Genomic DNA, 230,686 nt, shown 5'->3' with positions numbered 1-230,686 from the left:
GACCACGACATCAAGGCCAGCGTCCGCACCATCCCGGACTATCCGAAGCCCGGGATCATGTTCCGCGACATCACGACCCTGCTCGCGGATGCGCGCGCCTTCCGCCGCGCGGTCGATGAGCTCGTCAATCCCTGGGCCGGCAACAAGATCGACAAGGTCGCCGGCATGGAGGCGAGGGGCTTCATCATCGGCGGCGCGGTGGCGCACCAGCTCTCGGCCGGCTTCGTGCCGATCCGCAAGAAGGGCAAGCTGCCGCACACCACCGTGCGCATCGCCTATTCGCTCGAATACGGCATCGACGAGATGGAGATGCATGTCGACGCGATCCAGCCCGGCGAGCGCGTCATCCTGGTCGACGACCTCATCGCCACCGGCGGCACCGCGGAGGGCGCGGTGAAGCTGCTACGCCAGATCGGCGCCAACGTCGTTGCCGCCTGCTTCATCATCGACCTGCCCGAGCTCGGCGGCGCCGCCAAGCTGCGCGCCATGGACGTGCCGGTGCGCACGCTGATGACGTTCGAGGGACATTGACCCTCGTCGTCCCGGCCGCCGCCGGGGCGACGGTCAAGACCTCTGCAGCATCACGCTGATCTCGAACATCGCAGCACGTCGTGTGATTCCGTCGGCTCCCGCCGACGGAGCTTGGTTGGAGCGAGATATCATGATGAAAGATCATCCCCTCCTGATCGCACTTGCAAACTGGCCGGGTCGTGTTTCGACACAGCTTGCCTTCGAGACGCGCGGCTTTGTGGTCCACAAGGCATGGCAGAATCGAATGATTGAATTCTGCGGCGAGAACCAGGCGGACTTGCTCAATCGATACTGGGATGAGGTCGCGTTGGAGACAATGCGGTGCGCGGGAAAGGTACTTTCCGAGATACGTTACTTCGGCATTGAACAAGGATACAGTTCTGCATTCCTGGATGAGCTCTTCGCTGCCATGGATTTCAAAGAGCCTCCATTTAAAGCGGCTCCCCTCATAAAATGCTTATACGAGCACATGAAGAAAACCTGGTTCGATCGGGAGTTCGCAAACGGCGAAGCAGCCTTCATCAGGACACAGAAGAGGCAGGAGGGCGAGCGTTTAGGCATCCGGACGGAGGGTTGGACGGGAAAGAAGCGGGACGTCCTTTCCTTCATTGAAGCGTTTAGCCCGGCGCACGGATTCAAGCGCCGCCGCAATCGCTGGTACAAGAATTTAGATTGCGGCCTCGTCTTCGAGATCGGCACTGACCTCGGAGGGAGTGCTTATTGCACCCAGATGCCATTGATGTTTCGAATCTTCCACGCGGACGATCCCACATTTGCGTTCGAGCTGGGAGGGAATGAGCCGTTCGATCAGCTTGTCTACGGAAGTCGATTATACGGAGGGGGAGGGGATGCCATCGCGTTTGTGTTGGGAATCCGGGCCAATATTGAGCTGTTTGATGTCATCGCCGAGTCCTTGGACGCTTCTTACCAAGCTTAGAATCTGAACGCGTCATTGCTTCGCTACCATCGTCGAATCATCCCAAGCCGGGATCAGGTTCCGCGACATCACGACCCCGCTCGTTGCGCCAGATCGGCGCCAACTTGGTCGCCGCCTGCTTCATCATCGACCTGCCCGAGCTCGGCGGCGCCGCCAAGCTGCGCGCCATGGACGTGCCGGTCCGCACGCTGATGACGTTCGAGGGCCACTGAGCCGCTTGCCGCGGTCAGATCAGCTCGGCCTTCAGCTCGGCCCGCCAATGCAGCAGGCGCTCCTTCAGGAGCGCGTTCCTGACATAGGCGCTCTCCTCGTCCTCCAAACGCTCGCATTCGGCAAACGCCAGGCCGGCCTCGCCATGCGTGGTCCAGGCGGCCTGGAGGCTGCGGCAGGTGTGGCTGCCCTGGCGCAGCGAGAACCAGATGCGGTTCTGAATCGTCTCCAGGTTCGGCGCCTGGCCGACCCAGGCCTGCCCCGACGCTGCGCAGCGCACGACGTAGACGCCCGCAATGGTCTTGCGCTCCTTGTAGGCGGTGATCGCTGCTTTCCGGTCGATGCTCACGGACGGGCCTTTTAACTGAGGACGTTGCTGCGCAATCCAGTAGCGGCACGTCTGGCTTCTGTCAATATTACCCGGGTAAAATATTCAGGACCGTTGCAGGATCAGATTGAGCTCGAGCTCGCGGAAGGCGAGGTAATTCCGCCGGGTCCACTGATGCAGCTCGGTGGAGGAGTCCTTCTCCTGGCGCAGATAGCGGGTGAAGGAGAAGTTCAGCCGGTCGATATAGGTCTTCAGGAAGCCGGGCAGTGCGGGCAGGCGGAGCAGCCGGCCGCCTTCCATCGCGGCCGGCAGCTCGCCGCGCACCACATATTCGTTGTCGACCGTGATCAGGTTCATGCGCGGGATCTGCGCGCGCAGCATCTCGTGGGCGCGCGCCGAGACGCGGTCGGTGTCGGCGACGAACAGGATCTGGGGCGCGACGTGGCGGCGTGCCGCTTCCTTCAACAGGCCGATCTCGTCGGTCATCTTGAAGAACTCATCGAAGGCGTGGAAGCCGAGGTCGATCACCTTGGCAAGCCCGTCGTCGACGATGACACGGTCCATCAGCTGCATCTTGCCGTAGGTGTCGATCACGTCGGCGGTCTCGGTGACGCCGGGCAGGTAGTCGAGCAGCGACGGCTCCTTCAGATTGACGTCGAAGGCCGCGACGTTGCCGTTCTTGAGCAGCAGGAATTCGCTCAAAAGCCGCGCCAGCAGGGTCTTGCCGACCTGCGGGCGGGGCGAGCAGATGATGTAGACGGGCGTTGCGGACATCGACAGCTATATCAGTCGAACTTGACGACCAATCCAGCCGTATCAGCCCGGCTTGCGCAACTATTTTTCGCTGTTGCGGGTCACCGGCTTCGAACCGACGATGTCGGTCAGGCGGATGCGGTCGAACTCGCTCCAGACGTTGGCCAGCCAGTGCCGGACATAGCCGCGCAACACGAAGGAATAGTTCGCGGCCTCGTCGTTGATGCCCTTGTTGGCGACGAACTTCAGGAACGGAACGGAGGACACCTCGACCTGCTCATAGGCCATTTCGTCGAGCTTGGGGATGGTCAGCTCGGTGGCGTCCTTGATGCGGTGGAAGTAGGAATTATAGGTCGCCTGGTCCCACTGGAAGAACTGGGTGTCGTTGATGAAGTTCTTCACCAGGAAATATTTTGCACCGGTCATGAAGCCGGCGGTCTCGGCGATCTCGTCCAGCGAGGCGATCGAGGGTCCAAGGATGTGGAATACCGCGAAGGTGATCTGCCCGGCCTTGGCGGCGTCGAGGAAACCGATGTCGCGCAGCGAGGCAAGCGCCGGCGAGAGCAGGCCGGCGCGGACGTCGATCACGGTCACCGACGGGCTGGTCGCATTGAGCGTATCGAAGATCTTCATCTGATCCGACGTCGTCGTCATGTCGACGATCTCGGTGATGTCGGGGTGGAAGCGCTTCAGGGTTCCGCGGGGCGATTCCGTGTCGAAGGCGCGCGTCGGCACGTTGTTGGCTGAGAAATAATCGAGCAAGGTGCGCGACACCGTGGTCTTGCCGACCCCGCCCTTGTCCGCGCCTACCACAACCACTGCCGGCTTCGCCATTGCTGTCCCCTAACGCGCCCCCCGATCGCGAGGTCGCAATCGGCCGGGCCCCAAATCGATGTCCCGAGGAATGTCCCAAGGATGTCCCAAGTCTGCTGTTGGGCGCGAACATGGCAGAAACAAGGGAGAATTCAATTCCTCGGCATGTCGATACGGCAATTCCTGAAGTTTTTCCCAATCGCGGCGAAACTGCCGCGCATGGCGGCACACCGCATGCTCAATGACGGCCCCAAGGACCCATAGGATTGCCCATGGGATTACCGACCGGCGTGCCCATGGGGTTGCTGTTCGCGGTTCCGGAGGGGCCGGGTGCGGGCACGGGCGGCGGAGCGACAGGGCCGCCGGCATCGTTCCAGGGGCCGTGACTTGGCGGCGGCGGGGTGTCCTGCTGGTCGGCCGGCGCCTCGGGCTCGTCCGTTGCCTCGGCCGGCGGTAGCGGGCCCGGATCATGGCCGCCGGCAAACTTGACCAGTGCGTCGACCCTGGACTGCACCGAGGGGTGGGTTGCGAACAGATCGGCGAAGCCCTCGCGGGGATTGTCGACGCAGAGCTCCATGACGGCCGAGGTCGCGCCGGGCAGCTCGCCGCGATTCTCGATCTTGCGCAGCGCCGAGATCATCGCATCGGGATCTTTCGTCAGCTCGACGGAGCCTGCGTCGGCGAGATATTCGCGCGACCGCGACAGCGCGAGCTTGACCACCTGAGACAGCAGCCAGGCCACCACGATCAGCACGATCGCGATGATGATCACGATCACCGCGCCGCCGCCGGAGCTCTTGCTGTCGCTCGATGACGAGGACGAGCGCGAGGACGATGAGGAGCCCGACGAGCCGCCGGAGCTCCAGTTGAAATTCGTGAACAGGCGGAAGAACATCTCGCCGAAGAAGCCGACCACGCCGGCGATGATGACGGCGACCACCATCAGCTGGACGTCGCCGTTCCTGATATGTGTCAGCTCGTGGCCCAGCACCGCCTCGATCTCCTTGTCGTCAAGCGCATCGAGGAGACCCGTGGTGACGGTGATGGAATATTGCCTGGGATTGAGGCCGGTCGCGAACGCGTTCAGCGCCGGGCTCTCCATGATCTTCAGCTTCGGCATGGTGATGCCGCGCGAGATGCAGAGGTTTTCGAGCAGGTTGTAGAGCCGCGGCTCCTCCCGCCGGGTGACGTCGTGGCCGCCGGTCACCGCGTCGATCATCGACTGATGGAAGAAATAGGCGATCACGATCCAGACCGCCGCCACGACCGTCGCGAAGGGCGCGGCCTTGAGCAGATCGGAGAAGGCGTGCCTCAGATAGTACGCGACGGTCTCATTGCCGTTGATGAAGACTTCGGCGACCAGAGCGCCGGCATAGACCAGCACGTAAACCAGCGCGAACAGGCCGCCGAGCAGCAGCATCGAACGAAACTTGTTCGAGGCGATATGCGTGTAGAGACCATACGCGGCCATGGCTGCTTCCGTTAGCTTCTGTCATTCCGGGGCACGCCAACGGCGTGAACCCGGAATCCAGAGCTTAGTATCGCGGTCGAGGTTGCGGGTTCGCGTCTTCGACGCGCCCCGGAACGACGAAGGTGGGGGCACGCAGCAATCAGAACTTTACCTGCGGCGTCGCCTCAACCTCGGTGCGGCTCGCGCCGAGATCGAAGAAGTCCTTCTTGGTGAAGCCGAACATGCCGGCGAACAGCGCAGCCGGCAGCTGCTGGATGCCGGTGTTGTATTCCTGGACCGCGCTGTTGAAGAAGCGGCGGCTCGCCGCGATCTTGTTCTCGAGGTCGGAGAGCTCGGATGCGAGCTGCTGGAAATTGGCATTGGCCTTGAGGTCCGGGTAGGCTTCGGACAGCGCGATCAGCCGGCCGAGCGCGCCGGACAGCTGGTTCTCGGCTGCGGACACCTGCGCGGGACCTTGCGCCGACATTGCCGAATTGCGCGCCTTGATGACGTCGTCGAGCGTGCCGCGCTCATGCGAGGCATAGCCCTTCACCGTTTCGACGAGGTTCGGGATCAGATCGTGGCGCTGCTTGAGCTGCACGTCGATATCGGCAAAGGCCTGGCCGACGCGCTGGCTCAGCGCCACGAGGCGGTTATACGCGCTGAAGGCGAACAGCGCGAGGACGACGATGACGCCGAGAACGATCCAGCCGGTCGACATGGAGAACTCCTGAAGGGGAAAGAAGGCGGGCGCTAGAATAGACCAGATTGGTGCAGGATGAGAGCCCGACGCGGAGGGGGGTTAGACTTGGTCGAACGGGGAGCCGGCCAAGTTCAAGGCAAGGCGAGGAACGAGGTTAACTTTCGTCCATGACGGTGTCGCCCCAGCGCCAGCGCCGGGCAGCTGCATAGGCCGCCTTGTCGCGCCGAGGTACCGTCGCGAGCTCAACGCCGTCGTCTGTGCAGAGCTTTGCCGTGATCTCGGCCTTGCCGACGTCCGGCGGCGCCAGCACGCGCGCGGCGCGGCTTGCGGGCGCTGTGCGGGTCAGGGCGACGTAGATGAAGCGTTCGTCCTCGAACGGGACCTCGGCGCCCTTGATCTGGCGGTGCGCCTGCGAGCGCGGCAGGCGCTGGCTGAAATGGCACCAATCGGGCGGGGTGAGCGGGCAGGGCTTTTCGTGTGGGCAGGGTGCGGCGACGTAGGCGCCGGCCGCGATCAATTGCTGGCGCAGCGCGAGGATGCGCGCGTAGCCGGCCGGCGTGCCGGGCTCGATCACGACCAGCGCGTGGCGCGCCTTGGCCCACATGGCCTCGGTGAGTGCGCGCTGCTCGCTCTCACCGAGTTCGCCGATGACGTAGCTGGCGATGGCGAGATCGGCTTGCGAGACCTCTGCAAGGTTTCCGCCTGCATCGCCGGGCAAATAGCGGCACTCCGCCAATCGCGAGCTGCCGCGCGCCAGCTCGAGCGCGAGCCGGCTCAGCGTGGCATTGGCGTCGAGCAGCGTGAAATCCTGCAGCGACGGAAACGCCTCCGCGGCCGCCCAGCTCGCGGTGCCCGGGCCCGCGCCGACGTCGAGCAGCGTCTTCGGGGCGAAGTCGGGCGCGATCTCGGTGAGCGCATTCAGGCTCGCAGCCACCGCCGCATAGGTCGCCGGCATGCGCGCCAGCGCGTAGGCGAGGGCATCGGCTTCCGACTTGATCGTGCTGGAGGTACCGCCGGCACGATAGGCGGTCGAGATTTTTTGCGAGCGCTGGGCCGCGTCGGTGCGGGAGAAGCCCTGCAGCTTGCCGTCGAGGGCAGCTTTGAGTTCGGCGGGAAGAGTGGGGGTTATCATCATCCGCAGTCATGCCCCGCGCAGGCGGGGCATCCAGTATTCCGAGACAGCGCCGTTAGGCCGAGACGGCGCGGCGTACTGGATCATCCGCTCCAGTGCGCAATTTGCGCACAAGGCGGATGATGACGTCAATGGGTGTGGAACGACCGCAGCTTCACGCCACGTTCTGGTCGAGAATGTCCACGGCCTCGGCGAGGCTCACCGACACCAGCTGCGAGACGCCGCGCTCGGCCATGGTGACGCCGAACAGACGGTTCATCCGCGCCATCGTGATCGGATTGTGGGTGATGATGATGAAGCGCGTGTCGGTCGAGCCGGTCATCTCGTGCAGGAGGTTGCAGTAGCGCTCGACGTTGTGGTCGTCGAGCGGCGCGTCGACTTCGTCCAGCACGCAGATCGGCGAGGGGTTGGTCAGGAACACCGCGAAGATCAGCGCCATCGCCGTCAGCGCCTGCTCGCCGCCCGACAGCAGCGACAGCGTCTGCGGCTTCTTGCCCGGCGGCTTGGCGATGATTTCGAGGCCGGCTTCCAGCGGGTCGTCGCTCTCGATCAGGTGCAGCGCGGCCTCGCCGCCGCCGAACAGCTCGACGAACAGACGCTTGAAGTGGTTGTTGACGACCTCGAACGAGGTCAACAGCCGCTCGCGCGCCTCCTTGTTGAGGCTCTGGATGCCCTGGCGCAGCCGCTTGATGGCCTCGACGAGGTCATCGCGTTCGGTGACGAGGCCGGTGTGCTGGGTCTCGACCTCGCGCAGCTCTTCCTCGGCGCGCAGGTTGACCGCACCGAGACGCTCGCGGTCGCGGCGCATCTTTTCGAGCTCTTCCTCGATGTCGTGCAGCGGCGGCAGCTCGGCGCCGGGCTCGATCTCGGCGAGGCCTGCGACGGCCTGCGGCTCGACCTCGAGCATGTCGCGGATCTCACGTTCGACGTCTTCCAACCGGCGGCGGGCGCCTTCCATGCGTTCTTCGGCGCGGGCGGTGGCCTCGCGGGCGCTGGAGAGCGCCTCCAGCGTCAGCTTGGCGACGCGGTCGGTCTCCGCCATCGCGCTTTCTGCGGTGGCGAGCGCGTCGGCGGCCATGCGGCGGTCGTTCTCGGCGTACTCGATCTCGGTGATCAGCGCGCTGCGCTTCTCGGCGAACACGGCCGGCGCGTTCTCGAGCTCGCTGCGCTCGATCGTAAGCTCGGCGATGCGGGCCTGGATGGTGTCGATATGGGAGGCCGCGCTCTCCTTGCGGTTCTGCCACTCGGTGCGCTCGGCGAGGATCGCCTGCACGCGGCGATCGGCCAGCTCGGCTTCGCGCGCCAGCGCCTGCGCCTCGGCGCGGACCTGGGCGGCCATGCGGCGATGGCCTTCGATGTCGCTGCGGACGGCGGCAAGACGCGTCTCGGTGTCCTCGCTCGACGGCAGCTCGCCGATGCCGGCCTGGGCGTATTCGTAGGCAGCTTCGGCCTCGGCGCGGTCTGCGGCGAGGCGGCTGTGCGCTTCCGACAGCGTCGCCTTACGCGCCGCATGGCGGCTGATCTCGCGCTCGGCGTTGGCGTGGCGCTCGCGCGCCACGTTGAGCTCGCGCTGCGCGGCGCGCCAGGCTTCCCGGCTGGCGCCTTCGGTGCTCGCCGCCATCTGCAGCTCGGACTCGGCATTCTCCAGCGCCTGACGCTTGATCTGGGCGTCGATGCGGGCTTGCTCGAGCTCGTTCTCGATGTCGACGAGGCGGGCGCGCTCGGCAAGGCGGCGGGCGGCGCCGGTCGGGGCATGCGCCGCGGCGACAAAACCGTCCCAGCGCCAGACATCGCCTTCGGGCGAGACCAGCCGCTGGCCGGTCTTGAGCTGCGAGACCAGCTCGGCGCCGCGCTCGCGCGGCACCACGCCGATCTGGGCCAGGCGGCGGGCCAGCTCGGCCGGCGCCTGAACGTGGTTGGCGAGCGGCACCGCGCCTTCGGGCAGCTCCGGATCGCCTTCGGTGTGGCCGACATTGGTCCAGCGCATCGGAGCCGACGGATCGATCGGGGCGTCGAGATCGTCGCCGAGGGCGGCGCCGATCGCCTTCTCGAAGCCCTTGTCGACCGTGATGCCGTCGATGATCGGCGGCCACAGATTCTTGGTCTCGCCGTTGACGATCTTGGAGATCGTGCGCGCCTCGGTCTCGAGCCGCTGCACGCGCTTGTCCGCTTCGACCAGCGGCGAGCGCGAGGATTCCAGGGTCTGGCGGGCCGCGACGTGGGCAGCTTCGCTGGCCTGTGCCGCAGCTTCGGACGCCGCCAGCGTCTCTTCCGCAGTCTCGACCAGCGCGGTCAGCTCGTCGAGATCGCCGAAGCCGCCGGTTGCCTCGGTGAGCTTCTGCTCTTCCGCCGCGACGTTCGCGATCTCTTGGTCGAGCCGGGCGAGCTTGTCGCGATGGGTGCGGACGTTGGCCTCGAGCTGGTTGCGCCTGGCGGTGAGGTCGGCGAGCGCAGTGGTGAGCTCGGCGAAGCGCTGCTCGGTCTCGGTCAGCACCGCCTCGGCCTCGGCGACACGCTCGTCGACGCCGGAGCGCTTCTCGACCCGCGACTTGATCTCTTCCTTCAGCTCGGCGTCTTCGGTGTCGAGCCGCTGCAGCGCGACGTCGGCATCCATGGTCTGCTGCTGGGCACGCGAGATGTCGCCCTCGAACTGGGCGAGGCGGCGCTCGAGCTCGGCGACGCGCTCCTTGGCCCGCTCTTCCTCGCGGTCGAGCAGCTCGCGGGCATTGGTGAGGCGCTGCAGCCCGGCCGCAGCGCGCGCTTCCGCATCGCGCAGGGCAGGCATCTCCGCGGCGCGGATGGCCTGGATGCGGGCGGCCTCGGCCTGGTGCTGGGTGCGCTCGGCCATCTCTCGGACGGCGAGGTCGTGGGTCTGGCCGGATTCGTTGACGTCGGCATGAGCGCCGATCCAGCGCAGATGATACAGCGTGGCTTCGGCCTTGCGGACCTTGGCCGCGACCTCGCGATAGCGCACCGCCTGGCGGGCCTGCTTCTTCAGGCCTTCCATCTGCCCTGCGAGCTGGCCGATCACGTCCTCGACGCGGGTGAGGTTGGTTTCGGCCGCCTTCAGCCGCAGCTCGGCTTCGTGACGGCGGGCATGCAGGCCGGCGACGCCGGCGGCGTCTTCCAGCACGCGGCGGCGCTGCTCGGGCTTGGCCTGGATGATCTCGCCGATCTTGCCCTGGTGGACGAGCGCGGGCGAGCGCGCGCCGGTGGCGGCGTCGGCGAACAGGATCTGGACGTCACGGGCGCGCACGTCGCGGCCGTTGATGCGATAGACCGAGCCGGCCTCGCGCTCGATGCGGCGGGAGATTTCGAGCAGCTGGCTGTCGTTCATCGCCGCGGGCGCGGTGCGATCGGCATTGTCGATCGTCATCGTCACTTCGGCGTGGTTGCGCGCGGGACGGTTGCCGGAGCCGGCGAAGATCACCGCGTCCATGTCGGCGGCGCGCAAGCTCTTGTAGGAGGTCTCGCCCATCGCCCAGCGCAGCGCCTCGACGAGATTCGACTTGCCGCAGCCGTTGGGGCCGACCACGCCGGTCAGGCCGGGCTCGATGACGAAGTCCGTGGGCTCAACGAAGGACTTGAAGCCGTGAAGGCGCAGGCGGGTGATTTTCATAAGCACGCATCTCTGTTGGCAGGCGCGAATCCCCCTGCCGGGACAATACCATGAAAGGCAATGTCGCTATCCGGGCGAGTCGCGCGAGGCGCCTCATGCGGCTGGACAATGGCCGCGGTGGGCAGCGAGGGCAACCGGCGAAAGCCGCTTTTCCCAAGGGATTTATGCCGGGAAAGATACGGCTTTGGATGCGCGAATCAGAGCTGTCGCGTGCGAATCAGCTCTTCAGCAGCGGATTGATCTTCTTGGCGAACTCCTCGAACGAGGTCTCGCCCTTGATCTTCTCGCCGTTGATGAAGAAGGTCGGCGTCGAATCCACCTTGAGCACGTCGCTGGCGTATTTCTGGTCGGCGGCGATCTTGTCCAGCAACGCCTGATCCTTCAGGCAGGCTTCGACCTGCTGCTGGGTAAGGCCGGCCTGCTTGCCGATCCGCGTCAGGGTCTCGGTGGTGTTCTTCATGACCCAGTCGTTCTGCTGGCGGAACAGCATGTCGGTGACCGCGAAATATTTCGGCGCGTCGTCCTTGGCGATGCAGCGCGACAGCATCGAGCCGGCAGCGGCTTTGATGTCGAGCGGGAACTCGCGGAAGATGTAACGCACCTTGTTGGTGTCGATGTATTCCTTCTTGATCTTGGGGAACACCTGCTCGTTGAAGACGGCGCAGTGCGGGCACGTCATCGAGGCATATTCGGTGATGGTGACGGCGGCATCCTTCGGGCCGAGCGCCATGTCGGGCAGCGACACCGGCTTGGCGACGTCGGCGGCCGACTGCGCCATGGCGTCGGAGATGAGGCGGAGCGGCGAGAGCCCGGCGAGCGCGGCAAGCCCGGTCAGCGACAGCATCGTGGTGAAGGCGCGGCGGGTGATGATCACGGTCGGCTCCCGAATTGGCGTGGTCTCGCCCCGGGGCTTTTCGAGGTTCCCGGGCGGCCTGTCGCTAGCTTGAAACGTGGTTTGAGGCAATGGCGAGCGACGAGGACGGGTCCAGAATGGCCGCGAAATGAGGCTCAATTTCGCTTGATGGCGGCCCCGAGCCGGGCCAGCGCCGTCTTCAGCTCTTCATCTTCGATCTCCCCCAGGCTCTCGGCCTCCTTGGCGACACGCTTGGGGTCCGGCGGGGCCGGCCGCTTCCTGGCCTGGGGCCGCGACAGAGGGGCCTGGCGGAAGGCCAGCTTGCCGACCGCGCTCCAGCCGAAGAAGCGATTGACCCGCTCCAGGATCACGTCGGCGGAGTGTTGGATCTCCAGGGCCATCGGTCCCTCGACCCGCAGCACCAGGGTCGCCGGCTCCTGCGGCTGGCCCTCCACCGGCCGCGGCCATTGCATCTTCAACGGCTCGGCATGGGCGGCGATCTCGGCTCCCGCAATCTGCGCCCACCGCGTCACCAGCTCGCGCGCCGCGAATCCCTGCTTGGCATAGGCCTCGGCAAAGACGTCGTCGAGCAGGATCCCGAGCGGCTTGGCGCTGATGGGGCCGGGTTTGAAAATGGGGCCGGATTTGGACATGGCGCCTTATAGCATCTCGGCGGGCGGGTCACATGTACATCGCCGTCATGGCCGGGCTTTGTCCCGCCTGTGCGGCCGAAGCCGATTCGGCGCGGCGAAGGCCCGGTCATCCACGTTCTCTCCGAAGAAAGACGTGGATGCCCGCGACAAGCGCGGGCATGACGTGGAGAGATCGGATCAACGTCGGCTAGTATAAGAGCATGAGCCCCAGATCTGCCCTTAAGGCCAGGCCGGAACCCGCGCCATCGAAAACAACATCGCGCCCGAACCTCCTGCTCGCCTGGTACGACCGCCACCGCCGCCGGCTGCCCTGGCGCGCCGCGCCGGGGCAGGCGTCGGACCCCTATCGCGTCTGGCTCTCGGAGATCATGCTGCAGCAGACCACGGTGAAGGCGGTCGGGCCCTATTTCGAGAAATTCGTCGCACGCTGGCCGGATGTCACCGCGCTCGGACGCGCCTCGCAGGATGACGTGCTGCGGATGTGGGCCGGGCTCGGCTATTACTCGCGCGCACGCAACCTCTATGCCTGCGCCGTCGCGGTGACGCGCGAGCATGGCGGCGTCTTTCCCGACACCGAGGAGGGCTTGCGCGCGCTGCCGGGGATCGGGCCGTATACGGCGGCGGCGATTGCGGCGATCGCCTTCGACCGCCGCACCATGCCGGTCGACGGCAATATCGAGCGCGTGGTGTCGCGGCTCTTTGCGGTCGAGGAAGCGCTGCCGCAGGCCAAGCCGTTGATCCAGCGACTGGCGGCGACGCTGCTGGCCGACAGCCGGGCCGGAGACAGCGCACAGGCGCTGATGGATCTCGGCGCCTCGATCTGCACGCCGAAGAAGCCGGCGTGCTCGCTGTGCCCGCTGAACGAGGATTGCATCGCGTATGCGCAAGGCACGCAGGAGACCTTTCCCCGCAAGGCGCCGAAGAAGAGCGGCACGTTGCGCCGCGGCGCCGCTTTCGTCGTGACGCGCGGCGACGAGCTGCTGGTCCGCAGCCGGCCGGAAAAGGGGCTGCTCGGTGGCATGACCGAGGTGCCGGGTTCGGATTGGCTTGCCGGCCAGGACGATACGACCGCGAAGCGGCAGGCGCCCGAGTTGAAGGGATTGTCGCGCTGGCAACGCAAGGCGGGCGTGGTCACCCACGTCTTCACGCATTTTCCGCTGGAGCTCGTGGTCTATACCGCGAAGGCGTCGGCGCGCACGCGTGCACCGGAGGGCATGCGCTGGGTGCCGACTGCGACCCTTGCCGATGAAGCGCTGCCCAACGTCATGCGCAAAGTGATCGCGCATGCGCTGGATCTTGCACCGCCCCGTCCCTCCTGACAGCACGCTGGCAGCAGCGTTGCGCTAGGGATTGCGAACGGAGGCTGCCAATGGTCAAGACCGCACTCGACGACTTTCCGAGACCGCCCTGTGCCGAGCTGCTGGGATGGCGACTGCTCGATGCCCGTCCGGAGGAAGGCTGGATCAAGCTCGGCTTCGAGGGCAAGCCGGAATTCTGCAACCCCGCGGGCTTCATCCAGGGCGGCATGCTCTCGGCCATGCTCGACGACACCATGGGCCCGGCGGTGCTCGTGATGAGCGAAGGCCGGCTCTACACCACCACCATCAGCATGACCGTGAACTTTTTGGCGCCGGCCAAGCCTGGGCCAATTATCGGCGAGGCCAAAGTGACGCAGCTCGGCAAGACCATCGCCTTCGTCGAGGCCAAGCTGATGGCCGAGGACGGCACGGTGCTGGCGACAGCGAGCGCGAGCGAGCGGTTGTTGGAGGTGGCGCGGGTGGTGAAGTGAGGTCGGCACTGGTCTAGCACCGCACTCCCTCTTCCTTTCCCCTTGCGGGAGAAGGTGGCGCGAAGCGCCGGATGAGGGGTATCTCTCCGCGAGTTCAAATCGCGAGAGACGAACTCGCCGAGACAACCCCTCACCCAAGCGAATGTGCGTCTACCGACGTTGCCGCCCTTTCCCGCAAGGGGCGAGGGCACATTCATGCGCATCTCGCTGGAGACCTCACGCCCCCGCGCGGGCGTCCTTGCTCACGATCGGCGGCTTGGCGTTCAGCGCCTCGACCTGAAATCCGGCGACGCGCTTGTAATTGGCGGCGATGTCTTCCAGTTCTTTTTGCGACAGTACGTCGGTGACGATCTTATAGCCGTCGGGCGCGCGCTCCTCGACCAGCTGCATCACCTGCTCGGGGCCGTTCTTGCGGTTGAGCAGGACGAGATCGGTGGTCGCGGGCCGGCGCTCGGCCTCATAGGCGCGCAGCGCCGCGCTCGTTGGACCATGCGCGAGAATCTCGCGGGTGATGACGCGGGCATCGAGGATCGCCTGCGAGGCACCGTTCGATCCGATCGGGTACATCGGATGCGCGGCGTCGCCCATCAGCGTGACCTTGCCGAACGTCCATTGCGAGACCGGATCGCGGTCGACCAATGGATATTCATAGGCGTGCGGGCAGTTCTTGATCAGGCCGGGCACGTCGAGCCAGTCGAACGTCCAGCTCTCGAACCAGGGCAGGAACTCCTCCAGGCGGGCGGTGCGGTTATAGTCCTCGCGCCGCCACTGATAGGTCGGCGGCATGTGCCGCTCGGCGACCCAGTTGATCAGGTGGTTGCCGTTCGCGTCCGGCTCCTTGCTGATCGGGTAGCAGACGAATTTCAGGATCTCGTGCCCGGCCATGATCATGGTGCGGCCGGTGAGGAAGGCTTTCGCCGGGGTGACGCCGCGCCAGAGGATACGGCCGTTCCAGATCGGCGGGCCTTCGTTCGGATAGAGCTTTTCTCGCGCAGCGGAATGAATGCCGTCGGCGGCGATCAGGATCGCGCCTTCATGGCTCCCGGCGGTCTTGCCGGTCGCGCGGTCGATGAAGTCGGCGCGCACGCCGCTTGCGGTCTCGGTCCATCCGGTCAGATGATGACTGGTGAGAATGTTGTCGCGGCCGAGCCGCTCGACCGCGGTGTCGAGCAGGATCTGTTGGAGGGTGCCGCGATGGATCGAGAATTGCGGCCATTTGTAGCCGGCCTCCAGCCCGCGCGGCTCGCTCCAGATCGGCTTGCCATGCTTGGAGAAATAGGCGAGCTCGCGCGTCCGCACGCCGCTGGCATCCAGCTTGTCCAAAAGCCCGAGCTCGATCAGCTCGCGCACCGCATGCGGCAGCACGTTGATGCCGACGCCGAGCGGCTTCAGCTCAGCGACGCTCTCGAACACTTTCACGGGAACGCCGATCTGGTGCATGCTGAGCGCGAGCGTCAGCCCGCCGATGCCGCCACCGGCGATGAGTACGGTCATGACAAAATCCCCCTCCGATCGACGCGTCTTCGCATAGCAGGGCGGCGGTGGGCAACTGCGAAGAGCTCGCCTATGGACGGCGCGGCGGAGGGCCGCTAACCTCGGATTTTCCCCACGAGGTCCGACATGCTCAAGCTCTACTACGCCACCGGCACCTGCGCGCTCGCCACCTACATCACCCTGGAGGAGGCCGGCGCCGACTACACGGCCGAACGGTTGAGCTTCAAGGACAACCAGCAGAACAGCCCCGATTATCTCAAGATCAACCCGAAGGGCCGCGTGCCGGCGCTGGTGACCGATCGCGGCGTCCTGACCGAGACGCCGGCGATGCTGGCCTACCTCGCCCAGACCTTCCCCAAGGCGAAGCTCGCGCCGCTCGACGATCCCTTCGACTTCGCCCAGGTACAGTCGTTCAATTCCTATCTGTGCTCGACCGTGCACATCAACCACGCCCACAAGATGCGCGGCGCGCGTTGGGCGACCCAGGAGAGCTCGTTCGCCGACATGAAGGCGATGGTTCCGAAGACCATGGCCGCCTGCTTCAAGCTGATCGAGCAGAAGATGTTCGGGGGACCTTGGGTGATGGGCGAGCAGTACACGATCTGCGATCCCTATCTCTACACCCTCTCGACCTGGCTCGAAGGCGACAGCGTCGACATCAATGCGACGCCGAAGATCGCCGATCACTTCAAGCGCATGTCGGAGCGCCCCGCGGTGCGCAAGGTGATGGAAGCGCAGAAGGCGTAGGAGCCCGGCTGGCGTAGCCTTGTAGGATGGGCAAAGGCGCATAGCGCCGTGCCCACGATCTTTCTCAATGGTGACAGATGGTGGGCACGCTTCCGCCTTCGCTCTTCGAGCTACGGCGGACAAGTCGCTTTGCCCACCCTACGAGAGCTTGCGCTTGGCTTGCTCCAGCTCCCGTCCCGTCTCCAGCATCAGCCGGCGCAGCCAGATCGAGCCGGGGTCCATCTGAGCCCGGGTCGGATAGAACATGAACTGCTCGTCGATGCCGGGGTCGAGCGGCGGCGTCACCGTGACGAGGCCGAGCTGCTTCGACAATGCGGCAATCAGCCGGCGCGGCACGAAGGCGACGAGGTCGGTGCGGGCGGCGACGTGCAGCGCTTCGAGATAGCCTGACACCACCAGCGAAATGTGCCGCTCGATGCCCTTGGCTCGCAGCCAGGTGTCGATCAAATCCTCATTGCTGCCGCGAATGATCACGCCGACATGGCGTGCGGCCAGGAAGGTTTCGCGCCGTTTCAGCTTCGCGCCTGTGGGATGACCGCGCCGCACCGCCAATGCGTCGCTGTCGGTATAGAGCAGCTGGCGGTGAAATCCCTTGAAGGCGTTTCCGATCGAGATCACGAGGTCGATGGTGCGGGCGAATTCGGCGTGGAAGATCGCAGATCCCCGCCATGGGACAACGTCGATGCGGACGTTGGGCGCGACCTGCGTCACCTTCTCCATGAACCGCGGCACCAACAGCTCGACCGCGAGGTCCGGCATCATCAGGCGGAATTGCCGCTCGCTGCGCGCTGCATCGAAATCGTCAGGCACGAACAGCCCGCGCACCTGGTCGAGCGCCTGAGCGAGCGGCGCGCGCAAGGCCTGCGCCCGCGGCGTCAGCTCCATCCGCGCGCCGGTGCGCACCAGCAGGGGATCGCCGAGAATGTCGCGCAGGCGCTGCAATGCATGGCTCGCCGCCGGCTGGGACAGGCCCATCCGAAGCGCGGCGCGACTGACACTGGTCTCGCGCAGCAATGCGTCGAGTGCGGTCAGCAGGTTCAGGTCGAGCGAATTCAAATTCATCCGGTGAATACATATCATATCCACTATCGATTTGAAGAATGTAGATCGGCCGGCGATGATCTCGATGTTCTCACCAAACGGAGATGCCGCCATGAGCGCTGCCGCCAACAAGAAACTGATGCAGGATATATTTGCCGCCGCCGCCAATCCGGATCCGGCCGCGCGCGATCGCGCCCTGTTCACCGCGAGCCTTGCCGACGACGCCAAATGGGTGGTCACCGGCCAGTATTCCTGGTCGCGCACCTTTTCGGGCAAGGAGGCGATCCTCAACGATCTGCACGGCTATGTGCGCAAGCGCCTGCGCGACCGCACGCGCACGGTCGCGCACCGCTTCATCGCCGACGGTGATGTGGTCGTCGTGGAGGCCAAGGGCGACAACGTCACGCCCGAGGGCGTGCGCTACGACAATGATTATTGCCTGGTGTTCCGTCTGGAGGACGGCAAGATCAAGGAAATCCGCGAGTATTGCGATTCGATCCTGACGGAGAGGGCGCTGGGCCCGTTTCCGCAGACAGTCGTGAGGGCTGCGAGCTGACCGGATTGGACGACGTCGGTTTCACCGGCCGGCCCTGTCCGTCGCGCCTCGCGTTGTCTGTGCGAATGTGGCGGACGCTGGTGGAGTTCGCGCGGGCTCGGCGACAGCGATCCCGCGTCCGGCGCCAGCTCGCTGCGATGACGGAGCGCGAGCTTCAGGATTGCGGCATGACCCGGGCCGAGATCGCCTACGAACTGAAGAAGCCTGCGGGGCGTAGATAGATCGATGACGAGGAAGCGGCGCCGGTCGCGCCGCTTCCGGCTCGAATTTTCCCCCGGAACCTTTGCAGCTCCCCGACGTTTCTCTCGGTTTCCGGGGCAATCGCGCCCCGAGACCGCGGGCTTTCTGGGACTTGTATGCTGGTTGGGGCTTGGGACGTTACGAGACATGTGGGCCGCAGCTCGTCCGGTCTGCGTGAACGCCTAAGAGATGCGACGTCGGATGCCCATCGCGAGCTCGATGCGCAATTGTCCGCGTTCGACCTGACCGGCGTTTCCGGCTATCGCCGCTTCCTGCATGCCAGTGCCGGTGCCCTTCTTCCGCTCGAGGCCGCCCTGGCGGACGCCGGCGTGGACCGCATCTTTCCAGACTGGCCGGAGCGGTCGCGGAGCGCTGCCATTGCGACCGATCTGGATCGCCTGGGCGCAACCGCGGCGGGGATTGTGTCGGTGCCGCCGCTCACGCGCAGCGGCGTGTTCGGCGCCATGTACGTGCTGGAGGGTTCCCGTCTGGGCGCGAAATTTCTGCTGAAGACGGTTGCCGATGCGGCCGATCCGCACATCGGTGCGGCCACCCTCTATCTCCGCCACGGGACAGGCAAGCGGCTCTGGCAAAACTTCCTGTCAAAGCTCGAAAGCGAGGTCTGCGACGAGGTCGAGGTGATCGCGGCGGCGCGCATTGCCTTCGCCGCGTTCGAGCAGGCGGCGGATCGCGCATGAACGAGGCGGTCAATCTCACCAATTGCGATCGCGAGCCGATCCACATTCCGGGCAGCGTGCAGCCGTTCGGCTTCTTGCTCGTTGTGCTCTCGGATTTCACCATTTGCATGGCCTCCGACAATGTCGGCAGCTTTCTCGGAAGCGACGTTGCCGATCTGCTCCAGCGGCCGTTGTCGACCGTCATCTCCGAAGCCGCCGTTGCGACCATCCGCAGCCATGTCGACCATCTGAGCGGCCCGGATGCCACCGAGCGCCTGTTCGGTCTCGAGCTCCAGGCCGGCAAGCCGCTTTACGATCTCTCGATCCACATCTCCGGCGTCTACCTGATCGTCGAAGCGGAGCCGAGCGTCCACGAGCCGGGCGTCAATTCCGGCGAGCTGGTCCGCCTGATGCTCGACCGGATCCGTAAGACGCGCGGCATGACCGATCTCGCGCGTGAGGCGGCGCGCCAGCTCAAGGTGCTGACCGGTTTCGACCGGGTCATGGTCTACCAGTTTCATCCCGACGGATCGGGCGAAGTGATCGCCGAGACTGCGGAAGCCGGGCTCGAATCCTTCCTCGGCTTGCATTACCCGGCCTCCGACATTCCCCGGCAGGCCCGCATCCTCTATCAGCGCAACTGGCTACGCATCATTGCCGATATCAACTCCAGGCCGGCTGCGCTGGTGTCTACCCCCACGCACAATGCCGGGCTGCTCGACCTTTCGATGAGCGTGCTGCGCTCGGTCTCGCCGATTCACATCGAATATCTGCGCAACATGGGCGTTGCCGCCTCGATGTCGGTCTCGATCCTGCGTGACGGCAAGCTGTGGGGCCTGTTCGCCTGCCATCATTATTCGCCGCGCTACATCTCGTTCGACAAGCGGACGGCGTCCGAGCTGTTCGGGCAGATGTTCTCCTGGATCGTCGAGGGGCGTGAACGCGAGGGCGACGTCGCCTATGAAGCCCGCGCCCATCAGGTCCAGGAGCGGCTGATCGAGATCGCGGCCTCGCACGAGCACAATCGGCGCGCGATCGTCGATTTCCTCGGCGACTATCGCAAGATGATCGACTGCGACGGCGTCGCGGTGTGGTCCGACAACAAGATCGCGCTCCAGGGCGAGACGCCGACCGAGGACGAGGTGAAGGACCTCGTCGCCTTCATCAACCGGACCTCGCCGGGGCGGATCTTCGCCAGCGCGGAGATCGCCAAGGTCTATGCCGCCGGCCAGGCGTTCCGCGACCGTGCGGCGGGGTTTCTCGCCATTCCGATCTCGCGAACGCCGCGCGACTGCCTGATCTTCTTCCGGCGCGAGGTCACGCGGTCCGTGAATTGGGCCGGCGCTCCCGACAAGGTCTACGACGAGGGTCCGAACGGACCGCGGCTGACGCCGCGCAAGAGTTTCGAGCTCTGGCAGGAGACGGTGGCAGGCCAGTCGAAACCGTGGTCGGCGGCCGACATCCGCATCGCCGAGAGCCTGCGCGTCACTCTGCTGGAAGTGATCCTGCAACTGTCCGATCTCGCCGCGCGTGAGCGCCGCGGTGCGCAGGAGCGGCAGGAGCTGATGATCGCCGAGCTCAATCACCGCGTCCGCAACATCCTGAGCCTGGTCCGCGCGCTGGTGGCGCAGAGCAAGGACACCGCGACGAACGTGGAGGAGTTTGCCAGCGTCCTCGGCGGCCGTATCCAGGCTCTGGCCCGCGCCCACGACCAGATCACCAATCTGAACTGGGCGCCGGTGGCGCTGCGGACCCTCGTCGAATCCGAGGCCGGCGCCTATCTCGGAGCGCGCGCAGGCCGGGTCAAGATGGGCGGGCCCGATGTCGCGCTCGATCCCAAGGCGTTTGCCACGCTGGCGCTCGTCGTCCACGAGATGATGACCAATTCCGCCAAATATGGCGCGCTCGCCGATTCCACGGGCAGCGTCGAGGTGGTCTGGCGGCTCGATCCGTCGTCGAGCCTCGTGATCGAATGGAAGGAAAGCGGCGGCCCGCCGGTGCAGCCGCCGTCGCGGCGGGGCTTCGGCACCACGATCATCGAACGCTCGGTGCCGTTCGATCTCAAGGGCGATGCCGAGATCCGCTTCGATCTTCTGGGAGTGCAGGCGAAGTTCGTCATCCCCGCAAATTTCGTAGAATTCGTGCCATCAATAGCAGGAGCCGCCATGCGCATCGAGGAGCAACAGTCCAGCCGTCCCCGGCTGTCCGAGACCGCGCTGATTGTCGAGGACAATCTGATCATCGCAATGGCGGCGGAGGTCATCCTGCTCGATCTCGGCGCCCGCCACGTCGACACCGCCGCCAGCGTCGATCAGGCGCTGCGTTCGATCGAGCGTTCGCGGCCGAGCTTTGCTCTGCTCGATCTCAACCTCGGCAACGAGAGCAGCATCAAGGTGGCGCAGAAACTGAAAGAGATCGGCGTGCCCTTCATCTTCGCAACCGGCTATGGCGAGCGCGCGCCGCTTCCGGCCGAGCTTGCCTCGGTGCCGGTCGTCCAGAAGCCGTACACGCTCGAAGTGGTCGAGCACGCACTCGGCAAATTGCAGCAGGCCAGCGTCCTCTAGGGATTTGCGTGCCACGCTATGCACGCCGCTGCAGATTCTTGCATGACTTCGCATAGCTGCCGATAATATCAGCAGGTCCATGTGCGCCGCTGCGCGTGCGCGCGAAGAATTTGAAGGTTCAATTAACGAGTGTCCCCCATTGTGTCGCGGTGCAGCGTGGGTCGCGAGGACGCGACGCGCGGCTGCCGGGCGGCCGCTGACGATCGCCGGATTCGTTCGGCCGCTCGAAGTGAAATGCATCTTGGTGGACAGTGGGAATGCCGAAGTTTCGTTTGCGGATCAGGGGACGCCTGTACGCAGGCTTCATGGCCCTGGTGGCGGTTGGTCTCGTGATGGCCGTGGTGGCGGTCTGGAATTTGCGGGCGGTGCAGGATCAGGTCGCAAGACAATCCGCGCTCTCGGACAGCACGGCGCGGGTGCTGGAGATCTCGACCCACCTACAGGCCATCCAGCGCGCCAATCTGCGCTACATCTACGATGCCAACGAACCCGCGATGAAAGAAGCGCAAGAGCGCGAAACCGCGGCGATCGAGCTGTTGCGGGTCGGCGCGAAGGGGACGCTCTCGGAGGAGCGGCGGGCGCTCTACAACGGCCTCATCGACGACGTCGCCAAGATGCGACGCCTGCGTGACAACCTCGGAGACGCCGTCAACGAGGCGAGAACGGGCAAGGCGACGTTGCTGCCGAGTGGCGAAGAGCTGGCCGTGAAAATGGCCAAGCTGGTCGATACGGCGCGCGCAGCCGTCGACGAAGACACCGCGGCCCTCGTTGCCGACCTCGAATCCAGGGTCCTCCTGGTTCGGGTCGCAAACTGGCGTTTCCTGGCCCTGCGCGACACCCAGGGGCCGGCCAACTTCCGGGCCAGTGTGGACAGGGCGGCGCAACGGCTCGCGGCGATCGAAAAGAGCCCGCAGGCAGGGGAATTGCGATCCACGCTCGCGCCGGTGAAGACCGCGCTCGGCATCTACAAATCCGCGTTCGAGACGACCTCCGCCGCGATGCTCCAGGCCGACGAGATCTACCACAAGAACCTCGCGCCCCTCATCGTCGACAGCATCGGCAGGCTCAAGGCCGCTGAAACGACCCTGAAGAAGGACTATCAGGATTCGCGCACCCATGCCGAAGACGTCATCGCCGGCACGACGACCATTCAGGAGGTTGCCGGCGGTCTTGCCATCCTGTTCGGCGGCATCGTCGCCTTCCTGATCGCCCGCAGCATCGTCGGTCCCCTGACCTCGATGACGCGTGCGATGGGGCTGATTGCCGGCGGCAATCTCGCGGTCGAGATTCCCGGTCGCGGCAAGGCCGACGAGATCGGCGACATGGCCAAGGCGATCCAGGTGTTCAAGGACAACATGATCGACACCGAGCGCATGCGCGCCGAGCAGGCCGAGCTCGAGGCGCGGCAGGCCGAAAGCCGCAAGAAGGACATGGCCAGGCTGGCGGACCAGTTCGAGCAGGCCGTCGGCGAGATCGTCAACACGGTGTCGTCGGCGTCGAACGAGCTCGAAGCCTCCGCCGGCACTTTGACCACGACCGCCTCGCGGGCGCAGGATTTGTCGACGGAGGTGGCCAGCGCCTCGCAGGAGGCGTCGGCCAATGTGCAGGCGGTCGCCTCGGCGACCGAGGAGCTTTCCTCCTCGGTGTCCGAGATCGCCCGCCAGGTGCAGGAATCCGCCCGGATCGCCGGCGAGGCCGTCGGTCAGGCGAGCAAGACCAACGCGCATGTCGGTGAACTCTCCAAGGCCGCCGCGCGAATCGGCGACGTGGTCGAGCTGATCAGCACCATCGCCGGCCAGACCAACCTGTTGGCGCTGAATGCCACCATCGAGGCGGCGCGCGCCGGCGATGCCGGCCGCGGCTTTGCCGTGGTCGCTTCCGAGGTCAAGGCGCTGGCCGAGCAGACCGCGAAAGCCACCGGCGAGATCGGCCAGCAGATCTCCAACATCCAGGTTGCGACCGAGCAGTCGGTCGGCGCCATCAGGGAGATCAGCGGCACCATCGAGCGGCTGTCGGAGATCTCGTCGGCGGTCGCCGCCGCCGTGGAGCAGCAGGGCGCGGCGACGCAGGAGATTTCCCGCAACGTCCAGCAAGCGGCGCACGGCACGCAGCGCGTCTCGACCAATATCGGCGACGTGCAGCGCGGCGCTTCCGAAACCGGATCGGCCTCATCCCAGGTGCTTTCCGCGGCGCGTTCGCTGTCGGCCGACAGCAGCCGGCTGAAGCAGGAAGTCGCCAGGTTCCTGAGCTCGGTTCACGCCGCCTGAGTCTCGAAAGCAAAGGGGCCACGCGCGTGCGCGTGGCCCCAGCTGACGTCGCGCGATCAGGCGACCTTGGTCGTCATGTGCTTGAACATGTTGGCGCGCGCCTCGTCGTCCATCTCGGCCTTGAAGGTGAACTTGTCCTTCAGGGCGATCGCGCGCTCCGCTGCGGGGCGCGCCGAGATCTCGTCCAGCAGCCGCTTCACGTTCGGGTATCGCGCAAAGGCGTCGTCGCCGAGCTTGAACGGCAGCATCCGCGCCCAGCCCCACAGCGCCATGTCGACGATCGAATAGCTGTCGCCGACCATGTAGCGGCGGCCTTCGAGCCGGGCGTCGAGAATCTTGTAGTGGCGATCGGTCTCGTACTGGTAGCGGTTGTGGGCGTAGTCGTGGTTCTGGTCCTTCGGCGCAAAATGCTTGAAGTGCACTGCCTGGCCCGAATAGGGGCCGACGCCGGTGGCGACGAACATCAGCCATGACAGCGTCTCGCCGCGCAGGCTGGCGGCGGGCAGGAACTTGCCGGTCTTCTCGGCGAGATAGAGCAGGATGGCGTTCGAGTCGAACACGATCGTCCCGTTGTCGTCGATGGCCGGCACCTTGCCGTTCGGATTGATCTTCAGATAGTCCGGCGTGAATTGCTCACCCTTGCGGGTGTCGATCTTCACCGGTTCGTACGGCAGGCCTGCTTCTTCCAGGTAAAGCGCGACCTTGGTCGGGTTCGGCGATCCGTTGAAATAGAATTTGAGCATCGATCTCCCCAGGGTTTGTTGCCAGGCGCGAATGCAGCGTCAGTGCCGCTCCGCTTCTCTTGCCTGAACCCGCTGCGCGAGAGCAACCGGCGAGTTTGCCGGGCGGTATCTGCGCGCCGCGCAGATCAGCCGGCGTAACAAAGGCCGATCGCCGCCGTAAGGACCATCGCGGCGCCGACCGCCTCCAGGCGCAGCCCGAGCCGCGCGGCGAGATACATGTCGGACGCCCGCGCCGCCCGCTCCGATCCGCGCGAATAGCCGTGCACGATGACGTCGTGATTGAAATTGTCATGCGCCTCGTTGCTGCTGGCGAGCCCGACGCAGATCACGAGCACGCCGAACAATGCGAGGCCGAAGAATCCGAGCAGGGCGATCAGGAACATCGGAAACATGCCGACCAGGAAGATCGGCAGCAGCGGCACCAACAGCAATGTCTCGGACTGTCGTCGCATGGGAGCAGTCCCGCCAGGACGGAGGCTGATCGGCGAAGTCTAGTCCTGCAGATCGCAGCTTTCAACCGCCGTCATTCCGGGGCGCGCGAAGCGCGAGCCCGGAATCCATTGGGCGACATGGGACGTGGTTGGATGGATTTCCGGTTCACGCGGAGCCTGTCATCGGGCCGCGCTGCGCGCGGAGCCGGTGGCGAGCCCCGGAATGACGGCGAAGAGAGCCTATTCCGCCGTCATACCCGCGCGGATTTCGGCGCGCAGCTCGTCAATCAGCTTGAGACCCTTCTTGGTCTCGACGTGCCAGAAGGTCCAGCCGTTGCAGGCCTGCGCGCCTTGCGCCACCGCGCCGATGCGGTGGATCGAGCCGACCTTGTCGCCGTACATGATGGCGCCGTCGGCGCGCACCAGGGCGCCGAGCTTCTTCTTGGCGTCGAACAGCTTCGTGCCGGGCATGATCATGCCGCGCTCGATCAACTCGGAGAAGGCGACCCGCGGCGCCTCGCGCGCCGTCATGAACGGGGCGAGGCTCGCTTCCGGCAGCGGCTCGACCTTGGCGATGCGCGCTTCGGCGGCCTTGGCGTAGGTCTTGTCGCGCTCGAAGCCGATATAGGAGCGGCCGAGGCGCTTGGCGACCGCGCCGGTGGTGCCGGTGCCGTTGAAGGGGTCGATCACGAGATCGCCGGGCTTCGACGAGGACAGCAGCACGCGCGCGAGCAGGCCTTCCGGCTTCTGCGTCGGATGCACTTTCTTGCCGTCGGCGCCCTTGAGGCGCTCCTCGCCGGTGCAGAGCGGAATCAGCCAGTCGGACCGTGCCTGCACGTCCTCGTTGGCAGCCTTCAGCGCCTCGTAGTTGAACGTGTAGCCCTTGGCCTTCTCGTCGCGCGCGGCCCAGATCATGGTCTCGTGCGCGTTGGTGAAGCGGCGGCCGCGGAAATTCGGCATCGGGTTCGACTTGCGCCAGACGATGTCGTTCAGGAGCCAGAAGCCGAGGTCCTGCATGATCGCGCCGACGCGGAAGATGTTGTGATAGGAGCCGATCACCCAGATCGTCGCCGACGGCTTCATCGCGCGGCGCGCGGCAAGCAGCCAGGCGCGGGTGAAATCGTCATAGGCGGAGAACGAATCGAACTTGTCCCAGTCGTCGTCGACGGCGTCGACGTGGGATTCGTCGGGGCGCTTGAGATCGCCCTTGAGCTGGAGATTGTAGGGCGGGTCGGCGAACACGAGATCGACCGAACCGGCCTGAAGCTTCGACATCTCGGCGACGCAATCGCCGAGGATGACGCGATGCGACGGAGACTCAAAATTTGTGCGGGGCGCCCTTGCAGACGCCCCGCGACGCGACTCTACCATGACTCAAGAACTCTGACTCAGGCGACGCTGTCGGCGACGCGGGACCAAACAACCGACTGACCGTTACATTGAAGCGGCAAAGTAAAAATCGACTTAACCCGCCGCTTTGCTGAGCAGGCCTCAAGTCGCGCTCTGCGTGCATGTCGTCGCGCGCATTCGCCGTATTTTACAGTGCATTTCGCGCGTCGCTGGCTGGCGAAAGCAATCGTGGCTTGAAAAAGGCCGCAAATTTCTCTCGGAAAAAATTGCTCGACCCTCGGAAAAAATTGCTGGCATCGGCATGTTGCCGCACTAGGCAATTTTTGCCGGCCACGATATTGATAAAAGCAACGGAAATTTTACGTGTGTGGCGCGTTGAGCTTTCGCGTTTATGCGCCGGACGACACCGACAACCCTGATCAGGGACCCCAAAGGAAGGCCGCCATGCGTTACGATGACTTCCGCCGCAGCGACGACATCGAGGATCGTCGCGACGAAGGTGGCGGCTTTGGCGGCGGCGGAGGCGGCGGATTCGGCCTGCCGATGGGCGGCGGCGGGCTCGGCATCGGCACCATCATCATCCTCGGTCTCGTCGGTTACGCCTTCGGCATCGATCCGCGCATCCTGATCGGCGGCGCCGAGATCCTCACCGGCGGCGGCCATGCCCCGAGCTACCAGACCGACCGCCAGGCCTCCTCCGGCAAGCGCGGCGCGCCGACCGACGAGATGGGCAGCATGATCTCCGGAATCCTCGGCGAGCTCGACGATCGCTGGAGCGAGATCTTCCAGGCCTCGGGCCAGTCCTATACCGGGCCGAAGATCGTGCTGTTCCGCAACGCCACCAATGGCGGGCGCTGCGGCATGGCGCAGTCGGCGATGGGCCCGTTCTATTGTCCGCCGGACCGCACCATCTTCCTCGACACCGGTTTCTTCCGCGAGGTCGAGACGCGCTTCCGCGGCTGCTCCGGCAAGTCGGCGTGCAATTTCACCACCGCCTACATCATCGCGCACGAGGTCGGCCACCACATCCAGAACCAGCTCGGCATCATTCCGCGGGTGACGCGGCTGCAGCAGCAGGCGGGCTCGAAGGCGGAGGCGAATGCGCTCCAGGTCAAGGTCGAGTTGCAGGCCGATTGCCTGTCCGGCGTCTGGGTCAATCGCGAGGCCAAGAAGCGTCCGAACTTCCTCGAGCCCGGCGACATCGAGGCAGCGCTGAGCACGGCGAGCGCGATCGGCGACGATACGCTGCAGCGCCAGTCGACGGGCCGCGTCGTCCCGGATTCCTTCACCCACGGCTCGGCGGCGCAGCGCAAGCAATGGTTCATGACCGGCTATCAGCAGGGCACGGTCCAGGCCTGCAACACGTTCGGAGCGGGGGCGCTGTAGTCACGAGTTCGTGCCCCGGACGCAGCATGAATTATGATGCGCGATTGTGCATCTTAGGATTCAGAAGTAGTGGCGTCATCCTGAGGTGCTCGCCTCTTCGGCGAGCCTCGAAGGGGGAAGAGCCCCTGGCCCATCCTTCGAGGCGCACCTCAGGATGAAGGTGGAGGCTGGGAAAACAGGAGTGAAGTCGTGGCTTCCATCGACGAAACCAAGCAGTTCATCCCGCTCAATATCGCGGTGCTCACGGTGTCGGACACGCGCGCGCTGGCGGATGACAAGTCCGGCCAGACGCTGGTCGATCGTCTCACCGCTGCCGGTCACCATCTCGCCGCGCGCGAAATCGTCACCGACGACATCGAGGCGATCCGTGACGTCGTTCGCCGCTGGATCGCGGATGCCGGCGTCGACGTCGTCATCAGCACCGGCGGCACCGGCTTTACCGGGCGCGACGTCACGCCGGAGGCAGTCGAGCCGCTGTTCGAAAAGCGCATGGACGGTTTCTCGATCGCGTTCCACATACTGAGCCACGCCAAGATCGGCACGTCGACGATCCAGAGCCGCGCCACGGCGGGCGTTGCGGGTGCGACCTACATCTTCTGCCTGCCGGGCTCTCCCGGCGCCTGCCGCGACGGCTGGGACGGCATCCTCGCGGCCCAGCTCGACTATCGCACGCGGCCCTGCAATTTCGTCGAGATCATGCCGCGGCTGGACGAGCATCTGCGAAGGCCGAAGGCCCAGGGCGCGACGACGTAGGCCCGCGCCGTTTCTTCCCTTCTCCCGTTGTGACGTAGGGTGGGCAAAGCCACCGCCGTAGCTCGAAGAGCGAAGGCGGAAGCGTGCCCACGATTTTGCCCATTGCTGAAAGGTGGTGGGCACTGCGCGCGAAGAGCGCGCCTTTGCCCACCCTACGATCCCTCTGCCGCCGTCTCCCACAAGGGGCAAGGGCACCGTCATGCGTATTGTGCTCGTTGCGAGATGATCAGAGATCCCGCTCCCAGGTCTCGCCGATCAGATCCTGCCCAAAACTGTGATGCGGCTCGGTGGCGACCAGCTTGAAGCCTGCACTCTTGTAGATGCCGCGCGCGGCGACCAGGATGCTCTGCGTCCACAGCGTCATCTTGCTGTAACCTCTTTCTCGCGCGCCCTGGATGCACTGCTCGACCAGCGCGCGGCCGACGCCGAGGCCGCGCGCCTTCTTCTCCACCTGTAACAGGCGCAGCTTGGCGGTCTCGTCCGTCGCCTTGACCAGGAAGACCGAGCCGACCGGCTCGCCGCCCAATTCCGCGATCCAGCAATGCTCGCGCGTGGCGTCGTAGTTCCTGATGAATTGTGCGCAGATCTCGGCGACCAGCGCCTCGTAGCTGATGTCCCAGTTGTAGTCCGCGGCATAGGCGGCGCCCTGTCGGGAGATGACCCAGCCCATGTCGCCGACGCGATGGCTGCGCAGCATGACAGCCGCGGGCTGGCTTCGGCGTTGCTCCAGCACGGATTCGATGGTCGCCATGGCTTGCGTGAGCCGCGATACATCGCTGGCCGAAAGCTGAGCCAGCATTGCGGCAACCTCATTTTGCGAGCTCAGGTTCAGCTTGGCGAACGCCTGGCGGCCCTTGGCGGTGAGGCTGAGCTGATATTGCCTGCGATCCGCGGGCAGGGGCCTTCGCGCGATCAGCCCCTTTTCATCGAAGCTCTGGACGATGCGGCTGAGATAGCCGGGGTCGAGACCGAGCTCGCCTCCGATCTCTTTGGCCGCCAGCTCGTCGCGTTGCGCGAGCTCATACAGCACCCGGGCCTCGCTGAGAGAAAACGGGCTCTCTCCCAGATGCTGGTCGAGCACGCCAAGCTTGCGGGTATAGAAGCGGTTGAAGGCGCGGACCGCTGCAATGGGTTCGTCGGTAGCGTCGATCGGCATGGATCACCTCGATACTTGCCATTGTCAAATAATTATTTGACTTTGGCAAGTATCGGCTGACCTCAGTTGATCATGACGATGCGGCTGCGCAGCATGGTGCGGGACGAACGGCCGAGCCGCCGGAGCAGCTGTGCCTCGGAATGCCGAGCCTGCGGCGGGTAGCCGCCGATCCGGTCGTAGTGATCACGGGCAATCAGAAGTCCCTGGCCTCCGAGCGGGCCGATCAGGCCGCGCGCGATGGCCCGGAGGATGTCGCGCAATCCGGTATCGGCATAAGGCGAGCGCGCATAGCGGAACACCGCGGCCCGGTCTCGTCCGCTGGTCGCGACCGCCTGGATGAACTGGGTGGTCTCCTCGATCCAGCCGGTTTCCAGCACGGCGCCGGCGGGCAGGAACATCAACCAGGGCGAACGCGCCTCGAGCGCGCCGGCGGCGAGCGCGGCGCCCTGCGAAGTCCCCTCGAAGCCGACGAAACGGCAGCCTGCGACGTCGGCGACGCGCTCGATCACCCCGTTGCGGGTGCCGTCGACCAGGAGCACTTCCCGGACGACACCGGCGGCGGCGCCGGGCACCAGCGCGGCCAGAGTCGCCACTGCCGTCTGTTCGACGCCTTCGGTCGGAATGATGACGCTCAGCATGATCGAGGCTTCAATGTCCGCATTTCGGGAGAAGCGTAGCGCTGCATGAGGTTGTCATAAACCCGAAGCGTGGCTGAGTGCAACTTTCCGGCGGTGCCGCGGCATGCGATGGTAAACCCTCGGCGGTCATAGCAGCCAAAAGTGTCCTGCGCGGGTTGGTAATATTGCCGATTGTTTCGGCACAAGCCCCGCCCGACAGTATTAGCCCGGGGCTTCATGGCGGCATTCCAGCCGCGCCGGCACCCGGTCCCTCGCAGCTGAGGATGCAGCTTGCAGGAAAGGTCGAATGAAGATGTGTGATCTCGCGCGCAGGAGAGGCCTGATATGAACGCCGATCAGATCGCCGTCGGCGCGGCGCCGCTCTCGCCGAAGCAGGCCGCGCCCACCTTGCGGATCCGGGCGCTGATGCTGGGCGACCGCATCAATGCTTCGGGCCTGGAGATCGGGACGCTGGTCTCTTCCACCCCGGCGGCCTACCGGGTCCATGCCGGTCTCGCCGTGATCTTCCGCTACGGCGTCGTGGTGCTGATCGGCCTGCTCCCGTCGGAGGAGAAGGTTCTCATCGACAACCTGACGTCACGCGTGACCGGAGAGCTCAGCCCCTACGAAGAAGAGATCGCGCAGGCCCAGCTCTGCAGCGATGAGGCCGCCGAGGCGATCCAGCCGGGCGGGCCGATCTGCCTTGCCAAATTCTCCGACGACCGGCTGCTGCTGGTTGCGGATGCGCTCGCCAAGAGCACGTCGCTGGCGCGCGACGAGCGGCGCGTCGCCGCGGTCTTCGACGTGATCGAGCCGTTTGCACGGGAGCTCGCCGAACACGGCCGCACGCCGCAACGGCGCAAGGGCATCCTGCAATTGATCGGCAACGCACTGCTAGTGCAGCAGCGGGTCGCCGGCCGCGTCGCCATCGCCGAGAAGCCCGACGTGCTCTGGGAGAAGCCCGAGCTCGATCGGCTCTATTCGCGCCTGGAGGACGAGTACGAGCTGAAGGAGCGCCTCGACACGCTCGAGCGCAAGCTTGCCGCGGTGTCGGAGACCGCCAACGCGCTGAGCGACATCATCGACACCCAGCGCTCGCTCCGCCTGGAGATTGCCGTCGTGGTGCTGATCCTGATCGAGGTCGCGATGGGGAGTTTTCAGCTCCTGACCGGCACTCACTGAGGCGCGGCGGCCCGGCGTCCACGGATCAGGGCCGCGCAATGGCGGGCGATCGTCATCTCTTCGTCGGTCGGAATGACGAAGACATCGACGGCACTGTCGCTGTCGTTGATGCGCTCGCGCGCGGCGTCGTTCGCCGCAGCATCGATGCGCACGCCGAGCCAGCCGAGCCGCTCGCAGATCGCGCTGCGAACCTCCTTGGCGTGCTCGCCGATGCCGCCGGTGAAGACCAGGCAGTCGAGCCCGCCGAGTGTTGTGGCCATCATCGCGATCTGCTGCGCCGCGCGGTAAGTGAAGAGCTCGACCGCCTCCCGCGCGCCGGCCTCGCCGCTCGCCAGCAACGTTCGCATGTCCGCGGAGATGCCGGAGACGCCGAGCAGGCCGGACTCGCGATAGAGCAGGTGCTGGATCTGCTCGGCCGACATCTTCTCATGCTGCTGCAGATAAAGCAGCACGCCCGGATCGATGGTGCCGCAGCGGGTGCCCATGACGAGGCCGTCGAGCGGCGTCAGTCCCATCGTGGTGTCGATGCTGCGGCCGTGGTGCAACGCGCACAGGCTGGCGCCGTTGCCGAGATGCGCGATGACGCTGCGTTTGGCGATGAGCTCCGGCGCGATCGCGGCGAGGCGGCCCGCGACATATTCGAAGGAGAGGCCGTGAAAGCCGTAGCGTCGGACGCCGCGCTCTTCATAGTGTCGCGGAATCGCGAAGCGGCGCGCGGACGGCGCAAGGCTGTGGTGGAAGGCGGTGTCGAAGCAGGCGATCTGCGTCAGCGCAGGCCGGATCGCCGCAAGCGCGCGAACGGGCGCGAGGCAGCGCGGCTGGTGCAGCGGCGCCAGCGGCGTCAATGCCGCCAGCTTCGTGGTGACGTCGTCCTTCAGCACGACCGGGCCTGAATAATCCGGCCCGCCGTGGACGATACGGTGGCCGACCGCACGCAGGCTGTGTGCGCCGAACCTCTCCTCGATGAAGGCGAGCACGTCGGCGAACAAATGGCCGCCGTCGGCGTCCGGCGCCTCCTTCCGTGCCGCGAACAGGTCGTCGCCCGCCGGGCTCTTCACCACAAGGCGCGGTCTTGCCTCATGCTCGTCGAGCAGGCCCTTGCAGAGCAGGACGGGCTCGGCCGCCGAAATGTCGAACAGGCCGAACTTGATGCTCGACGATCCCGAGTTGAGGACGAGGACCATGTCCGACATGATTAGTCGCCGGCTTCGGCAGGCGTGGTGCCGCCGGAGCTGTTGGGCCAGACCCAGCCCTGGATCTCCGGCATGTCCTCGCCGTGCTCGCGCACATAGCGCGAATGCTCGATCAGCTTGTCGCGGAATTGCTGCTTGGCCTGAGTGGCCTTGGCCGCGAGTCCGGGTACGCGTTCGATCGCCTCGATCGCGAGGTGGTAGCGGTCGAGCTCGTTGAGCACGACCATGTCGAACGGCGTCGTCGTGGTGCCTTCCTCGGCGAAGCCGCGCACATGCATGCCGGCATGGTTGGTGCGGCTATAGGTCAGCCGGTGGATCAGATAGGGATAGCCGTGATAGGCGAAGATGACAGGCTTGTCGCGCGTGAACAGGCTGTCGAAGTCGCGGTCGGACAGGCCGTGCGGATGCTGATCCTTCGGCTGCAGCGTCATGAGGTCGACGACGTTGACGACGCGGATCTTCAGATCCGGCAGGGCCTTGCGCAAGAGGTCGACGGCGGCGAGCGTCTCCAGCGTCGGGACATCGCCGGCGCAGGCCATCACCACGTCCGGTTCGCCGCCAGCCTTCTCCGTCCCCGCCCAGCTCCAGATGCCGATGCCGGCGTCGCAATGCGCCGCGGCGTCCCGCATCGACAGCCATTGCGGCGCCGGCTGCTTGCCGGCGACGATGACGTTGATGCGGTTGTAGGTGCGCAGGCAGTGGTCGGCGATCCACAGCAGCGTGTTGGCATCAGGCGGGAAGTAGATGCGGACGATATCGGCCTTCTTGTTGGCGACGAGATCGACGAAGCCAGGGTCCTGATGGCTGAAGCCGTTGTGGTCCTGACGCCAAACATGCGAGGTCAGGAGGTAATTCAGCGAGGCGATCGGACGGCGCCACGGCAGCTCGCGCGTCACCTTCAGCCATTTGGCGTGCTGATTGAACATGGAATCGACGATGTGGATGAAGGCCTCGTAGCACGAGAAGAAGCCGTGCCGGCCGGTGAGTAGATAGCCTTCGAGCCAGCCCTGGCAGAGATGCTCGCTCAGCACCTCCATGACGCGGCCATCCTGCGCCAGATGCACGTCGTAGGATTCGATCGGCTCCATCCAGACGCGCTCGGTCGCCTCGAACACGGCGTCCAGCCGGTTTGACGCGGTCTCGTCCGGGCCCATGATGCGGAAGTTGCGCTCCTTCGCATTGAGGCGGATGACGTCGCGCAGAAACTTGCCGAGCTCGCGCGTCGCTTCGGCTACGACGCCGCCGGGCTGCGGCACCTCGATCGCGAAGCGGTGGAAGTCCGGCAGCTTCAGCTCCTTCTTGAGCAGGCCGCCATTGGCATGCGGGTTGGCGCCCATGCGGCGATTGCCGCGAGGCGCGAGCGCCTGAAGCTCGGGAACGAGGGCACCGCTCGCGTCGAACAGCTTTTCAGGCTCGTAGCTGCGCATCCAGTCTTCGAGCACTTTCAGGTGCGCCGGGTTGTCGCGGCAGCCGGCGACGGGGACCTGATGCGCGCGCCAGAAGCCCTCGACCTTCTTGCCGTCGACCTCCTTAGGGCCGGTCCAGCCCTTCGGGCTGCGCAGCACGATCATCGGCCAGCGTGGCCGCTCGACGCTGCTGCGCCCGTCGCGGGCGTGCTGCTGAATCGAACGGATGCTGGCGAGCGCGACGTCGAGCGCGTCCGCCATGGCCTGGTGCATCAATTTGGGATCGTCACCCTCGACGAACAGCGGCTCGTGGCCGAAACCGCGAAAGAGATCGCGGATTTCCGCATCTCGCATCCGCCCCAGCACGGTCGGATTGGCGATTTTGTAGCCGTTGAGATGCAGGATCGGCAGCACCGCGCCGTCATGGGCGGGGTTCAGGAATTTGTTCGAGTGCCAGGACGCAGCCAGCGGGCCGGTCTCGGCCTCGCCGTCGCCGACGACGCAGGCGACGATCAAATCAGGATTGTCGAAGGCGGCGCCGTAGGCGTGCACCAGCGCGTAGCCGAGCTCGCCGCCCTCGTGAATCGAGCCCGGCGTTTCCGGCGCCGCATGGCTCGGGATGCCGCCGGGAAAGGAGAACTGCCTGAACAGCTTGCGCATGCCGTCCGCATCGCGGGCGATCTCGGGATAGATCTCGCAGTAGCTGCCTTCCAGATAGGTGTTGGCGACCATGCCGGGACCGCCATGCCCGGGGCCGCAGACATAGATCACGTCGAGATCGAGCGCGCGGATCGCGCGATTGAGATGGGCAAAGATGAAGTTCAAACCCGGCGTCGTGCCCCAATGGCCGAGCAGGCGCGGCTTGATGTGCTCGGCCCGCAACGGCTCGCGCAGCAGCGGATTGTCGAGCAGATAGATTTGTCCGACAGAGAGGTAGTTGGCGGCGCGCCAATAGCGATCAAGGAGATCGAGATCGCTGCTCGCGGCAGCTGATTGTTGTCGATTTGTCATGTTCTTGCCGATTGTTGCCGAGCTACGCCCCGCGATCGTCACCAACTTTGTTCCGGCGCGATCGATCCCGTTGCGACATCAAACGAGATCGTTACGACAGCCCTGTTGCGTGAGGTCAAAGGACCACGCTCGAAATTTGGGCGGCCGCTTTGCATGGGTTGTTTTTCCGTTTCTCATTTGTGTTCTTGATTTGTTCCTTCGACGTGCTATCTTCGCTCCATGAGTCCAGCAGCATCCTCTCATGCTCTCAAGCACCCGCCGGTCAAGGCGCCCTCCGAGCCGGCGGGTGCGGACTCTGATTTTCCGGAACTCGGCGTCGCCATCGACCGCGCCCGCAGGCGAGGGCGGGGGGCGCAGTCCAATGCCAGCGGCCGCTACGAGGCCGAGGCGCGCGTCGCTTTCGACGACGGCTGGCAGAGCCTGGAAGAGCTGCCGCCATTCAAGACCACGGTCGCAGTCGACACGTCGCGCAAGGTGATCACACGTAACGACTCACCCGACATCGGCTTCGACCGCTCGATCAATCCCTATCGCGGCTGCGAGCACGGCTGTGTCTACTGCTTCGCCCGGCCGACCCACGCTTATCTCGGCCTGTCGCCGGGCCTCGATTTCGAATCGAAGCTGTTTGCGAAACCCGAGGCGCCTTTGCTGCTGGAGAAGGAGCTCGCCGCCTCCGGCTACGAGCCGCGGATGATCGCGATCGGCACCAACACCGATCCGTATCAGCCGATCGAGCGCGAGCACCAGATCATGCGCGGCATCCTCGAGGTGCTGGAACGTGCCGGCCATCCCGTCGGCATCGTCACCAAATCGGCGCTGGTGCTGCGCGACATCGACATTCTCGCGCGGATGGCCAAGCGTAACCTCGCCAAGGTCGCGATATCAGTAACCTCGCTCGATCCGAAACTGGCCCGCACCATGGAGCCGCGCGCCGCGACGCCGCCGAAGCGGCTGGAAGCGCTGAAGCAGCTCTCGGACGTCGGCATTCCGACCACCGTGATGGTGGCGCCGGTGATCCCCGCGCTGAACGATTGCGAGATCGAGCGCATTCTCGATGCCGCCGCCCATGCCGGTGTCAAGGAAGCCTCCTATGTGCTGCTGCGGCTGCCGCTCGAGGTGCGCGATCTCTTCCGCGAATGGCTCATGGCGAATTATCCGGACCGCTACCGCCACGTCTTCACCCTGATCCGCGACATGCGCGGCGGGCGCGACTACGATGCGAAATGGGGCGAGCGGATGAAGGGCACCGGACCGATGGCGTGGACCATCGGCCGCCGCTTCGAGATCGCCTGCGAGCGGCTCGGGCTGAACAAGCGGCGCTCCAAGCTGACGACGGATCACTTTGCGCGGCCGAAGCGGAACGGCGACCAGCTCAGCCTGTTCTGATCGGAAACGGAAGAGGCGTCGCATGCCAGGGGAACTCAATGTGCCGGTGCCGCGGCTCACGGTCATCACGCTCGGCGTCAGCGACATCCGCGCCAGCATCGCTTTCTACGACGCGCTCGGTTTCTCGCGCCGGCTGAAGGCGACCGGCGAGGCCGTCGCGTTCTACGATACCGGTGGTCCCGTGCTCGCCTTGTATGGCTGGGATCAACTCGCGGCCGACGCGGGGCTGCCGGACCAGCCGAGACCGCAGGCCTTCCGCGGCATGACGATCGCCTGGAACTGTCGGACCCGCGAGGAGGTCGATGCGGTGATGGCCTTCGCGCTCGGCAAGGGGGCGAAGCTGGTGAAGACCGCGCACGAGACCCACTACGGCGGCTATTCCGGTTATTTTGCCGACCCCGACGGTCATCCCTGGGAGGTCGTGGTTGCGCCCGGCATCGATGTCGGCGACGACCGGCGGGTGCATCTGGCGGAGTAGGACCTGAATAGCGGGAATTGCGACAGGTTCCCGGTTGCGCAGGCCGGGCGCCTTGCGCACGATCCCGGCCATGATTCGGGACAAGTCCGCCACCAAGCCGGCTAAAGGCGCGCCTAATAAGCCGGGTAAGAAGGCTGCTGCGACCAAGGCCGCACCGGCCAAGGCAGCCAAGACGGCTGCGGCCCAAGCCATGGCCGCTCCCGCCGGCAAGAGAGGTATCATTGCCGTCGCTCCCCCGAGCTTTCGCCGCGAGCGCGCGCTGATCAAGCGCGGCGTCTGGCCGGTCGCCGGCTGCGACGAGGCCGGTCGCGGACCACTGGCTGGGCCGGTGGTGGCGGCCGCCGTGATTCTCGACCCCGACCGCATCCCGCGCGGCATCGACGATTCCAAGCGCCTGACGGCCGAGGAGCGCGAAAAGCTGTTCGACAAGATCTGCGCCACCGCGCAGGTCTCGGTTGCCGTTGCCTCGCCCTCGCGAATCGATCGCGACAACATCCTGCGCGCCTCGCTATGGGCGCTGAAGCGCGCCGTGGTGGCGCTGCCGGAGGCGCCCAGGCATGTCTTCGTCGACGGTCGCGACCGGCTCGACACGGAATGCGACTGCGAGGCCGTGATCGGCGGCGACGGCATCGTGCTGTCGATCGCCGCGGCCTCCATCATCGCCAAGGTGACGCGCGACCGCCTGATGTGCGCGCTGGCGCAGGACTGCCCCGGCTACGGCTTCGAGCAGCACAAGGGCTATGCCGTCCCCGAGCACCTCGACGCGCTCGACCGCCTCGGCCCCACCATCCACCACCGCAGCTTCTTCGCCCCGGTCGCCGCCGCGCGCGCCAAGCACATGCCCTGGACCGTCGAGCCGGTGCAGGACCTGTTTGCAGTGGCCGAGGTCGAGGTGCACTTGGAAGCGAACGTCGAGATCGACGCATCGGCAGGCCTCTAGGGACCTAACCCAGCTTTCTCGTCACGGCCGGGCCTGACCTGGCTGTCCACGTCTTTGATGCCGCACGAAGAACGTGGATGCCCGGGACAAGCCCGGGCATGACGAGCAGACCGAAGTTGCCACGACGGGCGACGCCCCTTATCAAAGTAATCGTGAGCGAACAGGGCCGGCTGGACGGCTGCATCTTTCGGGCGTTGCATGCGGTTTACCTCCCTGGTCATCGAGCTCATTCGCGCCCGGCCGCGGCTGATCGTATGGATCGCCGTGCTGCTGCAGGCTTTGATGTGGCTCGTCGTGGCGCTGGTGTTCTACCGCAGCCCCCCGGGCACCTTGGCGACGCTGCTGGCTTTCGGACGCGAATACCAGGTCGGCACCGACCTCGGTCCGCCCTTGGCGGTCTGGCTCGCCGACATCGCCTATCGCGCCGCCGGCGGCCACATGTTCGGCGTCTATGTGCTGGCCCAGCTCTGCGAGATCGCGACCTTCATCGCGCTGTATCACCTGTCCCGCGCCGTGGTCGGCTCGCAGCACGCGGTGCTCGCCGTGCTCTTGACCATGACGGTGCTCGCGTTCTCCTCCTCGGCGCTCGATTTCGGCCCCCTTGTGCTGGCCCGGCCGCTGTGGGCGCTGCTGCTGCTGCACTCCTGGCAGATCATCGGCCAGCGCCGCGGCAATGCCTGGTTCGCCTGGTCGATCGAGGCCGGCCTGTTGCTGCTGACGACGCCCGCGGCGATCTTTCTGCTGCTGCTGCTCGCCGTGTTCGCGGTCTCGACCGCCGGCGGCCGCCGCACGCTGCGTGCGCTCGATCCGCTGTTCGCGCTGATCGTCGTCGCGGTGCTGGCGCTGCCCTATGCGGTCTGGCTGATGCGGGCGGAGACGCTTGCGATGCCGGCCCTGCCGCAAGTTGCGGAGCTGAGTGCCCGCGCCCTGCATGCGGCCTGGCTGCTGGCCGGCCTCGTGCTCGGAGCCGCCGCGATCCCGGCGCTGACCTTCCTCAACACCGGGCTGTTTGCCGGCAAGGGCGAGGAGCCGCCGATCATCTTTCGGCCGCCGGTCGCGCCGCTGGCGCGCAACTTCGTCTATTTCTTCGCACTCGCCCCGGTGCTGGGCGGGGTGCTGGTCTCCGGCCTGCTGGGGCTCGAATCCGTCGTCGGCGGCGCCGGCGTCGTGCTGGTGATGTCCGGGCTTGCCGTGGTGGTCGCGGCGGGCGATCTCATTGCGATGCGCCGCGCGCGGATGCTGCGCATGGTGTGGGCGGCCGCCGTCGTGGCCCCGGCCATCGGCGTCGTCCTGGGCGTCCTGCTGCTGCCCTGGACCGGCACGGGCGAGATCGCGACCTCGATGCCGGCGCGTGCGATCTCGGACTTCTTCGACGACAGCTTTGCCCGCCGCACCAACCACCGCCTGCGCGCCGTTGCGGGCGAGACGCAACTTGCGAGCCTGATCACGCTGCATTCAGGTCGTCCGCATCTCTTCATCGATGCCGACCCTGCGCGCACGCCTTGGATGAATCACGCCAAATTCAGCGAGACCGGCGGCGTCGTGGTCTGGCGCGCCTCCGACACCGCCGGCACGCCGCCGCCGGACATCCTCAAGCGCTTTCCCGGCATTGTGCCGGAAGTGCCGCGTGCCTTCGAATGGCTGGTGACCGGCCGCCAGCAGCTCTTGCGCATCGGCTGGGCCATCGTGCGGCCGAAGGGGACGTAGGGTCTGGCTCTCTCCGTTGTCATTGCGAGGAGCCCTTGCGACGAAGCAATCCAGGACCTCTCCGCGGAAAGACTCTGGATTGCTTCGCTGCGCTCGCAATGACGTGGACAGAGCGGTCGGCTCCTCACGTTCCCGCCAGCACCTTGGCGATCGCACGCAGATCCTGCCACGCCAGCCGCTTGTAGGACGGCGAGCGGAGCAGATAGGCGGGATGGAACGTCGGCAGCGCCCGGATGGTGCGCGCGCCCGTCTCGTAGTCGAACCAGCGCCCGCGGGTGCGCATGATGCCCTCGCGCGTTCCCAACAGTGTCTGGGTCGAGGGGTTGCCGAGCGTCACCAGCACATCCGGATTCACCAGCTCGATCTGGCGCTGGATGAAGGGCAGGCAGATCTGCGTCTCCTGCGGCGTCGGCGTGCGGTTGCCGGGCGGCCGCCACGGAATCACATTGGCGATGTAGGCGGTGCTGCGGTTGAGGCCGATGGCGCCGATCATCAGATCGAGCAGCTTGCCGCTGCGCCCGACGAAGGGCAGGCCCTCGATGTCCTCGTCGCGGCCCGGCGCCTCACCGACGAACATGATGCGTGCCTGCGGATTGCCGTCGGCGAACACCAGTCGCGTCGCGGTGTGCTTCAGCGCGCAGCCCTCGAAGTTCTGCATCAGCTCGCGCAGCGCTTCCAGCGTCGGCGCGGTGCGCGCGGCCTCGCGCGCGGAGGCGATGGCGATGTCGGGAGCCGGCGCGGCTTCGCCGCGCATCACCGCCGGCGCGGCGAGCGGCCGCGGCACCTCAATCGCAGGTGCGATGCGCGGGGCCGCCGGGGGAGCATCCAATTCCGCCAGGCGGTCGATCGGTTCCTCGGCGAGCGCGCAGTCGACACCGGCCTCCAGATAGAAGGCAAGAAGCTCTCGGGCGGTGGGTGCGGGTTCGGGGATCATGGAAAGTCAGACTTTTATATCAGTTTGGGGCGCCTTGCATCCCAGCGAAATGCATTTCCGCTGTTGTCCTGCCCGGAAAAATCGGAAACAAGAGGGCGCAAACGACCGAGGACCGTCTCGAGGGCTGAGATCAGATGAGCACCGAAGAACTTCCCCCGCGCGAATCCATGGAATTCGACGTCGTCATCGTCGGCGCCGGCCCCTCGGGCCTGGCGGCCGCGATCCGGTTGAAGCAGCTCGACGCCGACCTCAACGTCGTCGTGGTGGAGAAGGGCTCCGAGGTCGGCGCGCATATTCTCTCCGGTGCGGTGATCGATCCGGCCGGGCTCGACAAGCTGCTCCCGGACTGGCGCGAGGATTCCGACTGCCCGCTCAAGACTCAGGTGAAGGACGACCGCTTCTACTGGATGACGGGCGCCGGCGCGATCAAGCTGCCGAACTTCCTGATGCCGCCGCTGATGAACAACCATCACTGCTATATCGGCTCGCTCGGCAATGTCTGCCGCTGGCTGGCGCGCAGGGCCGAGGCGCTCGGCGTCGAGATTTATCCGGGCTTTGCCGCGGCCGAGGTGCTCTACGACGAGGCGGGCAACGTCAAGGGTATCGCCACCGGCGACATGGGCATCGGCCGCGACGGCAAGCCGAAGGACTCCTTCACCCGCGGCATGGAATTGCTCGGCAAGTACACGCTGTTCGCGGAAGGCGCCCGCGGCAGCCTGACCAAGCAGCTCATCAACAAGTTTGCGCTGGACGCCAACAGCGAGCCACCGAAATTCGGCATCGGCCTCAAGGAAGTCTGGCAGATCGACCCCGCCAAGCATCAGAAGGGCCTGATCCAGCATTCCTTCGGCTGGCCGCTCGACATGAAGACCGGCGGCGGCTCGTTCCTCTATCATTACGACGACAATCTCGTCGCCGTCGGCTTCGTCGTCCACCTCAACTACGACGATCCCTATCTCTCGCCGTTCGACGAGTTTCAGCGCTTCAAGACCCATCCCTCGATCCGCGGCACTTTCGAAGGCGCCAAGCGGCTCGCTTACGGCGCGCGCGCCATCACCGAGGGCGGTTATCAGTCGGTGCCGAAGCTCAGCTTCCCTGGCGGCGCGCTGATCGGCTGCGCGGCCGGTTTCGTCAACGTGCCGCGCATCAAGGGCGTGCACAATGCCATGGGCACCGGCATGCTCGCGGCCGAGCATGTCGCAGCCGCGCTTGCCGCCGATCGGGCCAATGACGAGCTCGTGGAATACGAGAACGCCTGGCGGTCCTCCTCGGTCGGCAAGGACCTCTTCCTGGTCCGCAACGTCAAGCCGCTGTGGTCGAAGTTCGGCACGGTGATCGGCGTCGCGCTCGGCGGTTTCGACATGTGGTGCAACACGCTGTTCGGCGCTTCGCTGTTCGGCACCCAGTCACACGTCAAGCATGACCGCGCCACGCTCGATCCGGCCAAGCAGCACGCGCCCAGGAACTACCCGAAGCCGGACGGCAAGATCTCCTTCGACAAGCTGTCCTCGGTGTTCCTGTCCAACACCAACCATGAGGAGGACCAGCCGGTCCATCTCAAGGTGACCGACATGAACCTGCAGAAGACCTCCGAGCACGACGTCTTCGCCGGTCCCTCGAATCGCTATTGCCCCGCCGGCGTCTATGAGTGGATCGAGGAGGGATCGGGTCCGCGTTTCCAGATCAACGCCCAGAACTGCGTCCACTGCAAAACCTGCGACGTGAAGGATCCCAACGGCAACATCACCTGGGTTCCCCCGGAGGGCGGCGGCGGCCCGAATTACGAGGCGATGTAAGGTAGGTCATGCCGGGGTTCTGCCGCACGTTCGCGTGAGGAGCCGGCTGCGGCCACCCGCCGCGGCCACGATAAGGCCATAGTGGCGGCGTCTTGGGGCGCTGTTGGCGGATTTACTTGCCGATTTGGCCTGCGCGGCGGGGATCGCCGGGTCCGAATCCTTGCGGCGAAGCGCCAAAAGCGGCATTGTCGGCCCAACAATTCCGGGTCCGGATGCCTCCGGCAGCGTCCGCATGCGATACGGCCATTGCTGCAAACCCAGGCACTACCAACTCAAGGCGAGCCCTGATGTTTTCAAATCGTTTCAACCGCTGGACTGTTGCCGCCATCGCCCTCGTGGGCACAGCGATCGCGGCCGTCCCCGGCAGGGTGCAGGCGCAGACGCCGGATCATCCCTCCGACACGGCGGCGCAGTTTCCGACCCGAAACGACCTGAAGTCGCTGACCGGTGCCGGCAGCTATCTTGCCGCCCGTCACGCCAGCGTCGAGCGCGACGCGGCCTCCGCCGCCGCATTCTACCGCTCGGCTCTGCGCACCGATCCGAAGAACAACGAGCTGCTCGACCGCGCCTTCATCTCGTCGGTCGCCGACGGTGACATCGACGAAGCGGTCAAGCTCGCCGAGCGCATCCTCACCATCGACAAGACCAACCGCGTCGCGCGTCTCGTCGTCGGCGTCCACGATCTCAAGGTGAAGAAGTACGCGGCCGCGCAGACCAACATCAGCCAGTCGATCCGCGGTCCGATCACCGACCTCGTCGCCACGCTGCTGTCGGGGTGGGCCGCCTATGGCGCCGGCGATGCCAAGGGCGGCGTCGCCACCATCGACAAGCTGGCAGGTCCCGAATGGTATCCGCTGTTCAAGGACCTTCACGCCGGCATGATCCTCGAACTCTCCGGCAAGGAGAAGGACGCCGGCACCCGCTTCGAGCGCGCCTACAAGCTCGACGATTCCATGCTGCGCGTGACCGAGGCCTATGCGCGCTGGCTGTCGCGCAACAACAAGGACTCGGCTGCCGCGACCAATGTCTATCAGGCCTTCGACAAGAAGCTCGCGCGCCATCCGCTGATCCAGGAAGGCCTGCGCGAGACCAGGGCCGGCAAGAAGATGCCGCCGCTGGTCGATTCCGCGCAAGCCGGCGCCGCCGAAGCCCTCTACGGCATCGGCGCCACGCTGACCCGCCGCGGCGGCGAGGATCTGGCGCTGGTCTATCTCCAGCTTTCGCTCTACCTGCAGCCGACGCACCCGCTGGCGCTGCTCTCGCTCGCCGATCTCTATGAATCGGTGAAGCGGCCGAAGATGGCGATCAAGGTCTATGAGCGCGTGCCCGCGACCTCGCCGCTCAAGCGCAACGCGCAGATCCAGCTCGCCATTGATCTGGATTCCGCCGACCGCACCGAGGAGGCGATCAAGATCCTCAAGGGCGTCACCGCGGAGGATGCCAAGGATCTCGAAGCCATCATGGCGCTCGGCAACATCGAGCGCGGCCGCAAGCGGTTCAGCGACTGTGGCGCGACCTATTCGCGAGGCATCGACGCCCTGACGCCCGGCAACGACAAGGCCAACAGCGTCTGGTACTATTATCGCGGCATCTGCGAGGAGCGCTCCAAGCAGTGGGCCAAGGCCGAAGCCGACATGAAGAAGGCGCTCGAACTGCAGCCCGACCAGCCGCACGTCCTCAACTATCTCGGCTATTCCTGGATCGACCAGGGCATCAACCTCGACGAAGGCATGAAGATGATCAAGCGTGCCGTCGAGCAGCGCCCCGACGACGGCTATATCGTCGATTCCCTCGGCTGGGCCTATTACCGCATCGGCAATTACGAGGAGGCGGTGAAGAACCTCGAGCGCGCGATCGACCTCAAGCCCGAGGATCCCACCATCAACGATCACCTTGGCGATGCCTATTGGCGGGTCGGGCGCACGCTCGAAGCCAAATTCCAGTGGTCGCACGCGCGCGACCTCAAGCCCGAGCCGGAAGAGCTTCCGAAGATCGAGGCCAAGATCGCCAATGGTCTCGCCGACGACAATTCGAACTCTTCGGCCGCGCAGGCGGACAAGAAGAAGGACGACGGCAGGGGCGGCTGAGGTTTTGTTGGGGGCGTGTCGCCGATGCCGGCGTTGATCGAACAAGGACGGGCGAAGGTCAACTTGAGCCTTCGCGTGGTGGGCCGTCGTGCCGATGGCTATCATGATCTCGAAAGCGTGGTCGCGTTCGCCGACTGCGCCGACCGGCTCACGCTGGAGCCGGGGGGCGAGCTGAAGCTCACCACCACCGGGCCGCTGGCCGCGGCCTGCGGCGATACCGCCGACAATCTCGTGCTCAAGGCCGCCAGGCTGCTCGCCGAAGCGGTGCCGGACCTGAAGCTCGGCGCGTTCGCGCTCGACAAGGTGCTGCCGGTGGCCGCCGGCATCGGCGGCGGCTCGGCCGACGCCGCGGCCGCGCTACGGCTGCTCGCGCGTCTCAACGATCTCTCCCTCGACGATCCCAGGCTGCAGAAGGTCGCGCTCGCGACCGGCGCCGACGTGCCGGTGTGCCTCGTCTCGCGCGCCTGCGACATGACCGGCGTCGGCGAGCAGCTGCTGCCGCTGAGCCTGCCGAGCATGCCCTGCGTCATGGTCAATCCGCGCGTGCCCGTCGCCACCAAGGACGTGTTTCAGGAACTCGGCCTGCGCAACGGTGAACTGCGGGTCGGCGTCACCGACGTCATCCGCGCTCCGGCCTGGCCGGAAGAGGGCGGATCGAATGCCGATTGGGTCGCAGTGCTCGAACGCGTTCCCAACGATCTCGAAGCGCCTGCGCTGCGCATCCAGCCGGTGATCGGCGAGGTGCTGGAGGCCTTGCGCGGCACCGCCGGCGTCCAGCTCGCCCGCATGTCCGGCTCGGGCGCGACGTGCTTTGCGATCTATGGCGCGGCAAACGAAGCGCATGCCGCTGCCGAAAGGATTCGTCGCGATCACCCCGGTTGGTGGGTGCATGCGGGGACGTTGAGCTAGCCGTTGTCCTCAGCCAATCCCAGAAACCGCCTGATCTCGCCCAGCACCTCCTGCGGCTTGTCGTGCTGCAGCCAATGGCCCGCGCCGGCGATGGTCTCGACGCGCGCCTCCCGGAAATAGCGCTCCAGGCCTGCGGCCCTGGCGCCGGCGAGAAAGCTTTCGCCGGCATTGAGCAGCAAGGTCGGGCAGGCGATGCGCGACCACAGCGCGAGGTGATCGTCCGGCCAGAGCCGGTGCGGCGCCGATGCGCGCTGATACGGATCGAACTTCCAGCTGTAGCTGCCGTCCTCATTCTGCCGCGCGCCGTGGGTGGCGAGATGCAGCGCGAGGTCGCGGGCGAGGCGCTTGTTGTGAAGCATCATCTGCGCCGCCGCGTCTTCGAGGGTCGCATAGCGGCGCGGCGTGCGGTCGTGCAGGCTGTCGAGCTGGCCGACCCATTTGCCGATGCGCTCATGCGCCGGCGGCTTCGGCGCGTCCGGCAGCATGGTCACGCCGTCGAGCACGACCAGCTTTGCGACCTGTTCAGGGAACGATCCTGAAAAGATCAGGCTCACCATGCCGCCCATCGAATGGCCGATCAGGGTGATCCGAGGGGCTGCGATGACGCGGACGAGCTGGGTGAGATCGTAGACATATTCGGTCAGGGCGTAGCTGCCGCCTCGGGTCCAGTCGGAATCGCCGTGGCCGCGCAGGTCCGGTGCGATCACGTGGAAATGGCGTTGCAACGATCGGGCGATGACGTCCCAGCTCCGGCAATGATCGCGGCCGCCATGGACCAGGATGAGGGGCGGCGCGCTCTCATTGCCCCAATCGGCGTAATGCAGCCGCAGACCGTGCGATTCATAGAAGCGGCTCTGCGGGATGCTAACCATTTGCCGGCCGCCGCGCCAATGCAAGCGACAGGCCGAGACCCGCGATGAAGATGCCGGAGCCCTGGGCGAGACGCCGCATCAGATGCGGCCGTCCGATCAGCTGCGTCCGGGTCGCGGAGGCCATCAGCACCACGACGATGTCGGCCAACGTGTTCAACGCCACCGAGATCGCACCCAACATGATGAATTGCAGCGTGGGGCTCGATCCCGCGGGATCGAGGAATTGCGGAATGAAGGCGAGGAAGAACGCGGCGGTCTTCGGATTCAGCGCCTCGACCAGCACGCCGTCGCGGAACGCGCGATCGTCGCCGGCAGCTTCACTCTCGAGCGACAATACGTAGCTGGCGCTCCGAAACGTCTTGATGCCGAGCCAGACCAGATAGAGCGCGCCGACGAATTTGACGGCGGCGAACAACTCGGCGCTGGCGAGGATGATTGCGGAGATGCCGAGGCTGCCCGCCACCACATGAACTAGCCCGCCCAGCGCGGTGCCCGCGGTCGATGCAAAGCCGCTGGCGCGCCCATCGGACAAGGTCCGTGCCGCGACGTAGAAGATGCCGGGACCGGGAACGGCGGCAATGAGGCAGGCTGCGGCCAGGAACAGCCAGATGTTGGTTTCAATCATCCTGTTTTCGTAGCGCAGCGGACCGCGATTGCAAGTCTTCAGGTTCGAAGACCCCTCGTTTAATCCATGCGGCGGAAGATCACGCTGGCATTCACTCCGCCGAAGCCAAAGCCGTTGGAGATGGCATGCTGCATCGGCATCGGCCGCGCGGTGCCGGCGACGATGTCGATGCCATCGGCGCCCGCATCGGGGTCTTCGAGATTGAGCGTCGGCGGCGCGATCTGGTCGCGCAAGGCGAGCACGGTGAAGATCGCTTCCAGACCGCCGGCGGCGCCGAGCAGATGGCCGGTGGCCGATTTGGTTGCGCTGACGGCAATGCCGCGGTTGCGGCCGAACAGCGCGGCGATCGCGCCGAGCTCGCTCTCGTCGCCGGCGGGCGTCGAGGTCGCGTGCGCATTCAGGTGCTGCAGATCCGCGGGCGCAAGCTTTGCCTGACGGAGCGCGATCTCCATGGCGCGGCGGGCACCCTCACCATCGGGCGGACCTGATGTCATGTGGTAGGCGTCCGCCGTCGTGCCGTAGCCGACGATCTCCGCGATCGGCCTCGCGCCGCGCGCAAGCGCATGCTCGAGCGCCTCGATCACCAGGATGCCGGCGCCTTCGCCCATCACGAAACCGTCGCGCCTTCGGTCGAATGGGCGCGAGGCGCGTGCGGGCTCCTCGTTGAAGCCGCTCGACAGCGCGCGGGCCGCTGCAAAGCCGCCGAGGCTGACGATGTCGATGCAGGCCTCCGCGCCGCCGCAGATCGCGACATCGGCCTCGCCTGCGCGGATCATGCGCGCGGCATCGCCGATCGCCTGCACGCCGGCGGCGCAGGCGGTGACCGGCGTGCCCAGCGGACCCTTGTAGCCGTATCTGATCGAGACGTGGCCGGCGGCGAGGTTGGCCAGGAACGAGGGGATCGTGAACGGCGACAGCCGGCGCACGCCGCGCTGCTCGGTGATGCGCACCGCCTCCGCCATCGCCGGGAAGCCACCGACGCCGGAGCCGATGATCGTCGCGGTCCGCTCCAGCGCGCCTGCATCCTGCGGCGTCCATTTCGCCTGCGCCACTGCTTCTGCCGTGGCGAGCAGCGCGAACAGGATGAAGCGGTCCATCTTGCGCTGGTCTTTTGGCGCGGCAGCTTGCGCGGGATCGAAGCCACCTTCTGCATCCCCGGCGATGTCAGGCACGAGCCCGGCAATGCGTGCGGGCAGCACCTGCGCCCATTCGGGCAGCGGGCGCAAACCGCTTTGGCCGGCGAGCAGCCGGCGCCAGGACAGCTCGACACTGCAAGCCAGCGGCGACACCGCGCCCATTCCCGTCACGACGATACGACGCATGTCAGTCTCCAGCCGGCGCGACAGCCGGGTTCATGGCCTTGAGCGAAGCGAGCCGTGCGCGCATCCCGCGGCTGGCGCGGGGCCCTGCGATCACGACCGCATTGGCGAGCGTGATCGGCTGCATGTCGGCGGCGTCGACCACGACCGGATCAAGCGGGCGGCGGTCGTTACGGTTCGCCAGCACGATGGATTCGCCTTTGGGCGCGAGGTGCCTGTTGCCCCAGGCCAGCAGCGCCACGATCACGGGAAAGAAGTCCCGCGCCTTGTCCGTCAGCACATATTCGTAACGCGGCGGCCGCTCATGATAGCGGCGGCGGACGAACATGCCCGATGCGGTGAGATGGGCGAGGCGCCGCGACAGAATGTTCGGCGCGATGCCGAGGCTCTGCGCGAATTCGTCGAATTTCGTCACGCCCTGAAACGCATCGCGCAGGATCAGGATGCTCCACCACTCGCCGACCGTCTCGACGGCACGGCCGACCGGGCATTCCTGGATGGAGGGGGATTTTGGCTGCATGGGCGGAAGGTAGGCAAGTAGCTTGCAAAATGCAAGTCACTAGACAGGTGGGCTGAGGCTGCGCCGCTCTCGTGCCCCGGACGCAGCGCAGCGCTACTTCCGCGCTGCGGCGCGTCCGGGACACGAGAGGGAGTGCTGTTGCCTAACGCTCCGTCATTGCGGCGGGGAGGTGTTCTTGCCCTACCTCACCGGTGTCGTCCCGGCGAACGCCGGGACCCATAGCCACAGGGAGTGGTTTGGGGCCAGCTGGTCGTTATCGGTAGTCGCATCGCGACCTATCGATAGATCACGCGGTATGGATCCCGGCGTTCGCCGGGACGACACCGAGTGTTTCGCTGGCAATGCGCCGAACGTTAAGAGCCTAGTGCGACCGTGCCAGGCAGAACGCCACCACCTGCTCCAGCGCGCTCTTCATCGGCGAGGACGGGAACAGCGCCAGCGCGTCGACGGCCATGGCGCCGTAGTGCTGGGCGCGGCTCAGGGTGTCTTCCAGCGCGCGGTGCTTGTTCATCAATCCGATGGCGTGATCGAGATCGCTGTCGCCGATCTCGCCGCGCTCCAGCGCCCGGATCCAGAAGGCGCGTTCGGTGTCGTTGCCACGGCGGAAGGCGAGCACGACGGGCAGGGTGATCTTGCCCTCGCGGAAATCGTCGCCGGTGTTCTTGCCGAGCTTGGCGCTCTTGCCGCCATAGTCGAGCACGTCGTCGACGAGCTGGAAGGCGATGCCGAGATTCATGCCGACCGAGCGGCAGGCGGTCTGCTCGGCCTTCGGGCGGTTGGCGATGACGGGGCCGACCTCGCAGGCGGCGGCGAACAGCTCGGCAGTCTTGCCGCGGATCACGGCGAGATATTCGTCCTCGGTGGTCGCGGTGTTCTTGGCGGCGGCGAGCTGCATCACCTCGCCCTCGGCGATGGTGGCGGCCGCCGCGGAGAGGATGTCGAGCGCGCGGAGCGAGCCGACCTCGACCATCATGCGGAAGGCCTGGCCGAGCAGGAAGTCGCCGACCAGGACGCTGGCCTCATTGCCCCAGAGCATGCGCGCCGACAGCTTGCCGCGGCGCATCTCGCTCTCGTCCACGACGTCGTCGTGCAGCAGCGTGGCGGTATGCATGAACTCGACGGAGGCAGCGAGCTTGATGTGGCCGTCGCCGGTGTAGCCGGCGAGGTTGGCCATGGCGAGCGTCAGCATCGGCCGCAGCCGTTTGCCCCCGGAGGAGATCAGATGGTTGGCCACCTCCGGGATCATGGTCACGTCGGAGCCGGTCCGCGACAGGATCGTGGCGTTGACGCGCTCCATGTCAGGGGCGACAAGGGCAACGAGCTGTTCGATCGACGCGCCGGGAGTTTCGAAAGGTACGATGACGGCCACGCCGGTCTCCAATATTTGCCCCGGAAGGGCTATTCTGACGGAAAGACAATAGAAACTGGCGGCGGGTGCGGCAAGTGCCGTGGAACCATTGACATTTGCCGCTGCCCCGTTTTCAGGCAGGAGACCTGAGATTTGCGTGAACTGGTTCGGACCAACGACATGGTGCTGGTGTCGGCGATCGGCGCGCTGCTCGACGGCGCCAATATCCATCATCTGGTGCTCGACCAGAACATGAGCATCATCGAGGGCTCGCTCGGAATCTTGCCACGGCGCATCCTCGTCCATGAGGACGATGTCCAGGAGGCGAGGGAACTCCTCACCCAAGCCGGCCTCAGCCACGAACTGCGCGGCGATGAGTGAGGCTGCAGATATTACCGAAGACGCCTTTCTCGGCGGCCGGTTACGCCTGAGGCAGAAGCGGTCCGGCCATCGCGCCGGGCATGACGCCATCCTGCTCGCGGCGGCGACCGAGGCCCGCAGCGGAGACCGCGTGGTCGATTTCGGAGCCGGCGTCGGTACGGCCGGGCTGGCGCTCGCCAGCCGCGTCCCCGGGGTCGCCCTCAGCCTGGTCGAGATCGATCCGGAGCTGGCCGGGCTCGCGCGCGGCAACGCGGCGGCGAATGCGATCGCCGCCGAGACGATCGTGCTTGACGTCACTTCCGGCGCCGAGGCCTTTGCCGCGAATGGGCTGCCGCCCGACAGCGTCGACGTGGTGCTGATGAATCCGCCGTTCAACGATCCGGCCCGGCATCGCGGCTCGCCGGATCAGGCGCGTCACATCGCGCATGTGGCGACGGAGGAGACTCTGCATGCGTGGGTGCATGCAGCGCGGCGCATCCTCCGATCGAACGGTGTGCTGACATTGATCTGGCGTGCGGACGGCATCGCCGACGTCCTGGCGGCATTGTCGCGCGGCTTCGGCAGCCTCGCGATCCTGCCGGTTCACGGCGAAGCGGGGCGGCCTGCGATCCGCGTGCTGGTGCGTGCGGTCAAAGGCGGGCGGGCCCCGACGCGATTGCTGCCGGGCCTCATGCTCAACGACGAGACGCGCGTATCAAACAGCGAGATGACGGAGATTTTGGAGGGGAGAGCGGCCTTGCCGCTGGTGGAACCTTGAGGGCTTATCGCGGAAGCGATTCCGATCGCTGCTCGTGCGGCGAGGTCAGGCGGATCGCCATGAACAGCGCGCCGATCAGCAGCATCAGAAGATAGATTTTCATGGTGTTCTCCGCCGCCTCATTGCAGCCTCCCAAGGGAAGATCTGCAAAACACGTTCCAGGCACTTCCAATGACAGTCGCGTGATAAAAAATGGTTAATCAGAGGTAACGGCATGGCCGAACAATTGAACGATTGTGAGAGTTCCGGCCTGGCCGACAAGCTCATGCAATATCTGCCGGCGCGCTTCCGCCCCGGCACCGCGGTGGTGCCGGTGGTGCGGCTCTCCGGTGTAATCGGCGCGGTGACGCCGCTGCGTCCCGGTCTGACGCTTGCGGGAGTCGCGAGAGTGCTGGAGCGGGCGTTCGCGTATCGTCACGCCAAGGCGGTGGCGCTGGTGATCAATTCGCCCGGCGGCTCGCCGGTGCAGTCGCGCCAGATCTATCTGCGCATCAAGCAGCTCGCGGCGGAGAAGAAGCTGCCGGTGCTGGTGTTCGTCGAGGACGTTGCGGCCTCCGGCGGCTACATGATCGCCTGCGCCGGCGACGAGATCATCTGCGATCCCTCATCGATCCTCGGCTCGATCGGCGTGGTCGGCGGCAGCTTCGGCTTCCAGGAGGCGATCAAGCGACTCGGCATCGAACGGCGGCTCTACACGTCGGGCGAGCACAAGGCGATGCTCGACCCGTTCCTGCCCGAAAATCCTGATGACGTCGCCAAGCTGAAGGCGATCCAGCGCGAAATCCACCAGATCTTCATTTCGCTGGTGAAGGAAAGCCGGGGTGCGCGCCTCAAGGGCTCCGACGATACGCTGTTCACGGGCGAATACTGGGCCGGCGATAGTTCGGTCGCGCTGGGGCTCGCCGACAGCATCGGCGATCTGCGCTCAACTCTTCGTGCCCGCTATGGCGACAAGGTTCTCACTCCCGTGATCGCGCAGCCGACCGGGCTGCTGTCCGGCCTTCTGGGGCGGAAGTCGCCCGGCGCAGGGCAGCTTTCGGCGCTGGAATCGATCGCCGGGTTGCCCGACGATCTGATCTCGGCGGTCGAGACGCGGGCGATCTGGGCCAAATTCGGGTTCTAGCCGGTGCCGTCCCGCGCCATTTCGCCCCTCGCCATGCCAATTGCGGCGCGGCCCGGACTGCGCGAGAATGCACTTGGGGGCTGAGCACTAGACAAGGATCGACCGATGCCGCCGTTCGTCGCTTTCGCGGGCGTGCTGGGTGGGCTTGCCGTGGTCCGCTGGGCCTACAAGACCGCCGTCAAGATCAACCAGGAGCTGGAGGAGATGCGCCTGTCGCGCGTCGCCGAGACCGCCCGCACGGGGGATATCCAGAAGCTGAAGCGTGACCCCGTCACCGGAGCGTATCGGCCGGGCTAGTACACGTTGCTCGTCATGCCCGGGCTTGTCCCGGGCATCCACGTTCTTCGTGCCGCGAGAAAGGTCGTGGATGGCCGGGACAAGCCCGGCCATGACGGAGAACTGGGCTCATTTCCGCCCCCTTTGCCTTGATTCCCACCCCCGCCGTCGATACGGTCCCGCGCGATTCAAAACCCCCGCGAGAGCCTGATCTGACGATGGACGCCTCCTTGCCCGCCCATATGCGCCCGGAACGCTCGTTCCAGGGCTTTATCCTCGCGCTCCAGCGGTTCTGGGCCGAGCAGGGCTGCGTGATCCTGCAGCCCTACGACATGGAGATGGGCGCGGGCACCTTCCATCCGGCGACCACGCTGCGCGCGCTCGGGCCGAAGCCCTGGAACGCGGCCTATGTGCAGCCCTCGCGCCGGCCCAAGGACGGCCGCTACGGCGAGAATCCGAACCGGATGCAGCATTACTACCAGTTCCAAGTAATCATGAAGCCGTCGCCGCCGAACCTTCAGGAGCTGTACCTGAAGTCGCTGGCCGCGATCGGCATCGATTCCGCCGTGCACGATATCCGCTTTGTCGAGGACGATTGGGAGAGCCCGACGCTGGGCGCTTGGGGCCTTGGCTGGGAGTGCTGGTGCGACGGTATGGAGGTGAGCCAGTTCACCTATTTCCAGCAAGTCGCCGGCTTCGAATGCGCGCCGGTCGCGGGCGAGCTCACCTACGGGCTCGAGCGCCTTGCGATGTATGTGCAGGGCGTCGACCGCGTCTACGACCTCAACTTCAATGGCCGCGATGGCGATCAGAAGGTCACTTATGGCGACGTCTTCCTGCAGGCCGAGCAGGAATATTCGCGCCATAATTTCGAACATGCCGACACCGCGATGCTGTTCGAGCAGTTCAAGATGGCGGAAGCGGCCTGCAGGAAATATCTCGACGCCGGCTGGCGCGAGGGCGGCAACAAGAAGCAGCATCTGATGGCGCTGCCGGCCTACGACCAGTGCATCAAGGCGAGCCACGTCTTCAACCTGCTCGACGCGCGCGGCGTGATCTCGGTGACCGAGCGGCAGAGCTACATTCTTCGCGTGCGCGAGCTGGCGAAAGCCTGCGGCGAGGCCTGGATCCATACTGAAGCGGGCGGAGCGGCCTGATGCCCGATCTTTTGCTTGAACTGTTCTCCGAAGAGATTCCCGCGCGCATGCAAGCCAAGGCGGCCGACGATCTGCGCCGTCTCGTCACCGACAAGCTCGTCGCCGAAGGCCTGGTCTACGAGGGTGCGAAGGCGTTCGCGACGCCGCGCCGCCTCGCGCTCACCGTGCACGGCATCCCGGCGCGTCAGCCGGATCTGAAGACCGAGCGACGCGGCCCGAAAGTCGGCGCGCCCGATGCGGCCGTGCAGGGCTTCCTGAAAGCGACGGGATTGAAGTCGCTGGATGAGGCAAAAATCCAGCGCGATCCCAAGGGCGACTTCTACATCGGCTTGATCGAGAAGCCCGGCCGCGATGCGATCGACGTGCTCGCCGAAATCCTGCCTGTCATCATCCGCACCTTCCCCTGGCCGAAATCGATGCGCTGGGGCGCGCGCTCGGGCAAGCCGGGTTCGCTGAACTGGGTGCGTCCGCTGCACGCGATCACCGCGACGTTCGGGCTCGAGACCGAGGAGCCGGATGTTGTGAAGTTTTCGGTCGACGGCGTCGAAGCCGGCCAGACCACCTACGGTCACCGCTTCCTCGCACCGGCGCCGATTCAGGTGCGCCGCTTCGAGGACTACGAAGTAAAGCTGCTGGATGCCAAGGTCGTGCTCGATCCCGAGCGCCGCAAGGACGCGATCCTCACCGACGCCAAGCAGCTCGCCTTTGCGCAAGGCTTCGAGCTGGTCGAGGACCAGAACCTGCTCGATGAGGTCGCAGGTCTCGTCGAATGGCCGGTGGTGCTGATGGGCTCGTTCGAGCCGGAATTCCTGGCGACGCCGGCCGAAGTGATCCGCGCCACCATCCGCAACAACCAGAAGTGCTTCGTGGTGCGCGACCCCAAGACGGGCAAGCTCGCCAACAAGTTCATCCTGGTCGCCAACATCGAGGCCACCGACGGCGGCAAGACCATCATCGCCGGCAACGAGCGCGTGATCCGCGCGCGGTTGAGCGATGCGAAGTTCTTCTACGAAACGGATCTGAAGACCAAGCTCGAAGAGCGGCTGCCGAAGTTCGAGCAGATCGTGTTCCACGAGAAGCTCGGAACCCAGGCCGCGCGCATCAAGCGCATCGAGCGTCTCGCCGCCGAGATCGCGCCGCTGGTCGGCGCCGATGTCGCCAAGACCGCGCGTGCCGCGCATCTGGCGAAGACCGATTTGCTGACCGAGGTCGTCGGCGAATTTCCCGAGGTGCAGGGCCTGATGGGCAAGTACTACGCGCTGGCGCAGGGCGAGGATGCATCCGTCGCCGCAGCCTGCGAGGAGCACTACAAGCCGCAAGGTCCTGCCGATCGCGTCCCGACCGACCCGGTCAGCGTTGCCGTGGCGCTCGCCGACAAGCTTGACACGCTCGTCGGGTTCTGGGCCATCGACGAGAAGCCGACGGGAAGCAAGGACCCGTACGCGCTACGCCGCGCGGCGCTGGGCGTGATCAGGCTGATCGCCGAGAACGCGTTGCGTCTCTCGCTCATGAAGGTGGCGGCGTCCGCGCTCGCCGGTTTGTCGGTGAAGCCAACCGATGCCTCCAAGCTCCCGATCGATCTCCTCGCCTTCTTCGCCGATCGCCTCAAGGTCCAGCTTCGCGAACAGGGCGCGCGGCACGATCTCGTCGATGCCGTGTTCGCGCTCGGCGGCCAGGACGATCTCCTGATGATCGTCCGCCGCGTCGAGGCGCTCGGCAAATTCCTCGACACTGACGACGGCAAGAACCTGCTCGCCGGCACCAAGCGCGCCAGCAACATCCTTGGCATCGAGGAGAAGAAGGACAAGCGCAGCTTCGACGGCGCGCCCGACGCCGCGCTCTACAGCCTCGATGAAGAGAAGGCGCTGGCGAAGGCGATCGGCGAGGTGCAGGCGGAAGCCGGCGCCGCGGTCGCCAAGGAAGACTTTGCCGCCGCGATGAGCGCGATGGCAAAATTGCGTCCGCCGGTCGATGCGTTCTTCGACAAGGTTCGCGTCAACGACGACGATGCCAAGGTGCGCGAGAACCGCCTGAAGCTCTTGAACGAGATCCGCAGCGCCACGCGCGCGGTGGCGGATTTCTCCAAGATCCAGGATTGAGGCGCAGCGGCTCGGCCAACACCGCTGTCATTCCGGGGCGCGCGCAGCGCGAACCCGGAATCCATCGTGCCGCGCGTTACGTTGAGAATTGGATTCCGGGTTCGCGCCAAGTGGCGCGCCCCGGAATGACAGCTCAAGAAAGTGCCCCGCCCGGCGGGGGGAAGACCGGGCGGGGCCTGATGTCCGATTGAACTGCTCGCGCCAGCCTGATGTGACGCGCCGGACATCTAGTCGGTCTCACTTGGTCGGTCTCAGTCCAGCACCTCGACGATGCGGCGCGAGCGCGGCTCGACCAGCACGGTCTCGCCGTTCACGACGGTGTAGCGATAGGTGGTGGCGCCGAAACGTTGCGGCACGTCGTAATAGGTGACGCCCGCCTCAGGTAAGGTGGTGCCGACCACGACGCGATCGGGGATGCTGAAGGCCGGCACACGCTGTTCGACGACGTAGTCGCGGAAAGCCGGCCGCTGCTCGACGGCGATGGTTGGGCCGCTGTCGACCACGGCGGGCGCGCGTCCGACGGTGACACTGGTTTGCGCCTGCGCCGCCAGAGGCGAGCCGATCGCGGCCGCGAGCGCTGCAAGAGCAAGAATCCTGTTCCGCATGGACAACTCCTTCGACGTGATGGTTCGGACGCGCAACAGGCGCGACCGGTTGCCAATGCATGCGTGTCGGCAATGTTCCGGGAAAAGCCCTGCCGTATCAGCGGCAATTTCAGGCAGTTTTCGTGGGCGGCGGAACCTGCTCGCCCGTTGCGCGTCTCTACTCGCGGAACCGGGAGGGCTATGATCCGCCCGCGATTCGCCCCCTCCACAGAAAGATAGTTCATGCACATCACCGTCGCCCACATTTCGCCGATCCTGTCGTTGATTGCGGGTGTGCTCATCCTGATCATGCCGCGGCTGCTGAACCTGATCGTCGCGATCTTCCTGATCGTGAACGGCGCGATCGGGCTCGGGCTCCTGAAGTGGCTCCGCTTCTAGGCGTTCACTTTTCGGAACTGTTCGACTTGCGCGGGCCCGCCCAAAATGGTGTAAGGCCCGCGATTTCCCATTCCTCTCGCAGGTTGTGTGCAAGCTATGGCCAAAGCCGCCTCGAAGCCCAAGAAAATCCCAGCGAAAATGCCAGCGAAATCAAAGTCCTCGGCCGCCGCCAAGGCCGCGCCGCCAGCCCGCAAGGCGCTGGCCAAGAGCGCGCCGAAGCCGGTCGCCAAAGCCGTTGCCAAGTCCGCTGCAAAGCCCGCTGCAAAGCCGGCGGCAAAGGCCGTGACCAAGGCCGTTCTGCCGAAGGCTGCTGCCAAGCCCGTACCGAAGAAGGCTGTGCCGGCGAAGGCGGCCCCAAGCGCCATCAAGGCCGGCAAATGGGTTTACACATTCGGTGACGGCAAGGCCGAAGGCCGGACGGAGATGCGCGACCTGCTCGGCGGCAAGGGCGCCAACCTCGCCGAGATGGCCAATCTCGGCCTGCCGGTGCCTCCCGGCTTCACCATCCCGACCTCGGTCTGCACCTACTTTTACGCGCACGGCAAAACCTACCCGAAGGAACTGCAGGCACAGGTCGAGAAGGCGCTCGACCATGTCGGCAAGCTGACCGGCAAGATCTTTGGCGACACCAAGAACCCGCTGCTTGTCTCGGTGCGCTCCGGTGCGCGCGCCTCGATGCCGGGCATGATGGACACCGTGCTCAACCTCGGTCTCAACGACCAGACCGTGGAAGCGCTGGCCGAATTGTCGGGCGACCGCCGCTTCGCCTATGACAGTTATCGCCGCTTCATCACCATGTACTCGGACGTGGTGCTCGGCTTCGAGCACCATCACTTCGAGGAGATCCTCGACACCTTCAAGGACAGCCAGGGCTACACGCTCGACACCGATCTGTCCGCCGACGACTGGGTCGAACTGGTCGGCAGGTACAAGGACGCGGTCGCGCGCGAGACCGGCAAGGACTTCCCGCAGGATCCGCACGACCAGCTCTGGGGCGCGATCGGCGCGGTGTTCTCATCCTGGATGAACGCGCGTGCCGTGACCTATCGCAAGCTGCACGACATTCCGGAATCCTGGGGCACCGCGGTCAACGTGCAGGCCATGGTGTTCGGCAACATGGGCGAGACCTCGGCCACCGGCGTCGCCTTCACCCGCAATCCCTCGACCGGCGAGAGCAAGCTCTACGGCGAGTTCCTGATCAACGCGCAGGGCGAGGACGTGGTGGCGGGCATCCGCACGCCGCAGGACATCACCGAGGAAGCGCGCAAGGAATCGGGCTCCGACAAGGCGTCGATGGAATCGGCGATGCCGGAGGCCTTCAAGGAGCTGACGCGGATCTACACGCTGCTCGAAAAGCACTACCGCGACATGCAGGACATGGAGTTCACGGTCGAACAGGGCAAGCTCTGGATGCTGCAGACCCGCGGCGGCAAGCGCACCGCGAAAGCCGCGCTGCGCATCGCGGTCGAGCTCGCCAATGAAGGGCTGATCTCGAAGAAGGAAGCGGTGACGCGGATCGATCCGGCTTCGCTCGATCAGCTCTTGCATCCGACCATCGATCCCCACGCCAAGCGCGACGTGATCGCGACCGGCCTGCCGGCTTCGCCGGGAGCAGCCTCCGGCGAGATCGTGTTCTCCTCGGATGAAGCGGCCAAGCTTCAGGCCGACGGACGCAAGGTGATCCTGGTCCGCATCGAGACCAGCCCGGAAGACATCCACGGCATGCACGCCGCCGAAGGCATCCTGACCACGCGCGGCGGCATGACCTCGCACGCGGCGGTGGTCGCCCGCGGCATGGGCAAGCCCTGCGTTTCCGGCTGCGGCACCATCCGCGTCGATTACGGTCGCGGCACCATGAGCATCGGCTCGCGCACCTTCAAGACGGGCGACGTCATCACCATCGACGGCTCGCTCGGCCAGGTGCTCGCCGGCCGCATGCCGATGATCGAGCCGGAGCTGTCCGGCGAGTTCGGCACGCTGATGAACTGGGCCGATCAGGTCCGCAAGATCGGCGTCCGCGTCAACGGCGACACGCCGGACGACGCCCGCACCGCGATCAAGTTCGGCGCCGAAGGCATCGGTCTCTGCCGCACCGAGCACATGTTCTTCGAGGAGACCCGCATCCGCACGGTGCGCGAGATGATCCTCTCCGAGGACGAGCAGTCCCGCCGTGCCGCGCTCGCCAAGCTGCTGCCGATGCAGCGCGCCGACTTCGTCGAGCTGTTCGAGATCATGAAGGGCCTGCCCGTCACGATCCGGCTTCTTGACCCGCCGCTACACGAGTTCCTGCCGCACACCCACGCCGAGGTCGAGGAAGTGGCGCGGGCCATGAACACCGATCCGCGGCGCCTCGCCGACCGCGCGCGCGAACTCTCGGAGTTCAACCCGATGCTCGGCTTCCGCGGCTGCCGCATCGCGATCGCCTATCCGGAGATCGCCGAGATGCAGGCGCGTGCGATCTTCGAGGCGGCGGTCGAGGCCGAGAAGCGCACCGGCAAGGCCGTCGGCCTCGAGGTGATGGTGCCGCTGATCGCGACCAAGACCGAGCTCGATCTCGTCAAGGCGCGGATCGATGCCACGGCGCAGGCGGTGATGCGCGAGACCAGCACCAAGCTGGCCTATCAGGTCGGCACCATGATCGAGCTGCCGCGCGCCTGTCTGCTCGCGGGCGAGATCGCGCAGTCGGCCGAATTCTTCTCGTTCGGCACCAACGACCTCACGCAGACCACCTACGGCATCAGCCGCGATGATGCCGCAAGCTTCCTCGGGACCTACGTGTCCAAAGGCATTCTCGCGGTCGATCCCTTCATCTCGCTCGACCAGGAAGGCGTCGGCGAGCTGGTCAAGATCGGCGTCGCGCGCGGCCGCAAGACGCGGGCGAAGCTCAAGGTCGGCATCTGCGGCGAGCACGGCGGCGATCCGGCCTCGGTTGCCTTCTGCCACCATATCGGCCTCGACTACGTCTCCTGCTCGCCCTACCGCGTGCCGATCGCGCGCCTTGCCGCCGCACAAGCCGCGCTCGGCAAGGAGATCGCAAGCCAGGCGTAAGCAGAGTTAAGATGCTGGAATGCGAGAGGCGGGGACAACCCCGCCTCTTCTCGTTTGAGGCGGCACTCTGACTTGTCGATCCGCGAAGCCGTTAGCCCCGTCATCCTGAGGTACGAGCGGCGCGGTGATGCGAACGCGCTTTGCGCAACAACGGGAACCGCGCGCGCCCGGTATTGCTACGCGCCGTCAAGAGTTCCTTCACCATTCGCGTTGACCGGTTGTTTACCGCTTGGCGTGACGACGCATTTACCAAAGCGCTGCATCGCTCCGTGAAAACACCTGTGTTCGCTTGAGTGTGCCGAACGCGCAACGCCGATTAACGCCCCGGCAACCTAAATTGGATACTTACGATAAAGATCGAATTGCACGGATGTACTGCGGTTCGGTTTTTCTGGCGTAAGCGTAGCGTGAGCGTGTTGATGTCAGTGTTGCGTAACCATCCGAAGGGCGCGCGGTTCGCGTCCTTCGGCATCGGTCTCTGCATCTTCGCATTGATGCCGAGAGAGACCGGCTATCAGGACATTGCCTCCTTGCTGGCGCGCCAACCCGGCGTCGCCGAGCGTTGGCAGAAGCAGGTGTTCTCCGCGGCGTCCTCGATCCAGCTCGCGACCTACAGCTTTTCCCGCCCCATCGGCACCTCGGTTCCGCAGAGCGCGATGGTGCGCCTCGCGAGCCTCGACGGCCGCGACGTCACCGGCGCGATCCGCCGCAATCCGGCGCTGCAGACCGTGCCGCGCTATCAGGCATCCGACTTTCCCAAGGTCGATCGCTCCATGAAGGGTGATCGCCTCGCAATTGTTTCACCGGGCCAGGCTCCAGAGACGGCCGCGCCCGCTGCGGCACCGCCGCAGGAAGATCCCGCGACCTCGAACAGCTCGGTGTTCGGCGCCAAGACCGCCGCCCTGCCGCTGCCGATGTCGCCGGAATCCGCGGCCGCGCTCGACCCCGAGCTCCAGGAAGCGCTGCGCGCGCCGCCGCTGCCGCAATACACCAACGCGCCGCAGGCCAGCGACGCCGCGCGCGCGCTCGCGACCGCGCCGCTCGAGGCGCTCAAGCGGACAACCGCGCCGACGACGCCGGTGCGCGATCCCTTCAGCGTCAAGACCTCCAGCCTGTTCTTCGGCAGCTCCTCGCTCGGCGGCAATCTGGAGAGCATCGAGAGCTGGCAGCCCGGCGCCGAGCCGCTGATCGTGATGCCCGATCCCGACATGAAGGCAACGGCCTCGCTGACGCCGCCGACGGTGGAGATCGCCAAGGACATCGAGAGCGGCGAGAGCGTTGCGCCGAAGGGCGAGGTCAATGCCGACAACCAGCGCACGAGGTCGCCGGCGGAACGGCTCGCGCTCGACGACAAGTCGCGCGCCAAGTCCGAAAAGTGCCTCGCCGAAGCGGTCTATTTCGAAGCCCGCGGCGAGGCGGTCCGCGGCCAGATGGCGGTCGCGCAGGTCGTGATGAACCGCGTGTTCTCCGGCAAGTATCCGGACACGGTGTGCGGCGCGGTCTATCAGAACAAGCATCGTCATCTCGCCTGCCAGTTCACCTTTGCCTGCGACAACAATACCGACGTGATCCGCGAGCCCGAGATGTGGGAGCGCGCCAAGAAGATCGCCAAGGCCATGCTCGACGGCCAGATCTGGCTGCCCGAGGTCGGCAAGTCCACGCACTATCATGCCTATTGGGTGCGTCCGTCCTGGGTCGCCGAGATGAAGAAGATGTACAAGACCGGCGTGCACACCTTCTACCGCCCGCGCGCCTGGGGCGACGGCAGTGAAGAGCCGAGCTGGGGCACGCCGGCCCAGACCGCCGCGCTCTCCGCCGAGCTCGCCCAGGAAGCCAAGAGCTCCGCCGAGATGGGTGCGAGCGAGCGGAGGTAATTGTCCTTTACCTCTCCCCGCTTGCGGGGAGAGGTCGGATTGCCTCGGCGATGCGAAGCATCGTCCGGAGCAATCCGGGTGAGGGGGATACAGGTCTCTCGACAGCCGCATACGTGGAGAGAGGCCCCTCACCCCAACCCTCTCCCCGTAAGAACGGGGAGAGGGAGAAGACCACCTCACATCTCGATATCCAGCGCGCAGTCGAAATTCGGCGCGGAATGCGTCAGCGCGCCGGCCGAGGCGTAGTCGACGCCGGTGGCGGCGATGGCGGCGATCGACTCGAGCGTGACCCCGCCGGACGCCTCGAGCTCGAGGCGGCCCTCGTTGAGCCTGACGGCCTCCCGCAGCGTCGCAAGATCCATGTTGTCGAGCAGCACGGCGTCGGCCAGTCCGCTGTCGAGCACCTCGCGCAATTGCGACAACGTATCGACCTCGATCTCGATCTTGACGAGAAGGCCGGCATGGGCGCGGGCGCGCTCTAGCACCGGACGGATGCCGCCGGCGACCGCGATATGGTTGTCCTTGATCAGGATCGCATCGTCGAGACCGAAGCGGTGGTTGAAGCCGCCGCCGCAGCGCACCGCGTATTTCTCCAGCGCCCTCAGCCCCGGCGTGGTCTTGCGCGTGCAGCAGATGCGCATCTTCGTGCCTTCGGTGCGCGCGACATAATCCGCCGTTAATGTCGCAACGCCCGACAGGCGGCCGACGAAGTTCAGCGCGGTTCGCTCCGCGGTGAGGATGGCACGCGCGGGGCCCGAGATTGTCAGCACCTGCTGTCCGCGGGCGACGCGTGCGGCGTCGCGGACATGGGCGCGCACCTCGATGTCGGCCGAGAGCTTTTGCAGCGTCGCCAGCGCGAGCGGCAGGCCGGCGATCACGCCGGACTGGCGCGCCACCAGGACTGCCTGCGCCTTGGTCGCTTCCGGGATCGTCGCAAGCGAGGTGATGTCGCCGGCGCGGCCGAGGTCCTCGTCGAGCGCGCGCTGCACGGCCGCGTCGATTGCGAGCGGCGAGAGGAAGGCATCGGGATAGAGCAGTGAGGTCGGGGTCATCGGGGTTTCCTTCAGGCAATCATGGGTTGGGCGCTGCGCGATATTGGCCGCTCGCTCAGGCTCTCGGCGGCCTCGCGCGCCGCGGCGAGGGTGGTCATCGTTCGCTGCGCCAGCGCGGGCACCTCCGTCGGGTGGTCGATGCGGAAATGCGCGCCGCGGCTTTCGCGCCGGCTCCACGCCGAGGCGGCGACAAGCAGGGCTGCGGTGGCCATGTTGTGCAGCGTGGTGCTCGTCGCCTCGCGTTCGAGCGCGGCGAAGTGGTGCACGGCTTCCGCAAGGCCGTCATCGTCGCGGATCACGCCGACGCAGGAGCTCATCGTCGCCCGCAACCGCCGCACAGCCGCGGCATCCGGCGCGCCGCCGCGCGGTGTCACCAATGCATCGGGAAGACGGGCAGGGGAGGGAAGAATACGGCCGGCGATGTCGTCGGCGATGCGCGCGGCATAGACCACCGCCTCCAGCAGCGAATTCGAGGCCAGCCGGTTGGCGCCGTGCGCGCCGGTCGACGACACCTCGCCGCCGGCCCAGAGCCCCTCGATCGAGCTGCGGCCGCGGCCGTCCACCGCGATGCCGCCCATATGGTAGTGCGCGGCGGGCGCGACCGGGATGGCCTGCCTCGCCGGATCGATGCCGGCGGCGATGCAGCTCGCATGCACGGTCGGGAATCTGTCGGCGAAGCGCGCGCCAAGCGCCGCCCGTGCGTCGAGGAAGGCGCCGCGCCCGGCCGCGATCTCGGCGAACACGCCGCGGGCCACGATGTCGCGTGGCGCGAGCTCGGCGAGCGGATGGCGCGCCGCCATGAAGCGCTCGCCGTTGCCGTTGATCAGCGTCGCGCCTTCGCCGCGCAGGGCTTCGGTTGCGAGCGGTGCCGGATCGCCTCCGGTCATGATGGCAGTCGGGTGGAACTGGACGAATTCGGGGTCGGCGATCACGGCACCGGCGCGGGCCGCGATGGCAAGGCCCGAGCCGCTGGCCTCGAGCGGATTGGTGGTGACGGCATAGAGATGTCCCATCCCGCCCGTGGCAAGCACCACCGCGCGCGCGGCGAGCAGGAGCGGCCGTGCCGCGGGATTGCCGGCTTCGCGCAACTGAAGCCCGGAGACGACGCCATCCTCGGTCAAGAGGGTTTCGGCGACGAGGCCTTCGATGACGCGGATCGACGGCGTCCGGCGCACCGCATCGCTCAAGGCCGCGATGATCGCGGCGCCCGCCCCGTCGCCGCGCACATGCACGATGCGCCGGGCCGAGTGCGCAGCTTCCCGCCCGACCGCAAGCTTTCCTTCGAGATCGCGATCGAACGGCACGCCATAGGCGAGCAGGTCGTGGATGCGCGGCGCCGCCTCGCGTGCGATCCCGAGTGCGACCGCCTCGTCGACGAGGCCGCCACCGACCGCGATCGTGTCGGCAGCATGCGCCTCCGGCGTGTCGCCCTCGGCCACCGCGGCGGCGATGCCGCCCTGCGCCCATGCGGATGATGCGCCCTGTCCGAGCGGTGCCGCCGAGATCAGCGTCACCGGACGCGGCGCGAGCTTGAGCGCGCAGAACAGTCCGGCAAGACCGCCGCCAACGATGACGATGTCGTCGGTGCGGGTGAGGTCGTGGATGTTGTTGGTCATTGTTCTCTCCATTCACTCCGCCGTCGTCCCTGCGAACGCAGGGACCCATAACCCCAGGGAGGAGTCGTGACGCGAGCTCGTCACTCCGAGTCGTCGCCAAACATCTGCCTGTGGTCAGCGCGACGAGCGCGAGCGCTCGCGCGGGGATCCCGAATCTGCGCGCGCTTGAGGCGCGCTTGTCCGGGACGACAGCTGTGGTTGTTGCCGATCCTCGTACTCAGTTCTTCAGATTGATCATCCGCTCGACCGATCGCCTTGCCCTCTCCGCGAGCGCGGGATCGATCGTCACCTCCTCACGGAGCGTCAGCAGGCTGTCCAGGATGTTGGCGAGCGTGATGCGCTTCATATGCGGGCAGAGATTGCAGGGGCGCAGCATCTCCACGTCGGGCAGCTCGGCGCGCACATTGTCGGCCATCGAGCATTCCGTGATCATCACCAGCCGCCGCGGCCGCCGCTCACGCACCCAGTTGATCATGTGCGCGGTCGAGCCGGTGAAGTCGGCTTCCGCCAGCACGTCCGGCGGACATTCGGGATGCGCGATGATCTGCACCGAGGGATCGGCCTCGCGGAAAGCGCGCAGCTCTTCGCCCTTGAAACGCTCGTGCACTTCGCAGGCGCCTTTCCAGGCGATGATTTTCACGTCGGTCTTCGAGGCCACGTAAGTTGCGAGATAGCGATCCGGCAGGAAGATCACGCTTGGAACGCCAAGGCTCTCGACCACCTGCACCGCGTTCGAGGAGGTGCAGCAGATGTCGACCTCGGCCTTCACCTCGGCCGAGGTGTTGACGTAAGCGACGACCGGCACACCGGGAAATCTCTCGCGCAGCAGGCGGACGTCGGCGCCGGTGATGCTGGCGGCGAGCGAGCAGCCGGCGCTTGCGTCGGGAATCAGCACCGTCTTGTCGGGGTTGAGCAGTTTCGAGGTCTCCGCCATGAAATGCACGCCGCATTGGACGATGATGTCGGCCTTCACCTTGGTGGCTTCGACAGCGAGCTGCAGCGAATCGCCGCCGATATCGGCGACGCAGTGGAAGATCTCGGGGGACTGGTAATTGTGCGCGAGGATCACCGCGCCGCGGGCGCGCTTCAGCTCGTTGATCGCCAGGATCGTCGGCGCCATCAGCGGCCACTCGATCGGCGGGATTACATGCTTCACGCGCTCATAAAGCGGCGCGGTGGCGCGGGCGACCTCCGACGTCCACGTCAGCGAGGGCGTCGGCAGCCTGGCTTCCGTTCGTGCGGGTGCAGCCCGGGGGAAGGCGCTGACTTGGCCCTGGGGCCGGTTGGCAAAATCGTCGGGGCCGTAAATTCCAGCGATCGGCATCGAAGCCTCCCTTCTAGATCAATTATGCTCAATTTGAGTATATATGAGGTTCGAAAATGCCGGCCGAGAGGCCAGCGCGGATGTCTTCGGGCTGTATATACTCATTATGAGCAAATCAAACATAACATGCTCTACCGGGGATTGCCAGATCCGGCCGCACACATTTCCGTCAGGGTCCGACGGGTGAGGTGAGGCCACATTGAAATGCAATGCTCCCGCGGCAGCTCCTCGTGGAATGCAACCGTTTTTGACTTGGGATTTTCATGCAAGTGCATTAAATGGCACGTTCGCGGCGGCTGCTTCGCCACTCCGCCAATGACAAACGAGGAGCACCATGTCGACATCAGTGAGCGAACTTGCTCCGGCCCCACGTTCCTCCAACTGGCGCACCCCGGCCATCATCATTCTGTGCGGCTGTGCGATCGGCATGCTCGGCTTCGGTCCGCGCTCGGCGCTCGGCTTCTTCGTGCAGCCGATGAGCCACGAATTCTCCTGGGGCCGCGACGTGTTTGGCCTCGCGATCGCCGTGCAGAACCTGCTGTGGGGTCTGGGCCAGCCCTTCGCTGGAGCCGTGGCCGATCGCTTCGGCCTGTTCCGGGTGATGTGCGTCGGCGCGCTGCTCTATGCCGGCGGGCTGCTCCTGATGCGCTATTCCTCGACGCCGCTGTCACTCAACATGGGGGCCGGCGTGATGATCGGCTTAGGTCTGGCCGGCTGCTCGTTCAACCTGGTGCTGTCGGCCTTCACCAAGCTCCTGCCCGCCGAGAAGCGCGGCATCGCGCTCGGCGCCGGCACCGCTGCGGGCTCGTTCGGGCAGTTCCTGTTCGCGCCGATCGGCGTCGCGCTGATCGACAATTTCGGCTGGCAGCAGGCGCTCTCAGTGTTCGGCTTCCTGATGCTGCTGATCATCCCGCTGTCGCTGGCGCTCTCGACGCCGCCTGTCGCAAACACGGCCAATACGGCGCCTGCCGATGAGCAGACCATTACAAAGGCGCTCGCGGAGGCCTTCGGCCACCGCTCCTATGTGCTCTTGGTGCTCGGCTTTTTCACCTGCGGCTTCCAGCTCGCCTTCATCACCGTGCATCTGCCGGCCTTCCTGGTCGATCGCGGCATCACCGCACAAACTGGCGGCTGGGTGATCGCGGCGATCGGCCTGTTCAACATCGTGGGTTCGCTCAGCGTCGGCTATCTCCAGAACTCACTGCCCAAGCGCTACATCCTCTCGACCATCTACTTCACGCGCGCGCTGGCGACACTCGCCTTCATCTCGTTCCCGATCACGCCGTTCTCGGCGATTGCGTTCGGTGCGATCTCCGGCCTGACCTGGCTCTCCACGGTGCCGCCGACCTCGGCGCTGGTGGCGCTGATGTTCGGCACGCGCTGGCTTGCTACGCTCTACGGCTTCGCCTTCGTCAGCCATCAAGTCGGCGGCTTCCTCGGCGTCTGGCTCGGGGGCATCGTGTTCGAGAAATTTGGTTCCTACACGCCGATCTGGTGGCTTTCGATCCTGTTCGGCGTGCTCTCCGCGCTGATCAATCTTCCGATCGTGGAGAAACCCGTGGCACGGGCGGTTGCGCAGCCCGCCTGATCGGCTAAACATCCCGGACAGACAAGTCAGGGAGTTCAGTCGTGGCCACATTCAAGGCGATCCGGATCGACAAGGCGGACAAGGGCACCGTTGCCGCGCTCACGCAGTTCGATGAAGCCGAGCTGATGGACGGCGATGTCACCGTCCGGGTCGAATGGTCGACGCTGAACTACAAGGACGGCCTTGCGCTCACCGGCAAGGCGCCCGTGGTCCGCCGCTTCCCGATGATCGCCGGCATCGACTTCGCCGGTACGGTCGAGGCCTCCTCGCATCCGCAGTGGAAGGCCGGCGACAAGGTGGTCTGCACCGGATGGGGCATGGGCGAGACTCATCTCGGCGCCTATGCCGAGAAGGCACGGGTGAAGGGCGACTGGCTGGTCGCCTTGCCGCAAGGGCTCTCGGCGCGCGATGCCATGGCGATCGGCACAGCCGGCTTCACCGCGATGCTCGCGGTGCTGGCACTGGAGAAGCACGGTCTGTCGCCGAAGAGCGGCCCGGTGGTGGTGACCGGTGCCGCCGGCGGCGTCGGCTCGGTCGCGATCGCCGTGCTCTCCAAGCTCGGCTACCACGTCATCGCCTCGACCGGCCGGGCCTCGGAGGCCGACTATCTGAAGCACTTGGGCGCTGCCGAAATCATCGACCGCAACGAACTGTCCGGTTCGGCCAAACCTCTCGCCAAGGAGCGCTGGGCCGGTGGCGTCGACAGCGTCGGCTCGACCACCCTCGCCAATCTGCTCTCGATGACGCGATATGGCGGAGCGATCGCGGCGTGCGGCCTGGCGGCGGGCATGGACCTGCCGTCCTCGGTGGCACCGTTTATTTTGCGCGGAGTGTGCCTTCTCGGCATCGATTCGGTGATGTGTCCGATCGAGCCCAGAAAGGCCGCCTGGCAGCGCCTCGCATCCGATCTCGATCGGACAAAACTAGCTGAAATCACTAAGGAAATTTCGCTTGCCGAGGTTTCGGATTGGGGCGCCAAGATTCTGGCCGGTGCGGTGCGCGGCCGTATCGTGGTAAAAATTGTCTAACGGCGTTCAGACTTTACCAACCAAGCTGCTTCAATGTCGCCATGGTTCGTATGGTAAGCAGCGGGTAAAGAGATAAGGCATCGCCCGCTGCGGGGTTGGGTTCGGAGTTGAGCATGCTTGCGCGTTTTGTGTTGGGGGCTGTCACGGCGGCAGCAACGTTTGCGCCGGCGGTTGCCGGAAGCATGAACGCCGACGAGGCACGTCGCTTCGTCGCCGGCAAAGTGTTTGCCTTCACCTGTTTCGACGGCACCCGCGGTGCAGGCCGCATCCTCGACGATCTCGGCGCCGCTGGTGCGGTGCAGTTCTCGGGCGCGGGCCCGGTCAAGCATCTCCGCCTGCCCGGCAATACGCTCCAGATCCGCGGCCAGAATGTCTGCGCCTCGATCAAGGGGATTCCGTTCGAGCCCTGTTTCAACCTGGAAAAGACCGACGATCGCAGCTTCCGCGGCTCCGTGTCGGGCATGGGCTTCGCTTATTGCGACTTCCGTCATCAGGGCGGCAACCAGATGCTGATGGCCCGCGCTGCAGCGCGCCCGCGCTCGCTGCACAGGCCGGAGCACACCGGTTCGGTCAGCCCGGCCAACACCGAGGTCGCCGCGCGCGTGGAGACGCCGCGGGTCGAGAGCAGCCGGCTCGAGCCGGTGAAGGCGGAGGCCAAGGCCGACGTGAGGTCCGAGCCCGCCAAGAACGAGGCCCCACTGGAGCTGCGCCGCTCGACCCAGTGAGACGGCCCGGCGGGACGCCCGCACATTCTCTCATTGAAGACCTCCTTCGAACATGAAGCTGCCGTGCCGTAGTCATACGGACGGCGGCTTTCATGCGTTGGTAGCGGTTCGCGCTTCAGTTTGCGTACGGCCGGGGGGCGCGGCCCGATAAAAGGGTTCAACGATGTCGCTGTACTTCTTCCGCATCAGTACCGGTCGCTATTCCGGCGCCGCCGACCAGCCATATGAGTTCGAGGATCGCGCGGCCGCCTGGACCGAGATGACGGAGGTCTGCGCCAATTTGCTCGGCGGCATCGCGCGCAGCCTGAAGCCGAACGCCGAGTGGTGCATGGAGCTGCTCGACGAGAACAAGAAGCCGGTCTTCCGCATCAGCCTTGTCGGCGAGAGCGCCGGATGCAAGGCTCCCTAGATCCGACCTGAGGCTGCATTTTACAACTAGGGCGAGATCATTTCCCTTCGGCTTCAATCATTTGGCGAATAAACTGAGTATTTCTGCGAGGGATTCCGTTAACCAAATCGGAACGTGAGGCGCTCAATTTTTGTGCAACGGCGCAGTCGACGCCGGGCGGCCGACAATGACTCGGTTGCGGATTTCCTTCGGGGGAAACATGCCATGTTGAGCCTTGTTCAGAATCTGAAGATCGGGACCAAGCTGGCGATTGCGTCTGCACTAGGGGTACTCCTGGTCGGCGCCATGATCGCAAGTCAGATGCTCGGCAATGCGAGCATCCGGGAGAGCAGCCAGAGCGCGCTTGCGCAGCAGCAGATCGCGCGCGACGCAGTTGAGGCCGAGGTGACAGTTCGCGGCATGCAGCTCGCCGTACGCGACCTTCGTCTCGCCAATAGCTCGGCCGACATTCAAAAGGCCACCACGAGCCTGGGCGACCAGCAGAAATCGACGAACCTGCTGGTCGATCAGATGCTGAAGCTTTCTCAAGAGCCCGAGAATCGCGCTCGCATGGAGAAACTGAGATCGCTGGCCGCCAACTACGCAAAGGCGGCGCAGCAGATCGCGGGCGTGCGCGGCGAAGCCTTGGCCGCCAGCGGTACAGACGGCCCGGCGCGTGCTGCCAAGCTCAATGAAGACGTCATTCGCATCGCACGCGAGGTGACCCTGCCGATCGCCGGCGAGCTCGATGTGCTGATCGGTCAGATTGCCGATTACGCGAGACGCAAATCCGACGAGAAAAATGCTGCGTCCGCTGCCCAGATGAAATCGAGCGAGCAGCTTGCGATCCTGGTCGGCGCACTCGCCATGCTCGTCCTCGTCGGCTCCTGGCTGATGTCGTTCGTGACCATCGCCCGACCCATTCGGGCGCTCACGGTGGCCATGGACAGGCTCGCCGGCGGCGATTTCTCGGTGGTGCTGCCCGGGCTCGGCCGCAAGGACGAGGTTGGCGGCGTCGCTGCGGCCGTCGAGAAATTCAAGATCGTCTCGGAACAGAAGGCGCGCGAAGAGGCCGAGGCCAAGATCAGGCAGGATCAGATCGCGGCCGCGCAGCGCAAGGCCGAGATGCACAAGCTTGCTGACGGCTTCGAAGCCGCGATCGGCGAGATCGTCGATACCGTGTCCTCGGCGGCGACCGAACTGGAAGCCTCGGCCTCGACGCTCACATCGACCGCGGCGCGTGGCCAGCAGCTCACCACGATGGTTGCTTCCGCCTCCGAGGAAGCGTCCACCAACGTGCAGTCGGTGGCCTCGGCGACCGAAGAGCTGTCGTCGTCGATCACCGAGATCAGCCGCCAGGTGCAGGAATCCGCTCGCGTCGCGGGCGAAGCGGTGAGCCAGGCCCGCACCACGACCGACCGCGTCGGGGAGCTCTCCGCGGCTGCGGCGCGGATCGGCGACGTGGTCGAGCTGATCAACACCATCGCCGGTCAGACCAATCTCCTGGCGCTCAATGCAACCATCGAGGCCGCGCGCGCCGGCGAGGCCGGCCGCGGCTTTGCCGTCGTCGCCTCCGAAGTCAAGGCGCTCGCCGAGCAGACCGCGAAGGCGACCGGCGAGATCGGCCAGCAGATCGCCAGCATCCAGACCGCCACCGAGCATTCCGTCGGCGCGATCAAGGACATCAGTCACACCATCGAAAAACTGTCGGAGATCTCCTCGACGATCGCGGCTGCCGTCGAAGAGCAGGGCGCGGCGACGCAGGAGATTTCCCGCAACGTGCAGCAGGCGGCGGCAGGCACCCATCAGGTGTCGTCCAACATCACCGACGTGCAGCACGGCGCGAGCGAGACCGGCTCGGCCTCCTCGCAGGTGCTGTCCGCCGCCCAGATGCTGTCCGGCGACAGCAACCGCCTCAAGTTCGAGGTCGAGAAGTTTCTCCGCACCGTACGCGCCGCCTGACGGCGCGCGCGTCCTGGGACGGTGCGGGCGGCCTGAGCCGCCGACCATCTCTGTTCGAAATAGCCGGCGCGGTGCCGTGGTATGGGCGCTGCGCGATTGCTGCCGTCCCGCAGTAGATGGTTGCGGAACATATAAAGGGCGGCGCTGCCGAATTCCGTAATTCAACGTAGCTTCCTGTTAACGCCTGTTTGCAATTATCGGCGCAATCTTTCGGGATAAGAACCAGCCAGCATTGTTGAACTGACCTCCGCTCGGTCGTCCATCGGGACGCCTGTGGCGCAAGTGACGTGCGCGTTGCCGGGCATCGTTAGGATTTGTGTGATGTCGAAACTGTCGATCGTGTTCAAGCTCTTGACCGTGCTGTCGGTCCTCGTTCTCTCTCTCGCCGGCGTCGGCGTGACGGCGATCGGCACCATGCAGAACATCAACGCCCACACGGTCGAGATCGCGGAGAGCTGGCTGCCGAGCGTGCGCGCGCTCGGCTCCATGCGCGCCGACATCAACGAGCTGCGCGTCGTCCTGCGCCTGCACCTGATGCAGGAGAGCATTGAAGGCAAGGACGCCGCCGAGAAGCGCATGGCCCCGCTGCGCGAGCGCATCGAGAAGACGCGCAAGGTCTACGAAGGCCTGATTACGTTGCCGGAGGAACGCCAGATCTATGAACAATGGACCAAGGCCTGGGCCGACTACCTGAGCGGGGTTCAGGAGACGATGGCGCTGTCGCGCAAGAGCCCCGGCCGCTTTCCGACGGAGGCCAACGAACTGTTGCAGACCAAGGTCGCGAAGATGGCTCAGGCGGCGGATCCTCTGCTCCTGAAGAGCATCGAGCTCAACAACAGCGGCGCCGAAGCTGAAACGAAGGAGGCGGCCGACAGCTACGCCACCATCTTCCGCGTGCTCGTCGGCATCATTGTTGCAGCCGTCGTGATCGCGATCGGCGCCGCCTATTATCTCGTGCGTGACGTCTCTCGCGGCATCGCCTCGATCATCCGTCCGATGCAGTCGCTCGGCGAGGGCGACCTCTCGGCCGAAGTGCCGCATCGCGGCGAGAAGACCGAGATCGGTTCGATGGCGGACGCGCTGCAGATCTTCAAGGAGGCGCTGATCGCCAAGAAGGCCGCCGACGAGGCTGCCGCGCGCGATGCCGAGGCGAAGATCGAACGCGGCCGCCGCGTCGATGCCATCACGCGCAATTTCGAGGTCATGATCGGCGAGGTCGTCGAGACGGTGTCGTCGGCCTCGACCGAGCTCGAGGCTTCCGCGGCCACGCTGAGCGGTACGGCGCAGCGCGGCCAGCAGCTCGCAACCGTCGTTGCGGCTGCGTCCGAGGAAGCCTCCACCAACGTCCAGGCCGTGGCGTCCGCCTCGGAAGAGCTGTCGTCCTCCATCACAGAGATCAGCCGCCGCGTGCAGGATTCGGCGCGGATGGCTGCGGAAGCAGTCGAGCAGGCGGCGCGGACCAACGACCGCGTCAATGCGCTGTCGCAGGCGGCCTCCCGCATCGGCGACGTCGTCGAGCTCATCAACACCATCGCGGGCCAGACCAATCTGCTGGCGCTGAATGCGACCATCGAGGCGGCGCGCGCCGGCGAAGCCGGCCGCGGATTTGCCGTCGTCGCATCCGAGGTCAAGGCGCTGGCCGAGCAGACCGCGAAGGCGACCGGCGAGATCGGGGCGCAGGTCGCGGGGATTCAGACCGCGACGCAGGAATCCGTCAGCGCCATCCAGGAGATCGGCGGTACCATCGAGCGGTTGTCCGAGGTGGCCTCGGCCATCGCCGCCGCCGTCGAGGAGCAGGGCGCCGCGACGCAGGAGATTTCGCGCAACGTCCAGCAGGCCGCCCTCGGCACCCAGGAGGTCTCCTCCAACATCACCAACGTGCAGCGCGGCGCGATCGACACGGGATCGGCCTCGGGCGAGGTGCTTTCGGCTGCGAAGTCACTGGCGACCGACAGCACCCGCCTGAAGGTCGAGGTCGCGCAGTTCCTGGAATCGGTCCGCGCGGCCTGATCTTCAGGAGCATGATCCGGAAACGTGTGAAGCGGCTTTCCGCACAGATCACGCTCCAACGGTTCAGCTGCTGGTCGGCGTGGCCGGCGGCACGACCTGCCGCCGGAACAGGATGCGCTGGTACAGCCAGCCGATCGCCACCAGCACGACGCCGAGGCACATGAACGACAGTGCGCGGTAGACACCTGTCAGCGTCCATACGTCGATTGCGAAGGCCTTGAGGATGGTCAGCGCGATGACGGCGGCAGAGGCGAGCCGCGCACGCTCCGAATTGAACAGGATACCCGCGCCGAGCAGCACCACCCCGAACGCCAGCCAGCCGATCGAATAGGTGTATTGCTCGGCGCTCGTGGTGCCGCCGTAGAGCAGCACCGGGCCGTGATAGAAGCGGCGGATCTCCAGCGTCACATAGCTGAGCGCGAACACCAGCGCGCCGCCCGCGATCGTGTTGGCGTAGGCGACGGAGCGGTGGCCCGCCACCGCATAGGACAGCAGCAGCATCAGCACCGCCGGCAGCGCGTAGCCGAGCAGCAGCAGGTTGAAGACGAGGCCGCCGACATTGACGCTGGAGAGCACCATCGGATTCTCCAGGATCAAGAGACCGAACACGGCGATGAATCCGGCAATCGCCGTGAGCACGACGGCGCCGACATTGTGCACGATGCTCTGGCTCCTCAGCCGCAAACGCTCCAGCCCGATCGCCATCGCGAGCGTGACGCAGACCTGCAGCGCGAATTCGAGCAGCGAGGGGCCCGCCGTCATGCGGCCACCGGTCGCAAAGTGCCGGATCTCCATGAAGGCGAGCAGCGCGGTGAACAGGATCGCGGCCGTCTCGACCATGCGCAGCGGCGGATCGTCGGCGCGGCGGCGCAGGAAGATGCTCGCGCCCCAGAACGAGGCCGCCGGCAGGCCGTAGCCCCAGAGCAGCCAATTGAAGATCGGCGTGGTGCCGACGGCATCGCCGACGATGCGTGGGTCATAGGCGATGCGCGCGGTGACGAGCGCGGCGAAAATGGCGGCGAGCCAGCGCAGGAACGGGATCGGCCGCTGCAGCGAGATCCAGGCGGTGCCGAGCGACATCAGCGCCAGCGCGATGGTCAGCCAGCCCTTTTCCAGCGCGAAGGTCAGCGCCAGCGCCAGCGCACCGAGCGTGCCGGTCGCGAACAAGGCGGTGGAGATCATGCTGCCCGGCCGGGTCTCGCGGCGCGTGAGCGCCTCGGTCGCCGCGCCAAAGCTTGCTGCGAGCAGCACCGCGAGGATCGCAAACGGGATCGAGCGGTCGAGATGGGCGATACGCGCGTAGAGCGCGACCAGGATCGCGATCGGCGTTGTGACCGCAGCAGCCGACCACACCACGGGGATGATCGCCGAGTTCGAGCGGCCCTGCGCCAGGAAGCCGGCAATTCCGAAGCCGGCGGCGAAAAGCGCGGCCGTCACCAGATGCAGCGTCACCGAGCTGTCGATCGCGCTGGGCCCGACGCCGGACATCGCACCGCCCGGCAGCACCAGCATGTCAGGATTGGCGCGCACCGCCCATTCGGCGAACACGATGAAGACGGTCGCCGCGGCCGCGCCGAGCGCGCCGGTCGCCGCCGGCGCGCGCCAGGCGACGAGCAGCGTGCCGCCGACCAGCAGCGCAAACGCGATCAGCGCCAGGTCGGCATGCGCGCTCGACAGTACGATCAGCATCGCGCCGAACAGATAGGCACCGAGCGAACCCGACGAGATCGGCTCGATCTCGCCGTCCTCGATTGCAGGCCCGAACATGAAGCCGCAGACGACGAGCAGCGCGGCCAGCACGAAGCCCGCGATGACATGGAAGGCGTGCGGTGCGACCTGGAGCTGCTCGGCGTCGAGACCGGGCAAGAGCCAGAGCACGGCGAAGGCGATCGTGGTGACCGCAAGCCAGCGCCACAGCCGGATGCGGGCGAGGCCGAAGCTCGCAGCGGTGACGACGGCGAGATAGATGTAGAGCGCCCAGTAATCGGGCTTGCCGCTGGAGACGAGCACCGGTGTCACGAAGGCGCCGACCACACCGAGGCCGGCGAGCGCCGGCCCGTGCAGCAGCGCGGCAGCGAGCGTGCACATCGCCACGATGCCGAGCAGCACGAAGGCGGTGGCGGGCACCAGGAAGCCGTAGAGCGCGTAAGCGGCGTAGATGGTGGCGAACGCCACCGCCGTTCCGGCCGCGGTGAGGATCGCCGGGATGTTGGCGATCGGCAGCGCTGCGATATTGGAGATGCTCTCCTTGCGCCGGGTCCATTCGCCGGCGCCCAACAGCGCGGCGGCGAACAGGCCGCCCAGGAACACGCGCACGCCGGGGCCGAGAAGACCGGCCTCGATCGAATAGCGCACCATGAAGAAGCCGCCGAGCGCGAGCGCAAGGCCGCCGATCCACACCACCCAGCGCGTGCCGAGCTGCTCCTCGAAGCCGGGTTCTCGAATATCGGGCGCGGGCGCAGGCAGGGGAGGCGGTGCCTCGGCGGAGACGCTCGCCGCGAGCGGCGGCGGTGCCTGTTCGGTGCCGAGCGGAGGCGGTGCCGGCTCGGCTTCGGGCGCAAGCGGCGGCCGCTCGGCGGCTACCGGAGCAGGCGCCTGCTCCTGCACCGGCATGAGCGGCGGCGGCTGCACCGGCCGCTGCGCATAAGACATCGCTTCGAGTGCGTTCAGTCGCCGGCGCAGCTCGGCCGCCTGGCTGGAGGCCTTGATTGCGATCAGGAAGGCGACGATCGCGATGATCAGCGCAAAGACGTCAAACGGGCCGTCGAACATGAAGCCTCCAGGCGACCGGCGGGCAGGGGCCGATCGCGCAAATCTCAGGATCTAGCGCCGGGAGCGTACGCGCAAGCCCGGTGCGGGCCGCTCCTGAAGCACGTCGCGGCGGAAACGGTAGAGCGCCGCCGGCCGTCCGCCCGTCTGTGTCGACATCACCCCGGTCGGTTCGACCAGGGCCTCCATTTCGACCAGGCGGCGGAAATTCTGCTTGTGCAGGTGCCGGCCGGAGATCGCCTCCACCGTATGCTGCAGTTCGGTAAGTGTGAACTCGGGCGGCAAAAGTTCAAACACGACAGGACGATACTTCAGTTTTGCACGCAGCCGCGCAATCGCCGTGGCGAGAATCCGGCGATGGTCGAACCGCATCGAGGTCCCGAGCGGAGGCAGCGTCTTGCGCGCTAATGCCGCAGGCCGGCCGTCGCGCCGCGCCTCCTCGACCAGCCCGGCCTCGTACAGCAGCTCGTAGCGGTCGAGCACGCGCTCTTCGTCCCAGGCCGCTCCCTCGAGGCCGAAACAGAACCGCACGCGATCCTTGCGCGGCAGCGCGCGAATCGTCTCCGGCGTCTCCTCCGCGGCCCACTCGGTCAGCGCGGGGATGATGTCGCGGGCGATGATCGCCGGCGGCTCCTCGCGCCAGTCTTCCCAGGGGAAGAAGCGATACCATGGCGCGAAGCTCGCCGCGTTGGCTGCGAGCTCGCCATCCACCGCACGCGTCAGCGCGAGATAGCCGATCGACACCATATGCGCCCCGGTGTCGCCGGCCTCGGCATGACGGCCGCGATCGCCGAAGGTGTAGAGCTGCTCGACATAGCCAAGCCGCAGGCCGGCCTGCTCCTCGACCCAGGCGCGCAGGCCGATCTCGAAGGTGCGGTGCGCGAGCGCGTCGAACGGGCCGAACGGCAGGCCGGCCAGCCCGTCACTGCCGCGCGCGGTCAGGATCAGCGGCTCATGGCCCTCGATCGCGACGATCGCCGCGGTCAGGCCGATCTCGATCGGCGTCAGGAGCGCCTCGCTCATGCGGGGATGATCGCAGATGTTGCCACAAGCTCGTCATGCCCGGGCTCGTCCCGGGCATCCACGTTCTTGGTGCAGCGACAAAGGTCGTGGATGGCCGGGACAAGCCCGGCCATGACGATGCGGAGACATCCGGGCACGAGCGCACCGACATTGTCGCGCCCAGCTGTCATTCGAGCTCGATCACGAAGGGGCGGCCCTCGACCATCATCGCGCCCGGGCCGATTTCGTCGAGCGCGCGCAGCATGCGGCCGTTGCGGCCGAGGGCCCGGTCGGCAAGGCCGACGATGCGCCGGTTGGGCGAGGCGATCGGCGAGGCCGCGCGGATCTTCCTGGCGATCTCGAGTTCGTCGCGGTTTGGATTGAGCGCGCAGACCGCCGCAAACGCGCTCGCGGTGGAGCGGCTGATGCCGGCATAGCAATGGACCACGAGCGGCGCGCTGCGGTCCCAGCCGCGCACGAAGTTCAGCACCAGATCGATATGCGCCTCGGACGGTGCGACGAACCCGTCCAGCTCCTCGGTGATGTCGTCCATCGACACCTTGAGATGATTGGCCGGCAGCACGGAGACCGGCCGCGCCACCTGCTCGACATTGGCCATCACGGTCAGCACATGGCTGGCCCCGGTGAGACGGACGGTTTCGGGAAGCGCGGCGAGGGAACAGACGTGGATCATGGCAGCCCTTTTTCTTGATTATAGCCGCGGCCCGTAGGGTGGGCAAAGGCGCGTAGCGCCGTGCCCACGACCTTTCTCAATTGCAAGAGGTGGTGGGCACGCTTCGCTTTGCCCACCCTAAGAAGGGATGACGCCTACGCAAACACCGCGCCAAACCGCTCCAGAAACTGCTTCTCGGCCCGTGCCGCGGTCCAGGGCGTCAGGTAGTCGCGCCGGACGCTGTCGGTGAGGCCGGGATCCCTGCCGAACAGGCGCCTTGCCTCGCTTTCGCTGAAGCCGGCAAGCTCGGTCGCTTCCAGATAGGCCGCGCCGCGATCGGCGGCCTTGAGGGCCTGCGTGATCTCCTCCGGCAGCACCGGCGGCAGCCCGAAGCGGATATGGATGGCGCCGAGCAGGCGTTTCTCCACGGCCTTGTAATGTCCGTCGAGCACCGCCTTGAACGGCGAGATCATGTCGCCGATCACATATTCCGGCGCATCGTGCAGCAATGCGGCGAGCCGCATGCGCTGATCGGCGCGCGGCATCTCGTGCCGCAGCACGGTCTCCACCAGCAGCGTGTGCTGCGCCACCGAGAAGATATGCGCCCCGATGGTCTGCCCGTTCCAGCGCGCGACGCGCGCCAGCCCGTGCGCGATGTCGGCGATCTCGATATCGAGCGGGGAGGGATCGAGCAGATCGAGCCGCCGGCCCGACAGCATGCGCTGCCAGGCGCGGGACTGCGCTTCGCGCGAGGTCTTCTTCGCGGTCATCTGGCCTTGAGGCGCGGCTTGCGCTGCGTCTTGCCGCAGGTCGCGTGGCAATGGCAGTCGACGAGATGGTCGTTGACCATGCCGGTCGCCTGCATGAAGGCATAGACGATGGTCGGGCCGACGAACTTGAAGCCGCGCGAGGACAGCTCCTTGGAGATCTGCACCGACAGCGGCGTCGAGGTGGGCACGCTCGCGGTGGTCTTGAACTTGTTGACCAGCGGCCTTCCGTCCATGAAGTCCCACAGCAGCTTCGAGAAGCCCGGACCTTTCTCCATGATGTCGAGATACGACTTGGCGCTGAGGATCGCGCCGTCGATCTTGGCCTTGTTGCGCACGATGCCGGCATCGTTCATCAGCGCATGGACCTTCTTGGCGTTGTACCGCGCGATCTTCTCCGGCTGGAAATCGTCGAAAGCTCTGCGGAAATTGTCGCGCTTGCGCAGGATCGTGATCCAGGACAGGCCGGCCTGGAAACCGTCGAGCATCAGCTTCTCGAACAGCGCGCGGTCGTCATATTCCGGCACGCCCCATTCGGTGTCGTGATAGGCGACATAGAGCGGATCATCGCCCGGCCAGGGGCAGCGTGTCAGGCCGTCGGGATGCAGGCGGGGAGCGCGGCTCATGCGGTGGGGTGCTTGGCTGGAATGCGCACGACGTCGGGATCCGCGAGTTTCAAGGCGAGCCCGCCGGCGGTGAGGGGCTGGCCGGCATCGAGCGCGTCCGCGACACGGTCGATGCGCACCAGGGCGATGCCCTTGCCGCCGGACGTCGAGCCGATGGTGCCGACCGGCTTGTCGCCGGCGAGGATGGTCGCGCCGGCTTCGGGCGAGGCGCCGTCGAGCAGCACCTGCACGCTGCGGGTGCGCGCGGTGCCGCGGTGCTGCATGCGCGAGACGACCTCCTGGCCGACATAGCAGCCCTTGTCGAAATCGACGCCGGCAAGGCGGTCCATGTTGGTCTCGTGCGGAAAGGCGTCGCCGTACATGAAATCGAGCCCGCCGCGCGGAACGCCGAGCGCGATGCGGTGCGCCTCGTATTCGGCGGCGTCGACCAGGTCGGCGCCGATGAGGTCGGACAGCTTCTGCTTGAGATCCTCGGGGATCAGGATGCGAAGGCCGAGCGCATCGTTGCGCGGGTCGGCGAAGGCAAGGTCCGGCTGCGCCGCAGGCTGGCCGTCCCAGGCCGCGAGCACGCCGAGATCGAGATTTTCCACCGTGACCTTGGCGCGCAGCTTGTAGAATTTCAGCTTGGTGGCGAGGCTATCTGCCAGCGCCTTCGGGCAGTCGATCAGGAACCCGCCGCCATGGCCCGCGGGCACCTCGGTGATCAGAAAATCGACGATGATCTTGCCCTGCGGCGTCAGCAGCGCGCCGAATCGCCCCAGGCCCGGCTTCAGCCTGTCGAGATCGGTCGTGACCAGGCCGTTGAGGAAGTTGCGCGCATCCTCGCCCGCGACCTTGACCACGCCCCGGTCGGGAAGAAACGCTGATTTCATGCGAAAATCTCTTGCGACATGTTGCTCCGGAACGTAAGCCCGCGAGGCATAAACGACAAGACCTCGAGCCCTGCGCTTGGGGACGAGAGAGGCCTTCAGCCATGACCCAGCGCTTCGATGTGATCCTCAAGAATGGCACCGTCGTCAACCAGGACGGCGAGGGAGTTCGCGATATCGGCATCGCCGGTGGCCGCATTGCCGAGCTGGGTCCTTTGTCGCACGCCTCCGCCGCCGAAACGATCGACTGCAAGGGCCTGCACATCCTGCCCGGCGTGATGGACACGCAAGTGCATTTCCGCGAGCCCGGCCTGACGCACAAGGAAGACCTCGAGACCGGTTCGCGCAGCGCCGTGATGGGCGGCGTGACCGCGGTGTTCGAGATGCCGAACACGGCGCCGCTGACGGTGACGGAGGCCGAGTTCACCGACAAGGTGAAGCGCGCCCATCACCGCATGCATTGCGATTTCGCCTTTTTCATCGGCGGCACCCGCGAGAACGTGCAGGATCTGCCGGTGCTGGAGCGCGCGCCCGGCTGTGCCGGCGTCAAGGTGTTCATCGGCTCCTCGACCGGCGCGCTGCTGGTGGAGGACGACGAAAGCCTGCGCCGCATCTTCCAGGTGATCCGTCGCCGCGCCGCCTTCCATGCCGAGGACGAGTACCGCCTCAACGACCGCAAATCGCTGCGCATCGAGGGCGACGCCCGCTCGCATCCGGTGTGGCGCGACGAAACCGCGGCCCTGATGGCGACGCAGCGCCTGGTCAAGCTCGCGCACGAGACCGGAAGGCGCATTCATGTGCTGCACATCTCCACCAAGGAAGAGATCGAGTTCCTGCGCGACCACAAGGACGTCGCCTCCTGCGAGGCGACGCCGCACCATCTCACGCTGGCTGCTCCCGAATGCTACGAGCGGCTTGGCACGCTGGCGCAGATGAATCCGCCGGTGCGCGGCGCCGATCACCGCGCCGGGATCTGGCGCGGCATCGAGCAGGGCATCATCGACGTGCTCGGCTCCGACCACGCCCCCCATACGCTGGAGGAGAAGCAGAAGACCTATCCCGCTTCGCCCTCCGGCATGACCGGCGTGCAGACGCTGGTGCCGCTGATGCTCGACCACGTCAACGCGGGCCGGCTCTCGCTGGCGCGCTTCGTCGACCTCACCAGCGCCGGTCCCGCGCGCCTCTACAACATGGCCTGCAAGGGCCGCATCGCCGCCGGCTACGACGCCGACTTCACCATCGTCGACCTCAAGCGCAGCGAGACCATCACCAATCAATGGGTGGCGTCGAAGGCCGGCTGGACGCCTTATGACGGGTTGCGCGTCACCGGCTGGCCCGTCGGCACCTTCATCCGCGGCCGCCGCGTGATGTGGCAGGGCGAGCTGGTGACGCCCGCGCAGGGCGAGGCGGTGCGGTTTCTGGAAACGCTGAAGCCGTAACTTGCCGCGCTCGTTGTGATCCGTCATCCTGAGGTGCGCGCCATGCGATGCTCTTGCATTGCATGGCAAGCCTCGAAGGATGAGCGGCCCCGCTAGTGGCCGTGCCCTTCGAAGCCTCCGCCCAGCGGCGCAATTGCGCCGCAAGGCTCCGGCACCTCAGGGTGACGGGGATAGTGTGCGTATGACGGGAGACTATCCAATGAGCCAGAGTGCCCTCATCACCACCGAGCAGCTCGCCGCCATCCTCGGCGATCCCAATCTGCGCCTGTACGACTGCACGACCTACAACGAACCCGTGCCGCCCGGCAGCGACGTGCCGTACCGCGCGGTGCCAGGCGACAAGACGTTTGCGGCCGGCCACATTCCGGGCGCCGATTTCCTCGACCTCCAGGGCGAGTTCTCCGACACCTCGTCGCAACAATTCTTCATGATGCCTGATGTCGCCCAGCTGGAGGCCGCCTTTGGCGGGCACGGCCTCGATGCGGGCAAGACCGTCGTGCTCTACAGCATCGGCACCATGATGTGGGCGACACGGTTCTGGTGGATGCTGCGCTCGCTCGGCGTCGATGCGCTGGTGCTCGATGGCGGCTTCGACAAATGGAAGGAAGAGGGACGGCCGGTCGAGACGGGCGCACCGAAAGCTTATCCCGCGACGACCTTCAAGGCCGCGCCGCGCGCCGGCTTCTTCGTCGACAAGGATGTGGTGAAGGCGCGGATCGGCGATCCCTCGACAATGATCGTCAACGCGCTCGGGCCGCAGTTTCATCGCGGCCTGGAGCCGAGCCGCTACGGCCGGCCCGGCCGTATTCCCGGCAGCGTCAACGTGTCAGCTGCGACGCTCGTCAATGCCGACAAGACGTTGACGACGCTTGCCGATGCCGAAGCCAAGTTTAAAGCTGCGGGCGTCACGCGCGACAAGAACGTGATTCTGTATTGCGGCGGCGGCATCTCGGCGACGATCGACCTGTTTCTGTTGACCCAGCTCGGCTACGACAAGCTGACGCTCTACGACGCCTCGATGGGCGAATGGGCGAGGGATGCGGCGCTGCCGATCGAGACGGATTAGGGGTGCGCTGCTCTTACCCTCCCCTGGAGGGGGAGGGTCGATCGCGCGTAGCGCGAGCGGGGTGGGGTGACGGTCTCTCGTTATCGGCGGTGCCCGTGTGGAGAGATCACCCCACCCCGCTTCACTCTCGCTTCGCTCGATGCGAAGCGACCCTCCCCCTCCAGGGGAGGGTAAGACCCCAGACAAGAAATCCGGGAACCTTTTCCCTTCGCCTGCATCCAACGTCCGGAACCAATGGAGATAGGGTTACCCGCCATGCCAGGGACCGCAGCCGGCCTGACCACCGGCATCAGGACGTCGGAAGCCGAGTTGATCGAGCGCGCGCGGCGCCGCGAGGAGGCTGCGCTCCGCGAGATCATGCAGGCCAACAACCGCAGGCTCTACCGCCTCGCCCGCGGCATCCTGCGCAGTGACAGCGAGACCGAGGACGTGGTGCAGGAAACCTATGTCCGCGCCTTCACGCATCTCGACGGTTTTATCGGTGACGCCGCGCTGTCGACCTGGTTGTCGCGCATCGCGATCAACGAAGCGCTCGGGCGCCTGCGCAGTCGGAGGCCGCAGGTCGAGCTGGGATCGGTGCCGGAGGCAACGCTCGAAGCCCAGATCATCAAGTTTCCCGTTTCGACCGCCGCCACCGATCCGGAAAAATCCATGGCCCAACGCGAGATCCAGCGCGTCGTCGAACATGCGATCGATGAATTGCCCGATGCCTTCCGCATGGTCTTCATTGCGCGCGTGATGGAGGGGATGAGCATGGAGGAGACCGCCGAGCTGCTCGGCATCAAGCCGGAAACCGTCAAGACGCGGTTGCACCGTGCGCGCACCCTGCTCCGCGAGAACGTCGAGAAGAAGATCGGTCCCGTCGTCTTGGACGCATTTCCGTTCGCCGGGCAGCGTTGCGAGCGCCTGACCGAGGCCGTGCTCAGGCGCCTTGGCGTCGGCGCATGATTTTTCGGGAACGTTCGCGAAAAATGCCCATCCAATCCCTGTGAAAGCAACGCCGGCCCACGCCGGCACCACAGGAGCATCAAGCCATGTTCACCCGACCGAGCGCGGCGATCGCCGCGGCCTTTCTGTTGTCCAGTCCCGCGCTGCTGCAAAGCGCCGGCGCCGCCGACAAGCCCACCGATCCGCAGATCGCCCATATCGCCTACACTGCGGGCGTGATCGACATCAACGCCGCCAGGCAGGCGCAGAAGAAGGCCAAGAACAAGGACGTCAAGGCGTTTGCCGAGGACATGCTGCGCGACCACGAGGCCGTCAACCAGCAGGCGCTCGCGCTGGTCAAGAAGCTGAACGTCACCCCTGAAGACAACGACACCAGCAAAGCGCTGTCCAAGCAGGCGAGCGACAAGCTCGCCGAGCTCGACAAGCTGAGCGGTGCTGCCTTCGACAAGGCCTATGTCGCCAACGAGGTCGCCTTCCACAAGCAGGTCAACGGCGTGCTGGAGACCCAGCTCATTCCGGCGGCCGGCAATGCCGAGCTGAAGAGCCTGCTGCAGACCGGCCTGAAGATTTTTCAGGGCCATCAGCAGCACGCCGAGCACGTCGCGACCGAGCTGAAATAGGGAGTGTGCGATGATGTCGGCGCAGCCGTTTTCGCTTCCTGTCGTGTTTCTCGTGGCGGCGATGGTCGTCCCTGCACACGCCGCGACGATCGAGATCACGATGGAGAACCTCGTGATCTCGCCGGCTGAGGTATCAGCAAAGGTCGGCGACACCGTCACGTGGATCAACAAGGACGTCTTCGCCCACACCGCCACCGCGAAGAACGGTGATTTCGACGTGACGCTGCCGCCGAAGACATCGGCGACATCAGTTCTGAAGAAGGCGGGAACGGTCGAGTATGACTGCCGCTATCATCCCAACATGAAGGCGACGCTCAAGGTCGAGCCGTGAGGAGGGAGCGCGTTCCCGAGCCCGCCAGGAACATCTCCCGGCCGTTGCGAGACTAATGCTTGTCGGGGGGGGAGCGGCTTCCATGCGACAATGCCTGCAGACTTCGCGAAGCTATTCGCCAAATCCGCTTTGCAAAGTCATTCATCCGTTGACTGGCCCCGCCCGCGTGGCGGGGTCATTTTCGGCCGGACCTACTGCCTGCAGATGTCGACCGAGAACTCGCCATTTCGGATGCGGCCGGGAAAGCCTTCGACGAACTTGGCGACCGCGTCCTCGCCATAGGTGCCGACCAGCTCGGCAAAGGCTGCAAACAGGCTCGCCTGTGCCAGGCAGTCGCCGTCGACGCCGTCATGGCGCGCCTCGGCCCAGGCCTCGTTGAGATAGCTCAGTGCGGCCTGCTTCTGCTCGTGGTCGGGCAGCGGCGCGCGGGCGGGGGCGTAGGAAATCGGCTGGCTCATGAAACTCGATCAGGGCTGGGGCGCGATCCACGGCGATGCGCTGTGCAAAAAGGTTTAGCACGGTCGTTAACGACCGCTAGGCCACATCTTTAAGAACGGTTAACGGCTGTGAACAAAGTCGATGAGAGGGTCCCGTGCCCGACAGCCAAACCCTCATGGTGAGGAGGCGCGTAAGCGCCGTCTCGAACCATGGAGGCCCCGCTGCCGCAGCCGGGCCTTTCATCCTTCGAGACGCCGCTTCGCGGCTCCTCAGGATGAGGAATTCACAGCGCAGACGTGATTGAATGAACCTAGTTCGCGTAGCGCGCCGTCAGATCCCGCGAGATCTTCGAGCCTTCTTCGATATAGCGGCGGATCGCCACCGTCGCGGCCGGCGTGCAGCTCCGGTAGGTCTGCTGAAAGCCGTTATAGCCGCGGTTGAAGCCGGCGATCATGCGGGTGCGGCGCTCGCCGGAGGGGGTTTCGGCATCGATCAGCGCCTGCATCTCGTTGCGCCATCTGTTGCCCTCATTGGCCCCGCAGATGCCGCGCAGATAGTGCAGCCCGCCGAGGATCTCGGCCAGCCGCTGCAAATCGGCGTCGAACGGCGCCGCCACGTCCTGAGCCCTGGCGGGTCCGCAGGCGCAGGCGAGAATCAGGACAAAAACGGCCAGAATTCGCGTGGACATCGGCCGGGTGTATGCCGCGTCGAGGCCGGAGACGCAAGGCGAGCCGTCAGGCCGCGATCAGCCGCGCGGCGGACTGGATCACCTCGTCCAATCCCCCGGTCAGCCTGAGGCCATCCAGGCTCGCCAGGGCGTCCGGGGCGATCCAGCGGTAGTAGTCGAGCTCGTCGTTCAGGACCGGCTCCTTGGCCACCCAGCGGGCCGCAAACGACATGATGAGGTAATGGCCGGCGCCGGGCGCGGCGGGTAGCACCTCGCGCCAGCCGGCAAGGCCGACGATCGCGATGTCGAGCCCGGTTTCCTCCGCGACCTCGCGGCTCAGGGCCTGGTGCAGCGATTCGCCGAACTCGACCCGGCCGCCGGGCAGCGAATAGAACCCCTTCGCCGGCGAGCGGGCGCGGCGGGTCAGCAGCACCTTGCCGTCGCGGAAGATCGCGGCACTGACGGCGAGCTGGGGGTGGGCGGGCTGAACGGGCGAAGCCATTTTCTTAAAGCACCCGGCTCAGTTCGCCATGATGGTGTCGACGTCGGCCTCGGCCCCGCCATGGATGATGCCGCCGCAGGCCGCGATCAGCGGCTTGACCCAGAGCGCGGCCTGCTCGGCGAGGCGGATTCGGGTCGTATCCTTCTCGACCTCGCGCATGGCCGAGCCGACCGCGGTCAGGATCGAGGTCATGGTATCGGTGATGTGGTCGAACTGGGCGCGCACGTTGGGATCGGCCTTCTCATAGGCCTCGATGGCGAGGTCGCGCGCCTTGAAGTTGGAGGCCGTGAAATGCTCGGCGTAGGATAGCGGCGTCCAGGTCAAGAAATCGTCGGCGCATTCCGGCATGTCTGGAACCATTTCCAGCAGCATCACGGCTTCATTGAAATGGTTGAGATAGTCGGTGGCAAGCCCGGTCCGCGGGTTGATGTTGGCCACGCGCAGCCGCTCGGCCCAGGCGGCGGCCTCGGGGCCCGTCTGTACATGCGTCCGCGCGGATTGGGAGGCCGTTGAGCTCATCCGCCGCAGTGTTAACGTTCGGGGTTAAAAGGACCTGAACGGACCCTATATAGACACCTCGGATGTGTGGACGCTTCGTCATAACTTCGGCCCCCGCGGCCTTGCGGCAATTGTTCGGCTATGTCGAGCAGCCGAATTTCCCGCCTCGGTACAACGTGGCGCCGACACAACCTGTTCCGGTCGTTCTGATCGAGAACGGCGCGCGGCATTTCCGCTTGATGCGCTGGGGCCTGTTGCCGACCTGGGTCAAGGATCCCCGCGGGTTCACGCTGCTGATCAACGCCCGCTCCGAAACCGTGCTGGAGAAGCACGCCTTCAAGAACGCGATTCGCCGCCGGCGCGGCCTGATCCCGGCCGATGGCTATTATGAGTGGAAGGCGGAAGGCGGCCGCAAGCAGCCCTTCTTCATTCACCGTGCCGACGGCGCGCCGCTTGGTTTCGCCGCCTTGTTCGAGACCTGGGCCGGGCCGAACGGCGAGGAGCTCGACACCGTCGCCATCGTCACGGCCGCGGCAGGCGAGGATCTCGCGGCGCTGCATGACCGCGTTCCCGTCACCATCAGCGAGCGCGATTTCGAGCGCTGGCTCGACGTCAGCCGTGACGAGATCGATGCGATCCTGCCGCTGATGACTGCGCCGCGCCCGGGCGAGTTCGCCTGGCACCCGGTCTCCACCCGCGTCAACCGCGTCGCCAATGACGACGAGCAGCTCGTGTTGCCGATCAGCGCAGAGCAGATGGAGGCGGAGGCGCCGAAGCCGAAGAAGGCGGCGCGGAAGGTGGCTGCTGCATCGTCGGATGACGGGCAGGGCTCGTTGTTCTAAGCCGCAGTGCCGTAGGGTGGGCAAAGGCGCTCTTGCGCCGTGCCCACGATCTCTCGCTTCAACGCGCGATGGTGGGCACGCTTCGCTTTGCCCACCCTACGAGAGCGGAGTCTAAACGACCTCCTTCGCCCTCAACGCCGCGATCTCCGCCGCAGCGAATCCGAGCTCGCCCAGCACCGCATCCGTATCCGCGCCCAGCTCCGGCGCCATCCGGTCCAGCCGGCCGCCGCCATGGGCGAGCTTGAAGCCGCTGCCGGCAAAGCGCAGCCGGCCGTAGGGCGTGTCCAGCTCCTGGATCGCGCCGCGCGCCTTGATTTGCGGATGGTCGATCACTTCCTCGACCTTCCAGATGCTGGCGCAGGGCGCGCCGGCGTCCTCCAGAATGCTCTCCCATTCGCGCGCCGGCTTTGCCGCCAGCGCCGTCTCGATGATGGCGCGCAGCGCCGGTTCGTTCTCGTTGCGCGAAAACCAATCGGCAAAGCGCGGATCAGACAGCGTGTCCTCGCGGCCGAGCGCAGCCATCAGCGCGCGATACTGCTTCTCGTTGTTGACGGCGAGCAGGATGTGGCCGTCGCCGCACTTGAACAGGTTGGCCGTGGTCCTGCGGCTCACCGCCTGGTTGCCGGAGAGCGTCTGGCGATGGCCGGCGACCGACCAGTCCGCGATCTGGCCCGACAGGAACGCCAGCGTCGCCTCCAGCATGGAGACGTCGATCAGCTGCCCCTTGCCGGTGCGGTCGCGCTGGTACAGCGCGCTCGATACGCCAAACGCAGCCGTGGCGCCCGACAGCACGTCGCAGACCGCGAAGCCAGCGCGCGTCGGCCCGGTCTCGGGATGGCCTGATATCGCCATGATGCCCGAGAGCGCCTGCATCTTGCCGTCATAGCCGGGCCGCAGGCGATCCGGGCCGGTCTGGCCGAAGCCCGACACCGCGCAATAGATCAGCTTGGGATTGATGGCGGAGAGCGCCTCATAGCCGATGCCGAGCTTGTCCATCACGCCGGGACGGAAATTCTCCATGACGACGTCGACGCTCGCGGCGAGCTTCTTCACGATCGCGATCGCCTCCGGCTTCTGCAGATCGAGCGTCAGGCTGCGCTTGTTGCCGTTGACGGCCTGGAACGCCGGCGCCAGCCCGCGCTCGGCCCATTCCCGGGAGAGCGGCGTGCGGCGCATGTCCTCGCCCTCGCGCCGCTCGACCTTGATGACGTCGGCGCCGAGCAGCGCGAGCTGGTAGCTGGCATAGGGGCCGGCCAGCACTTGCGTGAAATCCAGGATCTTCACGCCCTCGAACGGTCGCGTCACGTCGCTCTCCCTCTGTGTCTTGGTTGTCGGAGGACGTCAAGCATGATCCGGAAAAGTGCGAAGCGGTTTTCCGGAAAGATCATGCGCAACGACAATCTAAAGCGCGATGACGATCCACCCGAATCTCACCGCGCTTTAGGCGGCGCGGTTGCCGCGCGCGATCTCCTTCTGCTTGTCGAATTCGGCGCGGCGGCGCGCCAGCTCCTCCGGCGAAAGCTGGGCGACGTTGTTGTAGTCGAGCTTCCAGGAGGCGTCCTCGCTCCAGCGCAGCGGCGACTGCATCGTCGTCTGCGGGCCGCTCGCGGTCTCCAGCAGCTTGAGCGCCAGCTCCAGCGTCTGCGCCTGCGAGGCGACGTCGTGCGGCTTGCCGGCGGAATTGCCGAGCGGGAAATCCGAGAACAAAAAGCGCGGCACCGCCGCGTGCTCGATGATGTCCTTGGCGCAGCCCATGATCACGGTCGGAATGCCGTTCGCTTCGAGATGCCGCGCCACCAGCGCGGTGGTCTGGTGGCAGACCGGGCAGTTCGGCACCAGCACCGCGACGTCGACCTTGTCGGCAAGGCAGCGCGCCAAAATCTCCGGCGCGTCGGTGTCGAGCGTGACGCGATGGCTGCGATTGGTCGGCGCGCCGAAGAAGCGCGGGGCGACCTCGCCGAAGCGCCCGGCGGCGGACGCCTTCAACAGCTGCGGCAGCGGAAACCAGGTGCCGTTATCGGTCGCCGAGGTGTGCTTGCGGTCGTAGCCGATGTGCGAGATGCGCAAATCGTGCTGTTTCGAGGTGTCGCCGTCATAGACCTGGTAGAATTTCGCAGCTCCGTTATACGCCGCGCCCGGTCCCTGGTCGCCCTTGGCGGGATCGTAGGGCGCGGCGGTCGTGACGATGGTCACGCGCGACTTCGCCAGCGGCTTCTTCAGCGGCTGGAACGGCGCTGCGGTGTAATGCGCCCAGCGATACGGCGTGGTGTAGCCGATCGCCGCGTAATAGTCCCGCGTGCGCTGCATGTAGGGGACGGGAGAATCATAATCGGGCGCAAAGCCGAATTCGTCGTCGCGCGGAGCGGACATGGGCGCGTCTCCTGGTTCTTGGTTGGCGACAGACTAGAGGGAGTTTTGGAGGGGCTCAATGGGGCGAGGAAGAACGCAGGCCTGAATTGCAGATGAAGATGGTGCGGCGTCGGTGCTGCCACTTACCCTCCCCTGGAGGGGGAGGGTCGGCTCACATTGAGCGACCCGAAATGTGAGACGGGGTGGGGTGACGGTCTCTCCGCATCCAACACTGTCCGCGCGGAGAGATCACCCCACCCCGCTCGCGCTGCGCGTGATCGACCCTCCCCCTCCAGGGGAGGGTAAGAAGCTCACCTGAAAACATGCAGCGCCGCATATTGCAGCAGCATGATCGCCTTGGCGTCGATGATGCGGCCATCGGTGATCATCGCCAGCGCCTCGTCGATCGAAAGCTCCAGCACCTCGATGTCCTCGCCCTCGTGCTCGAGGCCGCCGCCGTCGCTCACCCGCATCTCGGGCTCGTACTCGGCGACGAAGAAATGCAGCTTCTCGGTGATGGCGCCCGGGCTCATGAAGGCCTCGAACACCTTGTGGACGTGGTGCAGGCGATAGCCGGTTTCCTCCTCGGCTTCGGCGCGGATGCGCTCCTCGGGCTCGGCATTGTCGAGCACGCCGGCGGCCGCCTCGATCAGCAGGTCGTCGTAGCCGCGGATGAAGGCGGGCAGGCGAAATTGCTTCACCAGGATCACTGTGCGCCGCGCGCGATTGTACGGCAGCACGGCGGCGGCGTTGTCGCGCTCATAGGTCTCGCGATGCTGCGTCTGCCATTCGCCGCTGGCGCGCCGGTACTCGAACGTCGTGGTCTTCAGCGTGGTCCAGCCGTCCGAGAGCACGCGGACGTCCTTGATGCGGACGCGGTCGGAAATGGTCATGGCGGGATCTCAGGTGATTGGGGTCGTGGCACGGCCGTCGAGCCACTTCTGGAACATCACGGAGGTCGACAGCTCGAAGCCCAGCGAGCCGTAGAACGCATTGGCCGGCGCGTTCTCGCGGCGGACCAGCAGCTGGAGTTTTGCGATGCCGGCCGCGCGCAGCCAGTCCTCGGCCGCCGCCATGATGGCGCGGCCGAAGCCGCGCTTCCGGCTATCAGGGTCGACCGCGACGTAATAGACCCAGCCGCGATGGCCGTCATGGCCGACCATGATTGTTGCTGCGATCGCGCCGTTGTCGCGGCCGACCAGCACGGTGGAATTGTCGCGCCGCCGCGCCAGGGCGATGTCGGCATGGGGATCGTTCCACGGCCGCGTCAGGTCGCAGCGCTGCCACAGCGCGACGACCTCCTCGACATCGGCATCGGTGATGGCGTCGATCGCAAGCGCGCTCACAGCACCTTCCCCGGATTCATGATGCCGTGCGGATCGAGCATCGCCTTGATCGCGCGCATCAGCTCGATCGCGGTCTTGTCCTTGACGTCGGGCAATTCGTCGCGCTTGAGCACGCCGATGCCGTGCTCGGCGGAGATCGAGCCGCCCATGCGCAGCACGATCTCGAACACCACCGCGTTCACCTCGTGCCAGCGCGCGAGGTAATCGGCCGTGTCGGCCCCGATCGGCTGGCTGACATTGTAGTGCAGATTGCCGTCGCCGAGATGGCCGAACGGCACCGGCCGCGCACCGGGGATCAGCTTCACCACCGCGGCGTCGGCCTCGGCGATGAAGGCGGGCACCGCGGCGACGGGAACGGAGATGTCGTGCTTGATCGAGCCGCCCTCCGGCTTCTGCGCCGCCGACATCTCCTCGCGCAGCTTCCAGAAATTGTTGCGCTGGGCAAGGCTCGACGCGATCACGGCGTCGTCGACGATCTCCTCCTCCATGGCGCGGCCAAGGATCGTCTCCAGCGGCGTGCGGGCGTCATCGCCGGGAGAGGACAATTCCATCAGCACGTACCAGGGATGCTTTTCTGCGAGCGGATCGCGCACGTCGATGCCGTGGCGGACCGAGAAGTCCACCGCCATCTCCGAGAGCAATTCGAAACTCGTCAGCGCATTGGCGGCTTCGCCTTGCGCGATCGTCAGCAGCTTCAAGGCGGCGTCCGGCGATTTCAGGCCGACATAGGCGGTCTCGACCGCCCGCGGCTTCGGAAACAGTTTCAAGGTCGCCGCCGTGATGATGCCGAGCGTGCCTTCGGCGCCGATGAAGAGGTTGTGCAGATTGTAGCCGGTGTTGTCCTTCTTCAGCTTCGACAGCGTGTTGAGCAAGCGCCCGTCGGCGAGCACGACCTCGAGCCCCAGCGCCATCTCGCGCGCGACGCCATAGGCGAGCGCGGCGGTGCCACCGGCATTGGTGGAGAGGTTGCCGCCGATGGTGCAGCTGCCTTCGGCGCCCAGCGAGAGCGGAAACAGCCGGTCGACGTCGGAGGCCTTCTGCTGCGCCACTTGCAGCACCACGCCGGCCTCGACCGTCATGGTATTGGAGGCGGTGTCGACCTCGCGGATCTTGTCCAGCCGCCTTAGCGACACCACGACCTCGCCGTTGTGCGGGGTCTGGCCGCCGACGAGCCCGGTGTTGCCGCCCTGGGGCACCAGCGCGATTTTGTGCGCGGAGGCAAGCTTGCAGATCGCCGAGACCTCCGCCGTCGAGCCCGGGCGCAGCACCAGCGGCGAGCGACCGTGGAACAGATTGCGCTCCTCGGTGACGTAAGGCTGGATGTCGTTGGCATCGGTGATGGCGTGGCGCTCGCCGACGATTTTGCGGAATTGCTCGATCAGCTCGGGCGCAAGCGGAGGCATAGCGGGTGTATTGACGTTCATTCTCGTGTCTCTTCTTCCACTCTTATCCCTTGCGCATGATCTTATCGGAAAACCGCTGCACACTTTGCGCTAACGCGGCCCTTCGGGTCCGGATCATGCGCTATCGCGCCACCGCCGCCCGGCGCAGCCGGTCGTTGATCGCCTCGCCAAGGTCCTCTTCGGGAATTGCCATTACCGCGATCGCCCGCGGACCCTTCGCATCGAGCTCGCGAAGATAGCCGAACAAATTGGCGGCGGCTTCATCGAGATCACCGCTGGGCGACAAATTCATGACGGCCGACGCGGCATCAGTGCCAGGCAGGCGCGCGGAGCCGAACGCCAGCAGCGCCTCGCCCGGTGCCACCTCGCGCGCGTCGAGCCGCACGGAAGCGCGCGGCGCGTAATGCGAGGCCAGCATGCCCGGCGCCAGCGGCTGGCTGTCGTCGCTGCCCGTTTCCGCAGGCGGCCGCGCCAGGGTCTCTCCGAGCACCGCCTCGATCCGCTCGCGCGACAGGCCGCCGGGCCGCAGCAGCATGGGCGTCTCGAAGCAGCCGACGATGGTCGATTCCACGCCGACCGTCACCGGCCCGCCGTCGATGATCAGGTCGATCCGCCCCGAAAGATCGCTCTCGACATGGGCGGCCAGCGTCGGCGAGACGTGGCCGGAGATGTTGGCTGACGGAGCCACCACGGCCCCGCCGAAGGCGCGCAGGATCGCCTGCGCGACGGGATGGGCGGGAATGCGGATCGCGACGGTGTCGAGCCCGGCGGTGGCGAGATCCGCCACCGGGCAGCCCTCGGCCTTCGGCACCACCAGCGTCAGCGGCCCCGGCCAGAACGCCTCCGCCAGCTTCAACGCGCGCGCGTCGAACCGCCCGATCCGCCGCGCCGCCGGGATATCGGCGACATGCGCGATCAGCGGATTGAACGCCGGCCGCCCCTTGGCGGCGTAGAGATGGGCGATCGCGGTGGCGTTGGCGGCGTCCGCCCCGAGCCCGTAGACCGTCTCGGTCGGAAACGCGACCAGCCCGCCGGCGGCCAAGGCCCTGGCGGCCGCCTCCGCGCCGGCCGCGCCAGCCGGTAAAATCAGCGTTTCAAGGCCCGTTTTCACAGGGACAAAATTCCTCATCTCGGCCGCTTGCGGTGCGTCAAACCCGACGCTATAAGCCGCCTTCTTGTCGGAGTGTGGCTCAGCCCGGTAGAGCACTGCGTTCGGGACGCAGGGGTCGCAGGTTCGAATCCTGCCACTCCGACCATTCTTCCAAAAGTCGACGTTTTCCAGAGGCTTGGCCGACCGGCTGCCGGCGCCTCGGAACGCCTTTCTGCAACGATTTCGGGATCGGGTCCACGGCGGATTTGCCGGGGCAGGGCGGCTTGCCGCGGCGGCATGGCTTTTTCAGGATGATTTGTCTGGCCCGGGCTCGAACGAAATCGCGATCCGCTTGGCCTTGATCCGGCCATGCACGCCATAGCTCGACCAGAAGCTCAGCGTCGTGCCCACGGGATCGATCTCAATGTCGAGCCCGAACATGATGCCGGCTTCCATGAAGTCGAACAGCTGGACTTCGATCAGCTCGAAGATCGTAAACGTGACGTCCACATGCTTGGTCTCGATCGTCAGCCCCCGCGGATTTCTCGTGATGTGGTGATCCAGCCGTCGCGACGCTTCGTTTCCTACGGGTCGATCGCAACTGATCGGACGATGGATGTGCGGCATCGCGCGCATCCATTGCTTCGTCATGGCTTGACTCACATCTGGAGAATTTGATGACGCCCGCAATTCGTTCGTTCGTGGCCGGAGCGGCCATGGTCGCTGGCCTGTTTGGTCCATCCGTGGCGCGCGCTGCCGACATCGTGGACACGGCGGTGTCTGCCGGTTCGTTCACCACATTGGTGACGGCCGTCAAAGCGGCCGGCCTCGTGAAGACGCTCAAGAGCAAGGGCCCCTTCACCGTGTTCGCGCCCAGTGACGCGGCGTTCGCCAAGCTGCCGCCCGGCACGGTCGAATCGCTGTTGAAGAACAAGGCCAAGCTGGCGGCCATTCTGAAGTATCATGTCGTTCCGGGCCGCGTGAAGGCCGCCGACATCGCCGGCAAATCGCTGCAAGTCGCCACCGTTCAGGGCCAGCCCGTCAGCGTCGATGGACGTTTCGGTGTCCGCGTCAATGACGCGCACGTCATCCAGCCCGATATCGAAGCGTCGAACGGCGTCATTCACGTCATCGACACGGTGCTGATGCCGCCCGCGCGCGCAAAGAAGATGCATCACTGAGACGCTTGACCGTCACCGGCCTGGCCGCTGCGGCGGCCAGGAATGGTGGTCTTGATGGTGGTCTTGGGGAGCGGATCGCGGTCGGCGCGAGCAGCTTATCGCCGCGCCACCAGCACCCCCAGCAGAAACGCCACCATCAGCGCCGGCAGCGGGGCCTCGCGCACCATGCCGCGGACAACGTCGGGCCAGTGCTGCTCGGGGACCAGCCGCGGCGATCGCACCTTCGGCGCCGGTTCGATGCCCCAGTGCGATGCGAGCTCGGCGACTTCGCTCTCCGCCAGTCGCACGCCGTCGCGGACGCGGAAGATCGCGGCCTCAGAGCGCTCGCGCGGTGCGAGCTGCATCAGCGTCGCGACCGCCGTGCGCAACGTCATCTCGCCAAAGCCTTGCAGTCGCACCTGCTCCTCGGGTTCGGACGTCATGCGAAATCCCTCACGGCGCTAAACCCTCACAGTGGCGCGCGCGGCGAACGCCGCCGTCGCGCACAGGACCAGCATGGACACCGCGCCGGCCACCTCGCGCGAGATGGGCTCGCGTCGGGTGCCTCGCCTTGACCGTGCTCCATGCTCTCATGGAAATGGCGGCGGTGGAGCTTGGTTCCCTTGCGAAGGGCGCGGATCGCGAAAGGCCTGATTACTTCCGCAGCAGCTCGCTCAAGGCCGCCGTCGCCTCGGCGCAGCGGATGTCGTCGATCTCGCGCGACAGGCTGAGCGCGCTCGCCTTCAGCTCCTCGATCTTCCAGCTGTCCGGATGCTGGCTTTCAAGCTGACCCAGCCGCTTGTTCAGATCATCCAGTCTGGATTGGAGGTGCCCGATGCTGGCATCCCCATTCACTTTCCAAACGCGTTGTGCACGCATCGTCGTTCCCCTGATCGTCTCACGGCCTTGTGAGAGCGGTTCGTGGCCGGAATGGGAGTTTGTTTTGTCCGGCTTCAGATCGCGGGGAACCGTTGCATATCCGCAACGAAGTTCCCGAATTCTTCCGAAAGGTCGGCTGGCTCCGCACGATGATACCCGCAAGGCACGGAATTTGATTGTGTCCCGTCGCGAAGATGGGACGAGCCGGCCTGTGCGCGCGGTCCGCCGCTCGATAGGCTCGGGGCTCGAGGCACTCCGGACAACGAAGGAATGACGCGTGGCGAGATTTGTGACTGTTGCAGCCGGCCAGCTTGGCCCGATCGCCAGGACCGAGAGCAGGACTGAAGTCGTGGCCCGTCTGATGGCCTTGATGCGCGAGGCGAAGGCGTGCGGATGCGACCTGATCGTCTATCCCGAGCTCGCGCTGACGACCTTCTTCCCGCGCTGGTATTTCGAGGATCAGGCCGAGATCGACCAATTCTTCGAGCGCGAGATGCCGGGCCCGGAGACGCGAGGCCTGTTCGATCTCGGCCGCGAGCTCGGCATCGGCTTCACCCTCGGCTATGCCGAGCTGACGGTCGAGGCCGGCGTCGTCAGGCGCTACAACACGTCCATTCTCGTCGACAAGAGCGGCGCGATCGTCGCGAAATACCGCAAGGTTCATCTGCCCGGCCATGCCGAGCACGAGCCGTGGCGGAAATTTCAGCATCTGGAGAAGCGCTATTTCGAGCCGGGCCGCGGCTTCGGCGTCGCCAGCGCCTTCGGCGGCGTGATGGGCATGGCGATCTGCAACGACCGCCGCTGGAGCGAGACCTATCGGGTGATGGGCCTGCAGGGCGTCGAGATGGTGATGATCGGCTACAACACGCCGGTGCACAATCCGCCCGCGCCCGAGCATGACGATCTCTCGCTGTTCCACAATCATCTGGTGATGCAGGCCGGCGCCTATCAGAACGGCACCTTCGTGGTCGGCGTCGCCAAGGCCGGCGTCGAGGAGGGCGTCGACCATATCGGCGGCAGCTGCATCATCGCGCCCTCGGGCGAGATCATCGCGCGATGCACGACCAAGGGCGACGAGCTGGCGCTGGCGCGCTGCGATCTCGACCTCTGCAATTCCTACAAGCGCACCACCTTCAATTTCGACGTCCACCGCCAGCCGCATGCCTATGGGATGATCGTCGAGCGCAAGGGCGTCACGACCATGGCGGATGGCGCGCCGGTGTCGCGGAAAGGGTGAGGCTCCCGCCTTCGTCATTCCGGGGCGATGCGCAGCATCGAGCTATGATGCGCTATTGCGCATCTGAGAATCCATCGGGCCGCAGGATAAGTGGCTGAATGGATTCCGGGCTCGCCGCTTTGCGGCGCCCCGGAATGACGCCGGGAAGTTGGCTGTTTTGCTCCCGTGTCAATCCGTTTCGCTGAAAATATTCCACTTTACCGAAATTCGGAAATGGCGTATGTGTCGCCCATCCCGGCTTATCCAGGAGGGGCGATCTCGAGGTCGTCTTGATCGCGAGCCGGGCTTGCGGTGGACGCGGCAGCGTCGGCATGAGAGGTGCGGGCAGGGCGGGTAGTCCCTGTGAGCCCGTAACCGCGTGCGGACGAACGGCGCTGCTAGGTTTCGTCTCGCTCGTAAGTTTCCGGCTTCGTCGACAGGGCTGGAAATACTGCGGCGAAAGGGCGGGCCGTGCGTACGGCAAAACCGTGTGGTCCTGGCCGTCGTTGCTACGGTCAAGCCGGATCGAAGATGCGCGCGAGCCCAACCGGGCGGACGGCATCGTCAATTCGAACGGCGAGGGAGGCCAGAAGGAAAGTTCGGCTCCCGGGAGAGCACGGCATAAGCCGTCCGACCATCGCGCAGGGAAGGCCGAGTGATCGGCACCACCTGTATGCTGCTGTGCGGTTCTTCTGCGTGTGCATCTTGCGCAGCAGACCGCGGGTGCGTTGTCAGCACCCGGCCTTCCCTGCGCCCTCTTGGATTTAGAGGGTGGAGACGAAGCAAAGCTCGGGCGAATCCAGCCGCGAGAAAGCCCAGTCATGCCAGCTTAAGCTATGGAGGGCTGTCGCCAGTCTGAGTTAGCCAACGACCAACAATTCACCAAAGCCAATTATGAGTACATCGACGGCCCAGAACTGGATGCTGCTATCTCAGGCGTCGCAACAGGTCAGCTCCCTTGACCATCTTTTGGCGTTGCAGTTGCGGCCATTTCTCGTCTAGAAACAGGCCACTGAGCCTCCCGGCAACCAACCGTCAACGGTTTTGACCGAGGATTTGAGGCTCAAAAGGGTCCGGCAATGCTGATTCGCGGCCAAATCGAGGGGATTTCGGGGGAGGTGGCTCTGGCCGCCGCCACGATCCCGGCCGCGCTGCTGCCCACCCTGCTGATTGGCGGGCTTCTTCTTAGCTGCCCCTGAGGGCCGGCTGGGCGCCATGCGCCTGGGCGCTCAGGGGCTGGTCGAGATCACCGGACACCTCAAGCGCCAGGGACCAAGACGGCCTGAACGGCGCAAAAGCTCAAAAGGAAATCTGAAATGGCCACCGTGAACAAGTCCGAGAAGGACCGCGTCATCATTTTCGACACCACCCTGCGCGACGGCGAGCAGTGCCCCGGCGCCACCATGACCTTCGAGGAAAAGCTCGAGGTCGCCGAGTTGCTGGACGATATGGGCGTCGACGTCATCGAAGCCGGCTTCCCGATCACCTCGCAGGGTGACTTCGAAGCGGTGAGCGAAATCGCCCGCCGCTCCAAGAATGCCGTGATCGCCGGCCTGTCGCGCGCCCATCCGGCCGACATCGATCGCTGCGCCGAGGCGGTGAAGTTCGCCAAGCGCGGCCGCGTCCACACCGTGATCGCCACCTCGCCGTTGCACATGCGGGTGAAATTGAACAAGACGCCGGAAGAAGTGCTCGAGACCTCGGTCGCCATGGTCGCGCGTGCCCGCAACCAGATCGACGACGTCGAATGGTCGGCCGAGGACGGCACCCGCAGCGAGATGGATTTCCTGTGCCGCATCGTCGAAGCCGTGATCAAGGCCGGCGCCACCACGGTGAACATCCCCGACACCGTCGGCTACACGGTGCCGGAGGAATACACGCACTTCATGAAGACGCTGATCGAGCGCGTGCCGAACTCGGACAAGGCGGTGTTCTCCGTGCACTGCCATAACGATCTCGGCATGGCGGTCGCGAATTCGCTGGCCGGCATCGTCGGCGGCGCGCGCCAGGTCGAGTGCACCATCAACGGCATCGGCGAGCGCGCCGGCAACGCCGCGCTCGAAGAGATCGTGATGGCGATCAACGTGCGCAACGACAAATTCCCCTACTGGAACAAGATCGACACCACGCAGCTCACCCGCGCCTCCAAGGTGGTGTCGGCAGCGACCTCGTTTCCGGTGCAGTACAACAAGGCGATCGTCGGCCGCAACGCCTTCGCGCATGAGAGCGGCATCCACCAGGACGGCGTGCTGAAGGACGCCTCGACCTACGAGATCATGCGGCCGGAGATGGTCGGCCTGAAGCAGTCCTCGCTGGTGCTGGGCAAGCATTCCGGCCGCCACGCCTTCGTGCACAAGCTGGAAGAGATGGGCTACAAGCTCGGCCCCAACCAGCTGGAGGATGCGTTCACGCGGATGAAGGCGCTAGCCGACCGCAAGAAGGACATCTACGACGAGGACATCGAGGCGCTGGTCGACGAGGAGATGGCGGCCTCGCACGATCGCATCAAGCTGGCCTCGCTGACCGTGATCGCCGGCACCCACGGCCCGCAGCGCGCGACCATGAAGCTCGACGTCGACGGCCAGATCAGAATCGAGGAGGCCGAGGGCAACGGTCCCGTGGACGCAGTGTTCAACTGCATCAAGCGCCTGGTGCCGCACGAAGCCAAGCTGGAGCTGTACCAGGTCCACGCCGTCACCGAGGGCACCGACGCGCAGGCGGAAGTATCGGTGCGGCTGGCGCAGGACGGCCGCTCGATGACGGCGCGCGCGGCGGATCCGGATACGCTGGTGGCCTCGGCCAAGGCCTATCTCGGTGCGCTCAACAAGATCGTCATGAAGCGCCAGCGCGACACCGTGACCACGGCCGCGGCGAGCTGACAAGCGAAGCTTGTCGTTCCGGGGCGCCTCGGCGAGGCGAACTATGGTGCACAATTGCGCACCTGAGAATCTCGAGATTCCGGGTTCGATGCTTTGTATCGCCCCGGAATGACCGTCTGAGAGATGGCTGCCCTGCTAACGGCCAATAGCCTCTGGCGAGGCCGGCCTGTATGAATGCAGCCGGGCAAGAGGATTGGCCGCCCGCATGCCGGGCGGCCCAAATAGCACCAGGGAGAGATTATGCGCACCTTCGCGATCGCCGCGTCCATCGCGGCATTGGCACTCGGGCTGGCCGGGCCGGCATCGGCCCAATCGCCGATCATCATCAAGTTCAGCCACGTCGTCGCCACCGACACGCCGAAGGGCAAGGCGGCGGAGAAGTTCAAGGAGCTGGCCGAGAAATATACCGCCGGCAAGGTCAAGGTCGAGGTCTACCCGAACTCGACGCTGTACAAGGACAAGGAAGAGCTCGAGGCGCTCCAGCTCGGCAGCGTGCAGATGCTGGCGCCCTCCAACTCCAAGTTCGGGCCGCTCGGCATCCGCGAGTTCGAGGTGTTCGATCTGCCCTACATCCTGCCCGACATCAAGACGCTGCGGAAGGTGACGGAAGGGCCGCTCGGCACGCGGCTGCTGAAGCTGCTGGATGCCAAGGGCATCTCTGGGCTTGCCTATTGGGACAACGGCTTCAAGCAGATGAGCGCGAACAAGAAGCTGATCACGCCCGCCGACTATCAGGGCGTCAAGTTCCGCATCCAGTCCTCGCGCGTGCTACAGGCCCAGTTCAAGGCGCTCGGCTCGCTGCCGCAAGTGATGGCGTTCTCGGAAGTCTATCAGGCGCTGCAGACCGGCGTGGTCGACGGCCAGGAGAACACTTGGTCGAACATCTATACCCAGAAGATGCACGAGGTGCAGAAGTACATCACCGAGACCAATCACGGCTATATCGGCTACGTCGTGATCGTGAACAAGAAGTTCTGGGACGATCTGCCGGCCGACATCCGCGACCAGCTCAACAAGGCGATGAAGGAAGCGACCGACTTCGGCAACACGCAGTCGCAGAAGGAGAACGACGACGCGCTCGCCGAAATCAAGAAGAGCGGCAAGAGCGAGATCATCAAGCTCACGGCGGAGCAGAGCGAGGCGATGCGCAAGGCCATGGAGCCGGTCTACAAGGATGCCGCAAGCCGCATCGGTCAGCCGCTGATCGACGAATTCCTCAAAGAGGCCAAGAGCACGACCAACTGATCCGTATAACGATGAACGAAGGCTTCCGTGCGATCTGCACGGAAGCCTTTTTGTTGCGAACGATTCCGATTGCGGCGGTAAAATCGCTCGTTACATCTTGGTAAGGACGCGCTCCCTGTCCAACTTGTAAGTTGCGCGTCAGCCGCACCGCGCCCATCTTCATGAACATCCTTCCAGAGGAGGTTCGGATGAAGAAGTTCACCATCGCCGCCATCGCCGTGTTCAGCATCGCCGGCTCAGGCGCGGTCTACGCCCAATACCATCGCCCGTGGATGGAGCACGTCCGCCACATGCGCATGAACCCCGAGGATCGCGCCGCCCTGGTCGATGCGCGGATCGCCGCCGTCCATGCCGGGCTGAAGCTCAACGCCGATCAGGAGAAGCTGTGGCCGCCGGTCGAGGCTGCCGTGCGCGAGTTCGCCAAGCTGCGCATCGACCGCGCCAATGCGCGGATGAATGCCGGCCCCGGCGATGCCGGCAAGGACGCCGACAAGGTGGACGATCCGGTCGCCCGTCTGCGCCAGCGCGCCGAGGACATGGGCGCGACGTCCGCGGCCCTGAAGAAGATCGCCGACGCCGCCGATCCGCTCTACAAGACCCTGGACGAGGGCCAGAAGCGGCGCCTCGCCGTGCTGACCCGCCACCGCGGCCCGTTCGGCGGCGGCGAGGACGGCCCGCGGCACCGCCACTTCATGGAGCGCGGCATGGACCGCATGATGGGGCACGGCATGGAGCATTTCCACCATGGCCGCGACGGCGGCGAGGACCGCGACCGCGAGGGCCGGCTCTGAACGAGGCGGGTTTTTGCGGGGAATCAGCCCTTGGGATCAACCCTGGCGAAGCCGCTGGAATCCAGCGGTTTTTCGCTTTTCCGGCGCTGTGGAAGAACCTTGGAAAACTTGCGACCGGTCGCTTGCCAGACCCGGATCGCTTTGCTAAACGACCGGCCTCGCAAGGCTTTGACCGGCCTTCGGGCGCATAGCTCAGTTGGTAGAGCAGCTGACTCTTAATCAGCGGGTCCCAGGTTCGAGCCCTGGTGCGCCCACCATATAAATCAAGACCTTAGCGGTTAGAGGACACGGCAAAACTAGTGCCGTTTACACCACCGTTTACAGTTTTGTTCTCGCTTCGAGCTTCAGCACCGCAGCCTCTGCAAGCTGAATGTCGCGACCGAGATAGTGCGCATCGAGAATAGCCTCGACGTCCTTCAACGAGTGACCCGTGACGGCGGCGATCTGCGGCACGCTGGCGCCTGCGATCGCAAGCCGAACTAGCGCTGTGCCGCGCAGATCATGGAACGTCAGGCCGTCGACGCCCGCACGCTCGCATGCCTTCCCCCATGACGTCCGAAAGCCATCAGAGGTCCAGGGGGGCCGGCCCAACGTGTTCGTCAAGATCAGCGGTCCTCGGCGGTTCGTCGCGTCGAGCAGGGCCCGCAGGGGTGCGCCAGCGGGCATGGCCACCCGGCGACCACCTTTCGATTGTCGAAGGCGAATGTAGGGAGTTTCGTAGGCCGACCAGGGTAGACGCAGGAGGTCTCCCTGCCGTTGTCCGCTCCATAGAGCCAAAATCAGTGCGAGCTGGATCTCGCTGGACGCGACGGCGAGAACCGCAGCAATGTCTTGCTCGGTCCAGATCTTATCTTTGCGGTCGGCTACATTGAGGCGACCGCCGCGCTCCCACGATTGAACTCAATGAGGACGCGCCTTACGTCAGCGGTGCACAGTTTCTAAGCTACTTAGCTTACCCAGACCCACGAGACGTTCAGCGCCGACATCAGTTTGGTCGTACTATCCAAGCGTGGGCTATCCAACTTAAGGCAGCTGCAGATCCTACTTGGGCCCTTCAGCCTCAGCGGATCATGCCCCATCTGATTGCGTTAGATCAGCAGAAGTCAGAGAAGGCGCGGAAACGAGGATAGGCGGGTCTACTCATCGCTTCGATGCCGTTAAGGCAATCGATATACTCGAGGCCACGCCAAGATTGATCCGGCACTGGTCCTGGCTCTTTCCGGGAGATCGGTTGAATGAGTATGATCCGGAGCACAAGGTGTTTCTGCTCTCAGGGCGCCGATCGCGGTATATCAAGGCAGACTGGGCTAAGCCGGACCCGTTTGACCCAGTGCCCAAACTGCCGGACTGAAACGAAAGCATTCTGGCGGCGCGACTGATAAGCTTTTGAGAGAATGCTTATCAGTAGCCGATCGGGTGGGTAGCCAAGAACAATCGTCGCCTTGCTTAATGTATCAAGCGTTGGATTGCCGCCCACGCGAAATGTCTTGTAGATCGCTTCGCGGCTCAATCCAGTCTCCCGGGAGAAGTTCGAAACTCCCCGAGCTTTGGCTAGATCTCCGATAGCGGCAGCAATGAAGGAAGGATCATCGCTCTCGAGCGCTGCTTCCAGATTGGCTGTCTGCTGATCCGGCGTCTGAAGGTAGTCCTGAACGTCGAACTTGGTTGTCTTAAGGGGAGGCGCTCGGCTACGAGGGTGAGCGCGTTCATCACCATGTTCAAGCAGGCGCTTGGCAAGTCGCCGGCGCGCTACTTCTCCGAGTGCGAGGCCGGCCAGACTGGGCCGGGGGAGATCTGTCGCGAGACGAACTGCAAGCTCGCCGGATGCCTGAGGTGCGGGACGCGCTCAATGGACTTTCGGAACGCAGATGGCTGGAGTTAGAGCGCTTCGTTTCGGACGATCTCGATGCCGAAGCCTGACAGTCCCTTGAAGTGATGCGTCGACGACGTGAGGTGACGGATGGAGCTGATTTTGAGATCCCGCAGGATCTGGGCGCCGACGCCGACCTCGCGCCATTGCCGATTCCGGTCGTCCTCGCGCGATCCGATCTGGCCTAGCGGCTCAGGCGGAACGCCCGCCGCGCCGTCGCGCAGATAGACGAGCACGCCGCTGCCATTGTCCTTGAAGCGTTGCAGAATGATGTTCATCTTGGCCATTTCATGACCAGAGAACAAATCGCGCAGGATGTTCGGTTTGTAGAAGCGCGTGAGGACGTTGGTGCCGTCGCCCAGTTCTCCGTAGATATAGGCGACGTGATGGATGGGGTCGAACGGCGAGCGATAGGAATAGCCCTGGAGCGGGCCGATCGGGCTCTCCGCCGTGACGCTTGAGACGCGCTCGATCAGCGTCTCGCGGGCCTGTCGGAAGCTGATGAGGTCAGCGATGGTGATCTGTTTCAGCTTGTGCTTGTTGGAGAACGCCGCGACCTGCGGACCCTTCATCACCGAGCCATCGTCGTTCATCAGTTCGCTGATGACGCCGACCGGTTCGAGACCTGCCAGTCTGCACAGGTCGACGGCGGCCTCGGTGTGACCCGAGCGCATGAGTACGCCCCCCTCCTTTGCGACCAGCGGGAAGACGTGTCCCGGCCGGCAAAAATCGCCAGCGCCAGCGTTGGGGTTGGCGAGTGCACGGCAGCACGAGGCCCGCTCTTCGGCCGAGATGCCCGTCCCGTTATCGGACCGGTAGTCCACCGACACGGTGAACGCCGTGGTGTGAGTCGAGTCGTTGTTGAGAACCATCGGGTCAAGCCGCAGGCGTCTCGCGTCCTCGAACGTGATGGGCGCGCAGACGATGCCCGAAGTGTTGCGGATGATGAAAGCCATCTTCTCAACCGTACAACGCGAGGCGGCGACGACGAGGTCGCCTTCGCCCTCGCGATCGTCGTCGTCGGTGACCACGACGATTTCGCCTTCGGCGAACGCCTGCAGGGCCGCTTCGATCGATGCCTTCATCTCGGTCGCTCTGCTCGCTGGAACCGACGCGTGCTCGCGTTGAGCCGTGTGCGGAGTGTCAGGCTCGGAGCGCCGCTCGAGCACTCCGCCGATCTTGACTTTACCATTATTGCTAACTGGCCGGAGCCATGCCGGGGCGCCTCATAGTCTTTCCGCGCTGTAGCTGGGACAATGGGTGTCGAGCCCGATCGACCCCTCGGACAGCAAAGGGCCTGCGGCGTCGTATCGGGGGCGTGGCGAGCGCTCCAGCGGGCGCGAGGGGTTGGCGCAAGCCTTCACGGTGACCGGCCGATTGGTGTCGATCGGCAGCACCGTCTTGTGAGAAATGCGCTTGAGGGCCAGATTTGATCGAATGCTGCTGACGCCGGGGATGCGGGATAGTTTGTTGACGATGAGGTCTTCGAGATCTTCGATGTCCGCCGCCATGACGCGGAGCATGTAGTCGCTCTCACCTGTCATCAGATAGCATTCCATCACCTGGGCCAGCCGGTCGACGGATCGGGTGAAACTCTCGAGTGACGTCTGGACCTGCTTTTCCAGCTTGATCTGGATGAAAGCCGTTACACCAATGCCGAGCACGGCGGGATCGAGAAGGGCGATCCGTCGATCGATCACGCCGAGTTTTTCGAGTGTTCTGACGCGAGCCAGACACGGCGACGGCGAGAGATTGACGCGTGATGCGAGCTCGACATTGGTCAAGCTCGCATTCTGCTGGAGCTCGTTGAGGATCTTGATATCTATTCTGTCGAGAGAGGTTGTCGACATCGCGTGTCTCCCAAATCTGGCAGTCTTCTTGCGGCGCCGGTCACCATTGTTGCGGGGTGATGACAATCGCGTGGTAAACGCTAACCGCAATTGCGCTTGTGGGATTTCGACAAATCGCCGACTTGTATCGAAAAACCGTCAACCTTCGCATTGTGCATTGCGATCAGAATGCTAGTTGCCTACTTTTGATACATTTTTTGCACGTGCGATATGCAGGCCGACGTTGATCCAACGGATCGATCACGATGTAATGGCCGGCGCTTCATCGAGTGGCTCCCCATGTCACTTGACGGGATGTGCAGCAGAGCTTCGGTGTCGAGCGTCGCAGGCGGCCCTGTTTCGTACAACCGCCTGTTGCCGCGTGTGGCCGTGGTCGCACGTCGCTGATCGCACCGCCGGCGTTTCGCAAACAAATGATTCGGCAGGAACGACAGCCCACCCTCGACAACCAGAAAATGGCCGGATGCAGAGCTGGATCAAGCGACCCGACAAGTCGCTACAGCATAAAATGCTGATGAAGCTTCTGAGACATGCGTTGTTCAAGCAGTAATGCTGAGAGGCTCGGGCGAATATCCACCCACGATCGCACTTGGGTAGCGACGGTTTGGATTGTCGAGCGTGAAACTGAAGCAAGTCTATCTAACAGCGAACGATCCTGGACGCCTAGCCGAGTTTTATGAAGGCCTGGGTTTGAAGGTGCGCTTCGCTGATCCCGGCAAGTGGATCCAGTTCGTGAGCGATCCGGCTGCGTTCTGCGTCGCCGCCCGACTGAGTCCGCGTCGGAACAACTCAAGGGTGCCGTTCTCGTCTTCGATGTCGACGACCTCGATGCCGCCATGGAGCGTGCCGCAGCCATGGGTGCGCAAGTCGGCGCGATTCGGGACATGGCCAGTCACGGCCGTACGGTGAAGGTGCGGGATCCGGGCGGCAACGTCATCCAGTTCTACCAAGCTGCCGGATAGCTCAGACGTTCACCGCGGCAGCGTTGCATGCGCGGACTCACAACCAGACAAATAGGGCGCATCCATCCCATGAATCCAAGAGTCGTACCCATGTCGTCCGCAGCACCGCCGCCGTCCGAACCGAGCCCACTCGATGCCGCAGCATTCCGCGCTGCGATGCGCCACGTGCCGGGCACCGTGTCGATCGTCACGACAGGCCGGGCGCCGAACCGCCATGGTCTGACACTGACGGCGGGCTGCTCGCTGTCGGCGGCTCCGCCCAGCGTGCTGGTTTGCGTCAATCGATCTGCCGGTGCGCACGACACCATTCTCAGCAGCGGGTCGTTCTGCTGGAATATTCTGGGGGTCGAGCATCGCGATCTGGCGCTCAAGTTTTCCGGGCAGGACGGCAGCAAGGGCGATATCCGCTTCGGCGACGGTTTGTGGTGCGATCTCAAAACCGGTGCACCAGGTCTGATCGGCGCGGTCTGCAGCTTCGATTGCCGCGTGGTGAATGCTTATAGCGACAGTAGTCACACCATCTTCACCGGAGAGGTGGTGGCTCAGACGACGAGAGCCGGATGTGAGTCGCTCGTCTACATCGACGGATGCTTCGCCGCGCCAAAGGCGGTCTGAAACACAGGACGACGTCCGACGCCGCTACGTTTCCGCTACAGCCAAGATGGAACCGATCAGCATGCAAGGAAGACGAAGACTTTCCATCGCGCATCCATCAGCGGTTGGTCGCTGATGCTGTCGCTCTGGCTCAATGTAATCGCCGGCGGGGTGCTCATCGGGCTGGTTTACGGGCTCGTCGCGCTCGGTCTCACGATCATCTTCGGCGTCATGCGCGTGGTCAATTTCGCTCATGGCGAGATGGTCGTGTTCGGGATCTACATCGGATACTGGACCGTTCGAATCTGGGACGTCCCGATCGTTTTAGCCGCCGCGATCGCCGCGGTCGTCATGTTCATGTTCGGCTATCTGCTGGAGACGATCGTCGTGAAGCGGTTCGTCAATCGGCCGCATCACTATCAGTTCATCGTCTTCATCGGCCTCTCACTGCTTTTCAGCGGCGTATTGCTGATGTCGTTCGGTCCGGATCCGCGGCCGACGGCGTCTCAGCTGTCCTTCCAGACCGTGAGCGTGGGACCGCTCACCTTGGATTGGGCCCGCATCCAGGCGGCCGCTACGGCCGGACTGCTGATCGCCGCACTGGGAGCCTATCTGAAGTACTCCGCATTCGGCCGGTCGCTGCGGGGCGCCGCCAACAATCGACTGGGCGGACTGGTGGTCGGGCTGAACATCCCTCGGGTCTATGCGGTGACCTTCGGCATCGGAACCGCCTGCGCCGGCGTCGCCGGCGCATTGATCTCGCCGTTGTTCGATGCGCAGCCCTATCTCGCCGTCGACTTCACGCTGCTGGCCTTCGTGACGGTGATCGTCGGCGGTCTCGGCAGCTTCGGCGGCGCTCTTCTGGGCGGCCTGACGATCGGGGTCGCCGAAGCGATCGCGGCCTTGATGTTCACGCCGTCGATGAAAACAGCACTCCCTTACGCGCTCCTGATCATCATCCTGATTTTCCGTCCGAGGGGGTTTTTCGGTGCAAAGGACATTTGATCAAGCCAGCGACACCAAGCGTTGGGGCGCCGGCGCTCTGGTCTTTGCCGCCCTGGCCGTGGTGGGTGGCATGTCCAACGCCTACGTCATCTCGCTTCTGACGATCGTCCTGTTGTTCACCTTCATGGGACAATCGTGGAACCTGATGCTCGGGATCGGCGGGCAGCTATCCATCGGTCACGCGCTGTTCGTTGGAATCGGTGCGTATGCGGTGGCGATCCTGAACATCAAATACGGCGTCACCCCCTGGATCGGTCTGCTGCTGGGCGCGGTGATTGCGGGCTTCGTCGGCGCGGTGCTGGCGTGGCTGAGCTTCCGCTTCGAGGTCCGTGGCATCTATTTCGCGCTGCTCACGATCGCAGCCGCCGAATTCGCCCGGATCATGTTCGGCGGGTGGGACTATGTCGGCGGCATGCAGGGCCTGTTCTATCAGGCGCCGAGCGGCGCGATGGACCTCGGGATGCTGCGCGGTGACGCGCGGTTCTACTACTTCGTCGCGCTCGCGCTTGCGGCCATCGGCGTCGCGGGAACGGAGCTGATCTCCCGGTCCTATTGGGGCTATGTCTGGCGGGCGATGCGGGATGACGACGAGGCCGCCCGCGCGCTGGGCGTGCGGACGTTTCGCCACAAGGTGCTGGTGGTCTCGATATCGGCCGCGACGGCCGCGATCGGCGGCGGCGTGCTGGGCCTAGTGCAGGGCGCGATCTTTCCGGATTCGATCATGGGCATGGCGATCTCGGTCGACGTATTGATCGGCCCCGTGGTCGGCGGATTGGGCACTGCGTTCGGCCCGCTGGTCGGCTCGATGGCCGCGATCCCGCTGCATCACGCCATGGGGGCTCTCGGCGACAGCTTGGGGCTCCCCGGACTGAACAGCGTCGCCTACGGGGCGGTGCTGATCCTGGTCGTGTGGTTTCTGCCCGACGGCATCTGGCCGGCGATCGTCCGGCTCTACGGGGCGATCCAGCTGCCGGCTCGCGGCCAGATCTCACAACTGCGGAAGGTCGAGGAATGACCGCGCTGCTCGAAGTGAAGAACCTGACCAAAGCGTTCGTTGGATTGGTCGCGGTCAATGACGTCAGCTTCTCACTGCAGGCAGGCCGCATCACCGCCCTGATCGGGCCGAACGGCGCCGGCAAGACAACCTGCTTCAATCTCGTCGCCGGGGCGATGAGACCGACCGCCGGGCAGGTGCTGTTCGAGGGGCATTCGCTCGAGCGCGAGCCGCCCGAAGCGGTGTGCCGCATGGGCATTGCGCGCACCTTCCAGATCGTCCGGCCGATGAAAGATATGTCGGTGCTCGAGAATGCCATGGTGGGCGCCTTCAGCTGGACGACGAACGTCAAGGAGGCGCGCGACAAGGCGTATGAGTCGCTCGAAAATGTCAGGCTCGCCGGCAAGGCGAATGCCCGGACAGATCAGTTGACGTTGCCCGATCGCAAGATGCTGGAGATGGCGAAGGCGCTCTCGACCCGCCCCAAGCTGCTACTGCTCGACGAAGTGATGGCGGGGCTGCGTCCGACCGAAGCGGCCGGCGTCGTTGGCGTGCTGCACAGGCTCGCCGAGGGCGGACTGACGATCCTGCTGGTCGAGCACGTGATGCGGATCGTGATGGAAGTGGCGTCGACCGTGGTGGTGCTTCACCACGGCGCCAAGATCGCCGAGGGCAAGCCGTCAGAGGTGGTAACGGATCCTGCGGTGCTGGAAAGTTATCTGGGAGCCGGCTTCCATGCCTGACGACGCGCTTCTCGCAATCGACGACCTGTGCGTGGCCTATGACGGCTCCAATGCGCTGAACGGCGTGTCGCTCCGCATCGGCAAGGGCGAACTGATCTGCGTGGTCGGCGCCAACGGCGCCGGCAAGACCTCTCTGATCCGATCAATCGCGGGGATCGTGCCGTCGTCGGGCGGTTCCGTCAGGTTCAACGGAGTCGATATCTCGCGGCGACCGCCGTGGGACATCTGCGAAATGGGCATCGCTCAGGTCGCCGAGGGCCGCCAGATCTTCGGTGCGCTCTCAGTCGAGGACAATCTGCTGATCGGAGGCTCGTTGAAGCGGGCCAGGCACGACCGGGTAAACACGCTTGATTCCGTCTATCACCTGTTCGGGCGACTTCGCGAGCGCCGCGACCAACTCGCCGGCACGCTCTCCGGCGGCGAGCAGCAGATGCTGGCGATCGGTCGCGCGATCATGTCGAAGCCTGAAATCGTGATGTTCGACGAGCCGTCGATCGGGCTGTCGCCGGCGCTGACCGACGTAATGTTCGGCGTCGTCAAATCCCTCAACGAGCAGGGCATCACGGTCCTTCTCGTCGAGCAGAATGTCGCCAAGTCGCTGACGCTGAGCAGCCGCGGCTACGTGCTTGAGAACGGCTCCGTGGTGTTGCACGGATCGAGCCGCGATCTGCTCGAGAACCCCGATGTCCAGCGTGCCTATTTGGGATTGTGAGGCGCGCCGTCTCGGCGAGGCGTCAGGCGTTGCGGCTCTCGTCGCGCCGCCGCTTGGTCCACCGCTCCCCGGCTGTTGCAGCCGCCTCTCGCTTGGGTCTCACTTATGAACACTGCCGCTGCTCTCCTGATCGAGCGTGATCAAGACCTGGTCACGATCACGATGAACCGGCCGCCGGCCAATGCGCTGAATGCGCAACTCATCGTCGAGTTGCTGGAGGCGATCCGGCGCTTTGCCGATGACGAGAATCCGCCCGGCATCGTGCTCACCGGGGGCGGCGACCGCTTCTTCAGCGCAGGCGGCGACATCAAGGAAGTCGTCGGGATCGATGTCGCGAGGCCGCGCATCCGGTTCTTCCATGAACTCCTCGTGGCGATGGAGAACTATCCGGGTCCGATCGTCTGCGCCGTCCGCGGCTATGCGGTCGGAGGCGCCCTGGAGTTTCTGCTGCATGCGGACTACGTCGTGGCCGATGCGGCGTGCAAGATCGGGTTCCCGGAAATCAATCACGGCCTGCTGCCGGTGACCAAAGGCATGCGCCGGGCCGTCGAGAAGCTCGGCGTGCGGGCGGCACAAGAGCTGCTGTATTGGGGCGAGCTCGTCGGCGCGGAGCGCGCCGTGGCGATCGGCGCCGTGAACGAGATCGTCGCGACCGAGGAGGTCGCGTCCCGAGCGCGAGACGTGTGCGGCGCGTTGCGGCAGAAAGACCGCAAGCTGTTCCACGCCATCAAACGATCGCTCAACCTCACCAGGCAAATGAGCGATCAGGCGCTCGAAGAAGTGACCGTGGCCGACCTCGACGCCTATGTCACAGACGAGAGCTCGATTAATGTGCGTGCGAGGTTTTTGGCAAGGAATGGTAAGGGCTGAATGATGGCGCGCGGATATCCCGATCAGATCTATCTGGAGCAGATGAGCCACGAGGAAGTCGCCTCGGCGCTGGCCGATGGGTGCACGACGGTGGTGATTCCGCTCGGGGCGGTCGAGCAGCATGGACCGCATTTGTCTTTGGGCATGGATGCGGATCATGCCGACGCTCTGGCCGAGCGGATCGCGCGCAGCCGCGGCAACACGCTGGTGGCGCCGACTATCAGGGTCGGCTGCTCGTCTCACCATCTGCCATTCCCGGGTACGATCTCGCTACGGCCGGAGACGCTGGAAGCGATCTGTGTCGATTATTGCACGAGCCTGGCGCGTCACGGCTTCAAGCGCATCCTGATTCACTCGGGCCACATCGGCAATTTTCCGGTCCTGAAGGACATGCTCGGTCGCTTGCGCGATGCCGTCCCCTCGGATGTTGCGATCCTGGCGTTCTTCGACTCGACGAAATGGATCGACACGTGGCGCGATGCGGTGCGCGAAGCCGGAGGAGACGTGTCGGCTGTCGGCGGCCATGCCGATATCGCCGAGACGTCGCTGATGATGGTCATTCGGCCCGACAGCGTCAGACCGGACCGCTTCGAGGTGGGCCATCTTGGCGGCTTGTCAGAGGCTGATCTCGAGCTGATGTGGAAGAACGGCATCCGATCGGTTTCGCAGAACGGCGTGATCGGAAGTCCTTTTGGCTCGAGCCACAGCATCGGCGAAGCGTGCCTCGCGGCGGTCGCCGAGTTGCTGATCAAGACCTTCGAGAGCGAGGCCGGAGCCGCCGGCGCCCGCCGTTGAGGGTCAGCCGGTTCGCTGCGCGGCGAAGGTTCCCCCGGCGTCTGCCATGTTGCGAATACTGACAGCATAAAATTTGGAAAGCTTTGCTACGCAACGCGGCTTTCGGGCGAAAATATCGCTCCGCCTATGAAACCCTGTGCCATCTCGAAAGCTAAAAGGATTGAGACATGGCACTTACGTTTGGGTTCTGGTCCGAGCAGGAAACCCAGGTCGGCCACAGTTACTCGCGCAGGCTTCACGAACTGGTCGACGAAGTCCGTCTGGCCGAGAAGGTCGGCTTCGACTGCGTCGCGCTCTCCGAGCAGCACGTGGCACTGGGCGGAATCTCGAGCTCGGCGCCCGAAGTGGTGTTCGGCTATCTGGCCGCGGTGACGTCGCGCGTCAAGCTGCGCGCGGCGGTGACGCTGATGCCGCAGCGCATCAACCACGCCTTGCGCTCGGCCGAGCGGCTTGCGGTGACCGACATCCTGTCCAACGGCCGCATGGAATTTTACGGCGGCCGCGCCAACACCACCATCGCGATGCGGGCGTTCAACGTCGATCCGAACGAAACGCTGGCGCAGATGGAAGAAGGACTGGCGCTGCTGAAAACGGCGATGCGTCAGGACATTTTCACGTTTGACGGCAAGTACTACCAGATCCCTCCGCGCCAGCTGGTTCCGAAGCCGCTACAGAAGCCGCATCCGGTGATCGGGATCGCGGCGACTAGCGAGCGCAGTCACGTCTGGGCCGCTTCGCAGGGCTTCGCCGTGATGAGCAGCAACATCTATCAGGGCTGGGACGCTCAGCAGAAGCTGATCGGCGCCTATCACAAAAACTGGAAGCGCGACGAGCAGGGACCGCTGCAGCGTCCGCGTATCGGCATTCCGCTGTTCATCGGCATCGGGAAAACGGACGAGCAGGCCAAGGCGGATTATGCCGGCCCGCTGATGCACTATGCCAAGATCTCGACCGATGCCTATCCGCGTCTCGCGGCGATTGCCGACGACTACAAGTACATGGGAGAGAGCGTGCCGTCGATGGAGCGTGCCGCCAACGACTGGGACTATCTGGTCAACGAGTCGGCCACGACGGTGTGCGGCAGCCCCGATACGGTCATTCGTCAGATCGAGAAGTTCGAGGCCATGGGGATCGACGAGGTGCTGCTGCACATGGATTCCGTCCCGCACGAGAAGATCATGGAGGCGATCGACATGGTCGGTCGCTACGTCATCCCGCATTTCAACGACAGAAACAACGTCGTGCGGCCGACCGAGGAGATCCTCGGGCAGATCCGGCTGATGCGGACCCAGAACAAGTAATCCAACGGTGAAATCAATGTCGCAATACGGCTACAAGTACCTGATCGTCGAACAGCGCGCCACCGGCGTCGCGATCGTCACGATGAACCGACCGGAGATCCTCAACGCGATCAACTGGGAGATGCACGAGGAGCTCGAAGACGTCTTCGTCAAGCTGGATCACGACAGTTCTGTCAACGCGATCGTTCTCACCGGTGCAGGCCGCGGATTTTGCTCCGGTGGCGATCAGAAGTCGCTGGATAAGGGAACGCTGCCGTCTCCGACGCGCAGCGGTCGCCACCTCATCCGCAACATGCTGGAAGTCGAAGTGCCGATCGTCGGGGCCGTCAACGGGGTCGCGGTCGGCCTGGGTGCCACGCTCGCGCTGTTCTGCGACGTGATCTATGCGAACTCGACAGCTCGTTTCGCCGACACGCACGTCAATGCCGGCGTCGTCGCGGGCGATGGCGGCGCGGTGATCTGGCCGCTGCTGATGGGGCCGGTACGCGCGAAGCACTATCTGATGACCGGCGAATTCATCTCCGCCGAGAAGGCGGCTGCTATCGGCATGATCAACGAGGTGGTCGCGGACGGTAACGTTCTCGATGCCGCGATCGAATACGCCGAACTGCTGGCAAGCGGGCCGAAGGAATCGATCGTGTGGACCAAGTACAGCGTCAACAAGATCATCAAGCAGTACGCCCACCTGCTGCTCGATACCTCTGCGGCGCTGGAGATGTTGACCTTCAAGTCGCCCGAGCGGGCCGAGGCGGTTGCTGCCTTCGCGGCCAAGCGCAAGCGGTTCGCGGAGCGCTGAGATGAACGTCGATGCGATTACATCCGGCGCCCAGTTGGCCGATACGACCGTCGCGCAACTTTTAGCTGCGCGGCTCGCGGAGCGGCCCGACAAGATCGCCTTGCAACAAAAGCGTCATGGCGCCTGGACCTCCATGACGTGGGGCGCCTATGCGCAGCGTGTCGTGAACCTCGCCAGCGCGCTGCAGCGTGCTGGTCTCGAGCGCGGCGATCGGGTCGCGATCATGGGCGATTCGTCCGAGGAATGGCTGATCGCCGACATGGCCACGATGTGCGCCGGCGGCGTCATGGTGGGCGTGTACTTCACCTCGTCACCCGAAGAAGTGGCTTACTGCCTCACGGATTCAGGCGCGAAGTTCGCGTTCGTCGGCGAGGAGCAGCAGCTTCGCATCGTGATCGCCTCCAATCGGGCCGAGCAGCTCCGCGGCATCATCGTGCTCGACCCGGATTGGACCGGCGAGACCAAGGCGTCGATCAGGTCGCTGGCCGACTTTGTCGGAGCACACGATGTCGATGCGCATGATTATCTGCAGAAGGAGAGCGCGACAGCAAAGGCGTCCGATGTCGTCAGCATCGGCTATACGTCCGGGACGACTGGAAACCCCAAAGGCGCTATGCTGACGCACCTTTCCATTCTCGCCGGCGTTCATTGCATCACCCTGTTCGGCCCCAGCATGCGCGAGGAGGAACATCGGGTGGTGGTGCATTTGCCGATGTCGCATACCGTCGCGCGCGGGCAGGCGACGACGTTGCCGCTGATCGCCGCCGCAGTTCCTTATTTCGGCGAGACGACCGCGGACTTCGCCCAGACGATCAAAGAGGTGAAGCCGACCTACTACATGGCGCCGCCGCGATTCTACCAGCGTTTTGCGACGCAAATTCTCAGCAAGGTGCGTCCCGCCGGCAGTGCGGGAGATCAGAACTACACGCTCGCCATGACGATCGCGCGCAGGGCGCTCGAAGACCGCCAGGGCGGCCACGAAGACGCCTTCGTCTCGAAACTATTCGCGACCTGCCGCGAGCAAGTGTTCCTGCCGCTGCTCGCGGAGGTCGGTTTCGACGAGCTGAAGGTCGCGTTCACCTCGTCGGCGGCGATGCCGTCCGAGCTGATGTCGCTGTGGCAGCTGTGGGGCTTGCAGCTCAAGGAGTGCTACGGCCAGACCGAATTGGTCGGTGCCAATCTGGTGCAGATGGCGGAGTGGCCGAAGGCCGGCAATGTCGGGGTCCCGTTGCCGGATCCGGCTTGGGAAACCGCCGTGCTCCAGGACGGTGAGATGATCGTCCGTGGACCGGGATTGTTCGCGGGCTATTGGAACAAGCCGGACGAAACGAAAGCGGCGCTTCGCGACGGCTGGCTCTACACCGGCGACATCGTCGAAGTCTCGCCGGAAGGAATCTTCAAGCTGGTCGACCGGAAGAAGGAGATCATCAACACGTCGAACGGCAAATCGATCAGCCCAACTCAGATCGAAAACGAGCTGAGGCACAGCCCCTTCATCTCCGAGGCGGCGGTCATCGGCGAGGGGCGAAAATATCTCACCGCCCTGATCGAAGTGGATGCCACCGCCACAATGGACTGGGCGAAGTCGCGCGACGACAAGATCACGAGTTACGCCGACCTGGCAGCCTCCGAGATCGTCAACCGGCTGATCGAGGCGGAGATCGGCAAGGCCAACGGAAGGCTGGCGCGAGCCGAGCAGATCAAGGCGTTTCGCATTCTGCCGGAGGAGCTGTCGCTCGAGAACGGCGTGATGACGCCGACGCGGAAGAAGCGTCGCAAGCAGATCAACGAGCGCTATCAGTCGCTGATCGCGTCGCTCTACGACGAAACCGAGGAAAAGCTGATCAAGGTCGAGATGGGCCTTTGACGTCGGCGGTCTCTCCCCAAGCCTACGAAGCGACTAGTCAAGAAACATTTCACTCCTTCAGCAACAGGACATCGAGATGACCAAGCGAGGCGGAATCACGCGGCGGACGATTGTTGGAAGCGGATTGGGAATTGCGGCAGGCCTGGTATCAAGGCCATCGTTTGCGGCGACCACGAAGGTGAAGGTCGGAGCGATCATGCCCAGCAGCGGCGTCCTGGCGTTTCCCGGTCAGGCCTGCGTGCGCGGCATCGATCTCGGCGCCAAATTCGCGCGTGAGAAGTTCGGTCTCGACATCGAGATCGTTCACGCCGATACGCAAAGCCGTCCGGAGAACGGCCGGATTGCCGCCGAGAGCCTGATCCGGCAGGGCTGCACCGTGCTGATCGGCGCGTGGGATTCAGGTGCCACCATTTCGGCGCTGCAGGCCTGCGAGGCCGCCAAGGTGCCGATGGTAGTCCACATCGCGAGCGCCACCCAGGTGACTTCGCAGGGCTTCACCCAAGTGTTCCGCTATTACCCCACGTCGCTGACCATCGTGCGGCAATCGCTGGCCGAGCTGAAGTCCGTGCTCGGCACGCTGAAGGATCCGCCGAGCAGCGCCGTCGTTCTCCATCTCAACAACACGATGGGGCAGTCGACGGCGGCCAGCATCGATCAGGCGTGGAAAGAAGTGGGTGTTCCGCTCAAGATCGCGCAGTACGTTGCCTATGACGAGAAGGCCAAGGATCTGTCGGTAGAGGTCGCCAAGGCGAAAGCGTCGGGTGCCGATGCTTTGATCTCGGTCACGCGCGTCAACGACGCGATCATGATCGCGCGCGAATGCATCAAGCAGGGCTGGGATCCCAAGATGGTGTTTTCGCCCAACTCCAATGGCGTGTCGGACAAGGCGTATCACGACGCGCTCGGAAAGTACGGTGACGGTCCAGTTCTGTCGGCGTTGTGGCTCAATCCCAAGGGCGCCGAGACCGACAAGATCATGAAGATGTTCGCGGCCGACTACCCGAACGACTGGTTCGATGCCAATGCGGGCTGCGCGTTCGAGGCGGTGCAGATCGTCGCAGACGCCGTGACGCGGGCGGCGTCCCCGGATTCGCCGGCGATTCACGGCGCGCTCAAGACAACCGACATGAAACCCTTCCTGATGTACGGCGACAACACCAAGTTCGACGAGACCGGCCAGAACATCCACTGTTCGATGGTGATGCTGCAGGGTTTGAAAGGCAGGCCGCGGGTGGTGGCTCCAAAGGCCATCGCGGAAGCGTCGCTCGAATATCCGCTTGCGCCTTACAGCAAACGCTGAGCTCGTTCCGTGCGGCCCCGCGAAAGCGTCGTGGGGTCGCGGTCGTCAAATGCCGAGGCAGGGACGTGCGAGCTAAGGCAAACTGTCCGAATTTATCAGGCGCGACCGCTCGGCAAGGAAGCGGCGAGGGCTCTGTCCCATCGTCTTCTTGAACATCGTGATGAACGCGCTGGGCGTTTCGTAGCCCAGTTCCAGCGACACGGCCTGGACCGAACTGCCCGCCGTGAGGCGTTGCATGGCGATCAGAATGTGGAGACGCTGGCGCCAGCGCCCGAAGGTCATCCCTGTTTCCTTGGCGATGAAGCGTGCGAACGTGCTCTCGCTCATTGCGTAGCGCGAGGCGACTTCGTCCATCGGGCTGCGGTCGCCCGGATTATTCAACAAGGAAGTCGCGAGGTGTTGAAGACGGGCGTCGGGGGAGATCGGCAGATACATTTCATCCGTCGTCGGCATCTGCACGAGTTCGTCGAGCAAGACCCGGCCGAGACGGCTGGTCGGTCCTTCCAGCGGATAGAGCGGTGGGAACACTGAGAGGCGGTGGATCAATTCGCGCACCAGCGACGTGATCATCAGCGTGCAGCAGGTCCGCGGCAGCATGCTGACCTGTGGATCGATGAACACGGTGTAGAGTTTGCCGAAATCGGCCACGCAGTTGCTGTGCTGCACGCCGGCCGGAATCCATACCGCGCCTTGCGGAGGTACGATCCACAAGCCGCCAGGCGCCCGGCACATCACCGAGCCATGAGATGCGACGACCAATTGGCCTTTGCGGTGTGAGTGCAGCGGCAGGTCGTCGTTGTCTTTGCTGGTTTCGAGACAGAATGAAGTGACGGGACGATCGAACTGATCCGGATCGACCGGATCATAGTTGATCCGAAGATCGGGCAGATCCATTCGCGCAAAATCCGGATCGAACTCGGTCTCGGGCGGCATTTCAATCCTGCCAATTCGTCAAGTCAGTCAAGCTTTGATGCAGATCCTGCTGTTAACCGAGGTTAGCTGTTTTGAAAGGTCAGGTCACTAGTCGCTGCGAGCCCTCGAGTTCACCGATCTGCGACAAGATGCCCGCTACCGCGGCGTGAGCGCTCAGTGATGCGTCATGTTGCGCCGTGATCAAACGGAAGCACCTGGCAGGCGGCCCACGGTTCGATCACTTGCTGATTAAACCAACAGCAGAGAATGCTGCGATGCGAGCCTCGGCGTCCCTCCGGAGTCGGGCAATCCGTCGGAACGCGGCCGTATTCAGCAGCACGTGCCACAGCACCCGATGCTACCAAGTGCGGGCTTTCTGGAGCCCGACGCATGACTGCACACATCGATCCGCCACGCAAGGCGGTCAACGCCGATCAGGACGCGGTCGAAACCGCCGATTGGCTCACATCGCTTGGATCGCTCCACCGCAGCGCCGATGACGAGCGCGTGCGATACATCCTGGCTGCGCTCGATCGGCGTGCGAAGGAACTCGGCGTTCTGCCGGACTCTCCGCCGTTTTCGCCCTATCGCAATTCGATTCCACTCGAGCAGCAGAAGCCATACCCCGGCGATATCGCGATCGAGACGCGCCTGACGGCGATCATTCGCTGGAACGCGCTCGCGATGGTGGTCCGTGCCAACAAGGCCTATGGGGAACTCGGCGGGCACGTCGCTAGCTACGCCTCGGCCGCGGAGATTTTCGAAGTCGGTTTCAATCATTTCTTTCGCGCGTCAAGCTCCGAGTCGGAGGGCGACTTGGTGTATTTCCAGCCGCATTCATCCCCCGGAGTCTATGCACGAGCGTATCTCGAAGGCCGACTGTCGGACGAGAATCTGAAGCTGTATCGCCAGGAGCTGAGCGGCCCCGGTCTGTCGTCCTATCCGCATCCCTGGCTGATGCCGGAGTTCTGGCAGGTGCCGTCGGCGTCGATGGGCCTCGGCCCGATCAGCGCGATATACCAGGCGCGGTTCATGAAGTATCTGCAGCATCGCGGCCTGGTGCGGACGGCTGGTCGCCACGTCTGGGGTGTGTTCGGCGACGGCGAGATGGACGAGCCGGAATCGATCGCCGGGCTCGCCTTGGCGGCGCGGGAAAATCTCGACAACCTCACCTTCGTCGTCAATTGCAACCTGCAGCGCCTGGATGGGCCGGTCCGCGGCAACGGGCAGGTGATTCAGGAACTCGAATCTCTCTTCCAGGGCGCCGGCTGGAACGTCATCAAGGTGCTGTGGGGATCGGACTGGGATGATATCTTCGCGCGCGACAGCAAGCATGCGCTGCTGCGCAAATTCGCCGACACCGTCGATGGCAAATATCAGACGCTCGGCGCCAAGGATGGGGCCTACAACCTCGCCAACTTCTTCAGCGAGGACCCCGAGGTCCGAGCGCTGGTTGCGCACATGTCGGACGCGGATATCGATGGCCTGAAGCGCGGTGGCCACGACTTCAAGAAGCTGTTCGCGGCCTTTGCTGCTGCTAAGGACATGAAGGGTCGGCCGACCGTCATTCTGGCGAAGACCAAGAAGGGCTACGGCATGGGCGGCGCCGGCGAGTCGCGCATGACGTCGCACCAGGCCAAGAAGCTCGACGTCGACGCGCTGTATGCGTTCCGCGACCGGTTCGCCCTGCCGCTCAGCAACGAGCAAGTCGAGAATCTGGAATTCTTCAGGCCTGCGGAAGACAGCGCGGAAATTCAGTATCTGCGCGCCCGTCGCGCGGCACTCGGCGGCTACATGCCGGCGCGGCGACGCGCTTCGGCGGCGCTGCCGGTGCCGCCGCTGCAATCCTACGCGGAGTTCGCGCTGCGCGGCGACGGTAAGGAGACGTCGACCACGATGGCGATCGTGCGGCTGTTCACCAATTTGCTCAAGGACAAGACGCTCGGCCCGCGCATCGTTCCGATCGTTGCCGACGAAGCCCGCACCTTCGGAATGGCGAACCTGTTCAGGCAGGTCGGCATCTACTCGCCAACGGGGCAGCTCTACGAGCCGGAAGATGCCGGCTCGATGCTGTACTACAAGGAAGCGATCGACGGTCAATTGCTGGAGGAAGGGATCACCGAGGCGGGGGCGATTTCGTCCTGGACCGCGGCGGCGACCTCCTACAGCATCCATGACTTCCCGTTGCTGCCATTCTATATCTACTATTCGATGTTCGGCTTTCAGCGGGTCGGCGATCTGATCTGGGCGGCGGCGGACCAGCGCGCGCGTGGCTTTCTGATCGGGGCGACGGCTGGCCGGACGACGCTCGGCGGCGAAGGCTTGCAGCATCAGGACGGGTCCAGCCATCTGATGGCGGCGACCGTTCCGAACTGCCGGGCCTACGATCCGGCATTCTCCTACGAGGTGGCCGTCATCGTCGATCACGGCATGCGGTCGATGCTCGAGCAGGGCAACGACGAGTTCTATTACCTCACGGCGATGAACGAAAACTATGCGCAGCCCTCGATGCCCGACGATGCGCGCGACGGCATCATCAAGGGTCTCTATCGGGTTCTGCCGAGCGCTGACGGGCCGGCGAAGATCAGGCTGGTCGGCTCGGGCGCCATTCTTCCGGAGGCGCTCGCCGCCGCGGCGATGCTGCAAAGCGAATGGAAAGTGCCCAGTGAAGTCTGGTCGGCAACGAGCTTCTCCGAGCTCGCGCGGGAGGCGCGTGAGGTGGAGCGAACCAATCGGCTCTCGCCGCTGTCGACCCCGGTCGAGAGCCACGTCGCACAATGCCTCGGCGGCAAGGTGCCGATCGTCGCGGCATCGGATTATGTCCGGGCGTATCCGCAACTGATCGGTTCTTACATCGAGGCGCCCTATACGGTGCTGGGCACCGACGGCTTCGGGCGCAGCGATACACGCGCCGCGCTGAGGTGCTTCTTTGAGGTCGATCGCAAGCAGATCGTCGTTGCGGCGCTATCGGCGCTGGCAAAATCGGGTGACGTGGCGCGTGAGCAGGTCGCCGAAGCCATCGCCAGCTACGAATTGCCGACCGGCGTTGCATCGCCTTGGTCTCGCTGACAGAGGGCGGAGCGCGCATGTCTCATTCAATTGAAGTCGTTCTGCCGGATATTGGGGACTACAAGGATGTTCCGGTAGTCGAAATCAATGTGTCGGTCGGCGACGAGGTCACGATCGACATGCCGTTGCTATCGATCGAGTCCGACAAGGCGACGATGGAGGTGCCATCCCCGGCCGCAGGCACGGTGGCCAAACTGATGATCGACGTCGGGGCGCGGGTTTCTCAAGGTTCGGTTCTGATGATCCTCGACGGTCGCGGTGAATCCACCGCGCCTCCGCCAGCCGCTGCGTCGGCGCCACAAGTGGAGCAACGGTTCTCGCAGCAGGAGGCGCTGTCACAGCCGGCGCCCGCCGCTCCAGTCGATGACTCGCGAGCACGTGCACAGCAGCCGCAGCCCAGCGGGGTTGCGCATGCGTCGCCGTCGGTCCGCGCTTTGGCGCGTGAGCTCGGCGTGGCGCTGGACTCTGTCGTGCCCACCGGTCCCAAGGGCCGGATTCTGCGCGAGGATGTGGCGGCCTTCGTCAACGAACTGGTGCGATCGGGACCGACGGTGGCGCGCGCGCCCGACGCGCCGGTCGATTGGCCCATGGTGGATTTCGAGAGGTACGGCGCGGTCGAGCGTCTGCCGCTGACGCGGATCCAGAAGCTGACCGGCGCGAACCTCTCGCGCAACTGGAACGTCATTCCCCATGTGACGAATTTCGACAAAGCGGATGTGACCGACGCCGAAGCCTTTCGTCAGCTGGTCAATGCCGAGGCCGCGACGGACACGGCGAAGCTCACCATGGTGTCGCTGCTGATCAAGGCCGCGGCCTTGGCGCTGCAGAAGTACCCGCGCTTCAATTCGTCGCTCGATGGCGATGAGCTGATCCTCAAGCACTACGTCCACATCGGCTTCGCCGTCGACACGCCGAAAGGTCTGGTCGTGCCGGTGATCCGGGACTGCGATAAGAAGGGCCTTCGGCAGATTGCCGCGGAGATGCGCTCGCTCGCCGACAAGGCGCTCGCGGGGCAGCTCGCGTCGGGCGACATGCAGGGCGGCTGTTTCTCGGTGTCGTCCCTGGGAGGCGTCGGCGGTCAGGGATTTACGCCCATCATCAACGCGCCCGAGGTGGCAATCCTCGGAGCTGGTCGTGCCGCCACCGAGGCAGTCTGGAACGGCCGCGAGTTTGAACCGCGACTCATCCTTCCGATGAGTCTGTCGTGGGATCACCGGGTCGTCGACGGCGTGGCCGGGGCCCGGTTCCTGGGCCTCGTCACGTCGGTGCTCTCCGATCTGCGGCGCTTCGCATTGTGAGGACGCAGATGCGGACAGAGGAGATCCGGGTACCCGACATCGGGGATTTTCGAGACGTCGAAGTCGTCGAGGTCCACGTCGGGGCGGGCGACGTCGTCGCGCGAGAGCAGGCTTTGATCACCGTGGAATCCGACAAGGCGACGCTGGAGATTCCGTCGCCGATTGCAGGGGTGATCACGAGCATTTCGCTGCGCGTTGGGGACAAGGTGTCTCAAGGCTCCATGATTGGCACGGCGTTGGCGTCGGACGAAGCGGGCGCGCAAGTCGAGACGATCTCGGCGGATCAGGCCGATGCTGGCCGGCGCGCAACAGATCATACGCCCTACGATCTTGTCGTGATCGGAGGCGGGCCGGGCGGCTATTCAGCAGCGTTTCGGGCCGCAGATCTTGGACTGAGGACCGCGATCGTCGAACGCTACGGCACCTTGGGCGGAGTTTGCCTGAATGTCGGATGTATCCCGTCGAAGGCGCTGCTTCATGTTGCGGCCGTCAAAGAGGAAGCCGAGCGGATCGCCGACCTGGGCATTCGCTTCGGCGCGCCGCAGATCGATCTGCAGGCGCTGCGCGCCTTCAAGGACGGCACCGTCACGAAGCTGACGGATGGGCTGCGCCAGATGGCGGCGGCGCGCCGCGTCACGGTGATCCGCGGCACCGCGAAATTCGTCTCCGCCACGCGGCTCGAGATTGCCGGCGAGGGGGCAAGCTCGCAGCAGGTCGATTTCGGACAATGTATCATCGCGACGGGCTCGCGCGCGGTGCAGTTGACGGTGCTTCCCAAGGACGAGCGGGTCGTGACCTCGACCGGCGCGCTCGCGCTGCGAAGCATCCCGGGCCGCATGCTCGTGATCGGAGCGGGGATCATCGGGCTGGAGATGGCGACCGTCTACAGCGCGCTCGGCGCCAAGATCGATCTTGTCGAAAGGCTTCCCGATATCCTGGCGGGCGTGGATGCCGATGCGGCGAAGATCTGGCGTTCGCGCAACGCGCATCGCTTCGAGCATATCGACCTTGAAAGCAGCGTATCGACTGCCGCGGTGACGCCCGACGGCGTGACGGTTACTATCACGGGCGCGTCAGTTCAGACACGATCCTACGATCTCGTGCTGCAATCTGCGGGCCGCATTCCTAACAGCGGCGAACTCGGCCTCGATCGGATCGGCGTTGCAATCGATCCGAACGGCTTCATTCAGGTCGACGAGCAGATGAGAACGACAGTGCGCAACGTCTTCGCCATCGGCGACGTCGTCGGGGGTTCGATGCTGGCCCACAAGGCCGTTCACGAGGGGCACGTCGCCGCGGAACTAGCCGCCGGGAAGCCGGCGGCCTTTACGGCGGAAATCGTCCCCAATGTCGCCTATACCGATCCTGAGATCGCTTGGGTCGGCAAGTCCGAGCGTGATGTCGCCGAATCCGGACGGAAGATCCGTTCGGCAAAATTCCCATGGGCCGCGTCCGGCCGGGCCATCGCGTCGGGCGCGTCCTATGGCATGACGAAGCTGTCGTTCGACGTCGAAACCGGTCGCATCGTCGGGGGCGTGATCGTCGGACCGCATGCCGGCGATATGATCGGGGAAATCTGTCTCGCGATCGAAATGGGGGCTGACGCTATCGATATCGGCAAGACCATTCACCCCCATCCGACCCTCGCCGAGACGATCGGCATGGCTGCCGAAGTCTATGAGGGCGTTTGCACCGACCTGCCTCCAATCGCCAGAAACCGGTAGATCAGTTGGCCCAATCGATGTCCGTTATCGAAGCCCTTGAACAACGTCGCGCCGGTGCCAAACTCGGCGGCGGCGAGAAGCGCATCGAAGCGCAGCACGCCCGCGGCAAGCTGACGGCGCGCGAGCGCATCGAGCTGCTGCTCGACAAGGGATCGTTCGAGGAGTTCGACATGTTCGTCGAGCACCGCTCCACCGAGTTCGGCATGGAGAAGAACAAGATCCCCGGCGACGGCGTCGTCACCGGCTGGGGCACCGTCAACGGCCGCAAGACCTTCGTCTTCGCCAAGGATTTCACCGTGTTCGGCGGCTCGCTGTCGGAAACGCACGCGCTGAAAATTACAAAACTCCAGGACATGGCGATGAAGGCGAGGGCGCCCATCATCGGCCTCTATGACGCCGGCGGTGCCCGCATCCAGGAAGGCGTCGCCGCGCTCGCCGGCTATTCCTACGTGTTCCGCCGCAACGTGCTGGCCTCGGGCGTGATCCCGCAGATCTCCGTCATCATGGGGCCCTGCGCCGGCGGCGACGTCTATTCGCCGGCGATGACCGACTTCATCTTCATGGTGAAGAACACCAGCTATATGTTCGTCACCGGCCCCGACGTGGTGAAGACCGTGACCAACGAGGTCGTTACGGCGGAAGAGCTTGGCGGCGCCTCGGTGCACGCCACGCGCTCCTCGATCGCGGACGGCGCCTTCGAGAACGACGTCGAGACGCTCTTGCAGATGCGCCGCCTGATCGACTTCCTGCCGTCCAACAACACCGACGGCGTGCCGGAATGGCCGAGCTTCGACGACATCGGCCGGGTCGACATGTCGCTGGACACGCTGATCCCCGACAATCCGAACAAGCCCTACGACATGAAGGAGCTGATCCTGAAGGTCGTGGACGAGGGCGACTTCTTCGAGATCGCGGAAGCCTTCGCCAAGAACATCGTCACCGGTTTCGGCCGCATTGCGGGGCGCACCGTCGGCTTCGTCGCCAACCAGCCGATGGTGCTGGCCGGCGTGCTCGATTCTGACGCCTCGCGCAAGGCCGCGCGCTTCGTCCGCTTCTGCGACGCCTTCAACATCCCGATCGTCACCTTCGTCGACGTGCCGGGCTTCCTGCCGGGCACCGCGCAGGAATATGGCGGCTTGATCAAGCATGGCGCCAAGCTCTTGTTCGCCTATTCGCAGTGCACCGTGCCGCTCGTCACCGTCATCACCCGCAAGGCCTATGGCGGCGCCTTCGACGTCATGGCCTCCAAGGAGATCGGCGCCGACATGAACTACGCCTGGCCGACCGCCCAGATCGCGGTGATGGGCGCCAAGGGCGCGGTCGAGATCATCTTCCGCAGTGACATCGGCGACCCCGACAAGATCGCCGCGCGCACCAAGGAATATGAAGACCGCTTCCTGTCCCCGTTCATCGCCGCCGAGCGCGGCTATATCGACGACGTCATCATGCCGCATTCGACGCGGAAGCGGATCGCCCGGGCGCTGGCGATGCTGAAGGACAAGAAGACGGAAATGCCGGCGAAGAAGCACGACAATCTGCCATTGTGAGAAGAGCAGTGTTCAAACGCATTCTGATCGCCAATCGCGGCGAAATCGCTTGCCGGGTCATCAAGACCGCTCGCAAGATGGGAATTGAGACGGTTGCGGTCTATTCCGAGGCCGACCGCGATGCCCTCCATGTCGAGACGGCCGACGAAGCCGTGCTGATCGGCCCGCCGGCCGCCGCCGAAAGCTATCTGGTGATCGAGAAGATCGTCGAGGCCTGTCGCAAGACCGGCGCCGAGGCCGTGCATCCCGGCTACGGCTTCCTGTCCGAGCGCGAGGCGTTTCCCCGCGCGCTGGAGGCGGCCGGCATCGTCTTCATCGGCCCGAACCCCGGCGCGATCGCGGCGATGGGCGACAAGATCGAATCGAAGAAGGCAGCTGCCAAGGCCAAGGTCTCGACCGTGCCGGGCTATCTCGGCGTCATCGAGGACGGCAACCATGCGGTCAAGATCGCCGACGAGATCGGCTATCCCGTCATGATCAAGGCCTCCGCCGGCGGCGGCGGCAAGGGCATGCGCATCGCGCACTCGAAGGCCGAGGTCGCCGAAGGCTTCAATCTCGCCAAGGCCGAGGCGAAGGCCTCCTTCGGCGACGACCGCGTCTTCGTCGAAAAGTTCATCGTCGATCCCCGCCATATCGAGATCCAGGTGCTGGGCGACAAGCACGGCAACGTGATCTATCTCGGCGAGCGCGAGTGCTCGATCCAGCGCCGCAACCAGAAGGTCATCGAGGAGGCGCCGTCGCCGCTGCTCGACGAGGCCACGCGCCGCAAGATGGGCGAGCAGGCCGTCGCGCTGGCCAAGGCCGTGAACTATGATTCCGCCGGCACCGTCGAGTTCGTCGCCGGCCAGGACAAGAGCTTCTATTTCCTGGAGATGAACACGCGTCTTCAGGTCGAGCATCCCGTCACCGAGCTCGTCACCGGCATCGATCTCGTCGAGCAGATGATCCGGGTTGCGAGCGGCGAGAAGCTCGCCATCGCGCAGAAGGACGTCACGCTGACGGGCTGGGCGGTGGAATCCCGCCTCTACGCCGAAGATCCGTTCCGCAACTTCCTGCCCTCGATCGGGCGGCTCGTGAAGTATCGTCCGCCGGCAGAAGCAAGCCAGGACGGCATCACCATCCGCAACGACACCGGCGTGCAGGAGGGCGGCGAGATCTCGATCCATTACGATCCGATGATCGCCAAGCTCGTCACCCATGCGCCGTCGCGCGCGGCCGCGATCGAGGCGCAGGCGACCGCGCTGGATTCGTTTTATGTCGACGGCATCCGTCACAACATACCGTTCCTGTCTGCCTTGATGCATCATCCGCGCTGGCGCGAGGGGCGGCTGTCGACCGGCTTCATCGCCGAGGAATTCCCCAAGGGCTTTGCCGTGCGCGTGCCCGAAGGGGAGGTCGCACGGCGCATCGCCGCGGTCGGCGCCGCTATCGATCACGTGCTGGGGGAGCGCAAGCGGCAGATATCCGGACAGATGGGTGGCCGCGACGTGCAGCGCGAGCGCCGCCGCGCGGTCTGGCTCGACCGCCAGGAGATCCTGCTCGAGGTGGCGCGCGAGGGCGAGGCCATCGCGATCCGCTTCATCGATGCCGACGGCAAGGCCGGCAATGCGCATCTGTTGCAGTCGCCGTGGAAGCCAGGCGATCCGGTCTGGCAGGGCATCATCGACGGCCATCTCGTCGCGGTGCAGACGCGCCCGATCGCGAACGGCGTTCGTCTCGCCCATCAGGGCGTCGAGGTGCCGGTCTACGTCTGGACCGAGGCGGAAGCAGCGTCCGCGCGGCTGATGCCGGTCACGACCGCGTCCGACACCGGCAAGAAGCTGCTCTGCCCGATGCCCGGCCTCGTGGTCTCGATTGCGGTGAGCGAGGGGCAGGAGGTCAAGGCCGGCGAGACGCTCGCGGTGGTCGAAGCCATGAAGATGCAGAACGTGCTCCGCGCCGAGCAAGACGGCACGGTGAAGAAGATCCACGCCAGCGCCGGCGCGACGCTCGCGGTGGACGCGCTGATTTTGGAGTTTGCGTAAGCACGCGATGCGTGGTTGACAATTAGGCCGGTAACCGGTGCGAGATCAAGAATGTCGATGTCATTTCCAGATAAATGGAAGAGGATTGCTGAGAAGGAACTAAAAGGCGATCCCATCGCGCTCGTGCGGAAGGTTCCGGAGGGCATTGAAGTCAAGCCGATCTATACGGCGTCTGATTTAGATGGGATCGAGCATCTGGACACGTTACCTGGCATGTCGCCGTTCATTCGTGGTCCTAAGGCGACGATGTATGCTGGCAGACCGTGGACAATCCGCCAGTATGCGGGATTCTCGACTGCAGAGGCGTCAAACGCATTTTATCGTTCCGCCCTTTCCTTAGGACAGATGGGCTTGTCGGTTGCATTCGATTTGGCGACCCACCGCGGCTATGATTCAAGGATGGCGGAGCGGGCCGGCTTCGTGCGGGTCCCTGAAAGCTTCGAAATCGTCCGAGATTGGCCGAAATGGCCGTCGCGGTGGTACACAGCGGTGGTCACAAAATCCGGCCGGGCTTTTCGGGCCTTCTTGTTTCTCGGCGGTTTTTCGCGCAATTGGGGCATCGGGATGAGAGTCCCACTCTCTCCTCCACGGTCACGGCGATATGCTGCTTCTTAGCAAGCAGAAGCGACATTGTTGCGCGATTTTTGCTCGCACTTGCGGTAACAAACCGAAGTTACTTCAATGCATCCGGCCCAGACTACGAATCTGCTTCTCGCTTCGCTCGCTACTAAAATGGATCTAATCGTGGGTCGGATGTTCGAGCCATCTCGGGATCTCCAGCCTGTCTGATGCAAAGCCGATGAAGCGGGGGCACTTTCTCGCGTGCGTGAAGCTGCCAATTCACGATCAGACGGGGCTTCTTGCCCGCATGCGCGTGCCGAGGGACAGGGCTTTTGCCAAGGTTGCTGCAGTGGCATTCAGCGCCGCAATTCGCGCGGGCAACTGCTTGTTCATGATGCGCTCCAGCGGGCCGGTCATGCCGACCGAATGCAGCACGGCGCCATCCGGCAATCTCACCGGCACTGCGATGGCGGCGAGACCCTCGTCGATCTCGCCGATGCAAGTTGCATAGCCGAACTTGCGAACCTTGGCATATTCCTGCTCGATCCATTTTCGGCTGGTGTGCGAATTCACGGTCGGCTTGGGCAGGTCTTCGGAAAGCGCCGCGTCTATTAATGCCTTGCTTTGAAAGGCCATGATGGCCTTTCCCGTCGCCGCGGCATTGACCGGCATTTCGATGCCGGGCTGCACGTAGCCGCGCCAGCGCACGTCGGGCGAATGCGAAACGGCGACCACCACGCGCTTTCCGACCAGTCGCGCGAGATAGCACGTCTCTGTACTGGCTTCGGTCAGGGCTAGCAGATGAGGCCCGGCGAGTGATGCATACCAGCCGTCGTCCGCGCCGGCGTGAAGCAGGCGGGTGAGGCGTTCTCCAACATGGTAAGTCCGTCCCCCCTCTCCTTCGGCCGCCATGCCGGCACGGACCAATCCCTTCAGCAATCGGTGGGCGGTGGTTTTCGGTAGATCGAGCATGGACGAAACGTCAGCCAGCGTGATCGTGCCTGAAAATGCAGCGACGACCTCCAGCACGTCGATGTAGCGCGCGAGCGGGCCGGGGGAAGCGTCGTCTGTTGACATGGAGTTAATCAGTTCCTGGGCGGCCCGCGCCAATTTGTACGTCTTGACTCGTCGGCTGTTTGCCGTTTACCGTTTCAGTATTCGGAATATCATTCCGGAAAACGGAACAGTTGTCAAGCGCTCGATTCAATGAGTTCGCTGACCTGGCATTGGTGTTGTAGAGGAGAGGCGACGTGGGATTCACGCGGAAGGACTTTCTAGGTTCGGTGATTGCGGCGACGATGCTCTCGCTCACCGGGACTGCACATGGGCAACAAGCGGAGCCGATCCTGATCGGCGCGACCGTTCCTATGACGGGCCCTCTGTCGCTGACGGGGAAGCAGTACCAGAACTCCCTGACGATGGCGGAAGAGGACATCAACAAGGCCGGTGGCATCAAAGGGCGGCAGATCAAGATTGTGTTCGAGGATACCCAGGCGTCGAACGGCACAGCTGTAAACGCCTTCGTCAAGCTGGCTCAGGAAACCAAGCCGTCCTTCTTCTTCCTGTCGAGCTATTCGACACAGAATCTCGCCGTCGCGCCGGAGCTTAAGAAGGTCCAGGTGCCCGCCATGTATGCCGGCGGTGCCGATGCCGTGGCCGATGGGGGCAATGAATGGATGTTCCGCATCCGGCCCGCCGACAGCGTGTCCGCCGAGGGCATGGTCAAGGCGGCGGTCGACGTCATCAAGGCGAAGAAGCCGGGCATTCTCTATATCCAGAACGATTTCGGCCAGGGCGGCGCCCAGACGGCAGCCAAGCGCCTCGAGGCCGCAGGCATTCCGGTCGTCGGCATGGAAGCCTATGGCCAGAACGACAAGGACTTCTCTGCGCAGTTGCTCAGCTTGCGCAGCAAAGGCGCCGATACGATCCTGATCTTCAACTATCCGCAGGACGGCGCGCTGGTGCTGCGCCAGGCCAAGGTGCTAGGCTTCAATATGCCGCTGGTTACGTCATCGGCGGCGCTGGTACCGGCCGCCCTCCAGTTGCTTTCGCCCGCCGATCTCGAAGGCGTTTGGGGCGTCACGGATGCGTTCATGGACGCTAGCGCTGGCGGCCGGATGAAGGACTACGTCGAGCGTTTCAAGGCGAAGTTCGGCATCGATCCCGATCCCTATGGCCTTGCCTATTATGACGGTGCGTTCCTGATGGCGGAAGGCATGCGCAAGGTCGGCACGGACGCGAAGGCGTTGCGGGAGTGGCTGGCGGCGGTCAAGGGCTGGCAGGGTGTCGGTCACGTCTATTCCTACGATGCCAAGGGCAATGGCGTGCGCGATCTCGCCGTCGTGAAGGCGAAGTCCGGCACCAAGACGCTCGAACTGGTGCAGCCCGTCACCCTCGACTGATCATATCGGATGGATTTGCCTCGCGGCCGGTACGGCCGCGAGGCGCGAGCGAGCAGGGGCGTCATGGCCGATTTCATTCAGCTTCTCGTCAACGGACTGGCGATCGGCAGCGTCTATGCGCTGGCGGCAATCGGCTTCGTCATCGTCTACTCGGCGACCGGAGTCGTGAATTTCGCGGCCGGCCAGTTCGTGATGTTCGGAACCTTTGCCGGTGTCGTGACGCTGATCAATGCCCAGCTGCCGTGGTCCGTCGCCTACGGCGCCGCCCTCGCAATCATGGCGCTGTTCGGAGCCTTGTTCTTCATCACCGTCTATTTGCCGTTGCGGCGCGGGTCGATCGTTACGATCATCATCGGTACCGTCGCGGTCGGCATCATCATGCAGAACGCGGCGCTGCTGTCGTTCGGATCGTGGCCGTTCCGCCTGCCGTCTCCCCTGGAGGACCGGGTGGTCAATCTGGGCGGCGCCATCATCTCGACCCATGCGTTGGGCGTGGTCGGCGTCACCGCCATCTTGGTCGCGGGACTTTGGCTGCTGTTCAACCGGACCTCCGTCGGCGTCGGCATGCGGGCCGTCGCGCAGGATCTCCAGGCCGCTAAGCTGATGGGTCTCAAGGTCAACCGGCTGCTGGCCCTGTCGTGGGTGCTCGCCGCCATTCTCGCCGGCGTCGCCGGCCTCATGCTCGGGCCGATGTGGTTCGCCGACGTCAATATGGGCGATCCGATCGCACTGAAGGCATTTGCGGCGACCATTATCGGAGGCTTCGGCAGCCTGCCGGGTGCCATCGTCGGCGGGTTGTTCGTCGGCCTCAGCGAGGTGCTCGGTGCGTCCTATGTGTCATCCGCCTACAAGGATCTGATCTCGTTTGGCATCATGATCGTCTTCCTGCTCGTGCGTCCGCAGGGCGTGTTCGGCGAGAAGATCCAGGACCGGGGTTGATCCGATGGCGATGCGCGTTCCATTGGCGATCGCTGCAGCGATCCTTCTCGGCGGCCTCGTCGCGAGCGTTCTGCCGGAATATTACCTCCGGCTGTTCAATCTCTCGGTGATCTCGGCGGTCGCCGTCATCGGCCTGAATTTCGCGTTCGGCTATGCCGGCCTGATCTCGCTGGGCCACGCAGCGTTTGTCGGCATGGGCGCATATGGGCTAGCAATCCTGACCACGGCCTGCAACTGGTCGCCGTGGCTGGCGATGCCGGCCGCGATCATGGCAACCTCAGCGCTCGCGGCCCTGATCGGTTATCCCCTGCTGCGCCTGCGCGGACATTACCTCGCGCTGGCCACGTTGGGTCTCAACGTCTCGTTCTACATCGTGACGTCGAACTGGATCGGCCTGACGGGCGGCACCAACGGCATCGCGCGAATTCCGGAGCTGGCCATCGGTTCCCTGGCGCTTTCCGGCGAATACCGGTTCTTGTGCGTCGCGCTCGTGGTCCTCGCGGTGGTCGCGGCGCTTGCGGCGATGCTGCACGCGTCACGACATGGCCGCGAGATGATGGCGGTGCGCGATGACGAGATCGCGTCTGAAATGATCGGGATCGATGTCACGCGCGTGAAGATTACGGCCTTCGTGCTGTCTGCAGTCTATGCCGCCATCGCGGGCTGCCTGTTCGCGCTGCATGTACGTTTCGTGGCGCCCGAGGACTTCACCTACGCGCATTCCATCACATACCTTGCAATGCTGATCGTCGGCGGCGAGGGCACCATCGTGGGAGCGATCCTCGGCGCGATCCTGCTCACCTTCCTGCCCGAGTGGCTGCGCTTCCTCGGCACCGCCTACCTTCTCTTCTTCGGCCTGCTCATGCTCTGCATCCTGGTGTTCCTGCCGACCGGACTCGCCGGTCTCGGCCGGCGCCTGCGTCGTCTCCGCTCGCGCAGGACGGCATCCGTTGGCGTACCGGAGATGACGTCATGAACGTGTTGGAGGCGCGCGGCATTCGCAAGCGCTATGGCGGTCTAGCGGCGCTGGCGGATGTCGATCTGACGGTTGCGAAAGGGCAGTTCGTCGCGGTGATCGGACCCAACGGCGCCGGCAAATCGACGCTGCTGAATGTGCTGACCGGGCTGGTCATGCCCGACGAGGGCCAGGTCCTTCTCGACGGTCAAATCATCACGCGGATGGCCACCAACAGGCGGATCCGCGCCGGGCTCGGCCGCACTTTCCAGCACGGGCGCGTGTTTGCGCGCCTGAACGTCCTGGAAAATGTCATGACCGGCGCGGCGATTCGCAGCGACCTCAACGAGGCCGGTCTGCGCGACGCCGCGATGGAGATCATCGAGCAGATGGGACTTGCCGACGTGGCCTGCGAAGCGATCGATTCGCTCTCCTATGGCCGTCGCCGCATGGTGGAACTTGCGCGTGCGGTGGCCTGCCGGCCGCATGTCCTGCTGCTCGACGAGCCGGCCGCTGGCCTGAATTCCGGAGAGGTTGACCAGCTGGTCGATCGGTTGACGGCGCTGCGTGCCACCCACGGGCTCGCGATCGTGCTGATCGAGCACAATATGGGCATGGTCATGCGGCTTGCCGAGCGCATCTTCGTGCTCAATTTCGGTTGCAGGATTGCCGAGGGAACGCCGGCGGAGGTCCAGGCGGATCCCACAGTGCTCGCGGCCTATCTGGGCGAAGGATATGTCCATGCTGGCGTGTAACGAGCTGGCGGTCGCGCATGGCGACATCGTCGCGCTGCAGGGCGTGACGCTCAGGGTTGATGCCGGCGAAACGGTCGCGCTGATCGGCGCCAACGGTGCCGGCAAGACCACGCTGCTGCATACGATCTCCGGCCTCAACCGGGTGTCGTCGGGAGACATCAGGTTCGAAGGCGAATCCATCTGCGGCTGGTCCACGGATCGCAGGGTAGCGAACGGGATTGCGCAGGCTCCCGAGGGGCGACGGATCTTTCCGGGCCTGTCGGTCGAGGAGAACCTGACGCTTGCGACCGTGAGCTGGCGCCGCTGGGGCCAATCTACCGCGGCCGATCTCGATCGCGTGTTCGAACTGTTCCCTCGGCTGAAGGAGCGGCGCAAGCAGCTCGGCTGGTCGTTGTCCGGCGGTGAGCAGCAGATGCTGGCGATCGGGCGTGCATTGATGGCGCGGCCGAAGCTGCTGCTGCTTGACGAGCCCTCGCTGGGCCTGGCGCCGCGGCTCGCCGAGGAAGTCTACGAGCGTGTCAGGGTGATCAGCAAGACCGGTCTGACGATCCTCGTCGTCGAGCAGAACACCGTGCTGGCGCTGTCGGTGGCCGACCGCGCCTACGTGCTGGAGACCGGCCGCATCGTGCTCGACGGGTCGGCAAACGAACTCAAACACAATGCGCGCGTGCGCGAAGCTTATCTGGGCCGCTAGGCCCGGAGCGAGGAGGCAATATGTATCCCGAATCTCATCCGCAATCGCGCGAACTTTACGCGCGCGCATTGAACAGCCTGCCGGGCGGCAATACCCGCACGACGGTGTTCATGAAGCCGTTCCCGATTTATGCAGCGCGCGGCTCGGGCTGTCGCGTCTGGGACGTCGACGGCAACGAATATATCGACTGCATCAACAACTTCACCTCGCTGATCCATGGTCACGCGCATCCGGCTCTGATCGAAGCGGCCACGAAGCAGCTGGCGCTCGGATCCGCCTTCGGCATGCCGACGGAATCCGAGGTGGATCTCGCCGAACTCCTCGTGGGACGGCTGCCGTCGATCGAGCAGGTTCGATTCGCAAATTCCGGGACCGAAGCCGTGATGATGGCGCTGAAGGCGGCGCGCGCCCATACGGGCCGTCCGAAGATCGCGAAATGCGAAGGTGCCTATCACGGCTCTTACGACTATGCCGAGGTCAGTCTCGATCCGCCGCCTTCGGCGTGGTGCGGCAACGCACCGGTCTCGGTCGCCTATGCCAAGGGGACGCCGCAGAACGTGCTTGCCGATGTCGTGACCATTCCGTTCAACGATGTCGAAGCGGCCGTCAGCCTGATCCGCGAACATGGTCCGGAGCTCGCATGCGTCCTCGTCGATCCGATGCCGAATCGGGCAGGCCTGGTGCCGGCCGACAGGGCGTACCTGGAGGCGCTGCGTCAAGTGACGCGCGAGGTCGGTGCATTACTCATCTTTGATGAAGTCATTACCTTTCGGCTCGGCTATCATGGTGCGCAAGGCTTGTGGGGCATCGATCCAGACCTCACCACGCTCGGCAAGATCATCGGCGGCGGCTTCCCGGTCGGCGCCATCGCCGGTGGCAAGCAATTCATGTCGGTGTTCGATCCATCATCGGGCAAGCCGGCATTGCCGCATGGCGGCACGTTCTCGGCCAACCCGGTTACCATGCGCGCGGGACTGGCGGCCATGGAACTGCTCGACGAGGCGGCCTTCGCCCGTCTCGACACGATCGGTCAGGCGGTGCGCGACGGAATCGATGCGGCGTTTCGCAAGACCGGCGTTCCCGGCGGCACGGTAGGCCTCGGTTCGCTGTTGAAGATCCATTTCACCGATCGCCGGATCCGCGACTATCGCTCGGCCTATCTGACCGAGGCCGAAGCGAAGCGGCAGGCCGTGTTCAATGCGGGCCTGCTCAATCGCGGAATCTCTGCGGCCAATTACGGCCTGATGGCGCTGTCGCTACCGATGACCGACGCGGATGTCGACGCGATCGTCGCCGCGGCAAGCGCTTCGCTGCAAGAGGTCGCGGCGCTCGGCTGACCAGATCGTTTCATGTCGATGACTGTTCAGGCCGGCGTCCCGATGATGCCGGCCCGGATTTCCTCATCCCGAAAAGCAGGCTCGCGATGACTTCGAAGATTGACCCTATAACCCGTTCTGTTGTGCAGCATCGCCTGAGTTCGATCGTGAACGAGATGGGCGAAGCGATGCTGCGTACGTCCTATTCGCAGATCCTGAATTCCAGCCGCGACTTCTCGCTCGGCATCTGCGACGTCGAGGGGCGGTTGATCGCACAGGCCGATCACATACCGGTTCATGTGGGCGCGCTCTCATGGGCGACGCTCGCCGTCGAGGAACGCTTCAAGGACATAAAGCCCGGCGACGTCCTGCTTCTCAACGATCCCTATCACGGCGGCAGTCATCTGCCCGATTTGACCGCCTTTGTGCCGGTCTTTGACGGCGATCGGCGGCTTTTCTGGACCATTGTGCGCGCGCATCAGAGCGATATCGGTGGCGCCACGCACGGCGCCTATAACCCTGGCGCGACGGATATCTGGCAGGAAGGCCTGCGCGTGCCGCCGATCCGGCTCTACGAGGCGGGCAAGCTGCGCGACGATCTGCTCGACATGCTGGCGCTCAACGTGCGCAATCCGCGTGATTTTCGCGGTGATCTGGCTGCCATGGTCGGCGCTGCGCACCTTGGCGAACGCCGCATGAAACGTCTGTTCGCCGAATTCGGCGGAGCGACGGTGGAGGCGGCGGTGGAGACGATTCTCGACACCGCGGAGCGGCAGACGCGCGCGGTGTTGTCGACCTGGAAGGACGGCGTGTTCTATGGCGAGGCGTTTCTCGACGATGACGGCCATGGCCGTAGCGATATCAAGATCGCCGCGAAGGTCACCAAACAGGGCAGCGACATCGAGGTCGATCTATCCGGATCGGATCCGCAGACGACGAGCTTCGTGAATTCTTCGCACGCCAACATGCAAGCCGCGGTCGTGATGGCGTTTGCCTATCTGATCGATGCAGACATTCCGAAGAACGCCGGCGCGCTGCGGCCGCTCAAGGTGGTGGCGAAGCAGGGCACGATCGTGTGGGCCGATCCGGGCCTGCCGGTGACGATGTGCACCAGCCATCCCTCCAACGAGATCGTCGAGGCGATCGTCAAGGCCCTGTCCGCGTCCTGTCCGGACCGCGCGATGGCGGGATGGAGCCGGCGTTTCCGCATCGCGATCCAGGGTGAGGATCCGCGCACCGGCCGGGGCTTCATCTGGCACATGTTCCAGGCGCGGCCCGGCGGTGGGGCATCCTCCGCCGGCGACGGCTGGTCGTCGATCGGCGAATGGCACAGCGTGGGCGGCATCAAGTTCGGCAGCATCGAGGTGGCCGAGGCGCGCTTCCCCCTGCATTTCCGCCATCACGAATTCCGCGCCGATTCCGGCGGCATGGGGCGCTATCGCGGCGGCCTCGGCGTCGCGCTCGATCTCGTGGTGCAGACGGCGAAGCCGGCGAAAGCCAACACCGCCGGCGACGGCACGCGACATGGCGCGTGCGGCATGCTCGGCGGCGGCGATGGCGCGCCGCATCACTATGCACTGGTCTCGAAGGGGCGCGAGCCGCGCGTGCTGCGCACCAAGGAGGTCGGCATCGAGGTGCTGCCGGGCGACTGTTTCGAAATCCGCTCCGCCGGCGGCGGCGGCTGGGGCCCGCCTGACCAGCGTTCGCAAGAGGCGCGCGCGCGCGACCTGGCGCAAGGCTTGACGACGATCGACACAACCACCGAGCGGGTATCCTGACCATGTTTACGATTGGAATCGATGTCGGGGGGACCTACACCGACCTGGTCGCGATCGATCGCGAGGGGCGAACCATATTCGCGAAATCGCCGTCCACGCCGGCGGATCAGTCGATCGGCGTGATGACCGGCCTCGAGGAACTGGCGCGTCGGCTCGGTTTGTCGCGAGCGGACATGCTCGGCCAAACCGAGCGCCTCGTCCACGGCACGACGGTCGCCACCAATGCGCTGCTCGAACGCAAGGGCGCCAAGGTCGCGCTGTTGACGACGGAGGGTCATCGCGACGTCATCGAAATGCGCGAGGGCCTGAAGGGGGACCGTTACAATCTGCGGACGGCGCCCCCCGAGCCGTTGGTGCCGCGCGAGCTTCGCTTCGGCGTTCGCGAGCGCGTCAGGCCCGATGGCGAGGTGCTGATCCCGCTCGATCAGGACTCGCTCGGTGATGCGATTGCCGCGATCCGGGCGGCCGGCGCGACGTCGGTCGCCGTGTGCTTCCTGCACTCCTATCGCAATCCCGCCCATGAAATCGCGACCGTCGAGCGGCTGGAGCGCGAACTGCCCGATGTCAGCGTGTCGCGGTCGAGCGACGTGCTGCCGCAGATCAAGGAATACGAGCGCGTCTCGACGACCATCGTCAATGCCTACGTCGGACCGGCGGTGCGGCGCTATCTCACCAGTCTCGAGGCACGGCTCAGGGAGGCCGGGCTGGCCAGCAGCCTTTTCATCATCCTCTCCCATGGCGGCATGGCGCCGGTCGAGGCGGCCGCGCGGCTTGCCGCTGGCACCGTGCTGTCCGGCCCTGCGGGCGGCATTTCCGGCTGCCGGCGCTGCTCTGAGCTGCTCGGAATTCCGGATCTGGTGCCGTTCGACATGGGTGGAACGAGCACCGATATTTCGCTGATCACCGATGGCTGTGCTTCGCTATCGGCTGACGGCAGCCTCGCTGATCAACGGATCGCGCTACGCAGTCTCGACATCGCCAGCATTGCGGCAGGTGGCGGTTCAATTGCGAGTCTCGATGTGGGGGGCGCGTTCCGCGTCGGGCCGGAAAGCGCCGGTTCGGTGCCGGGGCCCGCGTGCTATGGCAATGGCGGGACCGAAGCGACGGTGACGGACGCCAACGTCGTTCTCGGCTATCTTGACGCGGCTGCGTTCATGGGCGGCAAACGGCCGCTTGATCGCGCCGCATCCGAGGCGGCGGTCGACCGTCTTGCGAAATCGTTCGACCTGTCGCGCGTCGATGCCGCCGCCGGTATCTATCGTATGGTTAATCTGCGCATGGCCGATGGCATCCGCCTGATGACCCTGCGTCGCGGCGTCGATCCGCGGCGCTACGCCCTGCTCAGCTTCGGCGGAGCCGCCGGGCTCCATGCGGCCGAAGTGGCGCGCGAGCTGGAGATCAGGCGCATTATCGTTCCGACGGCGGCATCCGTGCTTTCGGCGTGGGGCATGCTGACCAGCAATCTGCGCTACGAGGTCAGCCGGACGCATTACAGCGCCGGACGGCGCATTACGGCTGCGGAAGTCAGGGCGGTCTTCGCCGATCTCGAGCAGGCGGCGGCCACCCGTTTGAAGTCATGGTTCGGCGGCGAGGTGATCGTCGAGCGCTCGGCGGAAATGCGCTATGGCGAGCAGATTTTCGAGATCGACGTTCAACTGAATGACCTCGACTGGGCGGCCGACGACATCGTTGATCGAATCGAACAGCGCTTCCACGATCGTCACGAGGAGCTGTACACCTATTCCTCGCCGGATCAGGAGGTCGTATTCGTCAATGCGCGCGTCGCCTGCGTGGGTATTGTTCCTCAAGGAGCGCAAGTCGCCCAGACGTCAGTCGTCGCATCGCCCTGCAGCCCCTCGGGACAGCGGAAGGCATTCTTTGGCGAATGGCGCGAGGTGCCGGTCTATGCTGCGAGCGCCCTGCAGCCCGGTCATTCCATCTATGGTCCTGCGATCGTCGAGGCTGAAACTACCACCGTGGTCGTCAATGCCGGCGACCACATCACCGTCAACGCGCTGGGCTGGCTGGATATCCAGCTGAAATGAGGGACGATCGATAGCCCTGCGCTGTCGCATGACGGGCTGCAGGGGGTGCGCGTCGCCGCGTCACATCTCGATTCCACAAAGCGGCCGTTCGTGGCCCGGGACGAACTGGTGTCAGGGTCGTGGACCATTCGTGCAACACATTGCAGTACGACGAGCTTAAGCTAGAACCAGAAGCGACAGTCCTGAGGCTGATAGGTCGAAGTCGGGGTCGCATAAGGAGGCATCTCGTGTCGGCACAATGGAAGCCGTAGTGTCGTTTGTCGCGTTCGTCGCGCCCGACGATCTGGGCGCGCTTGTGGAGAGCTGGTCGCTGCCGGAGCAGACAGCCGATGAGCTGGAAGCCATTCAGGTCATCCGGCGCCGTGATTCCGACCTGCCGATCCGTCTGCTCGCGACCAAACTGAGAACGCGAAAGTCCTTTCTGCGCGGCGGACCAAAACTCCACATCTTCGTCGTGACGTTGCGCTGCGATCATTCGTGCCGATACTGGCAGGTATCGCGCGCGTCGGATCAATCAGATCGATTCGACATGTCCGAGGCGACTGCGAATGCTGCCATCGATCGATTATTCGATGCGCCAGGTGCGGAGCTCACGGTCGAATTCCAAGACGGCGAGCCGCTGCTTGCATTCGACCGCATCAAGCATATCGTCGAGACGATTACGCGACGCAACGAAGCCGAGCGGCGGCAGATCCGATACACCAGTACCTCAACCCTGCATCATCTGTCGGACGACATTCTCGCCTTCCTTCAGCAGCATCAGTTCCACGTCTCGATGTCGCTGGACGAACCGGCTGAGCTGCACGATTCCAATCGTCCTCTGCCGGGGCGTAATTCGCATGCCCGGACGCTGACGGAATCACGCGTGTCCGCGCCGCCCTTGGCGAGGACCTCTGCGCCCTGACGACGTTGACCGCAAAGAGCCTGCAGAGGCCCGATAGCGCACTTCGTAGATACGATGTGGAATCCGGTATGCGCCGCCACCTGCATTGTGAGTCCCAGGCCGCGATTCCGCTTGAGCGTGCACTCTTAAGTGGCGGCCTTCCTGCATGGATCGTCAGCCGCTCTGCGATTGCTAGTCGCGCCACTGGTCCAGCGGACAAGCGACCCAATTGAGCAATTCAAGTGTCTTGTTATAGCTGTTCAACCAAGGGCAACTTGCGCAGTCACGCAATGGCTTGGGGATACTCTGCGATAGGTCAACGTGTCTGCATTTTCCGATTCGACTTTTAGTGGTCGCTCACTGATGCGTCGCATTCAGGGGTGTAGGCGTGAGCCAGTTTCTATCGATGCTGCTGCTGCCGACGGCCGTGGTTCTAACCGTTTGCTTCGGAGTTGCGGCCTGGCGCCTCTCTGACGACAAAGAGGTCGACATCACCGGCGAGATCCCGCACCAGTCCTATGGATGGAAGGGGCCACCCACCCGATAACCTCGCGCCGCCTACAGCCCCTCGCTGCGTGGATCCCGGTCGGATTGCGTTGGCACGGTCCTTGCGGATCAATCCACATCTCCGTCGGTCTGGCAGGGAGCCGTTTCGCGATGAAGCAGAAATCTCGAGTCCCAAAGCCGCGCAAGCCTACTTTGGCACATATGGTCTCCGATCTGGTGAGATTGCTTAAGGCAATGGAGAACCTAGAGAGGCTGAGAGAGAAAGCCCGCCTAGCTGAGAGCAACCAGAGGCCCCGTTTACCCGATGCAGTCTCGGCATCGCGCCAGGGAACCGGCTCAATTGCAAAGATCCTTCCGCCGTAGTGTTCCCGTCATCGACTGGGCCAAGTCTTCGTAGTGCCAAGTCTCCGCAGTCTTTGCGCACTTGCGAGATAAGGTGCTGGGGCATCCTAGGCATGGAGGAAGGGATAATGAAGGTGCAGGCAACGGACCGTTTACATTCTATTTAAAATCATTTATCTCTGAGCTTGTTTTAATATTTATCTCGCTTTTAAATGGAGCGGTTGATGCGTCGAATTTCAGTGGCCATCGTTGATTATCATCCGATTACGTTGGAAGCGCTTGTCAGCGTCGTTGGCCGCAACGCAAATTTGGAACTGCTGGGAACTGGATCGGCCGTCCCGGATATTCTCCAGCTCGCGACTGACTGCCGACCGGACATTTTGATTGTTGAAGTCGGTATGCCAGGCAATGCCTTTGAGGCCATCACCAAGGTAGTCAGCAGCGTGCCTACCGTGAAGGTCGTTGCCTTCACAGGAGTGGTCGGGGTTGCAACTGCGATTCGAGCGCTCGACGCAGGCGCTGTTGGATTCGTCTTGAAGGCGGCTCAGTCGTGCGAGCTGATCGAAGCCATCGAAGCCGTTGCACGGGGTGAAAACTACATCACCCGGAGCTTTGCCAGCCAAGTTATCGCGGGGTTACGGGATGAAACGCTTCGGCGCAAGGCTGCAGCCATCATCAACCTTACCATCCGTGAAGAGCAAATCGTCAAGCTCTTGGTCCGTGGCAATACGAATAAGGAAATCGCAGCGCGCCTCAAGCTGAGTGATAAAACGGTGAAACATTATATGACGATCCTCATGCAAAAGATGAATGCTCGCAATCGGCTGGAGGTTGTTGTCGCCGCTCAGAAAATGCAGGAGTCCAATTTGGGCGCGCATACTCTCAATTGAGGCAACCACGTCTATACTGGCGATCAACTTAGGAATGACCCCGATGATCAAACAAGAACACGAATCAACCAACCGAAATGGCTCATCGAGAGAGCATTTGTTCTGGGCGCGTGAGTTCATCCAACTCGCCAAAACTCAAGCGCGAAGCAAGGGCGTCTCCGACCAGGTCCTTGCACAAGCCATGTTGGTTCATGCATGGATGCTGTTCACGGGACAGAACGAAGAAGCGTCGAGAAGATCCGTCAGTGCGCTCTTTGCGTCGAGCATGGCCAAGAATTTGGCAGCAGGCTCATTGAGCCACACCAATTCAAGGCCAATGGACTCCTAGGCAGGAGCCCGCGTCTCCGCTTGATAGCAGCAGAAAGCTTGCCGCGTGGTTAGGATAGCCGACGCGGTGACCACGAATACCCGACTTCGGGACCTTGTATCGCAAGTTGGCGTTCGCGTCGAAAGCAGTCCATCCCACCCTCTACCCACAGGATGATCCCGAGTTGGCGGAGTGCTCGTCCTGACATTTGCCCGGGACGGTCTTGCCACACACTTCAGCTATATGAGATCGGTCCTCCGCCACGGCTTGGCGCAGAAGGCACTTATAGCGCTGAAGGTTTTCAAGCGCTCCTTCAAACGAGCTGTGGCCAGCCTCTTCCTTCGGACCAAGGTCTGAAGATCATTCCGACCTTTGTCTCAAATTCGGTCGGACCTTCCTCCGTTCCATACGCGGCTTCCAAGTCTCAAAGTTGCTCCAGAGTTCACGGTTGCGCCTTTAGGACACCTCACTCCTTTGGGCGGCCTCTGTGCCCAACAACGGGAGCGCGTCATGGTTTCCTACATCAAGAGCGATCTGGAATTCATCCTGGAGCAGATCAAGATTTCTGAGGCGCACGCGAGCGGTCAGCCGCTGTTTGGCGTTGGTGGGCTTGTGCCGGCTTACAACCTCTCACTGGGTCTTCGTACGGTTGACGGCACCTACAACAATCTGCTGCCGGGGCAGGAGCGGTGGGGCGCTGCTGACATCCAATTCCCCGAGGGGCTCGGGACCGACTTCCGGCCGGCGAGCGGCACGCCGTTGGACTTCGACGGCCCGGGAGGAATGCCTCCGATCCCGACTCAGTCGACTTACGCGCCCTCCAACGATCCGAACTCCTTTGTCGTCGACGGCAGCATCCGTACGATCTCCAACCTCATCGTCGACCAGACGCTGAACAATCCAGCGGCCATCGTGACGGCGCTTGAGCGCGCCGGTTCGGCAGACCCGTTTGCGGACCTGGTGATTGTCCAGAACGCAGCCGAGCTTATCATCACGACAACCGCTGCCGCTACCGCTGCACAGGCTGCCGAGCTTGCCGCCGAGGCAGCTGTCGCGGCGGCAACGGCAACCCAGGTTGCGGCGCAGGCTGCCTATGACGCTGCCCTTGCGAATAACGGCGCGGCTGTCGCAGCGCTGGCCGCCACGTCCGACGATGCAGCCGCGGCCGCCGATGCTGCGACAGAAGCGGCCGCGATTGCACTGTTCGTCGGTGGCAACATCAGCGCTGCGGACATCGCCGCAGTCGAGGCCGCAGTCGCAGCGGCGCTCGCCGCCTCCAACGCTGCCGCCGCCGTGGTGACCGGGCTATCTGTGGGCCATGCCGAATTCGCCGACGCGCAGGCCGTCCAGACGAACGCGCTGACGTTGCACACGCAGTTGGTGGCGATCCGGGGAGCGTTGGTCGAAGGTCAGTCTGCAGGACCGCATTTTGCAACGATCGCTGCTGCGGCGACGTTGGCGGATGAAAATGTTGCGCCTGCCGAGAGTCTCACGGCCGATCTGACTGCGCTGGTTGATCCCGACGCCGTCGCGGAAGCTCTTGCCGCTCTGACAGCCGCCAACGACGCGCTGGCGACGGCAGTGGCAAACGAGGCGACAGCCGAAGACGCCAGCGATGCGGCAGATGCGGCGGCAGAGGCGGCTATCGCAGGACTGGCAACAACCCTGGCTGAATTCGGCATCGAATTCGATGGCGAGAACATCAGCCTGCCCAACATCGCGCCGGACGGCGGCCTGTCAGCATCGTTCAACTCGTGGTTCACTCTGTTCGGCCAGTTCTTCGACCACGGCCTCGACCTGGTGGGGAAGGGCGGCAGCGGTACTGTCTACATTCCTCTGCAGCCCGACGATCCGCTGTATGTCCCGGGCAGCCACACCAACTTCATGGTGCTGACGCGGGCGACCGTTACGCCCGGAGCCGATGGCATCATGGGTACGGCCGACGATGTCAGACCCATCAACACGACGACGTCGTTTGTCGACCAGAATCAGACCTACACCTCCCATTCTTCGCATCAGGTATTCCTGCGGCAATACGTGCTGAACGGAGATGGCGAGCCGGTCGCAACCGGCAGGCTGATCGAAGGCGCCAACGGCGGCATGGCGACCTGGGGCGAGCTTAAGGCTCAGGCCCGGGACATGCTGGGGATCATCCTGACCGACTCCGACGTCGGCAACGTGCCCCTACTGAGAACCGACCAGTACGGCAACTTCATCCCCGGAGCGAATGGCACACCGCAGGTCATTATCGGCATCGGCCCCGATGGCATCCCGAACACCGCCGACGATGTGACGATTTCCGGGACACCGGATGCTCCTGTCGGCATTGCCGGTGCCATCCGCATTGGTCACGCTTTCCTCGCTGACATCGCTCACGATGCCGTTCCGACCGGCCTGGCGGATGGCGACATCGAGATCGGGCTGGGCAATCCAGGCAACCAACCGGCAGATCCCGGTGCATATGACAACGAGTTGCTCGACGCGCATTTCATCGCGGGCGACGGCCGCGTCAACGAGAACATCGGCCTGACCGCGGTCCATCATGTCTTCCACGCCGAGCACAACCGCTTGGTGGAGCACACCAAGGCGGTCATTCTGGCCACCGGCGATAACGCGTTCATCCAGGAATGGCTGGTGCCAGGTGCCGTGATCGGTGACGGCGTCAGCGACTTGGAATGGAACGGGGAACGCCTGTTCCAAGCCGCCAAGTTCGGCACCGAGATGCAGTACCAACATCTCGTGTTCGAGGAATTCGCGCGCAAGGTTCAGCCCCAGATCAACCCGTTTGTTGTTCCCGACGGCTACGACGTCACGATCAATCCGTCGATTGTCGCCGAGTTCGCTCACGTCGTCTATCGCTTCGGTCACTCGATGCTGACTGAGACGATTGACCGGTTCGATCCGTCGTTCAACGCCGGCCATATCGGCCTTATCGAGGGATTCCTTAATCCATTCGAGTTCGACGAAGTCGGCGGTACCGCGCACGGCGTCACCGACGAGGTCGCGGCCGGCGCGATCATCCGGGGTATGACCCGCCAGGTCGGCAACGAGATCGACGAGTTCGTGACCAGTGCGTTGCGCAACAACCTGCTCGGCCTGCCGCTCGATCTCGCCACCATCAATCTGGCGCGTGGCCGCGATACCGGCGTGCCGTCGCTCAACGCCGCGCGGCGTGAGTTTTTCGAGATAACCAACAGCGCGGCCGAGCTCAAGCCCTACGAGAGCTGGGTTGAGTTCGCTGCCAACCTCAAGCACGAGGCGTCGATCATCAACTTCATCGCGGCGTATGGAAACCACGCGCTGATCACCGGCCAGACGACCATCGAGGGCAAGCGTGACGCGGCGCTGACCATCATCACCGGGCAATCGGTCGGCGGCCTGTTGGTTCCCGCGGATGCCGAGGACTTCCTCAACGGCATCGGTGCCTACGGGGCCGGCAACGCCCTGGGGGGCCTGGAGAATGTCGATCTTTGGATCGGCGGCCTCGCCGAAAAGATCCTGCCGTTCGGCGGCATGCTGGGTTCAACCTTCAACTTCGTTTTCGAGGTGTCGCTGGAGCAGCTTCAGAACGGCGACCGCTTCTACTATCTGCAGCGGCTCGACGGCCTGCATCTATTCGGGGAGATGGAGGCGAACTCCTTCGCCGCCATGATCATGCGCAACACGGATGCCACCCATCTGCCCTCGGACGTGTTCTCGGTCCCCGGCCTGATCCTCGAGATCGACCGAACCAAGCAATACAATCCTGGACTAGGTGAGACGGCCGGTGCGGATGGCATCCTGGCGGATGATCCGCTGACCGTTGGAGTCGATGAGAGCGCCGACAATCTCGGCAACGATCCGGTTGGCGGCGGAATCCTCACTCCGTTGGTCATCCGCAACAATCCGGCCACCCCGGGTGCGGACACCAACTACCTGCGATACACGGGCGATCAGCACGTCGTGCTCGGCGGCACTGCCGGAAACGATATCCTTATCGCCAGCGAAGGGGACGACACGCTGCATGGCGATGCCGGCAACGACTTCCTTGAGGGGGGCGCCGGCAACGACGTCCACAATGGCGGCGACGGCGACGACATCATCAAGGATCTCGGCGGCGACGACAACATCAAGGGCGGCGCCGGCAACGACGTCATCAACTCGGGACCGGGGCTGGATCTCGTCCTCGGCGGTGCCGGCAAGGACTTTGTCTTCTTAGGCAACGATGCCGGCGGCGAGGTGTTCGGCGGTGAAGGCGATGACTTCATCTACGGAAACAAGAACGCCGAACGCCTTCTGGGCAATGAGGGCAACGACTGGATCGAGACCGGCACTTTCGACGGCGCGCCGGGCGACAACTTCGACGAGCTCTTTGCGCGCGATGGCGTCGTCGGACACGATGTGTTCCTGGGCGATGGCGGTTTCGACGAGTTCATCGCCGAGGGCGGCGACGACGTCATGGTTGGCAGTCCCGGCCGTGGAAAGCTGGCCGGTATGTCGGGCTGGGACTGGGTGACGTACAAGGACAACACCTTCGGCGTCGACGCGGACCTGACGCGCGGTATCGTGTTCGATGAGTTCCCGAACCCGCCCGTGAACGGCACGCTCGACGCCTACGAGTCCGTCGAAGGCGTGTCGGGCTCGAGGTTCAACGATATCCTCACCGGCTCCGATACCCTGGCCGCCGATCGTCTGCCGTCATCTGTCGGCGGTTCGGAAGGCTACACCGGCAGCACCGTCACGGCCGAGAGCCTTGCACTGATCAACGGCCTCGACGCCGTCCTGGGCACCGGCGTTACGTCCTACTCCGCGGGTGACATCATCCTCGGTGGCGACGGCAGCGACAGGATCACGGGCCGCGCTGGCGATGACATCATCGATGGCGACAAGTGGCTGAACGTCCGGATCAGCGTCCGTCAAAACTCGGACGGAACCGGCCCTGAAATCGACTCGCACAACAGCATGACGACGCTCGCTGCCGCCATGTTTGCCGGCACGTACAATCCGGGTCAGCTCGTGATCGTGCGCGAGATCCTGGCTACCGGCGACGCGGTCGTCGACACCGATACCGCGGTGTTCTCGGGCGCTGCTAGCGAATACATCTTCGCCGGCAATGCCGACGGCACCATACAGGTGACACACACCGTCGCGGATGGCGACGGATCCGACAAGCTGCGCGGCATCGAGCGTGTCGAGTTCGCGGGCGGCGAGTCATTTAACATCATCATGGGAACGCCGGGCAACGATCCGGCTCTCAATGGAACCAATCCGGGCGCCCCCGTGGGCAACGACGGCAACGACCTGATCGTCGGGCTCGGCGGAAACGACGTGCTCAATGGTCTGGGTGGCAACGACATCCTGATTGGCGGCGACGGAACCGACACGCTCAACGGCGGGGACGGCAATGATGCGCTCGACGGCGGCCTCGGTAACGATGCGCTCAACGGCGGCCTCGGCAATGACACCTACAACGTCCGCCTGGGCGACGGGAACGACACGATCACCGAACTCGACAACGGCGGTTCGACCGATCGGCTCGTGATCCAGACGGGCAGCACAGAGGACCTGCCGGTTGCGCTCACGACGCTGAATGCCGCAGACAATGATACCGGCACCGCCAATGGCGACCTTGTCGTCGCCGTGAACGGACAGACGGTGTCCGCCATCAATCACTTCGACGGCGGCAATCCGCAGCGGGGCATCGAGAGCATCAACTTCACCGGCGCCACCTACAATGGCTATCTGCTCGGCTTCGAGGATTACGTCGTCAACCGTGCCGATCCGACCGGTTTCAGCCGCACGATCAACCTCGCGGCGTCGACGGCTAACAACTTCGTCGCCGGCGAGAACCTTACCAATGACGAGATAATCGGCGGCAGCGGAAACGACCTGATCTTCGGCGGCACCGGAGACAACGAGCTGCAAGGCGGAGCCGGCGAAGACCTTCTGGTCGGCGGTTCGGGAGCCGGTGATGGCGACCTTCTCGACGGCGGCCTCGATGCCGACGTGATGATCGGCCTGAACGGCAACGACACCTACGTCGTCGACGATATCGCAGACGTCGCGGTCGAAGCCTTGAACCAGGGCACCGACACGATCGAGACCGAAATGGCCGTGTTGTCGATCGTAGCGTTCGCCAACGTGGAGAACCTGGCATACACGGGCATCGATGCCGATCCGTTCGTCGGTACCGGCAACGATCTCAACAACGTCATCACGGGCGGCGACCTCGCCGACACCCTGAGCGGACTCCTGGGCAACGACACGTTGAACGGCGGGCTCGGCGCCGACAGCCTGCTCGGCGGCGACGGCAACGATACGCTGAACGGCGGCGACGATGGCGATACGCTGAACGGCGGCATCGGTACCGACACGCTCAATGGCGGTGCCGGGGCCGACACCATGGCGGGCGGCGCCGACAACGATATCTACGTCGTTGACGATGCTGGCGACGTGGTCAATGAGATCGCCGCGGGTTCGGGCGGAATCGATCGGGTCGACTCGTCCATCAGCTACACTCTCGGCACCAACGTCGAGAACCTGAACTTGGTCGGAGGCAATACGATCAATGGAACCGGCAACGCTCTCGACAACACGATCGTCGGAAACAACGCCACCAATCAATTGTTCGGTGGCGGCGGTGTCGACGTCCTGACGGGCAACGGCGGCAACGATCTGCTCGACGGCGGTACCGGCAACGATACCCTGTCCGGCGGCGACAACAACGACGTGATCATAGGTGGCGAAGGCAACGACCTCATCGATGTCGGCACCGGCTTCAACACGATCGCCTACAACGCGAGCGGCTTCGGCAACGATACCATCAGCAGCTTCGATGCAGATGGGGGCACCGCGGCGACCCAGGACAAGATCGATCTCTCAGGTCTTGGCGTCACGGCGGCCAACTTTGCCACCCGTGTCTTTGAGAGCGCGTCTGGTGGCAACACCGTGCTCACGATCAGGGAGGGAGGTGCGGCCTCGCCGATCCAAGGCACGATCACGATCAATGGCATCGGCAATGCCTCCATCGACATCAACGATTTCACCCTGGCGACGACGCCGGCCTCCACGATCAACGGAACGGCGGGCAACAACGTCCCGCTGAACGGGACCGCCAATGCCGATACGATCAATGCCCTTGCCGGCAATGATTCGGTCAATGCCGGGGGTGGAAACGACATCGTGAATGGCGGCACCGGCAACGATACGCTGAATGGCGATGATGGCGACGACACGTTCAACTGGAACGCCAACACCGCGACCGCGACGTCGCTGACCAACTCCGACGGTCGCGATATCGTCAACGGCGGAGCCGAGGGAGCTTTGGGCGATACCTTCGTGATCGCCGGCAACGCAGCCGTCGCGGAGACCTACCGCATCTACACCCGTGCCGCCTGGGATGCGCTGCCCGGCAACATCGGGGCCAGCCTCAATGCGGCCACGGAGATTGTCGTCACGCGTGGCGCGAATACCGACTTTGCCAACTCGGTCATAGCCGAGTTGCGCGAGATCGAGGAGATTCGTATCAACAACTCGGAACCCGTCGGCAGCGGCAGCGCAGGCGGCGACACGATCCAGGTGATCGGCGACTTCTCGGGCACCAGCCTGCGCCTCAATACCATCACCATCGATGGTGAGGAAGGTGACGACACGATCGACATTTCGGCCCTGACTTCGGCTCATCGCATCGTGTTCAGGTCCAACGGCGGCAACGACACCATCATCGGCGCCCTGCAGGCCGAGGACGTGATCGAGCTTCCCGAAGGATCGGATATTTCGGCGTACGAGCTCGTCGAGAACGACAACGGCACCAAGACGATCTCGAACGGGATCCATTCGGTCACCTTCACAGGGATCGTCCCGCCGCAATTCCTGGCGGATGAGCCTGGCGGCGACGACACCGAGCCGCCGCCGGACGACAGCGAGGATGATGACACCGCAGTGGACGGCGTGGTTCGCACCGGAACGGCGCAGTCGGACATGCTGGTCGGCACGGCGGGCGACGACAACATCGTTGCATTCGCCGGAAGTGACATCGCCATCGGCGATGCCGGGGCCGACGCGATCGCTCTCGGCGAGGATGCAGACTTCGCCAACGGCGGGGCGGGGAGGGACGTGATCTTTGCCGGAGCGGGTGACGACCACGTATTCGCCGGTGCTGACGCCGACATCGTTTACGGCGATGCCGGGGCAGATCGCCTCTTCGGAGACGAAGGCGATGACATGATCACGGCCGGCGCGGGCGACGATACCGTCTTCGGCGGCGCCGGCAATGATCTGATTATAGCCGAGATCGGTGACGGCAACGACACGTACTTCGGCGACGAAGGTACCGGGGGCGGCGGCGTCGACACGCTCGACATGTCGGCGTCGACCGCGGCGGTCAACGTCAACCTAGGCTCCGGCCCGCTGATGAACGGCAGCGTGTCGAGCATCCAGACGGGCAACGACACAATCTGGGGCATCGAGAACGTCAACACCGGGTCCGGCGACGACACCATCACGGCGAGCAACGCGGCCAACGTGGTGAATGGCGGCGCAGGTAACGACACATTCAAGTTCCAAACCACCTTCGCCGCGGATGGCGACACGATCCATGGGTTCGAGCCCGGCGATCGCATCGATCTGAGCGGCATCGATGCGAACACTGGTGCGGCAGCTGATCAGGCCTTCACTCTCGTGAGCGGGGCCGCTCAGACGGCGGCGGGCCAATTGGCCGTCCGCTTCGAGAGCCGGGCCGATGGCGAATTCACCGTCCTGCAAGGTAACGTCGACAGCGACGACGCCGCCGAGTTCACTATTGAAATAGAAGGTCATCACACCCTGACGAATTCCAACTTCAATCTCTAGGGCCAGGACGATGGAGGCGGATCGAACAATCCGCCTCCATCCTCTCCCTTTCTTTCTGAAGCGAGCGTTGGAGTCCAATGGCCAAGTCCAAAGAGTTGACGCCGGCAAAGCGCCGCAATCTTGAGGAGTTGACGCGTGGTTTCCGCGGCATCGCCCTGTTTCTGTTCTTGATTTCGGGAATGATCAACGTGCTGGCCCTGACCGGCTCGTTGTACATGATGCAGATCTACGATCGGGCCCTGACCAGCGGCAGCATCCCGACTCTCGTGGTTCTGTCGAGCCTGGCCATCGGACTTTATCTCTTTCAAGGCGGCTTCGACGTCGTTCGCTCGCAGGTGCTGGTGCGTGTCGGCGCGAGGCTGGACAAGAAGGTCGCTCCGCTGGCTCACCGGGTGGCGATCGACATGCCGCGTTACGGCTTCTCCACGTCCGAGGCGCTCGAACGTGGCCGGGACGTCGATACCGTCCGCGGCTTTCTCGGCAGCCAGGGACCCGCGGCGCTGTTCGACCTGCCGTGGATGCCGATCTATCTGGTGTTCATCTATCTCCTGCATCCACTCCTGGGCGCGTTGACCTTCGCGGGAGCCTTCATACTGACGGTCCTCACCGTGGTCAGCGAGATCATGACCAAGCATCTGAGCGTGTCCGCTCGGAAGGCCGCAATGGTCCGTAACACCATCGCAGATTCCAACGCACGCAATGCGGACGTTATCAAGGCAATGGGGTTTGCGAGCCGTGCGGTAGATCGATTCCATACGGCCAATGGCGAGCACCTCGAGCTTCAGACCAGGACGAATGATATCACGGGCACTTTCGCCGCCGTATCGCGGGTGCTGCGCATGCTGCTGCAGTCCGCCGTTCTTGGATTGGGTGCCTACCTCACCATCAAGGGTGAGCTCTCGGCCGGCGCGATCATCGCATGCTCTGTCGCCTCCGCACGCGCCCTGGCGCCGGTGGATCTCGCGATCGGCAACTGGAAAGCGTTCATCTCGGCGCGGATGGCCTTTCAACGGCTTCGCGACACGGTCGTGGCGCTTGCCGATGTCGACCAGCCGATGAAGCTGCCGGCGCCGAGCAAGCGGCTCAGCGTGGAAAAGGCAACGGTCGCCGTGCCCGGATCCGGACAGGTCATCCTGAGCGACGTCAGCTTCGAACTCGAGGCTGGCCAGGCGCTCGGCATTATCGGACCCAGCGCCGGTGGCAAGACCACCATGGTGCGCGCCCTTACCGGCATCTGGCCGTTGCTGCGCGGCAGCGTTCGCCTGGACGGCGCCGATCTCGGCCAATGGCAAGAGGACGATATCGGTCGTCACGTCGGCTACCTTCCGCAGGAGATCAGCCTGATGGATGCGACGATTGAAGAGAATATCTGCCGCTTCGAGCCGCAGCCGGACTATCAAAAAGTGGTCGAGGCAGCCAGGGCGGCCGGCGTTCACGAGATGATCGTAAAGATGCCGGAAGGGTATCGGACGCAGCTTGGCCCCCAAGGCGCGGCATTGTCCGCAGGTCAACGACAGCGCGTGGCGCTGGCGCGGGCGCTTTATGGCAACCCCTTCATTGTCATCATGGACGAGCCCAATTCCAATCTTGACGGCGAAGGCGAGGCGGCCCTGACCAGGGCGATCGAAGGCATCAGGGCGCGTGGCGGCATCACGATCGTGATTGCCCACCGGCCCAGTGCGCTCGTGGCCGTGGATATGGTCGCCATCGTCCAGAATGGCCGCATGACGGCGTTCGGAACGAAGAACGACATCATGACACCGGGCCTGCCGGCAAGACCTGCAACCGAAGAACTCCAAACGCAAGTGAGGAGGCCAGCATGATCACAGTTCAGGGGCTGAAACCGCAGTCACGGCCATCGCGACCAAAGCACGAAGATTACGTCGAGAAGGAGCCGGAGAAGAAAGGGATCTTGCCGATCGCTTTCCTGCTGTTCCTGACCGCAGCTGCGACGTACCTGAAGAGCTTTCTGCCGACGTCGGTGGAAGCGCACGAAGACCGGAAGACCAACAGGGATGACGGTTCCGAAGAGGAGAACGATGCGCCGGCAGCGGAAGCGAGCCTCGCAGATGAGGAAGATGCGGCCACAAACACGGACGCGCGCACTGCCAAGTCTTCCGACAACGTCGTGCCGATCAGGATCGTGCTGCCGCAGGAGATCAGCGAGTTCCTGGCCAATGACTCTCCGGCACTTGACTTCAACGGACGAGAGCGTCCCGGCCAGGTTCGCGTCGACAATGGCCCATTGGGAGATCCAGTCCGGGCGAACAATGATAATCGCCCGCAATCCGCGTCTTCCGATGGGGCGGGTGCCTCGGGCGGAGGGGGCGGAGGGGGCGGGGGAGGCGGAGGAGGCGGTGACGCCAAGCCTCGCGGACCGAGCCCCTTCCCTCCCCGTCCGGACCTGGACCTCGATATCGACCCTCAGCGCAATCGCGCGCCCCGGATCAGCGGACCGGTACAGCTGCGCAATGTGGTCGGCTGTGAGGCTCTGACGATCTCGCTCCTGGCCCTGTTGAGCGGTGCCACCGATCCGGACGGCGACATGATGAGGGTCGTCAATCTCACGGCAAGTTCCGGCGCCATCACACAGGCGCAGGACGGGAGCTGGTTGTTCGCCCGTGACGATGGCATGCTCGGCGAGGTGACGCTGACCTATACCATCACCGACGGCTTCGCGTTCGTCGTGCAGACGGCGCACTTCAGCGTCATCGAAGCGCCGCTGGTCATCGGGACGGCTGCCGACGACAACCTTCTCGGCACGCAGTGCGCCGATCGGATCGACGGCCGGGACGGCGACGACAACATCGACGCCCGCCAGGGCAATGACATCATTATTGGCGGCCTGGGCGACGACCACATCGTCGCCGGGGGCGGCAACGACATCGTCTATGCCGGGGAAGGCAACGATCTGGTGTTCGCGGGCGCGGGAAACGACGTGGTGTTCGGAGGTGCCGGTCACGACCGTCTTTATGGCGAGGACGGCGATGACACCATCATGGGAGAAGATGGAGACGACGTCATTTCAGGCGGCGGTGGCGCCGACATCCTAATCGGTGGCGCCGGCCATGATTCCGTTCAGGGCGATGCGGACAATGACAGGATCGATGGCGGTGGCGGCAATGACACCCTCGCCGGTGGTGCCGGCGACGACGTGATTGTCGGGGCCGCCGGCGATGATCTTCTGTTCGGTGGCAACGGCAATGACCTGTTGGCGGATGGCACGGGTAGCGACAGGGCACACGGCGATGCCGGAGACGACTATTTCATAGCCGCGCTCGACGAGGCCAACGATACCTACGACGGTAGTGACGGGTTGGACACCATCGATTTTTCCGCCGCGAGGGAGAGCGTTGCCATCGACCTCGGAAATGGAACGGCGGAGGGACGCGAGATAGGTCATGATAGGGTCGCTGGAGTGGAGACGATCATCGGCGGAAGCGGCAACGATCATGTCGATGCGGAATCAATGACGGCTGACGTGACCATGAGCGGCGGCGAGGGGAACGACCTTCTCCAAGGAGGCGCCGGGAATGACAGCGTTTCGGATGGTTCAGGAGGTGACACAGTTTCTGTCGGCGGCGGCAACGATCATGTCGTTGCGGCGGCCGACGTGGCCGATGACACCTATGATGGAGGAACCGGAGAGGACACGCTCGATTATTCGACCGCAACCCTCAGTATCACGGTCGACCTCGAAGAAGGGACTGCCGACGGTCTCGATGTCGGGCACGACTTGATTGCAGCCTTCGAGAAGATCATTACCGGCTCGGGCGATGACCACATTGTCGCCGCTGGATCGAACTCCATCTCGATGACGGGAGGCGACGGCGACGACACCTTCGAGTTCAGGAGGACGGGCGATGATGACCAGGCGCTGACGGTCCGCAAGATCACTGACTTTACGGTGGGGGATCGAATAGTAGCTGCGACATACGAGATCAGTGTCCTCGGGGAGGGCGGTGTCGACGAGACAATCTCGGATATGTTCGAGGATGTCTATCTTTCGACAACCGGAGACAAGCGGCCGGTACGGTTTCGGTTCGAAGAGACGGACAGCAACAAGATGACGTTGGTGGACGTGCACGATCGACCTAACACGGACGAGTTCTTCACGATCCAGGTCGAGGGGCATCATCACCTTCACTTCACGGTAGCGGTCAGCTGAGGCAATAACGTCCATGAAACACACCGACCCGAGAGAACTTGCAACCGCGTTGCCGACCAATCCCGGCAGCATCGAGAGATCGCTCCGGCTATGGCCAAGGATAGTCGGCGGACTGTCGCTTGTGGTTGTATTGGTGATCGGCTGTGGCGGGTGGGCGGCGATAGCCAAGCTGGAAGGGGCCATCGTCGCCAGCGGTACCGTCAAGGTCGACGAAAACCTGAAGGAGGTGCAGCATCGGGATGGTGGCATCGTGAAAACGCTGTCGATTCGCCAGGGCGATTTCGTCCGCGAAGGACAGATCCTGGCGACTCTGGACGACGTGCAAATCAAGGCAGAACTCCTTATCGTCAGGTCACAGCTGGGGGAAGCGCTGGGCCGTCAAGCGCGACTGATTGCGGAGCGCGACAACCTCCCTTCGATCGAATTCCCGGCCGACCTCGGGCGCATTTCGACCGCCTCGGAGGTGGTGATCCAGGGTGAACGCCGACTGTTCGCGGGCAACAAGTTGGGGAGGGATAGCCAAAAGGAGCAACTCGAGCTCAGCGTCAGCCAGACCCTGGAGGAGATCAAGGGAATGGAAGCGCGGCTCGCTGCCAAAGAACACGAGATCCAATTGGTTGGTGCCGAGCGCGACAAGCTGGACGCTCTCTTCGAGAAGAAGATCGTTGAGTATACCCGGGTCTATTCAGCTCACCGCGACTGGGCGCGAATACTGGGAGAACGCGGCGAGATCTCTGCGGGTATTGCCCGGGCTAAGGTCCGTGCCAGTGAAATCAGGGTTCAGATCATCGCCGTAGATCAAAACGCCAGCACGGAGGCGCAACGCGACTTGCGGACCGTAGACGCCCGCATCGCCGAGCTAAGCGAACGAAAGTTGGCGATCGAGGATCGTCTGTCTCGCACCGAAATCAGGTCTCCGGTTGCGGGTTACGTCAATGAGCTTTTTATTCATACCGTCGGCGGCGTTATTACGCCGGCTGCGAAGATCGCGACGATCGTACCCCAGCATGCAGAGCTCAAGTTCGAGATCAAGATCTCGCCGGCCGATATAGACCAGGTGAGAGAAGGGCAGTCCGCCCGCGTTCGTCTAACTGCGTTCAACCGCAACACAACGCCGGAGATGAGGGGATCTGTCGTCATGCTTTCTCCCGCTTCGGCGCGCGATCCCTCAAATGGGCAGGAGTACTATGTTGCATTCGTTAATCTGCTCCCCACCGAGGATGCGATCGCCAAACTTCATGGTTTCAAGCTTGTTCCCGGCATGCCGGCAGAGGTGTTCATTTCAACACAGGAAAGGACAGCGGCGTCATATTTGGTGAAACCTTTCACCGATCAGATGAACCGCGCCTTCCGGGAGCGTTAATTTTTTGGGCGGGGACACGGAACAGGGACGCGTCAAGCAGCGAAGTGCCCGGAATGCCATCGAATTGAAAGCGTTGATGAAGATAGTCAACGGCATTCGGCGCGACGGCTACATGTTCTCAAAGCACATCATCGTCCAGGATGCCGGGGTGATTGCAGTCCTGCTGCCAAAGCGCGACTTTGGGCGCAATCTGGTCCTCGGCGTGGGCGGCCCGGTCTCCCGTCTTGAGGAGCGGCAGGACGAGATACTGGCTTGTATCGGCGAAGGGATCGCCATTCTTGCCGCGACCTGACACCTCAGAGAGAAAAGAGCTGGGTCCAAGCCCGCAGATGAAAACCTCCCGACCTTGATGGCCGATTTGCGCCCGAAGTAGACGCGTTTAACTTTCAGCGGGTCTATGTCCAGTTTGCCCCTAGACATCTCAGTCTGTTAGGAATTATTTCCGTATTGCGATTGCTATCGCAGGAGGATATTTCGGCAGCCTCCTTTTGCGCTGCGGCCCACTAGCCGATAAACCGCTGCTCGGCATAATCTCCGAAGAAGAGTCCCTGACCACCGATTGACCACCTAAACCGCGCGTACAAACGGCAATAAAGGTCATCAATTTCGAATTGTCTTTTCGAATCTCTTCTACTGCTGCTTACGTTCGGGACGCTGGGGTCGCAGGTGCTGGAGACGCGCCGAGCAATTTGCATTTCGACTATAACTTATTGATTTGGATAGTGCGGTTCTGGTGCCTGTTTACAGCTAAGTACTTGTGAGTGCGTCTAAAAGGCGAGACTCTTAATCAGCGGGTCCCAGGTTCGAGCCTTGGTGCGCCCACCATATAAATCATGACCTTAGCGAGAGAGACCGTTTGAGAAGGCCGAACTAAACAGTTTTTCAAACGGTGTTTTTGACGGCCAGGTGGCGAGTCCACTCTCGGCATCGTGATGATGTGCCATGCTCGTCACGGCGGAGGCCAAAGGCGTCTCGAAGGCCGCCCGACAGAACCGCTTCCTCACTGTTGTTGTATCTGGGTCAGTGGGCTTCTTCTCACTCTGTTCAATGTCATCGGCGACGCATTGGGGCAACTGCGCCGCGCTGTCATCGAAATAGTGCTTGAAGTCGACGTGGACCCTCATGTTGTCCGGGCGGTAGGTCGCCATGCGATCGTAGAGAAGAACGGACGCCGCCTCGAAACGCCGATAGACCGATTTGTGCATCGGTGATCTCGATTCTTCCGTCTCGGGATCGTTCCCAGCAGGAAGCAATCTAACCCGTTGCGCGCGGAAGCATGCCCCTTGCCGTTATCTCCGCCGAGAGTTCTTCGATCGTCTTGCGCTGCTCCATCGCAGTTCTTCGGATCAGTGCAAAGGAAGCAGGTTCGGCGAGCGCATGCGAATGCATTACCTGAAGAACGGCGGCGAGCACGATGCGACGTGACCGCAGACGCTGTTCGAGCTTGAAGATCTGTTGTTTCAACTCGCTCGTGCGTTCGTTCCGCTCGAATGCCATGACGAGAGCTGCATAGATGCCGGCCGATCGCAACGGCTTGATGAGAAACGAAGCTGGATCGAGTTCGAACACTAGCTTGAGTCGGCTTGGCGTCTCTGTGCCGAGCAGGGCGATGACAGGTGATCGCGTCAGGAATGCGCGTTGCGCCGGTTGCAGCAGGGGAAGGAATTCGTCGTCGATCAACGACAAATCCGGTGCGAAGTCGACGGGCTCCGCCGGCGTCCATGCGACACCCTCGAGTCCCAGACGCTCGAACTGGCGTCGCACGATGGTTGCGTCGCGTTCGTCTTTGATGGCGACGAGAGCCTTGCGTCCGCGTAGCGAAAATGAAGACGGTCTGCTCATTTCACAACCCGCAAATGCGGCGCGTTCGGCAATGCGCCGCCCGCCGAGGTTTCTTTCGACGGGCTGACGGCGACGTCGAGCTGCGTCAGGTAGGGATCAGGCTTAACAGGCGCGTCGGCTTCCCAGAAGATATCAAACTGTCCTTGCGGGTTGGAGACGGCAAGCCGCGGTGTAAGGACGCAATGATTGTTGCCGCCGTCGATCCACACCGGCCCTTGCGGCGAATTGTAGCGATATCCCGCCGCGGCGCGCCGCACTTCGGCAATGTCGGACGTGCCCGCGCGCTGCAGAGCGCGCGCCAGCAGATACACCGCGACATAGGCGGATTGACCGTCGACGGAGGGACTGCTGTCCTCGCCATAGCGAGCCCTCCAGCGCGCGACGAAGGCGCGGTTCTCCGGCAAGCGAATGCTCTCGAAATAGGCTGACGACGTGATACAGCCGGCCGATGCAGGCCCGACGATCGCTAGTTCCGGCTCGCACAGGCTGCAACTCAGCATGGGAATCTCCAGGCCGGCAGCCTTGGTGCCGGCGTTGAAGGCGCGGATGAAGTCGTAGCTCGAGCTTCCGACCAGAGTGTTGAACACGATTGGCGGCTTTCGGCGAACGATCTCGTCGACGATGTGCCCGACGGCGCTTTCGCCGAGCTCGAGCAGTCGTTCCGCGAGGATGTGGCCGTTTGCCGCGCTGACCAATTCGCGGGTGACGCGATTGGTCTCCCATGTCCAGACGTAGTTGGAGCCGACGCAGAAAAATTCCCGAGACAGATTGTCGAGAACGTAGCGGACCAGAGGCAACACGTTGTGATTGGGCGAGGCGCCGACATAAATCACGTTGTCCGAGCACTCGAAGCCCTCATAGCGGGCGGGATACCAGAGCAGGCGATCGGTGCGCTCCACGATTGGGAGCACCTGCTTGCGCGAGGCCGAGGTGTAGCAGCCGATGATGTGCTCGACCCCGACGTTGCGGATGAGGTCGTCGCAGACCGTGTGATATTCGGAGACGATGCCGCGGGGGTCGCGGATATGGGGCGCGATCGAGAAGTCGAACTCCGCCTGGCCGTTGATCTCGTCGACCGCCATGATCGCGCTCTTGAGGATCTCGCGGCCCATCGCCTGATATGGCCCGGACTGCGAGCAGACGATGCCAACGGGAACAGACGGCTTTGTCATTGACGGCTTTCGGTCGCGGAACGCGAACATGAAATCATCATCGCCGACGACAGCGCAAGTGGCTTGCCCTTTTGCTGCGCAGCACTCTCGAAATTTAGGCAGGCAGCATCGTTGACAACACGATGGGCAGTTACTTAGACTTTTCTCCTACAGGGCGACCTGTCGAACCTCGCGTGCGCTGATCTGGCCGATGACGTCCAGCTCTTTGCTACCTAATTGCTTCGTTCGATCACGGACCCTAAGCGACAGATCATAGCCGCGGCATTTGAGCCATTCGTCACCTCATTCGGGAGGGGCGGGTGGCTTTTTTCGTTTTGCCGCCAGGACAGCTGGCGATGCGTCCGCATCGCCAGAACGGTGACGCATGCGCCTGACGACGGTGTGTCATGTCGAGCAAGAGGATGAGGAGCAATGGCGGCAACAGATCTCCATTATCTTGGACTCGTCGAGATCGGACAAAAGCTCCAGGCAAAGGAACTGTCATCGGTCGAAGTCACCAAGGCGTTGCTCGGCCGGATCGACGAGCTCGACGGCAAGCTCAGGAGTTTTGCGTATGTCATGGCCGACTCGGCGCTTGCGGAAGCAGCCGCGGCCGAGAAGGAGATCGCCTCTGGCAAAATCAAGGGGCCGCTGCACGGTGTGCCGGTGGCGGTGAAGGATCTCTGCTGGGCGAAGGGCGCACCTGCCGCGCATGGCATGACGATCCATCGCGACTTCCGCCCCACTGAGGATGCAACGGTCGTCGCGCGGCTGAAGGATGCCGGCGCGATCATCCTCGGCAAGCTGCAGCAGACCGAAGGCGCTTACGCCGACCATCATCCGAAGATCGACCCGCCGAGAAATCCGTGGAATGCGGATCTCTGGCCCGGTGCCTCTTCGAGCGGCTCCGGCGTTGCGACCGCGGCGGGCCTCTGCTTCGGCTCGCTCGGTACCGATACCGGCGGGTCGATCCGCTTTCCGTCCGCGGCGAACGGAGTCACCGGACTTAAGCCGACCTGGGGACGGGTCAGCCGTTATGGCGCATTCGAGCTTGCGGCGACGCTGGACCACATCGGTCCGATGGCGCGGAGTGCGGTCGATTGCGGTGCCATCCTCGGCGTGATCGCCGGGCAGGATCCCAAGGATACAACAGCGGTGCCGCTGGCCGTGCCCAATTATCTCGCCGGCCTGACCGGCGATCTGCGCGACGTGACGATCGGCGTCGACCGGCGCTGGACCAGCGAAGGCACCGACGGCGATGCGGCCAGGGTGCTGGCCGAGGGTTTGCGGGTGGCGGCCGATCTCGGGGCGAAGATCAAGGAAATTGCGTTTCCCGATCCCAAGGCGATCATCGACGACTGGTTCCCGCTCTGCGGCATCGAAGTCGCGGTCGCGCACGAGGATACCTATCCGGCGCGCAAGGCCGAATACGGCCCGGCGCTGGCCGGCCTGCTCGATCTCGGACGGCAACAGTCCGGTATGGACTACCAGAAGATCGTGCTCCGCCGCGAAGCGTTTCGCGGCGCTGTGCGCGCGCTGTTCGAGACGGTCGATCTCCTCGCGATCCCGGCCCAGGCGTTTGCGGCGCCGACGCTTGCCAAGATGGCAGCGCTCGGAGAGGACGCCTCGCTGATCGGAGGCCTGCTCCGCTTTACATGTCCGTTCGACATGACGGGAAGTCCGACCGTGACGTTGCCCGGCGGCTTCGCGGCGAATGGCGGCCCGGTCGGCTTCCAGTTCGTCGGGCGTCATTTCGACGAGGCACTCCTCGTTCGCGCGGGCGATGCGTTCCAGCGCGTGACCGACTGGCACAAGCGTCATCCCGCGATCTGAATCGAGGAGCCGATCACATGTCCGAAGACTGGTTGAAGACATCCATCATGGCCAGGCGCGCCGTCGCCAAGGGCGCGAGCGGCACGACCCATAGTCTCTCGATCGAGCAGCAGGGCGGCTTCCACTACGTCTACGGTCCTTATGCCAAGCCGACCCTGTCGATAGATCCCGGCGGAGTGGTCGTCGTAGAGACCGAAGATGCCTTTGGTGGCGCGCTTACCAAGGAGACCGACAGCCCTACCGCGAAGTTGAACTTTCCCTATCTCAATCCGCAATGTGGGCCGATCGCGGTGAATGGCGCCAGGAAGGGCGATTGCCTTGCGATCTACATTCGCGACGTCGAGACTCGCGGCGAGCAGCCGGCCGGCACGACCTGCATCATCCCTGAATTCGGCGGACTGGTCGGGACAGGCTCGACGGCGCTGCTCAATCCGCCGCTGCCGGAACGCGTGAAGAAAGTGCGTGTCGACAGGAACGGCGTGCGCTGGAACGACAGGCTCACGCTGCCCTACGAGCCCTTCATCGGCACGATCGGCGTCTCGCCGGAGATCGAGGCGATCTCTTCGCTGCAGCCGGACTATCACGGCGGCAACATGGATCTTCCCGACGTCGCGCCCGGCGCCATCATCTATTTCCCGGTGCACACCGACGGCGGGATGCTCTACGTCGGCGACTGCCACGCCACGCAGGGCGACGGTGAGCTCTCCGGCGTGGCGCTGGAGCAGCGCGCGACCGTCACGCTGCAGGTCGACCTGATCAAGGACTGGACCTTTGCCTGGCCGAGGCTCGAGACCAAGGACTTCATCATGACGATCGGCAGCGCGCGTCCGCTCGAGGACGCGGCCCGCATCGCCTATCGCGAGCTCGTGCGGTGGATGGCGGCCGATTACGGCTTCGATGAGATCGACGCCTACATGCTGCTCAGCCAGGCCGGCCGCATGCGCCTCGGCAACATGGTCGACCCCAAATACACGATGGGGGCATCGATCCTGAAGAATTACCTCAAGCCATGACGTCAGCACTTTCAACAACAGGGGACATCACGATGAATTCGGGACGTAAGTTGCGTGCTATTCTGCTCGGCGCGATGCTCGGTACGGCAGCATCGATCGTTGGCGCTCATGCAGCGGAACCGCCGCTGAAGATAGGTCTGCTCGAGGACGTGTCGGGCGACCTCGCTTTCATGGGTATGCCGAAGCTGCACGGCTCGCAGCTCGCCGTGGAGGAAATCAACAAGAGCGGCGGCATTCTGGGCCGGCAGATCGAGCTCATCCATCTCGATCCGCAGGGCGACAATGCGCGCTATCAGGAGTTTGGCCGGCGTCTGCTCAACCGCGACAAGGTCGACCTGCTGATCGGCGGCATCACCTCTGCCTCGCGCGAGGCGCTGCGTCCGATCGTCGATCGGACCACGACGCCGTACTTCTACACCAACCAGTACGAAGGCGGCGTCTGCGACGCCAGCATGATCAGCATGGGCGCGGTGCCGGAGCAGCAGTTCTCGACGCTGATTCCCTGGATGGTCGAGAAATTCGGCAAGAAGGTCTATGTCATCGCCGCCGACTACAATTTCGGTCAGATCTCGGCGGAGTGGAACCGCAAGATCATGAAGGATCTCGGCGGCGAGGTCGTCGGTGAGGAGTTCATCCCGCTCGGCGTGTCGCAGTTCGCGCAGACCATCCAGAACATCCAGAAGGCAAAGCCCGACTGGCTGCTGACGATCAACGTCGGTGCCGCGCAGGATTCGTTCTTCGAGCAGGCGGCCGCGGCCAACCTCAACCTGCCGATGGGCTCGTCGATCAAGGTCATGCTCGGCTTCGAGCACAAGCGCTTCAAGCCGCCGGCACTCAACAACATGCACGCGACCGCGAACTGGTTCGAGGAGATCGACACGCCGGAGGCGACTGAGTTCAAGAAGCGCTGGCGCGCCAAATTCCCCGACGAGCTCTACATCAACGACATGGGCTACAACGCCTATAACGCGCTCTACATGTACAAGACACTGGTCGAGAAGGCGAAGTCGACCAAGCTCGAGGACATGCGCAAGGTGATCGCGACCGGCGATGCCTGCATCGACGCTCCCGAGGGCAAGGTCTGCATCGATCCGAAGAGCCAGCACACCTCGCACCGCATGCGCCTGATCTCGGTCGGGCCGAAGCACGAGGTGAAGGTCGAGAAAGACTACGGCACGATCCAGCCGTACTGGCTGGGCGAGATCGGCTGCGATCTGACCAAGAAGAACGACAAGGATCAGTACACGCCGAGCCATCTCCCCAAGAAGTCGTGACACGCGGGCACGGAACTTGCTCGTGATGAATGTCACGATCTCGAACAAGGCCGGCACCGCAACGATGCGGTGCCGGGAACGGCAAGGGGACCAAGATGTCGGCTGAGTTGTTTTCGCTGTTCTACCAGTTCGCCGACGTGTTCGCGTTCCTCATTCTCTCGGCCGCAGGCCTCGCCATCGTGTTCGGCATGATGGGCGTCATCAACATGGCGCATGGCGAGTTCATCATGTGCGGCGCCTATGTCACCGTTGGCCTGGTGAACCTCGGCGTGCCGCTCGCGATCGCCCAGATCCTGGCCGCAGTGACCGCGGGTCTCATCGGTGTCCTCGTCGAGTTCCTGGTGGTGCGGCGCTTCTACAAGCGGCCGCTGGATTCGCTGCTTGCGACCTGGGGGCTCAGCCTGATCGTGACGCAGTCGATGCTCCTGATCGTCGGCTCCGCCGTGCGCGGCATCGGAACGCCCGAGGGAAGTTTTGCCATCGGCGGCTACACGTTCTCGACCTATCGCCTCGTGCTGTTCGGCTGCGCCGTGGCGGTGCTGGCCGGTCTCTACATCATCTTCATGAAGACGCGGTTCGGCGTGATCGCCCGCGCGACCATGCAGAATGCGGCGATGGCGAAGGCGCTCGGCGCCCGCACCGGTCGCATCTATGCCATCAGCTTCGGAATCGGCACCGGCCTCGCTGGACTGTGCGGAGCGCTCTACGCGCCGACCATGACGCTGATCCCGACCATGGGGGCGACCTTCGTGGTCGAGAGTTTTGTGACCGTCGTGATCGGAGGAGCCAACGTGCTGCTCGGAACGGCGCCGGCCGCCGTCTTCCTGGCGATGATCCGGATGGCGCTAAACGCTAGCTACGGCCAGATAATAGGGCAGATCGGTATGCTGGTGGCCGTCATCCTGATCATTCGCGTGTTGCCCGAAGGGCTCTCCAGCGTGCTGGTTCGTCGTGGGCGCTAGGGGGAAACGTTGATGTTGAAGCTGCTCGAAGGCCCACAGACGCTCGGACGCGGCAGGATGTTCTGGACCTGTTTCCTCGTTGTGTTGGGGGGAGCGCTGGCCTACCCGCTGTTCGCCGACTCCTACGATGTCGGCAATTTCGCCTACTTCCTGATCTGGATTTTCATGGCGCTCGGCCTCTGCCTGATGTGGGGCTATGGCGGCATGCTGTCGTTCGGCCAGACCCTGTTCTTTGGCATCGCCGGTTACGGTTACGGCGTGCTTGCGATCAACATGGGCGGCGGCACCGCGACGATCGCCGCGCTCGTGCTCTCCGTTGCCATCGCGATGATCGCGGCGGGCATCCTCGGCTATTTCATGATCTGGGGCGGCATCAACGGCATCTTCTTCGGCATCGTAACGCTGTCCGCAACGCTGGTGCTCGCCTTCTTCCTCGGACAAACGGCCGGACCGGAATGGCACATCGGCTCGGCGCGGCTGAACGGCTTCAACGGCATGAAGGGTATGGACCCTCTAACGGTGGGGGACGTCTACGTCGAGGGATCGGCGCTCTACTACGTCATGGTCGCACTGATTGTGATCGTCTATCTCGCGCTGCGCATGCTGGTGAACTCGGGCATTGGCAACGTCATCGTGGCGACGCGGGAGAATCCCCAGCGTGCGGAGATGCTGGGCTACGACGTCCGCAAATATCAGCTGCTGACCTTCGTGATCGGCAGCGGCCTCGCCGGCCTCAGCGGCGCGCTCTACACATCCTGGGGGCAGTTCATCACGCCATCCAGCATCGGCTTGCCGGCGGCCGCGATGCCGATCGTATGGGTGGCCTTCTCCGGGCGCAGCGATCTGACTGCAACGCTGGTTGGGTCGTTCCTGCTTCTCTTCGGCTTTCAGACCATCACCGTCTACAGCCAGCAGGCGGCGCTGGTGCTGATGGGGGCGCTGCTGCTCGCCACCGTGATGCTGGCGCCGCAAGGCTTCGTGCTCGGCATCGGCAAGCTCGCCGCCGACTGGTGGCAGGCACGCCGGCGGCGCAGCGACGTAGCCGAAGCCGGCCGCCTGCAACCGGAAGAGTCCTGATCATGGCTTTGGTCGAAGTTAAGGGCGTTTCGAAGCGCTTCGGCGGGCTGACGGCGGTCTCGGGCGTCGACCTCACGGTCAATGCTGGCGAGATCCACTGCCTGATCGGACCCAACGGCGCTGGCAAGAGCACGCTGTTCAAGCTGATCGTCGGCCTCTATCCGCCGACCGAGGGCAACATCCTGTTCGACACCGTCGATATCACGGCCGAGCGGCCCTACGCGCGGGTGCAGCGGGGCATGAGCATCAAGATGCAGGCCCCGAGCGTCTTCAAGGAATTGCCTGTCCGCCAGAACATCCAGACCGCGCTGCAGGAGCGTCTGTCGGGCCCGGAACGCATCGCCGAGGAAGACCGCCTGCTGACGCTGCTCAATCTCGCGGCGGATTGCGACAAGCTCGCAGGCGCGCTGTCGCACGGCCAGCAGCAATGGCTCGAAATAGGAATGGCGCTGGCGCTGAAGCCGCAACTGCTGTTGCTGGACGAGCCGACCGCCGGCATGTCTCCGGAGGAGACCTTCAAGACCGGCGAACTGATCAAGTCGTTCAACGCAGAAGGCATGACGGTGCTCGTGGTCGAGCACGACATGGCCTTCGTGCGCCAGGTCGCCCAGCGCGTCACAGTGCTGCATCTCGGTAAGATTTTCGCTCGGGGCAATCTCGAGAGCATCCTGCAGGACGAGAAGGTCGCTGAAATCTATCTCGGGAAAACCCATGCTCACTAAGCCCGATGCCGCCGACCGGATTCTGGACGTTTCGGAACTATGGGCCGGATACGGTGCGACACCGATCCTGCAGGGGGTGACCATGTCGGTCTCGCGGGGCGAGATCGTCGGCGTGATCGGCCGCAACGGCGTCGGTAAGTCGACCCTGATGCGATGCATCATCGGGCTGCTCCAGACCTGGCGCGGCACCATCAGTTTCGTCGGACAAGACGTGACCTCGCTGGAGGCCGACGCACGGGCGAGGGCGGGCTTCGGTTACATCCCGCAGGGGCGCGACGTGTTTCCGCAGATGACGGTCGAAGAAAACCTCGAGGTCGGTCGCTTGATCGGCGGTCCCGGAGGCAAGAAGTTGCCGGAGCTCGTCTACGAGTATTTTCCGCGGCTCAAGGAGCGCCGTCGGCAGGCAGCCGGCACCATGTCGGGCGGCGAGCAACAGCAGCTCGCCATCGGTCGCGCGCTGATCGGCAATCCGTCTCTGATGATCCTGGACGAGCCCTCCGAGGGTATCCAGCCGTCGATCGTTCAGCACATCTGTGAGGCGCTTCGGTCGTTCCGCAACGAGCTCGGAACCACCATCGTCTTCGTCGAGCAGAACCTCGACACGATCCTGGCGATCGCCCAACGCTGCTACATCATGGAGAAGGGCAAGATTACGCGGTCGCTCGCGGGCGCCGAGGTCAACGAGGACAACGTGCGCGAACAGCTTCTGCTCTGAACGGCCTCAGGCGTACTTTCAAGTCGTCAATAGGGAGGGAACGAACATGGATCTCGGACTCAAGGGCGCAAAGGTTCTCGTCACAGGTAGCACCAAGGGGATCGGCAGGGCGATCGCCGACACCTTCGCGGCAGAAGGGGCCAATGTCGGCATTTGCGCGCGCAACCAGGCTGACGTCGATAGCGCAGTCACTGCGATCAAGGCGAAGGGCGTCGCCGCGTTCGGCGGCTCGGTCGACGTTTCCAATGGTCCGGCGCTCAAGGCCTGGGTAGAGGATATGGCCACCAAGCTCGGCGGCATCGACATTGTCGTCGCCAATGTCAGCGCGTTATCGATCGGGCAGGACGAGGAGAGCTGGGAGAAGGAGTTCTCCACCGACATGATGGGCACGGTGCGGCTGATCAATGCGGCGATGCCATACCTGGAGAAGAGCATGGCCGCCGCGATCGTCACCATCTCCAGCGTGTCGGGCCGCGAGGTCGATTTCGCCAGCGGTCCCTACGGCACATTCAAGGCCGCGATCATCCACTACACGCAGGGGCTCGCCTTCCAGCTTGCCGGCAAGGGCATCCGCGCCAACTCGGTGTCGCCGGGCAACACCTATTTCGAGGGCGGCGTTTGGAATCAGATCAAGGACGGCAATCCCGAGCTGTACAAGACTGCGCTGGCGCTCAATCCGACCGGCCGCATGGGCACGCCGCAGGAAATGGCAAACGGCGCGGTCTTTCTTGCCAGCAAGGCTGCGAGCTTTATCACCGGGACCAACCTCGTGGTCGACGGTGCGCTCACGCGCGGGGTGCAGTTTTAGGCGTATTCCGAGCCGCGCAGCGGCGAAACCGGGCCGCCAGCGGCGGCGGCGGGCAGGGCCGTTTTCCGACAATAACAGGGCTGTCAGATGTCAGCAGATCCAATCCACTACAAGTCGATCACCGAGCTCTCCGAGCTGTTTCGTCGCGGCGAGCTTCTGCCCTCGAAAGTGACCGAGGCCATGCTGAGCCGGATCGCCAGGCTCGACGGCAAATTCCACGGCTATGCGCTCGTCCTTGCCGAGCGCGCCATCGCACAGGCGAAGCGCTGTGACGCCGAGTTCGCCAAGGGCATCTGGCGCGGGCCGCTGCACGGCGTGCCGATCGGACTGAAGGACCTCTGCTACACGACCTTTGCGCCGACGGCCGGTGGCACCATGATCCACGCCAAATTCGTCCCGTCCTTCAACGCGACGATCGTGGACCGGCTCGAACAGGCCGGCGCCGTCACGCTTGGCAAGCTAAAAATGACCGAGGGCGCCTACACCAGCCACCATCCGAACGACCAGGCGCCGCTCAATCCCTGGGGTGTCGATTACTGGGTCGGCTCGTCCTCGAGCGGATCGGGCGTGGCGACGTCGGCGGGGCTCTGCTTCGGCTCGATCGGTAGCGACACCGGCGGCTCAATCCGGTTTCCGTCGGCAACATGCGGCCTGACCGGGATCAAGCCGACCTGGGGACGCGTCAGCCGCTATGGAGTCTTCCCCCTGGCGGATTCGCTCGATCATGCCGGGCCGATGTGCCGGAGCGCAGCCGATGCAGCCGCCATGCTCGGCGTCATCGCCGGCGCCGATGTCAACGATCCGACGGCCCTGCAGGCGCCGGTGCCGGACTATCTCGCAGGTATCGGTGGCGGGGTCCGAGGCCTGCGGATCGGCGTAGACCGCAGCTACACCCAGAACGGAATCGATCCGCAAGTGGCCGCCGCGTTGCTGGAAGCCGAGCGGACGCTCGCTGCGCTTGGCGCCGATATCCGCGAAGTCAAGTTCCCGGCCTACGAGAAGCTCGTAAGCATGTGGATTCCGATGTGTTCGATCGAGACCGCAGAGGCGCATCTCGAAACCTATCCGTCCCGGAAGTCGGAATACGGCCCCGATCTAGCGCAGTTGATCGAGCAGGGCAGATCGATGAGCGGCGTCGAGATCGCGCAGATCCATCACGAGAGGCTGAAGTTCTGCGGCAGCTTGGCGGCCCTGTTTGCCGATATCGACCTGCTCCTGATCCCCACCATGCCCGTGCCGATTCCGACGCTGACCAAGATGGGCGAGTACGGCGCGGATCCGAACGTGCTGCTCAGCATCTTGCGCTTCACCGCGGTGTTCGACTTCTCGGGCAGTCCGACTATCACGCTGCCGAATGGCATGGCGTCGGATAACCTGCCGCTGAGCATGCAGCTCGTCGGCCCGCACCTGTCGGAGGATGTGCTCGCCCGCGCCGGGCATGCGTTCCAGTCGGTGACGGACTGGCACACTCGTCGTGCCCCGATCGATTGACTTTTTGGCCCGGTCGGGGGCCGAACCACTGCTTTTCGCATCACTCACGGTATGTGAATTATACCGTGGAGTACATGCAATGGAGATTTGAGATTCTTGCCACTTCTGCAAACTATTCAGTCAATCGACTCTGATAGCTAGCGAAATCGCCAAGACTTCGTACGGCGCAAACTATCCTGTAAATCCAAGATCGAAAAATTGCGGCGGATATACCGTCGGGATCTGGACGTGAACAGCGCGCTCTCACCTTTATTGGTCGAGCGATGTCGGAGGTCAGGTTCGATCGTGAAAGCGAGCGACTCACTTCCTCGGCCAGCCAGTCGCCGAGAACGGCATCTGAGATGATGCCGGTTACGGTCGGTAACGTGAAGAGCTGGTTCAAGAGGCGCGGTTCCGGACACTAACATTGCAGCTGTCCCTCCGGTCGCCTTCCGACTACATGGGCGTATGCTGACTGCGTTACCTTCTCGGGGGCATGGCGCAAACATGGCGATGGCGCCGCTGATGAGCAGCTGAGCATTCTCGGATTGGCGATAGTCCAGGAGGAGAGTGTTGGTACCGTGTTTTCCCCGCTGACTGCCGGAGAATATCGGATCAGCTATTTCTTTCGCGTGCTTCCGAAACTCCAAACGCCACGACGTTTCCCCCGAGTTCTATTACTTGAGATCTATCGCAACAGCTCGCGGGCGATTACCACGCGCTGGATCTGATTGGTTCCCTCGAAGATCTGAGTCAGCTTCGCGTCGCGCATCATTCGCTCGACGGGGTAGTCCATGGTGTAGCCATAGCCGCCGAATATCTGGACGGCGTCAGTCGTCACCTTCATAGCCACATCGCTGCCGAAGCATTTCGCCATGCTGGCAAGCAGATTCAGGCGCTTCCAGTCGCCTTCATCGCCGGCCCGTGCGCATTCATAGACGAGCGCGCGCGCGGCCTCGATCTGGATCGCCATGTCTGCGAGCATGAACTGCACGCCCTGGAATTCGGAGATCGACTTTCTGAACTGCTTCCGCTCCTTGGCGTAGGCAAGGCAGGCGTCGAGCGCACCTTGGGCCAGACCGACCGACTGAGCGCCGATCGTCGGGCGATTGAGATCGAGCGCCCGCATCGAGGCACGAAAGCCCTTGCCCTCTTCCCCAACGAGATTTTCGGCGGGCACCCGCACATTGTCGAGGAAGATCGGCGTATTGGGCGCGCCGCGAAAACCCATCTTGCGCTCATGTCGGCCGAACGACACGCCCGGCATCTTCTTTGGCTCGATGATGAAGGCGCTGATGCCGTCGGCGCCCGGCCCGTCGCCGGTCCGGGCCATCAACACGATGAACTCTGCCTCCACGCCATAGCTGCACCACTGCTTCCGGCCGTTCAGGATGTAGCTGTCGCCATCCTTCTGCGCGCGCGTGTTGAGGGCGGTGACGTCGGAGCCGGCCTGCGGCTCGGAGATCGCGATTGCCGTAACCACGCCGCCCTTGGCGATGATCGGCAGGAACTTGCGGCGCTGCTCCTCCGAGCCGAAATGGAGCAGCGGCATGATGAACATGGTGTTGAGTCCGGCAATGGACGCGCAGGCGGGAGAGACCTTCGATATCTCCTCCCGCGCGATGCACATCATGGTGAGGTTGCCATTGGGGCCACCGTACTGCTCGGGTACCCAGAGCTGCATCAATCCCATCTCGCCGAACAGTTTCACCAGTTCGGTCGGGAAACGATCGGTCTCGTCGATCTCCGCCGCGATCGGGGCCACATGTCTGGCCACCATCCGGCGGATGCTCTCGCGGAACGCGGTTTGCTCTTCGGTGAAACTCATCGCGGCGTTTCCTTGGGAGAAAGCTCCAAAGAAAGAGCTTCCATTTAATGGGTGATCCATTTAATAATCATTGCCATGATGATGAAGTCAAGACCGCAGACATCCACTCCCCCAAAGTCCGGAACATCGGGCCGACGCGACCGCCCCGCGGATAGCCGCGTGGCAGGGGCGCCAACGGCGCCGAAATTCCGGCCGATCCATACGCGTCGGGCATTCGAGGAAATCTGCGAGAGGATCAGGGAGCAGCTCGCGTTGGGCGTTCTCAAACCCGGTGACAAATTGCCGCCGGAGCGCGACCTGGCCCAGCAGTTAGGGGTGAGCCGTAACGTCCTGCGTGAAGCTCTGCGGAGCCTGGAGATGGCCGGAGTGCTTCGGCTGCGAAAAGGCGTGAAAGGCGGCGCTTTTGTGCGCGAGGGCGATACCGGCCGCATGAATCTCGTCATGCGCGACATGCTGAGTCTGGGCACGATCTCCGTGCGCGAGCTGTCCGAGGCGCGGATTGACGTGCTGGATCTCGTGGTTCGGCTGGCCTGTGCCAATGGCAAGCCGGTCGATTTCGACGCGCTCGAGGCCAACATCGAGCGCACGGAGCTGGCGACGCAGGAGGGGCGTCTGCTCGACCGCGTCGAATGCTCGCGCGAGTTCTACAAGCTGCTTGCGGTTGCGACCGGGAACAAGGTGATCGCGATGATTCTCGATGCGGTCACCGAGATCCACATGCGGTTCGTCTATGCCAAGGTGGTGTCGAGCGGTGTCGCGATGGCGCGGTTGGTGGAAACGCGTCGAAAGTTTCTGACGGCGCTCCGGGCACGAAATGCAGCGACTGCGTCACGCCTGATGCGTACCCATCTCGAGTCAGTGCAGCGCATGCTGGAACAGGATCCCGGTGCGATGTCGCTGCAGGTGGCGCTTGCCGAGATGCAGCCGGGCATGCGCCCCTGAACGAGAAGCGATGAGCCAAAACGGAGGAAACCGTGTCGATCTACGCCAAATACGAATGCCTGAAAGTCGAGGTCGCGGACAAAGTCGCGACGGTCACGCTGAACCGGCCGGAGGCGCGTAACGCCATCAATCAGAAACTGATCCGCGAACTCAGGACGATCTGGGACGATTTGGCCGACGATCACGCCGTCAACGTCGTAGTGCTCACCGGCGCCGGCGATTTCTTCAGCGTCGGCGGCGACGTCAAGGCGATGTCGGAGCGGCCCGGCGGGGACGTTCTGGAGGAGGGGGAGATCCATGATCCCATGATCAGCCGCCGCGGCGTCACCCGGCAGCTCGAGCTCGACAAGCCCATCATCGCGGCGATCAACGGCGATGCCATCGGGCTGGCTGCGACCCATGCGCTGCTGTGCGATATCACGGTCATGTCCGAGGACGCCCGCATCGGCGACACGCATGTCTCCCGCGTCGGGCTGGTCGCCGGAGACGGCGGCACCGTGATCTGGCCGTTGCTGGTCGGCATCAACAAGGCCAAGGAGTTCCTGATCCGCGGCACGCTGCTCAAGGGCAGGGAAGCCGAACGGATTGGCCTGGTCAATCACGTGGTTCCTCGTGCCGACGTGCTGGGCAAGGCGCGGGAAATCGCCATTGAACTGGCGAACGGCCCGACCTGGGCGATCCGCTGGACCAAGCTGTCGATCAACCAGATCGTGAAGGATCGCGTGAACATGTTGCTGGAGGCGTCAATGGCGCTCGAGCAGGTCACGTTCGAGACAGCGGATCACAAGGAGGCCACCATGTCCTTCAAGGAGAAGCGCAAGCCGAGGTTCGGTCAGGCTTAGGCTCTCGCGATGGCGGCCTACGGCATCGAAAGCGACGACGTTGCGGGCATGCTTCGCGCATCCTTGCGCGGGCTTCTCGCAACGCATTGGCGCGCCGATCGCCTGAAGGATGGCGCGTCGCCGGACGCGATCACCGAGATCTGGGACAAGCTGGCCCAGCAGGGTATCGCGGTTCTGGGCGCCGATCCGGAGGAGGGCGGTCTTCGCGAGATCCTGGCGGTGATGGAAGAGCTCGGCCGCGCGGCGTGTCTAGCTCCGATGTGGTCTGCCGTGCTGGCCAACCTCGTGCTGCCGGATGCATCTTCCGATGGAGCCGAACTGCGAAAGGCGCTTCACGCTGGCGCGGCGCGCATTGTCTTCTCCTTCGGTGCGTTCGATCCCGATCCCGGTATCGGTTCGATCACGCTTGATGGCGAGACGGCAACGGGATCCCTCCGGTTCGTCGAGGCCGCGGGAAGCGCGACCCACCTGCTCACGCCGGTGGATGAGGCGCAGCTCGTGCTCGTCGACCTTCGGGCTCCCGGCGTCGATCGTATACCGACGCGCGCCATGGGAGCGTGGGGCAATTGGGAGCTGACGCTCGATTCCGTGCCGGCAAGACTTGTTCCTGCTGCCGAGATCAGCCTGAGCGACCTACGATCGATCGCGCGTCTGATGCTACTGGCGCGCGCCCATGGTGCCGCGCGTCGGGCGTTCGAGCTGGCAGTAGCCTATGCCGGGGAACGGCAGCAGTTCGGCCAACCAATCGGGCGATTTCAGGCGATTCAGCACAAGCTGGCCAACTGTCTCATCGATCTCGAAGGTGTGCGTCTCGTTCTGCACCACGCGGCAAAGCTGCGGGACGAGGGCGATCTCGACTGGCCGTACTTCTCCGATTGCGCCATGGCGTTCGCAGGCCCTGCTTTGCGCCGCGTTTCGCTGGAGACGCAGCACACATTCGGCGCCATCGGCTACGCCGAAGAACACGAAGCACCACTGCATTTCAAACGCGTCCATCTGGACACCGTAGCGTTTGGTGGCGCCGCCCATGCCAAACGAAGCCTCGCCGCCCATCTCTTCGACAATGGCGGCGCGGGGATGCCGCAATATGACCTCGGCTGCGCGGGCAACGAACTGCGCGATCAGGTCAAGCGGTGGTTTGCGCAAACCTGGGCGGACGGCAGAAAAGCCGCCTTCGACGCCAAGCCGTTCGCAAAGCGCGAGTTCGACGCTGAATTTGCCGCCGATATGGGCAGCACCGGCTGGATCGGCCTCGGCTGGCCGCAGGAGTTCGGCGGCCAGGCGCGTTCGCCGCTCGAGCAAATCGCCTTCATGGAGACCATGGAGCAGAACGAGGCTCCGCGCATTGGCGCCTCGATCCAGGCCAACGCCTTGATGATGTTCGGAACGTCCGAGCAACAGAAGAAATATCTGCCGGAAATTCTGCGCGGCGAGGCCATGCATGGGATGGGTTACAGCGAGCCGCAGGCAGGATCCGACCTTGCGGCGCTGCGGACCAGCGCGGTCCGCGACGGCGACCATTGGGTCATCAACGGTCAGAAGATCTGGACCACCACCTGGTGGGGAAAATACATGTTCCTGGCGGCGCGAACCGACAAGAGCGCCAAGCCCCATGCCGGCATCAGCATGTTCATCGTGCCGATGACCACACCCGGGATCACGATCCGGCCGGCCACCACCATGTACGATGGAACGTTCGCCAACATCTTCTACGACGATGTTCGCGTGCCCCTGGAGAACCTCGTCGGCGCTGAAAACGAGGGCTGGAAAGTCTTGACCGGGGCGCTCGCTTTCGAGCGGGGGCTGGTCGGCGGCGGCATCGTGCTGAAAGTCGCGCATGCCTTTGAACGACTGCGCCAGCACGTCATGGCCCGGCATGAATTGAGCGAGGATCCGGTCATCCGGGACCGCATGGCGACGTTCGCGTCCGAAATCGAGATCGGGCGCCAATTGATGATGCATTGCGCTGACCTTGCCGCCGGCGGCGTCACTCCGCCGGAGTATGGTGCGATCAGCAAGGTCTTTTCCAGCGAGCTGATGGAACGCTTCGGCGAAGCCGCGCTCGACATGCTCGGCATGCGCGCCACGCTGTCCGAACAGATGCCGGGTGCCATCGACAACGGCCGGTTCGAGCAAAACCTGCGTCATTCCCTGATGTGGGTGATCAGCATCGGAACGAACGAAATTCAGCGCAGCCTGATCGCACAGCGTGCGCTTGGCTTACCTCGATAGGAACCGATGATGCAGGGCCAATCATTGAAATCACCACTCGAGGGCGTCCGCGTGCTGGACTTCTCGATCATGCTCGCCGGACCCTATTGCGCCCGGCTGCTGGCAGATGTCGGCGCCGAAGTGATCAAGATCGAGCCGCCGGAAGGCGAGGAGATGCGTCTGCGCGCGCCCCTTCGCGACGGCCAAAGCGCCTATTTCGGTCAGCTCAACGCTGGCAAGAAGAGCATCGCACTGGACCTCAAATCGCCCGAGGCGATCAAGCTCGTGCATCGCATGGTCGAAAGCACGGATATTCTGGTCGAGAATTTCCGGCCCGGTGTGATGGAGCGCCTGGGTCTCGGCTATGAGGCGCTTCGCAAGATCAATCCCCGTTTGATCTATTGCTCGATATCCGGCTACGGCCAGACCGGTCCGCAGTCGGAGCGACCGGCCTATGCGATGATCGTTCATGCCGAGAGCGGCTTCGACCGCGCGCTGATGCGATACGCCGGTGATCGCGACCGGCCGGCGGCCGGAGCAGTGTTCGTTGCCGACATTCTCGGCGGCGTTTTCGGCTTCTCGGCGATTCAAACGGCGATGGTGCAACGGGAGCGTACGGGAGCAGGGCAGCACGTCGATGTCGTTCTGATGGACTGCATGCTGAACCTCATGGTGTATGAGCTGCAGGAGGCGCAATTCTCGGCGCCGGTGGCACGCCCGACCTATGGTCCTGTTCGCGCCAAGGACGGCGACGTCCTGATCGCCCCGGTATCGGCGCGCAATTTTGCGGCGCTTCGCGACCTGACGCGCCTGCCGGAGCTTTCGTCAGACCCTCGTTTCACCTCGGTGGCGGCGCGCGGTGCGAACTGGGCCGCGATGATGCAGGTCGTCCAGCGGTGGACGATGCAGCACACGGTGGATGAGTGCCTGGCAGCGCTCGATCGCGCCGGCATTCCGAGCGCCCGCTTTCGCGATCCCGCGGAAACGCTGGATGATGCGGATTTGTCTGCCCGCGGCGTCTTTGCGCCGATCGCCGACCTCGCAGGCGAGTTCAAGGGCGTCAACGCGCCGTGGCGGATGTCGGGCGCGCGGACTGGAATCGGCCGCGACATCCCCGCCATCGGCGAGCACCGGGACGAGATTCTGACGCGCGTGCTGGGCCTGTCCGAAAATGACGTCGAGCAGGCCGCTGCCGCCGGCGCATTTGGAAGGGGTGCAGCGTCACCGTAATTTGATGCTGCCCGCCGCGAATATTTCTACCGCAAGGGAATCAAAAACATAGGGAGGATCGACATGAAGGGGCTACGTGTTCTGGCTTTCATATTCGGAGCGGCGATGCTCGTCGCGCCCGCCGTAGCGGACAATTATCCATCGCGTTCGATCCGGCTCATCGTGCCATATCCCGCCGGCGGTTCGACCGACATCATGGCGCGTGCACTGCAGGAGCCGATGACGAAGATTCTCGGCCAGCCGATCGTTATCGACAATCGCGGCGGGGCGGCCGGCACGACCGGTTCCAACGAAGCGGCTCGATCGGATGCCGACGGTTACACGCTTCTGTTTGCCAACAACGGCCCGATCTCGATCGCGCCGTTGCTGCAGAAGGGCATCGATTTCGATCCGCTGAAGAGCTTTGCGCCGGTGTCGCTGGTCTCCACGGCGCCGCTGGTGCTGGTGGCAAGCGAAAAGGTACCCGTGAACGACGTCGCCGGGCTGCTTGCCTATGCCAAGGCGCAGAGTAAGCCGATGCTGTATGCATCCGCCGGGCCAGGTTCGCTCGGGCATCTGAGCACCGAGCGTTTCCTCAATCAGGCAGGTCTGCAAATGGTCCACGTCCCATATCGGGGCCAGGCGCCGACGACGCTTGCGATCTTCGCCGGCGAGGTCGACATTCTGCTCACCACCACTTCCGATACGCTGAACGAGCACATCCGCTCCGGCAAGGTGAAGCTGCTCGGAGTTTCCTCGCCCGGTCCTTCGCCAGTCGCTCCCAGTGCGGCATCCATCGGCGCCGCCTTGAAGGGCTATTCGGTCGAAACGTGGTTCGGCATTCTCGCCCCTGCGGGCACTCCGCCTGATGTTGTGGCCAAGCTCAACGCCGCGCTTGGCACGGTGCTGGCGATGCCGCAAATACGGGAGCGCTTCCTCTCCTATGGCGTCGAGGCCAAGGCCAGCACCCCTGCCGAGTTGCGCGCCCTAATCGCCGCAGAGATCCCATCCTGGCGCAAGGTGATCGAGGAACGCAACGTCAAGACCGAATAGCGGAGTACGGTGCTAGTCGAGCGTGATGTTGGCCTCCTTCACCACCTTCGCCCACTTGTCGACATCGGCGCGGATGGTGGCCGCGAAAGCTTCCGGCGTTGAGCTCTTCGGTTCGACGCCGAGCTTTTTGAGAGACTCCTGCACGGACGGCGTTGCGACCGCGCGCGCGATTGCGTCGTTCAGCCTGGCCACGATCTCGGACGGGGTGCCGGCAGGCGCGAGGATGCCAAACCACACCACGACCTGAAATCCAGGAAGCGCCTCGTTGATGGTCGGCGTGTCCGGAAACAGCGGCGAGCGCTCCGCCGTGCTGATGCCGAGCGATTTGAGCATGCCGGCCTGGACCTGACCCATGCCTTCGAGCGGCGTGATGAAGTAGACCGAAACCTGGCCCGCGAGCGTATCGTTCGTTGCCGGTGCGCCCCCACGATACGGAATGTGTTGCATTTCAATGCCGGCCTGACGGCGAAACAGCTCCGCCGTGACATGGGAGGCCGATCCTTGCCCGACCGATGCATAGGAGAGCGCGTTGGGATCCTTCTTGCCGCGCGCGATGAGATCGGTGACGCTGCTGATCCCGGTCGACGGCGCCGTTACCAGCAGGAACGGCACGTCGACGACCTTCGAGATCGGCACGAAATCGCGGACGGGATCGTAGGCGAGCTTCTTGTAGAGGCTCGCGTTCAGCGCGTTCGGCCCGAGATTGCCGAATACGATGGTGTATCCGTCCGGCGTTGCCCGAGCCGCTTCTGTCGTGCCGATGATGCCTCCGGCACCCGACTTGTTGTCGATGATGACCGGCTTGCCAAGGATTTCCGTAAGGGGTTGCAGGATTGCCCGCGCGAGGATGTCGGTGGATCCGCCCGCCGGATAGGGCACGATCATCCGGATCGCACGCTCCGGATACCCCTCGGCCAGAGCCGGGGCTACAAATAGCAACGACAGCAGCATTACCAGCGCGCGCATCAGCGTTCTCCCCTCGACGGACGCTCTATGGCGTCTCGGAAATATATTTAGTACGTATACGTATCGTATCGGCCGAAGGATTACAACAGCCGTGGCGAGCCAAGCGGTGGTCTGGCCGCGGCTGCGGGACTCAGGCGCCGGGCTCGGGAGGGGGAGACTTTGCGATCGCCAGCATGCAACGCAGGAAATGCGCGCGGTCGTCCTGGCTCAGGGGAGCAAGCATGAGATCCTGCAGCCGGGCGGCGGCTGGAACCACGGCCATCAAGGCGCTGGTGCCCTTGGCCGTGATCTGGACCTGGATGGAACGGCGATCGGCGGGATGGCTCTTCTTGGAGATCAGCCTGCGTGCGGTCATCCGCTTCAGCATTTCGCTCAGCGTATTCCGGTCGCAACTGATGCGCTCTGCAAGGGCCGATGCCGTCATTGGCCCCTCCTGCAGCAGCGCCATCAGCACGCCGAACTGGCGGGGAGTGATGTCGCTCTGCCGCGTTACGCTCTGGTAGAGTCCGTCATATTTGGCCTCGAGCAGGCGCAGCAGAAATCCGATGCCGCTTTCCAGCCTCCACTGATGGGCCAGCACGGCCGCCGGATCTCCAGCTTCGTCCTTCTTGACCGACATCGTGCTCGTCCCCCGGCTGCTCCAGTGCAACAAGCCGTTAGCAGCTTGGGCGTGGTCTCTCAACCGCCGGTCAAACGGGGATTGTCCCGTCCGCATCCGAACGGTTGCCAGGGCCATGACGATATGATACGTATACGTATTAAATGGCGGCTCGGACAAGAGGGCCCCAAGGGAGGCCCTGCGTTGGATCTGCGCGCTCTGTTGTCGATTCCTTATCTGCTCGAGGCGGAAGCCGTCGAGACCGAGCCCGAAGAATGGCTCGTCCGTCTCGCTTATCCCGAGCTTCCCGGCTGCGCCGCAGAAGGCGTCGTCGTTGAAGACGTGCTGAAGGATCTGGAGCGTCAGCGGATCGAAATGATCGTCAGACTGGTCGAGGCCGGAAAGCTGCCGCCGATTCCGCGACGGCCACTGGCTTCATCCGACCCGTTATGGACGGCGCACGATCTCGGATTGTCCGATCGGGTCACAGCCTTGCTGGACCGCAGCGACCCAAAATCGAACCTGACATAAGCTATCGAGGAGAAAATCATGCTCTCGCACGAGGACAACGAGCGGCTGGTAAGAGTTGGCAAGGGCACTCCGCTGGGGGAGTTGTTCCGGCTCTACTGGATTCCGTTTCTGCCGTCCGCAGATCTGGCGCGCGATGGACAGCCAAAGCGCGTTCGACTGCTCGGCGAGGATCTGGTGGCTTTTCGCGACACCGAGGGCCGCGTTGGTCTGGTCGACCAGGCCTGTCCGCACCGGGGCGCGCCGATGGTCTTCGCTCGCAATGAGGATTGCGGCCTGCGCTGCGTCTATCACGGCTGGAAGTTCGACGTCACGGGCGCGGTGATGGACATGCCGGCCGAACCGGTCCGCAGCCGGCTCAAGGAGCGGGTGCGCATCAAGGCCTATGCCTGCCGTGAGCGCAACGGAATGATCTGGGCCTATCTCGGGCCGGATCAGGCCTCGCCTCCGCCGCTGCCGAATGTCGAGTGGAATCTTGTCCCCGAGGAGCAGGTCCACATCTCGGTGCGGGTTCAGGAGTGCAACTGGCTGCAGGCCGTCGAGGGTGAGATCGATTCCGCGCACGCACCCTTGCTTCACGGCCGTCTCGACGCGCAGGGCACCACCAGCGCCTGGATCCAGAAGCGCGACCTCCGCCCGACCTTCGAATGCGTCAAGCAGGATTTCGGCATGAGCATTGCGGCACGCCGGAACTACGACGCGAATACGCTCTACTGGCGCGTCAATCAGTTCATGCTGCCGTTCTACACGCTGGTTCCGCCGCTATCGCCGTTTCCCGATCTGAGCGGTCACGCCTGGGTGCCGATCGACGACGAGAACACGCTCTGCATCATGTTCTCCTATCATCCCTCGCAGCCGCTGCTGCCCAAGACGCGCGAAGTCTTCGCGGAAGGGCACAAGGGCCGGGAGAGCGGCCACGCCAGCCACCACGCGCTGGTCAAGCAGCCGGTGACGGTGCCGTACGCCGACTATTGGACGAAGTACAATCCGCAGAACGGATATCAGTTCGACTACGAAGCACAGCGGACGACGTGGTTCTCCGGTCTCCCCGGTCTTTGGGTCCAGGACGGGGCGTGCCAGAGCGGGGTATCGCCGATCGCCGACCGCACCAGGGAGAATTTGTGTTCCAGCGATACCGGCATCGCGATGACCAGGCGGTTCATTCTGGAAGCACTCGGCGCCTATCGCGACCACGGCACCCGGCCGAAGGGTGTCGCCGATCCGGACGTGTTCATGGTCCGTGCGGTGTCCTTGCGGCTGCCGCCCGAGGACTCCTGGATCGATTCCGGCGCGCCTTTCATGCGGGCGAAGCTCGGCGCGGACTTCGGCTACGAGCTTTGAGCGCTACGACATGGCCGGCGACCTGCAGGAACTGCGAGTGAAGCGCATCACCTATGAGGCCGAGAGCATCAATTCGTATGAGCTGGTGCTTCCGGCGGGAGGCGACCTCGCACCCTTCACCGCCGGCAGCCACATCGATCTGCATCTGAACAATGGCATGATCCGCAGCTATTCGCTCGTCAACGATCAGAGCGAACGGCATCGCTACGTCATCGCCGTCAACAGGGATGCTGCCGGGCGCGGCGGCTCGAACTTCGTCCACGACAGCTTCAAGGCCGGCGATATCGTTACGATCTCCATGCCGCGGAACAATTTTGCGCTGCGCGAGGATGCGGAATCCTCGCTGCTGATCGCAGGCGGCGTCGGCATCACGCCGCTGGCGTCGATGATCCGGCGCCTGCAAGCGCTGAGCCGACCGTGGAAACTGCACTATGCTGCGAGGACGCGGCGGGCCGCGGCATTTCTCGGCGAACTCGGCGCCATCGGCCCGGACGCGCAGCTTCATGTCCACTTTGACGATGAACAAGGAGGTCGGCCTCTCGATCTTGCTGCCATCGTCGCGAATGCGCCGGCCGGCGCGCATCTCTATTGTTGCGGCCCGGTGCCGATGCTGGAAGCCTTCGAGAAGGCCACCGCGGGCCGTCCGGCGGGGCATGTCCACGTCGAGTATTTCCAGGCCAAGCAGGCGCCGGCCGTCGACGGCGGATTCGAGGTCAGGCTGGCGCGCAGCAATCGCACGATCGCGGTCGAGCCGGGCAAGACCATTCTGAATGCCGTTCTCGATGCGGGCATCATGGCGAATTATTCCTGCTCGGAAGGCGTTTGCGGGACCTGCGAAACGCGGGTGATCGAGGGAATCCCCGATCACCGCGACCTGTTCCTCAGCCCGGAAGAGCAGGCGGCGAACAAGACCATCATGATTTGCTGCTCCGGATCGAAGTCCGGCACGCTCGTGCTGGATCTTTGACCGGATCATCTCGGAACGAAGCCATATGGGTGGAAAGATGCTGGATCGGATCGAAGCGGAATTTCCGGAGCACACGCCCCGAACATCCGATGCGCCCAAGGCGCTTGCCGGGATCAGGGTCGTGGACTTCTCGCATTTCATTGCAGGGCCGTTTGCGACGATGATCCTCGCCGACATGGGCGCCGAGGTGGTCAAGGTCGAGGCCCCCGTGCGTGGTGACGACCTGCGGCGCTACCCGCCAGTCGATGCCAGGCTGAATTATGGCGCGCCGTTCCTGTGGACCAATCGCAACAAGCGAAGCGTCGCGATCGATCTGAAATCGCCGGAGGGCGTCGGGGTCGCACGGGACCTGATCCGCACGGCGGATGTCGTGGTCGAGAATTTTTCCACCGGGGTCATGGAGCGCTTCGGTCTTGGCTACGAGAGTTGTCGTCAGATCGCGCCAGCGATCATCTACTGCTCGGTCTCCGCCTACGGCCGGGAAGGACCTTTCTCGGACCGGCTCGGCTTCGATCCGATCGCCCAGGTCGAGAGCGGATTTGTATCCATGAACGGCTACGCGGACCGCGAGGGCGTGCGTGCATTGTCGCCGGTCATGGATATCAGCACGGCCATGATGGCCAGCAATGCCGTTCTCGGCGCACTTGTCGCGCGCGAACGCAGCGGCATGGGGCAGGCCATCGAAGTATCGCTGTTCGACACTGCCGTTCTGATGACCGGCTATGCGTCGATGCAGCAGTTGTTCACCGGAACGGATCCGCAGCGCCACGGCAACACCAGTCCCGACACCTGCCCCTCTGGAGTCTTTCAGGCCGCAGATTCCACCTTCTACATCAATTGCGGCAACGACAAGATTTTCCAGCGCCTGATGTCGCAGGTGATCGATCGTTCCGATCTTGCATCGTCAGATCTTTATGCGACCGGAGCCGATCGCATTCGCCGGCGCGATGAGTTGTTTTCGATCCTGCGCGAAACGTTCGCGCAGCATCCCTGGTCGCACTGGCAGTCGAAGATGCGCGCCGCAGCTGTGCCTTGCGGCAAGGTCCGGACCGTCGGTGAGGCGATCCGCTCCCCGGAAGCGCGTGAGCGCGGCATCGTCACGCGGATTCCTCATGATGAAGTGGGGTGGATACCGAACGTCAGCCTGCCGATCCGCTATTCGCAAACGCCGGTCGTGGACCCCGTAGCCGCTCCCGCCGTCGGCCAGCATACCGGGCAGGTGCTCCGCGATCTGCTTGGCTATGATGACACCCGACTCGCGCGGCTGGCCGAGGCCGGCGCTTTTGGTGCTGCGGTCAAGGCATGACGGCGCGGGCAACAGGCGAGCGTACGCTGCGGGGCCGCGTCGCCGTGGTCGGCGTCGGTGAGACGGATTACTATCGTCACGGCGCATCGCCCGACCCCGAATTCAAGCTGGCGCTCAAGGCGATCCTGGCAGCCTGCAGCGATGCCGGGCTCGACCCGCGCGCGATCGACGGGTTCTCGTCCTACAGCGACGACCGCAGCGATGCGGCGCGCCTGGCGGCAGCGCTCGGGATACGCCGGCTGAGCACGACCACGATGCAATGGGGCGGGGGAGGCGGGGGCTGCTGCGCAGCGGTGGCCAACGCCGCTGCTTCGATCGTTGCTGGGCTTGCGGATTGCGTCGTGGTGTTCCGTTCGCTGGCGCAAGGGCAATACGGACGCTTTGGACAAGCCGGAAGCATCAGCACCATCTCCGGCGAGAGGGCCTATCTGATGCCGTACGGCGTGCTGGCGCCGCCGCAGCGTTTTGCCATGCGCGTGCGGCGCTACATGCATGAGCATGGCGTGCGGCAGGAAGCCATGCAGGCGATTGCGCTAGCCTCGTACCATCATGCGCAGTCGAACCCCCGCGCGGTGATGTTCGGCAAACCGCTCGATCCCGAAAAGTACAACGCCTCGCGCTGGATTGCCGAGCCGTTTCATCTTTTCGATTGCTGCATGGAGAATGATGGCGCCGCGGCGATCATCCTGGTGCCCGAGGAGCGCGCCGGCGATTTCCGCAACAAGCCCGCCTACGTTCTCGGGGCTGCCACTGGCGCCGGATATCGCAGCGGCGCGATGCCGCATAATTCGCCGCAATATGCCAGCGCCAGTTTCGAGACGCTCGCGCCCGCTCTTTACCGCATGGCCGGGATCAGGCCCGCCGACGTCGATGTCGTTCAAAGCTATGAGAATTTTACCGGTGGCGTGGTGATGGCGTTGGCCGAGCACGGCTTCTTCAAGCCCGAGGAGGTGAACGATTTTCTTGTGCTCGACAATCTGATAGCGCCCTCCGGGCGGCTTCCGCTGAATACCAGCGGCGGGAATCTCGCCGAATGCTACATGCACGGCTTCGAGCTGGTGATCGAGGCGGTGCGCCAGATCCGTGGCCAGTCGGTCAACCAGGTCAAGCGCAACGACGTGGCGATGGTGATCGGCGGGCCGATGGTGACGCCGGCCAGCAACCTTCTGCTCGGCTCCGGAGCAACGCTATGAGCGACACTCCGCGCGCGGCCTATCTTCCCGAGGGGCTGCCGATTCCGGTCCCCGAAAACGATGGATTGTCGGCACCGTATTGGGCGGGGTTGCAGCAGAACCGCCTGCTGGTGCAGCGCTGCCCGCACTGCACGACGTGGCAGTTCGGGCCGGAATGGCTCTGCCACCATTGCCATTCGTTCGACGTCGAATGGACCGAGGTCGAGTCGCGCGGCCGCATCTTCAGCTGGGAGCGGATCTGGAGCCCTTCGCACGACGCATTGCGCGGGCGTGGACCTTACCTTGCCGTCCTGGTGGAGCTGCCGCATGCCGGACATGTGCGCATGGTGGGGAACCTGCTCGGCGATCCCCTGCAAACCATCGCCATCGGGACTGATGTCGAGGGCGTATTCGAGCATCACCATGACGCCGTGCCGCGATATTCATTGCTGCATTGGCAGGCCGCCGGATGAAGGCGGCGAGGTGGGGCCAACCGAAGTCAGACCGGCGCGCGCGAGCGGCGGCGGGCGTCGCCGCGCAGACGGACCTTCTCGGTGTTCAGCAGGTGCTCGTTCAGTTTGATGAGATAGCTGCGCATCGTCTCACAAGCGCCCTTGGTATCCTTGGCCTTGATCTGCTCGATCAGTCGCAGGCGGGAGGCGATCACCGGGTCATGGGCGGGTGGTCCGGCGATCAGGACAAAGCGGCGGATCACGGATGCCATGGCTTCCAGAATCGCCGACATCACCTGGTTGCCGGTCGAGTTTGCCAGCAAGGTGCTGAACTCGACGGCCTTCAAGGTCCGCTCCTCGTAACGGCCCTGCCTCGTCAACTCGACGGTCTCGGCCACGTTCCTGCTCAGCCGTTCGATGTCCGCGGGTCTAGCGCGCTCGCAGGCGGCGCGCACCACGGCGTCCATCACCATGAGCCTCGCCTCGAGCAGCGTCGCCAGCGACACATGACCGAAGTCGAGCATGTCACGGAAGGTACGGGTCACCTGTCCGGCGCCGCTCCGGGTGATGAAGGCGCCCCCCCGGCTTCCCTTTCGCATCTCGACGATGCCGGCGATCTCGAGGCTGCGGATGGCTTCGCGCAACGCGGTGCGGCTGACATCGAGCATCTCGGACAGTTCGCGCTCGGACGGCAGCCGGTCGCCGGCTTTCAGTTCGCCACTGACGAGCTTGGCGCGGATCGCATCGCAGATCTCCTCGAAGATCCGGCGGGTCTTGATGGGACGGAAGGACTTTCCGGCAGATCGGCTATCCCTGAGATCGCCAGCCGATGGCGCTGGCGTGCCGGCCGCTGTCTTTCGGCCGGTACGCGGCTCTGGCCTGGATCGTTCTTGCGGCATGAGTCGTCCCTGGGGCTATCAGGTCTTCATCAGCCCGCACCGGCCTCTTTGCAAGAGCTTCCGCTGGCCGATCAGATTGATATGTGGAAACCGCCGTTGACCGCAATGTGCTGGCCGGTGATGTAGGAGGCGGCGTCCGACAGCAGGAAACACACCGGCTGCACCACTTCCTCGGGCAGGGCCCAGCGTCCCATCGGAATGCGGGCCAGTATCCCCTCGCGGAACTTGTCGCCACGAATGGTTTCGGTCATGGGGGTCTCGACCACGCCGAAGCAGACCGAATTGGTCCGGATCCCGAACTTCGACCATTCCTTGGCCGAGGTCATCGTCATCCCCAGCATGCCGCTCTTGGCGGCGGCATAGTTGATCTGGCCCATCGCGCCGGCACGCCCTGCGTCGGACGAGATGTTGACGATGGAGCCGACGTTGGTCTCTCCGCCCTTTGCGCGTTGCAGCATGGTGCGTCCCACCGCCTGGGTCCACAGGAACGCTCCGGTCAGATGCACCTCGATGACCGCGTTCCATTGCGCAAGCGTCATCTTCTCCGACATCGCCGGCCGGGTGATGCCGGCATTGTTGACGAGGCCATGGATCGCACCGAACCGCTCGACGATCTTCTCGACTGCATCCGTTGCGAACGCCTCGTCCGTCACGCTGCCGGTGATGGTCATCAATTGGCGGTCGGACGTGTCGTAGGTCGACAGCGTGTCGCGATTGAGGTCGATGGCAATTGCGTTGGCGCCGAGCTCTCGCGCCAGGTTGATCGTGGCTCGGCCGATGCCCTGGCCCGCACCGGTGACGACGACAGTCTTGCCTTCCAGGGAGACGATGTTGCGCATGGATTTGCGTCCTCAAGCTTTAGATCAGAGTAAACATCGGCGCGAGTGCGCCGTCGGCGCCCGGGCGAACGACCAGGCGGACGGCTGCGCCATTCGACAAGGCGCTCGGCGGACTGTCGACTATTGATGTCATCAGCGTCGGGCCCTCATCGAGCGTGACATAGGCAAGGACCGGCAGGTCCTTGGTCGCGCGCAGCACGCTGTAGGCGTAGATCGTTCCAGTGCCGCGGCTTTCGAGCCATTCGGTTGCGTCCGAGAAGCAAAACGGGCAGCCTGCGCGCGGATAGAAATGCGGTTGCCGGCACTGCGTACATGCTTTGATCAGCAGCTTCCCGTCGCGAAGGGCCTCGAAATAGGGCTGGATTTCGGGATTTGCGGATGATGCAGGGGTTTGCGACACGGGAATCACTGCCTTTCCAGAATGACGGTGGCACTGCCATGGCGCGTTCCGAGCGAGCCGCCGGTGCCATGCGCCAGGGCCAGCGCGCAGTTGGGCACCTGCACGGCCGGGTGGGCCTCGCCGCGCAACTGACGGACAGCCTCGAGCACTTTTGTCATGCCGCCCCGATTGCCGGGATGGTTGTTGCAAAGGCCGCCGCCGTCGGTGTTGAAGGGCAGCTTGCCATGTCCCGAGATCAGATTTCCGTCGGCCACGAAGCGCCCGCCCTGGCCCTTGGCGCAGAAGCCGAGATCCTCCAGCGTCATCAGCACCGTGATGGTGAAGCTGTCGTAGATCGAGGCGTACTGGATATCTGATGGACGGACGCCGGCCTCTTCAAATGCGCGCGGTCCCGACCAGACGGCGCCGCTGTAGGTAAGATCGATCCTGCCACCGGCGGAATGCTTGATCGCCTCGCCGGCCCCGCGAATGCTGACGACCGGTCTTTTGAGGCTCCGCGCGACTTCCGGGGCGACGAGGACGATTGCGCCGCCGCCGTCGCTGATCACACAGCAGTCGAGGCGATGCAGGGGATCTGCCACCATCGGAGAATTCAGCACGTCTTCGACCGTCACGACGTTCCGCAGCATGGCGTGTGGATTGTGCTGGGCGTGATGGGATGCCGCGACCTTGATCCAGGCGAGTTGTTCCGACGTGGTCCCGAACTCGTGCATGTGACGATTGGCGGCTGCGCCGTACATCGTCGCGATCACGGGATTGAGGGGCGCCTCGAACGGCGCGTCTGCCGTTGCGCCCGGCGCCGGACGGACCTGGCTTTGGCCGGCGGCGCGGGGCCGGCCTGCCAAGGTGATCAGCGCGACGCTGCATTTTCCGAGCGCGATCGCGGCCGCGGCATGGCCGACCGCCAGAACATAGGAAGAGCCGCCGGTATCCGTCGAATCGACATGACGCGGCTTGAGATTGAGGTACTCGACCATGTTCATCGGGCCGAGCCCCGGCGCATCGCCGGCGCAGAAATAGCCGTCCACGTCGTCTTTGCTGAGGCCCGCGTCCGCAAGCGCGCCGCGCGCGACTTCGGCGTGGATCTGGGCGAGCGACAGCCCGTCGGCTTTCCGCGTCGGGTGCTCATAGATGCCGGCGATGCAGGCCTTGCCCCGAATGCTCAAAGATATCTCCTTGGTATATTGATCTAATGGTCAGTCCATTATATTGATGCCAAAGTCAAGTTGGGCGAAGACCCGCGGACGGAGGAAATGTGAGCGACGAAACCGCGACCATCATCGTCGGCGAACGCACCCGCTCGAAGTCCGAGCTGCTGGCGCGCGGTCGCCGGGCCGCCACCGGACTTGCGAGGCTCGGCGTTCGCGAAAACGACGCCGTAGCGCTGCTGCTGCGGAACGATTTCGCCTTCCTCGAAGCGACCCATGCCGCGAATGCCATTGGCGCCTATGCGGTGCCATTGAACTGGCACGCAAGCCCCGACGAAATCACCTATATGTTGGGAGATGCGAAGCCGGAGGTCCTGGTCGTTCACGCCGACTTGCTTGACCCGGTGCGCCGGATCATTCCGGCAACATGCGAGGTCCTTGTCGTTTCGAGCGCAGATGCTGGCAATCCCGTCGCTGTGCGGGACGGCGATCAGGATTGGGACCGCTGGCTGGATGCACAGCCGGAATGGGATAGGCCGCCGCTGCCGCCACGCGCGTCCTGGATCTACACCTCCGGAACAACGGGCCGACCCAAGGGCGTCCGTCGCGAACCGGCAACGCCTCAACAGGCCGCGGCGATGCGCGATCTGTTCCGTGTCGTCTATGGATGCCGCGAAGGAATGCGCTCATATGTCGGCGGACCGCTCTACCATGCCTCACCCAACGCCTTCGCGCGGCAAGGCCTGGCGCTGGCCGATACGCTTGTGCTGTCATCGCGTTTCGATCCCGAGGAGCTGCTCCGGCAGATCGACCGCCACCGTTTGACGACGCTGGTGATGGTGCCGACGTTCTTTGTGCGGCTGCTCAAGCTTCCGGAAGAGGTGCGGCGCAAATACGACGTGTCCTCGCTTGAACTGGTGCTGCACACGGGCGCGCCGTGCCCGCCGGATGTCAAGCGGGCGATGATCGCCTGGTGGGGACCGGTTCTTGTCGAAACCTATGGCGGCTCCGAGACCGGCGTCGCCACGATTTGCACGTCACACGACTGGCTCTCAAGACCCGGAACCGTGGGGCGTGTCGCTCCCGGCGGCACGATCAAGATATTCGACGAGCAGGGCCGCGAACTGCCGCCGGGCGTCAGCGGCGAGATCTATGCACGCTCACCGGCCTATCCGGATTTCAACTATCACGGCCGCGATGATGACCGCCGCTCCGTGGAGATCGACGGCCTGATCACCTGCGGCGACGTCGGCTACCTCGATGCCGACGGCTATTTGTTCCTCAACGACCGCAAGCGGGACATGATCATCTCGGGCGGGGTGAACATCTACCCGGCGAAATCGAAGCGGCGCTTCAAAGCTGTCCGGGCGTTCAGGACTGTGCCGTTTTTGGCATTCCCGATGACGAGTTCGGCGAGCGCATCTATGCGGCCGTTCAACGCGACGCGGGCGCGATGCTGACCGAAGACGATGTCAGGAATTTCGTCCGCGAACGCCTGGCAGCATTCAAGGTGCCGCGCGAGGTGGTCTTCCATGACACGTTGCCGCGCGAAGAGAGCGGCAAGATCTTCAAGCGAAAGCTGCGCGAGCCGTTCTGGGCCGGACGTTCATCACGAATTTGAGAGGGACCATGCTTACGCGACGTTCACTCATGAGAAGCGCCGTCGGCATTGCAGCACTTGCCGCGACGCCCGTGCTGGCGCAATCGCCATGGCCAAGCCGGCTGTTGAAGATCGTCGTGCCGCTGCCGCCAGGCGGCGTGATGGACGGTTTGACGCGCGTCGTGGCCGACCGGCTGGCGCAGCGCCTGGGCCAGTCCGTGATCGTGGAAAACAAGCCCGGCGCCAACGGCATGATCGCTGCGAGCGCGGTCGCGGGGGCGGACCCCGACGGCTACACTATCCTCTCCACCATGAGCTCGATCGTCCAGAACGTGTCGCTGCACAAGTCGCCGAGCTACAAGATGTCGGACCTGTTGCCGTTGGCGCCTCTCGGCCGCTTGCCGATCGCGTTCATCGTGCCAAAGACGCTCGGCGTAACCACGTTGCGGGACTTCGTCGAGAAGGCCCGCAGCAGCCCCAAACCCCTGAGTTACGGAACCTACGGCCTTGGCTCGAGCGCGCATATCATCGGCGAAGTGCTGATGAAGAACACCGGCATCAAACTGCTTCAGGTGCCGTATCGTGGCGAGGCGCCGGCGCTGACCGCGATCCTTGCCGGCGAAGTGGACAGTGCCTTCGTATCGGTCGGTGGCGCAGTGGCTCAAAGGGAGAACGCGCTGACGCTGGCGATCGCCAATCCGGCTCGTATGAAGCGCTATGCCGATATACCCACCTTTGACGAAGCAGGATTTCCCGTGCTCGGCCTGACCGGGTTCAGCGGCTTCTTCGCGCCGGCGGCCGTGCCCAAGCCCGTTGCCGATCGGCTCAACAAGGAATTGCGGGAAATCGTCGCGCTTCCCGATGTGAATTCCAAGCTGCTTGATCTCGGGTTCGAGGATATGAGCGACATCGCCGATTTTGCGGGCTTTGTCGACGATGAGGTCAAGCGATGGGCCTCAGTGATCCACGAACTCAATATCAGCATCTAGGATATCCCGGTGGCCATCAACATCGAGGCGCTTAAGGCGCTGGAAATCACCGACATGCGGTTCGCGTATGGGGAGCGCGAGACGATGCTGTACGCGCTCAGCATCGGCATGGGACGCGACCCGCTCGACCTGCGCGAGCTGCCGTTCGTCTACGAAGGCGCCGCGCTGCAGGCCGTTCCCACGATGGCGGTGGTGCTGGCATCGACCGGGATAATTCGCAAGACCGGCGTCGACTTCACCAAGGTTCTGCATGGCGAGCAACGGCTCACCCTGCATCGTCGCCTGCCGGCCGCAGGCGAGCTGCTGGCGAATTCACGCGTCGCGGCTGTCTATGACAAAGGCGCTGGCAAGGGCGCCGTACTGTTGCTGGAAACGACCGCGCGATCGGCAGCAGATAATGCACCGCTGTTTACCTACGTCATGACGATCATGGCGCGCGGTGACGGGGGATTCGCAGGACCTCAAGGTTCGGGCCCCGAGCCGCATCAGCTTCCGGAGAGGGCGCCGGACCAGACCGACACGTTCGAGACGCGCCCCGGAGGCGGCGCTTCTCTATCGTTTGAACGGAGATCGCAATCCGCTCCACGCCGATCCGAGGGTGGCCGGCCGCGCGGGGTTTGCGCGACCGATTCTCCACGGGCTCGCGACTTACGGGATTGCCTGCCGTGCCGTGCTACGGACCGTCTGCGACTGTGACGCGGGACGGGTGGGGTCGTTCGATGCGCGCTTCTCCGCGCCGGTCTATCCAGACGATCGCATCGTGACCGATATGTGGACCGACGGCGACGTCGTGTCGTTCAGATGCCGCGTCCCCGATCGCGATGTGATCGTCCTCAACAACGGGCGATGCTTCTTAGCCCGATCATGATTTTCGAAGCCATGGATCTGCGGCCCTAGCACCCCTTAACGTGAGAACAGCTCCTGGTTCCGGCGTTCGAGCTCTTCCCCGTAGGTGCGCAGAACGTGAGCTTCGCTCAAGGTGCCAATCGTGGCGCGATGGTCGGAGCGGTCGACAACCGCGAGCACGTCAGCCTCGCTGCGTTCAAAGGCCTTCAGGATCTCGCGAACGGGCGTGGTCGGAAGCAGGTATTCGTCCAGTTGTTGCGCCAGCGACCCGAGCAGCTCCTCGTCCTGATTGGCGACGGAATGTAGCGTCGCGGCGGGCACGATTCCCGCATAGATGCCGTTGGGATCGCGCAGCACGATCTGGCGGACCAGCGCCGGCGAGAATAGCTTTTGCGCTTCGCCGATCGGCATCGTCGTTGGCGCATTCTCGAAATCGGTGCGCATCAGGGAGGCTGCGCTCATCTGCCGGACCCAGCCGATGTCCTGCGGGCCGCGGATCGCCTCGCCGCGCAGATGAAAGCGCCATGTCGCGAAGCTGTAGCCGAACAGCTCGCGAACGATCAGCGCGCAGACCGATGACGCGACCACCGCTCCCACGGTGACGGAAAAATCACCGGTGATTTCGAGCGCGAGACAGACCATGCTGAAGGGCGCTCCGAGCACGCCGGTTCCGAGCGCGGCGAGCGCCGCGATCGCGGCGGTGCCGGGCTGAAGCGCGATCGTGGGAAGAGGGCCGGTCAGCACGACGCTGTAGAGCTGTCCGATCAGCGCGCCGAGCAGAAGCGAGGCGAAGAACAGGCCGCCGCGAAAGCCCGAGCCGAGCGAGATGGCGGAGGCCAGGATCTTGAACACGATTGTGGTCGTGAGCAGGAGCCAGGTCGGATTGCTGACGAGCAGGATCTGCATGGCGCCGTGGCCGGCGCCGAGCACGGTCGGCGTCAGCAGGGCGAGGCTGCCGAGGAGGAGACCGCCGAGAATCGGCCGCAGCAGGCCCTTGAACACCGTGATGCGCTGAAAGCAGCGCTCGGAGAATGCGACGGCAAGCATCACGAGGATGCTGACGAAGGCGCAGATGATGCCGATCAGCACCGTCTGGCCGATCATCTCTACGGAAACTGGTGAGGGGAAGCCGGGCACCATCAAGAAGGATTGGTGCGTCAATTGCCGCGCGACGAGCCACGCGGTGACGGCGCTGGCGATGACCGGCACGAGACCGGCGGACGTATAGGCGCCGAGCACGACCTCGAAGGCGTAGAAGGCGCCGGCGAGCGGTGCAGAAAACGCGGCACTTATCGCCCCCGCGGCGCCGCAGGCCACCAGCAGCCGCATGTCGTTGCGGCGGGCGGCCAGGCGCTGACCGACATGAGAACCGAACATCGAGCAGATTTGCGTATAGCCGGCCTCCAGCCCGACCGATCCGCCGAATCCGTTGGACAGCAGTGTCTGGATCGAGATCAGCAGGCTGCCGCGAAAGGATACCCGGCCGCCATAGAGCGCATTGGCCTCGATCGCGTCGGCGAGCTGCTGTCCCTTTACGCGCCGGGCGAAGTACAGTCCGATGAGCGCGAGCACCAGGCCGCCGAGCATCGGGACGAGCAGTGTGCGCTGCCAGGAGATCACGCCGGTGGCGCTGAGGTGGGCGTCGAAGGGAATGTCGAACAGCAGGGCGTGAGAGACCTGGCTGAGGCTCGAGATCGCGGCCACCAGTAAGCCACTGAGCAGTCCGACGACGATGGCGACCAGCACAAGGCCAGTCTCGCGGTTGCGCACGAAATTGCGCAGGAACAACGGCAGCAGGCGGATGCCGGGAGCCGTGGCCGGCTTCGCAGGATGTGACGCCTGCGCCATCCTAGGCCGAATCCTGCAGCGGCTCGGTGCGCACGACGCGGAAGCCAATATTGCTGGACGAGGAGTCGGGCGTATTGGAGCTTCGCGCCGCGACGCGATAGCGATTGCAGTAGGATTCGTGGCAGAGGAAGGATCCGCCGCGCATCGATCGATTGGGAGCCGGCTCGTCGTTCAAGGGGTCTCGTGATGGCGTGAGGCGGTGATAGCTCGGCGAGAAATAGTCCTCGCACCATTCCCAGACATTTCCGGCGACATTGTGCAGGCCATGTCCGTTGGGCGCGAAACTGTGAACGGGCGCGGTACCGAAATAGCCATCATCGACAGTGTTGCGGTCGGGAAAGTTGCCCTGCCAGATATTGCAGCGATGCTCACCGCCGGGCTGAAGCTCGTTGCCCCAGGGGTAGGTGGCCTGGTCTAGCCCGCCGCGCGCGGCCATCTCCCATTCCGCCTCGGTTGGAAGGCGCGTGCCGGACCATTGGCAGTAGGCCTGTGCGTCGTTCCAGGAGACGTGGACGACGGGGTGATCGAGCCTGTCGAGGATGCTGCTCGACGGCCCTTCAGGCTGTGCCCAGTAGGCGCGTGTCACCGGGATCCACCACGGCGTTTCCTGAACCCGCGTCGTGCGTGCGGCGCGCGTCTCTTGCGGCAACAGCCCGTCGAAGACGAAGCTCCAGCCGAAGCGTTCGGCGTCCGTCGTGTAGCCCGTGGCACGCACGAAGTCGCCGAATTGCAGATTGCTCACGGCATGGCAGGCAATGGCAAACGGCGACAGCGTGACGGATCTCACCGGGCCTTCGCCGTCTTCGACAAAGCCGATGCCGGCAGATCCCATGTGGAAGGTTCCGCCGATCAGCGAGCTCCAGCGGCGTTGGATCGGGGTTGGAGCGGGAGGGATCGCTGCTTGCGTAGCTTCGCCCGTCGGCAGTCCGCTGCCGGCGGCACGCTGGATACAACAATTTGAGCGATCCCCAGTCATGCCCTAGTTCTGCTTCTCTTCCTCCCAGAAAGCGGTGCCGCCTTCCGCCTTCATCAACTCCAGAATCTTCTCGCGCGGGATCACGCCGCAGCGATTAGCCCATTGCTGATACTGTGCCGCCATCTCGCGGACGCGATCCGGATGCTGCGCGGCGAGATCGTACATCTCGGTACGGTCGGTCTCCATGTCGTAGAGCTCCCAGGGGCCGGGATACTTCCGGACGAGCTTCCACTTGCCGACGCGGACGGCCGCATTGCCCTCGTGTTCCCAGAACAGCGGGCCGCGGTTGCCATAGGCCGAGGCGAATGACGGCACGAGGCTCTCGCCCTCGCAGGGCAGGATGGCGTTGCCGTTGTACTCCTTGGGATAGGTGGCGCCGCTGACGTCAAGGATGGTCGCCATCACGTCGGTGAGCTGGCTCGGATTGTGCCGCAGGCCGCCCTTTTCGGAGATGCCGCGCGGCCAGTGCACGATGAACGGGGTCGCGATGCCGCCTTCGTGGATCCAGTGCTTGTAGAGACGGAATGGCGTGTTGGAGAGGTTGGCCCAGGCAGTGCCGTAGCTCTGATAGGTGTCCTCGGCGCCGGGCATTAGGGTCGGGTCATTGCCGAAGCGCACCGGCCTGCCGTCGCGTGTCTTGGCCTTGGCGATCATGAGCTGGTCGACCAGCTCCTTTGCCGTGACGCCTTCCGGAATGTCCTCGGCGCAGGCGCCGTTGTCGGAGAGGAAGATGATCAGCGTGTTGTCCATCTGGCCGGTCTCTTCCAGCGCCTTCAGGATCCGGCCGATGCCCTGGTCCATGCGGTCGATCTGGGCTGCGTAAACCTCCATGCAGCGCAGTGTCCATTCGCGCTGCTCGGCGTCGGTCCACGGCGGCTGAGTCGGATCGCGGTCGGTCAGGCGCCAGTTCGGATGGATGATGCCGTCGTCGACGAGGCGCTTGAGGCGCTCCTCGCGTAGCCTGTCCCAGCCCGCATCGAAGCGGCCCTTGTACTTGGCGATATCCTCGTCATAGGCATGGAGCGGCCAGTGCGGCGCCGTGTAAGCGACGTACTGGAAGAACGGCGCGTCGGGCTTCTGCGCCTTGTGCTGGCGGATGAAGGCGGCGGCCTGATCGCTGATCGCGTCGGTGTAGAAGAACGACGGATCCTTCTCCGCCTCGTGCTCGATATTGTCGTTGCCGCGGGTGAGCGTGTTGGGATGGTAGAAGCTGCCGGCGCCGATGATGGTGCCGTAGAAATGGTCGAAGCCGCGCTGCATCGGCCATGCGTCGGTCGGTTCCGTCAGGCTGCTGGCAATGTGCCATTTGCCGCTCAGGTAGGACGTGTAGTTCTTGCTCTTCAGGGCCTCGGCGATCGTCACGCAGCTCTTGTTCAGGTTGCCGGCGTAGCCCTCTGGGCCGTTGCTGTAGGTGAGGATGCCGATGCCGGTCTGATGCGGATGCAGACCGGTGAGCAGCGAGGCGCGCGAGGGGCTGCAGCGGGCGGTGTTGTAGAACTGCGAATAGCGCAAGCCATTGGCCGCGAGGCGGTCGAGGTTCGGCGTTTGGATCTCGCCGCCGTAGCAGCCGATGTCCGAAAAGCCCATGTCGTCGTTGAGGATGAGCAGGATGTTGGGGCTATCGGAGGTCTTTGCGCCATTCGGCATGTTTGTGTCCTCGTTCTTGACGTGTGGCGTTGCTAGTGGCGGCGCGTCAGGCTGATGCTGAGGCGGAAATATTTCGGTAAGTACACGGCGCGCAGCAATTCGAGCGCCCGTCCGTCCTTGCCGAAGGTGACGCGCTCGATGGAGAGCAGGGGCGAGCCGACCTTCACCCCGAGCAGCTTGGCGCTACCGGCGTCGGCGAGGTCCGCGCTGATGGTCTGCTGAGCGTCCTTGATGGCGAGGCCAAGCTCGTCCTCGAAGACGCGGTACATGATGATCGAGACCAGGTCGCGCTTCTCGAGCTCGAGTCCGATATCCGGGGGGTAGAAGGCGTGCTCGATGGCGATCGGCGTGTCATCCGCGAGCCGCAAGCGCCGGAGCTGCCAGACCGCGCGTTCGCGCAGCTGCTCGCGAACGGCGGCGTCGTGCCGGTTGGTCATGCCCTGCTGCAGGATCTTGGCGCCGGCCTGGTAGCCGGCGTCGCGGATGGTTTCCGAGAAGCCCATGAGATGGCCGACCCAGTTCTCAGGCTGGTTCGTGCGCAGGAAGGTACCGCGGCCGCGCGAGCGGTCGAACATGCCTTCGTTCACGAGGGGTGCGATGGCGTTGCGGATGGTGATACGGCTGACACCGAAATGACGGCCGAGCTCGGCCTCGGTCATGAGGCGACCGGTCCCGTCGATCAACTTGCCGTCGCGCACCTGGCTGCGAATGGATTCGCGGATCTTGATATGCAGGGGCGTCGAGCCCTCCGTGGCAACATCACTGCCCAGCGGTATGGGCTTCTTCTTGCGCGTTTGAACAGTCATGATGTCAGAGCCGCATGCGTGTCGCTGGATCGAACAGGTGAATGTCTTGCGGACGGGCCGTGATCGAGATCGTGTCGCCTTCGCCGGGAACGTTGCCGTCGGCGACGCGCATGCGGATCATGGTGCCGTCGCAGTCGAGATCGAGCACGGCGGTATCGCCGAGATCCTCGATCAGATCGACGCGCGCGCCGAGACCGCCTTCCGCCATGCGCAGGGCGCCGGGTCGAAGGCCGACCACCACGTCGCGCTCGCCTGCGACCGTGGTTGTTGTCTTCAGGCGATGGCCTGCGATGATGACGTCGCCATCCACGTACCGGGCGGGGACGAGGTTCATCGGGGGATTGCCGATAAAGCCGGCAATGTCGATCGAGTTCGGGCGGGCGAACACCTCGGCCGGCGTGCCGACCTGCTGGATCTCGCCCGACATGAAGACCGCCATGCGGTCCGCGAGCGTCATGGCCTCTTCCTGGTCGTGGGTGACGTAGACGGCGGTGACGCCGAGCGAGCGCTGCAGCTTCTTCAGCTCTGCGCGCGTTTCCAGCCGCAGCTTCGCGTCGAGATTCGACAGCGGTTCGTCGAGCAGGAACAGGCGCGCCTTGCGTACGATGGCGCGGGCGAGCGCGCAGCGCTGCTGCTGGCCGCCCGAGAGCTGGCCCGGCTTGCGGTCGAGCAGATGATCGATCTTCACCTTGCGCGCCGCGTCCTTCACGGCGGGCGCGATCTCTGATTTGGGCAGCTTGGCCATCTCGAGCGGAAAGGCGATGTTCTCGGCCACCGTCATATGGGGGTAGAGCGCGTAGCTCTGGAACACCATGGCAATGTCGCGGTCGCGCGCGTCGGTGGAGGTGACGTCCTTGTCGTCGATCAGCACGCGGCCCGTGGTCGGCGCGTCGAGGCCGGCGAGGATGCGCAGCGTGGTGCTCTTGCCCGAGCCCGACGGGCCGAGCAGGGCGAAGAACTCCCCCGGCTTGATGTCGAAATTCACGTTCTTCAACGCGGCAAACTGGCCGTGCAGCTTGACGATGTTGCGAAAACTGACTTGACCCTGACCGCTCATCGGCGCCCTCCGCCCTTGACTGCACCGACCGTAAGGCCCTTCACGATATGCTTCTGCGCGACCACGCCGAGGACGACGACGGGCAACATGGCAAGGACCGAAACCGCAGCGAGCTTCGCCCACAGGGTCTGTTCGACGGAGACGAAATTGAACATGGCGACCGTGACCGGTCGCACTGTGTTGCCGCTCAACACGACGGCGAACAGGAATTCGTTCCACGCATTGAGGAACACGAACACGATCGTTACGGCGATGCCGCCACGGACCTGCGGAATGATGATCCGCCACAACGTCTTCAGGCGGCTGGCGCCGTCGAGATAGGCGGCTTCCTCCATCTCGAAGGGAATGTCCTCGAAATAGGAGACCAGCAGCCAGATCGCGAAGGGCAGCGAGAACGACAGATAGATCAGGATGATGCCCTGATAGGTGTCGATCCAGCCGATGTTCCGGAGCACCAGGAAGTAGGGGATGATGATGCCGACCGGCGGCAGCATCTGCGTAGCCAGTACGTAAAAGCCCGCGAATTTCTTGCCGCGGAAGCGCAGTCGCGCCAGCGCATAGGCCGCCGGGACCGCCATCAGCATGGTGACGATGGTGGTGCCGACCGAGATGATCATGCTGGAGAGGAGGTTCGGCAGGATCGACCCCGAGCCGAACAGCACGTCGCGATAGGCTTCCAGCGTCGGCGCGAACACCAGCTTGGGCGGATAGGCCAGTACGTCGGAATCGGTCTTGAGCGAGTTCAGTACGCTCCAGACGATCGGAAACGCCCAAGCGAGCAGGAAGACCGTGGAGATCGCGAGCAGGGCAAGGATGCGAACGCGTTTCGCGGTCATTTCGCCCTCCGCATCGCAAACAGGACGCCGGAGATGATGATGGTCACGATCAGCAGCGCCACCGCGAGCGCCGAGCCGTAGCCGATCGAGAGCTCGGTGAAGGATTTTCGGTAGGCATAAAGATTGAGGATCTCGGTCGCCGTGCCGGGCCCCCCGGCGGTGACGGTGAAGATCGCGGCGAATGCGGTCAGCGCCACCATGGTCCGCATGATGATGACCATGACGATCGCTGGGCGCAGTAAGGGCAGCGTGATGCGGCGAAAGCGTTGCCAGGCCGAGGCGCGGTCGAGCCGCGCCGCCTCGTAGATATCCTCGGGCAGCGAGGCGAGCGAGGCCAGCAGCACCATGAATGCGAACGGCGTCCACTGCCAAGTATGGATCGCGATCACCGAGACCATCGCGAGCGTGGGATCGCCGAGCCAGTTCTTGCTGCCAAGGCCGGCGTTGATGGCGAGGAAGTCGACGATGCCGAACTCCGGCGCCAGCATGAAGGTGCGCCAGATCATGCCGACCACCGCCGGCGACAGCACCACGGGCAGGATGGCGATGACCCTGAACCAGCCCTGGCCGCGCTTCATGTCCATGACCAGTAAGGCAAGCGCCAGGCCGAGGATGACCTGCAGCGCGACGGTCGAGCCCGTATAGACGAGGCTCACCAAAAGCGACGTCCAGAAGCGCTCGTCGGACAGAAGCACCTGATAATTCTCGATTCCGACGAAGCCGTTGGTGAACGGCATCGCCAGATCCATCCGGAACGCGCTGGTGTAGACCAGGAAGAGCAGCGGAAACGTCGTCGTGGCGAGCAGCGCAAGAAACGCCGGTGCAAGCAGGGCCGCCGCAAAGCGGCGCTCGCGCTGGGCCAGGACGCGGCCGAAATCGCTGCGAGGCTCCTCGCTCGCGATCCCGGCCGATGTCACCGCTGTGGTCGCCATGGCTCAGCCGCGCATCATCGGCTCGATGCGGCGCTGCGCATCGTCCAGTGCGGCCTTGATCGTGGCCTGGCCGGAGAGGGCGGACTGGATCGCGGTCGCCATGGTGTCGCCGATCGCCGGCCATTGCGGCACGCGCGGACGCCAGTCGACGTCGGTATCCTCCTGCAGGGCGCCCATCGTGGCCTCGACGAAGTTCTCGCCGAAGCCGTTCATCAGCTTAATGTAGTCGGGGTCCTTCCACACCGAGGTGCGGTTGACGCCCGAGCGTTTGGTGGGCCCGGCGAACTTGTGCGCGGTGCGCGCCTGGGTCTCGGCACTCGCGGCCCACTGGATGAACAGCCAGGTCGCCTTGCGTTTCTTCTCCGGCAGCGCGGAATTGATCGGGAAGCCCCAGTTCCAGATCGACGTCGTGCGCTTGCCCGAGGGGCCCTTCGGCCAACGGGCATAGCCGACCTTGCCGATCACCTTGGATTTTTCGGGATTGTTGATGACCGAAGCCGACGAGTGCGCGTCGATGTAGCTGGCGACGGTGCCTTGCGAGAAGGCATCAGCGATATCCGGCCAGTTCCAGTTGGCAGCCGCCGTCGGTGCGTACTTTTTCATGATGTCGACGTACCAAGCGAGCGCCGCCTCCGCCTCGGGACCGTTGACGGTGAGCTTGCCGCCTTTCATCCAGTCGCCGCCGAACTCGCGGAAGATCGACGGATAGATGTACATGTTCTGGCCAGCACCCGCGACGCCGCGCAGCGCCGCGCCCCAGACGCGATCGTTCGGCGTGTTCAACGCCGCCGCGTTGGACATGTAGGCCTCCAGCGTGTCGGCCGGCTTCAGGCCCTTCGCATCGTAGAGATCCTTGCGATAGACCTGAATGGTGACTTCACCGTCATAGGGCATGCCATAGAGCTTGCCGTCGATGCCGTTGGCGCTGCGCCAGGCCGGGATGATGTCGTCGAGCTTGAACCATGCCGGGTCGGTCAGCGACTTGTCGGCGAGATAAGTGTCGAGCGGCTCGACCCATTTGTTCGCGGCATAGAGCGCGTAATACATGGGATCCGCCGCGTGGGTCGCGTAGGTGCCGGTCTTCGAGGTCAGGTCGATGACGCTCTTCTGCCGGATCTGCGCCGGCGGAATTTTTTCGAAGCGCACGTCGATGCCGGTCAGCGCCTTGAATTGCGGGGCCAGGGCAATGAGGTTTTCGAAATAGCTCGCAGGAATCACGGCCACCGTGATGGTCTCACCGGAAACCTGCTGCCAGTCGATCTGAGCGGATTTGTAGGGTGCAAGATCGGCGTCCTGTGCGGCAGCGCGCCTCAGGAAGGCCGGCCCGACCATCGCGAGTGCGGCGGCTGCGGTTCCGGTCTGGAGTAGGGTTCGTCGCGTCGGCTTGAATGACGGCATGCTGTCCTCCCGATAATCCGGATTTATATATCCGATTAGTTAGGACATTTGCCTAAATGTTATAACAAGTCAACATGTGTCGGTCCGGGTTCGCGCCAGCGGCGGGCCTTGGCCGGCGACATGACGTCGCGCGACCCTCGGCTCCGATCGGACCCGACGTTGTGGGCGTGCATGTTCATGCACTTCGCATGCTATTGATCGATCGCTCTGACGGTTACGTGGACGACGGTCCGTCTGCGGAATGGCTTGGGATATGACGCGCTGACCGCCGGACGAATGTTCTCGCTAGGAGTTGGCGGCGAGGCTCAGCGTTGAGTTTTGACTTTACGGCCGGCTATTCAACCGCTCTGACGAACTCAGTCGTCCCTTTTTGAGGCCTTGCGCGCCGGCCCAGCCTTGTCATGTTGTGCCTTCAGATTCCATGCCCGGATCCATTGAATCACAAATTCGGCGAAGGCTTCGGCTGCCGGCGGAATCGAGCGCCGTGAAGGCCGATAGAGACACACCTCGCGCACAGTCTCGGGCTTTGTGATGCGGCGCATCGTGAGCCCCAGCGGCCGAGCCACGACTCCGACATAGGCCGGAGCAGGCGTGGCGGCGAGCCCCTGCGCCGCGATGCCAAGGGCTGTGGTGATGTTGTCGACTATCTGCGGAGGAGCGATCGGACTTGTATGCGGAGCGGAGCTCCTCATCTCAGCAACGCTGACCTCGTGATCTCGGCTCGCGGCGACGAGGTTGACATTGCGAAGGTCGTCCCAGCTCAGCACCTTCCTGGTCGCCAAGGGGTGTTCCGACGCAAGCCAAAGCACCCAGGGGCTGCGAAAGATCGCCTCTCGGATCACGGCTGGATCGGGAGGCCGGTCCGGCCCTACCGCCAGGTCGACGTCTCCCGCTGCGACCCGGTCCACGGTCAGATCGACGGGTACGTCTCGAATATGGATGGCAACGTTCGGACGCTCTCGTCTGAATTCGCGCACGGCTGCCGGCAATACGGCGCTCGCCAGGATCAACGGGGCGCCAATCCGGACCACTCCTGCAGCGCGGTTGCGAACGTCTGCTGCGGCAGTCTCGGCGAGTTGTACGTGTCGAAGGACAGTCTGTGCAATGCCCAGAAATTCGCGGCCGGCGCTCGATAGAGCAACGCGTCTCGTGCTGCGGTCGAACACGCGAAATCCTGTAATGGCCTCGAGCTCACTTACGAGCTGGCTGACAGCCGACGATGTCAGGCCCAGTCGGTCGGCAGCGGCCGAGAAACTGAGAGTAGCAGCGACAGCAACGAACGCTTCGAACTGCCGGATTGTGATGCGAGCGAGCGACATGCCCCCATTATTAAGCATTCCTGATCAATTGCAAAGAATCGATCGTTTGTCCTGGAGCGCTCTCCCGAGCAAGACTTGCCGCGCTGATCCTCGATATCGGTCGTGGCGGCGCCCCAATTTCAATGATGAAGAGCGGAGCTCACCGGATGTGAAGCTACCGCGTGGCATCTGGAGGGAACTGTGCTCGATCCCCGGACGGCGCCTCTGCCGCCCTCACTCTTTGGCCGATCACAGGCGGGATTCTTCTGGTCGCCTTGCAGGCCCACAGCTCGTGCCCTCCGGACACGGACGAGCAGCGCAAATGATTGAGCACGAAACCACCGGCGAGAAGATCGCTCGGTCTCTGATCGCGCACGGGGTGGATACGGTTTTCGGCATCCCCGGCGCGCACATGTATGACTTCAACGACGCGCTCTATGGCCGGCGTGCCGAGCTGCGCTTCATCCATACCAGGCACGAGCAAGGCGCCGGCTACATGGCCTATGGCTACGCCAAGTCGACCGGGAAGGCTGGGGTCTATTCGGTCGTGCCCGGCCCCGGAGTGCTTAACTCCGGCGCCGCGCTTTGCACCGCCTACGGCGCAAATGCTCCCGTTCTCTGCGTCACCGGCAACATCATGTCGCACTTGATCGGTCAGGGGCGCGGCCAGCTCCATGAGTTGCCCGATCAGCTCGCGACATTGCGGAGCTTCATCAAGGGCGCGGAGCGCATCAACCATCCAAGCGACGTCTCCGACACCATGGCGAACCTGTTTACGCGCATGCTGTCGGGACGCCCCGGACCGGTTGCCGTCGAGGCGCCATGGGACGTTTTCGGGGCGAAAGGACCGTTGGGCGAAATCGCCGTCGGCGTTCCCCATCTTCCGCCGGCCATCGATCCTGATGCAATCGCCGCGGCCGCGGCACTCGTCGCCAAGGCCAGCAATCCGATTATCATGGTCGGCGGCGGGGCCGCGGATGCGGGCCCCGAAATCGCCGAACTGGCTGCGCGCCTTCAGGCCCCCCTTACCGCGCACCGCTCGGGCAAGGGAATCCTGCCTGGTGACGATCCTCTGGCGTTCAATTCGGTCGCAGCCTTCGAGCACTGGAAAAAGGTCGACCTCCTGATCGGCATCGGCAGTCGCCTCGAGCTGCAATATATGCGCTGGCGGTGGCTTCCGCCGGGGCTCAAGGTCATCCGCATCGACATCGATCCGACCGAGATGGTCCGTCTGAAGCCGGATGTTGCCATTGTGGCGGATGCGGCGGCAGGGACCAGGGCTTTGACTGCCGCGATCAGCGGAGCGTCACCTGCCTCGCGCGAAGATGAATTCCGCGAGATCAAGGCCAAAGCGCAGAGCGCCTTCTCGGAGGTGCAGCCTCAGATGGCCTATCTCGACGCTATTCGCACCGTACTGCCTCGCGACGGCTTTTTCGTCGAGGAAGTGAGCCAGATGGGCTTCACGGCGCGGTTTGGCTTTCCGGTCTATGGGCCTCGACAATACGTTACGTGCGGCTATCAGGACAATCTTGGCTTCGGCTATAACACCGCGCTCGGCGTCAAGGTTGCGCATCCGGACAAAGCCGTGGTTTCCGTCTCCGGCGACGGCGGGTTTCTGTTCGGACTCCAGGAGATGGCCACCGCGGTTCACCACCGCATCAACGTCGTTGCCATCGTCTTCAACAATGCATCATACGGCAACGTTCTGCGCGATCAGCGGCAGTCCTATCAGGGCCGCTTCATCGGGGCTGACTTGACCAATCCGGATTTCGTCAAGCTCGCCGAATCCTTCGGCATGCCTGCCTATCGTGCCGCATCGCCGGAAGCTCTGAAGCGCGCGCTGGGAAAAGCCCTCGATCTCGACTCGCCGGCGCTGATTGAAGTGCCGGTCGAAAAAGGCTCGGAAATGAGCCCCTGGCCGTTCATTCACCCGGCCGCGCCCCAGCGCAGCCAAGCGTCGCCGGACATGAGCAAGGAGTAAGCATGACAATCCAAACCCGCATCGCAGCTCTGCCAGTGAGCGGGGCCACCAGGGCCTTCCTCTCGCGCAAGCACAACCTCCTGATCGGCGCAAACGACGTCGGAACGCGGAGTGGCTCAGAAATTCCGGTGCATGATCCGGCGTCCGGGGCAGTCATTGCGGCCGTGCCGGCCGGAGGCAAATCGGAGATCGATGCGGCAGTGGCCGCAGCCCGCGCCGCCCTGGAAGGACCGTGGGCGAAGCATCGTCCTGCCGATCGCGAACGACTTCTGCTCAAGCTCGCGGATGCGATCGAGGCCGACGGTCAACTGCTGGCAGAAGTGGAAACGGTCAATAACGGCCAATCGATCGGTATTGCGCAGGCGCTCGAAGTGGGGGCTTCCGCCGAGCACCTGCGCTATATGGCGGGGTGGGCGACCAAGATCTACGGTCAAACGCTGGACGTCTCGATCCCGATTCCGCCCGGCACCCGCTATCGCGCGATGACGCGGAAGGAGCCCGTTGGCGTGGTCGGCGCCATCGTTCCGTGGAACTTCCCGCTCCTGATGGCGGTCTGGAAGATTGCGCCGGCGCTGGCTGCCGGGTGCACGGTCGTCCTGAAACCGGCGGAGGAGACGCCGCTGACCGCGCTGAGGCTTGGGCAGCTGATCCGGGAGGTCGGTTTTCCCGATGGCGTCGTCAATGTCGTGACCGGCTATGGTCACGAGGCCGGTGCGGCGCTGTGCTCGCACCCTGGGATCGACAAGGTCGCCTTCACCGGCTCGACCGAGGTCGGCAAGCTCATCGGACATGCCGCGATCGACAATATGACGCGTTTCTCGCTCGAGCTCGGCGGGAAATCGCCGATGGTGATGTTCGATGACATGAATCCCGAGTTGTTCGGGCTCGCCGCCAATCTCGGCGTCTATTTCAATCAAGGTCAGGTCTGCACGTGCGGTTCGCGCGTCTACATCCAGAAATCGATCTTCGACAAGGTGGTTGAGACCTTCGTTGGCGTCGCCAACGGCCTGAAGATCGGATCTGGTTTCGATCCCGCCAACCAGATCAATCCTCTTGTTTCGGCCAAGCAGCAGTCGCGTGTCCTTTCTCTGATTGAAAGAGGCGCGACCGAGGGCGCCACGATTGCAGCAGGTGGAACCTCAGTGGGTGATGCAGGCTACTTCGTCAAGCCGACCGTCATTGTCGGCGCCAACAAGACGAACACGCTTGTGCGCGAGGAGATCTTCGGGCCGGTGGTTGCTCTGCTTCCATTCACCGACATGGCCGACGCCATCGCTCAGGCGAACGACACGGAGTACGGGCTTTCTGCCTCGGTGTGGTCGCGCGATATCGATCGCTGTTTCACGTTTGCGGATGCGGTGAAGGCAGGCACGGTCTGGGTCAACACGCACAACGTGGTTGATCCGAACATGCCGTTCGGCGGCTACAAGCAATCCGGTCTCGGTCGCGAACACGGGGCCGTTGCGGTCGAGAACTACCTCGAAACCAAGGCGATCTGCTTGGCGTTCTAGCTGCCACCGAACGCATCGGCCAGTCAGTCCATGTCGTCCGCCGGGAGAATAATGATGAGCGAGCCCAAGACGCTTGCGGCCAACAAGACGCTTGCGGCCAATCAAAAGAGAGCGGAAGCATTCCTCGATGGAGCCCGGTGGCACAAATGCTTGAAACCTTGAAGGGAGCAACGTCCCTGCTGGACACCACGTGGTCCGTTGCAGCGCCGCGCGTGTCGGCCAAACGGGTGGCGATCGTGATCGAGGAAGCGCGCGGATTCCTTGGCGACCGGCTGTCGACAAGCATGGCGTTGCGCGAGCAGCATGCGCACGGTGAGGGCCCCGCCTTGCCTCATTTGCCGGATGCCGTCGCTTTCGTCGAGACGGTCGACGAGGTCAGGCAAGTTCTGGCGCTCTGTCATCGAGAGGGAGTGCCAATTGTTCCATTCGGCGCAGGGTCGAGCCTTGAGGGGCAGGTGAACGCCGTTTGCGGAGGAATAAGTGTCGATCTCACCCGGCTGAACTCGATCATCGAAGTCAACCGGGAGAACATGGATTGTTTGGTCGAGCCGGGTGTCACGCGCGAGCAGCTCAACAGCCTCATCCGCGACGCCGGCCTGTTCTTTCCAGTGGATCCCGGTGCGGAATGCACGATTGGAGGAATGTGTGCGACTCGCGCAAGCGGTACGAATGCGGTGCGATACGGGACCATTCGGGAAAATGTACTTGGGCTCGATGTCGTTCTCGCGGACGGTCGGCTCATCTCGACGGGCGGCCGCGTGAGGAAGGCCGCCAACGGATACGATTTGACGCACCTCTTCATCGGTTCGGAGGGAACACTGGGCATCATCACGAAGATCAGTTTGCGTCTTCACGGCATGCCCGAGGCAACCAGCGCCGCCGTCGCGCAATTCCCAACTCTGGCCGCTGCAGTCGAGACAGTTTTCATGACGATGCAGCTCGGTATTCCGATCGCGCGCGTCGAGCTTCTGGATGATGTGCAAATGGAGGCGAGCATCGCCTATTCCAAACTCGAAGGCTACGAGGCGGTCCCGACCTTGTTCTTTGAATTCAACGGCAGTCATTCCAGCGTGAAAGAGCAAGCCGAACTCGTGGAGACCATGGCGAATGACGCTGGAGCAGTTCGCTTCGTGTGGTCCAGTGGGACCGAGGCACGCAATCGGCTGTGGACCGCCCGACACCGGGCGTATCCGGCCGCAGTCGCTTTGCGTCCGGGGGCGAAAGGCATTGCGACCGACGTCTGCGTGCCGATCTCGCGGCTTGCCGAAGCTGTGCTCGGAGCGCGAGAGGATATTGCAGCGTCCGGATTGATCGCACCGATTGCCGGCCACGTTGGAGACGGCAATTTTCACTGCTGCATCCTGGTCGATCCGGATGATCCCATTGAAGTCGAGCGAGCGCTCACGCTGGATCACAAGATCGTCGCGCGCGGTCTCGCCCTGGGCGGGACCTGCTCTGGAGAGCACGGAATCGGCCTCGGAAAGCGCGGCTTCCTGGAGCAGGAGCACGGAGCTGAGGCTTTGGGGGTGATGCGATCGATCAAGAGGGCGCTTGATCCGAAAGGGATTCTCAATCCAGGCAAGCTGTTCCCAGGGCCGCCGTCAGCATTCGCGTCATGAGCTCACCTGTCAGCGTCGAAAGGAACATGCGATGAATTGCCAATCCCTTCTCGCAGGCGCCACTATAGCCCTGACATCGTCTTTCGGAACGGCAGCCCTCGCGCAGCCGTTCGAGGGGTGTCCGTCGAAGGAGATCCTGGCGCAGCTCGAGGAGTTCGGCCGCACCAGGAAGATGCCGCCCGAGCTCGGTGCCTGGCTGAACAATCCAAAGGCCCAGTACATCGAGCCCTGGAAGGCCTTCGATAACGTCTACTATGTCGGCGTTTGCTGGGTCTCGTCCTGGGTGATACGCACAAGCGACGGCGTGGTGTTGATCGACACGTTGCACGAGCCTCATGTCGACCAGCTCATTGCCAATTTGCGCAAGGTCGGCGTCGACCTGGCCGACATAAAATACGTGCTGATGACGCATGGGCACTTCGATCATGTCGGCGGGGCCGCCAAACTCAAGCCTCTGCTGCCGAATGCGAAATTCGTGATGACCAAGATCGGCTGGAGCGAAGCGATCGCGGCGGCGAAGCAGTCCGAAGGAACGCCGCGTCCGTGGTCAATGATCGATCAGGATGTCGTCGTCGGGAACGGAGACGTCATCCGTTCAGGCGACAACACGTTTGGTGTATTGGAGACCCCCGGTCATACCCATGGCACAGCATCGTACACCTACGACGTGAAGGATGGCACAAAGACCTATCGCGCCATCACGGTCGGCGGACTTGGGCTCAATGCGATCGAAAACTCGAAGCAGGTCGAAGGGTACGTTGCAAGCCTCGACACGATCAAGAAGCTGGCCGAGCAGCCCGGCAATCCTGTGACGGTGCATCTCACGACGCACCCGTTCTCCAACGGATTGAATGAGCTCCGCGAGAAGGTCATTTCGCGTGCACCGAACGAGCCGAATCCTCTTGTCGACCCGAAGGGTTTGATCGATCAGCTGGCCTATCTGCGCAAGGGAGCGGAAGAGCGGCTGGCTATCGAACGCAAGGCGGGTCGCTAGTCATGTCTCGTCTGCGTCGCGGAGTAGCGGTAGTCCTCAAGCGGAAGCATGGTGCCACCGAGGCCGGTCTGGCCGGCCCCGGTGTGCTCCGTTCGTCGCCCTCAAAGATGATGCTCGGCGATGATCTGGCCGCTGCCCGATGAAGGGAAGTAGGGACAAAGCAGCTCGGTTTCTCCCGCGTATGTGTCCCAACCGAGCAACCCGAACATCATGTGGGTATCGGCCATCAAGGCCTCTCCATTGCACTTGGTCGAGTATTCGGGGAGCATGCGGACGAACTCCGCATAGCGGCGTTCCTTCCATAGATCGAGGACGCGCAAGTCGACCTGGCGGTTGAATTCGCTGCCGACCTGTTCCCATTGGCTATCGCCGACCTGCTCGTTGGCAACGAGCTTGTGCGACATGGAGCCGGAAGCAAGGACGGCGACCTTGCGATTGGAGGCGGCGATCGCGGCAGCGCAGGCCGTGCCGAACTTGCGGTTCTCCTCCACGCTGGCGAAGATCGGTGCGGCAACTGAAAGGACGCGCGCCCAGCCGTCCTCGTTCATGTAGTGCATCGGCACGATGGTGCCGTACTCCAGCGGCAGCGTCTCCACCTTGTGTGCCAGGACCTGAAGACCGCGCTTCGTCGCTTCGGCTGCGATGGCGTCGCCCAGCTCGGGGTCGCCGGGATAGTCGTAGTTCATGTTCTGGATCATATGCGGCGCCTCATGGCTGGTATAGACGCCGCGATGGCGCGCGTTTGCGTTCATGTGACACCCGAAATTCGAGATCCAATGGGTATCGAATACGAGGAACGTGTCGGCCTTCCTGTCGCGGGCACGCCTGCCGATTTCGCGCAACGCCTGAATGGCCGCTGCCCGCTTTCCCTTCAGGGGCCCGTCGCGCTCCGAAATCATGATCGAAGGTACGTGCGCAATCTTGGCCGCCAATACGATGTCACCCATGGACGCCTCCTCGTTGAGTTATCCGGGTATCGTATTTGCCTTGGCCGCAGCGATCCTTAATGCAGATCAAATGGAGAAGGTGCCAAGCGCGTGTTGATCATTAAGCGCAGCTTATCGATTACAAAGAAACTATCGATTGTGAGGCCACGCTTGAGGCCTTGCTCGAAGATACAAGGCGCCGGGTCGAACCGTCGCCTTGTCGTTTAATTCAGCGGCCAGTGCCCGCAGGTTTTCAGGCGAGCCGCTGTCAATCCTCAGCGCTGCCCATCGTGCACCGAGATATCGGATGCGGCGAGCCCGCCGATCCGCGCATGAGGCCTGCCGCCGGTCGCCATCACCAGCCCGAAAGCGATCTCGTCACGTCTTGGCGCATCCCATAGCGTCATCTCCGCGGTACCGAAATGGCTGCGCACATAGCACGCTTGGATGTGTCCAAGCGGAACCATGAGACGCGTGCCGGGCCCGCCGATGGTCTTTGCCGCCGGCACGATCGCCTTGGGCTGGCCGAGCACCTCGCGCATGCCCTGGCCGCCGGCTTCGTGCCAGACCGCGCCATGCTCGAGCTCGCCGTCTTCGCCGACGATGATGCCCTTGCCGTAGGCTTCGATGTGCGGGGCGCCTCCGAGCTGCGTGATCAGCCGCGTTGCGAGCTCGCGCCCGAGCTCACGCAAGGCCGCCTGGAAGGGCATCAGGTTGGGTTCGTAGCGACCGGCGAAGGGATTGTGGATGACCGCAATGGCCGTTCCGACCAACAGCGGCTTCTCCAGGCGAGGCCCGCGCTCGTGCGAGATCGTCTCGACACCAAGCGCGGTCTTGCGAATATCGTAGGACATGCGCGGCTCTATGCTTCGTCGACGACCGGATTGCTGAGCACGCCGATGTTTTCGATCTCGACCTCGACCACGTCGCCAGGCTTGAGAAAGATCGGCGGCTTGCGGGTGAAGCCGACGCCGGCCGGCGTGCCGGTGGCAATGACGTCGCCGGGAACAAGGTCGAAGATGGTCGAGGAATATTCGATCAGTCGCGGGATCGAGAAGATCAGCATCGAGGTGTCGGAGGACTGCACCACCGCGCCATTGACGCGCGTCTCGAGCTTCAGCTTGGCGGGATCGCCGATCTCGTCCGGCGTAACGAGCCACGGTCCGAACGGACCGGTGCCGACGAAGTTCTTGCCGGAGGCAATTTGCCCGGCATGGCGCTGCCAGTCGCGCACGCTGACGTCGTTGTAGATCGAGTAGCCCGCCACGTGGTTCCAGGCATCGGCCTGGCTGATGTGGCGACCGCCCTTGCCGATGACGACGGCGAGCTCGCCCTCCCAGTCGAAATTGTCGGAGACCTTCGGCCGTATCACCGGCGCGTTGTGGCCGACCTGGGAGCGCCAGACGCGCAGGAAGATCGGCGGAAACTCGGTGATCTCGCGCTTCATGCCGAACGCCACCGCCTCGTTGTGGTGGTCGAGATAATTGCGCACGGCGCAGACGATCTTTTCGGGACGCGGAATCACGGGCAGGTATTTGACGTCGGCCAGCTTCATCGTCGGCTTGTGCTCGGCGACAATGGCCTCGCGGCGCGCGTAGTCGTTGCTGCCGAGGAAGTCGGCGAGCGTCGGATATTGGGGCAGGGCGCGGCCGAGATCGACCACGCCATTTTCGACGACGGCTCCCCAGCTTTCCCGATTTCCATCCAGGAACGACAGCAGCTTCATGGCATGACCCCAAAAGTTCGCGTTTTTCGATCCTGGGTATTATTTTCGAAAATTAAGGTGGACGCAAGCCTGACCCGACCGAAAAATGAGGACCACGTCCTATTCGGTCTCGAGCAGGTGCCCGGCGTATTTCGCGACATTGTCCGCGGTGGAGCGGATGTGGGTCTCGATCAGCTGCACCGCGAGATCGGCATTGCGCGATATGGCGGCTTGCATGATCGCCTGATGCTCGCCGGCCTTGTCGCGGGGGCGTGGCCGGAAATTGGCCGACAGATGCCGGTATCGCTCGGCGCGGTCGAACAGCTCGGCGCGGATCGCGAGCAGGGTCGCGGAGCCGCAGGCGGAGACCAGCGCCTGGTGGAATTGCCGGTGGGCGATTTTCCATTCGGGGTCGCGCAGCGCATGCTCGGGATCACGCTGTTCGATCCGTTTTAGCCTGTGAAGGGTCGAGATGACGGCAATCTCCCAGTCGTCATCGCCCTTCTGGATGGCGCGGCGCATCAATTCCACTTCGATGAGGACCCGGGCGTCGGTGACTTCCACAAGATCCTGCCGGCTGACCGGGGCAACGCGAAATCCGCGCTGCTCCTGGGCGTCGACCAGGCCCTCGGCGGCGAGGGCGGTCAGCGCCTCCCGCAAAGTGGTGAAGCTCGCGCCGAAACGCTCGCGCAAGACGTCGAACCTCAACGGCTCGCCGGGGGACAGAGCGCAGGTCACGATCTCCTCGCGCAGCCGATGGGTGATGTCGGCGGCGATCGTCTTGCCGAATTCCTTGCGGGGCCGAATGGCGCTGTCAGGCATGGTCCTGCCTATGAATCGATGGCTCAAGATGCCGTGCCATCGCCCATCTTGCAATAATTTTCGTAACCGCTATTATTTTCGAAAATACGTGTCGAGGAGGGGGGTATGAGCTCATGAGAGCGGTCCTGGTACGTCAACCGGGCGGGCCGGATGCCCTTGAATTGGTCGAGCTGCCAGTGCCCAAGCCGGGTGCCGGACAGGTTCAGATCCGTGCCGAAGCATTCGGCGTGGGGCAGCCCGACGTGCTGATCCGCCGCGGCGTTTACAAATGGATGCCGCCGCTGCCGGCCAATCCCGGCAATGATGTCGCCGGCTGCATCTCCGCGCTCGGGCCGGGCGTTGAGGGCGTGCACGTCGGCCAGAAGGTCCTGCTGAGCGCGCGTGATCTATCGCAGCGCGGCGGCTGTTATGCCGATTATGTGATCGCTCCCGCCGACGCCGTTCATGTGCTTCCCGACAATGTCGATCTGCAAGCGGCGGTGTGCCTGTCGAATTATCAGGTGGCTTACGCGCTCCTGCAGGAGTGCCGCCATCCGCGCGCGCCCGCGAGCGTCCTGGTGATCGGCGCGGCCGGCGGCGTCGGCACCGCGCTGGTGCAACTGGCCAAGCTGGCACAGATGACCGTGATCGGCACGGTCTCCACCGCCGAGAAGGCCGAGTTCGCGCGCCGTCACGGCGCCGACCACGTCATCTTCTACCGCAGCGAGGATGTCGTGGCGCGGACCCGCGAGTTGACCAAGGGCGAGGGCGTCGGTCTCGTTCTCGACCACGTCTGCGGCCCGGAGTTTGCGTCCTATCTTGGGGTGCTCGGAAAATGGGGCACGCTGCTGTCATACAACGCTTTCGCTGGGCTGCCGGAAGAGAATCTGATGGCGGCGATGCGCGATCATCTCGACATCTGCCCGGCCGTGCGCTGCTTCTCCTTTCACATTTACGATCATGATCGCGAGGGCCGTCGCGCACTGATGCGCAGCGTGATCGACGCCCTGAGCCGCAATGCGATCAAGCCGGCGATCTCGGCGGTTCTGAAGCTGGATCAGGTCAGGCAAGCTCACACCTTGCTGGAGCAGGGCTCCGCCCTCGGCAAGATCATCATGACGCGTTGAGAGAGTGGACCACAATGACGACCCAAGCACCCATTGCTCGATTCACGCGGCTGAGACATGCCACTTTCGCCTCGCCGGATTCTGAGCGATTGCTCGATTACTACCGCGGAGTGATCGGTCTTGGTCTGATCGGCCGCGATGGAGATCGCATTTTCCTTGCCAGCGATTCCGATCAGCTTTCGCTCGTGATCGAGCCCGGCGAGGCTGCTTTGACGAGTATCGCGTTCGAGATCTCACCTGATGTCGAGATGGCGGCGCTGGAGGTTGCCCTGAAACGCGCGGATCTGCGTCCAGAACTGCGGAGTGATCCTCTGCCGGGAATTTCCAGGCTGCTGTCGTTCATCGATCCCGAAGGGACGCGGTTCGAGTTGATTCAGGGCTGGACGCCGACGCCGGCGCAGGAGCGGATCGGCGCGCTCGCCGTCACCAAGCTCGGCCATGTCGCGCTTCGGACGCCCGACCCGCTGGCGACGTCGAACTTCTGTGCTGATGTCATGGGTTTGCGGGTGTCCGACTGGGTCGAGGACCGTTTCGTCTTCATGCGCAGCGGCTACGAACATCATACGCTGAACTTCGCCCGTGCTCCCGTGCGCAGCCTCCATCACCTCGCATTCGAATTGCGCGGCCCCTCCCACATGCAACAGGCTTGCGATCATCTCGCTCGCCACAAGCTCGATATCCTTTGGGGACCGGTCCGCCACGGCCCAGGCCACAACACGGCCGTCTACCACCGCAATCCCGATGGCCATCTGGTCGAGCTGTTCCACGATCTCGACCGGATGATTGACGAAGAGCTCGGCTATTTCGATCCGCGCCCTTGGCATCGCGATCGTCCGCAGCGCCCGAAAGTTTGGGTTGGGCTGCCGCGCGACGTCTGGGGTCTGCCGCCATCACCCGAATGCGTCGAGTTCGCCCGTTAGGCGGCCGGCACTTTTCTTGAAGACCGCCGCTTCACCGCGGCCAACGAAGTAAAGTCAAAGGGGAGGATGCATCCATGCAATGGATGAGGCGGATTGCTGCGACCGGATTTCTGCTTGGCAGCGTCATTGCTGCTGGCCCCGCCCAATCGGCGGATAATTACCCGTCGCGGCCGATACGAATGGTTCACGGCTTCGCCGCTGGTGGTGCGGCCGATACGCTGTCGCGCATCGTTGCCGACGGGCTGTCCAAGAAGCTCCGGCAGCCGGTCGTCGTCGAGGCCAAGCCGGGAGCGGGCGGCAACATTGCGGCTGACGCGATCGCCAGGGCTGAGCCCGACGGCTATACGATCGGCCTCGTCACGGGCGCCCATGCCATATCGGCCGCGACCTACAAGAGTCTGAGCTACCAGCCGGCCGAAAGCTTCGACATGATCTCGACGCTGGTCTACTACGCGCTGGTCATTGCAGTGCGCAACGACTACCCGGCCAAATCACTCGGCGAATTGATCGCGATGGCAAAGCAGAAGCCCGGCGCGCTCAGCTTCGGCTCGGTCGGTTTCGGCAGCACGCACCACCTCGCAGGGAAGCTGCTTAATGCGATGGCCGGCACCGAGATGGTGCACGTTCCCTATCGCGGTGATTCCCAATCCATCACTGCGATGCTTGGCGGCGAGGTTCCGGTCATTATCGGCACGCCGGTCCTGCTCGCAGCACAAATCCAGAGCGGAGCCGTCCGCGGGCTGGCCGTGACTGCGCCGACGCGGACCGCGCTTTTGCCTGACGTCCCGACGGTCGAGGAAGCCGGCGTCAAGGGATATGACGTGCGCACGTGGGCGGGCCTTCTCGCTCCCAAGGGCACCCCACCTGCCGTCGTTGCGACGCTCAACGCGGCGACGCTCGAGATCCTCAAGGACCCCGAGATCAAGCAGCGCCTGGAAACGGCCGTCGGAGGCGAAGTCCGTGGCAGCTCCCCAGAAGAGATGAAGAAGCTGATCCAGTCCGAAATCGCAAAGTGGTCGGGCGTGGTGGAGCGGGCGAAGATCCCCAGGATCTGATCCCGCGCGTTCGCCTCGGGGAAAACAGACAGAAGCTTGCAGGGGAGGGAGTGTCTGGATCGCCGTTGTTTCGTGCAGACATTGTCGGCCGGCACCGCCAGCGGCTGATCAAGGCCAGTCGCTGCCCGCACTGGCAACCACGTCGTTCGATGTTCTCGTCGAGCGTCATTCAAGAACTGCTCATCTGGAAGATCAACATGACTGAAGCCACATCGAAAGCGGAATCCTCGTTGCAATCACGTCCGAACCTCAGTCACGTCGGCATCTATGTCTGGGACATCAAGAAGATCGAGGACTTCTACTGCAAGACCCTCGACCTGGTGGTGACGGATCGTGGCGTCGGCAGGCGTTTCCAGAACCAGCTCGTTTTCATGAGTTCGCAACCGAATATGCATCATCAGCTGGCGCTTGCCTCGGGCAGAGCGCAAAATGCTCCCAGCACCGTGATGCAGCTGTCCTTCAAGGTCACAAAACTCGATCAGCTTCGTTCCACGCGCACCAAAGCCTTGGCCAACGGCGCGACCGAGATGTTCGGTCTGAACCACGGCAATGCCTGGTCGATCTACTTCAACGACCCCGAGGGCAATCTGGTCGAAGTCTATGTGGATACGCCGTTCTATGTGCCGCAGCCGCACGGCGATCCGCTCGAACTTGAGAAGACCGACGAGCAGCTCTTGCGCGAGACCGAGGAAGCCTGCCGAAAGGATCCTGGCTTCATGCTGGTTTCCGAGTGGGATCGTCTGATGTCGCAGCGTTTGGAGAACGACAAGGCTCACTGATCCAAGCCGTTGCGGAGCAAACGAGTGTGCGCTTCCACGGGTAGCGGTCAGCAGGGGTGAAGGCCGCCTTGCGCCGCGAGCCGCGCATGACCAGATCGAGCGAGCTTGATCCAAAGGGCCGATCGAGCGTCGAGACCGCCGGTGGCGATGTCGCCGCTATCGATCGTGCATCGAGCTATTGGACGTCAAATCCGCCGGTTTGCGCGCAAGGACTCCGTCCGACTCTGCATGGCATCGGCTATTGCCCTGCGAGTCCGGCGGCCTTAATGACCGGCGCCCATTGCTCGTAGTCTGCCTTTTGGATTGCGGCGAGTTCGGCCGAAGTGGTGCCCGTTGGCGTCAGCCAGAGCGCACGCGCTTTCGCCTGGAATTCGTCGCCATGGATCGAGTCAACGATCAGCTTGTTCAGCTTGTCGATTTCGGCAGGCGGCGTCTTGGACGGAGCGAACATGCCGTACCAGCCGGATCCCGAGATCGAGTAGCCCTGCTCGATGAAGGTCGGCACATCGGGGACCAGCGCATTCCGCGACTTGCCGCTGCTCGCCAACAGCTTGATGGTTCCAGCCTTCGCTTGCCCTACGAGGTCGCCCAGCGGCGCACACACCAGCGGGATTTGCCCGCCCATGACGTCCGTGAGCGCCGGCCCGGTCCCCTTGTAGGCGATCGGCTGGATACTGATGCCGGAGTCGGCCGCGAATTTGAGTGGCAACAGATGCGGCAGCGCACCAAGGCCGGGTACGCCGACATTGTTCTGGGCGGGATTTTTCTTCAGCCAGTCCAGAAGCTGCGCGAGGGTTCTGGCATCTGTCATCGGTCCAGCCGCCAGCCCAAAGTCGTAGGTCACGACCTGGGTGATAGGAGTGAAATCCGTGAACGCGTTGTAGGGCAGATCCTTGAACACGGTGGGGAACAGCACCATGGCGCCGAAAGGCGTAAACAGCAGCGTCATGCCGTCAGGATCGGCGCGCTGCACCTCACGCACGCCGATGCGGCCGTCCGCTCCCGTCTTGTTCTCGACGATGGCCGTGACGCCAAGCTTCTTCTGAATGTCTTGGGCAAGCAGGCGCGCCAGCACGTCGCCGCCGCTTCCGGGCGAATAGGGATATATGATCTTGAGAGTCGTACCCGCCGCATCAGCCTGATAACTGCACAAGCCGGCTGTCGCCGCCACTGCACCGAGCAAAAATTCCCGTCTGTACATCCTTCCCTCCCCGTTTCCATTGAGCTCGTCCGTCTTTTTGTGCGGCGAGCCGTTCGATCGACCAAGAGCCGCTGGCTCACGGTCCGGCAGTTTTCAGGTCGCGAACGCGCGGCGCCCCGCGGGACGGCCGAATCTGCTTGGCGTCGCGCTGCGACCCTCGGCGCGGCGATCGCGTGCCGGCAGGCCTGGAGCGCGACGGCGGCTTGGCCGCATTCCGCTCCGGCCGTTGCTTTGCCGGGCGCCGGAAGATCTCGTCGAACGACTGCACGGTGGCCTCCGTCACCTTGTCGAGCAGGCGGAGGAGCTCCGCCTTTTCCTTAGGGCTGAGAGATCGCGTGATCATTTCGTTGCGTGCGGACGTGAAGGCCAGGACGCGATCGTGCAAGCGGCGTCCGGCGGCAGTCGGCACAAATAGGGTTTGCCGGCGGTCCTGCAAGCTTGCGCTGTGCGACACCAGGCCCTTGCGGATCAGATCGGATACCGACCTGCTGATCTGCGCCTTGTCCAGGTAAAGCTCGGCCGCGAGCGCGGCGAGCGTGACCGGCTGGAGCGCATGGATCAGGCCGAGTGCGCGCCACTCGCCGAGGTTCAACCCGAACTCGCCCGATATCCGCAGCTGTCCGGTGCGCTCACCGATGGTGGCGAGGCGCAAAATGCGAAACATCAGAAGCCGGCGAACGTCGCCTTCGGCCTTTGTCGGGGCACCTCTTGAACGCGCAGTCATGGTTTCCCAATTGATGTTGACTTTATCAATGTTTGACTTTCTCATTGAGATTGCGGCGAGTCAAGCAGGATCGTGCATTCGCCGCGCCACGTTCAGCCTGCCACCAACAGAAGGCGCGGAAATGCCCACCCGCAATGTCCTGTTCATCATGTGCGATCAGCTCAGGTACGATTACCTGAGCTGTTCCGGTCATCCCTACCTCCAGACGCCGAACATCGACGCGCTCGCGGCGCGCGGCGTCCGCTTCACGCGCGCCTACGTGCAGTCTCCCGTCTGCGGCCCGTCGCGCATGAGCTATTACACGGGCCGCTACATGCGCTCGCACGGATCGAACTGGAACGGATTTCCCTTGCGCATCGGCGAGCCGACGCTCGGCGATCACTTGCGCCAGCTGGGCGTCCGCACGGCACTGGTCGGGAAGACGCACATGACGTCGGATAACGAGGGGATGCAGCGGCTAGGCATCGATCCCGGCTCTACCATCGGCGTGCTCGCTTCCGAATGCGGCTTCGAGCCCTACGACCGCGACGATGGCCTGCATCCGTCGGCAAGACGACAGCGCAGCGAACCCTACAACGCCTATCTTCGCTCCAAGGGCTATGAGGGGAATAATCCGTGGGAGACATGGGCCAACTCCGGAGCGGCCGCGGACGGCAGCCTGCAGAACGGCTGGCTTCTCGTTCATGCCGACAAGAAGGCGCGCGCACCGGACGAAGACACGGAGACGCCTTGGACGACGCGCGAAGCGATGCGCTTCATCGCCGAGGCCGCTGCCGAGCAGCGGCCCTGGTGCCTGCATCTGTCCTATATCAAGCCTCATTGGCCCTATATCGCGCCGGCGCCCTATCATGAGATGTTCGGCAAGGAGCAGGTGGTTCCGGCCGTCCGGGACGAGCGCGAGCGCGGCAACGAGACGCATCCGGTCTACAAGGCCTTCATGAATCTGCGCGTATCCCGCAACTTCTCGCGCGAGGAGGTGCGTCAGCGCGTCATTCCGGCGTATATGGGTCTCATCAAGCAGATCGACGACCAGCTCGGCGATCTGTTCGCGTTTCTGAAGGAGAAGGACCTCGACAAGACGACGATGATCGTCTTCACCTCCGATCACGGCGACTATCTCGGCGACCACTGGCTCGGCGAAAAGGACCTATTCCACGACGTCTCCGTCAAGGTTCCGATGATCGTCGTCGACCCTTCTCCAGAGGCCGACAACACCCGCGGCATCACCTGCGATGCCCTGGTCGAAGCGATAGACCTCACGCCGACCTTCATCGAATTCTTCGGAGCAACGTCACCGCGCCACATCGTCGAGGGCAAGTCGCTGATGCCTTGGCTTCGCGGTGCTGCACCGTCCCATTGGCGAACGCACGTGTTCTCCGAATACGATTACTCCATGCAGGACGTGCGCGGCTATCTCGGGCTTGGCGTCGACCAATGCCGCTTGTTCATGGTGTTCGACGGGCGCTGGAAATACATCCACGCGCCCGGCTTCCGCCCGATGCTCTTCGATCTTCAGTCCGACCCGCAGGAGCTTCGCGACCTCGGCGCCGACCCCGCCCATGGGGATACACTCGTCAAAATGCGCGCTGCACTGCTCGACTGGGCGCTAACCGATCACAATCGTATTACGACGCCGGATGCCCGCATCGAATCCTACAGCTCGGCGACGCAGCTCAAGGGAGGAATATTGATCGGATATTGGGACGAGGCGGAACTTGAAGAAGCGCGGCAGCGCTTGCAGCCGGATTAGGCCAGGCCGGTCATTGGCCGAACGCGAGATCAACGGTCCTACTGTGCAGGAGCGCCTCCGTGTGCGCCGGGAGCGTAGTCACCCCCTGATTGATCGTCGAGCTGGAGGTGTGGTTGCGCGAGCAGCGGGCCAAGCTCTCCGGGAACAACGACACGATCAAGGCGATCAATTACTGCCTCAACCGCTGGGCTTCATTGAGCCGCTCCCTTGGTGACGGACGGTTTTCCATGTCGAACATGCCGCTGAGCGTGAGCTACGGGCGGTCACCGTGGGACGAAAAATTGGATCTTTGCCCGGTCTGATGAGGGCGGCCGGCGTGCGGCTGCCATCTACGGCGTCATCGCCACGGCAAATCGTTGTTGATGACCATGGGATCTAGTCTCAATCGACGCGCATACTCGGACGTGATGGGGGCGCCGAACGCAGCGCCGCGGTCGCGCGGCTGCCTGCGGAGGCTCGGACATGAGCCGGTTGGCGCCTCCAAGCGACTTGCGTCGGTTTGCGTCGTTGGAATATGAAGCGGGTGCTGCTTATCGTGCCGTGCCAACAAAGCAACCATTTTGCAGCGCAATGCCTGGAGGAGGGAACTGATGTCGACGGCCCTGCGCATCGCTCATGGCGCTTTCGGCAGGGTCGCTCTGCTCGACATGGACCGTTCGCTGGTCCGCCACGCCCACCATCACTGCCACGTCCTGCTCAAGGTCGAGGGTGCCGACACGCAGTTTATGGTCGGCGACCAGGTCACGCCGCTCACGGACACCGCCGCCGTGCTCGTTGACGGCTGGAAGCCGCACGCCTACGTGCATGACGTCAATCGCCCGCGCACGCTCATCATGGCGCTCTATATCGAGCCGGAATGGCTGAAGGAGTTCCGCCGGGGTTGGGCTGCGAGCGGTGCGCCGGGCTTTTTCGAGCGGCCTTCGGGCGAGGTGTCACCGCGCATCCGCCAGCTCACGCTGCATCTGGCGGCTGAAATGATGGCGAATCCGGACGCGGTGCGGACCCATGAGCAGACGCTGTCCGACCTGATGATTGCCGTGATCGAGCGCTTCACTGAGTGGCGCAGCTTCCCGACCTCGATCCGCGGCATGAGCGCGGTGGGCTGCGACTGGCGCATCCGGCGTGCGATGGACGCGATGCGGACGCACGACTCCTATGGCAATGTCGATCAGTTCGTGAAGGGTGCCGGCCTCTCGCGCGCGCAGTTCTTCCGCCTGTTCGAAACCTCGCTCGGCGTCTCGCCAAAGCTCTATCTCAACGTTGTCCGCATGGAGCGCGCGCTCGATGCGGTGATGCGTGAGGACACCCCGCTCGGCGAGCTCAGCGAGCGTTTTGGCTTTCCGGAACCCGCGCATTTCACGCGGTTCTTCCGCGATCATGCCGGCGTCAGCCCGCGCGAGTTTCGCAACGTCTCGCGTCTTGCTGGCTGATATTGCGCCGCACGCTCTCGAATGAGACGATTTGGTAAGTCGTGAGAGCGGGCGGTATGGGCCCTGCAACCCTGTCCTGACAAACGTCACCGTCGCGTCAAAGAGCGCATCGGGAGGCATGGCGGGACATGGTGCAGGCTGCGGTTCAGTCCGCAAATTCGGAAAGTCGCGCCGAGCCGTGGGTCGGGCGTTCGATCGAGCGCGTCGAGGACGCCGCGCTGCTCTCTGGCCGCGGCCGCTTCATCGACGATCTCGGCGTCCCGCCCGGCACGCTGCACGCGACGATCTTGCGCTCGCCGTACGCGCATGCCGACATCCTTTCCATCGACGTTGAAGCTGCCAGGCGCCTTGCTGGTGTTGCGGCGGTTCTGATCGGCAGTGACATCAAGGCCATCACCAACAGCCTCGTCGTCGGCGTGAAGGCGCCGGTCGAGTGCTGGCCGATCGCGATCGATCGCGTGCGCTATGTCGGCGAACCCGTTGCGGTCATCGTGGCGATCGACCGCGCCCGCGCCGAGGATGCGGCGGAGCTCATCAACGTCGAATATCGTCCGCGCGGCGCCGTCGTCGATCCGCTCGGTGCACTCGCGCCTGGCGCGCCCGTGCTGCATGACGGCTTTCCCGGCAACCTCGCCAGCGATCGCACCTTCCGCTATGGCGACCCCGAGAAGGCCTTTGCGGACGCGCCGCATCGTTTCTCTATCGACGTTCGCTATCCCCGCAACTCCTGCACGCCGATCGAGACCTATGGCGTCGTCGCCTCGCACGATGCCGGCGAGGATGCCTATGAGGTGCTGGCCAATTTTCAGGGTCCGTTCAGCATCCACACCGTGATCGCCCGCGCGCTGAAAGTACCGGGCAATCGCCTGCGGCTGCGCACGCCGCCGGATTCCGGCGGCAGCTTTGGCGTCAAGCAGGGCGTGTTTCCATACATCGTGTTGATCGCTGCTGCCGCGCGCGTCACGCAGCGTCCGGTCAAATGGATCGAGGACCGGCTCGAACATCTCACCGCGTCGGTGTCGGCGACCAACCGCGCGACGAGCTTGTCGGCGGCGGTCGCTGCCGACGGAGAGATCCTCGCACTCGACTGGGACCAGGTCGAGGATTGCGGCGCTCACTTGCGCGCGCCTGAGCCCGCGACGCTCTATCGCATGCACGGCAACCTGACCGGCGCCTACGACATAAGCCACGTCAGCGTCCGCAACCGCGTCGTTGTCACCAACAAGACGCCGACCGGCCTCAATCGCGGTTTTGGCGGACCGCAAGTCTATTTCGCGCTGGAACGTCTGGTGCAGCGGATTGCAACGGGCCTCAAGCTCGACCCGCTCGACGTCATCAAGCGCAACCTGATCGATGCGGGCGCATTTCCATATCGGACCGCGACCGGCGCACTGCTCGATTCCGGCATTTACCAGGAAGCCGTCGCGCGGGCGGTGGAGCAGGGCAGGCTCGCTGAACTGAAGGCAAAGCGCGACGCGGCGCGGGCGGAGGGGCGTCTCTACGGCATCGGCTTCACTGCAGTGGTCGAGCCCAGCGTGTCCAACATGGGCTACATCACGACCGTGCTGACGGCGGCCGAGCGCCGCAAGGCAGGTCCCAAGAACGGCGCGCAGGCGACCGCGACCGTCGGTCTCGATCCGGTCGGCAGCGTCACGGTCCACGTCGCCTCGGTGCCGCAAGGGCAGGGCCATCGCACCGTGCTGTCGCAGGTCGTGGCCGACGTGTTCGGCCTTCAGCCGAAGGACATCCGCGTCAACACCGAGATCGACACTGCCAAGGATGCCTGGTCGATCGCGTCGGGCAATTACGCCAGCCGCTTCGCCGCGGCCGTAGCGGCCACGGCGAAGCTGGCGGCGGAACGCATCGCCGGCCGTCTTGCCCGCATCGCCGCCAGTCAGCTCAACGTCGCGGCTGCGGACATCGTGTTCGCGAACGGCTTCGTTGCCTCAAAACAGAATCCGGAGAACCGGATCGCGTTCTCGCGCGTTGCAGCCCTCGGCCACTGGTCGCCGGGCTCGCTGCCCGACGATGCCGGCCAGACCATCCGCGAGACCGTGTTCTGGACGCCGCCGGAGCTGACACCGCCGGACGAGGGTGACCGCATCAACTCCTCGCTCTGTCACGGATTCATCTTCGACTTCTGCGGCGTCGAGGTCGATCGCGTCACGCTCGAGACGCGGATCGATCGCTACGTCACCATGCACGATTGCGGTACCATCCTGCATCCCGGCATGGTCGACGGCCAGATCCGCGGCGGCTTCACCCAGGCGCTCGGCGCTGCCCTTTACGAGGAATACGCTTACGCCGAGGACGGCAGCTTCCTGACGGGAACGCTCGCCGACTATCTGCTGCCGACCACCACCGAGGTGCCGGAGCCCGAGATCTTCCACATGGAGACGCCGTCACCGTTCACGTCGCTCGGCGCGAAGGGCGTCGGCGAGGGCAATTGCATGTCGACGCCGGTGTGCCTCGCCAATGCGGTCGCGGATGCGCTCGGTGTTGCCGATGTCACCCTGCCCCTGGTGCCGGCGCGGCTCGCGGAGCTCGTGCGCGGTGCCGAACCGCCGCCGCCCGTAGGCGGAGCGACCGGCGAGCCCGTTCGCGAAGGCGACCGGCGCCTGCGCGGCGAGGGACAGGCCTCGGTGAAGGGCGCGCCCGAGCAGGTCTGGGCCATGCTGCTCGACCCCGCCACGCTGCAATCGGTCATTCCCGGCTGCCAGCGCGTCGACAGGGTTACCAGCACCCATTTTCGCGCCGACGTGACGCTCGGCGTCGGCCCGGTCACCGGGCGCTATCGCACCGACGTGCAGCTGTTCGATCTCGATCCTCCGCGCTCCGTCACCTTGCGCGGCGGCGCCACCGGCGCCCTCGGCTTTGGTAACGCGGAGGGGCGCATCACGCTTGCTCCCGACGGCGAGGGTGGGACCAAACTGACCTACCAATACGACGCCGCGATCGGCGGCAAGGTGGCCAGCATCGGCGGCCGCCTGCTCGACGGCGCCATCCGCGTGGTCATTGGACAATTTTTTGCCGCGCTCGCCCGCAAGGCCGGCGGTGGCAGCGAGACGGGCGGCCGCTTCTCGCTGTTCGCGCTTCTGGCGAAGGCGGCCGGCCTGTTCGGGGGACGCCGATGAAGCCGGCTGCGTTCGACTATCTCCGCGCCGAATCCGTCAGCGATGTCCTCGAAGGCCTCGCGCAGCAGGGGGGCGACGCCCGTGTGCTCGCCGGCGGCCAGTCGCTGATGGCGATGCTCAACATGCGCCTCGCCAGGCCGAAGCTCTTGATCGACATCATGCGTCTCGAGGAGCTGCGCCGGATTGAGCGAACGAAAGATACGATCGTCATCGGCGCCGGCGTGCGCCAGGCGGATCTGCTGGCCTGGTCCGATCTTTCCGAGGCGCTGCCGCTGGTTGCACTGGCGCTGCCCTGGGTCGGGCACACGCAGACCCGGAGCCGGGGCACGATCTGCGGCTCGCTGGCGCATGCCGATCCCAGCGCTGAGATGCCGCTGGCGCTTGTTGCGCTTAATGGAGAGGTGCTCCTGCGCAGCGTCAAGCGCCGCCGCCGCGTCGCTGCAAAGGACTTCTTCGCCGGCATGATGCTGACCGCCCGTGCCGATGACGAGTTGATCGAGGGCATTTCGCTGCCGGTCAAAGGATCGCGCGTCGCCTTCCGCGAGGTTGCGCGCCGTCACGGCGATTTTGCCATCGTCGCCTGTGCCGCGATGGAGACGTCATCCGGCGTGCGCCTCGCCGTCGGCGGCGTTGCTGACGTGCCGACTGCGCGCGACTGGCCGCGGCTGGAGGGTAGCGCACTCGACGATGCGCTCAACGCCTTTGCCTATGAGCTCGGCGCACGTGACGACGTCCACGCCACCGCGCGGTATCGCCGCGACCTCGTGCGCATGATCGGCCGGGACTTGATCGGCGAGGTGCTGCAATGACCCGCCTCAAGGCAGATCGCCGCTATTCCATCCGCTTCTCGCTCAACGGCCGGTCCGTGGAGGGCGAGGCCGAGCCGCGCACGCTGCTTTCTGATTTCCTGCGCCACCAGCTCGGTGCGACCGGCACCCATGTCGGCTGCGAGCACGGCGTCTGCGGCGCCTGCACCATCGTCGTCGACGGCATGCTGACCCGGTCCTGTCTGACGCTGGCGGCGCAAGTCGATGGCTGCGAGCTGAAGTCGGTCGAAGGCCTTGCGCCATCGGCCGACCGGCTCGGCGTGTTGCAGCAGGCGTTTCGCCGCAACCACGCGCTCCAGTGCGGCTTCTGCACCGCGGGCATCTTGATATCGCTCGACCACTATCTCGCCTCGCATCCGGCACCGACCGAAGCGGAGATCCGCAATCTCCTCAGCGGACATATTTGTCGCTGTACCGGTTACACCCCGATCATCCGCGCCGCCTTAGAGGCTGCCGCCCAGCTCGCTTCATCCCCAAAAGAGACGTCCGATGCTTGATCTCGCCAGCAGCTTCGTGGCCAGCGCCGCGCGCGATCCAAACGTCATTGCATTGGTCGACGGCGATCTCCGCCTGACCTATCGGCAATGGTACGACAAGATCTCCTCGCTCGTGGCATCCTTCCGCCGTCTCGGCCTCAAGCCCGGCGATCACGTCCTCACGCTGCTGCAGAACCGCTGGGAAGCGGCGACGCTGCACTGGGCCTGCCAGTTCGCCGGCCTCGTCATCACGCCGATCAACTGGCGCTCCAAGGCCGACGAGCTCGACTACTGCATCGAGAACGCCGAAGCCTGCGCAGTGTTCTATCAGGACATCTCCGCGCAGGCGGTGCAGGGCTCGGCGCGAACGGGCAGGCTGCTGTGCGTGTCGGTTGATACCGGAGCGGGTGCGACCTGCTTTGCCGATCTGATCAAGGAGACCGCCCCGGACGCCGATCCACGCGTCGGCGCCGACGCCTGGTCGATCATGCTGTACACCTCGGGCACCACCTCGCGGCCCAAGGGCGTGCCGCGGCGGCATCGCGCCGAGCGCGCCGCAGCGATCGCCCATGTCGCGCAGAATCTTTACGGCCGCGGCGAGCGCACGCTCGGGGTGATGCCGCTCTACCACACCATGGGGGTCCGCTCGCTGCTGGCGATGTCGCTGATCGGCGGCGCATTCATCTGCCTGCCGCGCTATGACAGCCGGCAGGCGCTGGCCCTCATCGAGAGAGAAGAGATCACCAACCTTTATCTGGTGCCGACGCTCTATCATGACCTCGTCCATCACGAAGACTTCGCCGCGACCAACGTCTCCAGCGTGCGCAAGCTCGGCTTCGCCGGCGCGTCGATGACCGATGGCTTGCTCAAGAAGCTGAACGAGGCGTTCAGGCCGGAGCTGTTCGTCAACCATTACGGCAGCTCGGAGATCTACACCTTCACGGTCGACCAGAAGGCCGCGGCGAAACCCGGCTCGGCCGGCAAGGCGGGCCTGAACCAGCACGTCAAGGTCGTTCGCATCGGTGCGCGTTCGGCTGCGGAGCTTGCCGCCGTCGGTGAGGAGGGCGAGATCATCGCAACGCTGGCCGGCGACGAAGCGTTCGAAGGCTACTGGCGTCGCCCGGAAGCCGACGCCAAGTCGTTGCGTGGGGGTTGGTATTTCACCGGCGATACGGGCTTCGTCGATCCCGCGGGCGATCTGTTCGTCACCGGTCGCGTCGACGACATGATCATCACGGGCGGCGAGAACGTCTCGCCGGTCGAGATCGAGAGCTGCCTGTCGCTGCATCCCGCCGTCGACGAGGTCGCGGTGGTCGGAATCGACGACGAGAAGTGGGGCAAGATCGTCGCTGCCTTCGTCAAGCGCAATCGTGCCGTCTCGGAAGGTGAGCTGGAGCAGTTCTGCCGTACCTCGGGGCTCGCCAATTTCAAGCGGCCGCGGCGCTACGTCTTCGTTGATGCCATCCCGAAATCGCCGGTCGGCAAGCTGCTGCGACGATTGCTCGTCGCCGGAGAATACGAGGCCGAGCGTCTGCCGCCGTCGGACGCGGCTTGAAAATCACCCATCAACAGAAGGAAACCAAATGCCGTCAGCCTATCCCTTTACCGATCCCCGATTGGCAAAACTGAGTGGGTTCAAGGTCGAGATCGACGAGGTGCATGAGCGCGCCGACGTCATTCTGGGACGGCCGCCCTACAACGTCGTGGCGATGCCGCAGCGCGACCAGCTGCGGCTGACGTTCGAGACCCTGGACGAGGATCCGCGCGTGCGCATCATCGTGCTGCGCGCCGAGGGCGAGCATTTCTCCAGCGGCGGCAATATCGGGGGCTTCATGGAGGCGAGCCCCGAGCACGTCTCCAAGCTCGCCTGGAACGTCGCGGCCCCGGCGCGCTGCGCCAAACCGGTGATCGTTGCCAACCGCGGCTATTGCTTCGGCGTCGGCTTTGAGCTGTCCCTCGCTTGCGACTTCCGTATCGCGTCCGAGACGACGCAGTACGCGCTGCCGGAGCAGAAGCTCGGCCAGATTCCGGGCTCGGGCGGCTCTGCGCGCCTGCAGAAGATGATCGGCATCACCCGCACCAAGGACATCGTGATGCGCTCCAAGCGGATCTCGGCGAGGCAGGCCTATGAGTGGGGCATCGCTACCGAATGCGTGCCGGATGCCGAGTTGGAGAATGCGACCGACAAGCTCGTGGACGAGCTCCGGTCCTTCTCGCCGCTGGCACAGCGTACCGCCAAGAAGCTCCTCAATGACACCGAGGATTCGACGCTCGCCATCGCCATCGAACTTGAAGGTCACTGCTACAGCCGCCTGCGGCAGTCCGAGGACTTCAAGGAAGGCGTCGAGGCCTTCAACGCCAAGCGGCCGCCGAAATTCGTCGGCCGTTAATACGGGACGCAACGAACTGCCGCGGTTCGCAATGGCGCGGGCCGCGGCGCCAATCAAACGGGGGAGGTAAGACGACATGAGTGGGATGGATATGCCGGTCGCGGCTGCGCAAGCACCGGCCGATAACAAGCAGATGGTCAACGCGGTTATCGCATCGGTGCTCGGATGGGCGCTCGATCTGTTCGATTTGTTCATTCTGCTCTACGTGGCGCCGGTCATTGGCGCGCTGTTCTTTCCGTCGAGCAATGCGGCTCTGTCGCTCGCCGCTGTCTACGGCTCGTTCGCCGTCACGCTGTTGATGCGACCGCTCGGCTCGGCGGTGTTCGGGCACTATGCCGACGTGCACGGTCGCAAGCAGGCGATGCTGGTCGCAATCGTCGGTGTCGGCCTCAGCACCGCGGCTTTTGGCTTGTTGCCGACCATCGCGCAGGCCGGCGTGATCGCGCCGATCATCTTTCTGATCCTGCGTCTCGTGCAGGGCGTGTTCGTCGGCGGCGTCGTGGCATCGACCCATACGATCGGTACGGAATCGGTCCCACCGCAATGGCGTGGCGCGATGTCCGGCCTGGTGGGCGGCGGCGGCGCCGGTATCGGTGCATTGCTCGCGTCCTTCGTCTTCCTGGTCACGTCGTGGATTTTCCCCGGTGACGCCTTCGCGGTCTGGGGCTGGCGTGTCATGTTCTTCTCGGGGTTGCTGAGCTCCCTGCTGGGCTGGTTCATCTTCAGGAATCTGGAGGAGTCGCCGTACTTCAAGGAACTCAAGCGCCAGCAGGGCAGTAAGCAGGCAAAGGTCTCGAAAGCCCCGGTCAAGGACGTCTTCTCCGGTGAATATCGCGGCGTCCTGCTGATCAACCTGCTCATTACCTTCGGCGGCGGTGCCGGCTACTACCTGACCTCGGGTTATCTGCCGAGCTTTCTGAAGGTGATCAACGCGGTCCCGAACCAGACCGCTTCGCTGATCCTGATGGGTGCGAGCGTCTCGGCATTCTTCGCCGCGGTGCTGATCGGGGCGCTCAGCGACCTCATCGGCCGCAAGAAGACGTTCTTGCTGATCGGCGTCCTTGCGGCGGTGCTGTTGCCGCTATGCTATCTGAACCTTGCCGCAACCAGGGACACGACGCAGATCACGTTGTATGCGTTCGCCATCGCCTTCATCGGCAATGCCGGCTACGCGCCGGTGCTGATCTTCCTGAACGAACGCTTTCCCACGGCGCTCCGCGCCAGCGGTACGGGCCTGTCCTGGAACATCGGCTTCGCGCTCGGCGGCATGATGCCGACCTTCGTCTCGCTGGTGAGCGGCAGCCCCGCGCAGATCCCGATGTCGCTGGCCTGCTTCGCCGTCGGCGTGTTCGTGATCTACCTCATCGGGGCCGTCGTGATCCCCGAGACGAAGGGCAACTTCCGCTGAGGTCAAGCGGCGCGGCTGGACTTTTGGCCGCGCCGCCACATACGTATCGGGACCGGTTTCGGGCAAATTGGGATCTGCCAGCGAAGTTGGGTGAATGCGAAGTCCTCAAGACCGCTGACGCTTCGGATCCATCATCCCGCCAGGAAACCTCCGTCAACTGACACGACCGTGCCGGTCGCGTATTGCGAGGCCGGCATGCAAAGGAAAGCAACCGCGCCGGCGATATCTTCCGGTTGTCCCCAGCGCTTGAACGCAGTGCGGTCGGCGATGCGCTGATAGTGCACCGGATCGGTGCGGCCGGCCGCGTTGATCGCAGTTTCGATATAGCCTGGTGCAACTGCGTTGACGCGGATGCCGTCCTCGGCCCATTTCAGGGCCAGTGCCTTTGTCAGCATCACGACGCCGCCCTTGCTTGCGCAATAGGCCGGGATCCGCGGCAGCGCCAGCGTCGCGTTCATCGAGGCGATGTTGACGATCGAGCCCTTCTGCTGCGCGAGCAACGGATGGAACGCCATGCAGGTCCGGAACGTGCCGGTGAGATTGATGTCGATCACCTTCATGAAGGTCTCGATCTCGAATTCCTTGTCGCGCGCCAGGATGCCGGCGCAATTCACCAGTGCGTCCACGCGCTTGTGCTGCCGGGCGAAGGCGGCGACGGCCGCATCATCGGTGACATCGAGCGTGGCGAGCGTGAGACCCGCGCGTGGCTTGAGCAGAGTGCGGGCGAGATCCGCGTCATTGGCGCCCGTTGCCGTCACCGTCGCGCCGAGATCGCAGAACTGGTTGCTGATCGCCGCACCAATGTCGCCGGCGCCGCCGATCACGACGGCATGAAACCCGGGCGCGAGAGAAAAGTTCGAACTCATCGAGAGGGTCTCACTTCAGCGATTTCGGAGGCGGCGCCGTGGATTCGCGAACCACCAGCGAGAAGTCGATCTCGCGGTGCATGATGGTCTGCTCGCCGGCAAGGCTACGTACGAGGTATTCGCCGGCGCGTTGCCAGGTTTCGCCTGTTGGAACGTGGATCGTAGTCAGACTCGGCCGCAAATGCCGGCTCCAGTCGAGATCGTCGAAGCCGACCACCGACAGATCGCGTGGCACGGAGAATCCGTCGCGCTCCGCCTCGAGCAGCACGCCATAGGCGATGACGTCGTTGCCGCACACCACCGCCGTCGGGCGGTCCTTGAGATTGAGGAGATAGCGGGCCGCCTCGCGCGCGTCGTCCAGCGTGTAGGGCACCTCGACATGCCATTGCGGAGGAAGCTCGATGCCGCTTTCGCTCAGGGCGCGGCGAAAGCCGGCGACGCGGGCGCTGGCACGGTCGTTGTTGCGCTGGAGCGCCGAGACGATCCCGATGCGGCGGTGACCGAGCTCGATCACATGCGCAGCCGCGCGGTGGGCGGCCGCCTCGTTGTCGGTGCCGACGCAAGGGTAGGGCCTGTCAGGCTGGTAGATGCCGACGTTGATAAATGGCACCGCATTGTCCGCGAGCAGTTTTCGCAAGCCGTCGTGATGGCAGTCGCCGCGCAGCACGAGGCCGTCGACGCCGCGGCTGATCAGGTTGCGCGCCTGCTGCAATTCGACGTCGAGATCGTAGCCGCTCGTGGTGAGGAACAGCATGTATCCGACCGACGACAGATATTGCTGCAGCGAGGCGATGCCGCGCGCGAACATCGTATTGTCGATGGTCGGCACGATTGCGCCGAGCGTGCGCGAACGCCGCGACGAGAGGATGCGCGCGGGCGCATGCGGAATATAGCCGAGTGCCTCGATGGCCTGCTCGATCCGCGCACGCAGGGAAGGGCTCACCGCGTTGGGATTGTTGAGGGCGCGCGACACCGAGGCCGT

The 230,686-nt window shown here is 64.2% G+C and carries 198 protein-coding genes, 2 tRNA genes and 4 pseudogenes (2 of these 204 cut by a window edge); 124 read left to right on the top strand and 80 right to left on the bottom strand.

All coding sequences use genetic code 11. The features are described from left to right. From WI560_RS25100 to WI560_RS25090, 3 genes and pseudogenes are all read left to right on the top strand, one after another. Nucleotides 1–531 carry the 3' portion of an adenine phosphoribosyltransferase gene (locus tag WI560_RS25100; RefSeq protein ID WP_018323310.1) on the top strand. Its footprint begins 9 nt before the window's first position, so the window shows 531 of its 540 coding nt (coding positions 10–540); its start codon lies beyond the left edge, outside the window; the stop codon is at nucleotides 529–531. Nucleotides 532–661: 130 nt separating this feature from the next. Next, a complete protein-coding gene (locus WI560_RS25095) occupies nucleotides 662–1,468 on the top strand; it encodes a hypothetical protein (protein ID WP_375305335.1) in 807 nt (268 codons plus the stop codon). 80 nt (nucleotides 1,469–1,548) lie between these two features. Beyond that, nucleotides 1,549–1,680: pseudogene (locus WI560_RS25090) on the top strand (adenine phosphoribosyltransferase); the annotation flags it as partial. A gap of 14 nt (nucleotides 1,681–1,694) precedes the next feature. On the opposite strand, the gene WI560_RS25085 reads toward WI560_RS25090, so the two are convergent. From WI560_RS25085 to WI560_RS25045, 9 genes are all read right to left on the bottom strand, one after another. Further along, on the bottom strand, nucleotides 1,695–2,027 hold the full coding sequence (locus WI560_RS25085) for a GIY-YIG nuclease family protein (RefSeq protein ID WP_375305334.1): 333 nt from the start codon (nucleotides 2,025–2,027) through the stop codon (nucleotides 1,695–1,697). A gap of 84 nt (nucleotides 2,028–2,111) precedes the next feature. Next, a complete protein-coding gene (locus WI560_RS25080; protein WP_375305333.1) occupies nucleotides 2,112–2,780 on the bottom strand; it encodes a hypothetical protein in 669 nt (222 codons plus the stop codon). 60 nt (nucleotides 2,781–2,840) lie between these two features. Further along, nucleotides 2,841–3,593, bottom strand: coding sequence for a hypothetical protein (locus tag WI560_RS25075; protein ID WP_375305332.1), 753 nt, complete (start codon nucleotides 3,591–3,593; stop codon nucleotides 2,841–2,843). Nucleotides 3,594–3,810: 217 nt separating this feature from the next. Continuing rightward, on the bottom strand, nucleotides 3,811–5,043 hold the full coding sequence (locus tag WI560_RS25070; protein WP_375305331.1) for a M48 family metallopeptidase: 1,233 nt from the start codon (nucleotides 5,041–5,043) through the stop codon (nucleotides 3,811–3,813). 139 nt (nucleotides 5,044–5,182) lie between these two features. Further along, nucleotides 5,183–5,743 carry a LemA family protein gene (locus tag WI560_RS25065; RefSeq protein WP_375305330.1) on the bottom strand — a complete coding sequence of 187 codons (561 nt, stop codon included), beginning with the start codon at nucleotides 5,741–5,743 and terminating at the stop codon, nucleotides 5,183–5,185. A gap of 136 nt (nucleotides 5,744–5,879) precedes the next feature. Continuing rightward, nucleotides 5,880–6,860, bottom strand: coding sequence for a small ribosomal subunit Rsm22 family protein (locus tag WI560_RS25060; protein WP_375305329.1), 981 nt, complete (start codon nucleotides 6,858–6,860; stop codon nucleotides 5,880–5,882). A 151-nt stretch (nucleotides 6,861–7,011) separates the two neighbouring features. Continuing rightward, on the bottom strand, nucleotides 7,012–10,476 hold the full coding sequence (gene smc, locus WI560_RS25055; protein ID WP_375305328.1) for a chromosome segregation protein SMC: 3,465 nt from the start codon (nucleotides 10,474–10,476) through the stop codon (nucleotides 7,012–7,014). Between the two features lie 217 nt (nucleotides 10,477–10,693). Then, a complete protein-coding gene (locus WI560_RS25050) occupies nucleotides 10,694–11,350 on the bottom strand; it encodes a DsbA family protein (protein WP_028134866.1) in 657 nt (218 codons plus the stop codon). A gap of 134 nt (nucleotides 11,351–11,484) precedes the next feature. Then, nucleotides 11,485–11,982: a DUF721 domain-containing protein gene (locus tag WI560_RS25045; protein ID WP_375305327.1), complete on the bottom strand. Its 498-nt coding sequence runs from the start codon at nucleotides 11,980–11,982 to the stop codon at nucleotides 11,485–11,487. A 200-nt stretch (nucleotides 11,983–12,182) separates the two neighbouring features. On the opposite strand from WI560_RS25045, the gene mutY reads away from it, so the two are divergent. Next, nucleotides 12,183–13,301 carry an A/G-specific adenine glycosylase gene (mutY, locus tag WI560_RS25040; RefSeq protein ID WP_375305326.1) on the top strand — a complete coding sequence of 373 codons (1,119 nt, stop codon included), beginning with the start codon at nucleotides 12,183–12,185 and terminating at the stop codon, nucleotides 13,299–13,301. A gap of 50 nt (nucleotides 13,302–13,351) precedes the next feature. Further along, complete coding sequence (locus WI560_RS25035) at nucleotides 13,352–13,771, top strand: PaaI family thioesterase (RefSeq protein WP_375305325.1); 420 nt, start codon at nucleotides 13,352–13,354, stop codon at nucleotides 13,769–13,771. A gap of 216 nt (nucleotides 13,772–13,987) precedes the next feature. Here WI560_RS25035 and WI560_RS25030 read toward each other — a convergent pair whose 3' ends face one another. Further along, nucleotides 13,988–15,265 (bottom strand): flavin-dependent oxidoreductase, encoded by a 1,278-nt coding sequence (locus tag WI560_RS25030; RefSeq protein ID WP_375305324.1) that lies wholly within the window; start codon nucleotides 15,263–15,265, stop codon nucleotides 13,988–13,990. Nucleotides 15,266–15,391: 126 nt separating this feature from the next. On the opposite strand from WI560_RS25030, the gene WI560_RS25025 reads away from it, so the two are divergent. Then, a complete protein-coding gene (locus tag WI560_RS25025; protein WP_375305323.1) occupies nucleotides 15,392–16,012 on the top strand; it encodes a glutathione S-transferase family protein in 621 nt (206 codons plus the stop codon). Nucleotides 16,013–16,150: 138 nt separating this feature from the next. Here the strand turns inward: WI560_RS25025 and WI560_RS25020 are convergent, their stop codons facing one another. Beyond that, entirely contained in the window at nucleotides 16,151–17,074 is a 924-nt protein-coding gene (locus WI560_RS25020) for a LysR family transcriptional regulator (RefSeq protein WP_375308904.1), read from the bottom strand. Nucleotides 17,075–17,165: 91 nt separating this feature from the next. Here WI560_RS25020 and WI560_RS25015 point away from each other — a divergent pair, with 91 nt between their 5' ends. From WI560_RS25015 to WI560_RS24995, 5 genes are all read left to right on the top strand, one after another. Next, nucleotides 17,166–17,609: a nuclear transport factor 2 family protein gene (locus WI560_RS25015; protein ID WP_375305322.1), complete on the top strand. Its 444-nt coding sequence runs from the start codon at nucleotides 17,166–17,168 to the stop codon at nucleotides 17,607–17,609. A 65-nt stretch (nucleotides 17,610–17,674) separates the two neighbouring features. Beyond that, a complete protein-coding gene (locus tag WI560_RS25010) occupies nucleotides 17,675–17,830 on the top strand; it encodes a DUF1127 domain-containing protein (RefSeq protein ID WP_375308903.1) in 156 nt (51 codons plus the stop codon). A 246-nt stretch (nucleotides 17,831–18,076) separates the two neighbouring features. Then, nucleotides 18,077–18,547, top strand: coding sequence for a biliverdin-producing heme oxygenase (locus tag WI560_RS25005; RefSeq protein WP_375305321.1), 471 nt, complete (start codon nucleotides 18,077–18,079; stop codon nucleotides 18,545–18,547). Continuing rightward, nucleotides 18,544–21,090: an HWE histidine kinase domain-containing protein gene (locus WI560_RS25000; RefSeq protein WP_375305320.1), complete on the top strand. Its 2,547-nt coding sequence runs from the start codon at nucleotides 18,544–18,546 to the stop codon at nucleotides 21,088–21,090. Before WI560_RS25005 ends, WI560_RS25000 begins: the two co-directional genes overlap by 4 nt. A 257-nt stretch (nucleotides 21,091–21,347) precedes the next feature. Then, a complete protein-coding gene (locus WI560_RS24995) occupies nucleotides 21,348–23,357 on the top strand; it encodes a methyl-accepting chemotaxis protein (RefSeq protein WP_375305319.1) in 2,010 nt (669 codons plus the stop codon). 56 nt (nucleotides 23,358–23,413) lie between these two features. On the opposite strand, the gene WI560_RS24990 is transcribed toward WI560_RS24995, so the two are convergent. From WI560_RS24990 to WI560_RS24980, 3 genes are all read right to left on the bottom strand, one after another. Beyond that, nucleotides 23,414–24,100 (bottom strand): glutathione S-transferase family protein, encoded by a 687-nt coding sequence (locus tag WI560_RS24990; RefSeq protein ID WP_375305318.1) that lies wholly within the window; start codon nucleotides 24,098–24,100, stop codon nucleotides 23,414–23,416. Between the two features lie 125 nt (nucleotides 24,101–24,225). Beyond that, nucleotides 24,226–24,552, bottom strand: coding sequence for a hypothetical protein (locus WI560_RS24985; RefSeq protein ID WP_375305317.1), 327 nt, complete (start codon nucleotides 24,550–24,552; stop codon nucleotides 24,226–24,228). Nucleotides 24,553–24,771: 219 nt separating this feature from the next. Next, a complete protein-coding gene (locus WI560_RS24980; protein ID WP_375305316.1) occupies nucleotides 24,772–25,902 on the bottom strand; it encodes a site-specific DNA-methyltransferase in 1,131 nt (376 codons plus the stop codon). A gap of 423 nt (nucleotides 25,903–26,325) precedes the next feature. Here WI560_RS24980 and WI560_RS24975 point away from each other — a divergent pair, with 423 nt between their 5' ends. After that, complete coding sequence (locus WI560_RS24975) at nucleotides 26,326–27,267, top strand: neutral zinc metallopeptidase (RefSeq protein WP_375305315.1); 942 nt, start codon at nucleotides 26,326–26,328, stop codon at nucleotides 27,265–27,267. Nucleotides 27,268–27,456: 189 nt separating this feature from the next. Then, complete coding sequence (gene moaB / locus WI560_RS24970) at nucleotides 27,457–28,020, top strand: molybdenum cofactor biosynthesis protein B (RefSeq protein WP_375305314.1); 564 nt, start codon at nucleotides 27,457–27,459, stop codon at nucleotides 28,018–28,020. A gap of 226 nt (nucleotides 28,021–28,246) precedes the next feature. Here moaB and WI560_RS24965 read toward each other — a convergent pair whose 3' ends face one another. Together WI560_RS24965 and WI560_RS24960 are read right to left on the bottom strand one after the other, a co-directional pair. Then, nucleotides 28,247–29,176 (bottom strand): GNAT family N-acetyltransferase, encoded by a 930-nt coding sequence (locus WI560_RS24965; RefSeq protein WP_375305313.1) that lies wholly within the window; start codon nucleotides 29,174–29,176, stop codon nucleotides 28,247–28,249. A 62-nt stretch (nucleotides 29,177–29,238) separates the two neighbouring features. Further along, the gene (locus tag WI560_RS24960; RefSeq protein ID WP_375305312.1) at nucleotides 29,239–29,814 is read right to left on the bottom strand and encodes a glycosyl transferase; all 576 of its coding nucleotides are present in this window, start codon (nucleotides 29,812–29,814) and stop codon (nucleotides 29,239–29,241) included. Nucleotides 29,815–30,138: 324 nt separating this feature from the next. Between WI560_RS24960 and WI560_RS24955 the strand changes: the two genes are divergently transcribed. Next, nucleotides 30,139–30,975, top strand: a complete 837-nt coding sequence (locus WI560_RS24955) for an RMD1 family protein (protein WP_375305311.1) — start codon at nucleotides 30,139–30,141, stop codon at nucleotides 30,973–30,975. On the opposite strand, the gene WI560_RS24950 is transcribed toward WI560_RS24955, so the two are convergent. Both WI560_RS24950 and WI560_RS24945 read right to left on the bottom strand, forming a co-directional pair. Continuing rightward, on the bottom strand, nucleotides 30,969–32,168 hold the full coding sequence (locus WI560_RS24950; protein ID WP_375305310.1) for an acetate/propionate family kinase: 1,200 nt from the start codon (nucleotides 32,166–32,168) through the stop codon (nucleotides 30,969–30,971). The genes WI560_RS24955 and WI560_RS24950 overlap by 7 nt on opposite strands. A 2-nt stretch (nucleotides 32,169–32,170) precedes the next feature. Beyond that, a complete protein-coding gene (locus WI560_RS24945) occupies nucleotides 32,171–34,585 on the bottom strand; it encodes a phosphoketolase (protein WP_375305309.1) in 2,415 nt (804 codons plus the stop codon). Nucleotides 34,586–34,804: 219 nt separating this feature from the next. Here WI560_RS24945 and WI560_RS24940 point away from each other — a divergent pair, with 219 nt between their 5' ends. The 4 genes from WI560_RS24940 (at nucleotide 34,805) to WI560_RS24925 (ending at nucleotide 39,096) form a co-directional block, all read left to right on the top strand. Beyond that, the gene (locus WI560_RS24940; protein WP_375305308.1) at nucleotides 34,805–35,971 is read left to right on the top strand and encodes a PA0069 family radical SAM protein; all 1,167 of its coding nucleotides are present in this window, start codon (nucleotides 34,805–34,807) and stop codon (nucleotides 35,969–35,971) included. Between the two features lie 22 nt (nucleotides 35,972–35,993). Continuing rightward, on the top strand, nucleotides 35,994–36,449 hold the full coding sequence (locus WI560_RS24935) for a VOC family protein (protein ID WP_375305307.1): 456 nt from the start codon (nucleotides 35,994–35,996) through the stop codon (nucleotides 36,447–36,449). Between the two features lie 70 nt (nucleotides 36,450–36,519). Next, on the top strand, nucleotides 36,520–37,389 hold the full coding sequence (locus WI560_RS24930; protein WP_375305306.1) for a ribonuclease HII: 870 nt from the start codon (nucleotides 36,520–36,522) through the stop codon (nucleotides 37,387–37,389). A gap of 198 nt (nucleotides 37,390–37,587) precedes the next feature. Further along, entirely contained in the window at nucleotides 37,588–39,096 is a 1,509-nt protein-coding gene (locus WI560_RS24925) for a glycosyltransferase family 39 protein (protein WP_375305305.1), read from the top strand. A gap of 124 nt (nucleotides 39,097–39,220) precedes the next feature. Here WI560_RS24925 and WI560_RS24920 read toward each other — a convergent pair whose 3' ends face one another. After that, nucleotides 39,221–40,030 (bottom strand): uracil-DNA glycosylase family protein, encoded by an 810-nt coding sequence (locus tag WI560_RS24920; protein WP_375305304.1) that lies wholly within the window; start codon nucleotides 40,028–40,030, stop codon nucleotides 39,221–39,223. Nucleotides 40,031–40,164: 134 nt separating this feature from the next. Between WI560_RS24920 and WI560_RS24915 the strand changes: the two genes are divergently transcribed. From WI560_RS24915 to WI560_RS24905, 3 genes are all read left to right on the top strand, one after another. After that, nucleotides 40,165–41,826, top strand: a complete 1,662-nt coding sequence (locus WI560_RS24915; protein ID WP_375305303.1) for an electron transfer flavoprotein-ubiquinone oxidoreductase — start codon at nucleotides 40,165–40,167, stop codon at nucleotides 41,824–41,826. 287 nt (nucleotides 41,827–42,113) lie between these two features. Beyond that, entirely contained in the window at nucleotides 42,114–43,913 is a 1,800-nt protein-coding gene (locus WI560_RS24910; protein ID WP_375305302.1) for a tetratricopeptide repeat protein, read from the top strand. Nucleotides 43,914–43,937: 24 nt separating this feature from the next. Further along, nucleotides 43,938–44,822, top strand: a complete 885-nt coding sequence (locus WI560_RS24905) for a 4-(cytidine 5'-diphospho)-2-C-methyl-D-erythritol kinase (RefSeq protein WP_375305301.1) — start codon at nucleotides 43,938–43,940, stop codon at nucleotides 44,820–44,822. Here the strand turns inward: WI560_RS24905 and WI560_RS24900 are convergent. The 5 genes from WI560_RS24900 to WI560_RS24880 form a co-directional block, all read right to left on the bottom strand. After that, nucleotides 44,819–45,694, bottom strand: coding sequence for an alpha/beta fold hydrolase (locus WI560_RS24900; RefSeq protein ID WP_375305300.1), 876 nt, complete (start codon nucleotides 45,692–45,694; stop codon nucleotides 44,819–44,821). The genes WI560_RS24905 and WI560_RS24900 overlap by 4 nt on opposite strands. After that, nucleotides 45,687–46,319: a LysE family translocator gene (locus WI560_RS24895; protein WP_375305299.1), complete on the bottom strand. Its 633-nt coding sequence runs from the start codon at nucleotides 46,317–46,319 to the stop codon at nucleotides 45,687–45,689. The genes WI560_RS24900 and WI560_RS24895 overlap by 8 nt, the downstream gene beginning before the upstream one ends. 59 nt (nucleotides 46,320–46,378) lie before the next feature. Then, on the bottom strand, nucleotides 46,379–47,641 hold the full coding sequence (fabF, locus tag WI560_RS24890; protein ID WP_375305298.1) for a beta-ketoacyl-ACP synthase II: 1,263 nt from the start codon (nucleotides 47,639–47,641) through the stop codon (nucleotides 46,379–46,381). 1 nt (nucleotide 47,642) lies between these two features. Next, nucleotides 47,643–48,158, bottom strand: a complete 516-nt coding sequence (locus tag WI560_RS24885; protein ID WP_375305297.1) for a winged helix-turn-helix transcriptional regulator — start codon at nucleotides 48,156–48,158, stop codon at nucleotides 47,643–47,645. A gap of 361 nt (nucleotides 48,159–48,519) precedes the next feature. Continuing rightward, complete coding sequence (locus tag WI560_RS24880; protein WP_028134903.1) at nucleotides 48,520–49,527, bottom strand: polyprenyl synthetase family protein; 1,008 nt, start codon at nucleotides 49,525–49,527, stop codon at nucleotides 48,520–48,522. 132 nt (nucleotides 49,528–49,659) lie between these two features. Between WI560_RS24880 and WI560_RS24875 the strand changes: the two genes are divergently transcribed. From WI560_RS24875 to glyS, 6 genes are all read left to right on the top strand, one after another. Continuing rightward, nucleotides 49,660–49,887: a DUF2007 domain-containing protein gene (locus tag WI560_RS24875; protein ID WP_028134904.1), complete on the top strand. Its 228-nt coding sequence runs from the start codon at nucleotides 49,660–49,662 to the stop codon at nucleotides 49,885–49,887. Further along, nucleotides 49,880–50,644, top strand: a complete 765-nt coding sequence (locus WI560_RS24870) for a tRNA1(Val) (adenine(37)-N6)-methyltransferase (protein ID WP_375305296.1) — start codon at nucleotides 49,880–49,882, stop codon at nucleotides 50,642–50,644. Before WI560_RS24875 ends, WI560_RS24870 begins: the two co-directional genes overlap by 8 nt. Nucleotides 50,645–50,858: 214 nt before the next feature. Then, on the top strand, nucleotides 50,859–51,767 hold the full coding sequence (locus WI560_RS24865; RefSeq protein WP_375305295.1) for a S49 family peptidase: 909 nt from the start codon (nucleotides 50,859–50,861) through the stop codon (nucleotides 51,765–51,767). A gap of 105 nt (nucleotides 51,768–51,872) precedes the next feature. Further along, on the top strand, nucleotides 51,873–52,064 hold the full coding sequence (locus WI560_RS24860) for a hypothetical protein (RefSeq protein WP_375305294.1): 192 nt from the start codon (nucleotides 51,873–51,875) through the stop codon (nucleotides 52,062–52,064). 197 nt (nucleotides 52,065–52,261) lie between these two features. Continuing rightward, entirely contained in the window at nucleotides 52,262–53,200 is a 939-nt protein-coding gene (locus WI560_RS24855; RefSeq protein WP_375305293.1) for a glycine--tRNA ligase subunit alpha, read from the top strand. Then, on the top strand, nucleotides 53,200–55,299 hold the full coding sequence (glyS, locus tag WI560_RS24850; protein WP_375305292.1) for a glycine--tRNA ligase subunit beta: 2,100 nt from the start codon (nucleotides 53,200–53,202) through the stop codon (nucleotides 55,297–55,299). Before WI560_RS24855 ends, glyS begins: the two co-directional genes overlap by 1 nt. Nucleotides 55,300–55,550: 251 nt before the next feature. Here glyS and WI560_RS24845 read toward each other — a convergent pair whose 3' ends face one another. After that, complete coding sequence (locus WI560_RS24845; RefSeq protein WP_028134910.1) at nucleotides 55,551–55,904, bottom strand: DUF1236 domain-containing protein; 354 nt, start codon at nucleotides 55,902–55,904, stop codon at nucleotides 55,551–55,553. A gap of 222 nt (nucleotides 55,905–56,126) precedes the next feature. On the opposite strand from WI560_RS24845, the gene WI560_RS24840 reads away from it, so the two are divergent. The 3 genes from WI560_RS24840 (at nucleotide 56,127) to WI560_RS24830 (ending at nucleotide 61,204) form a co-directional block, all read left to right on the top strand. After that, a complete protein-coding gene (locus WI560_RS24840; protein ID WP_008562090.1) occupies nucleotides 56,127–56,282 on the top strand; it encodes a DUF3096 domain-containing protein in 156 nt (51 codons plus the stop codon). A 96-nt stretch (nucleotides 56,283–56,378) separates the two neighbouring features. Beyond that, nucleotides 56,379–59,330 carry a pyruvate, phosphate dikinase gene (gene ppdK, locus WI560_RS24835; protein ID WP_375305291.1) on the top strand — a complete coding sequence of 984 codons (2,952 nt, stop codon included), beginning with the start codon at nucleotides 56,379–56,381 and terminating at the stop codon, nucleotides 59,328–59,330. A gap of 419 nt (nucleotides 59,331–59,749) precedes the next feature. Then, nucleotides 59,750–61,204 carry a cell wall hydrolase gene (locus tag WI560_RS24830; RefSeq protein ID WP_375305290.1) on the top strand — a complete coding sequence of 485 codons (1,455 nt, stop codon included), beginning with the start codon at nucleotides 59,750–59,752 and terminating at the stop codon, nucleotides 61,202–61,204. A 176-nt stretch (nucleotides 61,205–61,380) separates the two neighbouring features. On the opposite strand, the gene nadC is transcribed toward WI560_RS24830, so the two are convergent. The 3 genes from nadC to nadA form a co-directional block, all read right to left on the bottom strand. Next, the gene (nadC, locus tag WI560_RS24825) at nucleotides 61,381–62,256 is read right to left on the bottom strand and encodes a carboxylating nicotinate-nucleotide diphosphorylase (RefSeq protein WP_375305289.1); all 876 of its coding nucleotides are present in this window, start codon (nucleotides 62,254–62,256) and stop codon (nucleotides 61,381–61,383) included. Nucleotides 62,257–62,267: 11 nt separating this feature from the next. Next, complete coding sequence (locus tag WI560_RS24820; protein WP_375305288.1) at nucleotides 62,268–63,872, bottom strand: L-aspartate oxidase; 1,605 nt, start codon at nucleotides 63,870–63,872, stop codon at nucleotides 62,268–62,270. Nucleotides 63,873–64,089: 217 nt separating this feature from the next. Beyond that, entirely contained in the window at nucleotides 64,090–65,196 is a 1,107-nt protein-coding gene (gene nadA / locus WI560_RS24815; RefSeq protein WP_375305287.1) for a quinolinate synthase NadA, read from the bottom strand. Nucleotides 65,197–65,530: 334 nt separating this feature from the next. Between nadA and WI560_RS24810 the strand changes: the two genes are divergently transcribed. The 6 genes from WI560_RS24810 to WI560_RS24785 all read left to right on the top strand — a co-directional run bounded on the left by WI560_RS24810 (nucleotide 65,531) and on the right by WI560_RS24785 (nucleotide 72,897). After that, nucleotides 65,531–66,784, top strand: coding sequence for an MFS transporter (locus WI560_RS24810; protein ID WP_375305286.1), 1,254 nt, complete (start codon nucleotides 65,531–65,533; stop codon nucleotides 66,782–66,784). 41 nt (nucleotides 66,785–66,825) lie between these two features. After that, nucleotides 66,826–67,812: an MDR family oxidoreductase gene (locus tag WI560_RS24805; protein WP_375305285.1), complete on the top strand. Its 987-nt coding sequence runs from the start codon at nucleotides 66,826–66,828 to the stop codon at nucleotides 67,810–67,812. 113 nt (nucleotides 67,813–67,925) lie between these two features. Continuing rightward, entirely contained in the window at nucleotides 67,926–68,537 is a 612-nt protein-coding gene (locus WI560_RS24800; protein ID WP_375305284.1) for a hypothetical protein, read from the top strand. A gap of 163 nt (nucleotides 68,538–68,700) precedes the next feature. Further along, nucleotides 68,701–68,946 (top strand): hypothetical protein, encoded by a 246-nt coding sequence (locus WI560_RS24795; protein ID WP_375305283.1) that lies wholly within the window; start codon nucleotides 68,701–68,703, stop codon nucleotides 68,944–68,946. Between the two features lie 204 nt (nucleotides 68,947–69,150). Next, entirely contained in the window at nucleotides 69,151–70,887 is a 1,737-nt protein-coding gene (locus tag WI560_RS24790) for a methyl-accepting chemotaxis protein (RefSeq protein ID WP_375305282.1), read from the top strand. Nucleotides 70,888–71,208: 321 nt separating this feature from the next. Beyond that, nucleotides 71,209–72,897: a methyl-accepting chemotaxis protein gene (locus WI560_RS24785; RefSeq protein ID WP_375305281.1), complete on the top strand. Its 1,689-nt coding sequence runs from the start codon at nucleotides 71,209–71,211 to the stop codon at nucleotides 72,895–72,897. Nucleotides 72,898–72,960: 63 nt separating this feature from the next. Here the strand turns inward: WI560_RS24785 and WI560_RS24780 are convergent, their stop codons facing one another. The 6 genes from WI560_RS24780 to WI560_RS24755 all read right to left on the bottom strand — a co-directional run bounded on the left by WI560_RS24780 (nucleotide 72,961) and on the right by WI560_RS24755 (nucleotide 79,606). Further along, nucleotides 72,961–75,669 carry a DUF2339 domain-containing protein gene (locus WI560_RS24780; protein ID WP_375305280.1) on the bottom strand — a complete coding sequence of 903 codons (2,709 nt, stop codon included), beginning with the start codon at nucleotides 75,667–75,669 and terminating at the stop codon, nucleotides 72,961–72,963. Between the two features lie 51 nt (nucleotides 75,670–75,720). Further along, nucleotides 75,721–76,689: an NAD regulator gene (locus tag WI560_RS24775; RefSeq protein ID WP_375305279.1), complete on the bottom strand. Its 969-nt coding sequence runs from the start codon at nucleotides 76,687–76,689 to the stop codon at nucleotides 75,721–75,723. Nucleotides 76,690–76,855: 166 nt separating this feature from the next. Further along, complete coding sequence (locus WI560_RS24770; RefSeq protein WP_028134924.1) at nucleotides 76,856–77,362, bottom strand: tyrosine phosphatase family protein; 507 nt, start codon at nucleotides 77,360–77,362, stop codon at nucleotides 76,856–76,858. Nucleotides 77,363–77,496: 134 nt separating this feature from the next. Then, on the bottom strand, nucleotides 77,497–78,111 hold the full coding sequence (locus WI560_RS24765) for a YfbR-like 5'-deoxynucleotidase (protein ID WP_375305278.1): 615 nt from the start codon (nucleotides 78,109–78,111) through the stop codon (nucleotides 77,497–77,499). Then, nucleotides 78,108–78,734: a DNA-3-methyladenine glycosylase I gene (locus WI560_RS24760; protein WP_375305277.1), complete on the bottom strand. Its 627-nt coding sequence runs from the start codon at nucleotides 78,732–78,734 to the stop codon at nucleotides 78,108–78,110. Before WI560_RS24760 ends, WI560_RS24765 begins: the two co-directional genes overlap by 4 nt. Continuing rightward, complete coding sequence (locus WI560_RS24755) at nucleotides 78,731–79,606, bottom strand: YgfZ/GcvT domain-containing protein (RefSeq protein WP_375305276.1); 876 nt, start codon at nucleotides 79,604–79,606, stop codon at nucleotides 78,731–78,733. The genes WI560_RS24760 and WI560_RS24755 overlap by 4 nt, the downstream gene beginning before the upstream one ends. 101 nt (nucleotides 79,607–79,707) lie before the next feature. Here WI560_RS24755 and WI560_RS24750 point away from each other — a divergent pair, with 101 nt between their 5' ends. The 5 genes from WI560_RS24750 to WI560_RS24730 all read left to right on the top strand — a co-directional run bounded on the left by WI560_RS24750 (nucleotide 79,708) and on the right by WI560_RS24730 (nucleotide 84,007). Beyond that, entirely contained in the window at nucleotides 79,708–81,042 is a 1,335-nt protein-coding gene (locus WI560_RS24750) for a dihydroorotase (protein WP_257176080.1), read from the top strand. Nucleotides 81,043–81,241: 199 nt separating this feature from the next. Continuing rightward, a complete protein-coding gene (locus WI560_RS24745; protein ID WP_375305275.1) occupies nucleotides 81,242–82,108 on the top strand; it encodes a sulfurtransferase in 867 nt (288 codons plus the stop codon). 255 nt (nucleotides 82,109–82,363) lie between these two features. Beyond that, entirely contained in the window at nucleotides 82,364–83,056 is a 693-nt protein-coding gene (locus WI560_RS24740) for an RNA polymerase sigma factor (RefSeq protein WP_375305274.1), read from the top strand. 86 nt (nucleotides 83,057–83,142) lie between these two features. Then, entirely contained in the window at nucleotides 83,143–83,676 is a 534-nt protein-coding gene (locus WI560_RS24735; RefSeq protein WP_375305273.1) for a DUF4142 domain-containing protein, read from the top strand. A gap of 13 nt (nucleotides 83,677–83,689) precedes the next feature. After that, complete coding sequence (locus WI560_RS24730) at nucleotides 83,690–84,007, top strand: cupredoxin domain-containing protein (protein WP_375308902.1); 318 nt, start codon at nucleotides 83,690–83,692, stop codon at nucleotides 84,005–84,007. 191 nt (nucleotides 84,008–84,198) lie between these two features. Here WI560_RS24730 and WI560_RS24725 read toward each other — a convergent pair whose 3' ends face one another. From WI560_RS24725 to WI560_RS24710, 4 genes are all read right to left on the bottom strand, one after another. Then, a complete protein-coding gene (locus tag WI560_RS24725; RefSeq protein ID WP_028134933.1) occupies nucleotides 84,199–84,465 on the bottom strand; it encodes a hypothetical protein in 267 nt (88 codons plus the stop codon). A 290-nt stretch (nucleotides 84,466–84,755) separates the two neighbouring features. Further along, nucleotides 84,756–85,133: a TIGR02301 family protein gene (locus tag WI560_RS24720; RefSeq protein ID WP_028134934.1), complete on the bottom strand. Its 378-nt coding sequence runs from the start codon at nucleotides 85,131–85,133 to the stop codon at nucleotides 84,756–84,758. Between the two features lie 46 nt (nucleotides 85,134–85,179). After that, nucleotides 85,180–85,614 carry an NUDIX hydrolase gene (locus WI560_RS24715; RefSeq protein ID WP_375305272.1) on the bottom strand — a complete coding sequence of 145 codons (435 nt, stop codon included), beginning with the start codon at nucleotides 85,612–85,614 and terminating at the stop codon, nucleotides 85,180–85,182. An 18-nt stretch (nucleotides 85,615–85,632) separates the two neighbouring features. Then, a complete protein-coding gene (locus WI560_RS24710) occupies nucleotides 85,633–86,133 on the bottom strand; it encodes a hypothetical protein (RefSeq protein ID WP_375305271.1) in 501 nt (166 codons plus the stop codon). A 62-nt stretch (nucleotides 86,134–86,195) separates the two neighbouring features. Between WI560_RS24710 and WI560_RS24705 the strand changes: the two genes are divergently transcribed. Next, entirely contained in the window at nucleotides 86,196–86,954 is a 759-nt protein-coding gene (locus WI560_RS24705) for an SOS response-associated peptidase (protein WP_375305270.1), read from the top strand. A 111-nt stretch (nucleotides 86,955–87,065) separates the two neighbouring features. On the opposite strand, the gene WI560_RS24700 is transcribed toward WI560_RS24705, so the two are convergent. From WI560_RS24700 to WI560_RS24675, 6 genes are all read right to left on the bottom strand, one after another. Next, nucleotides 87,066–88,259, bottom strand: a complete 1,194-nt coding sequence (locus WI560_RS24700) for a CaiB/BaiF CoA transferase family protein (RefSeq protein ID WP_375305269.1) — start codon at nucleotides 88,257–88,259, stop codon at nucleotides 87,066–87,068. A 135-nt stretch (nucleotides 88,260–88,394) separates the two neighbouring features. Then, nucleotides 88,395–89,324 carry a glycine reductase gene (locus WI560_RS24695; RefSeq protein ID WP_375305268.1) on the bottom strand — a complete coding sequence of 310 codons (930 nt, stop codon included), beginning with the start codon at nucleotides 89,322–89,324 and terminating at the stop codon, nucleotides 88,395–88,397. A 290-nt stretch (nucleotides 89,325–89,614) separates the two neighbouring features. Then, nucleotides 89,615–90,196, bottom strand: coding sequence for an NUDIX domain-containing protein (locus tag WI560_RS24690; RefSeq protein ID WP_257177057.1), 582 nt, complete (start codon nucleotides 90,194–90,196; stop codon nucleotides 89,615–89,617). Between the two features lie 9 nt (nucleotides 90,197–90,205). Beyond that, nucleotides 90,206–90,649, bottom strand: coding sequence for a GNAT family acetyltransferase (locus tag WI560_RS24685; RefSeq protein WP_375305267.1), 444 nt, complete (start codon nucleotides 90,647–90,649; stop codon nucleotides 90,206–90,208). Further along, complete coding sequence (locus WI560_RS24680; protein WP_375305266.1) at nucleotides 90,646–92,073, bottom strand: FAD-binding oxidoreductase; 1,428 nt, start codon at nucleotides 92,071–92,073, stop codon at nucleotides 90,646–90,648. The genes WI560_RS24685 and WI560_RS24680 overlap by 4 nt, the downstream gene beginning before the upstream one ends. Nucleotides 92,074–92,173: 100 nt before the next feature. Next, nucleotides 92,174–93,163, bottom strand: coding sequence for an L-threonylcarbamoyladenylate synthase (locus WI560_RS24675; protein ID WP_375305265.1), 990 nt, complete (start codon nucleotides 93,161–93,163; stop codon nucleotides 92,174–92,176). 68 nt (nucleotides 93,164–93,231) lie between these two features. Between WI560_RS24675 and WI560_RS24670 the strand changes: the two genes are divergently transcribed. Next, nucleotides 93,232–93,308: transfer RNA gene (locus tag WI560_RS24670), tRNA-Pro, on the top strand. Between the two features lie 140 nt (nucleotides 93,309–93,448). Here the strand turns inward: WI560_RS24670 and WI560_RS24665 are convergent. After that, the gene (locus tag WI560_RS24665) at nucleotides 93,449–93,793 is read right to left on the bottom strand and encodes a hypothetical protein (RefSeq protein WP_375305264.1); all 345 of its coding nucleotides are present in this window, start codon (nucleotides 93,791–93,793) and stop codon (nucleotides 93,449–93,451) included. 65 nt (nucleotides 93,794–93,858) lie between these two features. Here WI560_RS24665 and WI560_RS24660 point away from each other — a divergent pair, with 65 nt between their 5' ends. Then, on the top strand, nucleotides 93,859–94,323 hold the full coding sequence (locus WI560_RS24660; protein ID WP_375308901.1) for a fasciclin domain-containing protein: 465 nt from the start codon (nucleotides 93,859–93,861) through the stop codon (nucleotides 94,321–94,323). Between the two features lie 95 nt (nucleotides 94,324–94,418). Here the strand turns inward: WI560_RS24660 and WI560_RS24655 are convergent, their stop codons facing one another. After that, entirely contained in the window at nucleotides 94,419–94,745 is a 327-nt protein-coding gene (locus WI560_RS24655; RefSeq protein WP_375305263.1) for a hypothetical protein, read from the bottom strand. A gap of 211 nt (nucleotides 94,746–94,956) precedes the next feature. Continuing rightward, the gene (locus WI560_RS24650; protein ID WP_028134947.1) at nucleotides 94,957–95,181 is read right to left on the bottom strand and encodes a hypothetical protein; all 225 of its coding nucleotides are present in this window, start codon (nucleotides 95,179–95,181) and stop codon (nucleotides 94,957–94,959) included. Between the two features lie 277 nt (nucleotides 95,182–95,458). On the opposite strand from WI560_RS24650, the gene WI560_RS24645 reads away from it, so the two are divergent. The 5 genes from WI560_RS24645 to WI560_RS24625 all read left to right on the top strand — a co-directional run bounded on the left by WI560_RS24645 (nucleotide 95,459) and on the right by WI560_RS24625 (nucleotide 101,569). Next, nucleotides 95,459–96,418 (top strand): N-carbamoyl-D-amino-acid hydrolase, encoded by a 960-nt coding sequence (locus WI560_RS24645; protein ID WP_375305262.1) that lies wholly within the window; start codon nucleotides 95,459–95,461, stop codon nucleotides 96,416–96,418. 1,295 nt (nucleotides 96,419–97,713) lie between these two features. Continuing rightward, on the top strand, nucleotides 97,714–99,276 hold the full coding sequence (locus tag WI560_RS24640) for a 2-isopropylmalate synthase (protein WP_375305261.1): 1,563 nt from the start codon (nucleotides 97,714–97,716) through the stop codon (nucleotides 99,274–99,276). A gap of 240 nt (nucleotides 99,277–99,516) precedes the next feature. After that, the gene (locus WI560_RS24635; RefSeq protein WP_028137945.1) at nucleotides 99,517–100,521 is read left to right on the top strand and encodes a TRAP transporter substrate-binding protein; all 1,005 of its coding nucleotides are present in this window, start codon (nucleotides 99,517–99,519) and stop codon (nucleotides 100,519–100,521) included. Between the two features lie 188 nt (nucleotides 100,522–100,709). Further along, entirely contained in the window at nucleotides 100,710–101,312 is a 603-nt protein-coding gene (locus tag WI560_RS24630; protein ID WP_375305260.1) for a Spy/CpxP family protein refolding chaperone, read from the top strand. Between the two features lie 181 nt (nucleotides 101,313–101,493). Further along, nucleotides 101,494–101,569: transfer RNA gene (locus tag WI560_RS24625), tRNA-Lys, on the top strand. 61 nt (nucleotides 101,570–101,630) lie between these two features. Here WI560_RS24625 and WI560_RS24620 read toward each other — a convergent pair. From WI560_RS24620 to WI560_RS24605, 4 genes are all read right to left on the bottom strand, one after another. Beyond that, nucleotides 101,631–102,089: a tyrosine-type recombinase/integrase gene (locus WI560_RS24620; protein ID WP_375305259.1), complete on the bottom strand. Its 459-nt coding sequence runs from the start codon at nucleotides 102,087–102,089 to the stop codon at nucleotides 101,631–101,633. Between the two features lie 493 nt (nucleotides 102,090–102,582). After that, nucleotides 102,583–102,924, bottom strand: coding sequence for an addiction module antidote protein (locus WI560_RS24615; RefSeq protein WP_375308900.1), 342 nt, complete (start codon nucleotides 102,922–102,924; stop codon nucleotides 102,583–102,585). Between the two features lie 266 nt (nucleotides 102,925–103,190). After that, nucleotides 103,191–104,267, bottom strand: a complete 1,077-nt coding sequence (ribB, locus tag WI560_RS24610; protein WP_375308899.1) for a 3,4-dihydroxy-2-butanone-4-phosphate synthase — start codon at nucleotides 104,265–104,267, stop codon at nucleotides 103,191–103,193. A 141-nt stretch (nucleotides 104,268–104,408) separates the two neighbouring features. After that, complete coding sequence (locus tag WI560_RS24605) at nucleotides 104,409–104,966, bottom strand: Lrp/AsnC family transcriptional regulator (protein ID WP_375305258.1); 558 nt, start codon at nucleotides 104,964–104,966, stop codon at nucleotides 104,409–104,411. Nucleotides 104,967–105,751: 785 nt separating this feature from the next. Between WI560_RS24605 and WI560_RS24600 the strand changes: the two genes are divergently transcribed. From WI560_RS24600 to WI560_RS24545, 12 genes are all read left to right on the top strand, one after another. Next, nucleotides 105,752–105,994 (top strand): VOC family protein, encoded by a 243-nt coding sequence (locus WI560_RS24600; protein WP_375305257.1) that lies wholly within the window; start codon nucleotides 105,752–105,754, stop codon nucleotides 105,992–105,994. Nucleotides 105,995–106,084: 90 nt separating this feature from the next. Continuing rightward, nucleotides 106,085–106,609, top strand: a complete 525-nt coding sequence (locus WI560_RS24595; RefSeq protein ID WP_375305256.1) for a flavin reductase family protein — start codon at nucleotides 106,085–106,087, stop codon at nucleotides 106,607–106,609. A gap of 114 nt (nucleotides 106,610–106,723) precedes the next feature. Beyond that, nucleotides 106,724–107,593 (top strand): branched-chain amino acid ABC transporter permease, encoded by an 870-nt coding sequence (locus WI560_RS24590; RefSeq protein ID WP_375305255.1) that lies wholly within the window; start codon nucleotides 106,724–106,726, stop codon nucleotides 107,591–107,593. Then, a complete protein-coding gene (locus WI560_RS24585) occupies nucleotides 107,577–108,608 on the top strand; it encodes a branched-chain amino acid ABC transporter permease (RefSeq protein WP_375305254.1) in 1,032 nt (343 codons plus the stop codon). The genes WI560_RS24590 and WI560_RS24585 overlap by 17 nt, the downstream gene beginning before the upstream one ends. Further along, entirely contained in the window at nucleotides 108,605–109,330 is a 726-nt protein-coding gene (locus WI560_RS24580; protein ID WP_375305253.1) for an ABC transporter ATP-binding protein, read from the top strand. Before WI560_RS24585 ends, WI560_RS24580 begins: the two co-directional genes overlap by 4 nt. Next, entirely contained in the window at nucleotides 109,323–110,042 is a 720-nt protein-coding gene (locus WI560_RS24575; RefSeq protein WP_375305252.1) for an ABC transporter ATP-binding protein, read from the top strand. The genes WI560_RS24580 and WI560_RS24575 overlap by 8 nt, the downstream gene beginning before the upstream one ends. Nucleotides 110,043–110,147: 105 nt before the next feature. After that, nucleotides 110,148–110,912 carry an enoyl-CoA hydratase/isomerase family protein gene (locus WI560_RS24570; protein WP_375305251.1) on the top strand — a complete coding sequence of 255 codons (765 nt, stop codon included), beginning with the start codon at nucleotides 110,148–110,150 and terminating at the stop codon, nucleotides 110,910–110,912. Beyond that, a complete protein-coding gene (locus tag WI560_RS24565; protein WP_375305250.1) occupies nucleotides 110,913–111,707 on the top strand; it encodes a creatininase family protein in 795 nt (264 codons plus the stop codon). It begins immediately after the preceding gene. A 167-nt stretch (nucleotides 111,708–111,874) separates the two neighbouring features. Beyond that, on the top strand, nucleotides 111,875–113,008 hold the full coding sequence (locus tag WI560_RS24560) for an LLM class flavin-dependent oxidoreductase (protein ID WP_375305249.1): 1,134 nt from the start codon (nucleotides 111,875–111,877) through the stop codon (nucleotides 113,006–113,008). Between the two features lie 16 nt (nucleotides 113,009–113,024). Continuing rightward, nucleotides 113,025–113,804, top strand: a complete 780-nt coding sequence (locus tag WI560_RS24555) for an enoyl-CoA hydratase/isomerase family protein (protein WP_375305248.1) — start codon at nucleotides 113,025–113,027, stop codon at nucleotides 113,802–113,804. A 1-nt stretch (nucleotide 113,805) separates the two neighbouring features. Next, nucleotides 113,806–115,671 (top strand): AMP-dependent synthetase/ligase, encoded by a 1,866-nt coding sequence (locus WI560_RS24550; RefSeq protein ID WP_375305247.1) that lies wholly within the window; start codon nucleotides 113,806–113,808, stop codon nucleotides 115,669–115,671. A 196-nt stretch (nucleotides 115,672–115,867) separates the two neighbouring features. Beyond that, nucleotides 115,868–116,971, top strand: a complete 1,104-nt coding sequence (locus WI560_RS24545) for an ABC transporter substrate-binding protein (RefSeq protein WP_375305246.1) — start codon at nucleotides 115,868–115,870, stop codon at nucleotides 116,969–116,971. A gap of 72 nt (nucleotides 116,972–117,043) precedes the next feature. Here WI560_RS24545 and WI560_RS24540 read toward each other — a convergent pair whose 3' ends face one another. After that, nucleotides 117,044–117,904 (bottom strand): helix-turn-helix domain-containing protein, encoded by an 861-nt coding sequence (locus tag WI560_RS24540; protein WP_375305245.1) that lies wholly within the window; start codon nucleotides 117,902–117,904, stop codon nucleotides 117,044–117,046. Nucleotides 117,905–118,273: 369 nt separating this feature from the next. On the opposite strand from WI560_RS24540, the gene mdeB reads away from it, so the two are divergent. The 6 genes and pseudogenes from mdeB to WI560_RS24510 all read left to right on the top strand — a co-directional run. Then, nucleotides 118,274–120,952, top strand: coding sequence for an alpha-ketoglutarate dehydrogenase (gene mdeB / locus WI560_RS24535; protein WP_375305244.1), 2,679 nt, complete (start codon nucleotides 118,274–118,276; stop codon nucleotides 120,950–120,952). Between the two features lie 17 nt (nucleotides 120,953–120,969). Beyond that, a complete protein-coding gene (locus tag WI560_RS24530) occupies nucleotides 120,970–122,250 on the top strand; it encodes a 2-oxo acid dehydrogenase subunit E2 (RefSeq protein WP_375305243.1) in 1,281 nt (426 codons plus the stop codon). Nucleotides 122,251–122,258: 8 nt separating this feature from the next. Then, nucleotides 122,259–123,974 carry a dihydrolipoyl dehydrogenase gene (gene lpdA / locus WI560_RS24525; RefSeq protein WP_375308898.1) on the top strand — a complete coding sequence of 572 codons (1,716 nt, stop codon included), beginning with the start codon at nucleotides 122,259–122,261 and terminating at the stop codon, nucleotides 123,972–123,974. Between the two features lie 17 nt (nucleotides 123,975–123,991). Next, nucleotides 123,992–125,521 (top strand): acyl-CoA carboxylase subunit beta, encoded by a 1,530-nt coding sequence (locus WI560_RS24520; RefSeq protein WP_375305242.1) that lies wholly within the window; start codon nucleotides 123,992–123,994, stop codon nucleotides 125,519–125,521. A gap of 8 nt (nucleotides 125,522–125,529) precedes the next feature. Beyond that, nucleotides 125,530–127,545, top strand: a complete 2,016-nt coding sequence (locus WI560_RS24515) for an acetyl-CoA carboxylase biotin carboxylase subunit (RefSeq protein ID WP_375305241.1) — start codon at nucleotides 125,530–125,532, stop codon at nucleotides 127,543–127,545. A gap of 51 nt (nucleotides 127,546–127,596) precedes the next feature. After that, nucleotides 127,597–127,941, top strand: a pseudogene (locus tag WI560_RS24510) (methylmalonyl-CoA mutase family protein); the annotation flags it as partial. A 450-nt stretch (nucleotides 127,942–128,391) separates the two neighbouring features. Here the strand turns inward: WI560_RS24510 and WI560_RS24505 are convergent. Beyond that, the gene (locus WI560_RS24505) at nucleotides 128,392–129,183 is read right to left on the bottom strand and encodes an IclR family transcriptional regulator (RefSeq protein ID WP_375305240.1); all 792 of its coding nucleotides are present in this window, start codon (nucleotides 129,181–129,183) and stop codon (nucleotides 128,392–128,394) included. Between the two features lie 173 nt (nucleotides 129,184–129,356). Between WI560_RS24505 and WI560_RS24500 the strand changes: the two genes are divergently transcribed. The 16 genes from WI560_RS24500 (at nucleotide 129,357) to WI560_RS24425 (ending at nucleotide 156,571) form a co-directional block, all read left to right on the top strand. Further along, nucleotides 129,357–130,508 (top strand): ABC transporter substrate-binding protein, encoded by a 1,152-nt coding sequence (locus WI560_RS24500; protein ID WP_375305239.1) that lies wholly within the window; start codon nucleotides 129,357–129,359, stop codon nucleotides 130,506–130,508. Nucleotides 130,509–130,571: 63 nt separating this feature from the next. Next, on the top strand, nucleotides 130,572–131,447 hold the full coding sequence (locus WI560_RS24495; protein ID WP_375305238.1) for a branched-chain amino acid ABC transporter permease: 876 nt from the start codon (nucleotides 130,572–130,574) through the stop codon (nucleotides 131,445–131,447). A 4-nt stretch (nucleotides 131,448–131,451) separates the two neighbouring features. After that, complete coding sequence (locus tag WI560_RS24490) at nucleotides 131,452–132,423, top strand: branched-chain amino acid ABC transporter permease (protein ID WP_375305237.1); 972 nt, start codon at nucleotides 131,452–131,454, stop codon at nucleotides 132,421–132,423. Next, a complete protein-coding gene (locus WI560_RS24485) occupies nucleotides 132,420–133,157 on the top strand; it encodes an ABC transporter ATP-binding protein (protein ID WP_375305236.1) in 738 nt (245 codons plus the stop codon). The genes WI560_RS24490 and WI560_RS24485 overlap by 4 nt, the downstream gene beginning before the upstream one ends. After that, entirely contained in the window at nucleotides 133,144–133,851 is a 708-nt protein-coding gene (locus WI560_RS24480; protein WP_375305235.1) for an ABC transporter ATP-binding protein, read from the top strand. The genes WI560_RS24485 and WI560_RS24480 overlap by 14 nt, the downstream gene beginning before the upstream one ends. Before the next feature lie 20 nt (nucleotides 133,852–133,871). Next, complete coding sequence (locus WI560_RS24475) at nucleotides 133,872–135,188, top strand: aspartate aminotransferase family protein (RefSeq protein WP_375305234.1); 1,317 nt, start codon at nucleotides 133,872–133,874, stop codon at nucleotides 135,186–135,188. Nucleotides 135,189–135,274: 86 nt separating this feature from the next. Then, nucleotides 135,275–136,945 (top strand): hydantoinase B/oxoprolinase family protein, encoded by a 1,671-nt coding sequence (locus WI560_RS24470; RefSeq protein WP_375305233.1) that lies wholly within the window; start codon nucleotides 135,275–135,277, stop codon nucleotides 136,943–136,945. A gap of 2 nt (nucleotides 136,946–136,947) precedes the next feature. Continuing rightward, the gene (locus WI560_RS24465) at nucleotides 136,948–138,990 is read left to right on the top strand and encodes a hydantoinase/oxoprolinase family protein (RefSeq protein ID WP_375305232.1); all 2,043 of its coding nucleotides are present in this window, start codon (nucleotides 136,948–136,950) and stop codon (nucleotides 138,988–138,990) included. Nucleotides 138,991–139,240: 250 nt separating this feature from the next. Beyond that, nucleotides 139,241–139,894 (top strand): 4Fe-4S cluster-binding domain-containing protein, encoded by a 654-nt coding sequence (locus WI560_RS24460; protein WP_375305231.1) that lies wholly within the window; start codon nucleotides 139,241–139,243, stop codon nucleotides 139,892–139,894. A 1,052-nt stretch (nucleotides 139,895–140,946) separates the two neighbouring features. Further along, nucleotides 140,947–141,612, top strand: a complete 666-nt coding sequence (locus WI560_RS24455) for a LuxR C-terminal-related transcriptional regulator (RefSeq protein ID WP_375305230.1) — start codon at nucleotides 140,947–140,949, stop codon at nucleotides 141,610–141,612. Nucleotides 141,613–141,655: 43 nt separating this feature from the next. Then, nucleotides 141,656–141,940, top strand: a complete 285-nt coding sequence (locus tag WI560_RS24450; protein WP_375305229.1) for a hypothetical protein — start codon at nucleotides 141,656–141,658, stop codon at nucleotides 141,938–141,940. Between the two features lie 489 nt (nucleotides 141,941–142,429). After that, on the top strand, nucleotides 142,430–150,748 hold the full coding sequence (locus WI560_RS24445) for a peroxidase family protein (RefSeq protein ID WP_375305228.1): 8,319 nt from the start codon (nucleotides 142,430–142,432) through the stop codon (nucleotides 150,746–150,748). Nucleotides 150,749–150,825: 77 nt separating this feature from the next. Continuing rightward, nucleotides 150,826–152,571 carry a type I secretion system permease/ATPase gene (locus WI560_RS24440; RefSeq protein ID WP_375305227.1) on the top strand — a complete coding sequence of 582 codons (1,746 nt, stop codon included), beginning with the start codon at nucleotides 150,826–150,828 and terminating at the stop codon, nucleotides 152,569–152,571. Then, nucleotides 152,568–154,916, top strand: a complete 2,349-nt coding sequence (locus WI560_RS24435; protein WP_375305226.1) for a calcium-binding protein — start codon at nucleotides 152,568–152,570, stop codon at nucleotides 154,914–154,916. The genes WI560_RS24440 and WI560_RS24435 overlap by 4 nt, the downstream gene beginning before the upstream one ends. A 13-nt stretch (nucleotides 154,917–154,929) precedes the next feature. After that, nucleotides 154,930–156,279, top strand: coding sequence for an HlyD family type I secretion periplasmic adaptor subunit (locus WI560_RS24430; protein WP_375305225.1), 1,350 nt, complete (start codon nucleotides 154,930–154,932; stop codon nucleotides 156,277–156,279). 76 nt (nucleotides 156,280–156,355) lie between these two features. Beyond that, the gene (locus WI560_RS24425; protein ID WP_375305224.1) at nucleotides 156,356–156,571 is read left to right on the top strand and encodes a hypothetical protein; all 216 of its coding nucleotides are present in this window, start codon (nucleotides 156,356–156,358) and stop codon (nucleotides 156,569–156,571) included. A 547-nt stretch (nucleotides 156,572–157,118) separates the two neighbouring features. Here the strand turns inward: WI560_RS24425 and WI560_RS24420 are convergent. Genes WI560_RS24420 through WI560_RS24410 form a run of 3 tightly spaced genes read right to left on the bottom strand, consistent with a single transcriptional unit; the run spans nucleotide 157,119 to nucleotide 159,293 of the window. Continuing rightward, on the bottom strand, nucleotides 157,119–157,484 hold the full coding sequence (locus tag WI560_RS24420) for a hypothetical protein (protein ID WP_375305223.1): 366 nt from the start codon (nucleotides 157,482–157,484) through the stop codon (nucleotides 157,119–157,121). A 49-nt stretch (nucleotides 157,485–157,533) separates the two neighbouring features. After that, entirely contained in the window at nucleotides 157,534–158,121 is a 588-nt protein-coding gene (locus WI560_RS24415) for an ANTAR domain-containing response regulator (protein WP_375305222.1), read from the bottom strand. Next, nucleotides 158,118–159,293: a transporter substrate-binding domain-containing protein gene (locus WI560_RS24410; RefSeq protein WP_375305221.1), complete on the bottom strand. Its 1,176-nt coding sequence runs from the start codon at nucleotides 159,291–159,293 to the stop codon at nucleotides 158,118–158,120. The genes WI560_RS24415 and WI560_RS24410 overlap by 4 nt, the downstream gene beginning before the upstream one ends. 411 nt (nucleotides 159,294–159,704) lie before the next feature. Between WI560_RS24410 and WI560_RS24405 the strand changes: the two genes are divergently transcribed. From WI560_RS24405 to WI560_RS24365, 9 genes are all read left to right on the top strand, one after another. Further along, complete coding sequence (locus WI560_RS24405; protein WP_375305220.1) at nucleotides 159,705–161,105, top strand: amidase; 1,401 nt, start codon at nucleotides 159,705–159,707, stop codon at nucleotides 161,103–161,105. A gap of 17 nt (nucleotides 161,106–161,122) precedes the next feature. Beyond that, nucleotides 161,123–162,118, top strand: coding sequence for an acetamidase/formamidase family protein (locus WI560_RS24400; protein ID WP_375305219.1), 996 nt, complete (start codon nucleotides 161,123–161,125; stop codon nucleotides 162,116–162,118). A 32-nt stretch (nucleotides 162,119–162,150) separates the two neighbouring features. Further along, the gene (locus tag WI560_RS24395) at nucleotides 162,151–163,392 is read left to right on the top strand and encodes an urea ABC transporter substrate-binding protein (RefSeq protein ID WP_375305218.1); all 1,242 of its coding nucleotides are present in this window, start codon (nucleotides 162,151–162,153) and stop codon (nucleotides 163,390–163,392) included. 95 nt (nucleotides 163,393–163,487) lie between these two features. Continuing rightward, a complete protein-coding gene (locus WI560_RS24390; RefSeq protein WP_145658868.1) occupies nucleotides 163,488–164,354 on the top strand; it encodes a branched-chain amino acid ABC transporter permease in 867 nt (288 codons plus the stop codon). A gap of 12 nt (nucleotides 164,355–164,366) precedes the next feature. Next, a complete protein-coding gene (locus WI560_RS24385; protein WP_375305217.1) occupies nucleotides 164,367–165,431 on the top strand; it encodes a branched-chain amino acid ABC transporter permease in 1,065 nt (354 codons plus the stop codon). A 2-nt stretch (nucleotides 165,432–165,433) separates the two neighbouring features. Continuing rightward, a complete protein-coding gene (locus tag WI560_RS24380; protein WP_375305216.1) occupies nucleotides 165,434–166,153 on the top strand; it encodes an ABC transporter ATP-binding protein in 720 nt (239 codons plus the stop codon). After that, nucleotides 166,143–166,868, top strand: coding sequence for an ABC transporter ATP-binding protein (locus WI560_RS24375; protein ID WP_375305215.1), 726 nt, complete (start codon nucleotides 166,143–166,145; stop codon nucleotides 166,866–166,868). Before WI560_RS24380 ends, WI560_RS24375 begins: the two co-directional genes overlap by 11 nt. Before the next feature lie 46 nt (nucleotides 166,869–166,914). Then, entirely contained in the window at nucleotides 166,915–167,676 is a 762-nt protein-coding gene (locus WI560_RS24370) for an SDR family NAD(P)-dependent oxidoreductase (RefSeq protein WP_375305214.1), read from the top strand. 87 nt (nucleotides 167,677–167,763) lie between these two features. Continuing rightward, nucleotides 167,764–169,167 (top strand): amidase, encoded by a 1,404-nt coding sequence (locus WI560_RS24365; RefSeq protein WP_375305213.1) that lies wholly within the window; start codon nucleotides 167,764–167,766, stop codon nucleotides 169,165–169,167. A 667-nt stretch (nucleotides 169,168–169,834) separates the two neighbouring features. Here the strand turns inward: WI560_RS24365 and WI560_RS24360 are convergent. Continuing rightward, the gene (locus tag WI560_RS24360; RefSeq protein ID WP_375305212.1) at nucleotides 169,835–170,974 is read right to left on the bottom strand and encodes an acyl-CoA dehydrogenase family protein; all 1,140 of its coding nucleotides are present in this window, start codon (nucleotides 170,972–170,974) and stop codon (nucleotides 169,835–169,837) included. Between the two features lie 75 nt (nucleotides 170,975–171,049). Between WI560_RS24360 and WI560_RS24355 the strand changes: the two genes are divergently transcribed. The 5 genes from WI560_RS24355 to WI560_RS24335 all read left to right on the top strand — a co-directional run bounded on the left by WI560_RS24355 (nucleotide 171,050) and on the right by WI560_RS24335 (nucleotide 177,231). Then, on the top strand, nucleotides 171,050–171,916 hold the full coding sequence (locus tag WI560_RS24355) for a FadR/GntR family transcriptional regulator (protein ID WP_375305211.1): 867 nt from the start codon (nucleotides 171,050–171,052) through the stop codon (nucleotides 171,914–171,916). A 32-nt stretch (nucleotides 171,917–171,948) separates the two neighbouring features. Further along, nucleotides 171,949–172,758, top strand: coding sequence for an enoyl-CoA hydratase/isomerase family protein (locus WI560_RS24350; RefSeq protein WP_028137894.1), 810 nt, complete (start codon nucleotides 171,949–171,951; stop codon nucleotides 172,756–172,758). 9 nt (nucleotides 172,759–172,767) lie between these two features. Then, complete coding sequence (locus WI560_RS24345; protein WP_375305210.1) at nucleotides 172,768–174,990, top strand: acyl-CoA dehydrogenase; 2,223 nt, start codon at nucleotides 172,768–172,770, stop codon at nucleotides 174,988–174,990. Nucleotides 174,991–175,014: 24 nt separating this feature from the next. Then, nucleotides 175,015–176,199 carry a CaiB/BaiF CoA transferase family protein gene (locus WI560_RS24340; RefSeq protein WP_375305209.1) on the top strand — a complete coding sequence of 395 codons (1,185 nt, stop codon included), beginning with the start codon at nucleotides 175,015–175,017 and terminating at the stop codon, nucleotides 176,197–176,199. A gap of 63 nt (nucleotides 176,200–176,262) precedes the next feature. Next, on the top strand, nucleotides 176,263–177,231 hold the full coding sequence (locus WI560_RS24335) for a Bug family tripartite tricarboxylate transporter substrate binding protein (RefSeq protein WP_375305208.1): 969 nt from the start codon (nucleotides 176,263–176,265) through the stop codon (nucleotides 177,229–177,231). 12 nt (nucleotides 177,232–177,243) lie between these two features. Here WI560_RS24335 and WI560_RS24330 read toward each other — a convergent pair whose 3' ends face one another. Further along, the gene (locus tag WI560_RS24330) at nucleotides 177,244–178,197 is read right to left on the bottom strand and encodes a Bug family tripartite tricarboxylate transporter substrate binding protein (RefSeq protein ID WP_375305207.1); all 954 of its coding nucleotides are present in this window, start codon (nucleotides 178,195–178,197) and stop codon (nucleotides 177,244–177,246) included. Nucleotides 178,198–178,327: 130 nt separating this feature from the next. Next, nucleotides 178,328–178,933: a MarR family winged helix-turn-helix transcriptional regulator gene (locus WI560_RS24325; protein ID WP_375305206.1), complete on the bottom strand. Its 606-nt coding sequence runs from the start codon at nucleotides 178,931–178,933 to the stop codon at nucleotides 178,328–178,330. A gap of 66 nt (nucleotides 178,934–178,999) precedes the next feature. Between WI560_RS24325 and WI560_RS24320 the strand changes: the two genes are divergently transcribed. The 6 genes from WI560_RS24320 to WI560_RS24295 are packed head-to-tail and all read left to right on the top strand — an operon-like array spanning nucleotide 179,000 to nucleotide 184,582. Then, on the top strand, nucleotides 179,000–179,326 hold the full coding sequence (locus WI560_RS24320) for a hypothetical protein (protein ID WP_375305205.1): 327 nt from the start codon (nucleotides 179,000–179,002) through the stop codon (nucleotides 179,324–179,326). Between the two features lie 18 nt (nucleotides 179,327–179,344). Then, nucleotides 179,345–180,664, top strand: a complete 1,320-nt coding sequence (locus tag WI560_RS24315) for a Rieske 2Fe-2S domain-containing protein (protein ID WP_375305204.1) — start codon at nucleotides 179,345–179,347, stop codon at nucleotides 180,662–180,664. Nucleotides 180,665–180,701: 37 nt separating this feature from the next. Then, complete coding sequence (locus WI560_RS24310) at nucleotides 180,702–181,631, top strand: PDR/VanB family oxidoreductase (RefSeq protein WP_375305203.1); 930 nt, start codon at nucleotides 180,702–180,704, stop codon at nucleotides 181,629–181,631. A 37-nt stretch (nucleotides 181,632–181,668) separates the two neighbouring features. Next, nucleotides 181,669–182,937 (top strand): CaiB/BaiF CoA transferase family protein, encoded by a 1,269-nt coding sequence (locus tag WI560_RS24305; protein ID WP_375305202.1) that lies wholly within the window; start codon nucleotides 181,669–181,671, stop codon nucleotides 182,935–182,937. After that, entirely contained in the window at nucleotides 182,934–184,130 is a 1,197-nt protein-coding gene (locus WI560_RS24300; protein ID WP_375305201.1) for an acetyl-CoA acetyltransferase, read from the top strand. Before WI560_RS24305 ends, WI560_RS24300 begins: the two co-directional genes overlap by 4 nt. Further along, nucleotides 184,127–184,582, top strand: a complete 456-nt coding sequence (locus WI560_RS24295; RefSeq protein ID WP_375305200.1) for a Zn-ribbon domain-containing OB-fold protein — start codon at nucleotides 184,127–184,129, stop codon at nucleotides 184,580–184,582. The genes WI560_RS24300 and WI560_RS24295 overlap by 4 nt, the downstream gene beginning before the upstream one ends. Nucleotides 184,583–184,608: 26 nt before the next feature. Here WI560_RS24295 and WI560_RS24290 read toward each other — a convergent pair whose 3' ends face one another. The 4 genes from WI560_RS24290 to WI560_RS24275 form a co-directional block, all read right to left on the bottom strand. Then, nucleotides 184,609–185,460 (bottom strand): FadR/GntR family transcriptional regulator, encoded by an 852-nt coding sequence (locus WI560_RS24290; protein ID WP_375305199.1) that lies wholly within the window; start codon nucleotides 185,458–185,460, stop codon nucleotides 184,609–184,611. Nucleotides 185,461–185,531: 71 nt separating this feature from the next. Further along, nucleotides 185,532–186,299 (bottom strand): SDR family NAD(P)-dependent oxidoreductase, encoded by a 768-nt coding sequence (locus WI560_RS24285; protein WP_375305198.1) that lies wholly within the window; start codon nucleotides 186,297–186,299, stop codon nucleotides 185,532–185,534. A 19-nt stretch (nucleotides 186,300–186,318) separates the two neighbouring features. Next, entirely contained in the window at nucleotides 186,319–186,699 is a 381-nt protein-coding gene (locus WI560_RS24280) for a Zn-ribbon domain-containing OB-fold protein (protein ID WP_375305197.1), read from the bottom strand. A 5-nt stretch (nucleotides 186,700–186,704) separates the two neighbouring features. Beyond that, on the bottom strand, nucleotides 186,705–187,865 hold the full coding sequence (locus WI560_RS24275) for a thiolase domain-containing protein (protein ID WP_375305196.1): 1,161 nt from the start codon (nucleotides 187,863–187,865) through the stop codon (nucleotides 186,705–186,707). 89 nt (nucleotides 187,866–187,954) lie between these two features. Here WI560_RS24275 and WI560_RS24270 point away from each other — a divergent pair. The 4 genes and pseudogenes from WI560_RS24270 (at nucleotide 187,955) to WI560_RS24255 (ending at nucleotide 191,304) form a co-directional block, all read left to right on the top strand. Then, nucleotides 187,955–189,468, top strand: a pseudogene (locus WI560_RS24270) (acyl-CoA synthetase). Between the two features lie 104 nt (nucleotides 189,469–189,572). Beyond that, on the top strand, nucleotides 189,573–190,436 hold the full coding sequence (locus tag WI560_RS24265) for a tripartite tricarboxylate transporter substrate binding protein (protein WP_375305195.1): 864 nt from the start codon (nucleotides 189,573–189,575) through the stop codon (nucleotides 190,434–190,436). Nucleotides 190,437–190,490: 54 nt separating this feature from the next. Further along, nucleotides 190,491–190,817: pseudogene (locus WI560_RS24260) on the top strand (MaoC family dehydratase N-terminal domain-containing protein); the annotation flags it as partial. A 58-nt stretch (nucleotides 190,818–190,875) separates the two neighbouring features. Beyond that, complete coding sequence (locus WI560_RS24255; protein WP_375308897.1) at nucleotides 190,876–191,304, top strand: MaoC family dehydratase; 429 nt, start codon at nucleotides 190,876–190,878, stop codon at nucleotides 191,302–191,304. Between the two features lie 35 nt (nucleotides 191,305–191,339). On the opposite strand, the gene WI560_RS24250 is transcribed toward WI560_RS24255, so the two are convergent. From WI560_RS24250 to WI560_RS24210, 9 genes are all read right to left on the bottom strand, one after another. Further along, complete coding sequence (locus WI560_RS24250; RefSeq protein ID WP_375305194.1) at nucleotides 191,340–193,130, bottom strand: chloride channel protein; 1,791 nt, start codon at nucleotides 193,128–193,130, stop codon at nucleotides 191,340–191,342. 1 nt (nucleotide 193,131) lies between these two features. Next, nucleotides 193,132–193,962, bottom strand: a complete 831-nt coding sequence (locus tag WI560_RS24245) for a formylglycine-generating enzyme family protein (RefSeq protein WP_375305193.1) — start codon at nucleotides 193,960–193,962, stop codon at nucleotides 193,132–193,134. Between the two features lie 147 nt (nucleotides 193,963–194,109). Continuing rightward, nucleotides 194,110–195,753 (bottom strand): arylsulfatase, encoded by a 1,644-nt coding sequence (locus WI560_RS24240; protein WP_375305192.1) that lies wholly within the window; start codon nucleotides 195,751–195,753, stop codon nucleotides 194,110–194,112. Between the two features lie 32 nt (nucleotides 195,754–195,785). Then, nucleotides 195,786–196,559 (bottom strand): GntR family transcriptional regulator, encoded by a 774-nt coding sequence (locus tag WI560_RS24235; RefSeq protein WP_375305191.1) that lies wholly within the window; start codon nucleotides 196,557–196,559, stop codon nucleotides 195,786–195,788. Between the two features lie 4 nt (nucleotides 196,560–196,563). Continuing rightward, nucleotides 196,564–197,616 (bottom strand): ABC transporter ATP-binding protein, encoded by a 1,053-nt coding sequence (locus WI560_RS24230; protein ID WP_375305190.1) that lies wholly within the window; start codon nucleotides 197,614–197,616, stop codon nucleotides 196,564–196,566. After that, entirely contained in the window at nucleotides 197,613–198,452 is an 840-nt protein-coding gene (locus tag WI560_RS24225; protein WP_375305189.1) for a carbohydrate ABC transporter permease, read from the bottom strand. Before WI560_RS24225 ends, WI560_RS24230 begins: the two co-directional genes overlap by 4 nt. Next, nucleotides 198,449–199,384 (bottom strand): carbohydrate ABC transporter permease, encoded by a 936-nt coding sequence (locus tag WI560_RS24220; RefSeq protein WP_375305188.1) that lies wholly within the window; start codon nucleotides 199,382–199,384, stop codon nucleotides 198,449–198,451. Before WI560_RS24220 ends, WI560_RS24225 begins: the two co-directional genes overlap by 4 nt. Nucleotides 199,385–199,387: 3 nt before the next feature. After that, entirely contained in the window at nucleotides 199,388–200,782 is a 1,395-nt protein-coding gene (locus WI560_RS24215; protein WP_375305187.1) for an ABC transporter substrate-binding protein, read from the bottom strand. Between the two features lie 356 nt (nucleotides 200,783–201,138). Next, the gene (locus tag WI560_RS24210; RefSeq protein WP_375305186.1) at nucleotides 201,139–202,101 is read right to left on the bottom strand and encodes a LysR family transcriptional regulator; all 963 of its coding nucleotides are present in this window, start codon (nucleotides 202,099–202,101) and stop codon (nucleotides 201,139–201,141) included. A 301-nt stretch (nucleotides 202,102–202,402) separates the two neighbouring features. Here WI560_RS24210 and WI560_RS24205 point away from each other — a divergent pair, with 301 nt between their 5' ends. The 4 genes from WI560_RS24205 (at nucleotide 202,403) to WI560_RS24190 (ending at nucleotide 208,185) form a co-directional block, all read left to right on the top strand. Continuing rightward, on the top strand, nucleotides 202,403–204,061 hold the full coding sequence (locus WI560_RS24205; RefSeq protein ID WP_375305185.1) for a thiamine pyrophosphate-dependent enzyme: 1,659 nt from the start codon (nucleotides 202,403–202,405) through the stop codon (nucleotides 204,059–204,061). Between the two features lie 35 nt (nucleotides 204,062–204,096). After that, nucleotides 204,097–205,572 carry an aldehyde dehydrogenase family protein gene (locus tag WI560_RS24200; RefSeq protein ID WP_375305184.1) on the top strand — a complete coding sequence of 492 codons (1,476 nt, stop codon included), beginning with the start codon at nucleotides 204,097–204,099 and terminating at the stop codon, nucleotides 205,570–205,572. 146 nt (nucleotides 205,573–205,718) lie between these two features. Further along, nucleotides 205,719–207,191, top strand: coding sequence for an FAD-binding oxidoreductase (locus WI560_RS24195; RefSeq protein ID WP_375305183.1), 1,473 nt, complete (start codon nucleotides 205,719–205,721; stop codon nucleotides 207,189–207,191). After that, entirely contained in the window at nucleotides 207,124–208,185 is a 1,062-nt protein-coding gene (locus WI560_RS24190) for an MBL fold metallo-hydrolase (protein ID WP_375305182.1), read from the top strand. The genes WI560_RS24195 and WI560_RS24190 overlap by 68 nt, the downstream gene beginning before the upstream one ends. A 101-nt stretch (nucleotides 208,186–208,286) precedes the next feature. On the opposite strand, the gene hpaD is transcribed toward WI560_RS24190, so the two are convergent. The 4 genes from hpaD to WI560_RS24170 all read right to left on the bottom strand — a co-directional run bounded on the left by hpaD (nucleotide 208,287) and on the right by WI560_RS24170 (nucleotide 211,638). Further along, a complete protein-coding gene (gene hpaD / locus WI560_RS24185) occupies nucleotides 208,287–209,132 on the bottom strand; it encodes a 3,4-dihydroxyphenylacetate 2,3-dioxygenase (RefSeq protein ID WP_375305181.1) in 846 nt (281 codons plus the stop codon). Nucleotides 209,133–209,386: 254 nt separating this feature from the next. Then, complete coding sequence (locus WI560_RS24180; protein WP_375305180.1) at nucleotides 209,387–209,965, bottom strand: amino acid synthesis family protein; 579 nt, start codon at nucleotides 209,963–209,965, stop codon at nucleotides 209,387–209,389. 8 nt (nucleotides 209,966–209,973) lie between these two features. Next, nucleotides 209,974–210,837, bottom strand: a complete 864-nt coding sequence (locus tag WI560_RS24175; protein ID WP_375305179.1) for a fumarylacetoacetate hydrolase family protein — start codon at nucleotides 210,835–210,837, stop codon at nucleotides 209,974–209,976. Between the two features lie 99 nt (nucleotides 210,838–210,936). Beyond that, nucleotides 210,937–211,638 (bottom strand): GntR family transcriptional regulator, encoded by a 702-nt coding sequence (locus tag WI560_RS24170; RefSeq protein WP_375305178.1) that lies wholly within the window; start codon nucleotides 211,636–211,638, stop codon nucleotides 210,937–210,939. Nucleotides 211,639–211,799: 161 nt separating this feature from the next. Between WI560_RS24170 and WI560_RS24165 the strand changes: the two genes are divergently transcribed. From WI560_RS24165 to WI560_RS24150, 4 genes are all read left to right on the top strand, one after another. Next, nucleotides 211,800–212,744: a zinc-dependent alcohol dehydrogenase family protein gene (locus tag WI560_RS24165; protein ID WP_375305177.1), complete on the top strand. Its 945-nt coding sequence runs from the start codon at nucleotides 211,800–211,802 to the stop codon at nucleotides 212,742–212,744. Between the two features lie 14 nt (nucleotides 212,745–212,758). Further along, entirely contained in the window at nucleotides 212,759–213,664 is a 906-nt protein-coding gene (locus WI560_RS24160) for a VOC family protein (RefSeq protein WP_375305176.1), read from the top strand. Nucleotides 213,665–213,738: 74 nt separating this feature from the next. Continuing rightward, nucleotides 213,739–214,719, top strand: coding sequence for a tripartite tricarboxylate transporter substrate binding protein (locus WI560_RS24155; RefSeq protein ID WP_375305175.1), 981 nt, complete (start codon nucleotides 213,739–213,741; stop codon nucleotides 214,717–214,719). 65 nt (nucleotides 214,720–214,784) lie between these two features. Beyond that, nucleotides 214,785–215,498 (top strand): VOC family protein, encoded by a 714-nt coding sequence (locus tag WI560_RS24150; RefSeq protein WP_375305174.1) that lies wholly within the window; start codon nucleotides 214,785–214,787, stop codon nucleotides 215,496–215,498. Nucleotides 215,499–215,736: 238 nt separating this feature from the next. Here WI560_RS24150 and WI560_RS24145 read toward each other — a convergent pair whose 3' ends face one another. Then, nucleotides 215,737–216,699 carry a Bug family tripartite tricarboxylate transporter substrate binding protein gene (locus WI560_RS24145; RefSeq protein WP_375305173.1) on the bottom strand — a complete coding sequence of 321 codons (963 nt, stop codon included), beginning with the start codon at nucleotides 216,697–216,699 and terminating at the stop codon, nucleotides 215,737–215,739. A gap of 76 nt (nucleotides 216,700–216,775) precedes the next feature. Next, on the bottom strand, nucleotides 216,776–217,291 hold the full coding sequence (locus tag WI560_RS24140) for a MarR family winged helix-turn-helix transcriptional regulator (RefSeq protein WP_375305172.1): 516 nt from the start codon (nucleotides 217,289–217,291) through the stop codon (nucleotides 216,776–216,778). Nucleotides 217,292–217,544: 253 nt separating this feature from the next. On the opposite strand from WI560_RS24140, the gene WI560_RS24135 reads away from it, so the two are divergent. The 9 genes from WI560_RS24135 to WI560_RS24095 all read left to right on the top strand — a co-directional run bounded on the left by WI560_RS24135 (nucleotide 217,545) and on the right by WI560_RS24095 (nucleotide 228,838). Next, a complete protein-coding gene (locus WI560_RS24135; protein WP_375308896.1) occupies nucleotides 217,545–219,173 on the top strand; it encodes an alkaline phosphatase family protein in 1,629 nt (542 codons plus the stop codon). 89 nt (nucleotides 219,174–219,262) lie between these two features. Next, nucleotides 219,263–219,475: a transposase gene (locus WI560_RS24130; protein WP_375305171.1), complete on the top strand. Its 213-nt coding sequence runs from the start codon at nucleotides 219,263–219,265 to the stop codon at nucleotides 219,473–219,475. Nucleotides 219,476–219,763: 288 nt separating this feature from the next. Continuing rightward, nucleotides 219,764–220,603: an AraC family transcriptional regulator gene (locus WI560_RS24125; protein ID WP_375305170.1), complete on the top strand. Its 840-nt coding sequence runs from the start codon at nucleotides 219,764–219,766 to the stop codon at nucleotides 220,601–220,603. 128 nt (nucleotides 220,604–220,731) lie between these two features. Next, nucleotides 220,732–223,737, top strand: coding sequence for a molybdopterin cofactor-binding domain-containing protein (locus WI560_RS24120; protein ID WP_375305169.1), 3,006 nt, complete (start codon nucleotides 220,732–220,734; stop codon nucleotides 223,735–223,737). Continuing rightward, entirely contained in the window at nucleotides 223,734–224,546 is an 813-nt protein-coding gene (locus WI560_RS24115; RefSeq protein WP_375305168.1) for an FAD binding domain-containing protein, read from the top strand. The genes WI560_RS24120 and WI560_RS24115 overlap by 4 nt, the downstream gene beginning before the upstream one ends. Next, nucleotides 224,543–225,061, top strand: coding sequence for a (2Fe-2S)-binding protein (locus tag WI560_RS24110; protein WP_375305167.1), 519 nt, complete (start codon nucleotides 224,543–224,545; stop codon nucleotides 225,059–225,061). Before WI560_RS24115 ends, WI560_RS24110 begins: the two co-directional genes overlap by 4 nt. Then, nucleotides 225,054–226,595 carry an AMP-binding protein gene (locus WI560_RS24105; protein ID WP_375305166.1) on the top strand — a complete coding sequence of 514 codons (1,542 nt, stop codon included), beginning with the start codon at nucleotides 225,054–225,056 and terminating at the stop codon, nucleotides 226,593–226,595. The genes WI560_RS24110 and WI560_RS24105 overlap by 8 nt, the downstream gene beginning before the upstream one ends. A 28-nt stretch (nucleotides 226,596–226,623) precedes the next feature. Next, the gene (locus tag WI560_RS24100; RefSeq protein ID WP_375305165.1) at nucleotides 226,624–227,430 is read left to right on the top strand and encodes an enoyl-CoA hydratase/isomerase family protein; all 807 of its coding nucleotides are present in this window, start codon (nucleotides 226,624–226,626) and stop codon (nucleotides 227,428–227,430) included. Between the two features lie 76 nt (nucleotides 227,431–227,506). Next, entirely contained in the window at nucleotides 227,507–228,838 is a 1,332-nt protein-coding gene (locus tag WI560_RS24095; RefSeq protein ID WP_375305164.1) for an MFS transporter, read from the top strand. A gap of 131 nt (nucleotides 228,839–228,969) precedes the next feature. Here the strand turns inward: WI560_RS24095 and WI560_RS24090 are convergent, their stop codons facing one another. Together WI560_RS24090 and WI560_RS24085 are read right to left on the bottom strand one after the other, a co-directional pair. After that, a complete protein-coding gene (locus WI560_RS24090; RefSeq protein ID WP_375305163.1) occupies nucleotides 228,970–229,704 on the bottom strand; it encodes an SDR family NAD(P)-dependent oxidoreductase in 735 nt (244 codons plus the stop codon). A gap of 10 nt (nucleotides 229,705–229,714) precedes the next feature. After that, on the bottom strand, nucleotides 229,715–230,686 hold the 3' portion of the coding sequence (locus WI560_RS24085; RefSeq protein WP_375305162.1) for a LacI family DNA-binding transcriptional regulator. 69 nt of this gene lie beyond the right edge of the window; 972 of the gene's 1,041 nt are visible here — the last part of the coding sequence; its start codon lies off the right edge, out of view — the gene reads right to left on this strand; it ends in the stop codon at nucleotides 229,715–229,717.

This window comes from Bradyrhizobium sp. A11, assembly GCF_042077125.1.
Lineage (GTDB): Bacteria > Pseudomonadota > Alphaproteobacteria > Rhizobiales > Xanthobacteraceae > Bradyrhizobium > Bradyrhizobium japonicum_B.
The sequence above is the reverse complement of the archived record's forward strand: the minus strand, read 5'-3'. Positions and strand labels throughout refer to the sequence as shown.

Coding starts and splice junctions, on each gene's coding strand:
- WI560_RS25060 (WP_375305329.1), bottom strand. CDS start 6,860: ATGATGATAACCCCCACTCTTCCCGCCGAACTCAAAGCTGCCCTCGAC.
- WI560_RS24770 (WP_028134924.1), bottom strand. CDS start 77,362: ATGATCCACGTCTGTTCCCTCGCCGCGCTTCCCGAAACCGTCCGTCTC.
- WI560_RS24390 (WP_145658868.1), top strand. CDS start 163,488: ATGTCGGCTGAGTTGTTTTCGCTGTTCTACCAGTTCGCCGACGTGTTC.
- WI560_RS25010 (WP_375308903.1), top strand. CDS start 17,675: ATGTGGCGGACGCTGGTGGAGTTCGCGCGGGCTCGGCGACAGCGATCC.
- WI560_RS24800 (WP_375305284.1), top strand. CDS start 67,926: ATGCTTGCGCGTTTTGTGTTGGGGGCTGTCACGGCGGCAGCAACGTTT.
- WI560_RS24495 (WP_375305238.1), top strand. CDS start 130,572: ATGGCCGATTTCATTCAGCTTCTCGTCAACGGACTGGCGATCGGCAGC.
- WI560_RS24450 (WP_375305229.1), top strand. CDS start 141,656: ATGATCAAACAAGAACACGAATCAACCAACCGAAATGGCTCATCGAGA.
- WI560_RS24530 (WP_375305243.1), top strand. CDS start 120,970: ATGTCTCATTCAATTGAAGTCGTTCTGCCGGATATTGGGGACTACAAG.
- WI560_RS24180 (WP_375305180.1), bottom strand. CDS start 209,965: ATGTCCTACGATATTCGCAAGACCGCGCTTGGTGTCGAGACGATCTCG.
- WI560_RS24250 (WP_375305194.1), bottom strand. CDS start 193,130: ATGGCGCAGGCGTCACATCCTGCGAAGCCGGCCACGGCTCCCGGCATC.
- WI560_RS24860 (WP_375305294.1), top strand. CDS start 51,873: ATGCCGCCGTTCGTCGCTTTCGCGGGCGTGCTGGGTGGGCTTGCCGTG.
- WI560_RS24735 (WP_375305273.1), top strand. CDS start 83,143: ATGTTCACCCGACCGAGCGCGGCGATCGCCGCGGCCTTTCTGTTGTCC.
- mdeB (WP_375305244.1), top strand. CDS start 118,274: ATGACTGCACACATCGATCCGCCACGCAAGGCGGTCAACGCCGATCAG.
- WI560_RS24385 (WP_375305217.1), top strand. CDS start 164,367: ATGTTGAAGCTGCTCGAAGGCCCACAGACGCTCGGACGCGGCAGGATG.
- WI560_RS24640 (WP_375305261.1), top strand. CDS start 97,714: ATGGCCACCGTGAACAAGTCCGAGAAGGACCGCGTCATCATTTTCGAC.
- WI560_RS25000 (WP_375305320.1), top strand. CDS start 18,544: ATGAACGAGGCGGTCAATCTCACCAATTGCGATCGCGAGCCGATCCAC.
- WI560_RS24740 (WP_375305274.1), top strand. CDS start 82,364: ATGCCAGGGACCGCAGCCGGCCTGACCACCGGCATCAGGACGTCGGAA.
- glyS (WP_375305292.1), top strand. CDS start 53,200: ATGCCCGATCTTTTGCTTGAACTGTTCTCCGAAGAGATTCCCGCGCGC.
- WI560_RS24765 (WP_375305278.1), bottom strand. CDS start 78,111: ATGACCGCGAAGAAGACCTCGCGCGAAGCGCAGTCCCGCGCCTGGCAG.
- WI560_RS24695 (WP_375305268.1), bottom strand. CDS start 89,324: ATGTCCGCTCCGCGCGACGACGAATTCGGCTTTGCGCCCGATTATGAT.
- WI560_RS24395 (WP_375305218.1), top strand. CDS start 162,151: ATGAATTCGGGACGTAAGTTGCGTGCTATTCTGCTCGGCGCGATGCTC.
- WI560_RS24990 (WP_375305318.1), bottom strand. CDS start 24,100: ATGCTCAAATTCTATTTCAACGGATCGCCGAACCCGACCAAGGTCGCG.
- WI560_RS24195 (WP_375305183.1), top strand. CDS start 205,719: ATGCTTGAAACCTTGAAGGGAGCAACGTCCCTGCTGGACACCACGTGG.
- WI560_RS24330 (WP_375305207.1), bottom strand. CDS start 178,197: ATGCGCGCGCTGGTAATGCTGCTGTCGTTGCTATTTGTAGCCCCGGCT.
- WI560_RS24725 (WP_028134933.1), bottom strand. CDS start 84,465: ATGAGCCAGCCGATTTCCTACGCCCCCGCCCGCGCGCCGCTGCCCGAC.
- WI560_RS24570 (WP_375305251.1), top strand. CDS start 110,148: ATGAACACTGCCGCTGCTCTCCTGATCGAGCGTGATCAAGACCTGGTC.
- WI560_RS24560 (WP_375305249.1), top strand. CDS start 111,875: ATGGCACTTACGTTTGGGTTCTGGTCCGAGCAGGAAACCCAGGTCGGC.
- WI560_RS24935 (WP_375305307.1), top strand. CDS start 35,994: ATGCCAGGGGAACTCAATGTGCCGGTGCCGCGGCTCACGGTCATCACG.
- WI560_RS24335 (WP_375305208.1), top strand. CDS start 176,263: ATGAAGGGGCTACGTGTTCTGGCTTTCATATTCGGAGCGGCGATGCTC.
- WI560_RS24840 (WP_008562090.1), top strand. CDS start 56,127: ATGCACATCACCGTCGCCCACATTTCGCCGATCCTGTCGTTGATTGCG.
- WI560_RS24210 (WP_375305186.1), bottom strand. CDS start 202,101: ATGTCGCTCGCTCGCATCACAATCCGGCAGTTCGAAGCGTTCGTTGCT.
- WI560_RS24465 (WP_375305232.1), top strand. CDS start 136,948: ATGTTTACGATTGGAATCGATGTCGGGGGGACCTACACCGACCTGGTC.
- WI560_RS24415 (WP_375305222.1), bottom strand. CDS start 158,121: ATGAGCAGACCGTCTTCATTTTCGCTACGCGGACGCAAGGCTCTCGTC.
- WI560_RS24575 (WP_375305252.1), top strand. CDS start 109,323: ATGCCTGACGACGCGCTTCTCGCAATCGACGACCTGTGCGTGGCCTAT.
- WI560_RS24135 (WP_375308896.1), top strand. CDS start 217,545: ATGCCCACCCGCAATGTCCTGTTCATCATGTGCGATCAGCTCAGGTAC.
- WI560_RS24110 (WP_375305167.1), top strand. CDS start 224,543: ATGACCCGCCTCAAGGCAGATCGCCGCTATTCCATCCGCTTCTCGCTC.
- WI560_RS24295 (WP_375305200.1), top strand. CDS start 184,127: ATGAGCGACACTCCGCGCGCGGCCTATCTTCCCGAGGGGCTGCCGATT.
- WI560_RS24965 (WP_375305313.1), bottom strand. CDS start 29,176: ATGCCGATCGACGCTACCGACGAACCCATTGCAGCGGTCCGCGCCTTC.
- WI560_RS24205 (WP_375305185.1), top strand. CDS start 202,403: ATGATTGAGCACGAAACCACCGGCGAGAAGATCGCTCGGTCTCTGATC.
- WI560_RS24475 (WP_375305234.1), top strand. CDS start 133,872: ATGTATCCCGAATCTCATCCGCAATCGCGCGAACTTTACGCGCGCGCA.
- WI560_RS25075 (WP_375305332.1), bottom strand. CDS start 3,593: ATGGCGAAGCCGGCAGTGGTTGTGGTAGGCGCGGACAAGGGCGGGGTC.
- WI560_RS24225 (WP_375305189.1), bottom strand. CDS start 198,452: ATGACCGCGAAACGCGTTCGCATCCTTGCCCTGCTCGCGATCTCCACG.
- WI560_RS24595 (WP_375305256.1), top strand. CDS start 106,085: ATGTCGTCCGCAGCACCGCCGCCGTCCGAACCGAGCCCACTCGATGCC.
- nadC (WP_375305289.1), bottom strand. CDS start 62,256: ATGACCCCGACCTCACTGCTCTATCCCGATGCCTTCCTCTCGCCGCTC.
- ribB (WP_375308899.1), bottom strand. CDS start 104,267: ATGAAGGCATCGATCGAAGCGGCCCTGCAGGCGTTCGCCGAAGGCGAA.
- WI560_RS24925 (WP_375305305.1), top strand. CDS start 37,588: ATGCGGTTTACCTCCCTGGTCATCGAGCTCATTCGCGCCCGGCCGCGG.
- WI560_RS24105 (WP_375305166.1), top strand. CDS start 225,054: ATGCTTGATCTCGCCAGCAGCTTCGTGGCCAGCGCCGCGCGCGATCCA.
- WI560_RS24220 (WP_375305188.1), bottom strand. CDS start 199,384: ATGGCGACCACAGCGGTGACATCGGCCGGGATCGCGAGCGAGGAGCCT.
- WI560_RS24680 (WP_375305266.1), bottom strand. CDS start 92,073: ATGAACGTCAATACACCCGCTATGCCTCCGCTTGCGCCCGAGCTGATC.
- WI560_RS24115 (WP_375305168.1), top strand. CDS start 223,734: ATGAAGCCGGCTGCGTTCGACTATCTCCGCGCCGAATCCGTCAGCGAT.
- WI560_RS24960 (WP_375305312.1), bottom strand. CDS start 29,814: ATGCTGAGCGTCATCATTCCGACCGAAGGCGTCGAACAGACGGCAGTG.
- WI560_RS24635 (WP_028137945.1), top strand. CDS start 99,517: ATGCGCACCTTCGCGATCGCCGCGTCCATCGCGGCATTGGCACTCGGG.
- WI560_RS24305 (WP_375305202.1), top strand. CDS start 181,669: ATGCTGGATCGGATCGAAGCGGAATTTCCGGAGCACACGCCCCGAACA.
- WI560_RS25080 (WP_375305333.1), bottom strand. CDS start 2,780: ATGTCCGCAACGCCCGTCTACATCATCTGCTCGCCCCGCCCGCAGGTC.
- WI560_RS24900 (WP_375305300.1), bottom strand. CDS start 45,694: ATGGTTAGCATCCCGCAGAGCCGCTTCTATGAATCGCACGGTCTGCGG.
- WI560_RS25015 (WP_375305322.1), top strand. CDS start 17,166: ATGAGCGCTGCCGCCAACAAGAAACTGATGCAGGATATATTTGCCGCC.
- WI560_RS24940 (WP_375305308.1), top strand. CDS start 34,805: ATGAGTCCAGCAGCATCCTCTCATGCTCTCAAGCACCCGCCGGTCAAG.
- fabF (WP_375305298.1), bottom strand. CDS start 47,641: ATGCGTCGTATCGTCGTGACGGGAATGGGCGCGGTGTCGCCGCTGGCT.
- WI560_RS24845 (WP_028134910.1), bottom strand. CDS start 55,904: ATGCGGAACAGGATTCTTGCTCTTGCAGCGCTCGCGGCCGCGATCGGC.
- WI560_RS25045 (WP_375305327.1), bottom strand. CDS start 11,982: ATGTCCAAATCCGGCCCCATTTTCAAACCCGGCCCCATCAGCGCCAAG.
- WI560_RS24955 (WP_375305311.1), top strand. CDS start 30,139: ATGAACGCCGATCAGATCGCCGTCGGCGCGGCGCCGCTCTCGCCGAAG.
- WI560_RS24520 (WP_375305242.1), top strand. CDS start 123,992: ATGTCCGTTATCGAAGCCCTTGAACAACGTCGCGCCGGTGCCAAACTC.
- WI560_RS25030 (WP_375305324.1), bottom strand. CDS start 15,265: ATGACCGTACTCATCGCCGGTGGCGGCATCGGCGGGCTGACGCTCGCG.
- WI560_RS24930 (WP_375305306.1), top strand. CDS start 36,520: ATGATTCGGGACAAGTCCGCCACCAAGCCGGCTAAAGGCGCGCCTAAT.
- WI560_RS24175 (WP_375305179.1), bottom strand. CDS start 210,837: ATGAAGCTGCTGTCGTTCCTGGATGGAAATCGGGAAAGCTGGGGAGCC.
- WI560_RS24355 (WP_375305211.1), top strand. CDS start 171,050: ATGATGATGAAGTCAAGACCGCAGACATCCACTCCCCCAAAGTCCGGA.
- WI560_RS24285 (WP_375305198.1), bottom strand. CDS start 186,299: ATGCGCAACATCGTCTCCCTGGAAGGCAAGACTGTCGTCGTCACCGGT.
- WI560_RS24565 (WP_375305250.1), top strand. CDS start 110,913: ATGATGGCGCGCGGATATCCCGATCAGATCTATCTGGAGCAGATGAGC.
- WI560_RS24985 (WP_375305317.1), bottom strand. CDS start 24,552: ATGCGACGACAGTCCGAGACATTGCTGTTGGTGCCGCTGCTGCCGATC.
- WI560_RS24810 (WP_375305286.1), top strand. CDS start 65,531: ATGTCGACATCAGTGAGCGAACTTGCTCCGGCCCCACGTTCCTCCAAC.
- WI560_RS24490 (WP_375305237.1), top strand. CDS start 131,452: ATGGCGATGCGCGTTCCATTGGCGATCGCTGCAGCGATCCTTCTCGGC.
- WI560_RS24100 (WP_375305165.1), top strand. CDS start 226,624: ATGCCGTCAGCCTATCCCTTTACCGATCCCCGATTGGCAAAACTGAGT.
- WI560_RS24455 (WP_375305230.1), top strand. CDS start 140,947: ATGCGTCGAATTTCAGTGGCCATCGTTGATTATCATCCGATTACGTTG.
- WI560_RS24905 (WP_375305301.1), top strand. CDS start 43,938: ATGCCGGCGTTGATCGAACAAGGACGGGCGAAGGTCAACTTGAGCCTT.
- WI560_RS24995 (WP_375305319.1), top strand. CDS start 21,348: ATGCCGAAGTTTCGTTTGCGGATCAGGGGACGCCTGTACGCAGGCTTC.
- WI560_RS24230 (WP_375305190.1), bottom strand. CDS start 197,616: ATGAGCGGTCAGGGTCAAGTCAGTTTTCGCAACATCGTCAAGCTGCAC.
- WI560_RS24665 (WP_375305264.1), bottom strand. CDS start 93,793: ATGACGAAGCAATGGATGCGCGCGATGCCGCACATCCATCGTCCGATC.
- WI560_RS24760 (WP_375305277.1), bottom strand. CDS start 78,734: ATGAGCCGCGCTCCCCGCCTGCATCCCGACGGCCTGACACGCTGCCCC.
- WI560_RS24975 (WP_375305315.1), top strand. CDS start 26,326: ATGCGTTACGATGACTTCCGCCGCAGCGACGACATCGAGGATCGTCGC.
- WI560_RS24300 (WP_375305201.1), top strand. CDS start 182,934: ATGACGGCGCGGGCAACAGGCGAGCGTACGCTGCGGGGCCGCGTCGCC.
- WI560_RS24380 (WP_375305216.1), top strand. CDS start 165,434: ATGGCTTTGGTCGAAGTTAAGGGCGTTTCGAAGCGCTTCGGCGGGCTG.
- WI560_RS24710 (WP_375305271.1), bottom strand. CDS start 86,133: ATGAGCTCAACGGCCTCCCAATCCGCGCGGACGCATGTACAGACGGGC.
- WI560_RS24895 (WP_375305299.1), bottom strand. CDS start 46,319: ATGATTGAAACCAACATCTGGCTGTTCCTGGCCGCAGCCTGCCTCATT.
- WI560_RS24290 (WP_375305199.1), bottom strand. CDS start 185,460: ATGCCGCAAGAACGATCCAGGCCAGAGCCGCGTACCGGCCGAAAGACA.
- WI560_RS24215 (WP_375305187.1), bottom strand. CDS start 200,782: ATGCCGTCATTCAAGCCGACGCGACGAACCCTACTCCAGACCGGAACC.
- WI560_RS24505 (WP_375305240.1), bottom strand. CDS start 129,183: ATGTCAACAGACGACGCTTCCCCCGGCCCGCTCGCGCGCTACATCGAC.
- WI560_RS24730 (WP_375308902.1), top strand. CDS start 83,690: ATGTCGGCGCAGCCGTTTTCGCTTCCTGTCGTGTTTCTCGTGGCGGCG.
- WI560_RS24170 (WP_375305178.1), bottom strand. CDS start 211,638: ATGCCTGACAGCGCCATTCGGCCCCGCAAGGAATTCGGCAAGACGATC.
- WI560_RS24920 (WP_375305304.1), bottom strand. CDS start 40,030: ATGATCCCCGAACCCGCACCCACCGCCCGAGAGCTTCTTGCCTTCTAT.
- WI560_RS24480 (WP_375305235.1), top strand. CDS start 133,144: ATGCTGGCGTGTAACGAGCTGGCGGTCGCGCATGGCGACATCGTCGCG.
- WI560_RS24980 (WP_375305316.1), bottom strand. CDS start 25,902: ATGGTAGAGTCGCGTCGCGGGGCGTCTGCAAGGGCGCCCCGCACAAAT.
- WI560_RS24750 (WP_257176080.1), top strand. CDS start 79,708: ATGACCCAGCGCTTCGATGTGATCCTCAAGAATGGCACCGTCGTCAAC.
- WI560_RS24365 (WP_375305213.1), top strand. CDS start 167,764: ATGTCAGCAGATCCAATCCACTACAAGTCGATCACCGAGCTCTCCGAG.
- WI560_RS24435 (WP_375305226.1), top strand. CDS start 152,568: ATGATCACAGTTCAGGGGCTGAAACCGCAGTCACGGCCATCGCGACCA.
- WI560_RS24440 (WP_375305227.1), top strand. CDS start 150,826: ATGGCCAAGTCCAAAGAGTTGACGCCGGCAAAGCGCCGCAATCTTGAG.
- WI560_RS24545 (WP_375305246.1), top strand. CDS start 115,868: ATGCCCAGCAGCGGCGTCCTGGCGTTTCCCGGTCAGGCCTGCGTGCGC.
- WI560_RS24775 (WP_375305279.1), bottom strand. CDS start 76,689: ATGAGCGAGGCGCTCCTGACGCCGATCGAGATCGGCCTGACCGCGGCG.
- WI560_RS24430 (WP_375305225.1), top strand. CDS start 154,930: ATGAAACACACCGACCCGAGAGAACTTGCAACCGCGTTGCCGACCAAT.
- WI560_RS24950 (WP_375305310.1), bottom strand. CDS start 32,168: ATGTCGGACATGGTCCTCGTCCTCAACTCGGGATCGTCGAGCATCAAG.
- WI560_RS24820 (WP_375305288.1), bottom strand. CDS start 63,872: ATGACCAACAACATCCACGACCTCACCCGCACCGACGACATCGTCATC.
- WI560_RS24370 (WP_375305214.1), top strand. CDS start 166,915: ATGGATCTCGGACTCAAGGGCGCAAAGGTTCTCGTCACAGGTAGCACC.
- WI560_RS25095 (WP_375305335.1), top strand. CDS start 662: ATGATGAAAGATCATCCCCTCCTGATCGCACTTGCAAACTGGCCGGGT.
- WI560_RS24120 (WP_375305169.1), top strand. CDS start 220,732: ATGGTGCAGGCTGCGGTTCAGTCCGCAAATTCGGAAAGTCGCGCCGAG.
- WI560_RS24345 (WP_375305210.1), top strand. CDS start 172,768: ATGGCGGCCTACGGCATCGAAAGCGACGACGTTGCGGGCATGCTTCGC.
- WI560_RS24155 (WP_375305175.1), top strand. CDS start 213,739: ATGCAATGGATGAGGCGGATTGCTGCGACCGGATTTCTGCTTGGCAGC.
- WI560_RS24870 (WP_375305296.1), top strand. CDS start 49,880: ATGAGTGAGGCTGCAGATATTACCGAAGACGCCTTTCTCGGCGGCCGG.
- hpaD (WP_375305181.1), bottom strand. CDS start 209,132: ATGGGTGACATCGTATTGGCGGCCAAGATTGCGCACGTACCTTCGATC.
- WI560_RS24915 (WP_375305303.1), top strand. CDS start 40,165: ATGAGCACCGAAGAACTTCCCCCGCGCGAATCCATGGAATTCGACGTC.
- WI560_RS24590 (WP_375305255.1), top strand. CDS start 106,724: ATGCTGTCGCTCTGGCTCAATGTAATCGCCGGCGGGGTGCTCATCGGG.
- WI560_RS24885 (WP_375305297.1), bottom strand. CDS start 48,158: ATGCAGCCAAAATCCCCCTCCATCCAGGAATGCCCGGTCGGCCGTGCC.
- WI560_RS24945 (WP_375305309.1), bottom strand. CDS start 34,585: ATGACAAATCGACAACAATCAGCTGCCGCGAGCAGCGATCTCGATCTC.
- WI560_RS24780 (WP_375305280.1), bottom strand. CDS start 75,669: ATGTTCGACGGCCCGTTTGACGTCTTTGCGCTGATCATCGCGATCGTC.
- WI560_RS24550 (WP_375305247.1), top strand. CDS start 113,806: ATGAACGTCGATGCGATTACATCCGGCGCCCAGTTGGCCGATACGACC.
- WI560_RS24235 (WP_375305191.1), bottom strand. CDS start 196,559: ATGACTGTTCAAACGCGCAAGAAGAAGCCCATACCGCTGGGCAGTGAT.
- nadA (WP_375305287.1), bottom strand. CDS start 65,196: ATGCCGATCGCTGGAATTTACGGCCCCGACGATTTTGCCAACCGGCCC.
- WI560_RS24375 (WP_375305215.1), top strand. CDS start 166,143: ATGCTCACTAAGCCCGATGCCGCCGACCGGATTCTGGACGTTTCGGAA.
- WI560_RS24790 (WP_375305282.1), top strand. CDS start 69,151: ATGTTGAGCCTTGTTCAGAATCTGAAGATCGGGACCAAGCTGGCGATT.
- WI560_RS24445 (WP_375305228.1), top strand. CDS start 142,430: ATGGTTTCCTACATCAAGAGCGATCTGGAATTCATCCTGGAGCAGATC.
- WI560_RS24315 (WP_375305204.1), top strand. CDS start 179,345: ATGCTCTCGCACGAGGACAACGAGCGGCTGGTAAGAGTTGGCAAGGGC.
- WI560_RS25020 (WP_375308904.1), bottom strand. CDS start 17,074: ATGAATTTGAATTCGCTCGACCTGAACCTGCTGACCGCACTCGACGCA.
- WI560_RS24540 (WP_375305245.1), bottom strand. CDS start 117,904: ATGCCGCCCGAGACCGAGTTCGATCCGGATTTTGCGCGAATGGATCTG.
- WI560_RS24425 (WP_375305224.1), top strand. CDS start 156,356: ATGAAGATAGTCAACGGCATTCGGCGCGACGGCTACATGTTCTCAAAG.
- WI560_RS24830 (WP_375305290.1), top strand. CDS start 59,750: ATGTCAGTGTTGCGTAACCATCCGAAGGGCGCGCGGTTCGCGTCCTTC.
- WI560_RS25065 (WP_375305330.1), bottom strand. CDS start 5,743: ATGTCGACCGGCTGGATCGTTCTCGGCGTCATCGTCGTCCTCGCGCTG.
- WI560_RS24865 (WP_375305295.1), top strand. CDS start 50,859: ATGGCCGAACAATTGAACGATTGTGAGAGTTCCGGCCTGGCCGACAAG.
- WI560_RS24485 (WP_375305236.1), top strand. CDS start 132,420: ATGAACGTGTTGGAGGCGCGCGGCATTCGCAAGCGCTATGGCGGTCTA.
- WI560_RS24095 (WP_375305164.1), top strand. CDS start 227,507: ATGAGTGGGATGGATATGCCGGTCGCGGCTGCGCAAGCACCGGCCGAT.
- WI560_RS24410 (WP_375305221.1), bottom strand. CDS start 159,293: ATGACAAAGCCGTCTGTTCCCGTTGGCATCGTCTGCTCGCAGTCCGGG.
- WI560_RS24705 (WP_375305270.1), top strand. CDS start 86,196: ATGTGTGGACGCTTCGTCATAACTTCGGCCCCCGCGGCCTTGCGGCAA.
- WI560_RS24660 (WP_375308901.1), top strand. CDS start 93,859: ATGGTCGCTGGCCTGTTTGGTCCATCCGTGGCGCGCGCTGCCGACATC.
- WI560_RS24630 (WP_375305260.1), top strand. CDS start 100,710: ATGAAGAAGTTCACCATCGCCGCCATCGCCGTGTTCAGCATCGCCGGC.
- WI560_RS25070 (WP_375305331.1), bottom strand. CDS start 5,043: ATGGCCGCGTATGGTCTCTACACGCATATCGCCTCGAACAAGTTTCGT.
- WI560_RS24325 (WP_375305206.1), bottom strand. CDS start 178,933: ATGGCCCTGGCAACCGTTCGGATGCGGACGGGACAATCCCCGTTTGAC.
- WI560_RS24245 (WP_375305193.1), bottom strand. CDS start 193,962: ATGGGATCTGCCGGCATCGGCTTTGTCGAAGACGGCGAAGGCCCGGTG.
- WI560_RS24090 (WP_375305163.1), bottom strand. CDS start 229,704: ATGAGTTCGAACTTTTCTCTCGCGCCCGGGTTTCATGCCGTCGTGATC.
- WI560_RS24240 (WP_375305192.1), bottom strand. CDS start 195,753: ATGCCGAATGGCGCAAAGACCTCCGATAGCCCCAACATCCTGCTCATC.
- WI560_RS24690 (WP_257177057.1), bottom strand. CDS start 90,196: ATGACCATTTCCGACCGCGTCCGCATCAAGGACGTCCGCGTGCTCTCG.
- WI560_RS24855 (WP_375305293.1), top strand. CDS start 52,262: ATGGACGCCTCCTTGCCCGCCCATATGCGCCCGGAACGCTCGTTCCAG.
- WI560_RS24160 (WP_375305176.1), top strand. CDS start 212,759: ATGACGACCCAAGCACCCATTGCTCGATTCACGCGGCTGAGACATGCC.
- WI560_RS25025 (WP_375305323.1), top strand. CDS start 15,392: ATGCTCAAGCTCTACTACGCCACCGGCACCTGCGCGCTCGCCACCTAC.
- WI560_RS24405 (WP_375305220.1), top strand. CDS start 159,705: ATGGCGGCAACAGATCTCCATTATCTTGGACTCGTCGAGATCGGACAA.
- WI560_RS24420 (WP_375305223.1), bottom strand. CDS start 157,484: ATGCACAAATCGGTCTATCGGCGTTTCGAGGCGGCGTCCGTTCTTCTC.
- WI560_RS24715 (WP_375305272.1), bottom strand. CDS start 85,614: ATGGCTTCGCCCGTTCAGCCCGCCCACCCCCAGCTCGCCGTCAGTGCC.
- WI560_RS24650 (WP_028134947.1), bottom strand. CDS start 95,181: ATGCGTGCACAACGCGTTTGGAAAGTGAATGGGGATGCCAGCATCGGG.
- WI560_RS24400 (WP_375305219.1), top strand. CDS start 161,123: ATGTCCGAAGACTGGTTGAAGACATCCATCATGGCCAGGCGCGCCGTC.
- WI560_RS24755 (WP_375305276.1), bottom strand. CDS start 79,606: ATGAAATCAGCGTTTCTTCCCGACCGGGGCGTGGTCAAGGTCGCGGGC.
- WI560_RS24555 (WP_375305248.1), top strand. CDS start 113,025: ATGTCGCAATACGGCTACAAGTACCTGATCGTCGAACAGCGCGCCACC.
- WI560_RS24360 (WP_375305212.1), bottom strand. CDS start 170,974: ATGAGTTTCACCGAAGAGCAAACCGCGTTCCGCGAGAGCATCCGCCGG.
- WI560_RS24125 (WP_375305170.1), top strand. CDS start 219,764: ATGTCGACGGCCCTGCGCATCGCTCATGGCGCTTTCGGCAGGGTCGCT.
- smc (WP_375305328.1), bottom strand. CDS start 10,476: ATGAAAATCACCCGCCTGCGCCTTCACGGCTTCAAGTCCTTCGTTGAG.
- WI560_RS24580 (WP_375305253.1), top strand. CDS start 108,605: ATGACCGCGCTGCTCGAAGTGAAGAACCTGACCAAAGCGTTCGTTGGA.
- WI560_RS24720 (WP_028134934.1), bottom strand. CDS start 85,133: ATGTCCACGCGAATTCTGGCCGTTTTTGTCCTGATTCTCGCCTGCGCC.
- lpdA (WP_375308898.1), top strand. CDS start 122,259: ATGCGGACAGAGGAGATCCGGGTACCCGACATCGGGGATTTTCGAGAC.
- WI560_RS24910 (WP_375305302.1), top strand. CDS start 42,114: ATGTTTTCAAATCGTTTCAACCGCTGGACTGTTGCCGCCATCGCCCTC.
- WI560_RS24655 (WP_375305263.1), bottom strand. CDS start 94,745: ATGACGTCCGAACCCGAGGAGCAGGTGCGACTGCAAGGCTTTGGCGAG.
- WI560_RS24470 (WP_375305233.1), top strand. CDS start 135,275: ATGACTTCGAAGATTGACCCTATAACCCGTTCTGTTGTGCAGCATCGC.
- WI560_RS24745 (WP_375305275.1), top strand. CDS start 81,242: ATGAGCCAGAGTGCCCTCATCACCACCGAGCAGCTCGCCGCCATCCTC.
- WI560_RS24785 (WP_375305281.1), top strand. CDS start 71,209: ATGTCGAAACTGTCGATCGTGTTCAAGCTCTTGACCGTGCTGTCGGTC.
- mutY (WP_375305326.1), top strand. CDS start 12,183: ATGAGCCCCAGATCTGCCCTTAAGGCCAGGCCGGAACCCGCGCCATCG.
- WI560_RS24795 (WP_375305283.1), top strand. CDS start 68,701: ATGTCGCTGTACTTCTTCCGCATCAGTACCGGTCGCTATTCCGGCGCC.
- ppdK (WP_375305291.1), top strand. CDS start 56,379: ATGGCCAAAGCCGCCTCGAAGCCCAAGAAAATCCCAGCGAAAATGCCA.
- WI560_RS24145 (WP_375305173.1), bottom strand. CDS start 216,699: ATGTACAGACGGGAATTTTTGCTCGGTGCAGTGGCGGCGACAGCCGGC.
- WI560_RS25035 (WP_375305325.1), top strand. CDS start 13,352: ATGGTCAAGACCGCACTCGACGACTTTCCGAGACCGCCCTGTGCCGAG.